Origin of the sequence: Flavobacterium agri, assembly GCF_013401995.1 — a bacterium.
GTDB classification, from domain to species: domain Bacteria; phylum Bacteroidota; class Bacteroidia; order Flavobacteriales; family Flavobacteriaceae; genus Flavobacterium; species Flavobacterium agri.
In genome coordinates this window covers 57,672-257,195 of sequence record NZ_JACBJI010000006.1, presented here as the reverse complement: position 1 = coordinate 257,195, position 199,524 = coordinate 57,672, and the positions used below count along the sequence as shown (strand labels likewise).

Genomic DNA, 199,524 nt, shown 5'->3' with positions numbered 1-199,524 from the left:
GGTTCTCCCTTACCATGTTGACGCGTTTCAACTACGGTACGGAATACCAGGTTGAGGTTGCCGTGAAGACCAACGGTACGTGGTCGGGATATGGTTCTCCTTGTAACGTGACCTCACCAGCCGTTCCGATGCTTGTTAACTGTGGTGCGACAATCGCCACTGCAGGTACGAACATCGCCACGACGAGTCTTAACCGCGTGACGGCTTACCGTTTCGAGGTGACCAACATGACGACTTTCGAACAGACCGTCGTTGACCGTTCGGTTCATTGGTTCTCGTTCATGAACATTCCAAATTATACTCCTGGAACGCTTTACGCCGTTCGAGTTGCGTTGCAGACTTCGGGTTACTGGTCTCCTTTCGGGGAAGCCTGCGAGATCACGTCTCCGGGTGCTGCCAGAGGACAGATCAAGGACGATGTACAGCCTACGGTTGATTTCCGTGCTGTCGTCTATCCGAACCCTTACACCGAAAGTTTTGCACTCGATATGGATACCTCAAGCGAGGACAAAGTCCAGGTCAAGGTGTACGACATGATCGGCAAGCTGATCGAGGAGCGTGAATTCGCTATCGATGCCGTCGAGGTTCAGCAATTTGGAGAACGTTATCCGTCGGGTGTCTACAACCTAGTTGTGACCCAGGCCGGATTCGTGAAAACGCTTAGAGTGATCAAACGATAGTTTACATTCATAGTTCCAATTTGGAAGGCCCTTTCAGAAATGAGAGGGCTTTCTTATTTTAAATAGTTTTCAAAAGCACCGTTTCATTTTTGTGAATTGTAAATATTACGTTAGGATTATTACAAATAATCAGGGGATTCTGCATTACAACGTCTAAACAGGCTTGATATCGATTATTTTTCGCGGCCTGACGTTTCCTCTTTTAATTTGACTTAGAATTCTTCCAACAACTGCCACACCTTTTATTATTCAGTAAGATTTCCGTGACGTAAGGTTTCGGGCAGGATATCAATTATTAAAATCAATGCTTATGAAAACAAAACTATTCAGTTTGGGTAGTCGATGTTTCTATTCTTTTAGGAACACGGCCTTGCTCTTTATTTTGATGGTTGGAAGTTTGTTCTTTTCAGATCATGCTTTCGCACAGATCACCTTGGTGACGGGTTCGCCCCAATCGGCAAACACTACAGGTGTTACACTAACGATTACTAAGCCATCAGGATTAGCCGTTGGTGATGTCATGTTCGCCAGTATTGTACAAAGCGATGACGACAACTCTACTTTACCCGATGCGACACGAACAGGATGGACAAGAGTCCACGGAACCGAAGTCGGATCGACGGGCAGCAACAGTTGGAGAGGCACTTTGCTGTATAAGATAGCCGATGCTACAGACGTTAGCGCCGCCAATTTTGGCTTTACGGTAAGCAACTTTGCGACCGAAGGTAGCCAAGGCGCGGTCATAGCGTTTCGTGGAGCGGACATTACCGGAGGATTTAACGAAGCTGGTACAGCCAACAGCGGGCCTTTCGATGTTGATCCCGGATCAATCACCCAAAACGGGAGCGTTGGTTCGTTTTCTTATACAGGTTTTAATACGAACACTGTCAATACAGGCCTTGTGATGTTTGCATATGTTGGGGACAACGTGAATTTGTCCAGCTGGCAAGTAGCGACCGGCCCATTGACACTTTCAGAGATTTTTGATCTTCCTTTGAATACAGGCCTTGATAATGGGCTTGGAGGGGCTTGGGCAACCAAATCAGCTGCAGGAGCAACGGGCAACGGCTCGGTAAATTTATCTGCAAATGCCAGAGGAGGTGTAATTCTTATCGCTTTGCGTCAGTTCACTTCTATAACTACCGGCGCGGTTTCTGGTCCAATTTGTTCCGGAAGTACGATTTCGGTTCCTTATACTATTACCGGGACATTTGCGTCAAACAATACGTTCACGGCTCAATTGTCGGACGCTTCGGGCTCTTTCGCTTCGCCGACTACAATCGGTACATTAGCGAATACCAATACAGCAGGTAGCATATCTGCGACTATTCCGGTAGGTACGGCCGCCGGAACAGGTTACCGCATACGTGTTGTTGCGAACCAATCGCCAAAAAATGGCAGCAATAATGGTTCTGACCTTACTATTGTGCCAGCGTCGACTGCAGTCGCTGGTTCTAACTTCAGTACATGCGTTTCGGCTGGTGCCGTTAATATCACTACCGGTTCAAGCGCGAGTAATTATTCATCGGTACAATGGACTACGAATGGCTTGGGAACAATCGCTAATGCTAACTCCATGACTTTGGCGACATATACGCCAAGCGTTTCCGATCCAACTTCTGTAACGTTGACTTTGACCGCATTCGGAAATTCGCCTTGTAGCAACGCTGTATCCAATAAAACGTTAACAGTAGCACAAGTACCAACGGCTTCGGCAGGTGGCAGCGCGACGATTTGTTCGAATCAAACAGCTACGGTTTCGGGAGCCACTTCGTCTCCTGCCGGCGCGACTATTTCATGGTCTGAAAACGGGGCAGGATCGATTACGGCTGGAGGCAGTACATTGACACCAACTTACACTCCGGCTCCAGGCGATGCCGGAAATACCGTTACGCTAACCATGACGGTGTCAAACAGCCCATGTACGGCAGCAACCGCTACTTATACCGTACATGTCGTCGGAGCGGCTACGGCAGTTGCTGGATCGACATTCTCGGCTTGTTCCGCTTCGGGTGCGGTAAATATCACCACGGGTTCAAGCGCGAGCAATTATACGTCTATACAATGGACTACTAACGGTTTGGGAACAATCGATAATGCCGATTCGTTGACCGATGCGACCTATACGCCAAGTTTGTCCGATCCTGCATCGGTAACCATTACCTTGACCGCATTCGGAAATTCACCTTGCGGAAATACAGTGTCGAACAAAACACTCAATATTTCGCACCAACCGACAGCTTCGGCCGGTGGAAGCGCTACGATTTGCCAAAACCAAACGGCTACGGTTTCTGGAGCTTCTTCTTCTAACGGAACGATTTCCTGGACAGAGAATGGCGCCGGAACGATCACTTCGGGAGCGAATACCTTGACTCCGACTTATACTGCCGCTGCCGGCGATGCAGGAAATACGGTCACTTTGACGATGACTGTTACGAACAATCCGTGTACTCCGGCTACGGCGACCTATACGGTTAATGTAACCGCGGCGGCAACGGCCAATGCCGGTACTGCAATTTCTACTTGTGCCAATTCGGGTGCCGTGAATATTACGGATGGAGCCAGCGCTACACAGAACACGGGTGTTCAATGGACATCCAGCGGAACAGGTACTTTTACCGATGACAACTCGTTGACATTGGCCATGTACACGCCAAGCGCTGCCGATATTTTGGCAGGAAGCGTTACTTTGACGTTGACATCTTTCGGGAACTCACCTTGCGGAAACGTTACGGCTAACAAAACACTTACTATCAGACCAATACCGGTTGCGACTGGAGTCGTCATTTGTACGGGTGATAGTGGTTCTTTTACATCTTCTTACTCATGTACAGAGCAAAGTCCTGTAACCAGTGCTGCAACTTTCGCAAGTACAGGGTCTAACTCAGGTTCGGGCACGGCATGGACCACTCCAGAGAATGTGGTATCTAACAATAATAGCAATGCTTCGGTAGCCGGAAACGGAGCCGGGTTCTCACAAGCACTAAGGGCGACCAATTACGGGTTCTCACTTCCTGCGAATGCTGTCATTAAAGGAATCCAGGTTACTATAGGTCGTTTCAGAAGCGGCGGGATCACAGGTGAAATCCGTGATAATTCGCTCCAACTCGTGAAAGCCGGTAACAGTGTGGGTACGAATAAAGCGGCTACCGGGACAAACTGGCCAACTTCGGAAGGCGTGGCCTCTTATGGCGCAACCTCCGATATGTGGGGAAGCACTTGGACTCCATCCGAAATAAATGCAGCCAATTTTGGTGTAGCGCTGATTGTTACGAATACCAACAATTTCGCGATTGCGGGAACAAGAACGGCGAATGTCGATTATATGCAGGTTTCTGTAACATATGCATTGCCAGGCGACCTTAATTGGTATACTCAATCTTCGGGCGGATCGGCAATTGGTACAGGTTCGTCTTTCAACCCGGTAGGAGTTGCAGGATCAGGTCTTGCAGACACCAATACTCCGGGAACAACGACTTACTATGTCGAATGTTCTACGGTTACAGGTTGTAGAACTCCGGTCGATTTCGTCATCAACGCACGTCCGGAAGTCAGCTTCACAGGTTTGGCTGCCGATTATTGCGCTGGTTCATCTGCCGTGACTTTGACAGCTAACCACTCCGGCGGAACGTTCACCGGAAACGGAATCACCGATAACGGAAACGGAACGGCAAGTTTCAATCCTGCTGCAGTAGCTTTGGGTGCTCATAACATCACCTATTCGTATACAGACGGCAACAACTGTCCGAACAGCGTGATGCTTTCGACTACAATTCTGCCTAATGCGACGTATTATGCCGATGCGGATTCCGATACTTACGGAGACGCCGCTTCACCATTGACGACTTGTTACGGTGCTCCTGCAGGATATGTGACCAACAACACAGACTGCAACGATGCCGACGGTACGATGCACGCTTCGTTCTCTTTCTATCCTGATGTTGATTTGGATGGATTCGGAACAGGGTCACTGACTGTGGTTTGTGCTGTGGATGCGAACACGCCTCCATCGGGATACTCTTTGAATAATACAGATTGTAACGATGCCGACGGAACGATCCATGAAGAATTCCAATTCTTTGTAGACGCAGATGGTGACGGCTTCGGAAGCGGCACTATCGAAAGTGTTTGTGCTGTAGACGCCAATACGCCTCCGACTGGATACTCTTTAGACGGTACCGATTGTAATGATGCGGATTCCGCAATCCACGCCGAGTTCTCTTTCTATGTAGATGCCGATACCGACACTTACGGAACGGGATCATTGATGAGCGTTTGTGCCGTGGATGCCAACACGCCTCCATCTGGGTATTCTTTGAACAACACCGATTGTAACGATTCGGTAGCGGCTATCAACCCAGGCCATGCCGAAGTACTTTACAACGGCTTGGATGACAACTGCGACGGAAACCTCGACGAAGGATTCCAATTGTTGAGCCAGGTATTGCCTAGCCAGTGCGGAACTACGCTTACAACCATCAGTTCTGTTATTGGATGCGTTAGTTTCGGTCAAGTCATTACAGGCTACAGGTTCAAAGTAGTCAACATGACGACTTTGGCCGAGCAAACTATAGATAGAACTGCGCCTCACTTCCAGCTTACTTCGTTGGCCGCTTACGATTACGCTACAACGTATTCGATTTCGGTACAATTGCAACGCAACGGTGTATGGTTGGGTTATTACGGTACAAGCTGTATGGTTTCTTCGCCTGCAGTACTTGATCCAGGAGGTTCGGCCCAGGTTTCTCCATCACAGTGTGGAATAACTTTGCCGTCTATCAGTACTTTGATTGCGACTACAAGTTTACCAGGGGTTACGGCTTACCGTTTCCGCGTGACGAATATGTTCACAAATACACAACAGGTAATTGATCGCAACTATCACTGGTTCTCTTTGACGATGCTCAATGAATACACTTACGGTACAACTTATATGGTTGAGGTTGCCGTCAAGACAAATGGCGTATTCTCTGGTTTCGGAAGCCCTTGCCAAGTGTCTTCTCCAGCAATTCCGCAGCTTGCGCAATGCGACACTGTAATTTCTTCTGTCGGATTCCATATCTCGACCACAAGCTTGAACCGTGCGACATCTTACCGTTTTGAGGTTACCGATATGAATACCTTCCAGGTAAACACTATCGACAGAACCCAAAACTGGTTCACGTTCAACATGGTCAGCAGTTATACACCTGCAGGTCAAATGGCGGTACGTGTTGCCGTGATGACTTCGGGCGTATGGTCCGACTTTGGGGAGGCATGTTTGATTACTGCTCCTGGAGCGGCAAGAAGCATCAAAACGGATGAGGTGGCAGGAATTGCTTTCCGTGCGGTTTCTTATCCGAACCCATATATAGAGACATTCTCTCTTGACGTTGATTTGCCGACTGAAGAAAGCGTCGACGTAAAAGTCTACGATATGTTGGGCAAACTTGTCGAGACACGTACTTTCGAAGCTATCGATACAGAAATCCAAACATTTGGCAGCAAACTGGCTGCCGGGGTTTACAATGTTGTCGTAACCCAAGGCGCGAATGTGAAAACGCTTCGAGTCATCAAGAGATAATCGAATATATCCAAAAGAAAAGCCCTTCTAAAAAGAAGGGCTTTTTTATTTTAGGAAAAACGCAAAAAAAAATTAAGCGATTTTTCTCGATTTTTTATAAGAATAGTAAGCAAACAAAATACCTACGATGGCCAACCATATAAGCTTTCCGTTGATTGGTGCAGGTGCCGGATCGTCTCCTTCAAGATCCCCGTTTTCATCGTCGTCGCCAGGTTGTGCGAACGCCATAAAATCAATCAGGAGGAAGAAAGAAAGAAAATAAAGCTTGTACAAATTTTGTCTCATATACTTTGTTTTGCGGCTGTAAAGATAGAAATGATTTTGAAATGAAAAAGCACGACTGCCTGTTTTTTAAGCGTTTATTGACATTTCGGCAATATTTCAAAAACTCCTAACCTTAAAATGATTTATTCTTAAATATAGGAAATTTTGGTTATTCGAATTCCGATGTGAAGAATAATTTAACCGTCGGATATTTCGATTGCGTCATCTGGATCGTAAAATCCGAATCGGCCAAAAACACCAATTGTCCGTATTTGTCGGTCGCCAAAAATTTCTGTTTGATACGTCGGAACTCTTTAAATTCTTCGTTTTTAGGGTCTTCTGGCTTTACCCAACATGCCTTGTGTACAGGGAACGGTTCATACGAACACTTCGCTCCGTATTCGTGTTCCAAACGATATTGTATGACTTCGTATTGAAGCGCGCCCACGGTTCCGATGACTTTCCTGTTGTTCAATTCCAATGTAAACAGCTGGGCTACGCCTTCGTCCATCAATTGGTCGATGCCTTTCTCGAGCTGTTTGGCTTTCATCGGGTCGGCGTTGTTGATGTATCGGAAATGTTCGGGCGAAAAACTCGGGATTCCCTTGAAATTCATGTTTTCGCCTTCGGTCAACGTGTCGCCGATCTTGAAATTTCCCGTGTCGTGCAATCCGACGATGTCGCCTGGATACGAAATGTCGACGATTTCTTTCTTCTCGGCAAAAAATGCGTTCGGACTCGAAAACTTGAGCGATTTGTTCTGGCGTACGTGCAAATACGGTTTATTTCTTTCGAAAGTTCCCGAGACGATTTTCACGAATGCCAAGCGGTCGCGGTGTTTCGGATCCATGTTCGCGTGGATTTTGAACACGAAACCGGACAATTTCTGTTCTTCGGGCTTGACCAAACGCGTATCCGATTCTTTCGGGCGTGGCGCAGGCGCAATCTCGATAAAGCAATCCAAAAGTTCGCGTACCCCGAAATTGTTCAAGGCCGAACCGAAAAATACGGGTTGAAGGTTTCCATCGAGGTAATCCTGGCGATCGAATGCCGGATATACTTCCGAAATCAATTCGAGTTCTTCTCGCAATTTGTTTGCGGGCTTGTCGCCGATGATTTTCTCGAGTTCGGGATTCTGTACGTCGTCGAACGCGATGGTTTCCTCTATGTTTTTACGACTGTCGCCGCTGAACAGGTTGATGTTCTTTTCCCACAAGTTGTAGATTCCCTGGAAATCGTAACCCATACCGATCGGGAAACTCAACGGCGTGACGCGCAATCCGAGTTTTTGCTCCACTTCATCCATCAGATCGAAAGCGTCTTTACCTTCGCGGTCGAGCTTGTTGATGAATACGATCATCGGAATGTTTCTCATACGGCAAACGCCCACGAGTTTTTCGGTCTGTTCCTCGACGCCTTTTGCGACGTCGATCACGACGATCACCGAATCGACCGCAGTCAAAGTACGATACGTGTCTTCGGCAAAATCCTTGTGACCCGGCGTATCGAGAATGTTGATTTTTTTGTCCTGATAATTGAACGCAAGAACCGATGTCGATACCGAGATTCCTCTCTGGCGCTCGATTTCCATAAAGTCGGAGGTCGCGCCTTTCTTGATCTTGTTGCTTTTTACGGCTCCGGCTTCCTGGATCGCGCCTCCGAAAAGCAGCAATTTCTCGGTCAATGTCGTTTTACCCGCATCGGGGTGAGAGATGATGCCGAACGTACGGCGTCTGTCGATTTCCTTTAAAAAACTCATGGTGTGTAAAATGGACGGCAAAGGTAAGTTTTTGTGGTGAAGTGCTAAAGTGCCGAGGCGCTAAAGTTGCTTCGGTAAATCGGATTCAAAATTCGGATGTATCGGAAATCGCGCGTCGACGTACAGGAAATGCCAAATACAGGTGTTTAAAAGCCTCAAATCCACCAAAAAAATCTGTTAATAATAATTTGTTAATAGTATTGGCATCGCTTGCATGCGAGATTTGAATTGCTACTTTTGTCAGTCGTATTTTCCGTCTGGGAAGCGACGCGAAAACGAAAACCATAATTGATTCTATAATTCAATGAAAATCAAACATTTGTTGTTTGGGTTGTTGCTTGCAGGAACCGCTGCGGTTGCCCAAAAATCCAAAAAGGAAGTGCTGTTTACGATCAACGATAAACCGTACTATACAGACGAATTCCTTCGCGTCTACAACAAAAACCTCGACCTGGTAAAAGACGAATCCCAAAAAGACCTCGACCAGTATCTCGAACTTTTCATAGGATACAAACTCAAAATCAACAAAGCCAACAAACTTGGGCTTGAAAACGGCCAAGGTTACCAGAACGAGCTCAAACAATATCGCGGCCAGCTTGCAAAAGGTTATTTGTCTGATTCAAAAGTCACTAAAGAACTTGTCGATGAGGCGTATCAGCGTTCGTTAAAAGAAGTACGCGCGTCGCACATTCTTTTCCTTGTCGACGAAAACGCTTCCCCGGCCGACACATTAAAAGCGTACAACCAAGCGCTCGACGTTTACAAAAAAGCGGTAGCGGGCGAAGATTTCGGCAAGCTCGCAGAACAATATTCACAAGATCCTTCTGCCAAAGACAACAAAGGCGATTTGGGCTTTTTCTCGGCTTTCCGCATGGTATATCCGTTCGAGAGCGGTGCCTTCAAGACCAAAGTGGGTGAGATTTCAAAGCCGACGCGTTCCCGTTTCGGTTATCACGTGATCAAAACGACCGATATGCGCGACAACCGAGGCGATATTTCGGTGGCGCACATCATGATCCTGAAGCCTAAAACCGACGATCCGGCCGAAGCCCAAAAAGCCAAGGACAAGATTTTCGACATCTACAACAAACTCAAGCAAGGCGAGAACTTCGAAAGCCTCGCCAAACAATTTTCAGACGATAAATCATCATCTTCAAAAGGTGGCGTGCTCAACCGTTTCGGATCGGGCCAGTTGAGTTCGGAAGAATTTGAGAACGCGGCTTTCGCACTCACAAAAGACAAACCGCTTTCAGAGCCGGTACAAAGCCAGTTCGGATGGCACATCATCAAGTTCATCGACCGTTACCCGATCAAGACGTACGACGAGATGAAGCCCGAATTGGAAAACAAAGTGAGCAAAGACGACCGTTCGCGTTTGATCACTTCGGCCTTGAACGAAAAACTGCACAAGAAATATTCAGTAAAAAGAAACGATAAAGTATACAAACAAGTAGTCGCTGCCGTAACCGAAGATTACTATAAAGGCGAATGGGAAACCCCGGATTTGAAGAACTTCTCTGGTAAATTGTTCTCGATCAAAGACAAAAACGTGACGGGAGCCGATTTCCTTACGTTCATCCTCGCGCAACAAAAAGCGGGTCATACCGACAAACCAATTGACAAACTCGTCGACAGATTGTACGTGAAATTCGTCAACGACCAATTGACGGCCTATTACAACGACCATCTCGAGGCCGAATTCCCTGAGTTCGCCGCCGTAATGGACGAATACCGAGACGGGTTGCTGTTGTTCGATCTCATGGAAAAGGAAATTTGGGAGCGTTCAAAAACCGATACGTTGGGCTTGAAGTCGTTTTACGAAGCCAACAAGGCCAAATACCAATGGAAGTCGCGCGTAGACATCGTTTTGGCGTCGTCAACCAACCAGGACATCATCAAAAAGGCACAGAAATTCCTAAAGGAAAACCAGACAGCCGACGTGATTAAAGAAAAGCTCAACACCAAAGACAAAGTCAACGTGATGACATCTTCCGGCGTGTTTGAAGAAGGAAACGACGCTTTGCCGAAAAACATCCAATTCAAGGAAGGCGTTTCGGAAGTGTTCAAGGATGGCGATTATTACTTTGTCGCAAAAGTCAACAAGGTATTGCCGGCCGGAGCCAAAACGCTCGACGAAGCCAAAGGACGCGTCATCAACGATTACCAGCAATACCTCGAGGAAAACTGGGTAAAGGAGCTCAAAAGCGAATTTACCGTAAAAGTGAACCGCGACGTATTCGAAAAAGTGAAGAAGGAAGTCAAGTCGTAATGATGAAAAAGGTTTTCGGCATCGGATTGTTGCTCGCCATCATTAGTTGTTCGGGCCCCGATCGGAAACCAAAAGCGGTGGCCAGGGTAGGCGAGTCCTATCTGTACCGCGAAGATTTGAAAGACCTTGTGGCGAAAGGTACTTCGAAGGAAGACAGCATCGCCATCGTGCACGGTTTCATCAACAGATGGGCCGCGCAAAAACTGCTCATGAGCGCCGCCGAAGTCAATTTGGGCGATGCGGGCAAAGCCGATCTCGACAAACTGGTGCGCCAGTACAAAGTCGATTTGTATACCAAAGCGTATATAGAAGAAGTGGTCAGGCAATCGGTAGACACGGCCGTCACCGAATCCGAACTCGCCGAGTATTACAACGCGAACAAGGAGAATTTTAAAACAAACGGGACTTTGGTGCGTTTACGGTACATACATCTGCCGAAAGACAATCCGAGGTACGAGACGATAAAACAGAAGTTCTTTGATTTCAGGAAATCCGACAAGAAGTTTTGGGATACATATTCCTTACAACTCAAGGATTTTGCGCTTAACGACAGCGTCTGGACCGATATGGAGCAAGTGTACGCGAAATTGCCGTTCATTACTCCGGACAACCGGGATGAATATATTTCGGGAGGAAAATCGATCCAGAAACAGGATTCGCTCGATGTGTATCTCGTGAAAATCCGAAGCGTGCTCGACAAGAACCAGATCAGTCCTTACGAGTACATCAAACCGACGCTGCGCGAAGTGATCCTGAACAAAAGAAAACTGGAACTCATCAAAAAATTTGAAAAAGACATTACAGACGATGCCATTAAAGACAAGAAGTATGAAATTTATAAGTAAGCTGATCCTGGCCATGGGATTGATTTTGCCGATGTTCGCAAGCGCCCAGGACACTACAGATGTCGCCCAGAACACCGAACCCGTTTTTACCAAACGCCAAAAGGTGGACGGTATCATCGCTACGGTCGGGGATTACCTGATTTTGGATTCGGATATCGACAAAGCGTATCTTGAAATCAAGAGCCAAGGTGCAGACGTTTCGGGCATTACGCGTTGCCAGCTTTTAGGCAAGCTCATGGAAGACAAATTGTACGCCCACCAAGCTACACAGGACAGTATCGTGGTGGCCGACAGCCAGGTTCGTGAAAAGATGAACAAGCAGCTCGATTACATGGTAGAGCAATTGGGTTCTATGGATAAAGTCGTGGAATACTTCCACAAGGACAACGAGGAAGATTTCCGTTCCGAAATGTCCGAAATACTAAAAACCAACATGCTTGTTGAGCAGGAGCGCGACAAGATCATCGATGAGGTGCAGATTACTCCGGAAGAAGTGCGTACCTTCTTCAACAAAATCCCAACGAGCGAACTTCCGACTTTCGGTGCCGAAATGGAGGTTTCCCAAATCGTCGTCGAACCCAAAGTGAACGAGGCCGAAAAGCAAAAGGTCATCAACAAACTCAAGGACATCAAGAAAGAAGTCCAGGACGGCGCGAGTTTCTTCGGAAAAGCGGTTTTGTATACAGATGACAAAGCTTCGAGTTCTACCGGAGGTTATTACAAAATCAACCGAAAGACCCAATTTGTCAAGGAATTCAAAGAAGTGGCGTTCAGTTTGGGCGAAGGCGAAATTTCGGAACCTTTCGAGACCGAATTCGGGTATCACATCATCATGGTAGAGAAAATCCGCGGGCAGGAAGTCGAATTGCGCCACATCCTTATGGTACCCAAAGTTTCGGATGCCGACATGAAAGAAGCCAAAGACAAAGCGATACTGATCAAAAAACGCATCGACGACGGTGAAGTTTCGTTTACCGATGCGGCGCGTACGATGAGCGACGACAAAGAAACACGCGCAAACGGAGGAATCCTGATCAATCCTAAAACCCAAGACACGCGTTTCGAGCTTACAAAAATGGATCCCGCGCTTTATCGCGACCTCGTCAACTTGAAAGACAAGGAAGTTTCGGTGCCTATCCTTGAAACCGAACCGAGCGGCAAAAAGAAATACAAGTTGCTTACGGTAACCAACCGTTACGACGAGCATACAGCTGATTACGCCAAAGATTACACGAAGATCAAGGCGCTTGCCCTAAAAGAAAAGCAGCTTTTGGCGATCGGGAAATGGTTCGATACCAAAATCAAGGATACGTATATCAAGATCAACGGCGAATACCGCGACTGCGAATTCACGAACAACTGGCTCAAGAAATAATTGCCGATTTTTGATGTGTGAAAATTCGTATTTTGGACATCGATAAAACAAAAAACACCACTACCTAATGTCAGACGTAACGGCCATCCAGAATCTTGTAGAGAAACGCAACCAGCTCAAGAAAGAAATTTCGAAAATCATAGTAGGCCAGGAAGAAGTCGTAGACCAAATCCTGCTCGCGATTTTCTCTGGCGGACACGCATTGCTTGTGGGTGTTCCGGGATTGGCCAAAACGCTTATGGTGAATACGATCGCCCAAGCGTTGGGACTCGATTTCAAGCGTATCCAGTTTACACCCGATTTGATGCCGTCCGACATCCTCGGAAGTGAAATCCTCGATGAGAACCGTCAGTTCAAATTCATCCGAGGGCCGATTTTTTCGAACATCATCCTCGCCGACGAGATCAACCGTACACCACCAAAAACGCAAGCGGCTTTGCTCGAAGCGATGCAGGAACGCGCGGTGACGATTGCCGGTGAAAACCACAAACTCGCGCTGCCGTATTTCGTTTTGGCGACGCAAAACCCGATCGAGCAGGAAGGAACTTATCCGCTTCCCGAAGCACAGCTCGACCGTTTTATGTTCTCGATTAAGCTCGATTATCCGTCGTTTGCCGAAGAAGTTCAGGTTGTAAAAGCGACGACTTCAGACGACAAACCGACCGTTTCGGCCTTGTTCACGGCTCATGAAATCATCGAATTCCAGCATTTGGTAAGACGCGTTCCCGTAGCCGATAACGTGATCGAATATGCCGTGACGCTTGTCAGCAAGACACGTCCCGACAATCAGCTCGCCACAGATTTCATCAAGAATTATATCGATTGGGGCGCAGGTCCGCGCGCTTCCCAAAACCTGATTCTCGCGGCCAAGGCGCATGCGGCCTTCAACGGAAAATTCTCTCCCGATATTGAAGACGTCAAAGCCGTAGCCATCGGAATTTTGCGCCATCGCGTCGTGAAGAACTACAAGGCCGACGCAGAGAACATTTCTATAGAGAAAATCATCGCTTCGTTGTATTGATCGCACGCCTTATCGGCATCGGATTTTTTGTATACCTTTGAAAGAAAGGGCAATCCGGCCGATTTATGGAGCAAAACTACTTTTTTCCTACCGACAGGATTTTCGGGCTGGATGCATTGCGCGCCTCGGCTATCGTCATGGTTTTGCTCGGTCATCTCACCTGGATTCTTCCGCAGCAGTACACGACCGTAAATATCCTTTTGGGTTTGCTCGGTTTTTTAGGCGTTGAAATCTTCTTCGTATTAAGCGGATTCCTTATCGGAAAGATTCTGTTTCGGCAGTTTACCGATGGTGCTTTCACATCTAAATCGGTGCGTTCTTTTCTTAAGAGGCGTTGGTTTCGCACGCTGCCCAATTACTTCCTGATTCTATGCGTGAATATCGGTATTGCTTTGGGCGTAATCGGATATGACATTCAAAGTCTGTGGCGGTATTTCTTTTTCGTCCAGAATTTCAATTCGCAGATGCCGGTTTTCTTTCCTGAAAGCTGGAGTTTGTCTGTAGAGGAATTCGCTTATGTGCTTTTGCCGATAGTATTGTTGTTGGCCGTTTTTGTGTTTAGGAAGGCCGAAAAGAGCAAGTTGTTTTTCGGTGTTATCGTTTTCGTCTTCGCGATTTTCATCTCGACCAAAATCTATTATACGCTTACGACCGGATACAATTCGCTTGCGGAATGGAATCTTTACCTCAAAGGCGTCGTCGTATATCGCGTCGATGCGATCGTTACGGGCGTAGTTTGCAGTTGGTTGGCGCTCAACAAAACAGAGTTTTGGTATAAAACCCGATGGCTTGCGGCATTTTCGGGAATTTGTTTCGGAACGTTCCTTATTTTCGGAGCTTCGTTTTTTGGCGTAACCGTTGATAAGCACCATTTTTTCTGGAACGTATTTTTCCTGCCGATGCTTTCTGTTTCGATTGCGGCCATGCTGCCGTTGTTTTCGGCCTGGAAGTCGCGGCCTTACGGAATCGGCAAGCCCTTTACGTTCATCAGCGTCATATCGTATTCTATGTATCTGCTGCATTACGGTGTCGTGATGCAATTGCTGCATGCTTTTTTCCTGCCGCATTTCGGTTGGCATCTTACGGCCGTGCTCTATTTGGGATTGACCGTCTTGATGAGTGCACTTCTTTATCGCTATTTCGAAAAACCGATTACAGATTTGAGCGAAACGCACCGAAAGCGGTAACGAAAACGATTTCATCACGCAATTTAGAATGATTCTTAAGTCGATTGCTTACAGGTGAAAACAGGTCGAATTTTCAAATCGGCAATATTTTGATTTTAAATTAACAAATCGGTAAAATTTTTAGGGTTATCTATGATTTGTGTAATTAATTTCAGTAAAACTTCGTGATTGGAAATAATAATATCCCGATTCCTTCATTTTATTAAAAATATTTCAGCTATGAGGCTAATTGCGTAAATTTGCAGCACACAAATTTAACAAACCAATATTATGGCTTTTGATATTGAAATGATTAGAAAAGTGTATGCGAACATGCCTGCACGCGTCGATAAAGCGCGTGAGATCGTGGGCCGTCCGCTAACTCTTTCAGAAAAGATTTTATACAACCATCTTTGGGAAGGAATGCCTTCCAAAGCTTTTACCCGCGGAAAGGATTATGTAGATTTTGCTCCAGACCGTGTGGCTTGCCAGGATGCTACCGCGCAGATGGCACTTTTGCAGTTCATGCACGCAGGTAAAAACAAGGTAGCCGTTCCGACGACGGTTCACTGCGACCACCTGATCCAGGCAAAAGTTGACGCCAAAACCGATTTGGCACGTGCCAAACAACAATCAAACGAAGTATTCGACTTCCTTTCGTCGATCTCGAACAAATACGGCATCGGATTCTGGAAACCGGGAGCGGGAATCATCCACCAAGTGGTGCTTGAGAACTACGCTTTCCCTGGCGGAATGATGATCGGAACCGATTCACACACGGTAAACGCCGGAGGTCTCGGAATGGTTGCCATCGGAGTAGGTGGGGCAGATGCCGTAGACGTAATGTCGGGTATGGCTTGGGAATTGAAATTTCCGAAACTCATCGGAGTTCACTTGACAGGAAAATTGTCAGGTTGGACAGCTCCAAAAGACGTTATTCTAAAAGTAGCCGGAATCCTTACCGTTAAAGGCGGAACCGGAGCTATCGTAGAATATTTCGGAGAAGGAGCAAAGAACATGTCGTGTACCGGAAAAGGAACAATCTGTAACATGGGTGCCGAAATCGGGGCCACGACTTCGACTTTCGGATACGACGACTCGATGGACCGTTACCTGCGTTCGACAGGTCGTGCCGATGTGGCCGATGCCGCAAACGAAATCGCCGACTATTTGACTGCCGACCCAGAGGTTTATGCAAATCCTGAGCAATATTTCGACCAGATCATCGAAATCAACCTTTCGGAGCTCGAACCGCACTTGAACGGACCTTTCACCCCGGATTTGGCTACGCCCATCTCGAAAATGAAAGAAGAAGCGATCAAGAACGACTGGCCGCTTCAAATCCAGGTTGGACTTATCGGATCTTGTACAAACTCGTCTTACGAAGATATCGCGCGTTCGGCTTCATTGGCCAAACAAGTCGCGGACAAAAAACTAAAGACCAAAGCGCAGTTCACGATTACTCCGGGTTCTGAGCAAGTACGTTACACTATTGAGCGCGACGGATTCATCGACATCTTCGACAAAATCAACGCTACTGTTTTCGCGAACGCTTGCGGACCGTGTATCGGTATGTGGGATCGTGAAGGCGCTGAAAAAGAAGAACGCAACACCATCGTTCACTCGTTCAACCGTAACTTCTCGAAGCGCGCCGACGGCAACCCGAACACTTTGGCGTTCGTAGGTTCGCCGGAATTGGTGACCGCTTTGGCGATCGCCGGAGACTTGAGCTTCAACCCGTTGACCGATACGTTGATCAACGAAGACGGACAGGAAGTGAAACTCGACGAGCCGACAGGAAGCGAATTGCCGCCAAGAGGTTTCGCGGTGGACGATGCGGGTTACCAAGCACCGGCCGAAGACGGATCGAACGTTCAGGTTGCCGTAAGCCCAACTTCGGAGCGTTTGCAATTGCTCGCGCCATTCGCGGCTTGGGACAAAAAGAACATCACGGGAGCGAAACTCCTTATCAAGGCATTCGGGAAATGTACGACCGACCACATTTCGATGGCCGGACCATGGTTGCGCTTCCGCGGACACTTGGACAATATTTCGAACAACATGCTTATCGGCGCGATCAATGCCTATAACATGAAAGCGAACTCCGTGAAAAACGAGTTGACAGGTGAATACGATGCCGTTCCTGCGGTTCAACGCGCTTACAAAGCTGCGGGAATCCCGTCGATCGTAGTGGGTGACCACAATTACGGTGAAGGTTCGTCACGTGAGCACGCTGCGATGGAGCCACGTTTCCTGGGTGTGAAGGCGGTTTTGGTTAAATCGTTCGCCCGTATCCATGAAACGAACTTGAAGAAACAAGGTATGTTGGCGCTTACGTTCGCCAATGAGGCCGATTACGACAAAATTCAGGAAGACGACACGATCAACTTCCTTGATTTGACCGAATTCGCGCCTGGCAAGCAATTGACTTTGGAATTCGTCCACAAAGACGGTTCTAAAAATATCATCATGGCCAACCACACTTACAACGAAGGCCAGATCGGTTGGTTCGTTGCAGGTTCTGCGTTGAACTTGATCGCTGCTGCCGAAGTATAATCCACATCGATTATCGCAATAAAAAAAGCTTCCTGATTCGGGAAGCTTTTTTGTTTTTAGGTAAGTCGTACGATTTGATTGCTGATATTGCCATGATCGATCGTAATCAACCGGTAGCCGAAATATTCGGCATGTGCATCGAGGTCATCCGTTCCTTTTTTAATCTGGTAGGAAACAGCGGGCGTTTCATATTGTGAAATGGCACCCGTTCCGGTTTCATCCTCGCAATGGTAATGTCCACAAAAAATAAAAACTTCCTGGTTTTGGTCCGATAGCATTTCCTGAAGTGTTTCGCGGTTCTGCAGCGGATATTTACGGTCTACGTACGTATCGACTTCATAAATCGGATGATGGACAAACAGCAAAACCTTAAAATGATTGGCCTCAAGTTTTTGTTCTAGCCAATGCAGTTGAGCTTCGCTTATGTGATTTGAAGACGAATCGAGGAACAAATACAAAAAATTTTCATCCGAAAAACTATAGTAGAGTTCGGCCGAATCTGCATTTTCGGGATTAGAGAAATGATGCAGCAAAGCGGGCACGACATCGTGATTGCCTGCGATGATCCGAAACCGACCGTCAAAACCTTTTAAGGATTCGAAAAAATAGGCATAGTGTTCCGATTCCGAAATATCGCCTCCGATGACGATTTCATCAACCTTTCGTTCACGAACATCGTCCAAAACCTGTTGCCAATGTTGCAGTTGGTCGGTCTGCACCGGAAGCTTTTCAAAGAGGTGCATATCGGTGATGAAGGCAATCGTTTTTTTCATGTCGGTTCGTTTTCTTAAAGATAGTCATTATGTGTTTTTCGCGAAATCATCTTTTTCAATTCGAGCGCATTTTCTATTCCCGCGGTACTCGCGGTGTTGTTGAAATAAATCACCACTGTTTTCGCATCCTCACATTTTTTAAGCAGGAATTCAAGATGTTCACGGCTATAAGCGGAATAAAACAATTTCGGTTTTCCGTGCAAACGGATATAAGCCGTTCCGTTCGAAATGACGATATCTTCGGGAAGATTCGGGTAACTCGGGCTGCAAAAACCGATGTTGTTTTGTTCGAGTTTTTCCAAAACATCATCGCGCCACCAGCTCCGATGACGGAATTCGACGACATTGAAAAAGGTTTTGTCGAGGCTGTCGACGATCATGTCCAATTTTGATTCGTCATAAGCGAACGAAGGTGGTAATTGGAACAGAATCCAACCCAATTTTCGTCCTAAACCTTCATGGCAAACTTTATAAAACTGTGCGATTTCTTCGTCACAGTCCGTAAAGCGCTTCAGATGCGTGATCAATTTCGGGGCTTTTACGGAATACACGAAACCGTCAGGACTTTTTTGATGCCACGTCTTCATTGTTTTCAACGTCGGGAAGCGGTAAAACGTAGCGTTGATCTCGAACGTACCGAAATGCTCGCAATAAAACGAGAACCATTGTTTCGAAGGCATGTCCGACGGATAAAAGAGACCTTTCCAATAACCGTTGTTATAAGCCGATGTGCCGATGAGTAACCGTTGCATGTCGCTAAGATAATCACGCAAAGCTTTGTGTTTCTTGCAGTTTATCAAGTAGTTATTGCAAGGTTGATATCTGAAAATTGGGGTAAAAGAAAAGTTTTAAAAAAAAAATGTAGCCGACTTCGATAAAATAAATAACTTTGTATTTCAAAGTACTTTATGAATATAAATTATTAGATATGACAACCACAAACCATTTGACAAACAAGGATATCCATTCGCAATCTCTCGGAATCCGTATGTTGCAAGGAGCGGGAATCGCTTTTTTACTGATCGGGCTGTTTCTGCTGCCTGTAGATACCAATCCGGCGTGGCCGAAATATTGGATGATCCGTCCGCTGATTGTTGTGCCGTTCGCCGGTGCCGTCGGTGGATTCTTCTATTACAAATTAGACCATTTGCGTGTCCAAGGTGGTTGGATGCGCTTTTGGGCAGCAGTACTGAGCTTCTTTATATACGTTTTTGGCTTGTGGGTCGGGACGATTTTGGGGCTCGACGGCACTTTGTGGAATTGATAAAACAGAACTATGTCATTTTTTGCGAAAGAAACATCTATCGTCAGGGAAATTTGGGGTAAAAGCGATACCGTATTGTTCATTTTTGCGGGCGCTTCGGCCGAATTCGCGCTTAACAAGGCTGTCGATTGGCTTTACTTCACCGGGAAATTGCCTTCCGATCCGTTAGGACGCCTTTTCTCTACCGTTTCCTATGCGCGCAAAATCGTGTTCGCGACGACCGATCAGGCGAATAAAGCTATCGGTTCCATGCGTCAGATACATTCGGCCGTCGAGAATAACCGTGGCGCTTCAATTCCCGATTGGGCGTATCGCGATGTGTTGTTTATGTTGATCCATTATTCGATCGCGTCCTACGAATTGCTCGAACGAAAATTAAACGATGACGAAAAACAGGAGGTTTACGACGTTTTTTATCGCGTCGGAATCGGGATGGGACTTGTGAATCTACCGTCGAATTATATCGAATGGCTGCCGGTTCGCGAATCGCATCTCAACGAAAACCTTCAAAAAAGTGTCTACACTGCCGACCTTTTCAAACAGTACAAAAAACATCTGGGTGCGATGCGGTTCAAAGTGCTTTTGGAAGCTCAAAAATTGCTGGTTCCCGATCATGTGAAAAGGCTTTTGGATTTTGACGATTTTTCGCTGCTCACACCAATCGTTCCCCTATACAAAATCAGCAAGCTCATGAAAATGGACTGGATGGTGAAAAATATTTTACTTCCTGCAGCGTATAAAAAGGAGATTTTGGAATTGGATGTTAAGTAAGAGATTGAATTGTATCAAGAGTCTTACTTTTTCACTTGTATGTGTGTTTGTAATCTCATGTGAATCGTCAAAAGAAATCGACTCTCGAAGATTCAATGCTAAAATCGCGCACAATACAGCTATCGCGACGCCCGAAGCATTGATCGTGCTTTATTACGATTACCCGACTCGCGAAGGCACGCCAAATTTGCAGCTTTCCAAAAAAGAAATCGGTCCGCAACATTTCGAGATCACTTTGATCCACGATAATCTGGATGACGATTCCGTAAAAGCCATCAAGATTGACATGACGGCCAAACGCATCGGCAATACTTGGCAAGTGCAGAAAATCCTTAAAAGCTGGAAATGTTACGACGGGCGCGACCATACCGATTGGTCATCTCAAAAGTGTAGCTGAAAATAGCTATCTTCACACGACTTGGGAACCTTCACTTAGAAAATAAAGCACCAAAAACCAATGATGAATCGGATGATTTTTGCGATGACCGTTGTCATTTTGTGTTCTTGCATGAACAAAGGCAACGGTAAAATTTCGGGTAAAACCCGTTCGAAGTATGTACCATCGGTCACAGCCAACGATTCTATAGTGTATTTGAAAAAGTTATCGATTACCGGAGATTTCGACGGTGACGGAAAAACCGACACGATCCATCAAGACGTCGTAAACCGAAAAACGCACAAACCGATCGATTCTTTCCCGAGTGCCGAATGGGATTCCATCCAAAATTATTTCGGCCGCATCGATGCCGAAGTCATCCTTACGACAAGTGACAAGAAATCAGATACCTTGCATCTGGCCTCGGGCGGCGGCTTGTATTGCCTGATCAATTTGGGCGATGTCAACCATGATCATAAAGACGAGATTGCACTCGTACTCAACAATTACAGCTTTACGAACATCAGCACTTGCGAGATTTATACGTTGTGTGGTCGTCATTGGCAAAAAGTCAAATCGTTCAGAATCCATCAGGATGCTTTTGATTATGAAGACGATAACGTCCCGAATTTCAGTCAAATCAAAGGCTATCTTGAATATAGGAAAAGCAGGTGGTACTACATCGATTATGAAAAATGGTTCAATGCCGAAACCGACAAGGACACCGTTTTGCAACCGCTCAAAATTAAAACCCGTTGCTGATCGCAAGGTTGTAGGATAAAGGCTTTTCTTTATCTTTATCCGACCCGAGACGTCCGGATTGAAGCGACGTTTCGCACCTAAACCAACCAAACCAATGCAAGAACAAGAACATTTCAAACGCGAATTAGGATTGCTCGACGGCACGATGCTCGTCGTCGGGTCTATGATAGGCTCCGGGATTTTTATCGTGAGTTCCGATATGGTACGCCAGGTCGGGTCGGCCGGATGGCTGTTGCTCATTTGGGCTTTGACGGGACTCATTACCGTGATCGCCGCCGTGAGTTATGGCGAACTCAGTGCCATGTTTCCAAAAGCCGGCGGGCAATACGTCTATCTCAAGGAGGCTTACGGCAAACTGACGGCTTTCCTGTACGGATGGAGTTTCTTCGCCGTTATCCAAACCGGTACGATTGCGGCCGTGGGCGTAGCTTTCTCGAAGTTCGCGGCTTATTTGTACGAGCCGTTCAGCGAAAACAATTTCCTGTTCGAGGCAGGCTCGTTCAAAATCAGTGCGGCACAGATCGTTTCTATCGTGACCATTGTATTGCTGTCCTATGTAAACAGCCGTGGAGTGAAAAATGGAAAGATCCTGCAAACGGTGCTTACGATCATCAAAATACTTTCGCTTGCCGGACTGATCGTTTTCGGATTGCTGCTTGCGGCCAAATCCGAAATCTGGGACGCGAATTTCGCGAGCGGTCTAATGACGCAATCGATGGATGCCGAAACCCGAATCTGGTCGCCTGTAAGCGGTGTGGCTTTGATGGGAGCGATTTCGGCGGCAATGGTCGGATCGTTGTTCTCGAGCGACGCATGGAACGGTGTGACGTTCATAGCGGGCGAAATCAAGAATCCGCAGCGCAACGTCGGGCTCAGTTTGTTTTTGGGAACGTTGACCGTAAGCGTGATTTATGTGTTGGCCAACGTAATGTATCTCGCGGTCGTGCCGATGCAGGAAATCGCGACGGCTCCGTCCGATAGGGTAGCGGTAGTGGCTTCGGAATATATTTTCGGAGGCGTCGGAACGTACATCATCGCGGTCATGATCATGATTTCTACCTTCGCCTGCAACAACGGATTGATTATGGCAGGCGCTAGGGTTTATTACACGATGGCCAACGACGGTCTTTTCCTCAAAAAAGCGGCGCATCTCAACCAGCACAGCGTCCCGGCTTGGGCACTTTGGGTGCAATGTGTTTGGGCGTCGGCTTTGTGTTTGACGGGAAAATACGGCGATTTGCTCGATTTCGTCGTCATCATCGTGCTCATATTCTACATCCTTACGATTTACGGGATTTTCAAACTGCGCAAGTCGATGCCAGATGCCGAACGTCCGTACAAAGCGTTCGGATATCCGATTTTGCCTGGGTTTTACATCATCATAGCCACCGCGATCTCGATTTCACTGCTTTGGTTCAAGACCGATACGTGCGGTTGGGGTGTCGCGATCATGCTCGTCGGGATTCCGGTGTATTACCTTACGAAATCAAAGTCTGACCATCAGAACTGATGTTGCCTGAAATCATTTTTGGACTGAATCGGCTTCCGCTCGTAAGTTTGCTTTTACAGACTCCTAATGCCGACGATGAGGAATTCAACCTGTTCCTGTTCGCGATACTGATTATCGGCGTGATTGCGGTACTTCTGTGTCTCGCCGTCGGTATTATACTTACGATTCTCGCATTGTTGACCATTTTCGGATTGATCGCTATGGGCGCGCTTTCGGCCTCGATTATAGTCGGGATTGCGCAAAAATCGGTCGCGAAAGGATTCAGGACGTTTGTTGTCGTATTCTCTACTTTCGGCTCGGCGGCTTTGGGAACGCTCACGTTTTGGTTCCTCAACAACGTCCTCAAGTGGTGGACCGAATTCAAAGCGATATGCTTAGGTTTCGGCATCGGATTGGTCAGTGGTTTCATTACGGGAATCGCCATTGCATTCGTCATCCGAAAATTGACTCCGATCCTCAAAAACAAGATCGGAAATCTCAAAAGCAACAAAGCGGTAACGGAACGCTCTTGATTCAGAGATCGTATTTAGCCAACAACGTCAATTGGCCCAAGTGATAGGCGTCGTGCTGCATTATGCCGTAAATCAAATCATATGCGGTATATTCCGAATCAAGATAGCGTTGCGATAGTTTTTCTTCGGTAACCGATTCCAGAAAATCCAGCCAAACCTGTTGTGTCTTTTCGAGTTTTTGCAAGGTTTCCTGCCATGCTTTTTCCGAAGTATCTTCAACGGGCAGGAAATAATTGTGTGAAGGTGTGTTGGCCGGAGCTCCATGAATCCTGTCCAAAACCACTTCGCGCCAACTGATCACATGGTTCACGGTTTCCCAAATCGAATTGGAAATCGCAGACGGTTTCCGTGCCGCCTTTTGAGCCGAAACGTTTTGCAACGTACCCAAAGTCGTAACGTCAAGCCAAGGATCGCCATCGAACAGATCCTTAAACAGTTTAACCATGCGCTGATTTTCGGCCATCAGTGTTTCTTTAAAGTGATTTTGTCCTGTGTTTTGAGATATTCGGGAAGCGCCGCGCCTCCGTACCATTCGTACAGTTCCACGTCAAGCAGTTTTTCCTTGACGGCCGGATCGGTTGCGACCAACGCCTGGGCTTCTTCTATTGTTTTGGCATCTAGGATGAAAATGCCGCGGTAGTTCTTGTCGTTTTTGCCTAGCGGTCCGGCCACGATCAGTTTTCCTTCGGCAGCCAGGCGATTGATGTTGTCCATATGGCCCCTGAAAAGCTCGCCCGTAATTTTTTTGTCGGTCGTGGTATTCGTGCCCGATTTCAATATCGCCAACACGTATTTTTTCATGCCGTATTCGTCGGCTCCGAGTTTTTCGGCCAAAGCCTTGTCGTAATTGGTATCGGCCTGGGCAAATCCCGATGTGCAAAAAAGGCAGACGAGTAGAAGTTTCAAGATTTTCATGATGGATGTTTTGGTTGATGTGCACCTTGAAAGTACAAAAAAATCCGCCATTTCATGACGGATTTCAAACAGTTAGTGAAGTGAGATATCTTAATAATACGTATAACGACGCACTTTGGCAATATATTTCGCCAAGCGGATCACCTGATGGCTGTATCCGTATTCGTTGTCGTACCAAACGTAAAGCACGATGTTCTTGCCGTCCGGTGAAACGATCGTGGCGTTGCTGTCGTAAATGGATGGGGCAGATGTTCCAACGATATCCGAAGAAACCAATTCGTTGTTGAGCGAATATTTGATCTGCTCGACCAATTCGCCTTCGAGCGCATATTGTTTCATGATCGAATTCACCTCTTCAATCGAAGTTTCGCGTTCCACTTCCAAATTAAGAACGACAAGCGAACCGTTCGGGACAGGTACACGGATCGCGTTCGAAGTCAATTTTCCGGCAAGTGAAGGCAATGCTTTTGCCACTGCGCTTCCGGCTCCGGTTTCGGTGATGACCATGTTCAAAGCTGCAGCACGTCCGCGACGGTATTTCTTGTGCATATTGTCCACGAGGTTCTGGTCGTTCGTATAGGCGTGGATGGTTTCCAAATGCCCTTTTACGACGCCCAAAGTATCTTCAACCGCTTTCAATATCGGAGTGATCGCGTTCGTAGTGCAAGAAGCGGCCGAGAAAATATCGACTTCGTCCGGGCTGTATTCCAATTGGTTTACGCCGTGTACGATGTTCGGTACGCCTTTTCCGGGAGCGGTGAGCAATACTTTGTTGACACCTTTAGAGGTCAAGTGGCGCGCAAGTGCTTCCTGTGTGGTGAAAGCGCCGGTGTTGTCGATGACCAAAGCATCGCTGAAGCCGTATTCGGTATAGTCGATTTCCTCTGGGGAATTTGCGGTAATGATATGTACGGTCGTTCCGTTGATGATCAGCGCTTTTTGGTCGGCATCGGCAATAACCGAACCTTGGAAGTCGCCGTGGATTGAATCGTAACGCAACAAAGAAGCGCGTTTTTCAAGCGAAACCGCGTCGTTCTTATCGCGTGTCACGATAGCGCGAAGGCGTAATTGCGTGCCTTTTCCGGTTTTCGACATGAGTTCGCGAGCCAGCAAACGTCCGATGCGACCGAATCCGTAAAGCACGACGTCTTTCGGCTTGTTGTTCTTGAAATCGCGTGCGTTCGCAAGCTTGTCTATTATGAAAGACGTGGCGTTCGGATAGTGGTTGTCTTCCGAACGGTATTCGTGCGTGAGTTTACCGATGTCGAGTTTGGCTGGCGGCAAATCCATAGAAAGGATGGCCTGTGCGATCTCTACCGAATCGAATACCGAAATCGGTTTTCCTACGAATTCGCCCGCATATTCGTGCAGGTTGATGATGTCGCTCACGTTGCAATTGATAAGCTGGTTGCGGAACAATACCATTTCGATCGATTTGTCATACCAAAGGTCGGAAACGATGCGGATGAACTCAACGGCGGCGCGTCTTCTGTCAGCTTGATAAGCTACTTCTTTCTCGTATAAGCTAGCTGTAGTCATTAGTTGTGGTGTAAGATTTAGTGAATTTGCTGATTTTGGCGCAAATGTAACGCATTTCAAACGTTTTCGTAAAACAAATTTTTGCTTTTTTCGCAATAAAAGACGTATAATCGGCGAAAACCGAATTGAGACGACAACTGCTGGATTTTGAGTCGGATACGTGCAAACAAAAAAGCCACCCGTTTCCGAATGGCTTTCCCAAATCTATAATCTATGTCTTTACATGATCACGCGCACCATTTCGCCGTTGCTCGTCATCAGTTGTACTTGTACCGATTGGTTGTCGTCGATTCTTTTGAGAAGACCCGAAATCGTTTCCACATCGGTCGCTTTTACGTTCCCGATCGAAAGTATCACGCCGCCTTCGAGTTCGTCTTTATATTCTGCGAGCCTTTCGTTGTTGACCTCGCCGATTTTAAGCCCGTAGTTCACACGGAAGCGTTTTTTATCGGAATCGGTCAAATTCGACAATTCCATTCCTTTGAAATCTACCGAAGCGAATTCGTTCTTGATGAGTTTCACCGAAGCCGAATAGGTTTTCGCATCGCGGATAAAAGTCACGTTCACCACGTCGTTCGGGCGTTTGGTAGAAATCACGCCGTTGAAATCGGCAAACGAATAGATGTCATGGTCGTCGAGTTTGGTGATCACGTCGCCTTTTTTGAGTCCGGCCTTTTCGGCTCCCGAATTTTTGTTGACGCTTCCTATATAGAATCCTTGGGTGCGGTTCAAATTGAGTTCTTTCGAAACCTGACTGTTGAGTTCGGTGCCCTGGACGCCCATGATGGCGCGTTGCGTATTGCCGAATTCGAGTATGTCTTCTACGATTTTGCGCGCGATGTTAGACGGAACCGCGAACGAATAACCCACATAAGAACCCGTCATCGAAGAAATCATCGTGTTGATTCCGACCAATTCGCCACTCGTGTTTACAAGTGCGCCACCTGAGTTTCCGGGATTTACGGCTGCGTCGGTCTGGATGAACGATTGCAATCCGTCGCCGCTCAAATTGCGCGCTTTTGCCGAAACGATACCCGCGGTTACGGTCGACGTCAAATTGTACGGATTTCCAACGGCAAGTACCCATTCGCCTACTTTGATGTTGTCGGAATTCGCGAAAGTCGTATACGGAAGTTTGTCGTCGGCGTCGATCTTGAGCAACGCAATGTCCATTTTTGCATCGGTACCGATCAATTTTGCTTTATACGATTTGCGGTTGTTGAGCGTCACTTCGAGTTCCGAAGCGTCTTTGATCACGTGGTTGTTGGTCACGATGTAACCGTCTTCTGAAATGATCACGCCAGAACCCGTACCGACTTGCTCTTGTTGCTGGCCGCCGCGGTATCCGTAGAAAAATTGTTCCATAGGCGAAACCGAACGATACGAAACGTTCTTTACGTGCACAACATAATGCACGGCTTTGTCTGCCGCTTGGGTGAAATCGACATTTTCAGCGCCACCGAAACCCACGGTTCGCGTGTAATTTTCGGGAGCGACGGAAACGATCTGTTTTTTGTCAGAGAATGCATTCTCCTCAGACAACAATTTGTAAGCGCCAAGCGTAATGCCTCCGCTTAACAACGAAACCAGGAATAAACTAGAGAATCTTTTCATCTTTATTTAAATGTTTTTGGAATTGCTTGAGATAATCACAAATTAATTTTGAATCATCAATCAGGCATCGATTGTTTGTTTGATAACCTATGAATTTAACATCAAAAATATTAGATTATTGTTTTCGAAAAATCACTTTAACCACGCCTTAACAGCGTTTAACTTTACTTTAAATGTTCGTACTTTTGGACTATGGAAATCGCATTCTCGAAATATCAAGGAACGGGCAACGACTTTGTGATGATCGACAACCGTTCACTCACGTTTCCCAAAAATGATACCGAACTCGTAGCGCGCCTTTGCGACCGACGTTTTGGCATCGGAGGTGACGGATTGTTGCTTTTGGAAGACGACACCGATTCCGATTTCAAAATGGTGTATTACAATTCCGACGGCAATCTAGGGTCGATGTGCGGAAACGGTGGGCGTTGTCTCGTCGCATTCGCCAAAAATCTCGGCCTGATCGACGATACGGCAGACTTCATCGCTTCGGACGGACCGCATTACGCCAATGTTTCAGGCGGCATCATCTCGCTTCAGATGAAAGATGTCGATACGGTCAACGTCTATCCGAATTACGTATTTCTCGATACGGGTTCGCCCCATCATATAGAATTGGTCGACGATCTCAAGAATTTCGACGTGTTCGGAAAAGGCAAGGCGATACGTTACGGCGAGCTTTACGGCGAAAAAGGCAGCAACGTGAATTTCGTCAAGCCCGAAGCCGACGGCAGTTTTTCGGTACGCACTTACGAAAGAGGCGTCGAAGACGAGACACTTTCGTGCGGAACTGGCGTGACTGCGGTCGCTATCGCGATGTATACGCTCGGAAAGACGACTTCCGACAGGATCAGACTCAATGTGCAAGGCGGTCAACTCGAGGTTTCTTTTTCTCACGACAAAGGCAATTTTACCGATGTTTTCCTGATCGGACCCGCCGCATATGTCTTTGACGGTGTTTTTCCATGCTGACCCTTACCGGAAATAAAGTATTCCTTCGTGCGCTCGAACCCGAAGACCTCGACTTCGTTTTTGCGATCGAGAACGACGAATCGGTTTGGGAAGTCAGCAACACGCAAACACCTTACAGCCGTTTTTTGATCAAGCAATATCTTGAAAACGCCCAACAGGACATTTATGAGGCGAAACAATTACGGCTTGCGATCGCCAAGCAAGGCAGTGCGAAAACCATCGGTTTGATCGATCTTTTCGATTACGATCCGAGGCATCATCGCGCCGGGATCGGAATCGTCATAAAAGACAAGGCCAACCGCGACAAAGGTTACGGAAGCGAGGCTTTGGATTTGCTCATCAAATATTCGTTCGCGCATTTGGGGCTGCATCAATTGTTTGCGAACATCGATACCGACAATACGCGCAGTGTGGAGCTTTTTACTAAATTTGGCTTCGTTCTTGGCGGTGTCAAAAAAGACTGGAACCGCATCGGCGGAAAATTCAAGGACGAAGCGTTCTATCAATTAATCAACAACAAAAAACAGTGAATTTCAAGAAGATCATAGGCATCGTTTCGGTTTTGGTCGTGACGGCTGCCATCGTTTACGGATATATCCTTTATCGCAATATTTTTTCGTCGAACACCAAATTCGAAGACAAGGAAATCGCGGTTTTCATTCCTACCAATTCCGATTTCGATCAGGTAAAAGATATTGTCCGCCCGTACATCGAAGACATGTCGAAATTCGAATCGGTTGCCGAAAAGAAATCGTACATCACCAATATCAAAGCCGGAAAGTTCATCTTCAAAAAAGGTATGAACAGCAATGAGATCATCAATTCGTTGCGCCAACCGGTTCCCGTGCATATCGCGTTCAACAACCAAGAGCGTCTCGAGGATCTTGCCGGGCGCATCGGTCAACAGATCGAAGCCGACAGCACAAGCTTGATGAAGGCGTTTCTCGATCCTGAATTCCTAAAGGAAAACGGTTTTACCGAAGACAACGTTTTGAGTATGTTCATCCCGAATTCGTATGAATTTTTCTGGAATACGAATGCCGAAAAATTCCGTGACCGCATGGCTAAGGAATATCGCAATTTCTGGAATGGCGAGCGCACTCAAAAGGCTGAAGCGCTTGGTTTGACACCTCTTCAGGTTTCGGCTTTGGCGTCTATCGTGCACAAGGAAACGGTAAAGACCGACGAGCGTCCGCGCGTGGCCGGCGTATATTTGAACCGATTGGAAAAAGGCATGAAGCTCGAGGCCGATCCGACCGTGATTTACGCCGTGAAGAAAAATTCGGGCGATTGGACGCAGGTGATCAAACGCGTGCTCAACAAAGATTTGGCGACGGTTTCTCCTTACAATATGTACGCGAACAACGGTTTGCCTCCGGGGCCGATCGCGATGCCCGACATTACGGCTATCGACGCGGTTTTGAATCCTGAAAAGCACAACTATATTTACTTCTGCGCAAGCGTGACCAACTTCGGATATCATGAATTTGCCGTAACTGCGGCGCAGCACGAAGTGAACCGCCAGAAATATGTGGCTTGGATCAACAGTCAAGGCATCAAACGATAAAATGAAACCGGCGCGTCTCTTTTTCGGGCTATTCTTGTTCCTGGTCACGACGTCGGCTTTGGCGCAGAATGGGCTTGATGGATTCCTGAAGCCGGCCGATTCTTTGAACGTCGGCAGAAGAAACGGCGTCATCATCGCGGAATCGGTTTTTGCAGTCGGAACGTATGCCGCGCTCAATCAGCTTTGGTATGCCGATTACGACCGCTCCGATTTTCATTTCATAAACGACAATGCCGAATGGATGCAGATGGACAAAGTCGGGCATGTGTTTTCGACGTATCATTTGAGCAACCAAAGCGCCAATCTTTTCAAATGGAGCGGAATGAGTCAGCGCAAAAGCTCGATTTACGGAGCGGCCACGGGTTTCGCTTTCGTATCCGCGATCGAAATATTCGACGGATTTTCGCAAGAATGGGGTGCGTCAACCGGGGATTTGGCTGCAAACGCAACCGGAACATTGTTGTTCATCGGACAGGAATTATTGTGGAAAGAACAGCGCATCACGCCCAAATTCTCGTTCCATAAATCACCTTACGCCTCGGTTCGTCCCGACGTTTTGGGCAGCACGATGACCGAACAGATTTTCAAGGACTATAACGGACAGACGTATTGGCTTTCGGCAAACGTGCATTCGTTCTTTAAACAGTCGAAAATCATCCCGAAATGGCTCAATGTCGCCTTCGGATATGGCGCGACGGGAATGGTCACGGGTGAGAACGATCCCGTCAATTTGGTGTTTCTTCCAGAGAAAGGCCAGTTGCGTCAATATTACTTCAGCCTCGATGCCGATTTGACGAAAATCCGTACAAATTCCCATTTGTTGAAAACTTTATTTTCGGTCGTGAACACCATCAAAATTCCCGCACCTACTATTGAGGTTAATGGTCACGGAGATGTGAAATTCCGCCCGCTTTATTTTTAGAAAACATTAACTGGTTGATTTTCAGTAATTAGATTATTGTCGTATATTTGCCCCCGCAGAAATTTTCAGTGAGATACCTAGAATTTTGAGCAGAATTCGCTTACAAGCGCTTCTGCCTCAGCTAGGTTAAGCCAAAAAGATGACAAGCCGTTCTTGAACGATTTTGATGTCTTTTTTGGTGACGTCCGCCGAAAGAAATCCAAATTATGTTTAAAAAATGGGCATATTACGTTAGCATCACCATTATTATTGCATTTTTGAGCTCCGGTTTCAAACCGTTCAGTCTCGAAGCTCACGATTGGTTCAACACCAGTGGCGAAGACAAACTCTCCTACAACTATCCGTCGTTGGTTTCCGCCGATTACGACAACCAAAAAATCCCTTTTACCGCCAAATTTTTCGTGGCTTACAAAGAAGCCATCGCCACGCGCGAATCCCAAGGCCAATATAAATTGGTCAATACATTCGGCTATATGGGTAAATACCAGTTTGGTAAATCCGCTTTGCGCGCCATTGGGATTAGGGATTTCAACAACTTCCTTCACAATCCGAGGCTTCAGGAAAAAGCGTTCGAAGCGTTGTGCGCGCGCAACAAATACGAATTGCGAGACGAGATTGCCAAATACGAAGGCAAGACCGTTTCGGGTATTAAGATTACCGAATCGGGAATTTTGGCGGCCGCGCATTTGGGCGGAGCGGGTTCGGTGAAGCGGTTTTTCAAAAGCAACGGCAGACGTTATTTGCGCGACGGCTACGGAACGTCAATCCGCAGTTATATGCGCAAGTTCGGCGGTTATGAGACTTCGGGAATCGTGGCCGACAGCAATGCGACGGTTCAGCTGTAAAAATACAAGATCAAGAAAACTGGAAAAACCTGTCTCTCGGCAGGTTTTTTTAATTTTTATGGATGATGAAAATCGCAGGTCGGTTTTGTAAATCTGGTAGGTTCTTTTTCCAATCCGAAATTTTGAGCGTGCGGATGAATTCGGTCGGTAAAGTGATGTCGGCCGCGATGCACAAAAGTGTGTTCGGTTGTAATGCCTGAAGTAAATCCTCTACGAATTTGTTGTTGCGGTACGGCGTTTCGATAAACAACTGCGATTGGTTCTTATCCGAAGACAATTTCTCGAAATTCTTGATCGCCGTTTTTCGTTCGGCCTTGTCAATCGGTAAGTAACCGTTGAAAGCGAAACTCTGCCCGTTCATTCCCGAACCCATCATCGCCAATAAAATAGAGGAAGGCCCGACTAATGGAACGACCTGTATCCCTTTTTCGTGCGCCAACTTCACGATCACCGCGCCCGGATCGGCAACGCCTGGACAACCGGCCTCGCTCATCAATCCTACGTTCTTGCCGTGAAGCAAAGGCTCGATCATGGTTTTAAGATCACTTTCCTCGGTGCGTTTGTTGAGCAACGAAATGTGAAGATCGGGTTGCTTTTTTTCTGGATGTATCGATTTGATGAAACGCCTTGCCGTCTTTTCATTTTCGACAATATAATCGTTTATGAAGTCGATTGTGCGTTTTATGGTTTGCGGCAAAACGTCGTCCGGATCGTCGTTTTCGCCAAGCGTGGTCGGGATGAGGTACAATTTCCCCAAAACAGTAAACGGTTTCATGGGTGGTTTGCCTTTAGTTTGTCGGCTATGTTCCCGGTTGCTTCGTCGAGCATGCGGTACACCGAATTGAATCCGTCGTGCAATCCGAAATAAGGATCGGGAACGTCCATGTTCTCGCCCGGGAAAAGCTCGTCTAGAATGAGTTTTACCTTATCGCGTTCCTGTTCGTTTCGCGCCATATTTTGGACGTTGCGCAAATTGCTCGCGTCCATGACGTAGATGTAATCGAAATTGTCGAAATCGGATGTTTTGAATTGGCGCCCGCGTTGATGTGAAATGTCTAATCCGTTGCGGCGAGCGACTTCTATCGAACGTTCGTCTGGGCAAGAGCCGACATGCCAATTGCCGGTTCCGGCCGAATCTACTAAAAATTGATCTTTGGGTAATTTGGATGCCAAAAGTCCTTCCGCCAACGGAGAACGGCAAATGTTTCCAAGGCAGACCATCAGGATTTTAACGGGCATGGTTACAGTGAAAGTTTCTTGTTGATGTCTTCGACGAATTTCTTGAACTGCTTGTCGGTAGAAACCAAATTGTCGACGGTCTTGCAAGCGTGCAAAACGGTAGCATGGTCGCGATCGCCGATTTGGGAGCCAATGTTCGCCAACGACGCCTTCGTGAATTTCTTCGCAAAGAACATGGCCAACTGACGTGCCTGCACTACGTGACGTTTCCTTGTTTTCGACTGAAGCGTCTCGATGTCGAGCTGGAAATAATCCGACACGATTTTCTGGATGTATTCGATCGAGATTTCGCGCTTTACGTTCTTCACGAACTTCTCGACGACGTTTTTTGCCAGATCGAGCGTGACTTCCTTTTTGTTGAAAGACGATTGGGCAATCAACGAAATGATCGCGCCTTCGAGCTCGCGCACGTTCGTCTTGATGTTACGTGCAACGTATTCGATGATATCCTCGGGCATTTCCACGCCGTCGCGATACAAGATGTTCTTGAGGATGGAAACGCGGGTTTCGTAATCGGGTTGGTGCAATTCTGCGGACAATCCCCATTTGAAACGCGAAAGCAAACGTTGTTCGATGTCCTGCATGTCAACCGGCGCCTTGTCGGAAGTCAAAATGACTTGCTTGCCGTTTTGGTGCAGATAGTTGAAAATGTGGAAGAATACATCCTGCGTTCCCGATTTTCCGGAAAGGAACTGTACGTCATCGATAATCAGTACATCGATCAATTGATAGAAGTGGATGAAATCGTTTCGGTTGTTCTTCTTTACGGAATCGATGTATTGTTGGGTGAAAACCTCGGCTGAAATGTACAGTACGGTCTTCTCGGGATATTTGTCTTTGATCTCAACACCGATGGCGTGCGCCAAGTGCGTTTTTCCCAATCCGACGCCTCCGAAAATCAAAAGCGGGTTGAAAGATGTTCCTCCAGGTTTGTTTGCGACGGCCATACCGGCAGAACGCGCCAAACGGTTCGAATCTCCTTCGAGGAAATTGTCGAAACTGTAATTCGGGTTGAGTTGGGATTCGATTTTTAGGTTGCGGATACCTGGAATCACAAAAGGATTCTTGAGTTCCGGGCTAAGATTGCGCACCGGAGCGTCAACTTCCTGAGCACGCATAGGTGAACGGTGGGCGCTTGGCAACTGTTCGGTGAACGGTTGTTTATTGCCGTACGTGTTCTCCATCTTGATTTTATAGAGTAACTTCGCGTTCTTTCCGAGTTCTTTGGTAAGGGCGACCTTTAGCAATTTCACATAGTGCTCCTCGAGCCATTCGTAGAAAAATTTGCTGGGAACCTGAATGTAAAGTGCGTTGTCGGTGAGCTCAACTGACTTGATTGGTTCGAACCAGGTTTTGTAAGCCTGCTCCTGGATGTTGTCCTTTATAAATGAAAGACAGTTTTCCCATACCGATTGCGCAGTTTTGCTCATAAATGACTGTAAAATTTTTAATTATTAAAGGTTATCTTACAAAAGGAAAGTGGCGTCTCTTGTACCTCGTTCGGGAGAACAAATATGTGAACAAAAATCGTTAAAAAAAAATTATTTTGAAGTTGATTTTTCAAAAATATTATTGTAAGCAAATCGTTAGAAAAATGTTAAAATTTGATTATTAAAATTTCATGAGAGAAGACCAGATTCAAGTTCGCGTAAGGTACTCAGAAACCGACCAAATGGGTGTCGTTTATCACGGTTCTTACATCCCGTATTTCGAGATAGGCCGCGTGGAATGGCTCAGGAAGCTTGGTGTTTCCTACAAATCGATGGAAGAGGACGGCATCGCCTTGCCCATAGTTTCGATGCACATAAATTACAAAAAGCCGGCGAGATACGACGAACTTTTAACTGTTAAGACAAAGCTAAAAAAACACGCCTCTGTCAAGATAGAATTCGACTGTAAAATCGAAAACGAAAACGGTGAGTTATTGACAACGGCCCATTTCATTTTAGTGTTCGTCGACATCAAAAACGGGCGTCCGATTTCGCCTCCGGATTACATCAAAACGATACTTGAAAAGTTTGAAAGCGAAGAATGATTTGGCAAAAAAATGGATATGAAATTTATCCGATCTCAACAATAGAAATCCCATAAACCGCCTCGAAAGCACCCATCGCTTCCGGGGCGTTTTTCTTTCTCACGGCAAATACGACCTCACAGTCGAGTTCCATGCGTTGGGAAACCAATTGCAGGTTTTTCTCGCGAAGGATGCGCATTACCTTGTTGATGTCTTTGTACTCAAAAGTTACCTTATACTGTAGGTCGATTGTCTTTTCGAGGATTTCCGACGCTTCGAGCGCCATTTGTGCCGATGTGCGATAGGCCGAGATCAACCCGCCGACACCCAATTTCACGCCTCCGAAAAACCGCACAGAAACCACGAGTACATTCGTCACTCCGAACGACTGGATTTGTCCGTAAATCGGCATTCCCGCCGAGTTCGACGGTTCGCCGTCGTCATTGGCGCGATAGTAAATCTTCTCGGTGCCGATTTGGAACGCGTAGCAAAAATGTACCGCGCCCGTGTGTTGTTTGCGCAGTACTTCAAGGTATTGTTTGACTTCGTCTTCTGAAGTTACGGGAAAAGCGTATCCGAAGAATTTACTGCCTTTTTCTTTGTACAGCGTTTCTTCGGAAGGTTGCGAAATGGTTTTGTAAGTGTCGTCCAATTAAGCGGTCTCGAATTTTTTGTCGAACAAATGTACGACATCTTCTTCGCCTACCTGAAGGTTCCAGACCTGTAATCCGGCCTGGCGCGCAGCATCGGTATTCTCTTTCTTGTCGTCTATGAACAAGGTGCGTTTAGGCGACAGGTCGTGTTTGCGGATGATGTAGTTGAAGATTTCCACATCGGGTTTACGCATGCCCATTTCGTACGAATAATATACTTTCTCGAAGCAACGGTAAAAATCGCCCGCAAAAGTAGAGCCGACAAGTTCCTCGAAATGCGCGATATGGATTTGGTCTGTATTGGTCAACAAGAACATTTTATAGCGTCCGCAAAGCATTTGAAGGAATTCGAGCCTTTCGAGCGGAAAATCGCCAATGACGAGATTCCATGCGGCTTTTATCTCCTCGAGGGAAGCATTCGGAATGTATTTCAAAAAGCCGTTGAGGAATTTTTCTTCGGATATCTGGCCTTTCTCGAATTGGTCGTTGAGTGCCACAAGCTCTTCATTCGGACCGTCGAGCCCCAATTTCCTGAAGGCTTCGATCGAGGCTTCCTTGTCCAGGTTCACGAAAATGTCGCCAAAGTCAAAAATAATCGTGTTGATCATGGTTGCGGTACATTAAAAGTTCGTCCTTGCGGATATTCTCTTTCAAATGGGGCATAAAATCGAAAAAAGGAGCTTTCGTTCCATTTCCCAGAACAGTTTCAGACCTGAAAACCCTCGCTTCATCCCAAATTCCGGCGTCGATGAAGGTTTGCAGAAGTCGTCTTCCGCCTTCGACGATCACCGATTGTATGTCATTTCTGAAAAGTGACTTACAGATTTCTTCGACGAGATTTCCTTCAAAATCGATGATTTCCGTTTGTGCCCAATCCGATGGCTGTTCAGAAAGTGCTATCGTTTTCGCCTGACTATCAAATATATGATTTTCTTTTGGGATTCGATGCGATCGGTCGATAACTATGCGGATCGGATTTTGTCCGTGCCAATCCCGTGCGGTCAACGACGGATTGTCGTCAATCGCCGTTTGCGTCCCGATCAGGATCGCGTGTTCCTGGGTGCGCCATTTGTGTACGAGCTGACGCGAATACTGATTCGTAAGCCACACGGGTTTCGCTTCTGTTTTTCGTTCGGGACTTATGAAACCGTCGGCACTTTGCGCCCATTTCAAGATGATGTAAGGGCGTTTTTTGTTCTGGAAAGTGAAAAATCTGCGATTTAGTGCGATGCATTCTTTTTCGAGAACTCCGAGCGTGACTTTTTTGCCCGAAGCCATCAATTTCGCGATGCCTCGCCCGGCCACTTTTTCGTTCGGGTCGACGCAACCGATGACTACGTTCGGGATATCGTTCGCAATGATCAAATCGCAGCAAGGAGGCGTTTTCCCGAAATGGCTGCAAGGCTCGAGCGTCACGTAGATCGTCGATTTTTTGAGCAGCGATTTGTCCTTTACGGAATTCACGGCGTTCACTTCGGCATGGGCTTCACCGGCTTTCCGATGCCAACCTTCGCCTATGATTTTGCCTTCGTGAACGATCACACTTCCGACTATCGGGTTCGGATAGGTGCTACCCAATCCGGCCGAAGCCAGTTCCAAACAACGTTTCATGAACTTTTCGTGCTGTTGCATTTTACAAAAGTAGACAATTCGGTTGGAGCGTGCGTAATGCGTACTTTTGTATCTATGAGTACCATTTCGATACGACCGATACGATCCGAAGACGATGCGCGAATCGCGTCCATAATCCGCTCCTGCCTTAACGAATTCGAGGCGCCGACATGCGGAAGCGCGCTTGGCGATCCCGAAATCGATTTTATGTCTAGGGCTTATTCCGGTGAGCGCTCGGCTTATTTCGTTGCCGAGGAAAATGGGGTAATCCTTGGCGGAGCCGGAATCGCCCAACTCGAGAACGCAAATTCAGATACGTGCGAATTGCGTAAAATGTATCTGTCGAAACAGGCGAGAGGCAAAGGAGTCGGCAACGGATTGATGCAAAAATGTCTTGAAATAGCCCGTAGTTTCGGATTCGAATACTGCTATCTCGAAACGTTCCCGACGATGCTCGACGCCCAAAAACTATATAAACGCTCCGGATTTTACTATCTCGACGCCTCAAAAGGAGGAACGGGCCACACGGCTTGTACGGTTTGGATGCAAAACGACCTGAATCATGCAGATTAGAGATTTCAGACAGGATTTCATTTCTGTACTCACACCGATTTACGATGCGACAGAGGCTGAGAACTTTTTCTACATGTTGCTCGAGGAATACCAAAACATGAAACGCGTCGATCTGGCGATGTTCCCGGACAAATCCTTTTCCGCATCCGAATTGGCGGTATTCGAGAAGGCGCTCGAAAAACTCAAGTCCCAAATTCCGATACAATATATTATAGGTAAGGCACATTTTTTCGGGTTGGAATTCGAAGTGAACCCGAATGTGCTGATTCCGCGGCCCGAAACCGAGGAACTCGTCGATTGGATCATCAAGGATTTCGAGTTCAAAGGAAGTCCTAAAATCCTCGACATCGGTACGGGAAGCGGCTGTATCCCGATTTCGGTTGCGAAAAACTTACACGACTCCGAAGTTTTTGCAATCGATGTTTCACCGGGAGCTATCGAAACGGCGAGGCGAAACGCCAATAAAAACCAGGTGCGTATCCATTTTATCGAAGCCGATATATTGACGACCGAAGATTTGGACGAGCTATTCGACGTAATCGTATCCAATCCGCCTTATGTAAGACATACCGAAAAAGAAGAAATGCGCAAAAACGTACTCGATCACGAGCCGCATTTGGCTTTATTCGTCGAAGATGACGATGCGTTGCTATTCTATCGCAAAATTGCCGATCTCGCGTTAAAAAATCTCAAGCCCGATGGGAAACTGTATTTCGAAATCAATCAATACCTCGGTAAAGAAACCGTCGAACTACTTAAAAATAAAGGGTTTTCGGATGTCGAATTGCGAAACGACCTGTTCGGTAACGGCCGTATGGTCAAAGCGAATCGTTGATTATTCGTATCGCAACGCTTCGATGGGGTCAAGCCTCGACGCTTTTACCGCCGGATAAAGACCTGAAAACAATGCCACGAAAAAAGCCACGACAAAAGCGGCCAACATCGCCATCCAAGGCACGGTAAAGCTGAATTTGAGCAGCATCGCCACAAGCGAACCGAGCAACATGCCGATTACCATTCCTAAAACACCTCCGATTTGACCAATCACCATCGTCTCGATAAAAAATTGTGTCGCGATCGTAGTGCGTTTTGCGCCTAATGCCTTGCGTACGCCAATTTCCCGCGTTCTTTCTGTGACTGAAACCAACATGATATTCATCAGCGCGATCGAAGATCCGAAAATAGTGATGATGCCGATAACCCACGCGGCCGTTGTAAGATAACCTGTAATTTCCTGAATTTTATGGATGAGGTCGTCGCTTCTCGAAATCCCGAAATTGCTGTCCTGGATCGGGTTGAGGCCGCGAATGTTGCGGAAGGCGAGTGTTGCCTGGTCAACCGCATCGTCGAGCAGTTCTTTCTTTTGAACCATCGCGCTCACACCGTAATTGATGTTCGGTTGGGTGAAAATCGAACGCGCCACTTGGATCGGGATAATTACGCGCAGATCCTGGCTGTTGCCGAAAGTAGAACCTTTTTCCTTGAGTACGCCAATTACTTTGAATCGCGCCCCGCGTATAGATATAACCTTATCAATCGGGTTGGTGTCCTTTAGCAATCCTTTTTCGAAATCGGAACCTACGATACACGTGTAGGTGTTGTTCGAAACGTCGAAAGGTGTGAAGTTGCGCCCTTGTGAAATTTCAAGTCCTGAATTCGGCAGAAAAAATTCGTCTGCGCCAATCACGGTAATATCAGGGTCCGTCTTTTCTGACCCGTACCTTACTTCGGCCTGTGAAGTTGCCGTAAATGAAAGCGAGATCGTCGTGCCCGGAAAGTCGAACGTCTCCTTGAACGCTTTCGCCTGTGCATAAGAAATTACAGGGTTTATGCGCCTGTCTTCGCTATCGCCTTCGTATCGTTGACTGAAATCATATTGTTCCAGATTGAACGTATTGGCACCCATCGAAGCAAAATCGCGCGAAAGCGTATGCTCGAGTGCCGAAACTACGGTCAAAATCCCGACAAGCGCCATGATGCCGATCCCGATGATGAAAACCGTAAGAATGGTACGCAGCAATTGCGCTTTGATGGAACCTAGGGCGATTCGGATATTTTCGCGGAGCAGTTTGAACATTTTATGGGCGTGATAGCGATGTGAAATGTGGTGAATAGTAATTGGTGAATAGTGATTAGATGTGGACGGATTACCATTCATCAATCACCATCGGCTTTCTTTCGGTTACTAAATTACAGTATTTTTTGGCTGCGGATCGCATGAATTTCACAAATCGATTCGCGCAAATTCGGGAAATTCGCGGCTAAACCCGATATTTGCGGCTTATCTAAAAGTTATGGCACAAAAACCAGGCATACCGAAAGGCACACGCGATTTTTCGCCCGAAGAGGTAGCGAAACGCCAGTACATCATGTCGATCATGAAGGCGAATTTCGAAAAGTTCGGATACCAACCGATAGAAACCCCGTCTTTCGAGAATTCCGAGACCTTGATGGGCAAATACGGGGAAGAAGGCGATAGGTTGATTTTCAAGATCTTGAATTCGGGCGATTATCTGTCGAAAGCCGATGAGAACCATCTTGCGAATCGCGACAGCCTGAGATTGACGTCTTCCATTTCGGAAAAAGCCCTGCGTTACGACCTTACCGTGCCGTTCGCGCGTTACGTCGTGCAACACCAGAACGATATACAGTTTCCGTTCAAGCGCTATCAGATCCAGCCGGTTTGGAGAGCCGATCGTCCGCAAAAAGGACGTTTCCGCGAATTTTACCAATGCGATGCCGATGTAGTAGGCTCGAACTCGCTTTGGCAGGAAGTCGAGCTCGTGCAGCTTTACGATTCGGTTTTTGCCGATTTGGGATTGGACGGCGCGACGATTAAAATCAACAACCGAAAAATCCTTTCGGGAATAGCGGAAACGATAGGAGCGAAAGACAAACTGATCGATTTTACGGTCGCGTTGGACAAACTCGACAAGATAGGCGAGGAAGGCGTACGCAACGAAATGATCGAAAAAGGCATTTCGGCCGAAGCCATAGAAAAAGTCCAACCGTTGTTTTCGTTCACCGGAAACGTCGATGAAAAACTCGAAAAACTTTCGGCTTTGCTTTCTGCATCCGAAGAAGGAAAAAAAGGCATAGAGGAACTCAAATTCATTTGCGATAACGTGAAAGCGCTCGGATTGAAAGGCGCGACGCTCGATCTCGACGTCACTTTAGCGCGCGGACTCAACTACTATACAGGCGCGATTTTCGAAGTCGTCGCACCGAAAGTGGCCATGGGCTCTATCGGCGGCGGTGGACGTTACGACGACCTTACCGGCATTTTCGGACTCAAGAACATCAGCGGCGTGGGTATTTCGTTCGGCCTCGACCGGATTTATCTCGTATTGGAAGAACTCGGATTGTTTCCGGAAACCGTCACTTCGGCTCCGATCGCATTGTTCCTGAACCTTGGGGAAGGCGAGGCGTTGTTTTCGATGAAAGCCGTCTCGGAATTGCGCAATTCGGGAATCCGCGTCGATATGTATCCCGATAAGTCCAAAACGGACAAGCAGTTCAAATATGCCGAAAAACGCAACATACCGTTTGTGGTAACCGTAGGCGAACAGGAATTGATAGATGGCAATTACTCGGTCAAGAACCTTGTGAGCGCACAGAAATGGACGGTTTCGTTCAACGATTTGAAGGAACTTCTTTCAGACAATTTTTAATATTTGATTTAACAAAACAATCACTCTAAAATAGAAAAGCCTCTCCGTTAAGAGAGGCTTTTCCTTTGGGGTAAAAAGGGGAAAATCAGGGTGTTATTTGATGATGACTTTCTGGCTCATAGTGCCTCCGGTCGTTTCTATTTTTACGATGTATGTTCCCGCGCTAAGCGATTTTACCGGGATTCGGATGTTCGTTTGATCCTGGCCTTCTACGGTGTAGCCTTCCAAAACCTGTCCGAGCATGTTCACCAAAGTCGCTTTGTAAACGGTCACGTCTTCAAGCTGGTTGCGGATTCCAAGTTCAGAACTCTGGATGTCGTAAGCGGCATCTATTCCTTCGATGACCACATCTTTTTGGATGGTAGTGCTTACTTCCGGTACGAATCTCAAGAAGAAACGGTTCGAGTAGGTTCCCGCAGGCAAGCTCAATGAGAAGTTTTCGTCGCGTAAGTTGTGATAGATTCCAGTCGTCTTGTCATAGATGTAGATCGGTTGGTCGTTGTCGAAATTCTCGGTAGCGTCGAGCTTGAATTTCACGTTTCCGGTCGCGGCGGCTTTTACTTCGAGCGGATAGCTGCTGTTCACGTTGAAATATCCGTCGCCCTGGATCACCGCTTTGTGCGTTCCGATCAGGAATACCAATTCATCGGGGTTCGAATCGTAATTGTCGGCATCGTATCCGAGGTCGAAACCTGGAGTGGCCAATTCGTTCATGAATCCGATAAGCAACTGTCTGTGCATGCCGTTCGCATAATCGTAACCGATCCTGATTTTTCCGTATGCCTGCGACGCCGGAACGATGTCGTCGGCATTGATCGGAGCCTGAACCGTCGGAACTACACTTGTAGCGACAGCCGTTTTGAACATTGAATACGACAACGTGTTGTCTTCTTTGATGAACGCGCGCTGGCTGTTGCGGAATGTGATGTTTCCGCCTGTAGTCGTTGCCGTCACGAAGAAGCCTTGTCCCACCGGGATGTAGCGTTTCGGGGTTTTGCTGCTCGAACCGAGTCCGCTTCCGTCAGGGTGCGCTACCGGTGGTGTTCCGCCAACAAGCGTATAGGTCGCATAACCGCCTTGGTAATTGGCCGTGACGTGAGAATTGTTAGTTCCGAAATGCTCCCAGAAATGGATTGCGCCGTTGATTACGGTCAGGTTGTCGGTGATGAACGCATCGGCATCCATAGCCGACGGATAAGGGTTACCGGTCAAATTGAGCATGTTAGGCGCGATCGGCAACGTAATGACTCCGTTGTTCGGTTTTCCTACGAAAGTATAGTTCTGGCTTTCGGTAAGCGCGCTGCTTCCTTTTAACGTGAAACCTTGAGCGGCCATAAGTGAGCCGTTTTGACCCACATATGCCCAGTTCGCGTAGGCATTCGACATGTTCTGGAATTTATAGATCCATGCGCTGCTCAACGTGATAGGCGAGGTCGCTGCAGAATTGTAACCCGTCGTCCAGTTGAGGTTGACCGGGCTCGCGGCGTTCGTACCGTCTTTCAATACGCTGTTTACCGTATAATTGTTATTGTTCGTGGTGGCATTGATTGCACCTACAGGAGAACTCCAATAGTTGTAATTGAACTTGTTGGTTGTTCCTTGTTGGTCTTTTTCGATGTAACCTGAACTCGTAGGGTCCAAGTCGCTGTTTGCGGTCTGTACCAATTGCGATTTGCCTTGAAGGTCGAGTTTTCCGTCGAGTTTCAACCACCAGCTGTTTTCGAGTTTATTGTTGTTGTTGATGTTTACCGTGAGTCCCGGATCGATTCTCATACCGAGAGACGTCTGGTTCGCGCTCAGGTTCAAGTTGTGCTTCACATGTACGATAGACCACGGATAAGTCGTCACGTCTGCACCGTTCACATAATTGTTCTGGCTCACGGCCGTATCGATGCTAGACGATTGGCTCGTCACGAAAGGCATCGGAGCCAATTGCACGCGGATGTTCTTCACGTTGTAGATACGCGCCAAGGTAGTGGCTGCACCCGCGTCGATCGCCGTCGTGATATGGTCGTCGATGACGTCGTCCTTAAAGTTATCCATGCGATAATAGGCCAGTAGTGAAGACCAAGAAGTCAATTCCACATCTTTAGGAACGAATTCCCCGCGGATGGCCGAACCGTTCTGTTTGATTTCCTGATACACCATTTTCTGTAGCTGATCGTTGGTAAGCGCGGTGTTGAACGCTCTTACTTCTTCGATCGACCCGTTGAAATACATTGGAGTCGCGCTTCCCGGAACGCCATATTTCGCAATCGTGAATTTGTTCGTGCTCGCGTTCAAAGTACCCGCCAAACTTCCGGTGTTCGCTTGAGTGACCTGTTCACCGTTGATGAACAATTTGAGTTTTTCGGTAGATGCGGCTCCGTTGTAAACCGCAGCAACGTGGTACCAGCGATTTGCTGCCAAAGGCGCGGCCGTATAACTTAGCGTAGCGGTTTTGGCGATCGCACGTGCAATACCGGTAGCCGAGATTCGGATATAGAAGTTGTCCTGTCCGAAGACGATACCTTCCGTATTGTAACCTGGCGCGAGCTTGATCCAACCCATGATCGTCGATTGGGCGAGTCCGCTCAAAACTTGTGAACCTTCTCCGTAATCGTTTCTTCCGTCAAAATCGATGTACAGTTTGCGCTCGAGATTGCGAGGCGATCCCAAAGCGTTCGGAGCCGTATCGAAAGTATCCATGATACCGTCTTTGTCGGCGTCTGTCGTGCCGTCAATTTTACCGTCGGTATTGGTGTCGAGACTCGCGAATAGTCCGGTGTCGATATCTCGGATGCCGTCGTTGTTCGAATCGAGTTGCATGTAATCCGGATTTCCGATGTTGTCGGTATTCGTGGCAAACGGACGAACCTGTGTCCCGTATCCGACGAACGTATCGAAAATATCGAGCACTCCGTCGAGGTCGGCATCGGCATTATCGCCCAATGCATCACCGTCTACGTCGCCGTCTCCATTAGCCAATCCGGCTTCGTCAACGTCGAACAAACTGTCGTTGTCGCTATCCAAATCCTGGAAGTTACGAACGCCGTCTCCGTCTGTATCAGGCAAAACGTAGGTTCCGCCACTGATCATGGCATCGATTGTGTCGTGTAAACCGTTGGCATTGGCATCTACCCAAACTCCGGCCGTAGTCAGATCCATTTTGGCACGTCCGCCGCTCAAAGAGGCGAAACCAGCTTCTTCGATATCCGGAAGCCCGTCGTTATCGGCATCGAGGTCGAAAATGTTCGCGATTCCGTCACCGTCGCGGTCGCAATATTGCTGTTTGATCGTGATGTCGTCAATGGCAAGGTCGTTACCGCCTCCGCCTGGTGCGTTGTTGCGGAATCGGATGATGAAAGACGTTACCGTACCCAAGTTCACCGAAGTGGTAAACTGCAGCCACTGGCTCATGGCACAAGTGTTATCGCTTACACCGCCCGTACAACGTCCGAGGTCACCGGTATTATAAGTAGATAGGACATTGTTCGATGTGTCGAGGAATTCTACCGTGATGTTCGGTTTGATCGTTCCGCTGTAATAGCTTTGCGACATGATGTTCAATGCCCAGAAGCTGTACGTGATCGGCACGTTCGGCATGATCCCGCTGATGGTCGTCTCATAGAAAACGCCCGGTGCGTAACTCGCGTTGAAAACCGCCATCCTCCCGTAGGTGTCGCCGGTGGTGTGGTCTTCCAAACCGTTCCAGGCAAGATCGTAGTGGATGTTGTCCGGATGTCCGACAGTCGTATTCGCGATACGGTGCGTCACCACATATTCACCATCGTCAAGAATGGCGCTCGACTGGCTCGGACAAGCGGTCGTATTGGCCTGAACGATTCCGTCTTCATAACAGTACGTACACGTCGCACCCGGAATGTTGATGTTGATCTGACCTTTTGTCGTGCCGGCACCGAAAGTTTCGTTGAGGAACGTGTGTTCTGTAGTATTCGAATACACCGACTGCACGCAATTGCTTTGTTCCTGCGTATCGATGATGCCGTCGTTGTCGTCGTCGATATCGACATTGTCGGCAACCCCGTCGTTATCGGTGTCAGGATAGGTCCTAACGCCGAGACCTGTAAGGTTGAAATTGTACGGATTCTCGTCGTAATCGTCGTTTGTGATGTAAATCGTGGCAGTCTTCGTTCCTATAGAAGTCGGCGTGAAGCTGATCTGGAAAGTCGTCGAAGCGCCTTGAGCCAACGTAGCCGGCGGAGCTGTCGCAACGGCAAAGAAAGCCGCTCCAGACCCCGTGAACGAGATCGCTCCGATACTCATTGTTCCTACGCCATTATTCGTAATGGTATAGTTCGCGATAGCCGATCCGCCTTGCATTGACACCGATCCGAAGTCGGTATTGTCAAGTACGGAAGTGGCCGTCGTTGCATCCAAGATCGGCACACCGTTGCCCAAAACTTCCATTTCAGGATCGTTTCCGAAGCCCGAAACCGCAAAATCATAGGTCGATTCGTTACTGTCGTTGTTCGGAATATTGATGGTAGCCGTGCGTGTTCCCGAAGCCGTCGGGTCGAATGAAACCGTGAATGTGGTGCTTGCACCTGCGGCCAAAGTTGTGGCAGCTGGTTGTGTCGCGGTAAAATCGCTAGGATTCGTACCGGTTACGGTTATAGTTCCCAAATTAAGCGGGCCTGTAGCCGATGCGCTGTTCGAAATCGTAAAAGTCCTGTTAATAAAACCGGCCTGTAGCGGAGTCGTTCCGAAGTTGGTCCAGTCACCTGTGCTTGGCGTGGTATCTCCATCGGAAATACTCGTGCTGTTGCCCTGAACGTCTATTTCAGGGTCTGTTCCGACACCTGAAACCGAGAACACATACGACGTATTGGCATCATTGCTGGTGATCGTGATGGTCGTCGTTTTCGTGCCCGTAGAAGTCGGGTCGAACGTCACCACGAAAGGCGTTGAAGCGCCCACTGCAACCGTACTTGCCGGAGCCGTGGAAATCGTGAATTGGCTGCTTGAACTCGTAACGCTCGTAATGGTAAGCGGCATTCCCGCACCGCTGAGGTTGTGGATGTAAAACGTTTGGGAAATCGATGTGTTGCCTATAACGACTACAGATCCCATGTTCGTACCGTCGGTAGTCGAAGGCGTCGTGTCGTTATCGGCAATCGTAACTGAGTTACCTTGGACGCTGATGTCCGGATCGGCACCGGTCGCACGGATTGAAAAATCGTATGGGTTGTTGTCGGGATCGTTATTCGCGAAATTCATCGTGACGTTGCGGACACCTGCCGTAGTAGGGTTGAACGTAACCGTGAAATTCGCGGAAGCTCCTCCGGCGATACTTGCCGTGGTAGGCGTAACCGAAAAATCCCCTGATCCTGTACCGGAAAAGGTGACACCCGTAATGCTCAATGTATTGGCGAATGAAGCATTGGATACCGTAAATACTTTTACGATCGATCCGGTTGTAAGGTCACATGTGCCGAAATCGGTGTCGTCTGTGGTTGAAGGTGTGGTATCTCCGTCTGTAATGAGTGTTGCATTTCCGGAAACCGACATGCTTACCGGAAGTGTCCCCATTCCTTGTATCGCGAACGTGTAAGGATTCTCGTCTGGGTCATTGCTGGCAACGCTTACCGTAGCGGTACGACTGCCCAAAGCCGATGGGTCGAAGGTTATGGTGAACGTACTGTTTCCTGCTGCAGCAATACTGACAGTAGGCGATGTCGTAAGCGCAAAATCGGATGCGTTGGCTCCCGAAATGCTAACGGTTACACCTGTAAGAGCAGCCGTTCCCGTGTTTTGGATAGAGAAATTGCGCACAATTGTCCCGGAAGAAGCGAATACCGATCCGAAATCGGTGAAATCTGCCGTAGATGGGGTGGTATCGCCTGAAACGATGTTTATGCTATTCCCGGTGATATTCATATCCTGGATCACGTAGGTTACGATCACGCGACCGTTTCCACCGTCTCCACCGGTACGATTAGAGCTGCCCGATTTGTAGGCACCGCCACCGCCACCGCCTGGAGCATCTCCATCGGTTCCGTTGCCGCCGCTTCCGCGTCCGTCCCCTCCGTCTCCTCCATCTCCAGGTGCGTTTCCTCCGGTTTGGCCGCTGGCATTTGTTCCCACAGCGGTAGATGCGGCAGAAGATCCACCCCCGCCAGAGTTGCTCGCGGTCGTGCCCGCTCCGTTTCCTCCGGCGTATTTCGTTGCCCCGACGGATGATATAGCCGAGCCACCCGAACCTCCCGTAGAACCGTTGTTTGGTCCGCTGTTACCGCCTTTGGCCATAACTGTGCTCGCGTTCAGGAACCACGAATCGCCTCCGGGATTGTCATCGCCCGAGCCTTGACCTACCGTAATAGGAATGGATTGGCCAGGTGTTACCGCAATGACGGAACTGGCATAGGCGCCACCTCCACCACCTCCGGCGCGGCCAGATGACGTTCGGTTACCTCCGTGGCCTCCAGCTCCCCAAGCCTGTACGGTGACCGAAGTCACTCCGGCAGGAACAGTAAAGGTTCCGTTGGTGTCAAATTGTTGTGATTGGGAAAATCCTTGCAACGATGTCAATGCAAGGAAAATCATCATGATGAGTTTTTTGTCGAGTTGCGTAATTTTTTCCATAACTCTAGTTAGTTGTACTGCATGGTTTAGGTTGGCAGTGGTTAAAATTTGTTTCGAATTGGTGTTCGTACGTTGGCTTTCCGTTTACCGGTAAGCGCATCGTTAAATTCCTTTCGTGGTATTAAAGAAATTTTAACAAGTCAAATGTAGAAGTTCGAATCAGAAAAAAAAATTTTTTCATCGATAAAATGCATAAAATATCGATAAAATGCATAAAATAATATTTTATATATGAAAAAACTTACAGAAATTATCGATAAACGACATTGAAGACCAATTCCGTAATCAAAACCTAACTAATTAGTAATCAATTGAACAACAGGAAGAATGAAACTATTTATTTTGTACGAAAAATAGCGCAAAGAACACTATTAGTGCCAGTTATCGGACCGTGGCAAAGGTTTTTTGCTAGTTGATGTTAGATTTGGTCAGCTTTATTTGTAAGAAGAATTTCCTGGATTGCTCAAGCTGAACTGTTCAGTGAGAAAACAAGAACTATAAGGAAAAAGAATATGTGTCGGACTAACTTATATGAGTGAACGGATATGCGCCAGTAAATCATGTTCCGTTTCCAGATTCGGGTAAAATAAAAAAGTCACCATTTCTGATGACTTTTCTTGTAGCGAGGACGGGAGTTGAACCCGTGACCTCAGGGTTATGAATCCTGCGCTCTAACCGACTGAGCTACCTCGCCAATTTTTCGGTTATTGCATCCTTGAATGCGGGTGCAAATATATAACTAAATCGCGTTTGCGCAAATTCTGATTCCAAAAAAAATATTTTTCAAAAAAGAGCCATTTCAGTTTTAATTCTATATATTTCCAAAAAATAAAAGTTTCCATATGAACGTAAAAGTCCGATACGAACTCGAATTTCCGCTAAACTCTTCACCACAACTTCTTTACCAATATATTTCTACGCCATCGGGCCTTTCGGAGTGGTTTGCAGACAACGTGAATTCTCGTGGCGAAATCTTCACTTTCATCTGGAACGATACCGAGGAACGTGCGCGCCTTACCTCGAAAAAAACCGGTGAAAAGGTAAAATACCGTTGGGTTGACGAGCAAAATAACGATACCGACCTGTTTTTTGAACTGCGTATCCTTGAAGATGAAATCACCAAAGACGTCTCGCTTTTGGTTATCGATTATGCAGACGAAGACGAAGTGGAAGAAGCCAAACAGTTGTGGGAAAACCAAATAGCCGATCTGAAGCATGTAATCGGTTCGGTTTAGCCAAACGCTACATAAAACGTATATTTGCCCTGACTTTAATCAGGGTTTTTTTATGCTCAACCACAACGGGAAATTCATTTCCGATACACATCCGCAAACCGATAACCGTGGCCTTCTTTTCGGGGACGGCGTTTTTGAAACCGTACGCGTGCTCGACGGAAAAGTGTTGTTTTTGGAAGATCATTATTTCAGGCTGATGTCGTCGATGCGCGTCATCAGGATGCAGATTCCGATGGAGTTCACGATGGAATTCGTCGAAAACCAATTGCTCGAGACGGCTCGCGAAGCCAAATGCGAAGATTCCGCTCGTGTCCGGATTACGGTTTTCAGATCGGGCGGAGGATTTTATCTGCCGGAAACCAACAAAGTGGAATGGATCGTTTCGGTTCAGCCACTAGCGCAAAAACTGTATTCGATTTCCGATATTGAATATGAAGTCGAGCTGTTCAAGGATTTCTATGTAACCAAACAATTGCTGTCGTCGATCAAAAGCACGAACAAACTCGTCAATATTACGTCGGCGATTTATGCCGATGAGAACGGATATGCGAACTGTCTGCTGATGAACGAAGAAAAAAACGTGATCGAGGCCATCAATGGCAATTTATTCATGTTGACTGGTAAAAAACTCGTCACGCCTCCGGTTTCAGAAGGTTGTTTGAACGGCGTGATGCGCAAGCAAATCCTCGCCATCGCAAAAAAGAATTCCGAATTGGAAGTGGTGGAAGAAGCTATTTCGCCTTTCGATCTTCAAAAAGCCGACGAATTGTTCATCACGAACGTCATTACGGGAATCCAACCCGTTACGAAATACCGCAAGAAGTCTTACGTGACGACGGTTGCCGAAGATTTACTCGTGAAATTGAACGCCCAGGTCAGGCTTTCTTAATTGAGCATCGGATTTTCGGGTGCGTTGGACCAAAGCATGTAGTCGCCGCCTAACTCCAGGATTTTTTCCTTCCAGAAATCGTTTGTCGATTTGCCGATGATTTTGTTTTTGTAGACGTTTTCGGCCAAAATCCATGAATTGGACTGCATCTCGTCTTCGAGTTGCTGTGCGGCCCAACCCGTATATCCCAAAAAGAAACGGATATTCTCCTTTTTGACCTTGCCTTCGTTTATGAGTTTCTTGGTCAGGTCGAAATCACCACCCCAATAAATGCCGTTCGAAATCTCTATGCTTTCGGGAATCAGTTCCGGGATGTTGTGGATGAAATACAAGTTGTCCTGTTCGACCGGTCCGCCGTTGTAAATCTTGAAATTGGCTTCTATATCGGGTACGAGATCGCTGACGGTATATTTGAGCGGTTTATTCAAAATAAAGCCCACCGAACCGTCTACATTGTGGTCTGCTAACAGGATGACCGAGCGGTTGAATGAAATGTCACCTAAGATTGAGGGTTCAGCTATCAGCAAAAGCCCTTTGTTGAGTTTTTCTGAAATCATATTACCGCGTTTTTGCTTTAAATTTAACAAAAAAACTTTTGAACGCCTAAAAAACCTAATGAAGTTGCAAAAAAAAAAGTCTTTCCGTAGAAAGACCTTTTCTTAAATCAGTATGTTTTAGCTTCTTAGTTTACGCCACCTTCCAATTCAGCACCAGCTTTGAACTTCACAACGTTTTTAGCAGCGATTTTGATTGTCTTACCAGTTTGTGGGTTACGTCCTTCACGTGCAGCTCTTTTAGATACTGACCAAGATCCGAAACCAACAAGAGATACGCGTCCTCCTTTTTTAAGAGTGCCTCCAACGTTGTTCAAAAATGATTCTAGTGCTGATTTTGCAGCTGCTTTTGAAATTCCTGCATCAGCAGCAATAGCATCGATTAATTCTGATTTGTTCATGATAATAGTTATTAATTGATTGGTTAAACATTTAGTTCTTTGAAACAAATTTAAAAGGAATTCCTTACCACGCAAGACTTGGCGCGTGTTTTTGACCGATTTGTTGATAACTTAAATGTTTTGTGGAAAAAGCCGCTTGCAAAAGTCAAAATTTCCGCCATCCCAATAACGACGAGGGTTAAGACGCGATTGCCGATTCAGAAAACGAAACCCCATTCAAAAGCTCCTGGGTTGTCATTTTTTTCTTACCCGGAAATTGCAATGAGTTGATTTTTATGAAGCCGTCCTTAACCGCTATTTTCAGTTCCTTTTTACCTGAAACGATTGTTCCTGCAGCGTGGTCGTGATCTTGTTTTTCGACCGATGCATCGTAGATTTTCACGTTCCATTCCTGGCCGTTGTCCTTGAACCAGCACCAAGCGGCAGGATAAGGCGAAAGCCCGCGAATCAGGTCGTGGATTTCCTTTGCCGATTTCGTCCAGTCGATCTTGCAGTTGTCGCGGTCGAGTTTATAGGCCGTTTTAAGCGCTGCGGAATCCGACTGGATCGTGGTCGTTGCATTTCCTGAAGCGATTTTTTCCAACGTCTCGACTACGGCTTCGCTTCCGATAGCCATCAACCGGTCGTGCAATTCACCAGCCGTTTCATTTTCGCCGATTCCTATTTCCTTGCTCAAAATCATCGCGCCCGTATCGATTTTCTCGTCGATGAAAAAAGTCGTCACGCCCGTTTTGGTTTCGCCGTTTATGATCGCCCAATTGATCGGCGCCGCACCGCGATATTGCGGAAGCAACGACGCGTGCAGATTGAACGTCCCGAATTCGGGCATCGCCCAAACCGCTTTGGGCAACATGCGGAAGGCGACGACGACCTGAAGGTTCGCATTTAAAGCTTTAAGTTCCGACAAGAAATCTTCGTCCTTCAGATTTGGTGGCTGAAGCAATGTCAACCCTTTTTCAAGCGCGTATTCCTTAACTGCGGAATATTTGATTTTCTGTCCGCGGCCCGCAGGTTTGTCGGCTGCCGTTATGACGCCGACGACCTCGTGGCCCGATTTGATTATGCTGTCGAGAATGCCCACGGCAAATTCGGGCGTTCCCATAAAAACGATTCGTAGTTTGTTCATTTTTTGGATAAAGTGTATTTGTTGTTCGGACGGATCGTGATATAACCTGACTCGAGCATTTCCTGAAGCGCAAAGATAACGTCATTCGACGGTTCGCGCGTGAGGTTTTCGAGTTCTCGCGAGTTCAGGTCTTCCGAAGAAAGCAGCATTTTGATTTTCTCGGAGACCGAAATGTCTTCCGACGCTTTTTTCTGTTTCGAAATGCAGTACGAGCAAATTCCGCAATCGTCGGTCTTTTCGCCGAAGTACGCCATCAATTGCACGCTTTTGCAACGGGAATTGTCTGAAACGTACGCGATCACGGCCTCGAGCTGTTCGTGCTTCGACCGGTTTTGCGCTTCGAGGTATTTAGACACGCGGTTTATCGTGCGTTCGTCCTCGCGCACTTCGTTGAAAACCAAAGTCGCGTCGTTATTGCGCGCCTGATAATCGATTACCTGTCGTTCTTTGAGTTTGAGAAGCAATGCATATACTTCGGATTCATGTCGCCCCGATTTTTTGGCGATTACCGATATGTTCAACGATGCGGGCACGTCGTAAATTCCGGGATAGCCGCGTAAAATTGCCAACAAAATATCCTCGTCCTGCGGATTCAGGCTCATATATCGGATCACTTCTTTGGATTCGATGATGAATTGGGCCGTGATTTTTTCGGAAAACTCCTGGGACAACGTCAAGACGCCCTGTCTGTCGAGAAACAGTAACGCATTGAAAACCTTGATTACCGGGAATTGGTATTGGGCGCAAAAATGGTTGAGGTTGAACGCGAATTCCGACTCGATGCCTTCACCGTAAGCGATCTGGAAATAATTGCAAAGCTTCACATATACTTTGGTCAGGAATTCCTTGTCGGGCAAAACCGATAGGAATTGGCTTTCGGCCATCGCTGTATCGCTTGGCGCGGTGAGCAAAACGGCAAACGCTTTTTCACCGTTTCTTCCGGCGCGTCCGGCTTCCTGATAATAATTCTCGAGGTTTTCGGGCAATTGTATATGGATGACCGTCTTCACGTCGGGCTTGTCGATGCCCATTCCGAACGCATTCGTCGCGACCATGACCTGGGCCGAATCGTTCATCCACGTATTCATGTTCTTTTCCTTGTCTTTCGGATGCAAGCCGCCGTGATAGAACGTCGCTGTAAAACCCAGGGTTTTGAGCTGTTCCGAAACTTCGACGCACGATTTCCGGTTGCGCACATATACGATCGATGGCTGCGGATATTTCTTGAGGATTTGCGAAGCGCGATACAATTTGTCCTCGGTGGAATACGTCATGTAGCCCAAATTTTCACGAACGAACGACTTACGGAAAACATTAGGCGAATCGAGTTTCAATTGGGTTATGACGTCGGTTTGCACGCGATCGGTAGCCGAAGCCGTCAACGCGAGAAAAGGTATTTTAGGAAAATGCGGCTTGAGCTCCGAAATCTTGAGATAGGCCGGACGGAAATCGTGTCCCCATTGAGAAACGCAATGCGCCTCGTCTATCGCAATTAAATTTACCGGAAGCGCTTTGATGCGGTCCACGATCCATTCCGATTGCAGTCTTTCGGGCGACACGTACAGGAATTTGTAGTTCCCGAATCGGCAGTTGTCGAGCAGGTCCGAAATATCGTCCTGACTCAATCCGCCTGTTAACGCAATGGCTTTAATGTCGCGTTTCTGCAAATTGTTCACCTGATCTTTCATCAGCGCGATCAAAGGCGAAACGACTACGCAGATGCCGTCTTTCATCATGCCCGGAACCTGGAAGCAGATCGATTTTCCGCCTCCGGTCGGCAGCAACGCAAACGTATCTTTCCCGTCGAGAACCGACGTGATGATTTCGTCCTGGATTTCCCGGAACGCATCGTGTTGCCAATATTTTCGCAGCGTCTCAAGCGCGGTCATGCCAAAAACGAATATGGATTAGTGCTATGAAATTACGGATTTTCGACGAGCCGACGGTACAGAAAATCTGTACAAAACCTTAAAATCAAAGGCGTTCGAGCATGAACGAAATACGGTTTTCGACAGTTTCTTTGGGTACTTCGATAAGGTCGTACCCGTATTTTGAATACGTTTCCACCAAATGTTGGTGTATCAGCTTGGCCTGGTCGTAATTCTCGTATCGCTCGTTGTCGCTTTCGTAAATCTCTTCCCAGGGCGGAAGCAGGAAAATCTTGTGGTATTTGTGCTCGTGGCATGCCTCGTCGAACGAAGCCGGATATGCGTCGCCTATGTAATGCATGTACGCCAAAACATCGGGAATGCCGCGGTCTATGAACACTATCGGATGGGGTTCATCGTGCGCATCGCGAAACTGTTTTTTGCGTCCTTCGAGCAGAAGTTCGCTGAAAAGCAACGGTTTTTCAAGAAACAACTGTTCGATGCCGTTTTGTTTGGCTTCGAGCGTAACCTGGCGCGAAATCTCGGGATAGCAGCAATGACCCATTTGCAAAAGGCGATCGATGATGGTGGTCTTCCCAGAACCCGGCCCGCCGATGATGACGACAATTTGTTTCATAGGGCGCGAATATAGGTATAAGTTGACGATTGTGAAAAGTGAATGGTGAAAAGTGAATGGTGAATAGTGAAATGTAAAATGTAAAATGTAAAATGTAAAATGTGAGATGTGGGAGGTTATTGGGTCGGATTGGGAGTTGGTTCCAGAACAGGTTTCGTAGAAATAAATCGGGAGCTCGTATAAATTTCGGATGTGCAAAAGCTGTTTTTCTTAAAATTGCGTCGTAAATTTCGGGAAACCAATTGTTTAGGTTTGGTTGTCTCGAAAAAAATCAATTCAATAATTTAAAATCAATCAATCATGAATGCGAACAAAGCATTATGGGAAAAAGGCGATTTTACCCAGCTTGCGGCCACAATGCGCGAAAGCGGCGAAGCCCTCGTAAATGAAATCGGCGTGAAAAAAGGAATGGACGTACTCGATCTGGGATGCGGAGACGGTACGACCGCGCTTCCCGAAGCCAGGCTGGGAGCGAACGTACGTGGAATCGATATCGCTTCAAATTTGGTGGAAGCCGGAAATCTGCGCGCGCAAAACGAAGGACTCAGCAACGTGACGTTCGAAGAAGGCGACGCGTGCGATTTAGAGAACGTAAACGACGACAGTTTCGATTTGACCGTGAGTATTTTCGGGGCCATGTTTGCCCCAAAACCGTTCGAAGTCGCCAAAGAAATGGTACGGGTAACGCGCCCCGGCGGACGGATCGTGATGGGCAACTGGATTCCGGGCGATCCGACTTTGGTGGCGCAAATCCTCAAAATCAGCTCGGCTTATACACCGCCACCGCCAGAAGGTTTCGTTAGCCCGATGCTTTGGGGCGTCGAAGAACAGGTGATTGAAAGGTTCGCACAGGCCGGAATTCCTAAAGAGAACATTTCGTGCGAACGCAGCACCTTTATGTTCAGGACAGATGTTTCGCCAGTGCGATACGTCGAGAAATTCAGGGATTATTACGGCCCGACGATGAACGCTTTCGAAGCGGCGCGCAACATCGGTAAGGAAATGCAACTGCAATCGGAACTCGAGGCCTTGCTCACTTCGCAAAACCAAAGCGGAGATGCGAACAAGACCGTGATTCCGGCTACTTTTCTCAAGGTGACGGTTCAGTGCTGATGGGATAAATCGTTTGTCATTCCGACGAAGGAGGAATCTAATCCAACGAAAAGATTCCTGCTTCGTCGGAATGACATTTTAATGGTGAATATCGAATTTTGAAGCGAACATCTACATCACTTCAATTATTAACGTTTAATTGTCAACTATTAAACTAATTGTCAATTGTCCATTGTCAATTGTCCATTATATTTGCCTTTTATTTGATTGCAATGGACCAAAAAAGCGAAGAGTTTTACGATAGGCTGCGTGACGAACTCAACAACACGACCGAGAAATGGCCTACCGAATACCTGTATAAATTCATCGTTCCTACAAGCCGCGACAAAATCGAAGCCGTCGAGACCGCGTTCAACGGAATGGGTGCGGTGATAGAAACGACCAAATCGAAAACCGGCAAATACACGAGTTTATCAGTAAACGTCGTCATGCCCGATGCGCAGAGCATCATCGACCAATACCTCAAAGTTTCCACGATAGACGGAATCGTCTCCCTGTAATATGAAATACGAAAGAGAAAAAGCCAGCGATGTCGTACACCATTTGGAGTACAATGCCGAGCGCACGCCGCTGATCATACCCGAATACGGGCGTCACCTGCAAAAGCTGATCGACCAGGCAACGGCTATCGAAGACCGCAATGAGCGCAATAAGGCCGCGAAATATATCATCCAGGTCATGGGAAGCCTGAACCCGCATTTGCGCGACGTACCCGATTTCCAGCACAAGCTTTGGGATCAATTGTTCATCATGAGCGACTTCAGGATAGAGGTCGATTCGCCTTATCCGATTCCTACGCGGGAAGTGTTGCAGTTGCGTCCCGATCCGCTCGCCTATCCGCAGAATTTCCCGAAATATCGTTTCTACGGAAACAACATCCAATACATGATCAATGTCGCGATGGGTTGGGAAGACAGCGAACTCAAGGACGCGCTTATCAAAGTGGTTGCGAACCACATGAAAAAATCGTATTTGAGCTGGAACAAGGATACGGTGACCGATGCGGTGATTTTCGAACACTTATACGAAATGTCGGGCGGTGCGCTCAATTTGATGGAAAGTTCGGAAGAGTTGCTGGGCACGACCGAAATCATGCGTACCAACAAAAAGACGTCGAACAAGTCGATGCAGCCGCAAAACCAACAGAACCAGCATCAGAACAAGAATAAAAATCAGAATAACAAGAAGCAGTTCAAGAAGAAGAACTAGTTTTTAGACTGAAGATGATAGACGGATAGATAATAGAACCTATTCTGAAAATTGAAAGTCTATTCCATAATCGAAATTGGGTTGTCGTATTCATATCGACCATTATATTTAATGAAATTAATATTGAAATAAAATGATTTGATAGATTGGTGAAAAGGCTTTCGTTGTGACCAGAGATTTTCCCTAGTCTCGAACGTGTCTATCATCTATCCGTCCATCATCTTTTATCTCAAAAAAATAAACCTCGAAACCAAAAACTAAGAAATGAGCATTTTTAAGATAGAAGGCGGCATCCGCTTAAAAGGAGACGTGACTCCGCAAGGGGCGAAAAACGAGGCGTTGCAGATTTTGTGCGCGGTTTTGCTCACGCCCGAGAAAGTCACGATTAACAACATCCCGGACATTATCGACGTGAACAAATTGATTACGTTGCTCGGCAATTTGGGCGTAAAAATCCAGAGAAACGGCAAAGGATCGATCACGTTCCAGTCCGATGAGGTAAATGTCGGCTATCTTGAAACCGACGCGTTCCGCAAAGAAGGCGGTTCTCTGCGAGGATCGATCATGATCGTCGGCCCGCTTTTGGCGCGTTACGGACGCGGTTATATCCCAAAACCCGGAGGCGACAAGATCGGACGCCGTCGTTTGGATACGCACTTTGAAGGTTTCATCAACCTGGGCGCGAAATTCCGTTACAACCGCGAAGACCATTTCTACGGCGTCGAAAAGACAGAGGAAGGTCTCGTCGGGACCGATATGCTTTTGGACGAAGCATCTGTAACCGGAACCGCGAACATCGTCATGGCCGCCGTTTTGGCAAAAGGTACGACGACGATTTACAACGCCGCTTGCGAACCGTATCTGCAACAGCTTTGCAAAATGCTCAATTCGATGGGCGCGAAAATTTCGGGCGTAGGTTCGAACTTATTGACGATCGAAGGTGTCGAAAGCCTTGGCGGATGCGAGCACAGAATCCTTCCCGACATGATCGAGATCGGTTCGTGGATCGGATTGGCCGCAATGACGCGTTCCGAAATCACGATCAAGGACGTAAGCTGGGAAAACCTTGGCGTCATCCCGAACGTATTCCGCAAACTTGGCATCACCATAGAGAGAAGAGGCGATGATATTTTCATCCCGACCCACGAGTCATACGAAGTAAAGACCGATATCGACGGTTCGATCCTTACGATTGCCGACGCGCCATGGCCTGGTTTCACGCCAGACTTGCTCAGCATCGTACTGGTTGTCGCAACTCAGGCGAAAGGCGATGTTTTAATCCACCAGAAAATGTTCGAAAGCCGTTTGTTCTTCGTCGATAAACTGATCGATATGGGCGCGAAAATCATCCTTTGCGATCCGCACCGCGCCGTCGTGATCGGACACGATTTCAAATCGATTTTGAAAGCGACCACGATGTCATCTCCTGATATCCGCGCCGGAATCTCGTTGCTCATTGCGGCTTTGTCTGCAAAAGGAACTTCGACCATACAGAATATCGAACAGATCGACCGCGGCTATGAGCGTATCGATGAACGTTTGAGAGCTTTGGGGGCGAATATTGTCCGTGTTTAGTCAAAATCCGATACACATCAAATAAAAAAATCCGGAGGTTTCGCTTCCGGATTTTTTATTTCGTGTAATTGGCATTGACAAAAAAGCCACCACCACCCACCCGTAAATTTATCGGAAACCCAAATTGCCTCCGTACAGAAATTCTGTATCAAATCTTAAATCTTCAATCAATCCTATTACCCAAATCCATCCAAGCCCTTCTCTACAATATCCTTCAACTTCACTTTTCCAATTTGTTCAGTTCCAAATAAAAATCGTGATACACGTTTTCCACCGAATCGTAGCCGTGCAAATATGTTTTCCCAAGCTCCGACCTGAACACCATTTTAGCGCTTGTTTGAGGAACGGAATTCCTAAAAGAAAGGAGTATGGAATCGCCTTTATGGACGAACGTACCTTCATATTCTTTCGGTTCGAGGAACATCGCGGGCGAATATTCAAAAGTGCCGTCTTTTCTTAAGACAATCCAAGCCGTCGAGACCGTATGTTCACATTTCCCTTCGAGTATGCGTTCTGCTTTCATGGCTTCCAAAATGCGTTCAATCGGAGAAAAAATTACGATACAGATCGCCAAAATCCCAATCAGTGAAGGAAATACGGTATTAAAGCTTCTGTCGTTCAGGGCGCGAAGCAATCCGACAACTATAAAAACGGCCAAAACCGATCCGCAAACAATTCCAAGGCCTAAAACCCATACGCCCGCGAGTCCGTGAATTCTCATCGTTGAGTAACGACAAACTATGGTCATCGCCGAAAACAAAACGACATAAAGCCACAAACGCTTTCTTTTCGAGTTTGTTTTTGATTTTTCGGCCGTCAAAATAAGTGCAGTGTCAATTTCCGTTTTACATCTGCGTACTCACCGACCAATAATTGCCCGCAAAATCCAAAAAAGCACCGCGTTTGTCGGGATCGCCATTTTTATTTGTCGGCGCTTCGAGCGCTTGGCAGTCGTTGTCGAGCGCTTTTTGGTACGTCGCCATCACGTCGGGAACGTACACGTGCAGCATCACGGTTTCTGCCGGATAATCGTCGGTAGCGTCCGAAACCATGATCACGGTATCGTCGATCCTGATTTCGAGGTGCATGATAGAACCGTCCTCGCGTTCGAATTTTCGCAATTCGGTCGCATCGAACACCGCTTTGAGCAAATCCGAGAATTGTTGCGCGCCGTCGACCATGATGTAAGGCGAAAGCGAATTGTAGTTGGTTGGTTTGAATGCCATATTTTGATTTTTTAGATAATAGATGATAGACTAATAGATGAAAGACAAAAAAAATGAGACAGGATTGTCAATCGTCAAATTTATTCAAGACGAGTTTTTATAAACTAATCTGTCTATTATCTATCCGTCTATCATCTATTGTCTTACTCGAAAAGATTTAGGAATTTGAGCCCGAAGACGAAGCCGTCGGTCACGAATCCGTGTTGATATGCCCTAAAGTAGTCAATTCTGATGAGTCGGAATTTACCGACGCCCAAATTGTCCAACCCGACCGAAAACTCGTGATAGGGGTTTCTTTCAGGTACACAAAGGTTGTGATAACCCAAAACCAAAGTAGAGCGCAGTTTGTTGAGCAACGGGATTTTGTTCATGATGTAGCCCTTGTCGTTGTGTTCGGCGTGGATTTCGAGATACGAATCGTTCGTACTTTGCTCGTAATACGGCAACAGGTTGAATCCGTACAGATAGCGGTCGTTTTTGCCGATATGCGTCTGATTGCCGTTGAAATGCTTGTAATCGACAACAGAAATATCATCGGCATTGAAGAATTTTCCCGCTTTGACGATCGTTTCGAAACTTCCTTTGTTGCCAAGCGTTCGTTCATATCTCAAATTTCCAGAAATGTGGTCGAAACTGTATCGGTTTTCATTGCCGAATCCTTTTTCCCAACCCAGATTTATGGTCGGATACAAATCGTTGCCGATCTTGACTTTTCCGTCGGGACGCGTCCAGTATTCCTGGGCGAACACGATCTTGGCGTACAATCCGGTTTTAAAAACATTGTGTTTGACGATTGCCGGAGTCACGAAATCGTCAGGCGCAAGCGGATTGTTCGACGTATAGCCGGGATTGTCCGGAAACACGGTATAATCGGTGTTGTTCCAAAGCGGTTTCCGTTCAGAATAATCGAGCATTCCCGTGAGTACGATACCGTTTACGACTTCCATCGAATACGTGGCGTTCGCAAAATTCCGCTCGTACAATTTCATGTAATTGTCGTTGAAAAACATTGTACTGATCGAATTCACGACCGGCCCGATCGGGTTCGAAGCGTTGAATTGAGCCGCCATGCTTCCGCCCGAAACACGGATCGCCGCATCGTTCGTGCGGTTGAAAAGGTGTGAGAAGCTGAAAGTCGAACGCAGTTTTTGTTCGGCCAATCCATACGTGAAATTCACGCCGGCCGAGGTGAACGTACGTTTTTCTTCACGGTTTTTGAGCCAATTCAAACCCGTCTTGAAGGTGTAACCTTGGACCGTGTTGAAGCTGAAACCTTTGGCGATGCCGTCGTACGACAATTGCCATTCGCGATACGAATTTTTGAACGTATAACCTGTAATCGGGCTCATAAAGCCGAATTTGTTCGATTTGGCGTCGATGGAATCAAGATAAGCGCGCGATTTTTTCTTCGTCTGAAGGATATCCTTTTTGATGTAGTCGTTGGTTTCTTCTACCGTAAGCGGAATCGGGCGGATCGTCTCCCAAAATTTATCGTCTTTTTTGTTCGCGCCTTCGACTACTGTGAGCACTTCCCTGGAAAACGTGTTTTTCTCGAACTTTTCCTGGAATTCGAAATTGTTGAACACATACGTGAATCTCCCGTCTACGTTTATGCCAAGCAAACCGGCTTTCAAATCGATCGTCTGGGCGGTTTTGACCCAAAGATTGTTCTGCACGTTGAACGTGAAGGTCTGTTTCAGCGTAAGCAGGTTGATCGCCGGATTCTGCATGCTTTGCCCGGTAATGTCGAGGTCGCACGCATACACGGCGAAACTGTCGTCCACGATATAAATATAGCCCGACGTCACCGGTTCGAGAGCGCGTTTGGGCGTGACCTTGATTTTGTTGATGAGGTGGTTGTTCTCGTCGGTAAACGTCGCTTCGAGATGGAATTTGTAGTAATTGAACGCTTCGGTCGAAATAGGAGAGACGATGTTCACATAAAACGGCATGTTGTTGTCGTACACATCGAAGTTGGCCGATGCCGCATTGTTGAAGCTGAAACCGTTGTCGTTGCCGCTCACTTTCGAGGCGATGATGGTTTCTTTGAGCTTATCGGGTTTTTGGTATACGACTTTGGAAACCGTTTCCGACAGGTATAAAATCCCGCTTCTGGTCGAATCGAGCACTTCGTCGAACATGTCGAGTTTTTGTCCGAGCACGGATTTGGGTGCGTCCTTTATGCGGAAAATCCCACGCGAGTAGAAATCGGCTTTATAACGCGATGTCTTTTCTGAATTCGCTTTTTTATTGGCAATCGCGCTGCGCATTATACGATCGGCCGGATTGTCTTTCGGGTTGATGATCACTTCCTGGAGCGCGAAACTTTCCTCTGGCATCGACACGTCCAATTGGTACGGAAGCGTTTCCACATTGATTTCACGTCTTTGCGTCTTGAATCCGAGGAATTGGAAAAGCACGCTGTACCTGCCCGGTTTTTTGATGTTTAGGTCGTATTTTCCCTGGTCGTTCGACGTCGTACTCATATAGGTATTTTCGACATAAATATTGACCAAGGGCAAGGTCGCGCCTTTGTCATCGGTAACGGTGCCGCGAATTTGGGAGAATGCCGATACGGAAAAAAGCATCAGCAAAAGCGTAAAGTAATTCTTCATGAACATCTTCGGTTAAGACAAGAACGATTGGATAGCGAGTTCGTAACTCTGCAGCCCGAAACCGAGCACGACGCCTTTCGCATGGGCCGAAATAAACGATTGATGTCGGAATTCCTCACGCGCGAACGTATTCGATATGTGCACTTCGACGACCGCAGTCGAAATCGCTTTGACGGCGTCGCCAATTCCGATAGAAGTATGCGTGTAAGCCGCCGCATTGAGGACGATGCCGTCGTATGAAAATCCGGTTTCCTGCAATTTCGAAATGATTTCGCCTTCTATATTGCTTTGGAAATAGTCGAGTTCGATCGCGTCGAATTTCGATTTGAGGATGTCGAAATAGTCCTCGAACGTATGCTGGCCGTAAATTTCGGGTTCGCGTTTTCCCAAAAGATTGAGGTTCGGACCGTTGATGATGATGATTTTCATGTGAGGTTTTTAGTAAAAGTAGCAAAGTTGCCAAAAATAAAGCCATCCTCGTCAAGAAGATGGCTTCAAACAGGGTTATTTAGGATCTCTCAGAACATATAGCCGAGCGATAGTTGGAATACGGCGTTTTTCACTTCGGCATCTTTCGAGGCTTCGGTCAAGCCGATGGTATAGCGTCCGGACACGAAAAGTCCTTGGGTGATGTTGAGTGTCACGCCGCCGGCCGCCGCAAAATCGAACGATTCGGTATCGGCATCGCCCGCGACTTCGTCGAATACGACTTCGGCATCGTCTACAAGGAAAGAAAATTGTGGGCCGACATCGATACTCAATTTATCGGTCAACACGAAAAAACGCGCCATGACCGGCACCGAAATATAGTCGAGGTTAAAATCGCCTACGCCTTCCACATCGGCACCTTGAGAAGAGTACAATACTTCGGGCTGCAATGCGAAATTGTCGAAAGGTTTGATCTGGACGACGGCTCCCGCGTGGAAACTTGTACGCGATTTATAGTCGATTCCGTCGACACCGCCGCTGAAATTGGCAAAGTTAGGTCCGGCCTTTATACCGAAACGAAGGAATTGGGCTTGGGTGGCCATTACGCTTCCGAAAAGCATCAAAGCCAGAAAAATTCGAGTCTTCATAATGGGTCATTTAGGTTTATGTAAAAGTAGAAACGCCGGTCGGCACGTATTTTATATGAGTTTTGTTAAAACTTATACAGTTTAACGAAGAATTTAAGTTGTAAACAGCAAATGTTAATATTGTTAATAACCTTGTTGATAAGTGCGGGACGAAGCCACCATTCTCAGAAAAACCTGTGATAATTTTGTTTCACTAACTTAAAACAAAACAAAAAATGAAAAAAGTATTGCTTTCAGTTGCGGCGCTTTTCGCTTTCGGAATCGCTTCTGCACAAGACAAAGAGACTACCGGAGGAAAAGGTTTTTCTAACGGAGATGTCTTCATGACAGGCGCTATCGGTATTTCTAGCGAGAAGCAAGATGAGGTTAAATCTACATCTTTCGAAATCGCTCCTTCTGCCGGAATGTTCGTATCAGACAACATCGCAGTTGGTTTGCGTCTTGGTTTCCAGAGCACGAAAAATGAAGCTCCGGCTACAGAAGATGAGAAAATCACTTCGTTCATGGTAGGTGCGTTTGGACGTTACTACACGACTCCAAAGAATGACTTTTCGTTCTTCGCTGAATTGGGTGCTTATTACATGACCAACAAGGTTGAGCAAGATCCGGCGCCTGAGTTCAAAACTAACACTTTTGGTATCGCATTGACTCCAAACATCAGCTATTTCGTGTCTGAGCACTTCGCTCTTGAGGCTGGATTCGGAGCATTGAGCTACACAAACGAAAAGCCGGATGTTGACGACGCAGAAGCTAAAAACACTTTCAAGCTAGGTCTTGATCTTACACAAATCAACTTCGGTTTGACGTATAAATTTTAAGTAGTTGAGTTTGAAATTTGGAAAGCCTCCCATCGCGGAGGCTTTTTTATTAACAGCTGTTCATAGCGTGTTCATAAAGTTGTTGACAAGTGCATTTTTGCGCGAAAGGTCAGCGTTTATGCCCGTTCTAACTTTGCAGTATTAACTTAAAACAGAACAGAAATGAAAAAAATGCTCTTTTGCGCCTGCGCGTTCCTGGCTTTCGGATTCGCCAGCGCACAGTCTGAACAGTTAAAATTTGGAGTTAAAGCTGGTTTGAACGTAAGCAACTGGACCGGCGATGCAGATACCGACAGCAAAATTGGCGGATACATCGGCGGTTTGGTCGATTTGCCGATTGCAGGAAACTTCCACTTGCAGCCCGAACTTCTTTTCCAAAGTGAAGGAGCCGAAGATTTAGAGCTTATCTATGCCCGTATTCCCGTGATGGCGAAATACTATATCATCCAAAACCTAGCTTTGGAAGCCGGGCCTGTATTCGGCGCCAAATTAGGCGGCGATAGTTTTGCCGACGACAATACGAAATCTATCGACGTGCAACTTGCTGGCGGCGCAGCATATGAATTTTCTTTCGGACTATTCGTAGATGCTCGTTTCAACGCAGGTCTTGTCAACATCAACGAGAACGACGGAGAAGACTTCGGTACGGCCGTATTCCAGGTCGGAGCCGGATATCGCTTCTGATACAATTGGTTAAATTGCAAAAAAGCCTCTATTTTCAGGAGGCTTTTTGCGTCTTTGGTGTTTTGTGTTCTGTTAGAATTTGTACCCGATACCGATCTGGAAGACTTGGTTTCTCGTATCGGCATCTTCCACTACGTCGGTGAATCCGTAGGTGTAACGGCCTGTGGCGAAAAGCCCCATTTCGGTCTGGAAAGTCAGGCCTCCGGCGACTGCAAAGTCAAAGCTTTCCGCATTTTCAAGCTCGTCCGATTCTTCACCGTCGACTTCTACCTTTTCGTTCACCTTAAATCCGAACTGCGGACCTGCTTCGATACTCAAACCTTTCGTGATATAGACTTTTGCAAGTACCGGAACGTTGATGTAGTCCAGTTTGTAAACGGCTTCGTCAGCCCCGAAAAGCACAGGATTCTTAGCTTTGAATCCTTGTCCTGAGTAAAGGACCTCTGCTTGTAGCGAAAAGATATCGGCCAAAGGCAATTCCCCGACCACACCTACGTGGAAATTTGTTCTGGAGCTTGTGTCTCCTATATCATCCCCGATGACGTTCGAGAAGTTGACACCACCTTTTACACCGAAACTTGGCGATCGGTCGGTCTTATTATCAGCTTCATTCTGCGCGTAAATCGCCGAAGCTCCAAAAAATAGAAGTCCTGTTACTAAGATTTTCAATGATTTCATGACTGTTGTGTTTAATGGGTTATTTGATTCCAAAATTAGATTCTTGAGTTTTGCACGAGGCTTAAGGAATTCTTAATTCACGTTTTTTTAACGGCGTAAAATCTGCTAAATAATGATAATTATGCAACAAAAAATTATAATGTGTAATTATATTTTACCAATATGGAAATTCTGTAAGTAAATATTGAATTAATGATAATCGTGTGAATTTGCTGTCAGCATTGTTTTGGCATTGCTTTAGATTTTGTTTATTTGGGTATGGACAGTTGGAAATCGTACATAAAGAATTATCAATCGTACCTCAAGATAGAGCGCGGACTTTCGGCGAATACAATCGCGAATTACACGTTCGACATAGAACGGTTGTGCGGCTATTTGTCTGTAAACGCAATTGAGGTAAGTCCGATAAAAATTTCCGACGAAACCGTACAGCAGTTCATTTATGACGTTTCCAAACAAGTCAATCCGAGATCGCAGGCGCGCATCATTTCTGGGCTCAAGAGCTTTTTTTCGTACCTGATTTTCGAGGATTACCGAAATACGAGCCCGATGGAGTTGCTCGAAACGCCCAAAATAGGACGCAAACTTCCCGATACGTTGTCGCTTTCCGATATCGATAGGTTGATTGCGGCTATAGATTTGAGTAGGATGGATGTAGCAAGCGGCCTCAAAATAGGCGAGCGCGACCGAACGATGCTTGAAACGCTTTACGGCTGCGGATTGCGCGTTTCGGAACTCGTGACGCTCAAGATGTCGGATCTTTTCTTCGACGAAGGTTTCGTCCGCGTCACGGGTAAAGGAAACAAGCAACGTTTCGTACCGATTGGCCACGTCACCCAAAAGTATCTTGAGATTTATATCGGTTCCGTCCGCAACCAATTATCGGTGCAAAAAGGCCATGAGGATACGATTTTCCTCAACCGCCGCGGCAAAGGTATGACGCGTGCTATGGTTTTTACGATCATCAAGGATTTGGCCGAAAAAATCAAACTCGGAAAAAAAATCAGTCCGCACACGTTCCGGCATTCATTTGCGACGCATTTGCTTGAAAACGGCGCCGATTTGCGTTCGATACAATTGATGTTAGGGCATGAATCGATTACGACGACGGAAATTTACGTGCATCTCGATCGCAAGCATCTGACGCAGGTGATGAACAAATTCCATCCGCGCAAGTAAATAGTTAGCCACGAATGACACGAATTTCACTAATAAAATCATTTGTGTGATTCACGTTATTCGTGGCCGAAAAAAATCCCAACCTTGAAAGATTGGGATTAGGAATTTTATTTTTGGAATTTCTCCCGGATTATTTTGCGATGTTCACCGCTCTCGTTTCGCGTATCACCGTAATCTTTACTTGACCCGGATACGTCATCTCGGTCTGGATTTTCTGTGAAATCTCGAACGATAGGGTAGCGGCCATTTCATCTGAAACTTTCTCGCTCTCCACGATCACACGCAATTCACGACCCGCCTGGATCGCATACGCGTTCTTCACACCGTGGAATCCGAACGCGATTTCCTCGAGGTCTTTCAGACGTTGGATGTACGAATCCAAAACCTGACGTCGCGCTCCGGGACGTGCTCCCGAAATCGCATCGCAAACCTGGACGATAGGCGACAAAAGTGACTTCATCTCGATTTCGTCGTGGTGAGCACCGATCGCATTGCACACTTCTTCTTTCTCTCCGTATTTCTCGGCCCATTGCATACCGAGCAAAGCGTGCGGAAGGTCGCTTTCGGTATCAGGCACTTTTCCGATATCGTGCAAAAGTCCGGCACGTTTGGCGAGTTTCACGTTCAAACCGAGTTCGGCTGCCATGATTCCGCAAAGTTTCGATACTTCACGAGAGTGCTGCAAAAGGTTTTGTCCGTAAGACGAACGGTATTTCATACGTCCGACGATCTTGATCAATTCAGGATGCAAACCGTGGATTCCCAGGTCGATTACGGTACGTTTACCGACTTCTGCGATTTCTTCTTCGATCTGTTTGGTTGTTTTGGCGACGACTTCTTCGATACGTGCCGGGTGGATACGACCGTCGGTTACGAGTTTGTGCAATGACAAACGCGCGATTTCACGGCGAACCGGGTCGAAGCACGAAAGGATGATTGCTTCCGGCGTGTCGTCTACGATGATTTCAACTCCGGTGGCGGCTTCAATCGCACGGATGTTACGTCCTTCACGACCGATGATGCGGCCTTTCACGTCGTCCGACTCGATGTTGAACACCGAAACGCAGTTTTCTACCGCTTCTTCAGTTCCGACGCGTTGGATCGTATTGATGATGATTTTTTTGGCTTCTTGTTGAGCTGTCAATTTCGCCTCCTCAATCGTATCCTGGATGTGCGCCATCGCCTTTGTTTTGGCTTCGGCACGCAATCCTTCAACGAGTTGTTCGCGCGCTTCCTCTGCGGAAAGACCCGAAATCACCTCAAGCTGGTTGAGTTGGCTTTTGTGCATTTTCTCGACTTCCTGCGTCTTGCGGTCGAGCATTTCGAGTTTGGAGTTGTATTCGGCTGCTTTGGCTTCGTAATCGTCGTTTAGTTTCTTGGTTTTCGAAAGCTCGTTCGACACTTGCGATTCCTTGTCGCGGATGCGTTTTTCGGCTTCTGCGGTTTTCTTGTCGCGAGCCAAGATCACTTGTTCGTGCTCGGCTTTAAGCTCGATGAATTTCTCTTTGGCCTGAAGGATTTTGTCTTTCTTGATGTTTTCGGCTTCCTGCTGCGCGTCCTTCAATATGAGCGCGGCATCTTTTTTGGCCGTTCCCAACAGATTGGCGGCGCTTTTCTTCTCGAGCATCTTGGCGACCGCAAAGCCTCCTCCGATTCCTGCGACTGCCGCGATGATTATAAATAAAATGCTATCCATTTGGTGTTAAATTAAGTGTTAGCGGAGGCGGAATTTCGCTCCGTATTGCTGTTTTGGAGCCTCGATAAAAGGCATAAAAAAAGCCTACATTAGGCGCTTGCATAAACTCGTTATGACAAGATTTGGGTTAACCCGCGGTTCAAGGATCCGGGACAAGCCGGCGTGCTTTAGGAGCGGTGATTCACCCATTTGAATTGTTTAGTGTTGAGTTTATCAAATGGAAACTAATGTAGGCAGTATCGTTGTCTGTGTAAAAGAACGTGTGTATTATCTGTTGAGATATTCCGCAAGCATTTCATTCATGGCGCTCAGTCGCTGGATGGTTTCGGTTCCGTCTATGGCGTTGTCAAGCTGTTTTTGCTCTAGTTGCGATGCGAATTGCAATGCGCACATGGCCAAAACGTCCTGTTTATCGCGAACGGCGTAATTTTCTTCGAATTGCTTGATCATCTGCTCGATTTTCCGGCAGGCGCTTCTCAGGCCTTCCTCTTGCGACATGTTTACCGTCAACGGATAAACGCGGTCGGCTATCGAGAGTTTGATTTTCAGCTTTTCGTCCATAATCAATCCGCGAGCTGGGCGATACAGTAATCAATTTCCCGTATCAATGAATTTATCTTGAGCTTCGTATCTCTTTTGTTTTCGTCACTGCCAAGCAATGAATTGGCGATCCTGAGCGTTTCGTTGGCCGATTTGAGCCCGTCGATTTCCTTCGAATGGCTTTCCAGCGTTAGGGCCGTCCTTATTTTCTCTTCCCGAAATTCCTTGTTTTGCGCCTCGAGAGCGTCGATTTTTTGGAGCAGTTTTTGAATCCTGCCTTCGAGAGTGTCAATAATTCCTGCTATTTCACTCATGTGGAACCCTGTTCATTAGCTGAAACGCAAAGGTAGCATTTCACTTGAATTACCGAAATTTTTTTGTCGGAAAAAACGAGATTTACATCGATGTAACCCATAATAATTTGCGCGAAAGCCTGTTATATACAGAAAAAACACACCCGAGTTTGCAGCGGCTTTTTTATCTTAGCGGAAACCTTTACGCCATGAGATTTTTTCTACTCCTTTCGTTTTTGTATGCGCCTATCTATGCTCAGGACGTTTACCCAAAAGACTTTTTCCGTTCGCCTCTCGACATTCCTTTACAGCTGTCGGGCAACTTCGGCGAACTGCGATCGAACCACTTCCACGCGGGTTTCGATTTCCGCACCCAACAAAAAGAAGGCTTCAATGTGTATGCTTCTGGCGACGGTTACGTGTCGCGCATCAAGATTTCGCCTTACGGATACGGAAAAGCCATCTACATCGACCATCCGAACGGGTTCACGACGGTTTACGGCCACTTGAAAATGGGTTCGGCCGCGATTGAAAAATATATTCAGGAAAACCAGTACAAACAGGAATCGTTCGAAGTCGAATTGTTTCCGAAACCCGGCGAGATCTCGGTTTTAAAAGGAGACGTGATCGCGATTTCGGGAAACACGGGCGGTTCGGAAGGCCCGCATTTGCATTTCGAAATCCGCGACACCAAATCCGAAAAAATCATCAATCCGTTGTTTTTCGGTTTTGACAAGATCATCCTCGACAATAAAAAACCGGTTTTACAGACGCTTCTGGTTTATCCGATAGATGCGAATTCCGAAGTCAATACGGTCAAAACACCACTAATGGTCGATGTTCGCCTTATGGAAGACGGCACATATCTCGCCGAGAAGATCACCGCTTTCGGACGTGTCGGGTTCGGGATTTCGGCTTACGACCAATGCGATTATTCGCCCGGGAAAAATGGCGTGTACAAAGTGGAAAATTTCGTGAACGGACAACTTTCGTACGGTTACGAGTTCAATACGTTCGCGTTCGACGAGTCGCGTTACATCAATGCTTTGATCGATTATCCGAGATTCAGGAAAACGGGCCAACGCGTCCAACGGCTTTTTCGTAAGCAACCTACCGATTTCAGTTTGATCAAAACCGACGAAACCCAAGGCGCGATCCTGGTCGAACCCAACATGAACAAGATCTCGAGATTGGAGATTTCCGATTTTTACGGCAACAACATCGTCATCAATATCCCGATAGAATACGCGATGCCGACAGCTACGGCCGAGCCCGAAATCAAGCCGGCCGGATATTTGGTTTCGGCCATCAAGGACGCGAATCTTGAAAAAGGCAATTTTTCGGTGTTCATTCCGGCCAAGACGTTTTACGAAGACGTGTACATGAATTTCGATGTGGACGGCAACGTGATGACTTTCGGCAACGACGATATTCCGGTCCATACCAATTTTTCGGTATCGATAGAAGATAAAACGATTCCCGAAAGCGAACGCGAAAAGACATTCATCGCTTCCGTAAGCGGTTCGCGTCTTGTTTACAACTCGACCAAATACAAGAACGGAAAGTTCACGTGTTATACCAAAAACCTCGGCGGATTCAAGCTTGCCAAAGACAACGACGCTCCAAAAATCACGAGTCCGAAGAAAATAGAAGGCAAGACCATAAAAGACGGCAACCTCTCGTTCGTGATTTCGGACGCGCTTTCCGGAATCAAGGAATACAAAGGCTACTTGAACGGGCATTGGGTGCTTTTCGAGTACGATTACAAGTCGCGCCGCATCACGCACTGGTTTTCCACAGACGATTTCGCCGTCGACGGTCGCAATGAATTAAAGCTCGTCGTGACCGACAATGTGGGAAATTCCGCTATATTTGAAACGTATTTTTTCAGGAGCCAAACTCCGTAAAACCAAACCATTTGAAGACCAACAAACACCTCTTTTCGCTCTTTTTCCTTTTGTTCGGAATCGTGGCTTTTGCCCAGAATGCGAGAATCACCGGAGTCATTTTAGATGAAGACAACCAAGCTGTCGACGGCGCTACCGTAACTGCGGCAAACCGTTCAGTCACGACCGATGAGACCGGTTTTTTCGTGATCGACGTGCCTGCCAACCAAAAGTTCGACCTTGTCGTGACGCATCCGTCGTATAAAAAAACATCCCAGGCTTTTGAATTGAAACCCGGTGAAACGCTTCAGTTCAATCCGGTCGTGAACTCGGAATTCGAACAACTCGAGACTGTTATCGTTACGATGCAGAACCGCGACCAGATCGAAGGCGTGATCAATATCAAACCCGAACTCGCGCTCAACATTCCGGGTGCGAATGCCGGGATCGAGAACATCGTCAAGCTCTTGCAAGGCGTTACGAGCAACAACGAATTGAGTACGGCGTATTCGGTGCGTGGCGGAAACTATGACGAGAATTTGGTTTACGTGAATGAAATCGAGGTGTATCGACCGTTTTTGATCCGTTCTGGCCAACAGGAAGGTTTGAGTTTCACGAATACCGATCTGGTTCAGGACGTCAACTTTTCATCGGGCGGATTCCAGGCGAAATACGGCGATAAACTGTCGTCTGTACTTGACATCACGTATCGCGTCCCGACCAAATTCGGCGCATCGGCACAAGCCAGCCTTCTCGGCGGAAGCGTTTCGGCCGACCTCGTTTCCAAAAACAACAAATGGTCAGGACTTATCGGTGCGCGCTACCGCGACAATAGCATGCTCGTGAACAGTCAGGAGACCGAGACGAATTTCCGCCCGCGGTTTTTCGACATCCAGACCAACATCAACTTCAATCCGACGCCGAAATGGACGTTCAGCTTTTTGGGCAACATTTCGCAAAACCGCTACAATTACCAACCGCTTACACGCCAGACGAATTTCGGAACGATAGATGAGCCGATCGCGCTCCAGGTATTTTACGAAGGTCAGGAAAAAGACAAGTACGAGACGTATTTCGGCGCGCTCAAGTCGACATATAAAGTATCCGATAATTTCACGCTGAAGTTCATCGGTTCGGCTTACCACGCGATAGAAAAGGAGTATTTCGACATTTACGCGGCTTATTTTTTGGGTGAGGTCGATGCTAATATCGGTTCGGATACGTTCGGCGACGTCGTCTTCAACCGTGGAATCGGCGAACAGCTCAACCATGCGAGAAACGACCTTGACGCCTTTATAGTGAACGGCGAAGTGAAAGGTTCACACAAATTGCCGAAAGAAACCACTATCGAATGGGGTTTCAAATATTCGCGCGAAGACATTCGCGACCGATTGGTAGAGTGGGAAGTCATCGATTCGGCAGGTTTTTCATTGAATCCGCCGATTGTCGGTCTGCCGACGAACGATCAGCCGTACAATCCTTATACAGGCCCGCTCGTGCCTTACCAAAACGTGCGTGCGCTCAATTACACGCAAATCGAAAGGTTTTCGGGATATGCGCAATGGAGTCGCAAAACCCATATCGGAACAAGCGACGTTTGGCTTAACGCCGGCGTGCGCGCCCACAATTGGGAAGTTTCGAACGACTTTGGCGAAAACGGCAAAAGCCAGATCGTGTTCAGCCCGCGCGCCCAATTTACGATCAAGCCCAAATGGGAACGCGACATCTTGTTTAGATTGTCGGGCGGTTTGTATTACCAGCCTCCGATGTACCGCGAATTGCGTGATTCTGCAGGTGTCGTGAATCCCGACGTGAAAGCCCAGCGTTCGATCCATTACGTGGCCGGAGGCGATTACAGCTTCAAGATGTGGGATCGTCCGTTCAAGTTTTCGGCAGAAGTCTACTATAAATCCATGTCGGACATCAATACGTATACGCTCGAGAACGTGCGCATCCGCTATCGTGCGAACAATGATGCGAAAGCTTATGCGACGGGACTCGACATGCGATTGAACGGCGAATTCGTGAAAGGCACCGAATCGTGGTTCAGTTTCAGTTATATGAAAACCGAAGAGAATCTCAACGATCGTGGGTTCATTCCGCGTCCGACCGACCAACGGCTCAAATTCGGCGTGTTGTTCCAGGATTACATGCCAGCGATCCCGAACGTCAAAGTCTATATCAATCTTGTGTACAACACCGGATTGCCGGGCGGTTCGCCTTCGTATGCCGATCCTTATGTGTACCAAAGCCGTTTGCGCGATTATCGCCGTGCCGATGTCGGGTTCTCATATGTGTTCACCGAAACCAATGGGACGCGTCCCGATGGCCATTGGCTCAAAAAGTTCAAGGATTTGTCTGTCGGATTCGAGATCTTCAACATGTTCAACAACCAGAATGCGATCACGAATACGTGGGTGCGCGACGTGTATACCAAAAACCAGTACGGCATCCCGAACTACATGACCACGCGCGTGTTCAACGTTAAACTTTCCGCAAGGTTGTAAGCCTCGAAAATCGACCTTTCAATTTTTAAGTATATTTGAAGTGTAATCCGAATCCCGATCGTATGAAAAAAGCGCTGTTGCTATCGTTGTCCGTTGCGTTGTTTGCCGTTGGCTGTAAAAATGAGGATACCGAAAAGCCCAAAGTGACGTATAAGGCCCGCGAATCCAAAGCCGTGGCCGCCGCGGCCGATTCTTCCGAGATCGAAATCGCCGATTTGCCGATACAGATTTCGGGAACGTCGTACCTGATTCATCCCGTCGGGCAATATCGTGTAATGGACGGTGCGAGAAAATCGGGTTATTCGTACGAAAAAGGAAGCTTTACGGTTTCCAATTACGGGGAATTCGAAATTACGGGCTATTTGAAAAATCTTAAAATCCAGGAAGTTTCTTCGGATTCCATAAAAGCCGTTTTCGATAAACCCGTGCTTATCCAGACCGCCACTTTCCTAAAGGCATTCGCCGATAAGACCAAACAGCAGATTTTGGTGTATTCGCTTTCGGATATGGATACGAATCAGGACGGAAAGCTTGATGCGAGCGATATCCGTACGTTGTATATCGGGGAAATCAACGGAAACAAATTGGTTAAAGTCTCTCCGGATTTTCAGGAATTGATCGACTGGAATTTCATTGAATCCAAAAACCGACTGTATTTCCGCACGATAGAAGACACGAACAAAAGCGGTGAATTCGATAAGAACGACGTGCTGCATTACAACTACATCGACTTGCTTTCCGCAGATTGGAAAGTGGTAGAATATAAACCTGTATAATGGCTTTAGGCTTTAAGCCGTAAGCTTTAGGCAGAGACTTCTCCTTCGTCGAAGTCAAAAAAAGCCACGAATGGCACTGATTTTCGCGAATGTTTTGTGAAAATCGGTGCCATTCGTGGCTTAAATATAAATTACAACGAGTTGATGAAATTCAGCAAATCCGTACGTTCGGAAGTATTGAGTTGTTTGAACGCGTTTTTCGAATTCGTCGCTTCGCCGGCGTGCCACAAAATCGCTTCGGTTACGTTTCGTGCGCGTCCGTCGTGCAACAGGTTCGTATGTCCGTTGACCGTATTGATAAGTCCGATTCCCCAAAGCGGCTGGGTTCTCCATTCGCGACCGTTGGCCAGGTAGTCGTTGGCGTTGTCGGCCAGTCCGTCACCCATGTCGTGCAGCAACAAATCGGTGTAAGGACGTATCGTCTGGTTACGCATGCCCGCGATCGTATAATCGCTTCCCGTCTGGATTTTCGGTTTGTGGCATCCGATGCAATTGAGCTCGGCGAAAATCTGTTTTCCTCTCAACACGCTTTGGTCGTCGAGATTTCTGCGAGCCGGTACCGACAACGCCTGGGAATACAACACCATGCGGTCGAGCGATAAATCGGGTACTTCGGGAGTGCCACCATTCGGAATCGCGTTACAATCGATTCCCGGCGGGCAATTTTCGACTGAAAAAAGCGAAGTTGTCAATCCCATGTCCTGATGCAAGGCCATCGCGACTTGTTGGCGTATCGAAGGTTGGTTGGCTTTCCATCCGAAACGTCCGAGTTTGGTCGTATTTGAAGTGTAGTCGCGCACGTAGTTCGCTTTCCCGACAATACCGTCTCCATTGCTGTCGCCGCTGTCTATGAAATCCAAAATCGTTTGCTGCGGAATGGCTTCGAGCAAGCCCATGCCGATGATCTGGTTCGCGATACGAGGGGAAACCATTACGTTTGTGGCCATATCGCCATAAGCCAAATTCTGGATGTGGTAAATCGGTTTGCGCAGTTCTACCGTCGTGCCGTCGGCCAACGTTTCGATGATGGTTTCGTACGAAATCGTGTAGTCTCCTTTTGCCGTTTGTCCGAAAATTGCCTTGTCCTGCAATTGTCCGCCGTAAATCGGGTCGGGAAGTTGGCCTCCGAACGCGTCTGTGCCCGCAACTGAAAGCCGCAACAGCAAGCCTTTTCCGAATTCCCCGTCGAAGCTTGGAGGTCTACCGCGTCCGTCCTTGAAATGGCACGAAGCGCACGAAATCGCGTTGTAAAATGGGCCGAGGCCGTCGCGAGCCGTGGTCGAAGAAGGTGCCATGACCCAATTCTGGCGGAAAAACGAATTCCCGACACCAAAATCGGAAGCCTGGTCTGGCGTGATCGCCGACGATGCAAATCCGAACGCTTCCTCGGTAGAATTGAAAACCGTTGACGAGCCGCCCGAAAATTGTTCGCCTTCTTCGGGAGTCAAAGGTTGGTAGTCGGAATCGCTGTCGGAACAAGCCGAAACCGATAGAAATAGCACAGCGCCCAAAAGGCAACGGTAAACTTTTTTCATTGTGTATTATAAACGGAAAAAAAGTGCCCTGAAACAGAGCACTCTCATCCAAAATAGATTCAATATTTTTTATCCGTTGACGGTAACTCCGATCGCTGCGGCTCCGGCAATGAATGTCGCGCCAAGGTTTTGAAGTTCTTCAACGGTAGCTTTTACTTTTGCGCCTTCGGTAGAATCCGGGCCTTCAGAAATCGCCGCGTCGAACGGGATTTGAGTCGCGTTCATCTTGGTCTGTGCCGCTTGCAAGGACGTTTGTGTCGCGCTGAAAGCCGTAGTGCTGGCTTTCTTGACCAAATCTTCCAACGACGGCCCGTCGATATCATCGTACTTGCCTTGATAAATGTTTACGATTCCCTGAAGGTTCAAGCGTACGTCGCGGTGCGTGTTGTCGCTGAAGCAAGAGTGCTCGTCTTCCTGGCTCATGTTCAAAAGCGCGACGTCCATGCGCTCTACGGCAAGTTCGGCCGAAGCCAACGTCACGATTCCGAGGTACATGTTCTGCAACGCTTCGTTTTCGGGCAAAGCGAGGAAAGTCGTGCGGTAGGCACCTCCCGGTTGCCATTCGGTTACAAGCGAAGACAGGTGGTCGGTCAACAAATCGGCACAAGCTAACAAATATTGGCGACGACGATCCTGGTTTGAAGCGGTTCCTCCGTCAACGAAATCGGTGTATGGACGTTGTCCCGCCATGTTAGCCGATGGAGCCGTCAAATCCTGTCCCCAAAGCAAAAATTCGATCGCATGGTAACCAACGCTAACGCTTTCTTCGTTTTCGGTTTGGTTCAACGCTTCGAGCGAAACTTTCGTAATTGTAGGGAATTCTGCCGGATTGTTGATGATTCCTGCATTTGCATCTCCGTCGACATAATCGATATATGCTTCGTCCAACGGCCAAGAATTGATCAAACCTTCCGGTCCGTCGGCGTCGTCGATAGGCCCGTTCGCGAAACGGAACGCTTCTGTCGTACCATAACTTTCGCGTGATTCTTTCCACTCTTCTTTAGCCGTGTTGAAAGTAGCTTGGGTAGGATTGGCTACAAATGCGTTGATCGCTTGCTCAAGTTCTACGGCATCGTCGTATGCATCTTTGTAGTTTTCGTAAGCGATGTCCGCGTAATTCTTGATCACTTTCGCTTTGGTAACGCCATCATTTGAATCGTCATCGCTACAAGAAGTCACGAAAGAGCAACCTACGACAGCCAAAAACGCGGCAGATATAGATATGTTTTTCATTGTTTATTTAGATTGATTTAAAATTACGGCAAATGTAAATCCTTTGTTCCGAAAGACAAAAGCCGATGCGAACATTTGCGAAAAAATATTTGCGTCGCGATTTCTTATCAACAATTTGACGAAATTATTTAGAATAAATAAACATAAGTAAATCAGCTTCATTATTTTTGCCGAAAATTTCTTGAGATGAGGAAAATTCTCCTTTTTGCCTTTTTCGCTTTGGTCGCTTTCGGTTGTTCTTCGTCCGATGGTGGCGATAACCCGTCGGATACTTTCGACCGTTCGGCAATGCTTACCCATTGGGCCGATAACATCATCATCCCTTCGTATGAAAACTATCAAGCGAAAGTGAATACGCTTGCGACCGCTGCAGCGGCTTTCAACGCAAACCCTTCACAGCTGAACCTCGAAACACTTCGCGCGTCGTGGCTTGACGGCTACAAAGCGTTCCAATACGTGATGCTCTATGATATCGGAAAAGCACAGGATCTGAACCTGAAGTTGTCAGGAAATACGTATCCGGCAAGCGCGACCGGAATCGAAGCCAACATCGCTTCGGGCAATTACAACCTGACTACATTTTCACAGTTCGATAAACAAGGTTTTCCGGCTGTCGACTATCTGATTAACGGGCTTGGTAACAACGATCCCGAAATTCTCGCTTTTTATACGACAAATGCGAACGCCGTCAAATACAAGCAATACCTTACCGATGTCACGACCCGTCTCAAAACCGTCATCGATGCGGTCGTAGCCGATTGGAACGGTGGTTTCCGCGATTCGTTCGTGGCGAGCAATGGCAATTCCGTGAGCAGTTCGACCAACAAGATCACGAACCTTTTCGTGAAGACGCTCGAAAAAGACATCCGCTACGGCAAATTGGGCATTCCGTCGGGACTTTTCTCGAACGGGACGACATTTCCCGAAAAAGTCGAAGCCTATTACAAAAACGACATTTCACGCAATCTGCTCAACGAATCGCTTCATGCCGAACAGGATTTCTTCAACGGAAAATCTTTCGGAAATGCGACGACCGGACCAGGTCTCAAAACCTATCTCGACCATGTGAACGCGGTGCGAAACGGCCAGAACCTTTCCACGATCATCAACAACCAATTCACAGCGGTTTTCGAAGCCAATACTACTTTGGACGAAAGTTTTTCTGAGCAGATTTTCAGCGACAATACCAAAATGATCAACGCGTACAACGTGCTCCAACAGCAAGTCGTTTATGTGAAACTCGACATGCTCCAGGCGCTTAATATCACGATCGATTACGTAGACGGAGACGGCGATTAAGCCATGGCGATTTCGATCCGCAAATATCTGGCATCGGGATGCGATGCGGCGACGCTGGCCTTTTTCAGGCTGGCGTTCGGTTTTATGATGCTCGGCGGATTGATTCGTTTTGCGGCTTACGGCTGGATCGAAAAATTCTACATCAAACCCGTTTTCCACTTTACGTATTACGGTTTCGAATGGGTCAAGCCTTTGGGCGATTGGACGTATTTGCTATTCGCCGTATGCGCGGTTTCGGCTTTCATGGTCGCCATAGGATTCAAATACAGGCTGGCTATCGTTACGTTTTTCCTCACGTTCACGTATATCGAACTCATGGACAAGACCACGTACCTGAACCATTACTATTTTGTGTCGGTCGTGAGTTTCATCATGATTTTTTTGCCCGCAAACGCTTTTTTTTCGGTCGATGCGCATCGCAACCAGAAGCTTGCTTTCTCAAGGATTCCGCGTTGGACGACCGATATTCTCAAACTGCTTCTCGGCATCGTCTATTTCTACGCAGGCCTGGCCAAGCTCAATTCCGATTGGCTGTTGCACGCGATGCCACTCAAGATCTGGCTTCCCGGAAATATGGATTTGCCGCTCATCGGAACCTGGCTCAACCAAAATTGGATGCAGTATGCGTTTTGTTGGATAGGCGCGGCTTACGATTTGACGATCCCGTTTTTACTGCTCAACCGGAAAACGCGATTCTGGGCATTCCTGCTCGTGATCGTGTTTCACATATTGACCAAGATTTTGTTCCCGATCGGGATTTTCCCGTACATCATGATCGTGGCGACGTTAATTTTCTTCGGGCCGTCGTTCCATCGCGGTGTTTTGGGCTACATCCGAAGCATTTTCAGATTGCCGCATTCGTTGCTGATCATGACCAAAGAGAAAGTCCAGACGTTCGACCTGCCCAATGTGATGAAGCTCAATATCGTGATCGCTTTCGTCGTTTTCCAGCTGTTTTTTCCGTTTCGATACTTGCTTTACCCCGACGAACTTTTTTGGACCGAAGAAGGTTTTCGCTTCTCATGGCGCGTGATGCTTATGGAAAAAGCGGGTTACACCGAATTCCGCGTCGTCGATGAAGCTCGAAATGCCGTAGTTCATGTTGACAATCATGAATTTCTCACGGCTTTCCAGGAAAAACAGATGGCATTCCAACCCGATTTCATTTTAGAATACGCACATTTCCTTCATGATGAATTCGAAAAACGCGGGATCCAAGACCCAAAAGTTTTTTGCACAAGTTATGTCGCGCTCAACGGACGTTTGTCGCAACCTTATATCGACCCTAAAGTCGACCTTTCAAAACAATACGAATCGTTCAGGCACAAGACCTGGATTTTACTTTTCAACGATGAGATTTACGGTTTTTAGCCTGTTATTTTTGTGTTTCGGACTTACCGCCAACGCCCAGTTTTCGATCAACGTCTCGTTTTCGGATATAAGTGCCGAGGCGGTTTGGCCCGTCGAGGTCTACAATAAGACGACCGGAGAAAAGTTCGTGCTCAAGCAAAGTCCGTCGGTGATTTCGGTTCCCGAAAACAAGGCGTACGATTTCACTTTTTATGCCGAGGATTTCGGTACGGTCGATATGACGTTGTCGCCATCCGAAAAAGTCGTCGAAGTCAAATTCCTCAAAGTCGAGCTGCTTTCGGAAGTCGTCATCCAAAAACAACGCGAAAAGCTGTTTGCGCTCAACAAGCTCAGAGATGTAGAGGAAACCGCGATTTATGCCGGAAAGAAAACAGAGGTCGTTTCGGTCGACCAACTCACCGTGAACAAAGCCGTGAACAATACGCGACAGGTGTACAGCCAGGTCGTCGGGCTTACGATAAACGAAGGATCGGACGGCGGTTTACAGCTTTCGGTCGGCGGCCGCGGGCTCAATCCGAACCGGACCTCGAATTTCAATACGCGCCAGAACGGTTACGATATCAGTGCCGATGTTTTGGGTTATCCCGAAAGTTATTACACGCCTCCGGTCGAAGCGCTTCAGGAAATCCAGGTCGTGCGTGGTGCGGCTTCGTTGCAATACGGCACGCAGTTCGGCGGGCTCATCAATTTCAAGCTGCACGATCCGTCGACGAAGAAAATGGAAATCGTCTTGCGCAATACCCTCGGTTCTTACGGTTTGTATACGAACTTTTCGAGTTTGAGCGGAACCGTCGGTAAATTCAGCTATTACACCTACTTCAATTATAAGCAAGGCGACGGTTTTCGCCCGAATTCCGAATTCAGCAGCCGCAATTTTTTCGCGAATTTGAATTATGCGTTTTCCGAAAAGACGTCGATCCATTTCGATTATACCAACCTCAACTACCTCGCGCAACAACCGGGCGGGCTCACCGATTTGATGTTCAATCAGGATCCGGAACAAAGCAACCGCGCACGTAACTGGTTCGATGTACATTGGAATCTGTTCGCGTTTCAATTGAAACACAAATTCAGTTCGAACGACAATTTCTCATTGCAACTTTTCGGACTCGATGCGCAACGTCAGGCCGTCGGATATCGCCAGAACCGCGTGTCGGCCGACGATGTTCCGGGTTCGAACCGCGATTTGATTTCGGGGAAATTCGCGAATTGGGGAGCTGAGGCGCGTTACTTGCGAAAGTACAAAATCGGCAGCCAAAACAACGCTTTGTTGTTGGGCGCGAAATATTATCAGGCGCATAACCGCGAATTCCAGGGTGCGGGCTCGACCGGTTCGGGACCCGATTTCGAATTGGCCGACGATGCGATGACCCAATACACTTATCCGAATTTGAACTTGGCTATTTTCGGGGAAAACGTGTTCCGCATTTCGGATAAATTCTCGATCACGCCCGGATTCCGATATGAAAGCATCCGTACCAAAGCCAACGGTTTTTACCGCAACGTGCTGTACGATTTGGCCGGAAACGTGATCCTCGACGAAACCATAAACGAAAAAATCGACAAGAAACGCGAGATTTTCCTGTTCGGAATCGGAATGGCGCATAAAATGGACAACGGGTTCGAGCTTTACGGCAACGTGTCGCGCAATTACCGTTCGGTCACGTACAATGACATCCGCACGAGCACGCCCGGACTTGCGATCGATCCGGGAATCGACGATGAAAAAGGGTATACGTCCGATGTTGGAATCCGTGGGAAATTCAACGATAAAATCTCGCTCGACGCCAGTGTTTTCGCTTTATATTACGGAGAAAAAATCGGAGAATATTTAGCCGAAAACCCGAACGGCGCGGCCGGATTGGTGCGCTACAGGACCAATGTGGGCAATGCGCTTACGTATGGTTTTGAAGCGATGGTCGACTGGAAACTCGACCGTACGTTTTTCGACAGCCCCGATTTTTCCTGGAATGTTTTCGCGAACGGTGCGCTTACAGGTTCGGAATACCTCGACTCGGATGCGGGCAACATAGAAGGGAATAAAGTAGAATTCGTACCGCTTGTCAATGTGAAAACGGGAACGGGCGTCGGATATAGAAACGTGCTTGCGACGATCCAGCTTACGTATTATTCCGACCAGTTTACCGACGCTTCGAATTCGAAAAGCGATCCGAACGACAATACATATGGCGTTTTCGGGCAAATCCCATCGTATTACGTAGCCGACTTAGGACTTTCATACAAATGGAGAAACTGGAAACTCGAAAGCGGAATCAACAACTTCACCAACAACAACTACTTCACAAGACGCGCGACGGGTTATCCAGGACCGGGAATCATCCCAAGCGAAACGCGCACGTTTTATGTTACGCTAGAAGTGGTGTTTTAATGTGTGATACCGAATTTATCGCCGAAAAGAAATATAATCGCTAAAGAAAAAAGAATCATCATAATCACGAATTCGACGAGGATCAGTATCAAAAACAACATCAGTCTGCCCAGGATGGGTTTGATTTTGCCGCTTCCGAAAAAACCGATGTACGTCCAAAAAGTAAGAGCTAATCCGGTCAGCGCGATAAGAGCGTGTATCGAAAACATCGCAGAACTTCCAATCGAATAATAGAATAACGGAAAGACAGCGATGTTGAACAGCAAGCGCAACGAGGCCGAAAAAGAATTCAGGATGATGTGTTCGATGAAGTTATAGCGCCACTTTCTAAAAGCGAGCCATGAAGCGAAAGAAACCACCGGTATACTCACGATTTCAATCAAGGAATAATGGCTTACCTGCCATTCAAATATCTTGTTCTGCAGTTCGATTACCTTTTTTTGTTGTTCTTCGGTTCCGGTATGGGTGAAAGAACCGAAATACGAAGTCATGTCGATATAATGCATCAATAATCCGTATATACCGGCCAGTACAAACAACAACAAAACAGGCTTGTAATGATGGACGCGTTTGCCTTCGATGAATTCGCGAACGGTGTGCCCAGGTCGCGTGACGAGTTGTTTGACGCTGTAAGTCAATCCGCCGTTGAAATGAAGGAACGTATATTTGGCTTCGTCCGAAAGGTAATGCCAATCAAGGCGCGCAGTTTTGGCTTTTTGGCCGCAGAGGTTGCAGAAATTCCCGTCGAAATCGTGGTTGCAGTTTTTACAGGTGATCATGTCGTGTCGGTTTACGCAAGTATACTAAAAAGTTGCGAGCCAATCGATTGATTTGATTCCGAAGCTTCAGGATGGAATTTAAATAAGGATGTCGCTTTCCAAATCCGATTTCTCAATCCCGAAATCAAACCCAAGCCGTTTCACCAATTCGATCACGAGGTTTTTGTACCAGTTTTCCGATTTCGGATGGATGTAGATCTTCTCGATCATCTGGCAAATGTCGACGTCGATTTTGAGGCCGTTGTCGATTTTCATGTCAAACCCCGAAACATCGGTAATGATGCGCACTTCGCGTTCGTACTGGAAGCTCTTGCGTTTGAACAGGAACGGGAAAAACGTGTTGTCGAACGGGATGTATTCTTTTTTGTAGTCGATGTAATTCACCTCGCCTATATATTGGGCGAACTGGTTTTCGGGTGCCAGCGCTTTCTGGAGACGGCCGATCGTCGATTGGATCGCCAAGCCTTCCTGTTTTTGCGTGAAAATCTGCCACATCGCAAACGATTCGTATTCGTTGAGATGCCAAGAAGAAATCACGACCTGCTCGCGATGCTGTTTGTAATATTCCAAAAAACCCGGATTGTCGGCCGAAAGTTTCTTGATTTCCTCGTACGTCGGTTCGGAAAAAGTGCCTTCGTATTGGTCTTCGAACTTGTCCGATCGCGACATGAACATTTTGCCCGAAAGCAACAGATCGATGAGTTTCGACAAGTCCATGTACTTCCATACGATGGTATCGGGGTCGGAGGGAAGTTGTATGTGGTTGTCGTGGGTGTACATGGGTTATTGGTGAATAGTGATTGGTGAATAGTTATGACGTTCGGAGATTGGAGTTCGATTACCAATTACCAATCACTATTCACCGATTACTAATTTCACTAAAGCTACAAAACAAAAACGACCCGAATATTATCGAGCCGTTTCCAAATTTTTGTATTATTCAAAAGATTGCATGTTGACGAGTTTGCGATATACGCCATCGTGTGCGATCAGTTCCTCGTGTGTGCCTTGTTCCATGATGCGGCCTTTTTGCATCACGACGATGCGATCGGCTTTTTGGATCGTCGAAAGCCTGTGCGCGATCACGACCGATGTGCGGTTCTGCATCATGTTTTCCAAAGCCTGTTGCACCAGACGTTCGCTTTCGGTATCGAGCGCCGATGTCGCTTCGTCAAGGATCATGATAGGCGGATTTTTAAGGACGGCGCGTGCAATGCTGAGTCGTTGTTTCTGTCCGCCCGAAAGTTTGTTGCCGCTGTCGCCGATATTGGTCATGATGCCTTCGGGCAAATCTTTGACGAATTCATAAGCGTTGGCGACTTTCAAGGCTTCGATGACTTCTTCGTCTGTAGCGTTGGGTTTTCCGAGCGAAACGTTGGCTTTGATCGTGTCGTTGAACAAAATCGAATCCTGTGTCACAAGTCCGATCAGGCCCCGCAGCGATTGCATATCGAGATCGCGCAAATCGGTTCCGTCCAAAAGGATTTCACCCGAATCGACGTCGTAAAAACGCGTGAGCAAGTTCGCGATCGTACTTTTCCCGCTTCCCGATTGTCCGACGAGCGCGACGGTTTCGCCTTTTTTGACGGTAAGTGAAAAATCCTTGAGTACTTTGTCTTCGAGATAGCCGAACGTGATGTTCTGCAATTCGATTCCCGATTCCAGCGTTTCCTTATGGATTGCGCCCGGTTTGGTCACGATCGGATTGTGTTCGTGCAAGATTTCGAGTACGCGATCGGCCGCTGCAGCTCCGCGTTTTACGCCGTATGAAGCTTTTGAAATCGCTTTGGCCGGCGTGAGGATGTTGTACGCCAATCCCATGTAGGTAATGAACGAACTCGCAGCGAGCGTTCCTTCTTCGAGAACCATCTGTCCGCCATAAATCAAAAGGAAGGCTATGACAAAAATCCCGAGGAATTCGCTCATAGGCGAGGCAAGGTTCTGCCTGTTGTTGATGCTGTTCGAAAGTTTGAAAAAGCGATAGGTCGATTTTCGGAATGCCTCCCCAAAATGCTTTTCCGCATTGTATGATTTCACGACTTTAAGTCCGCCAAGTGTTTCTTCTAAAGTCGAAAGAAAAACGCCTTGCTCTTTTTGTGCTAGAGACGATTTCTTCTTGAGTTGTTTTCCGACAAGCGAAATGATGTAGCCCGAAATAGGGATGAAAATGAAAACGAACATCGTCAATTTGACACTAATCAGGAACATCGCGATAATGGTAAAAACGATCGTCAATGGCTCTTTTACGATGAGTTCAAGGACGGCGAGCATCGAATTCTGAACCTCGTTCACATCGTTGGAAATCCTTGCAATAGTGTCTCCTTTGCGTTTTTCAGAAAAAAAAGCGATCGGCAAATGCAGGATTTTGTCGTACATGGCCGTGCGTAAATCCTTCAAAACGCCATTCTTGAGGAATGTCACAAAAAACATCGCGAGATAATCGCAAAGATTCTTGAGCAAAAATAACGTAATGATTCCACCGACCAGCAACATGAGCGTGGTTCCCATGTCGTGCGCTTTTGTGAAAGCGGTAAGGTGGTAATTCAATAGGCCCGAACCGTAATCCTTGATGTGTTCGATGTCGGTATAAACCGGTTTTACGTAAACCCTTTTGTTCTTCTCGAAAAGCACGTCGAGCATCGGCATCAAGGCTACGAAGGACAAAGTGCTGAACAACGCATACAACACGTTGAAGAAAATATTGAGATAAGCGTACTTCTTGTACGGCTTCGCGAAAGGGATAATCTTTTTTAAACTGCTCATTAACTGATTTTCAAATCGCGGATGATGTTCTGTATTTTTTCGTCGAGCTGTTTTTCGGCCGCCGGAATGTCATCCAGACTGTCGATGGCCGCGTTAACGCTCACGTAGAATTTTATTTTGGGTTCGGTTCCGCTTGGGCGCGCCGCGATTTTGGCGCCGTCTTCGGTATAATAGATCAACACGTCCGATTTTGGCACGGTAAGCGGATCTTCTTCGCCCGTAAGCAGGTTTTTGGCAACAGACGATTGGTAATCCTCGACCACAACGACACGTTCGCCTGCGATTTCCTTAATCGGATTCACGCGCTGGTCGATCATCATCTGTTTGATTTCGTGTGCGCCTTCGATTCCTTTTTTGGTCAACGAAACCAGATGTTCCTTGTAGAATCCGTAATCGACATACATTTGCTGCAATTCTTTGTAAACCGAACTGCCTTTGGCTTTGGCCTGAGCCGCGACCTCACAAATCAATAACGTCGCACCGACCGCATCTTTGTCGCGTACTTTGTCGCCTACCATAAAGCCGAAACTTTCTTCGCCACCGCCAATGAATTCGAGGTTCGGGAAGTCCTTGATGAATTTCGCGATCCATTTGAAACCCGTAAGTCCGACTTTACATTCGACTGCGTAAGCCGAGGCCAATTCCATCATCATCGGCGTGGAAACGATCGTCGATCCTATGAATTGCTTGCCGTTGAGCCTGCCTTTTTTGCGCCATTGCTCCAAAAGGAAATGCGTCATGAGCACCATCGTCTGGTTGCCGTTGAGCAAAACCAGTTTGTCGGCGTTGTCGCGCACGGCGATTCCGAGACGATCGGCGTCCGGGTCGGTTCCGATCACGATGTCCGCACCGAGTTTGTTTGCCAATGAAACAGCCATAGACAAGGCTTCGGGTTCTTCGGGATTTGGCGATTTCACGGTCGGGAAATCTCCGTCAGGAGTCGCTTGTTCAGGAACGATATGAAGATTTTTATAGCCCGCTTTTTCCAAAACGGCCGGAATCGCCTTGATGGATGTGCCGTGCAAAGAGGTGTACACGATGCTCAAACCGTCTTTGGCCGATTGAGGCGTGTCGAAACTCGCATTCTCTACCGTCGATTTCACGAAAGCCGCATCCACGTCCTTGTCGATCATCGTGATCAATTTCTCGTTGGGCTTGAACTTGATCTTGTCGTAGGTCAAACTCTCGATCACGTCCACGATTTCCTTGTCCTGTGGCGGAACGAGCTGGCCGCCGTCTTCCCAATACACTTTATACCCATTGTATTCTGGCGGGTTGTGCGAAGCCGTAAGCACGATGCCGCATTGGCAATGCAGGTATTTGAGCGCGAACGACAATTCGGGCGTCGGACGCAAATCCGAGAAAAGATACACGTGTATGCCGTTTGCCGAAAACACATCGGCCACGACTTTCGCGAGCGTATTCGAATTGTGTCGGCAATCGTACGCGATCGCAACTTTGATTTCCTTGTCCGGAAACGACTTGTGCAGATAATCGCTCAAGCCTTGGGTGTTTTTCCCGAGCGTGTAGCGATTGATGCGGTTCGTGCCCACACCCATAACGCCTCGCATGCCACCGGTACCGAATTCGAGGTTTTTATAAAAACTTTCTTCGAGTTCCTTTGGGTTCGAGGTCATCATGTCTTCGATCTTTTCGCGCGTCTCGCGGTCAAAATCGGGCGTAAGCCATTCGTTTACACGGTCGAGTATGTTTTGTTCGATATGCATTTCTGATGTTTTTTTAGAAGCTGATCCCGCTGTCCGCTGCAAGTTTCCACTTTAAAAACGGTTTTTGCGACTTGCGGTCGTGGCTTCCGTTGGTCGCCCGTCCGCTTCGGCAAAATCTCGTTTTTCAAGCGAAAAGCTTTCCACTTCCATCGGGGCTAGGGCTTTCGTGTTCCAATCACGAATTTCCTTAAAAATCGCGATAGGAGTTGTTAAGGCGTTTATAAATTAACGGTATCCGAAACTTTGTAACGGTCGTTTCCTTGGCGTGCGCGCAAAATGATTTCTCCCAAAAATCCGGCGAGGAACAATTGCGTACCGATGATCATCGTGGCCAACGAAATATAGAACCACGGGTTTTCGGTCACGAGAATCGTAGGTTCGTGGTCGTACAATCGGATGAGTTTGCTTGCGCCTATGTATCCGGCGGCCAAAAATCCGATCACGAACATGATCGAGCCCAAAGCACCGAACAAATGCATCGGCTGTTTGCCGAAGCGAGACAAAAACCAAATCGTGATCAGATCGAGAAAACCGTTTATGAAACGGTTCATGCCGAATTTGGTCTCGCCGTATTTGCGAGCCCTGTGTTTTACGACTTTCTCTCCGATTTTCTTGAAACCCGCATTCTTGGCCAAAACCGGGATGTAGCGGTGCATTTCGCCCGAAACTTCTACGTTTTTGACCACTCGGTTCTGATACGATTTAAGCCCGCAGTTGAAATCGTGCAACTTCACGCCCGAGGTCATTCTCGCGGCCCAATTGAACAGTTTCGACGGCAGGTTTTTCATCACGACGTTGTCGTAGCGCTTTTTTTTCCAACCCGAAACCAGATCGTATTTGTCGTTGGCGATCATCGCATACAATTCGGGAATTTCTTCGGGATCGTCCTGAAGATCGGCGTCCATCGTGATGACCACGTCGCCCTTGGCTGCGGCGAATCCGGCGTGCAAAGCCTGCGATTTACCGAAGTTCTTCATAAAGCGAATCCCTTTCACATTCGCGTTCTCGTGTGAAAGGGTTTCGATGATGGGCCAGGAATTGTCGGTGCTGCCGTCGTCTATGAAAAGGATTTCGTACGAATACGAGTTCTTTTCCATGACCGAGACGATCCAATTGTGGAGTTCGTGCAACGATTCTTCTTCGTTGAGCAGCGGGATAACTATCGATAAATTCATTTACTCCTTGTAGGTAGGGCGGCTTTTGAAGATCAAGGCCAGCAACAAACCGAAAACGCAGCTTACGGCGATACCGATCGCGAGTCCCATGATTTGGCTTGATATGGAGAATTGATCTTTGTTTTGTATGTCTTCTACGGCTTTGTTGATCTGGTCTGCCGGAGCGCTCATTTTCTGCATGAACGACACCGTTGTCTTTATGGTTTCTTCTTTAACCGTCTCTTTGGCTCCCGGATCTACGAAATTGTAAAGGACGATATTGAACAACGTCGAAATCAGGATCATCAGCACGGCGGCGATGAAATACGTCGTAAACGCTTCCTTGAACGTCATTTGGCCGTTGAGTTCTTTTTTGGTCCTGCTCAACAACATGATAAAACCGACGAGGTAAAGCAGCAAGGCCAATATGCCAAGCCACCATGCGCCATACATGTTGAACGAATACGTGATTACGGCCAGAAGTATGGCCAGGACGCCTAATCCGACTCCGAATGAAACTCCGTTTTTCTTGATGATTGCATTCATGGTGAAGTTGTTTATTTTTGGTTAACAAATATAGCAATTCCGATTTTACGGCTTCCAAAAAATAGATGTCAAAAAACAAGTGTAAAGAATTTGATTTTTAAAAATTAATCGTACATTTGCGCACTCAAAATAAAACAGTAAACCAAAAGCTGTTCCTAGACCATACCTTCTTTAAGAAGCTTCAGGACGAAAAGCAGCATCAAAAAGGATACACCATGAAAAAAGGAATTCACCCGGAATCTTACAGACTAGTCGCTTTCAAAGACATGTCTAACGACGAGGTTTTCATCACCAAGTCTACAGCTGAAACAAAAGAAACAATCACGCACGAAGGAGTTGAATATCCTGTGGTGAAAATGGAGATCTCTCGTTCTTCTCACCCTTTCTACACTGGAAAATCAAAACTTATCGATACCGCAGGACGTATCGACAAGTTCAAAAACAAATACGCGAAATTCAGCAAGTAATTCGCAAATTAGTGTTCAAATTACGAAGAGCCTTTCCGAAACGGAGGGCTTTTTTGTTTTAGTCACAGATTGACGGATTTTCAGATTCACAGAATTTCAGATTGGATGTGGACAGGAAAAGGTTTAATAACAAGTTTCTGTTTCCGGTTAACACAGAACTTCGTATTTTCGGGATGCATTTCAAACCTTGCATTGCGACATTCGCTCTTGGAAGGTTCTGTCAATCTGTTAATCTGAAAATCTGCCATCTAAAAATGAACTACATACTTTTCGACGGCGCCGTCCGTAACGCATTGCTTCCTTTCACTTTTACGCGTCCCGTAGCCGATATCCGCATCGGGATTTTGACGATCCGTGAAAAATGGGAGAAATACCTCGGTAATACGACTACGACGTTGACCGAGGAATACCTTTCCGAAAAATTCCCGATGGTCGAAATGGAAGAGAACGTGATGATTTACGCGTCTTATTGTCCGAACGAAGTGTTGGCCGAAATGGTCAAAAGCCTCGAGCCGAAGCAAGCGATCGCAAAAAACGGCGAAATCATCGCGTTCTATACGCAAGACACTCAGGAAGAAGTCGATTTTGATACGTATGAAATCATAGAATTCAACGACGATTGCATCACCGTGGCCAATCCGTGGGATATTTTCGCCAAGAACGATGCGGCTTTGCGCGAAGATTTCGAATTGTTGACCGACGACCGAAAATCACAGCCGATTCCGTCAAGCGTCAATGTGATCGCTGCCGAAAACATCTTTATAGAAGAAGGCGCGAAACTCGAATTCGTCACGCTGAATGCGTCGACAGGCCCGATCTATATAGGCAAGAACTCCGAAATCATGGAAAATTCCGTTATCCGCGGGCCGTTTGCGCTTTGCGAAGGCGGACAGGTGAAACTGGCGACGAAAGTTTACGGTGCAACTACCGTCGGGCCACATTCAAGGATCGGAGGCGAGGTTTCGAATTCGGTGCTTTTCGGATATTCGAACAAAGGGCACGACGGTTTCCTCGGGAATTCGGTACTTGGCGAATGGTGCAACCTTGGCGCCGACACGAACAACTCGAACCTAAAAAACAATTACGAAGAAGTAAAACTCTGGAGCTACGAAAAAGGAGGATTCGCCAAAACCGGTCTTCAGTTCTGCGGATTGATGATGGGCGACCATTCCAAATGCGGTATCAATACGATGTTCAACACGGGAACGGTCGTTGGCGTAAGCGCGAATATTTTCGGATCCGGATTCCCGCGTAATTTCGTGCCGAGCTTCAGTTGGGGCGGCGCTTCGGGATTCACGACATATCTTACCAATAAGGCCTTCGAGACCGCAAGGATCGTGATGTCGAGACGAAATGTGGCTTTCGATGAGCAGGAAGCGCGTATTTTGGAACACGTTTTCGAGGAGACGAAACAATATAGGAAAGAGTAGTTTTTAGCCGCGAATGACACGAATTTCACCAATAAATTGATTTATGACCTTCGCAGCCAGTTATGGTTAAACGAAAAGTTTTTCGAAACTCACCACGCAATCCAACAATATTTGTTTGCTGTTTGAATTCGCATCCTGACAATACGAAACCATGGAATCCTTTAATTTGCTTTTGCATCGGGTTTCACCGTCCGGATCGTTCATTACGAAACGTAGCCTGGAAAAATTGTTCAATATTTTTCGTTTCAGTATGTTCCTTTCAACGACATCAGATTCTTCCATCATTTGCCTGAGCCATTTTCCAATTTCTTTTTTCATCACTTTTTTGGTAAGGTAGTGCAAGAAGGCGAACAATGCCCTAAGAATTAAGTTTAATTGACAATTAAAAAGAAGACGTAAGAATATAACTATAAAGTGAGTCTTTTTGAAGGCTTAACCCTCGGGCTTGCATTTGTTTGATGAAATAAGGGCTACCTTTAAACATGGATATTTTCGAGAAGATAGAGATCAGACGAAAGGCTGGCGCATGTTGGTTGTATTGCTATAATGATCCGGTCACAGGCCGGTTTTCAGCCATCGATGGCCCTGAAGCCTACGAAAACTTTTTTGACGCGATGCACGATTTAGGTGTCCGATACCTGTACAGCTTCGATATCGACGGAGAGCTCTTGAAAAATATCAATGCTTTGGAAGGACAGATCGACATTTTTGTCATAGAGCCGCACTCTACAATGGTGCAACATTATGAATGTGAAATAGCCTCCGCATTCGGATATAAGGATACAAAATGGGAATTCCTTGTAGCAAAACTTGTCTTCAACTAGCCAATTGCAATTGAAAGATTTATGCTGAATTTTACTTCTGTTTCGCCTTCAAGAACTTCCCGTCCTGCGTAAAGTTCAAATCGGTGTTGTTCGAAATATCGACGTCGATATCCTTATGCCCGATATCGATATGCGTGATTTTTTGGGCCGGATAATTTGCCTTGATATAATCAGTGATTGCCGGTAAAATGTAACCGGTAGGGATCGCGCCGTCGTTACCGTCCACTTCGCGCCAGTGGCCTGAATTCGTGAATTCGATCTCGATTCCGTTGGCCAATTCGACTTCATAACCCTTTTCGCCAATCTGGCTTTCTTTCTTGACTTTTACGATTTTTTCGCCCTTGAAGTGGGTTTCAAGGAAATTCTGGGCTTCTTTGGGCAAGTCCGTCACTTTTAATTTGCTGCCCTGCGCTTGCGAAGCGGTTGCCGTGAACAGGAACAGCAAAAAGAAGATTGCATTTTTCATGATGTGTCGCTTTAGGTTTACCCTAATTTACGACACAACAGGTTATGCATCACCGTCTTTAATATCGTTTTAAGAAGCGATTATAACGGATTTCCTTTGGCGTCGAATTCCAATCCGACCTTATTGTTGAGGTTCACGCCTATGCGGTTGGCGTCTTTTTCTATGTAAGTGATGCGCTTTCGCGGATATTTCGCCTTCACGAAATCGGTTATGTTTTGCGGGATCAATTCTTTCGGAAGCGAAGATCCGTCACCGTCGACGGTACACCATTCGCCATTTTCGGCAAAGCAGATCTGCGTGCCTTGTGCGAGCTTGACCTGGTAGGGAATTGCCGTCTTGTCTTTCTTTTTCACGAATTCGATCGGACGGTATTTATAATATTCGTTTAAAAAAGTACGCGCGGCCGTCGGCAATTCGGCTACCGAGATTTTGGCAGATTGTGCTTGGATCGAAACAATGGAAAACAATAAGAACGAAACGGAAAAAACGTATTTCATAGCAGCAGGTTTTGAGACAAGATACGACAATGTCGAATTTGTAAAGCAGTTTTAATAAAGTTTTGTGGAATGTTTACCGAATGAATTTCCCCGATGTATCGAAAGTGAATTTCTGTCCGTTGACCAACGTGACATCGATCGTCTTGCCTTGGTTCGTGGCTTTGAGCAAGCGTTGTCCGGGCGCATTTTTCTTGATGTATTCGATGATCGTCTGGCCCAAAAACGTAGGCTGTACCGAATGCACTTTTCCGTCCACTTCTTTCCACTTGCCGTCTTCGGTGAAGTCGATTTCTGTATCATCGGCCAAAACCGCCTTGAAACGCACGTTGTCGCCTTCGGTAAATTTCATGCAATGATGCAACGCGACGCTCGTAAAATTCGTCTCTATGAACGTGAGCGCGTTTTCGGGTAATTGCGAAGGTTGGATGTTTTTCTTCTGGGCCGAAACGGTCAGAGCGCAAAAAAAGGCAAAACAGGCGAACAATACTCTCATGCTAATATTCTGGTGGGTAAAAATTGTATAGAGCAAACGTATTATTTTAATTTGAATTGTGTTGAAAACTGTTAATCCTGAATAGCGATTTGCCAATTTACGTTACACATCACAATTTTTTAACCGTTACATTTGATGTTCCAAACAACACCGATGGCTACTAAGAATCTGTTTAGGGGATTTTTCCCGATCGTGCTGCTTTTGCTTTTCGCGGCAGTTCCGGCTTTTGCAAGCCCGAAAGGCGATGCTCAGAAATTGATCGACCAAGGTTTTGCCCGAGTAGAGAAAGGCCAGTTCGGGGAAGCGCTCGAATCTTTTACCCAAGCCCATGTCGTGGCCGAGAAGAATCGGTTGTACGACCAACAATTCGTCGCCAAGAACAACATCGGAATCATCTATTTCAATCTCAATGATTACGGCGAAGCGCTCAATTATTACCTCGAAGCCTACACGATCGCGATCAAATACCTCGATGCCAAGCGCGAGATGACGATACTCAACAACATCGGTACGTTGTATTCGGCCGAAAGCGATTTTGCGAAAGGAGGCGAGTATTTCCGCCGCGCGTACGAAATCGCCAAACGCGAAAACGACAAGCAGAAACTCGCGCTTTATTGCGTGAACCTTGCGCGCGTGGCCAACAAAACAGGCAAAGCGGCATTGGCCGGACAATATCTCGAAGAAGCCGAGCCTTTGATAGGCGATAACAAGGCGTTGAGGCTCCAAGCGCAAATCACCAAGGTCGAAAATCTTGTGATGGAAGGCCAATTTGTCGAGTCGCGAAAGCTGGCTTTTTCGCTTTTCCCGAAAACTTCGAAGATGTCGCTCAACGACGACCGTATCGAACTACTGGTTCATCTTGCTGATGCTTATCACCGTTCGAACATGCAGGATTCCGCTATTTTTTACCTCAAGCGCGGTTTGAGGGAAAACGACGAACTCGAATGGAAAGTGCAGCTTTTCCAACGGCTTTCCGAAAGTTATGCCGCCGACAAAAAACCGTGGCTGGCTTTGCAGTTCAAGGATTCGGTATTGTTTTCCAAAGCGAGTCTCGACAGTACGCGCAATTCGGTGCTTTTCGCGAACAACAAGGTCAAATTCGAATTCCAGCAGTATAAGAACGATTTGAGCCATAACCAACAAAGGTTGTCTTTGGAACGCAAGTTGTTTTTTGTGGCGCTTGCGGTTGCCTTGCTGTTGTTGTTTCTGGTGTACCGACTGTTCCGAAATCGCGCGATCAAGAACGAGCAAAAACGCATCATCGCCATTCGCGAAGCGGAAATCGCGCGTCTTGAACTCGAAAAGGAAAAATCGGTACATCAAAAGCTGGAGCGCCAGTATCACGAACTCGAAACCGAAACCGGATTGCAACAGCGCAAACTCGCCGACGAGATCGGGCAGAAGAACCGTCAATTATCGGCGCGCGCGTTGTATTTGTCGGGGCGAAACGAAATGATCGAGGATTTGATGGAAACACTTATGTCCGTAAAAGGTATTTCGGACAACGCGATCATTCGGTCGAAAGTCAAGGCGCTCAAGGAACATTTGCGCACCGATTCGGAATGGGACAATTTTGTCGGGCATTTCGAGGAAGTCAACCAGGATTTCCTGCACGAACTTAAAAAGCGTCATCCGGATCTCAACGCGAACGACATCCGCTTCATTTCATACCTGTATATGAATCTAAGCTCGAAAGAAATCGGGGCGATTCTCAATATTACGCCCGAAGCCATCCGCAAACGCAAGGAAAGGGTTTCGAAAAAAGTAGGGCTCAACGACTATACTTCTTTATATGACTATCTGGTAAGTATTTCATAATCAAATACAATCACGTTTTTTAGGCAAGGTTGTCACGTTTTTTAGGGTTAAGAAACCGCTATTTTTTTGTTTCGTTTCCAATATTGCGGCTTCAAAAAAACCAAGACGCCGATTTCGGCAAACCACAACCTCTTAAAACTAAAAAACGCATGAAAAACTTTACTTCTTTGTTGGCTTTGCTGCTTTGCTGCTCGGCCATCGCTTCGAACGGCGATCCCGTTAAACGACCGTCCGCAACCAAAAAGACCACACTCGATTGTGAGCCGGTAGCTGTTCCTTTTTATGAAGACTTCGAATCGACGCAAAACGGTTTGCCCGAATGCAGCGCAACCGCTTACCCCGATAACGGAAACGCTTGGGAAACGATCAATTTTCCGGGTAACGGATTCGAAAGCGTCACGCTTGTAGGAACGGGTTCCGTGACCGAAGCCAGCAACAAATGGTTCTTTACGAAAGGTATCCAACTGACTGGCGGAACGACTTACAAGATTTCGTACAAGTACGGAAACAAAAGCGAGGACACGACCGAAAAACTGCATGTGGCTTACGGTACGTCGGCTACGGTCGACGGTATGTCCACTACGATTTCCACGCACAATTCGGTGACTGGCGGCACGCCTCAAACAGTAGACGGAATGCCGTTTACGCCGTCCGCTTCGGGCGTTTATTATTTCGGTTTCCACATGTTTTCGGATGCCAACCAATGGAGTTTGCTGATCGACGACATCGCGATAGAACCGTTCGAATGCGGCGTTCCACAAAACGCGGCTGCATCCGATGTGACGTCTACGACCGCTTCTTTTTCGTGGGAAGCGCCAACTTCGGGAGAACCTGTGATGATGTATCAGTATTGTGTCGTGAACAATAATACTCCTATTGACGGGCCGGTGTCGACAACACTCACAGGTGCTTCGTATTTCCCGTTGGTTCCAGGCGGCACGTACCAGTTTTTCGTGCGTTCGTTCTGTTCGGGCGCTTGGGGCAACTGGTCTGATGCGGTAACTTTCACTACGCCTTGCGGAACTTTTGCGTTGCCTTATTCACAGGATTTCGAATTGGTTGCGTTACCGGAGATTCCGAATTGTACCGCAATCGAGAATGCCGCCGACGGAAACGACTGGATCACTTCCGAAAACCCAGGAAACGGCTTTTCTACTAAGGCATTGCAGTATTCCGGCAACGGACAGGCGGCCTCTGCTTGGTTTTTTACGCCCGGCCTTGAATTGGAAGCGGGAAAGATGTACAAACTTTCGTATAAATATGGCAACAACGGAGCTGGTATCGAGAAGCTGAATGTCAGTGTAGGGGCTGCACAACAGGCCGATGCCATGTCTCCGGGCGGACCGTTCGGGAATTTCGAGAACATTTCTGGAGGTGAAGCCCAGTCGAATTCGGTAGGGCCGTTTCCTGCGGTGAATGGAGCCGGGATTTACTATTTCGGATTCAATGCGTTCTCGGATGCGAGCCAGGGCAATCTTTACCTTGATGATATTTTGGTCGAGGAGTGGATTTGCAATACGCCGACCAATATCGCTGCCGCGGATGTTACCCAAAGTTCGGCTACGGTAAGTTGGGACGCTTCTGTCGGAAACACCGCTCAAGTGTATCAATTTGCGGTCACGACGAGCGAAGAAGAGCCAGCCAATCCGGAGTTTACGCCATCGCTGACGCACGCGCTTGATAACCTTGAGCCTGAAACGACGTACTACATCCACGTACGTGGCCTTTGCTCTGGAGTTTTGAGCGAATGGAACGCGCCCGTGAGTTTTACGACGCAACCATCGCTTGGCTTTGACACGCCTTCGTTCTCGAAGTTGAAAGTATTCCCGAATCCGGTAAAGGATGTGGTATCTGTGGTCAACACGACGAATATCGAAAAAATAGAAATCAGAAGTTTATTGGGTCAATTGATTTCGAGTGCTAATTGTAACGGATTGAACGCCGATGTGTCGCTTGCGCATGTTCCTAGCGGAAGCTACATCCTAAAGGTTTACTCTGAGGGCAGATCGGCTACGGCCAGGCTGCTCAAGGAGTAGTTTTCATTTTAAATTAGTAGAGAGAAGAAGGGAATTCCGCACGTCGGGTTCCCTTTTTCGTTTAAAACGTTCAGCGGCAAAGTTTTGCGATTGGGATTTTTGGCGTAAATTTGCGGCCTCATTCGGAGCAAGGGTTTTGTGGTTTAGACAGACGGATTTCTGGAAACCGCGCCCGCGTTAGGGATTGAAGCGGTTATCCTTTTGGGTTTCGAGTGCTCCCGATGCTTCGGGAGAGAAACCAAAAGATAATAGCGGAAAGCCCGGGCCGAAGGCAACGCCCAAAAGAAAATGGAAAGAAAGAAAGTTGCATTCTATACGCTTGGCTGCAAGCTTAACTTCTCGGAAACCTCGACAATTGCGCGCAGTTTCCATGATGAAGGTTTCGATCGCGTCGAATTTGAAGACGTGGCCGACATTTATGTGATCAATACCTGTTCGGTTACCGAAAACGCCGACAAGCAATTCAAGCAAGTCGTGCGAAAGGCGATGAAGCTCAACGACAAGGCGTTCGTCGCGGCAGTAGGTTGTTATGCCCAATTGAAGCCCGAAGAATTGGCCGCTGTAGACGGTGTCGATTTGGTTTTGGGCGCGACCGAAAAATTCAAGATTACCGATTACATCAACGATTTGTCCAAAAACGATATGGGCGAAGTGCATTCGTGCGAGATACAGGAAGCCGATTTTTACGTTGGTTCGTACTCGATCGGCGACCGCACGCGCGCATTTTTGAAAGTCCAGGACGGATGCGATTATAAATGTACCTATTGTACGATTCCGTTGGCGCGCGGTATTTCCAGATCGGACACGATGGAAAACGTTATGAAGAACGCAAAGGAAATTTCTGAAAAAGGCATCAAGGAAATCGTGCTTACGGGCGTAAACATCGGCGATTACGGAAAAGGCGAATTCGGCAACAAAAAGCACGAGCACACATTTTTCGAACTCGTCCAGAATTTGGATAAGGTTGAAGGGATTGAACGTTTGCGCATTTCTTCGATAGAGCCAAACTTGCTCAAGAACGAGACGATTGATTTCGTTTCACAGTCGCGCACTTTCGTTCCGCATTTCCATATTCCGTTGCAATCGGGAAGCAACGACATCTTGAAGAAGATGAAGCGTCGTTATATGCGCGAATTGTATTCGGAAAGAGTTTCGAAAATCCGTGAAGTCATGCCACACGCTTGTATTGGTGTAGACGTGATCGTCGGGTTTCCTGGGGAAACGGACGAGCATTTTCTCGATACCTATAACTTTTTGAACGAACTCGATATTTCCTATCTGCATGTGTTTACGTATTCGGAAAGGGATAACACTGAAGCCGCCGAATTTGAAGGCGTCGTTCCTGCCAATGTGCGTGCGAAACGCAGCAAGATGCTAAGAGGATTGTCGGTCAAGAAGCGTCGTGCGTTTTACGAAAGCCAACTCGGAAGTACGAGAACGGTTTTGTTCGAGGACGAAAACAAAGAAGGTTACATCCATGGGTTTACAGAGAATTACGTGAAGGTGAAAACGCCTTGGAATCCGGAATTGGCGAACACTTTACAAGAAGTGACGCTCACCAAGATCGATGACGATGGTTTGGTGCGAATGGAGTTTGTAAACGTACTGGCTTGATTTTACTGGAAAGATTTGAATCATTGGATTCATTAAGAAATAGAAAAGCCGGCTTTGTGTCGGCTTTTTTTGTGGTTTGTAAAATTGCCACCACCACCCACCCGAAAGTTAATGCGGTTTCAAAACATATTACTACAGAAAAACTGTATAAAATCTTAAATTACGCAATTAGACAGCCTTACAGGTTCAACATCCTATAAATTGCTTGCAAACTTAAACCACAAAAAAACATGATAAATCTCTCAGAATTAACCGGAGGAACTTTTTTCGGCGGCCGATATGGAATGTCCGACGGAACAATCGTAAACTATAAAAATTGGGAAATCTCCTTTGATTACTATGACTTATATTCAGGAAAATTCAATCAAAGGTTTACTCGGGTTTTTGTTCCTATAACCTCAAAAGATAATTTCAGATTTGAAATCTACAATAATGGAATAATCCGATCTGTCGAAAAACTCTTTGGAGCTCAAGATGTTGAAATCGGAATAAAAGGATTTGATAAAAAATTCATCTTGAAGGCCAATAATGAATTTAAATTGAAAAAGCTCTTACAGAATCCAAACTTAAGAAGTTTAATCGAAAAGGAAAGTGAGTTTAATTTTCAGATATCCAATTACAAAGGAATTTGGGAAGAGAAAACAGAAAACCTTGAGCTTTCCTTTTTTGTGCAAGGAGAAATAAAATCTATGGAAAAATTGAATTCTCTTTTAGACATTTTTAAAATCACGTTAGAAAATCTAGAAGAAAATCATTCGATAACAAAGCCTGCAGCTAACCATCGCTAATTTCCGGACATGTGAAAGCCAATGTCAAAAAAACGATCAATACTTCGAGTGAAATCTCACCTTCGTTATCCGATACACATTCAATCCATACAATTCGACGAATTCGTACACATGTCGACCCGGATGCTTAAAATCCACAAGTCTTTCGGCCGAAATCTCATAATACATTTTTTCGCCTTCCATCATCAATCGCGCGCCGCTGTTGCGATAAGCCGAACGGATCAGCGTGAATTCCGATAAGTTCCACGTCGTAAGATTGGCGTCGAACGTGTCGCCGTGAGAATACAGGCCTTCTGTAATTTCCGTAAGGTCACCATAGTATTTCTGGATACTTTCGAAGAATTCGACGACTTGTTCGCGGAGTTCGTTTGATATCATAAGCCTAGCTTACAAGGTTTGACAGATTGAGTAGATTTGTACAAACGCAAGATATGAGAAAATTATTACTCTATTTTGGGCAATAAAAACGCCCTTGATCGGACATCAAATTTTTATTCCAGGTGGCAACAACTCCTTGTACTTGGGGTTCTTACGGAAGAAGGCCGCGATTTTCGGGAACGTCGGAACTACTTTAAATTTTTTATCGCATGCTTCTTCGAGTATTTGGGTAAGCATGGCGTTGATGAAATCCTCGTTGTCGAAACCTTCGGGCGTGACGATACGCGTGAGGAAAATCTTGCGTTCCTGATGCGAATATTCTACGGTTACGAGTTTTCCATCGGTCGATGCCTCGAACTGTCTTTGAAAAGTATTGTCCTTTATTTCCATAGTCGAATTGTCATTGGTGCTTGCACGATCAAAATTTGAGGCATATGGTGCCGACATTGGACGACTCACATTAACTCATCACCTTTCCATGTCACCTTTCGCCATGTCCGATTCAGCAATCATAATTTGGTGATAAAATAAGTAACACCTCATTGCGTTCAGACTAAAAACGCGTTATTTTTATACAAATTTCGCGATTTTATCGGGTTTTGCCTGTTAGAAATCCGTTAAACATTTATGAGGAAAATTCCCGTATATTTTATGCCTGGGCTCGCCGCGAGTCCCGAGATTTTCGAACGCATCCATTTACCGGATGAGCAATTCGAGACACACATGCTCGAATGGACGCTGCCGTTGCCCGCAGAATCGCTCACCGATTACGCCAAGCGCATGGCAATGAACGTGAAACACGAGAAAGCCGTATTGCTTGGGGTTTCGTTCGGAGGCGTTTTGGTGCAGGAAATGGCGCAATTCACAAATCCCGAAAAGGTCATCATCATTTCGAGTGTGAAATGCAATGCCGAATTTCCGCGTCGCATGAAAATGGCCAAATACACCAAACTCTATAAGATTTTTCCGACGCATCTGGCCGAAAATTTCGAGAAATTCGAAAAGTTGCCTTTCGGAAGCAAATTCCGCCAACGCTTCAAACTGTACGAAAAATTCCTTGCGATGCGCGACAAGCTGTATCTCGATTGGGCGCTCGAGCAAATTATTCTTTGGAAGCGTTCGGTTCCCGATCAAAAAGTCATCCACATCCATGGCGATTCCGACGAGGTTTTTCCCGCGAAATATATCACGAGCGAATTCATTCCCGTGAAAGGCGGCACGCACATCATGATTTTGAACAAATACAAATGGCTTAACGAAAACCTTCCCAAAATTATCCTCGAGACAAAATGATTCGGTCCGATTTTCGTAGTTTTACCGTACTTCCAAAAAATACTCCCATGAATTCGATCAACAAGCTTACGTTTATAGCCGCCGCCATTTTGGTGAGCAGTTTCCTGATATACGGCGTCTCGACAGACACCAAAAAAGAACTGCTTCACGAGAATACCAAAATGTATTTTCCGAGTCAGGCCGATTTTTGCGGTGAAGCCGTTCCTTTGCAGATTTCGGATGTGCGCGAACGCTTTGACCGCGAGCTTTTGGTCAACGCCAACCTCGATGCGACTACGCTGATCATCATCAAACGTGCCAACCGTGCCTTTCCCGTAATCGAACCGATCTTGGCTAAATATGGTGTTCCCGACGATTTTAAATATTTGGCGGTAATCGAAAGCGGATTGGTGAATGCCGTTTCTCCAGCCGGTGCACGAGGCGTTTGGCAATTCATGCCGGCCACGGCAAAAGAGCGCGGAATGGAAGTGAACGATATCGTAGACGAACGCTACAACCTCGAGAAATCGACCGAAGCGGCCTGCAAATACCTGATCGACGCCAAAGCGCGCCTAGGAAGCTGGACGCTTGCCGCCGCTTCTTACAACGGTGGGATTTCGGGTGTGAACAAACAGATCGACTTCCAAAAAGTATCGAATTATTACGACCTTCTTTTGACCGACGAGACCGCGCGTTACGTTTTCAGGATCATCGCGCTCAAGGAAATCATGAAGAATCCCGCGATGTATGGTTTTACGGTAGCGCCCGAAGAAACGTATCCGTTGTTGCCGGTACGCAAGGTCGAGGTCGATTCTACGATAGATGATTTGGCCGCGTTCGCAAACGGTCAAGGTATCAATTATAAAATCCTCAAAATCCACAACCCGTGGTTGCGCGACCGCAAACTCACCAACGTAGCGCGCAAGAAATACGTGATCGACATTCCGACAAGCGGCTATTGATGGATAATTTCTGGCTGCTTATCGCGATCGGATTCACGATCGGTACCGTCGGGACTTTGATAGGTGCGGGCGGAGGCTTTATTCTCGTGCCTTTGCTGCTTATTTTCCATCCCGAACTCGATCCGGAAACGATAACCGCGATTTCGATGGCGGTCGTGGCGGCCAATTCCATTTCGGGCACGTCGGCTTACATGTACAACAAACGCGTCGACTACAAGGCAGGATTGATTTTTGCCGTTTGTACGATTCCGGGCTCGATACTTGGCGTTTGGACGACGAAAATCATTCCGCGTGGCACTTTCGACATCGCATTCAGCATCATTCTCGTATCACTTGCTATTTTCCTGTTCATCAAAGGCGGAAAAGGCAAGCCGCAAAGCAAGGTCGTGCTCGAACACAAAGGTTGGGTTCATCAAAAACTCACGGACCGTTCGGGAGAAACCCACGAATACAGCTACGATTTGCGTAAAGGCACGTTCTTAAGTGTCGTCGTCGGTTATCTGTCGCCGATCATGGGAATCGGTGGCGGCATCATACATGTTCCCGCTATGGTCGAATGGTTGCGCTTTCCGGTGCATATCGCAACGGCGACTTCACATTTTATCCTTGCAATTATGGCGTCGGCTACCGTTGCGACACATTTTTTCGAAGGAACATATGGCGATGCGCAAGTGCAGCATCTCGTATTGGGCTTGGTCATAGGTATCATTCCCGGAGCGCAGGTCGGAGCCATCCTTTCGCATAAAATTCACGGGAAGTCGATCATTCGCGCGCTTGCGATTTGCCTTGTGCTCGTTGGTGTCCGAATTCTCGTCGGAAGCTTGTGAAGTGATTTTGCCGGATGTAATGAAAGTGCTTAATCCTGACTAAGCACCGCAAGTTGGTGCATCTGATCTTTTTTCTGCATGAAATCCGTAAGGCGTTCGTCGAACAACGCATAATTCATTTCCATGGCTTTTCGCGATGGCGTGCGCGGCGGAATCGCGATACCGCCTCTTTTGATGTCGACTACTTCCATATCGCTGTTCAAAAAGTAAGAGGTCGGAAAACCGAGCGTGTGCTTTAACGTAGAAACGGCCGTCGCATCGTTCTTGTACGATTCGTTCGCGTAACACACTTTGATCTTTCCGTTGAATTGGCGCCCGATTTTTTTCATGTTCTGTTTCGTATCCCAAAATACGACGATGAACTGGATCGAATCGTTGTAATTACGCGCAAGTTTGTTCAAAGCCGCGATTTCGCCTTTGTTGATCACGCACCACGAAGAATAGGTGATGATAAACGTCGGTTTCCCGATTTTGCTGAGCTTGACCTTTTTGCTGTTGACGCTTTTAAACGTGTAATCATCGAATTTAGAACCTACAAGATGATTTTTCACCAAAGAATCGAAAAGTGCCTGGCCTTTTTCGATGTCACCGTTTTGGTAGACCTTGTCGGATTCTTTGTTGTATTTCTTGATGTTCGATTTTATCGCGTCCGAAAAGAGAATGGTTTTTTCCTGGCTTATTGCCGATTGGGGCGCGAAAACGATAAGGAAGAAAAGTAAAATTAATCTCATAAACATTCATTTTTAAGATTAATACTAATCAAAGTTAGAAAAAGTTGTTAACAATGTTTGGTTTTGTCTATTAATTTTTCATTTCGGATGTGTTTTTTTATTATGAAGAAATGGTGCGAAATAAAAAACCCGTCCAAATTGAACGGGCCCTCAATATAATTATGTCGGTAAATCAGATGCGCTTCAATTGCTCTTTTAGCATCGCGATCTGGTCTTTTAGCATATTGTGCTTGTCGAGTTTCTTGGCTTCTGCCAACAGGTTCTGGGCTTCGATCTTGCGACGTCTTCCTGCTGCGATCCCGGCCAGTTGCAATTTCACTACGGCCATGTCCATATCCATCGAAAGTCCGTATTCTACCGCTTTCTTGAAATATTTCTCGGCTTGATTGAGGTTGGTTTGAGACAGCATGATGCCTTGCAGGTAATTGTAATATCCTTTTTGTTTGGTCACCAAAGCCGTTTCGGGATTCTTGATGTGTGCAAGCCATTTCTGTGCGCCCGCGAAATCCTGTTTCCTCAATTTAAGGAAAGCCAATAAGATGAATTCGTTCTTGAAGTAAAGGAAAATCGGCAATGCGGTAAGGATGATCAGGAAAATCCCGTTCCCGATGTTGCCTTCGGTAAACTGCCAGATCGCAACCGCGAAAATCACGACGGCGATACCGATCTTTATATTTTTATTGAACATGATGTGTTTTTTAGCGCGGCAAAGATAGGTTTTTTTGGCGTTAAGCAATAGGCTTTAAGCTTTATGCCGTGTCCAAATTTACACTTGTGGCGTTTGATGGCAGTTCGTATTGTTTGCGGTTTAACATTTGATGCGGAAAATCTGTAATGATGCAAGTTTTGGAATCGATAAATTTGCTTGGGTGGGCACGAAGTCGCATCAGAAAAAGCATAATCGAAACGACACATTCCAGCTTAGAAAATATTTTTTCAAATTCCACTTGCGAAAAAAGAAAAACTGCCTATATTTGCACTCGGTTTTGAAACACGTAATCACTACCGCACAATCCGATAGTTATTCACGACATTTAAAGATAGTTAAGCGATGAGCAAAAGAACATTTCAACCATCAAAGAGAAAAAGAAGAAACAAGCACGGTTTCATGGAAAGAATGGCCTCTGCCAATGGTAGAAAGGTACTTGCCCGTCGTCGTGCCAAAGGACGTCACAAATTGACCGTTTCTTCTGAGCCAAGACACAAGAAATAATGTGCAAAAAACATTAAAGAAGGCGTTACTTTTAGAGGTTGCGCCTTTTTTTATACCTTGTCGCGAAGTATTGAAAAGTCTTCAAAAACAAGGGACGTTCTAAAGAATATGACCATTTTCAGGAGCTGATCCGGCTGCCGCTGCAAGCTTTCTTGAAATCCATAAATTTTTCTGTGTCTGCAAAGAGCTTCCGTTGGTCGCTTTCGCAGACACGAAAAATCAAATGGCTTACTTCAAAAGGCTTTTCGCTTGCATCCGGGCTAGGCAAAGTTCCAGAAGAAAGTCCTGACATATCCACAAACCCGCAACACACAACTACATGCCAAAAGACACTTCCATCAAATCCGTCCTCATTATAGGATCAGGCCCAATCGTAATCGGACAGGCTTGCGAATTCGATTACGCTGGTTCGCAATCGGCTCGTTCGATCCGCGAAGAAGGAATCGAGGTCATCCTGATCAACTCGAATCCGGCGACGATCATGACCGATCCGAGCATGGCTGACCACGTCTACCTCAAGCCGCTTACCACAAAATCAATCATCGAAATCCTTAAGGAACATCCGCAAATCGACGCGGTTTTACCCACGATGGGAGGGCAAACGGCTCTGAACCTTTGCCTCGAAGCCGAAGAAAAAGGCATTTGGGACGATTTCGGCGTGAGACTCATAGGTGTCGATATCAACGCGATCAATATCACAGAAGACCGCGAGCAGTTCAAGCAGTTGCTCGAAAAGATAGAAATCCCGGCGGCTCCGGCCAAAACGGCAACTTCGTTCCTTAAAGGAAAAGAGATCGCACAGGAATTCGGGTTTCCGCTCGTAATCCGTCCTTCGTTTACGCTTGGTGGAACGGGCGCGGCTTTCGTGCACAAAAAAGAAGATTTCGACGAACTCTTGACAAGAGGTTTGGAAGCGTCGCCAATCCACGAAGTATTGATCGACAAAGCACTTTTCGGATGGAAAGAATACGAATTGGAATTGTTGCGCGACAAAAACGATAACGTCGTGATCATCTGTTCCATCGAAAATATGGATCCGATGGGCATCCACACCGGAGATTCGATCACGGTCGCTCCGGCCATGACGTTAAGTGACGCGACTTTCCAGAAAATGCGTGACATGGCCATCAAAATGATGCGTTCGATCGGAAACTTTGCCGGCGGATGTAACGTACAGTTCGCGGTTTCTCCAGACGAAAAAGAAGACATAGTCGCCATCGAGATCAACCCGCGCGTATCGCGTTCATCGGCATTGGCATCGAAAGCTACGGGTTATCCAATTGCAAAAATCGCATCGAAACTCGCGCTTGGTTATACATTGGACGAACTCCAGAACCAAATCACCAAATCGACATCGGCACTTTTCGAACCGACGCTCGATTACGTGATCGTAAAAATCCCGCGTTGGAACTTCGACAAATTCGAAGGTGCAGACAGGACTTTGGGCTTGCAGATGAAATCGGTAGGCGAGGTGATGGGCATCGGACGTTCGTTCCAGGAAGCGCTTCACAAAGCGACCCAATCGCTCGAGATCAAAAGAAACGGTCTTGGCGCCGACGGAAAAGGCTACAAAAATTACGAACAGATCATAGAAAAATTGACGTTCGCAAGCTGGGATCGTGTATTCGTGATCTACGATGCGATCGCGATGGGAATCCCGTTGTCGAGAATCCACGAAATCACAAAAATCGATATGTGGTTCCTCAAGCAATACGAGGAATTGTACATTCTCGAGAAAGAAATCTCGAATTATAAAATAGACAACCTTCCGAAAGAACTGCTTTTGGAGGCCAAGCAAAAAGGTTTCGCCGACCGTCAGATCGCACATATGATGGGCTGTCTCGAATCGCAAGTATATAATTTGCGCGAGCAGATGAACGTAAAGCGCGTCTACAAACTCGTCGATACGTGCGCTGCCGAATTCAAGGCGCTAACCCCATATTACTATTCGACTTTCGAGGCCGAAATCCAAAAAGCCGACGGAACGACCTACGTTTCGAACGAAAGTATCGTCACCGACAAGAAAAAAGTCGTGGTTTTGGGTTCAGGCCCGAACCGCATCGGACAAGGAATCGAGTTCGATTACTCTTGCGTGCACGGCGTTTTGGCTGCGAAAGAATGCGGTTACGAAACCATCATGATCAACTGTAACCCCGAAACGGTTTCTACCGATTTCGACACGGCAGATAAGCTCTACTTCGAGCCGGTTTTCTGGGAACACATTTACGATATCATCCGACATGAGAAACCCGAAGGCGTCATCGTGCAGCTTGGCGGACAGACGGCATTGAAACTCGCCGAAAAACTCGACCGCTACGGCATAAAAATCCTCGGTACAAGTTTCGACGCGCTCGATTTGGCAGAAGACCGCGGACGTTTCTCTGAATTGCTCGAATCGCTTCACATCCCATTCCCGAAATTCGGGGTTGCGGAATCGGCAGAACAGGCATCGCAGTTGGCCGATGTGCTCGACTTCCCGCTTTTGGTGCGTCCATCGTACGTTCTTGGCGGACAAGGCATGAAAATCGTGATCAACAAACAGGAACTCGAAGAGCACGTAATCGATTTGCTCAAGAACATCCCAGGAAATAAATTGCTTCTCGATCATTATCTCGACGGTGCGATCGAAGCCGAAGCCGATGCGATCTGCGACGGAGAAGATGTGTACATCATCGGAATCATGGAACATATCGAACCTTGCGGTATCCACTCGGGCGATTCGAACGCGACGTTGCCTCCGTTTAACCTTGGAGAATTCGTGATGCAACAAATCAAGGACCATACGAAGAAGATCGCATTGGCGCTCAAAACCGTCGGGCTCATCAACATCCAATTCGCGATCAAGGACGATATCGTGTACATCATCGAAGCCAACCCGCGCGCGTCGAGGACCGTTCCGTTTATCGCGAAAGCGTATGGAGAACCGTATGTGAACTATGCGACGAAAGTGATGCTCGGCGAGAAAAAGGTCAAAGATTTCACGTTCAATCCGAAACTCAACGGATTCGCGATCAAGCAACCGGTATTCTCATTCTCGAAATTCCACGGCGTGAACAAGGCGCTTGGGCCTGAAATGAAATCGACAGGCGAAAGCATTTTGTTCATAGACGACTTGAAAGACGACCAGTTTTATGAGTTGTATTCGAGACGTAAGATGTATTTGTCGAAATAATTAAAAGATTTAAAGATTGGAAGATTCCGTCTTTGAAATGAAAAGCCTCGATTATTCGGGGCTTTTGTTTTTGAACTCCGGCAATCCGTTTATACTTGGCCAACGGAGAGCCATAAAAAAGCCTCGAATAATCGAGGCTTTAAAATTTGTTTGGATCAGTTGCGTATTACTTTTTCGACCTTGCTTCCTTTTTCGGTCGTAATCCTTAAAAAGTACAGGCCGTTTGTTCGCGAAGACAAGTCGATCGAATCCAGGTTCAGGTTCTTTTGTAGCAATCTGCCCTGTACGTCGAACAATTCCAATGATTGTACGTCGTATTCGCTTTTCACGTTTACGATGCCGTTTGACGGATTCGGGTAAACCGAAACGCTGTCATCCGTTTCAAAATCGGGATTCTGCAAGCTTTGGTACACGGTTTCGGCCTCGTTGGTCTCGATCGGGAAGTTGTAGTCAAAGAAAATCTCGGCTTTCTTGGCTACGAAATCGCCGTCGGTCAATCCGTCGTTCGAGCGGATCTTGAACAGTACGTTTCCGTGCCCGCCAACCGGTGGATCGCCAGCAGACGCGTCCAATTCTATATTCTCGAAAATGAACTCGACGATATTCCCGCGGATCACGGTGCGCGCATTATGTGAAGTGTTCAACACCTGAAGCGAATGCAGGTCGTACTGGCCTTCGTCTACCGTCGTGCGCACGATTACGTTTACGGCGTTCGCGCTTCCCGTGTTTTCGAAATTCACGATGTAGTGCAGATAGTTCCCGATTTCTGTCGGGGAAACGGTATTTCCTTCAAGACATGTGATATCGTTCGGGTCGAATGAATTCACGACGATCTGGTTGAACGCAAATGCGTTGTCCGATGGCGTCTCATCACCCGCGACAGGAGTTATCGAAGTCGTGAAGTTCAAGATGTCGCCGTTGTTTACCGCAGGCGTTTCTGTCGGTGAATTCACGTTGAATTCGAGTCTTATCGTACGACTTTCGAAAGGCAGCAATCCGCTGTACGACCATTCGAGGTTGTTCGAAGTTTGCGTGTCGAATGCAGGAACCGACGTCAACAAATCCAATTTCGAATCGTCAAAACCAAGCGTCACGGTGCCCGAAAGCGCGGTGTTTCCTTTGTTTTTGTAAACCACTTCGTAAACGGCGTCAAAACCTGGGCGCGCCGGTGTGATCGGACTGATCACGATTTCTATATCAGGATGGACTCCGTTGGCCGACAGACAGAAACTCTGGTTGCTGATGTTATTGTTGTTGTCGGGGAAGTTGATCGACGCGCTCGCAGGCGAAATGTTGAACGCCGATGCATTCTCGATATTCGGGAATAAAGTGTAGTTTCCGGCATCTGCATAAAACGTACAGATTCCGTCAGTATTGGTGAACGCCGAACCTGTCGTGAACCCGTCGGTAAAATCGACCCTGATGTTCGGGTGCAACGGGTCGTTGATGTTACAACCGTTGTTGTTTCCGTCGAAAATCGTCGTTCCGATTACGGTATTATGCGGTCCGCCCGGCGTGAACGTACAATACGAGTTCGAAACGGTCGTGGTCATACCCAAACTGTTGAGCTGCGATTGTACGCTCGCCAATTGCGCGTCATCGGCACAAATGTAAGCCAACGTAGGATTGTTCGCCAGGTTGAGGTTGGTTTCGAAACTTCCGTTTTTAAGGAACAGTTCGGTAAGCAAATTGTCCTGGCACCACATATCGGTAAGGCGGTTCGTATTGCTTACGTCGAGCGAGGTGATTTGGTTGTTGTTGCAGTACAATCCCTGAAGTACGGCAGACTGGCTCACGTCAAGGCTCGTAAGTTGATTGGCGTTGCAACTCAACGTGACCAGATTGGTGAGATTGCTTACGTTAAGGTTCGAAATCTGGTTGTCGGCGCAATTCAGATAGATGATGTCGGGCGAGTTGCTCACGTCGAGACTCGTAAGCTGGTTGCCGCTGCAATTGAAATCGTACATATCGGCCTGTGCGCTTACGTCAAGATTCGTGAGGTTGTTTGCAGAACAGTAAAATACCGCCAGATGCGGCAATCCGCTTACGTCAAGGCTTGAAATGTTGTTCCCGCCGCAGTTCAACGAGGTAAGTTCCGGTAAGTTGGAAACATCCAAAGTAGAAATTTGGTTGCCGTTACAGCTCAACGTGAGAAGTCCGGGCATGGCACTCACGTCGAGAGACGAAATCTGGTTCGAATCGCAATTCAAACTTGTGAGAAGCGTAAGCCCGCTCAAATTCAAGGTCGTAAGCAAGTTCGTATTGCAGTTGAGTTTCGTAAGGTTCGTCATGTTGACCACGTTCAAAGTCGCGATCGAATTGTGCGAACAATCCAATTCGGTGATGTTGACCAAACCTGTCATATTGAGGTTTGAAAGCTGGTTCCATCCATAATTCAGAGACGTAAGGTTCGTCAATCCGATCAAATCGAGGCTCGTAAGCTGGTTGTGCGAACAATCCAACGTCGTAAGTTCGGTAAGTCCGTTCACGATAAGCGTCGGCAAATTGTTTTTCGAACATTTCAGCTGTTGCAGATGCGTGAGGTTGTTGACGTTGATAGAAGTGATCAGGTTGCCTGCCGCGCCGATTTGTCCGTCGAAACCGTAATTCGAAAAGTCGAGGTATTTGAGGTTCGTCAATCCGCTGACGTTGAGCGACGTGATCTGGTTTCCGACGATAGCCGTCGAAATATTGTTCGAGCAATCCAGATATTCCAACGACGTCAATCCGCTCACGTTAAGTCCCGTAAGCTTGTTGTTGTTGCAGTCGAGGTGTTTCAGGTTCGGAACGCCTGCCAAATTAAGCGTTTGGATCTTGTTGCGGCTGCAGTTCAATTGTTCCAGATTCGCAAGATTGTTCAAACTCAGGTTGACGAGTTGGTTGTTGTTGCAATTCAAAGCGAGCAAATTGTCCAATCCGTTCAACGTAAGGCTCGTAAGTTGGTTGCTTGGGATGTCGAGCGCTTCAAGGCTCACCGAACCCGTGCCGTTCACGGTAAGGCTCGTCATCAAAGAACCGTACATATGGATGGTGGAATTGTTGCTGAAACCCGAAACGTTCAACGTCACGCTTGCCTGCGGAAGTGACAGCGTCACATCGTTTACGTTTTGGAATCCGTTGAGCGTCAAATTCGAATTCGATCCCGCATATTGGAAATTGACCAATGCGTTGAGGTTGTTTCCGTTGATCACGGCATTGTTCGGCAAATACGAGCATTCGACAGCCGAGAGTTGCGTAAGTCCGTTCAAATTCAACACGGCAATGTTGTTTTCTCCGCAGCTCAAATGCGTAAGGTTCGTTTGGCTGCTCAAATCGAGCGTCGTAAGCAGGTTGTAAAAGCAATACAATTGCGTAAGCGCCGTCAATCCGTTAAGGTTGAGATTCGTAAGTTGGTTGTGGTCGCAAATCAACGAGCTCAATACAGGAAGGTTGTTCACCGAAAGGTTTGTCAGTTGGTTATAGCTGCAACTCGCCGACAATAAACCGGTCAATCCGTTCAGGTTAAGCGATGACAATTCGTTGTTGTTGCAGCTCAGAAACTTGAAATTCGGAGACGTGCCCAAGTTGAGGTTCGAAATCTGGTTCGTTTCGCAAAAGAGGAATTCAAGGTTCGGCAACGCACTGATGTCGAGGCTTGTGAGCGAGTTGTCGCCGCAATACAAGCGTTTGAGGTTCACGAGCGCACTCACGTCAAGGCTCGAAAGTTGGTTGCTGTGCACGTCGAGGTGACGCAGGTTCGTAAAACTCGAAATCCCGCTCAAATTCGAAATGATGCTGCCGCCGAGGTTCAGATTGTAAACGGCCAGCGCCTCGCTTTCCTGGATTTGTCCGTCGCTGTTGCTGTCGACTTTGATGGGCGTCGTTCCGTTTGAGCCGATCGCGATCGTATTGTTCGTGTCGGCGACCAACAACATCGCCCTGAAAACGGGATCGGGAATGTTGACGATTTGCGCATTGCCCGCAACGGCCAGCAATAAAAGCGCTATTTGTAAAATTTTCTTCATGATTTCTTTTTTAATGTTCGTTTTTTGATTGATTGGGTTAAAGAGCTTTAATAAGTTCTTGTAATTTTTCCTTTTTGCTCTGCGCGATCGGGATGTTCGAATTGTCGGCCATCACCACATAACCGCCATCGGTTTTTATGTACGATTTGAGGTACGAAAGGTTGATAAGGTGTGATTGGTGGATGCGTTCGAAACCGTGTTCGGTGAGCAATTCCTCGTATTCCTTGAGCGTTTTCGAAATCAGTACGGGCTTGTGGTTCTTGATGTAAAACTGGGTGTAGTTCACTTTCGCTTCGCACCGTATGATGTCGGCCACGTCGAACAAATGGATGCCGTCGCTCGTAGAAAGCGCGATCCGCTTGAAATTGTCGACCTTCTTCCGGATGTTTTCCAACAACAAATCGATATGCTCGAACGAATTGTTCTTGTTCACGGCTTCCTTGATCTTGGCGATGGTGTTCTGCAATTCCTCAAAATCGACGGGCTTCAGGATAAAATCAAGAGCCGAGAATTTGAACGCTTTCACCGCATATTGCTCGTGAGCCGTGATGAACACGATGTGCGCCTTGATTTTTCCCGAGCTTTCGGACAGTTTCTCGAGCATGTCGAAACCCGTACCGTCACTCAAATGGATGTCGAGGAAAATCACCTGCGGCTGCAATTTTTTTACGGCTTCGATTCCCGTCTTGACGCTTTCGGCCTCACCGATTATCGCGATATCGTCGGTGTAGCGTTCGAGCAAAGCTTTGAGGCCGGTGCGCAAATGGTGGTCGTCGTCTATGAGTATGGCTTTTATCATTTGTATTGTTTATTCTTTATTTTCATTTTTTATTGGGCGCGCCGGTCCAAATCACGGCATATACTGTATCGGCAATCGCAATGTGACTTTCGTTCCGGTTTTTCCGTTTTCGTCTATTTCGGCAATGTCGATCTGTGCCGATTTCGCCGTTGTCGATTCCATGATCTCCAATCGCTTTTTGGTGATGTCGAGCGCCATCGATTTGTGGGCCGTAACCGAATTCTCCTTCAATTGGCGCGAATGCGAGATGCCGATGCCGTCGTCTGTGATCGTACACAAAAGCTGGCCGTTCTCGACATCGAAGTCAACCAGGATGCGTCCGTTTCCTTCTTTTGGCACCATGCCGTGCAAAATGGCATTCTCGACGAACGGCTGCACGAGCAAAGGCGGCAATCCCATGTTGAATTCCACTTTTTCGCTCGAGCGGATCTCGAAATCGAATTTGTTGTGGAAGCGCAATTGCTCGAGTTCGAGATAATTTTGCAGGCTCTCGATTTCCTTGTCGATCGGAATCAGCGAACCTTTCGAGTATTCGAGCGTGAGCCGCATCAGTTTCGAGAATTTCGATAGATAGCGCAAGGCCGAATCGGTCCCGTTCTGTACGATGAAACTCGAGATCGAACCCAAACAGTTGAACACAAAATGCGGATTCATCTGCAAATGCAGCGCTTTCTGTTCGTATTCGGCCACTTCTTTTTGCAAGGTCAGACGGCGTTTTACCTGACGTCGGTTGTAAATGACCACGATAAGTCCGATGAGCAGCAACGCGACCAAAGCCGACAGTAATAAAAGTTGCGTTTGCCGTTTGTTCTGTTCCTTGAGCAGCGCTTCTTTTTTCTGGTATTCGAAATTCATCTCGGCAAGCGCAAATTTCCGTGTGCTTTCCTGATTGAAGATGCTGTCTCGCAACGTTACGTACTTTTTGTAATGCGACAAGGCTTCAGGCGGTTTGCCAAGATCTTCATATAGGTCGCTCAACAATTTTTCGGAATGGTATTGTTGGTTCAGAATTCCGATTTCGGAAGCGTAATCGAGTGATTTTTGTGCGAATATCAACGCTTTTTCAGGTTGTGTGCGATACAATCTGCCCAAATTGTACAACGCGAGCGAAGCCCCGAATTTATTCTGCATGTTTTCGTAGGTGAGCACCGATTTGTTGTAATACTCGGCGGCTTTCCCGACATCTCCCGTCTTGGCGTAATAATCGCCCCAATAATTGTAGAGCAATGCAAAGCCGCGCTGGTTGTCGGTTTCGGCAAACAGTTTTTCCGCTTTTCGGTAAAAATCGGCTGCTTTTTTAGGATCGTTCTTCTCGAAATGGATAACGCCTATGTTCATGAGCGTTACGGCCGCGGCCTGCTCGCCGGTTTCCTGTTGCAACCCGAAAGCTTTCTGCAGGTATTCGAGTGCTTTTTCCTTGTTGCTTTGCGATTTGTAGACGATGGCGATATTGTTGTACGCGCGCGACATCATCGGTTTGTTGGCCGTTTCGGTAAATAGTTGCAGCGCCTTTTGGTAATCGGCGAGCGAGCGCGCGTAATCGCTTTGTTCCGACAGCACGACGGCCGAACTCGCAAACGCACGTCCGAGCGAATTCTTGACCTGGATATCGTCCGAATCGTCTTCGAGCAATTGCGAAAACACCGATTGCGCATCGCGGAACAAGTCGAGCGCCTTTTTGTAATCGCCCGAAATGATGTGGGCGTTGCCGCGGTTCAAAAGGGCCGAGGCCGTTCCGAAATCGTAATGGGCTTTTCTCGAGAGCGATTCGGCTTTGACCGCATAAAATGTGGCCGAATCCGGATTGCTTTCGCGGTACAGGTTCGCAAGATGGTTGTAAGCGTTGACACGTGCCGTATCCACTTTCGCCGAACGCACGATGCGCTTGAGGCTGTCGGCGGCCGAAGTTTGGGCCAATCCGACGACCGGCACAGCGTACGCAAGGGTGATGATCAGGTTATGGATTTTGGTTTTCAAAGCTTGTTCAGAATTAACTGAAGCAAATATAGAGTAAGCTTTTGTACGGTTGTCGGGCGATGATTATTCCCGAGGTATGACTTATTATTCCACGGGAATGGATTTTTCGGCCATAAAAAAGCCCGCGAATGCGAGGCCTCGATTGGTTTTTTTAGCGTCAGTTGGCTTCCGTATAATTTTTGAAATTGTCAAGGATCGCCTGCCAACCCTGGCGTTGGAATTCGGGATCGTGTACGTTTTCAGGATCGAATGTCTCGACAATGGCTACCGCATCGCCTTCGTTTTCGAATTGCACGTCTACTTTTCGGCCGTCGCTCATTTCATAAGCGATGGTTTTGTTTGGGATGACTTCGGTATACGTTCCGCCGAAATCGAAGCTGAACGAACCGTCCTTGGCTGCCATAGTGAAAGAGAATTGGCCGCCGGTGCGCAAATCGTTTTCGGCTTTCGGCGTATGCCAGTCGGGAGAAGGCGTATTCCAATTCATGACATGTTCGGGTTCCGACCAGAATTTCCAGACTTTTTCGATAGGTGCGTTTACGGTTGTTTTGATCGTGATGGCTGGTTTAAGCGTTTCCATGATTTTTCGTTTTATGTTGATAAGGCAAAGATAGCGGCCGGTTTTATGTGCGACGAATTGCAAAAACGACAATTCGCGGGTGCGATTGCGAAATGTGTTTGTTTTGCTTTTGTGGTGGTTTCGGAAATACTGCGTTGAGTGAAATGAGGGTTTAGACCTAACAGGTTTCCAAAACCTGTTAGGTCTAAGGTCGTAAATTCGGGTTACTTCACCTTACAGTTTTTCTGTAGAAATTGTTAAATCTCGTTTTCGCGATGTGCCGTGACTTCTTCGGAAACTTATCCAAAATCAGGTTCAGGTTTATATCGTGTTCGAGCCATGCTTTCAGTCCGTCGACGACCGTCGTGTAACCACCCGTAGAATCACGGATTACCGCAATCAAGTCGTCTGCTTGCTCGGTGAATCCGTAATGTTTGATGTCGATATAGGTCGAACCGTCCGATAATTCGCTGAAATTGAAATCGACGTTCGTTTGAGGTTCGCCCCAACGGATCGCGATTTTCTGGTTCGGAACGATTTCGACGGCTTCCACTTTGGTCGAGACGCCATACATTTCCCATTCCCAAACCACGGTTTTGCCGGTTTCTAGTTTTCCGCTCGATTTTGTGAACCAGAAATTGACGGTGACTTCGGGATCGATAAAAGCGTTGAATACTTCCGCAATGGGTTTGCGGATTTTCATTTGCGCTCCGGCGTATGTCGTATTATCCATATTTTATTATTTATTGCTTATTTACGAAGTCGGCGAGAGCGTTGGTGAAATACGTCCAGCCTTCGTTGAAATTCGCCATCGACAATTCGGGATATTTTTGAGGTTCGAACGATTCGAGCGCTTTGAACGTAAGTTTGAGGTGGGTCTTGTCGCCATTCGGTTCAAGTTCGAACGTGAGCAATCCGTTTCCGGGATAATCGGGATAGTTCCATTCGTACGATAATTTGCGTTGGTCGAGCGCTTCGGTCACCGTCCATTTGTGCTGATAATGGTTTCCGCTTTCGGGATGTACGACATCGAATTGCGTGACGAATCCGACCTGCGGTTTGAAATCTTCCATCATCGGAAAATACCATTGCACCATTTTGTCTTTATCGGAAATCGCCTGCCACACTTTTTGGATGGGTGCGTCGAGTGCCAAATCGTATATAAGCGGTTCTTTTTCGGAAATATCCATGTCGAATTGTTTTCTTCCTTAAAGGTAGCGATTGAATGACTTGTGTCAGAATTTTTTCGTCCCTAATCGAAAACGACTTACTTTTACGGCATGCGATTCCTGATTGTGCTTTTCGGTGTTTATATCTCGCTGCTGTCTGTCATGCCTTGCCACGACAGTGTGGAGTGCAATGAAACCCGTGCCGAACGCGTGACCGATCATCGCAACCACGCTTCGGACGAAGAGCAATGCCCGCCGTTTTGCACCTGCGCGTGCTGCGGCGTCCAGATCGCACAATTCGAGCCGGTGCATGCGATTCTCCAAAATCGGGAAATCGAAATGCCGAAGCAAAAACCTTCATTTTACGCGTTCGCACTTCCGAACGAAATCTGCCGTTCCATCTGGCAACCGCCCAAAATAAGTTAAGTACTCGACCTTTTTAAAGGAAACAGATTCTTAACTTATAATATCCACCATGAAAAAATACATTCTGGCGGCGATTTTCTCGCTGTCGATTTTCGTGGCATGGGCGCAGGAACCGGTACAGGATTCCACACAAAACGAGGAACTCGACGAAATCGTGATCCAATCGACGCGCACCAGCCGCACCATTAAAAATACACCCACGCGTGTCGAAACCATAGACGCCGAAGAACTCGAGGAAAAAGCCAACATGCGTCCCGCGAACGTGTCGATGGTCTTGCATGAAAGCACGGGCATTCAGGTTCAGCAAACCTCGGCGACTTCGGCCAATTCGAGTATCCGCATACAAGGCCTCGACGGACGGTATTCGCAGCTTTTGAAAGACGGGTATCCGAATTTCGGCAATTTCGCGAGCGGGCTCAGCATTCTCGAAATCCCGCCTCTCGATTTGAAACAAGTCGAAGTGATCAAAGGTCCGGCTTCGACTTTGTACGGAGGAGGCGCGATTGCGGGCGTCGTGAACTTCGTTTCAAAGAATCCGTCGGCGAAAGGTGAAAACAACTTCTTGATCAACCAATCACATGTAGGTCAAACGAATTTCGGATTCTATTCATCCAAAAAAGGATCGAAATTCGGCTATACGTTGCTCGCCTTGGGAAATTTGCAGAACGAATACGATGTTGATGACGACGGTTTTTCTGAACTGCCCGATTCGCGCAATTTCACCGTAAATCCGCGGTTGTTCTACTATCCGGACGAAAACACTTATGTGATGCTCGGCAACAGTTTTACCGCCGGACGCAATTTCGGAGGCGACATGCGCGTGATCGACGGTTTTTCGGATGCGGATCACGTCTATTACGAGAAAAATAACACGATCCGCAACACGACGACTTTCGAATTCGAGCGCAAAAACGAAAACGGAAACAGTTTCAAGGTCAAGCAAAGCCTGAGTTTTTTCGATCGCGAGATCCAAATCCCGAATTTCGTGTTCGCCGGATTGAACACGAACAGCTTCACCGACGTTTCCTACGCGTCCAAGAAAGGTAAACATTCGCTTATCGGCGGCGTGAACCTGATTTATGACAAGTTCTGGCAGAAAGAGAATTATTCGGCCGTCGATCTGGGCAACCGTTCGTTCACTTCGGGGATTTATGCCCAGGATACTTGGGACGTTTCCGAAAAAATCATTGCGGAAGCCGGATTGCGTCTCGATAACATCCAGTTCAAGAACGTCAATTTTAACGAAAACAGAACGTTTGCGCTTCCGCGGATTTCGTTGCTGTACAAAGCGACGCCCGATCTGTCGATGCGTCTCGGAGGCGGTCTCGGCTACAAAATCCCGACCGTGTTCACCGAACAGACCGAGAGCGTGCAATACCGCAACGTACTTGCGCTCGCCGACGTGAAAACCGAGCGCTCGATCGGCGGGACTTTCGATTTGAATTACCGAAAGCGTTTCGGCGATCTGGCCATCAGTGCGAACCAGATGTTTTTCTACACAAGGCTCGACAATCCGCTGGTTTTGCAGCAAAGCGGTGATGAGTTGTTTTTTATGAGTTCTGATGAGGCCATGAATTCCAAAGGCTTCGAAACGAATCTCAAATTCATTTTCCGCGACGATTTCAAGTTGTTCGCCGGATACACGTTCACCGATGCCAAAGCCGATTATTTGTCGGGCAACAACACACTTCCGCTTACGGCGAAGAACCGTGTGAACCTCGTGTTGTTGTACGAGAAACACGAGAATTTCAAGTTCGGGCTCGAAGGCTATTTTACCGACAGGCAATACGTATACGACGGGACGGCAACGCCTTCGTATTGGGAATTCGGGTTTTCGGCCGAGAAAGCGTTCGGCAAATTCAGCGTGTACGTGAATCTTGAAAACTTTACCGACGAGCGCCAAAGCAATTACAAAAGCGTCGTCAACGGGCCGCGTACGAACCCGACTTTCGACGACATCTGGAACCATACGGAAGGCTTCGTGTTCAGCGGCGGAGTGAAGTATAAATTATAATTGTTTATTGTTTGATAATTTTTTTGATGTGGGTCTTTCCTGAATATTTAATCATTAAATAATAAACTCCAGACGCGACATGCTGCATTTCAGATATTTTATTGATGTCAGATTGCAACCTTAAATCACATATTTTGTGAGCTGCGGAATCATAAATGCTGGCCTGAACATCTTGCCCCGGGACATCAGGTAGCTTAACCTCGAAGTTGTCCCGGACAGGGTTCGGGTTTATCATCACATTTTGTGTTTGTGGTTGGTCAACTCCCATACTTCCGGTCACTATTATTTCCAGACTGAAATAAGAACTTTGTCCGTTTTCATTAACGTATTTTGCCGAAAGGATGTGGGTTCCGGGGGAGATCCAATGAATCGAAATGCGATTTTCATCTGTTGAAGAAATATAACCACCAGACGATAACTGCCATTCTACATCGGCAAAGGGATTGAATGGAACGATATATTGTAAAGTTTGGTCTGTTTGAGAAGAGTTCTCACCAATTATAACTGATGATTCGGGAACAAATTGGGATAGACGGACCATTCCAGAGTCGTTCGCAAATACAAGTTCGTCTGTTTCCGGATCATAATCCAATGTAGAATTGGAATCAATGTAAGAGATGAAATTATTATAATGCATCCATGTTTGACCAGCATCATAACTCCATGTAGCTCCACCTGCACACCATTTTTGAGGGGTTATCAAGTACAATTGGTAGAAATTGTTTCCGTTAGGCAACGTTCCCATCGGGTAAGGAGAGGTCGTATTTTCAACGAGGTCAATCTTGAAAGCGCTGGCACCCACCGATTCTTTAACGATTGCGAAATCATCCGAATAAGCTATTAAATACTGGGTGTTATTTCCTGGGATAGTTGCTATGGTTTGCCACGATTGCCCCCAATCTTGTGAGCGGTAGAGTACGTGGCCCAATACATTTTGGTTATATTCGAAAAGATACATTGTACCAGCTGCGTCAAAATGAAACTTCGCTCCTACGGATATGTAAACGGGCGCGAGAATTTGCGTCCAGTCTACACCGTGATTGGTAGAATAGTATACTTTATTTCCGAATCCGTTGTAAAACAATGTGTTGTTGTCAATTTGTGTCATGCGTTCAGGATTGGTAGGAAGGTCAATGAAAAGTTCATCTATTTCATGTGACGTCCAGCTTTGTCCCGCATCGGTCGATTCGACGAAATTTCCGACCCAGGAATTCGAGCCTTGAGTCATGTAAGACATGTAATTATCTTTGACTCTTAAGAATGTACCGGAGGACGTGGGGACGCTAATCATAGGATGCCAGGCAGCACCATTTGATTCACTTTCAAAAATGCGAAAACTTCCCGTCTGATTCATGTCGTCCATACCACCATAAAACAAACGACCGCTTTCGGTTTTAAAACCTCTTAATCCAAATCCTCCTGCCGGAAAAAATGAAGATTCAAGAGAACTCCAATTTAAACCTCCATTATTAGTAGATAAAATTTCGGAACCTTGCCAGTCATTACCTCCCCTTCTTGTGGTAACGGCAAAATCCTCGTCTAGGAAATGCGTTATGCAGCTGGGCGTCATCAAAGGGAAAGGCACGCTTTGGATTGTGTTGGAAATAAGGTCGTATTTTATCAGACTACTCACATCATTTACAAACCCCGGAACCAACAATATGTTGTTCTTTATCGAAAAGTCATATAAGTCGAGGTACACATTATTTGCAGGAGTAAGCCCATTTAAAATTGTCCAGGTTGAGCCTTGGTCGTAAGATGCATACATCTTATTAGTTGTGGTAAAAGCGCACAAAATACCATTTTCTGCTACTTGTATTTGCCATACTATGTTGGCAGGGAAAGTGACGTTCGTCCATGTTGATCCGCCATCTGTGGTTTTTTGTAAAGGATAATGCTGAAGAGTAAAACCAACTGTAGGGGAAATGAATTTTACCCCGAAAGTGCCTGAATTGACGTTGTTATTTATAAGATTCCAACTTTGGCCCCCATCCACCGTTTTTGCTAGAAATGTAGCTCCCGACGGGGTTAATTCCCCTGAAATAAAACCGATATTTTCGCTGACAAAACTAATAAAAAGGACCTTTTCGTTACCAGTAAAACCGAGAGTAGACAAGGTCCAAGTTAAGCCCTTGTCAAGTGTGCGGTAAAAATTGCCATGATGGGTGAAGATAATGGCTCTGTTGTCACTTATTTTTTCGGCTTCCCATTGGGATTCGTGAGCATCTACAAGGGATAGGCATTTTATCCAATTTGCTCCTCCGTCCGAAGTTGATATGATAGTTCCTTCACCATAAGAAAAACCGTGGTTTTCATCGAAGAAAAATGACTCCCGCAACTTAGGGCACAACATTTCTGATGCTGTCCAGATTTGGGCCGTTAATGATTGAACGAATAGTAATAAGAAAAGTGTAATTTTTTTCATGCTTGAATGCTTTGGTATAAAAATAGCAAATTTGACTTTGATGTAATCACATTTTTTAAGACGCCCAAATCACGATTTGTTTACTTTCTGTTTACATTTGCGTACCACCTAAAAATCTAGAAATGAACGACCCTTACACCAACTTAAGGCGATTGGCGCTGGTTTTGTTTTTGGCCGTATGGCCGATGGGCAACGTTTCGGCCCAAAACTTTACCGACAGCAACCTTCCGATCGTCATCATCAACACCGACATCAATCCGAATACGGGACAACCTACAGAGATTCCCGACGATCCGCGTGTATTGGCTACCATGAAAATCATTAAACATCCCGACGGTTCGCGCAATTATATGACCGACCAGAACAATGCGGCTTATTTGAATTACAACGGCCGTATCAACATTGAAATCCGCGGTTCCACGTCTCAATTGCTCGAAAAAAAGCCCTACGGATTGACGACGTTGCTCGCCGACAATGTCTCGAACAACAACGTGAGTCTTTTGGGAATGCCCAGTGAGAACGATTGGGTTTTGAACAGTTTCGCTTTCGACGAATCGCTGATACGCGACTATATTTCGTACAATCTCGCACGCGCCATGGGCAATTACGCGCCTCGCATCCAATATTGCGAAGTGGTCGTCAACGGTGACTACCGCGGGCTTTATCTGCTTCAGGAAAAAGTAAAATCGGATTCGAACCGCGTGAACATCGTCAAGATTACCGATGCCGACAACGCAATGCCGAATCTTACGGGCGGTTACATCACCAAAGCCGACAAGACTACCGGAGACGATCCCGTGGCCTGGAACATGGCGTCGTATAACGGAGACGTGGCCTACATTCACGATTTGCCCAAACCCGAAGACGTTACGGCGGCACAGGACACGTATATCCATGGGCAATTCTCGTCGTTGCAGCTCGTCGCCGGAGCGGGAAATTCAACGATAACGAATGGTTTTCCATCGAAAATCGACATTCCGACTTTTGTCGATTATATGATCAGCAGCGAATTGGCGTCGAATGTGGATTCCTATCAGTTCAGTACGTATTTCCACAAGGATAGAGGCGGAAAATTACGCGCCGGCCCAATCTGGGATTACAACCTTACGTACGGCAACGATTTGGGAGAACCGAGTCGCAGCGGATACGATGTGTGGCAATTCGACAACGACGACAACACGGGTTCGAAATTCTGGAAAGACCTATTCGACAACCCGACTTTCAAATGCTACCTTTCAAAGCGTTTCCACGATTTGACCCAACCGGGCCAACCGTTGCGCCACCAAAGTCTCGTGGCGTTGATCGATGAAACGGTCGCGTTGATTTCGGAAGCCGAAGCGCGCGAGGACCAACGCTGGAATTCCATTTGGAACTGGACGGCCGAAATCGACGACCTCAAGACCTGGCTGAATTCGAGAATCACTTGGATGACGAACCATTTAGGAGCGTATACGGCTTGCAGCAACGTGGCCGTTCCGCAATTGGTGATCAACCGCATCAACTACAACCCGAGTACTTCGAGCCAGTTTCCGGTGAGCAATGACCAGGAATTCATCGAAATCAAAAACGCGGGAAGCACGACCGTGACGTTGACCGGAATTTACTTCAGCCAACTTGGGATTTCGTACCAATTCCCGAACAATTCCACGCTTGCTGCCGGTCAAAGCGCGTATATCGCAAGCAATATGACCACGTTCCAAAGTCGTTACGGATTCGCGGCTTTCGGACAATTCACACGAAATTTATCGAACAACAGCCAGAAATTGATGCTGTCCGACGCCTGGGGAAATGTGATCGATCTTGTCGAATACGACGACGAATCGCCTTGGCCAAATGCCGACGGAAACGGTTCGTATCTGCAACTTATCAGTACTTCTCTCGACAACAGCCTGGCATCGAGTTGGATGGCGTCTTCGGCCAGTTTGGGGACACAAGATTTCGCAATCGCTTCTTTGGTGTTGTATCCGAACCCGGTTAGGAATATCTTTACGGTGAATTCGTCGGCAAGGATAGATGGCGTTCAGGTTTTTGACAGCCTCGGACGTATCGTCAAAAGCACGACAGCCAATTCCGAAACCGTCGAAGTGGATGCCAACGATCTGGTGCAAGGCGTCTATCTCGTGAAAATCACGTCGGGCCACGCATCCAAAACCGTTTCAATAGTCAAGCAATAAATGGCTTTTTTTTCTAAAATAAATTCGAAGGCTAGGGCAACCGAAAGTTCGGGTTACGGCACGAATCCCGAAAATTACGGCGGGCGTTTCATCAATAAAGACGGATCGTCGAACGTGTCCAAACGAGGCGCGTCGTATATGAACCGCATCAGTTGGTTCCATACGATGCTCGACATGCCGACGTGGAAATTCCTGTTCGTGCTTTTCGTTTTCTATACCGGAATTAATTTCGTATTCGCTTGTCTGTATTACGCGATCGGAATCGAATATCTCGACGGCATCGACCACACAGGCCCCGAATGGCTGCAGTTCGGGAAGGCGTATTTCTTTTCGGCCCAAACGTTTACGACGGTCGGTTACGGCCACATCAGCCCGAACGGTTTTTTGACGAGCGCATTGGCCGCCACCGAAGCGTTGACCGGACTTTTGAGTTTCGCGATCGCTACCGGATTGTTTTACGGGCGTTTCAGCAAACCGCGCGCTTTCATCAAATTCGCCGACAAAGCGCTGATCTCGCCTTATCGCGACGCAACGGGCTTTATGGTGCGTCTCACGCCTTACAAAAACACAAACCTGCTCGACGCCGAAGCACGCATGACGCTTGGGATGGGCGTAGAGGAAGACGGGGAAATCGTGAACAGGTTCTATACGCTCGATCTGCAACTGCACAACATCAACGCGCTCACCTTGAGTTGGACGCTCGTGCATCCGATTACCGAGGACAGCCCGTTCTACGGCTTTACGAAAGAAGATTTCGACAGGTTGGAAGGCGAGGTGATCGTATACATCAAAGCGTTCGATGACATGTTCAGCGCAACCGTCGCCACGCGTACGTCGTATACGTTCGACGAAATCGTGTACGGAGCGAAATTCGACATCATGTATTCCGAAAATGAATCGAATACGCGTACGATTTTGCACCTCGACAAACTCAATTCGTATAAAAAAGTGGATATGGAAGCGGTTACTTCAGCACAAATTCTGAAGTGATTTCTACCGTTTTGGCGATTTTGTCTTTCACGACACTTGGAATCTCTATGCCGAAATCCTGAGGTGAAACTTTGAAAACAGCCTTGATTTCGGTGCCGCCTTCCACCTTTCGGATTTTAGCGACCGTCGTGACTTCTTTGGTTTTTCCGTGCATTTCAAGAATGCCTTTCATCGTGAAATCCTGCGCACTTCCGCTAAGCGCGCGGTAGTTGAACTTTTCGATATTTCCTTTGAAAGTGGCTTTAGGAAATTTGTCGCTTTCCATGTAGTTTTCGTTGTAATGCTCTTCCATGAGCGCGACCTTGAATCGGAACGACTTCTGCAACGCCAGACACGCGATGTCTCCGTTGGTCGTATTGACGATGCACGTGGCCGAAGTGGTCGTGGCCTTGATTTCCTCTAAGGCGGTCGACGCCTCGAATGTGATTTTCCCCGTTTTGGTCAGGATTTTGTCTTGTGCGAGCGATGCGGTGGATGCACAAATCAGCAATAGTAAAACTAGTTTTTTCATGGCGTAGGTTTTATTCGTTGAGTCCTTCTTCGTTCCATTGTACGAGTATGTCGATCACGTTCTGCGGAAGCCTTTGTCCGCCGAAAGGCATCATCCCATCGGCTCCTTGCGCGCGCGAAATACGGTCGAGAAGCCCGCGTTCCTGAACGGCCTGTTTCACGTTTTCGTAAGTCAGCAACGGCATTGGAGCGCCATTTTCGGGCGGATTCGTGTGGCACATGATGCAGTTGTTGTCGATGATCGATTTGACGTTACCCGTATAGGTCACGTTCACCACGGGCGTGTTGTCGATGAGTTCCTCGGTACTGTCGCTCGTGCATCCGACGAGGAATGCGAACGGCGCGAGAAGCATGAATCTTTTCAAAAGCATTTTCTTTTTTACCAAAAATAGCGAATTAATCAAGTCGGTTATAGATGGAAATAAATATTTAAATTTGAGCATATTAAACCAACCAATGCTATGAAAAAGAAATTGCTTGTGGCGGCCATCATCGTTTTGGCCGTGCTTTTTGCGGGCTACCGCTACCTGTATCGCGGGCATCGCGACATTGCCAAAGAAGATGCCGATTTTGCGCTTACGACTTCCCAATTGCTTTCCGAATTTTCGGCGAACGACAGCCTGGCCAATGCCAAGTATGCCGACAAGACCATTACGGTTTCGGGTAAAGTCACCGATGTAGAGGCCGAAGCAGGAACGATCATGATCGACGAGAAATTGTCGGTCGGTTTCCAGGACGCCGCTTCTGCCAAGCAATTGAAAACCGGGCAACAGGTCAAGCTCAAAGGCCGATTCGTGGGTTATGACGACTTGCTCGAGGAACTCAAGATGGACCAATCAACCTTAACCGAATAATATGAGAAAACTTTTACTGTTGGGATTGCTGCTCCCGTTCGCCGCCGTAGCCCAAGACGACCTGCTCAAGGAAATCGATACGGCTGCCACCAAGCAAAACGTCGAATCGGCTTTTAAAGGACTCAAGATCGTGAACCTCGAATCGACGAAACTCGCGGCCAAAAAAGACCTGTATTTCGTCGTTGCGCACCGTTTTGGGTCGATCAAAGGCGGATTCGAGGATTTTTGGGGACTCGACAATGCCGTAACCCAAATCAAATTCATTTACGGATTGACCGACTGGCTTACGATTGCCGCCGGAAGAAGCGAGCAGGCTTACGATTTCTCGGCGAAATACCGATTGATTCCGCAGCGTCAGGACGGCTCGCCTGTAAGCCTTGTGTTGTTCAATAGTTTGGGATTCAACAATCAGCTCAAGGAAAGCCTGTATCCGAAAATGAAATTCGAGAATCGCCTGATTTACGTGAACCAGATTTTGGTCTCGCGCAAGTTTTCGGAAAAGTTCTCGCTCGAGATCGCGCCGACGTATTTCCACGAGAATTTCGTAACCGACGACAACCAGGACAATTCGCAATTCGCGGTAGGTTTCGGTGGACGTTACAAATTGGCAAAACGTTGGTCTGTCAACGTCGATTATGCGACGCATTTGAACCGTGCGGGTTCTTCGCCTTACCACAATCCGCTTTCGGTCGGCGTCGATCTGGAAACCGGCGGGCACGTATTCCAGATGCACTTCACGAATTCACAAGGCATACACGAAGCCGGATTTTTGGGCAACGCTACGGGCGATTGGGGAAAAGGCGACATCTTCTTCGGATTCAACCTGCTGCGCGTGTTCTGATCGCGAATACATAAAAGAAAAGCCCCGATTCGAATGGAAACGGGGCTTTTTTATGCGTCGGAATCTTTGTTATTCCTTGATGAATTTTTGTGAGTACGTCTTGCCGTCCACATCGGTCAAAAGCAAAACGTAAGCGCCGTTGCTCAACGATTTTACACCGATTTGGTTTACGTTGATCGCAGAATCCATTACTTTCCTTCCGGTAAGGTCGAAAATCTGGGCGGATGCCAATTGCGTATCGTTGGCAAAAGTCACGTTGATCACGTCTTTGGCCGGATTCGGAGAAATCGTGAATTTCGTCGCCGACGGATTGTTCACACCCAAAGCCGGGCTCGAGCCTTCCAAAACGAAAAGCGTAGAGTTTGTAGAAACGTTCAGGTATTCATCGACAGTTCCCGAAGGCCAAACCACGCGAACGACAGGAATCGCCGTAGCGCTGCCGATACCGAAATGCGCATTGAGCGTACTCATGTTCGAGAAGCCTTGTCCGCTGCGGATTTCACGCGTCTGTTTACCCCAAGTACCTTCGATTTCTACACGAGCGCCAATGCCGTTGCGGTTGCTTTCCACGCCTTGAAGCGTGACTTTAATCCACTTGTTCGGGTTGCCGTTGTTCATGTAGATGTTGCTTCCGACTTGAACGTCAAGGAAACCGTCGTTGTTCAAATCGGCGATACCGCCTTGGCCGAACGGAAGATCGTATCCGGTGAACGTGCCGTTTCCGTTATTGAGGTAAAGTTCTTTTCCGTTTTCCCACAAGAAATCCACAAAGCCGTCGTTGTTGAAATCGGCCGATTGCAACTCCCATGATCCAACCTGTGCCGCGATTCCTGAAGAAGCGTACATATCGGTAAACGTACCGTCGCCGTTGTTCACGTAGAAACGGTTTTGGTCCGAGATGTTAGAAAGCACCATATCCATATCGCCGTCGTTGTCGAAATCTTCTACGGCCGTAGACCAAGATTGTGCGCCGTCGTTGACTCCTGCAGCAGCACCGACTTCGGTATACGTGCCGTCTCCGTTGTTCTTGTACAAAAGATTGATGCGTTGCGGATCTCCTACTGGCGCACCGCTTCGGCATTTGGCCAAATACATGTCGATATGTCCGTCGCTGTTGTAATCGGTCCAGATGGAAGCGTAGTTTCCTCCAACGGCCAAAGTCGGCATAAGCGAAATGTCAAAGTTCAGGTTTCCGGCGCCGTCGTTGCGATACGCATGGCTTTGCGCGACGTCGTGGCAGGCCCAAAGGTCAAGATTTCCGTCGTTGTCGATATCGATGAAATTGGTACGCTGCGTAAAAATATTCTGCGGATAAGTGCTCAAAGCATAACCCGTTCCAGTCGTATTGGCCTTTACTAAGGATACACGACTTCCGTTTCCAAGAACCAGGTCGGTAAAGCCGTTTCCGTCAAAGTCTCCTGCCGCGATACTCCAATCAGGCGTCGCATTTCCTAGGCCAAGTCCGGTTACGGCATACGTCGCGAGCGTAAAACCGCCCGAGGCCAATTGCTTCCAGACTTTGAGTTGGTTGGATCCAATGGCGACGACATCATCGAGATGATCGCCGTCCATGTCTACCGTACACGGATTGTAAGGTACGTTTCCACCCAATGCCTGTTGGGTAAAACTGACGGTCTGCGCTTGTCCCAACACGGGAAACGAGCACACGGCCAGCAATACGTAAAGTTTTTTCATTTCTTTTAGTTTTAGTTGTTAGTTTAATTGCAATGATTTTGCATCGAATTGATCCAGTCGGTCATGAGTTGGACTCCTTCTTCATGAACTATCGATCTTCCGATGAACGGCATCATCACCGAGCCGTCGGTTGAGCTGATTCTGTGAATGATTTCGGAATTGGCCGCATCGCCCGCATTGATCACGTAAGGCAGGTTGTCGACATTGAAAAGCGGTGTCGCACAAATCCCGACCGTTTCCGGATCGGAATTGCTGAAATTGAAACGCACGTTTACATAGTCGCAATGTCCGCCCTGACGGTGGCAATGCGCGCAGTTGATATCCATATACGAACGGGCACGCAATTCAAGTGGCTTGCTCGTGTCGTTGTAATCTACGGTAGATAATATTGTTGCGGGAATGTTGTTTTCGAGATAACCTTCTGCCACCCACTTCTCGAGTTGGTTGCGCTGCGAAGTGCCGTAATCGTAAACGTAATTGAGATTCTGAGGTTTGACCCCGACCGGAATCACGATTTCGCCGTTGAGCGTCTCGTTAAGGTTGATCTTGTGACAGGTGCGGCATTCGGTATCGGCCGGAATCTTGTAGAAAGCGTCTTTTTGCTGGCCGTTGTGCATAAAGCTCACGGGAACGAAAACACCTTGCTGTTCGGTGTCGAGGAAGGCCTCGGTCTGCTCGTCGTTCCAGATGTACACGTACGGTTCCCAACCCGAGTTGATTTCGTCTCCGTCGTCGTTGTACTGCGGTTCGCGTTTCTTGATCAGGATGCGCGTCTCGATGATTTTGGTCGTATGGTCGGGAAGCACGTCGTCGTAGTAGAAGTTTTTGATCAACACCGCACCGACCGGAAATTCGAGCGTGTTGTCGTTGCCGTTGAACGTCGCTTTCGTGCCTTGCGGCATCCAGACGAAACGTTTTTTATGGGCGTAATCGGTAAAAAGCTCGCTTGCAGGTCGATAGGGAAGTACCTTGTAAGAAGGTGAAAGTTCCTTGAGTTCGCCTCCGTCAAAAAAGTGGTAATCCGAAAGTTTGGCATAAGGAACCTGCGTGACATCGAGCACTACAGGCGAAACGGGCAAATATTCATCTTCATTGTCATCGTGGTTACACGAGATAAAAATCCCGGCTCCCAAAATAATTGCAACAAAACACAGCAGTAGGTAATTTTTCTTCATGGATTTTTTGTGAAAGCTTCAAAAATAGCAAATATTTTGAATCAAACAGCAATCCTTCGGAATACCCTAAAAAAGTTTTGGAATCGGTTCGGAATTATCAGTAAACCTCTTAATAATTTTCGAGGCGCACATTGAAGTTTTTGAGTTCCGACAAGGCTTCAGACGATTTATAATCGAACGTTTCGTCGTGGTCCATGCCGTCTTTTCTTCTCGAAATCCGCTTGACCGATTTGAAAAAACGCCTCAAATCGTCATCGCACGACAAAACCAATCCCGGAACGACGGTGTTTTTTCCGTTTTCATCCTTGGCGACCATAGTGAAATACGAGGAGTTGCAGTGCTTTGAAATACCGGTGGTGATGTTTTCGGAATCGACGCGGATGCCGATGACCATTGAACTTCTTCCCACATAATTCACCGAGGCTTTCATCGTGACGAGTTCGCCGATTTCGATCGGATTCAAAAAATCGACCGTATCGACCGAAGCCGTCACGCAATAATGGCCCGAAAATCGGCTCGCGCACGCAAACGCGATCTGGTCCATAAGCGACAAGATGTAACCACCGTGGATTTTTCCCGAAAAGTTCGAGTGCGACGGAAGCATGAGTTCCGAAATGGTGATATAAGACGATTCTACGGTTTTGTATTCCATGATTATTCCTCGAGTAGTTTGTCCATTTCGGCATCGGCGCGGCGCAGGATGTTTTCGGGCAGCGCTTTCTTGGCTTTCGCGCCCATTTTCTTGAGCCGTTCGACGCTTGTGATCAGGTTTCCTTTGCCTTCGACGAGCTTGTTCATCGCGCCCGAATATTCGATTTTGCTTTCGTCGATCTTCTTTCCGATCTTGACCAGATCGGCTACGAAACCTTCGAATTTATCGTATAAAGCTCCGGCCTGGCGCGCAATTTCGTATGCGTTTTCCTGTTGTTTTTGATTGGTCCACATCGAATCGATCGTACGCAAAGTCGCCAATAAAGTCGATGGCGTGACGATCACGATATTTTTTTCGAAAGCGCGGTTGTACAACGTCGCATCTTCGTTCAAAGCCAATGCGAATGCGGGTTCGATCGGGATGAAAAGCAACACGAAATCGGGACTTTCCATTTGATACAGATCGTGGTAGTTCTTTTCGCCCAACTGCTCGACGTGGCGTTTGATGGAAGCAACGTGTTCTTTTAGGTTCACCGCGCGGATTGCATCGTCTTCCTCATTGCAATATTTTTCATACGAAACGAGTGACACTTTCGAGTCGATCACCATTTTCTTGCCGTCGGGCAAATTCACGACCACATCGGGAAACATGCGCTGGCCGAATTCGTTCGTAAAACTTTGCTGCACTTCGTATTCGCGCCCTTTTTCCAATCCGGATTTCTCGAGTACGCGCTCCAAAACCAATTCGCCCCAATTTCCCTGCATTTTGGAATCGCCTTTCAACGCTTTGGTGAGGTTTACGGTCTCGCGGCTCATTTGTTCGTTCATCTCGCGAAGCCCCAGGATCTGTTGACGCAAAGCCGCGTGGTAATCAATGGATTCCTTGTGCGTGTCCTCGACTTTCTTTTCGAAAAGCTGGATTTTTTCCTGCAAAGGCGACAAGATGTTCGTGAGGTTGGTTTTGTTCTGTTCGGTGAACTTGAGCGATTTCTCATCCAAAATCTTGTTGGCGAGATTCTCGAATTCCTTGGTGAATTTTTCCTGTAATTGTTCGATTTCGGATTTCTGCTCGCGGTGCTTTTCGTAAAGATTCGCATAATCGGCTTCTTTTTTGGTCAGCTGTATCGCGAGCGCGTCTTTTTCGGTTCTTAGGTTCGCGATATCCGACAAATGGCGTTCGATCGATTTTTCGACATTCGACCGTTCCGATTGCTGCTGTTGGCGCATCAATTCCAATTGGGAATTCGCCGAAAGCAGTTTTTCGTTAAGCGATGAGGTTTCGGTGTTCGCATTGGCCGACGCGATCAGTTTTCCGATAAAAAAACCGATGGCCAGAGCCACGCAAAATACGATTGCGGTAATCAGGTAGGGATTCATGTCTGTGTGGATTAAAGCGTAAATGTAAGCATAACTTCGGGAGTTTGTCTTACGGAAAACCATAAGCCGAAAAGTCCTTCATGGTTGTATAAAAAAAGTGGCCCGCCTAAACGAACCACTTCAAGGTAAAATCTATGGAGATTTCTATTTGTTACGACATGCCGAACTGGGAATCGAACGACTTATTGCGAATCCTGTCGCGCGAATAGCTGTTATACGAAAAAGTACGCGCTTTCGGACGTCTGAATCGTGCGAACGGCAAATTGATTGCGATACCGACTACCGAAATGAAAATCAGCGTGAGCAGCATGCCCATATAGATCAAATAGTTTGTTTCAAGGGATAATCTGAAATCCACCGCGAAGAAATACGTTGAAGCAACCAGTGCCAGTGCCGAGATGATAAGTGATACCGATTTCATGACTATTTATTTTTTAGGTTATCGATGAGTGAATCGGGAAGTTCATTTCCGTTGAGGCTAAATTACCTTTTCGGTCGTTGTGAATTTTTACATAATTTTAAGATTGAGTTACATCATTGGCTTTAACATTTAAAATCAAGAGTTTAGATATCTGAATCCGTCTTCACAACTTGTCTATTATCTATTCGTCTATCATCTTTTATCTTATGAAAAACATCCTCGGCCTGAGAACCGCCATCTACAAAGTCACCGACATCAAAGCCGCTACCGATTGGTACGCGAAGGCTTTCCAAACCGAACCGTATTTCAATGAGCCTTTCTATGTAGGTTTCAACATCGCGGGTTACGAACTCGGGCTGCAATCCGAAGAATCGGTCATTCTTAATAAAGCGGAAACCGTGTTGACATATTGGGGCGTGAACGACATCGAATCTGAATATGCGAGATTTCTGGATTTGGGCGCTTCCGAACATGAAAAACCTACCAATGTAGGAGGTGAAATCGTTGTGGCTTCTGTAAAAGATCTGTGGGGAAATATTATCGGATTGATCTATAATCCGGAATTTCGATTACCATAAAAAACGGATGGTTTTTCGCCATCCGTTTTTTTACCATTGGATTCCCCAACGGTGTTTTTGGTTTTCTATTCGCGGCACGATCGTGCTTTTTGTAAAATCCTGAGAGACAAATAATTTGATCGGATCACCGTTTTTCTTTTCGTGAAGTATCGCAAAATCGGTGGTTTTGGACTCACTGAAATTTTTGTGGCCGCCAGCGTCCGTATACATGTAATGCACACTTACCGATTGTCCGCGGCCCGAAACCGGCATACCGCTGTTGGCCATAAGTGAAACGACAGTGCCTTCGACTACTTTTCCGGTCTTATACAATTGATATTCACGCCAAACCGGCAAGAAATCTATGAAGAGGAATATCGAACCGATCACGAGGAACGGTAAGGGGAACAACAGGAAAAGATACATCGGGAATGCAAAACTTTCGAGTTCCGTCATAATCGATTGGCCGTTGTAATGTTTTACGGGAACCACATCGCCCATCCTGATGCGTGTTCTATTATCGTCAAACGTCTGGAATCGGTCGGTTACGGTTTTTCCGTCGGCAGTGAACTCATATGTGAAAATTGTCGGATGTTCCCCGTTTACAGATACGTTGGTCATCGGTTTGATATCGCGTATTATTGCTGTCGTTTGCGTGCCTTTAAGGCGTATCGCGTCTGAGTCGTATTTTTCGATATCGCTTTTGAATGTCGAGACCACAATGAACAAAACCGGACACAATGCCAACGATACCACAGTAAAAATCAAGCCCATAGCGGCCAAAGGTCTTGATTGGACGCGTTTTAAAAGCACGGTAATGGGAACGTTTCTCAAAATTTTCGTTTTAGGTGAATCGCGAATTTACACTTTTACTGTTTTCCATCGTCCGCGTCTGAACAAAATCACGCCCGCAACGGTAATAGCAGTTTCCGAAACCGGTATCGCGATGAAAACCCCGACCGGACCTAACCCAAGGGTTTTTGCAAGGAAATAGCCAAGTGGGATTTGCAGGCACCAAAATCCGAAAACGTTGACCCAAGTCGGCGTTTTGGTGTCGCCGGCTCCGTTGAACGCGTTGATCATCACCATTCCGATGCCGTAAAAAATATAACCGCAAGCCAAAATCCTGATGGCCTTTACTCCTATGGCGCGAACCGCGGGATCGTTCGAGAAAAACGTGGTCAGCAATTCGGCGGCCAAAAGCGACAAGACCATCACGCATCCCATGTAAATGGCATTGAAGCGCGCCGTGACCAAAACCGAGCGTTCGGCTCTTTCGACCTGATTCGCTCCCAGGTTCTGTCCGACCAAAGTAGCCGCGGCGTTGCTCAATCCCCAAGCCGGTAGCATAAAGAACATCATAAGCCTGATGGCCGTCTGATAACCCGCAGAACCTGTATCGCCACCGGTTTCGGCCACCAATCTGGCGAGGAAGATCCAACTGCACGAAGCGATCACGAATTGGCCGACTGCCGGAGCTGCGATGCCTACAAGCGATTTGATCTGTTCCCAATCGGGAGTGAAATGCGCCAACGTGATCTTCAAAAGATGTTTCCCGTTGAACAAATGATACGCTTGGTAAAGTACGCCGATACTGCGTCCGATGGTCGTGGCAATGGCCGCTCCGGTCAGTCCGAATGCGGGAATCGGACCGAATCCGTTGATGAAAACAGGGCAGAGCACGATGTTCGAAAGGTTCGCGACCCACAAACTTTTCATCGCGATCGCGGCATTGCCGGCTCCGCGGAAAATCCCGTTGATCAGGAAAAGCAGCATGATGACGAGACTTCCGCCCATCATGATGCGGACGAACGTCGTGCCGTAAATCGCGGCTTCGTCGGATGCGCCCATAATCCGCAAGATGTCGGTCGCGAAAACGACCCCGAAAATGCTGATGAACACATTGATGAAAAATGCGATGATAATGGCTTGGATTCCGGCCTTTCCGGCGGCTTCGGGATTTTTTTCACCGATGCGTCTCGCTACGACAGCCGTGGCCGCCATACTGATCCCGATCGCAAGTGAATAAATGATCGTAAGCACCGATTCGGTAAGCCCGACGGTCTGTATCGCGAAACTGCTGTGCTCAAGATGGCCTACGAAATAAAGGTCGACAAGCGCAAATACCGATTCCATCATCATTTCGAGCATCATCGGGATGGCCAAAAGGACAACCGAGACGCGGATGCTTCCCGCAGTGAAATCGTGGTGCTCGCCATTGAGCGAACGTTTTATTATGGAAATAAAGGCAGATAGTTTGCCCTGAAAAGTCTTCTGTGACATTTGTAAGATTGTTTATATTGAAAATAACCGACTCTCGCCGAAAGCGATGCGGTAAAATAGCCTGTACGCGGTGCCCTCTTTTTTAGAAAGTGAGGACGGCTGAAACAATCATAGTCCGAAGCATTGAGCGGCAAAAATAACGGAATTATTTTACGGAGTTCCATCGGCGGGCAAATTTTTATCGATTCTAAAAAACACATCATCATGGCTTTATACAAAAATAGGGAAGGCAAATCCCAAACGTCTGTGGTGTTTGAGACAGATGTGAAGGTCAAAAACGACAAATCCCGAATTGTTCAAATTGTGTGAAATCATTTGCAGCGAACGCGAATTGCCACTAACTTTAGGCGTAAACTTATTCGCATGAAAACCACGTATTGGGAAATCGATCCCGCGCATTCCGAAATCCACTTCAAAATCAAACACCTCGTCATTTCGACCGTTACCGGAGCATTCCGCATTTTTCGCGGCACATTGGAAACAAACGACCAGGAAAACTTCAACAATGCCAGGATTGGTGTGTCGATTGACACGTATAGCATAGACACGAACGAGACCGATCGCGACGAACATTTGAAATCGGCCGAGTTTTTCGATGCCGATACATATCCCGAAATCCGGCTCGCATCGACTTCATTTACGCACAAAAAAGGGGACGAATACGAGCTGATCGCCGATTTGACGCTCAAAGGCGTAACCAAAAAAGTGACGCTCCAAGTGCTTTTCGGAGGCGAATTAAAAGACGGTTTCGGACGTTATCGCGCTGGTTTTGAAGTAAACGGAACGATCAAAAGACACGACTTCGGCATCGTGTACGACGGCATTACAGAAGGCGGCGGATTGGTGTTGAGTGAAGACGTGAAGATTGCGGCGAACATCCAATTCGTGAAAAAGGAGTAAGGTCTGATTTTTACTATTAAGAAGTTAAGAATAGTTAAGGTTAGATCGCTTAACTATTCTTAACTCTCTCAATTGTCCAAAAAATCAAAAACTTTTTCTGAATGTCTAAAATCATTGTTGATCGCGGTTCGGCGAATCGTAATTAAAATCTTCCTTACCTTTTATTTTCTCGTCGTCAAGGTCGCTTTTTATGTGTTTGCCCGATTCCGTCCATTGGCCTTCGTTGTCCGAAGTGCGGTCGGCGTTGCGCGCACGGTCGACGGTTTTGGTATTTCCGTCGGAATCGGTTTCTTTTTCCTTTAAATGTTTCGCCGGATTGTAGTCGTCGGGAAGATTTTCGCCGCTGAAACCTTCGTTGAGGTCGCCTTTTTGTTGCTGGTTGTTCCAGGTTTTGTCGCCTATGTCTTTGTTGTGGGTCGTGTCCATGATCGTTGTGTTTTACAGAAAATTACGCCTTTTGAAATAGGATTGCCAATGGTTTAACATTGCTTTATCTTTGGCCGATGCATCGCCATTTCCACATCTACAAACCGTTCGGCTACCTGAGCCAGTTCATTTACGAAAAGAAGCGCAACAAGAAATTGCTTGGCGAATTGTACGCTTTCCCAGATAAGACGATGGCCATCGGACGTCTCGATGAAGATTCCGAAGGCTTGCTTTTCCTCACGACCGATGGCATGATGAGCGAAATCGTGCGCGGCAAGCACATGGAAAAGGAATATTACGCCCAAGTGGACGGCATCATCAACCAACAAGCGGTCGATAGGTTGCAGGAAGGAGTCGAAATCGGCGTCAAAGGCACGCGCTATCTCACCAAAAACTGCATGGCGCGATTGCTCGACACACCCGATTTGCCCTACCGAAAAATACGAGACGAACGCCACGGCCCGACGAGTTGGGTTTCGATTACGCTCACCGAAGGCAAATTCCGACAGGTGCGAAAAATGACCGCAGCCGTTGGTTTTCCGACGCTGAGGTTGGTTCGCGTCAGGATTGGGGAAACCTGGTTGGCCGATTTGCAACCCGGTGAAGTGCGTGAAGTCGACGCGTTGGTTTAATCGGTCACGCGCGACATATATTCGGCAAAATTGTTCACGATTCCGTTTACCGTTTTTTCGAGCGAAGGCTTGGCGTCGAGATAATCGGCCTTTAGTTTGCCGTCGGGGCGGAAGAAATCGGCTACCGCGAGTTCCAGCAGTTTTTTCTGGTCGTAGATTTCTTTTACGGCGAATTTGATCTTGATGTTGTCGGGTGTGAATTCGAGCACCATCGTATATCGGATACGGTGTTGGTACGCTTCGCCCTTATTGCGGTAAAAAAACGCGTTTCTTTTGTAAGCGTCGATCGTCATGCCCGATTCCGAGACTTCGGTAATGTCGTACCCGTACTCGTTTTTCTCGTTATATGTCGCGACCCAATTGCGCACCGATTCGATGAGTTTGTCCGACGGCACGCTTGGTTTTGCGATTACTTGAGACGGAAAACCTTGTGGCGTGAGTTCCATTCTGATCTGTGAGAAAATCGGGGAAAAGGCCAATAAAAGCAGTAGCAGAAAGCAATTTTTCATGAGAAGTCGTGTCTATCTCAAATATAGCTCAAATTCCACGGAAAACAAACCGGCCTTTTTGTTTGTCGAAAACGATGTTGTCATCGGCGAAAAGACGATCGAAACCGCCACTTTCGATAAGCTTCGACGGCGTGTCCTGTATTGCTTTTCCGTCGTTCATCGCAATGATTTCGTCGCTCAATTCGATGGCCATTTCAATATCGTGCGTAGAGAAAAGGATGCATTTTTCGGTTTCCGAACTCAGTTTTTTGAGCAATCGGAACAAGGCTACTTTGTGCTGGAAATCGAGGTGAGTCGTCGGTTCGTCGAGTACGATCAACGGCGTGTCCTGGGCCAACGCGCGCGCCACGAGCACATTCTGCAATTGTCCGTCCGAGATCTGGAAATGCTTTTTTGCCGAAAGGTGGAACGTATCGGTCAAATGTAATGCTTCGTTTACTTTCGAAATGTCTTCGGGCGTGAGTTTTCCGACCCAATTCGTATACGGCTGACGGCCCAAAGCGACCAATTCGAACACGGTCAGATTGCTTGGAGGAAGCTTTTCGGTAAGCACCAGACTCAGTTTTTTCGACAGTTGTGAAGGCGAATAGTCGGTTACGATTTTATTCTCTAGCAAAACCTGTCCCGAGATGGGTTTCTGGATTCCCGTCAATGTGCGCAACAAGGTCGATTTCCCGACACCGTTCGCGCCTACAAGCGACACCAATTTCGCGCTGCCCAAAGACAAATCGATGCCCGAAGCGACGACAGTCGTGTGCTTTTTCGACTGGTAGCCGATGCTCAAATCGCGAGTATGCAAAATCGGATCCGTCATCGGTCAAAGGTATTTCGTTTGCGCAACAGCAGCCAGATGACCACGGGCGCGCCTATGAGTGAAGTGATCGCGTTTATCGGCAAGGTCACGTCGCTTCCCGGAAATTGGCACAAAATGTCGCATACGAGCAAGACGACCGCACCCAAAAGCATCGTAGCCGAAAAAAGTGTTTTATGATCGCTCGTGCGGAAAAGCAATTTCACCATGTGCGGAACCGTGAGTCCGATGAAGGCGATCGGTCCGGCGAAGGCCGTGATGCTTCCGGTCAGGATACTTGTCGCCGCGATGATCGTGAATTGGGTGCGCCTGTAGTTCAATCCGAGGCTTTTCGCATAGTTTTCGCCTAGCAGCAACGCGTCCAGAGGCTTGATGCAAAACACCGAGACCAATAACCCGAAAACCACGCAAACGGTCAAAATCAATACCGACAGCCACGATAGGTTGCCAAGGTTGCCCATCGCCCAAAACGTGTATTTCTGCAATTGTTCGGCCGTGCTGAAATAGGTCAGGATGCTTACGATCGCGCTTGCGAAACTGCCGAACATAAGCCCGACGATCAAAATGCCCATCGTATCGCGCATGCGTTGGGAAACCGCAAGGACGGCGAGCAAAACCACAAAACTTCCGACACAGGATGCCAAAATGATACCGTAGGACGACAACATCCACGTGCTCAAAACGCCCGGAATCAAACCCGCGCCCATCACGACGAATGCCACGCTAAGGCTCGATCCCGAACTCAAACCGAGTACGTCCGGTCCGGCAAGCGGATTGCGGAACAACGTCTGCATCAAAAGTCCGCTTACAGACAATCCGATACCCGCCAAAACGGCCGTGGTCGCTTTGGGCAAACGGTAATTCTGGATGATGTATTCCCAAGTCGATTTAGAGGCTTCTGCGCCCGAAATACTCGAAAAAACGTCTTTTAGCGGAATCGAAACCGGTCCGTAGGCCAAATCCCAAACGAACAGCAAACCCGCTACTAGCGCGAGCAAAATAAAGAGAGAGCTGTTTTTTTTGTTTGACATTCTGTTTTCGGATGGTGAAGAACTTATTTTAATTTCTCGAAAAAGTACAGTTCGTGATCCGGCAACAATTCCGGATGCAGGATTTTGACAATGTCCTTAAGTACCAAATCAGGTCGGTTAGGCGCAAGTTCAAAGTAAATGATGCCGCCCGTTTTTCCTTTTTTGGAACTGAACGAGTACACATTCTTGGTTTTGAACGCCTTGAACTGGTCGTAATGCGCATTGGCGGCCGTCATTTCGGCAAGCGATGTAAATTGGCCCGGTCCGATCCAAAAATCGGCATCGACGCCTTTCTCGAGTACCGATTCGAACGGAAGCGACAAACTGCCCGTACCTTTCGAATCTGCCCATAAATACTGGCCCGCGCCTTGTGCGATCAATTCGGCTCCCCAACTGTTTCCCTGAGGCAAATACCATTTGTTTTCGAACATGGCGCCGGCGATCACGGTCGGTTTTTTGGTGGCTTTTTTGGCGAGTTCCAACGTCGAATTATATTCTTTTTCAATATCCGAAAAGATTTTGTCGGCTTTGTCCTCAAGTCCGTAAAGCGCGCCGAAAAGCTTGATCCATTCGGCTTTCCCGAGCGATGAGGTTTCGTTCCAGTCGCCGTTCAGGACGACTTTGAGTCCGCTTTTCTGCAAATTGTCGATCGCCTTGTTGTTGTTGTCGATACCGTAACCGATGATCACATCGGGCGATAAATCGATGACGACTTCGGTATTGAGGCTTTGGTTCGACCCGAGTTCCTTGATTTTTTTAGCGTCGATTCGTGCGCGGACTTTCTCGGATGAAATGTAGTCGAGCTGCGGAAATGCGACCAAAGAATTCTCGACACCAAGCATTTCGAGCGACGGAATGTGCGTCGTCGAGGTCACGATAATCGATTTCACAGGCACGTTCACCGACGTGAATTTTTGCAGGCTATCGGGAATTTTGGCATCCTTTTCCTTCAAAACGTACGTGTAATCCTGGGTCGCATTCGGCCACGGATTGCTCACTTTCACGACCGAATAATCGCCGTAATCGAAAATGGAAAGCCCTTTGGCGTACTTGATCGAATTTTGGACGGCAGCACTTGGTTTTTCTGTGGTTTCAGACTTTTTACATCCGACGAAAACCAAAGCTAAAATCAGTGAAAAAACGGAAAAACGGAATGTTTTCATGTGTATTGGTTGGATTGCGCAAAGATAAACGGAAACAAAACGGAAGTCTGAAATTTTTTTCGGATGCCTTTTCCAATCAACTTTATGTCTACATTTGCACCCGAATTCAGGTTGCATTTTCACGATGCATGAAAAGGGAACCGGGTTAAAATCCCGGGCTGTACCCGCAACTGTAAGCTAAAAAGCCTGTCGTCATCCGCTGCCACTGTAAAAACGGGAAGGCCGACGACCAGGACGCAAGCCAGGAGACCTGCCTTAATTCGCCAACAATCGAATCTTCGGGAAAAAAGATTTCGGACGTATGACAGCGAGAAAACTGCTTTTTATCGGCTTTTTGTTTTTGTGCCAACCGCTTTTGGCGCAACAGGATTCGATTGCCCTTACAGAAGTCGTGGTGGGTGACGTGCAGCTTCGCAAGTTCTCGGAAACCCAAAACGTGATTTCGCTCAACGATTCGGTTTTGCGCCGCAACAATTCGTCGTTGGCGACATTGCTGCAATTCAATTCGCCAATTTATTTCAAGGAAAACGGACTCGGTTCGGGCGTGGCTTCGGCTTCTTTCCGCGGCACGACGGCCCAACAGACGGCGGTTGTCTGGAACGGCATCAACATCAATTCCCAAGTCAACGGCCAAACCGATTTCAATACGGTCGCGGTTTCAGGCTACGATGCGATTTCGGTGCGCTCGGGCGGCGGCAGCGTGATTTACGGATCGAGCGCGATCGGCGGCAGTGTGCATTTGTCGAGCGAACCGTCGTTTGGGAACCATTTCAAAAATGCGTTCGACGCGAACTACGGAAGCTTCGACACGCAGCGTTACCGCTACAAAGCCGATATCGGATCGGATAAATTCGGCGTGAACGTGATCGCGTATTACAACCGTTCTGCCAACGATTACGATTTCCCGAATTCTTCGCGCCACAATAGCAACGGCCAATATTACAATTCGGGTATCAACATCGCTTCTGCGTATAAAGTTTCGAATCGCGATTTCATAAAATACTTCGGTGAGGTTTACGATGGCGAACGCCACTTTCCGTTGTTGACGCCAACCGATACCAAGACGAAATACCGCGATTTCAATGCGCGAAACCTTGTCGAATGGACGAATGTCGGAAGCAAATTCACTTCAAGGTTAAAAGCCGCTTACCTGCACGAAAACTATCAGTATTTTGAAAATCTCGATTCGGATGCGTTCGGATATGCGACCGTGGAAACGGTTATCGGCAAATATGACTTCGCTTATACCATCAATCCGGATGTATATGTGAATGCGATCGTCGATTATTCATCGGCAAACGGACGAGGAAGCGACATCGACAGTCGACACCGGAATATCGGTTCGGGAACGCTTTTGTTGAGGCACAAACTTTCGGACAAAGTCAATTACGAAGCCGGAATCCGTCAGGAAATCACGAACAATTACGACAGTCCGCTTTTGTATTCGGCGGGAATCCGATATAAGCCTTTTTCATTTTATTCCGTCAGGATCAACGGCTCGCGCAACTTCCGCATCCCGACGTTCAACGACCTGTATTGGTCGGACGGCGGCAACCCCGATTTGAAACCCGAATCGTCGTATCAGGCAGAAATCGGCAACGAATTCAAATTTTCGGGCGTAAAATTTTCGGTCACGGGTTATTACATGAAGATCCGCGACATGATCCAATGGTTGCCCGGAACGATCGCAAGCTGGCATCCGGTGAACGTGAACCGCGTCGAATCGTACGGAATCGAAGCTTTGCTCGAAGCAAAACGCAATTTCGGAAGACATGAATTCGTCGTCAACGGCACGTATGCGTACACGGTTTCGGAAAACGAAAAAACGGAAAACCAATTGATTTACGTGCCTTATCACAAAGCCACGGCATCCGTCGCGTACGGCTATCGCAAGTTTTCGGCCAACGTGCAAAGTCTTTTTAACGGAGAAGTTTTCACGAGGAGTGACAACAATACGCGCTATAACCTTGATGCTTATGCCGTCGTCAATGCGGGCATCGGGTATGATTTCGGAAAGTCGGATGTGTACCGCATCGGATTCCAGGTCAACAACGCCTTGGATTCCGAATATCAAACCATGGAAAGACGTCCGTATCCGGGGCGACATTATTTCGTAACACTAACACTACATATATAACATGAAATTCAACAAACTGTTTTTGACAGCGATCGCGGGCTCGCTTTTTTTGGCCTCGTGTAACAGCGATGACGATTCGAACGCGCCTCTTGGCAGCTACGACAACGGCGTTCTCGTACTCAACGAAGGCGGATTGGGAACGGTGACCTACATCAGCGACGATATGCAAACCGTGCAGCAGGACATTTTTTCGGCCGTGAACGGAGCGGATTCGGATATCGGTGCGTACACCCAATCGATTTTCTTTGCCGACAACCGCGCGTTCATCATCTCTAACGGTTCGAACAAAATCACGGTCGTGAACCGTTACACGTTCGAGAAAGTTGGCGAGATCACGACAAGTTTGACCGTTCCGCGTTATGGCGTGGTGTACGACGGAAAGGCGTATGTGACCAATTCGAATACATTTGAAAGCTCTACGGACGACTTCATCACGGTAATCAACCTCAATACCTTGGCGGTCGAAACGACGATTCCCGTGAACAACCAAGCCGAACGTTTGATCGAAGAGAACGGCAAACTCTATGTTTCGGGCGGATTTTACGGAGCCGGACACGTCGTTACCGTAATCAACACGAGCAACAACCAGATCGTGACGACAATCGAAGTAGGTGAAGCGCCGAATTCATTGGAGGAAAGAGACGGTATGCTGTATGTGCTTTGCGGAAGCTGGTCGGGCGCGAGCAAGCTCGTCAAAATCCAGTTGTCGAACAACCAGATCGCAGGCGAAGTGACGTTCCCGGACACTATGGGCAACGCGCAAAACCTTGACATCGACGGCGGACTTGCGTATTTCACGGTAGGACCGAAAATCTACAAAATCAATGTGGGCGCTACGAGCGTTACCGATACGGCTTTCATCGAAACCGGTTCCGATTCAGATTACATCGGTTACGGATTCGCTGTCGAAGACGGGCGTATTTACATTTCTGAAGCGGCCGAAGACTTCACGTCGGACGGGAAAATTTTCATCTATGCCGAAAACAATGGCGCTTTGCTTGACGAAATCCCGGTTGGATTAGGTCCTAACGGATTCTATTTCAACTAAGGTTAGACTTTAGTTCATTAAAAAGCCACGAATTACACGAAACGCACTGATTGATTAGTGATATTCGTGTGATTCGTGGCTAAATTTTTAACTGCAATCAACGCAAATCGTTCACACATTCCAAAATGGTACGTGCGATGCGCAACTGCTGCTTTTCATCGGTAAGGTAATGACGATCGCCTTCGTTGGTGAGATAACCCAATTCGACGATAATCGCCGGAGCCTGTGAGTTTTTCAGCACGTAAAAAGGCGCTTCGTTGATTTCGGAAACATGGAACGCATGGTTTTTCTTGATGCGCGCCGACATTTTGGTAGCCAATTCCATAGCGCGCTGTTTCGACGCGTTTTCCTTGGCGATGTACAAGCCGACGCCCGATCTTTCGGAATCTTTGCTTGCCGTGACGTGAAGCGAAATTACTACGTCAGGTTTGGAAGCGTTGATTACTTCGGTGCGTTGTTGTAAAGTGACAGGCTCGTCCGAAGCACGCGTCAAAATAATCTCTACATTCTCGTTCTTGTTGAGTTGCTTGATCTTGTTCGTGATCTGGGCGACGACATCTTTTTCGGTCACGTTCTCGAAAGATGCTCCGAAATCGTTGCCACCGTGTCCGGCGTCGATCACGACATGAATCTTCTTCGGTTCTTCGTGTTTGGCCGTTTTTGGCGAAGGTTTTCCGATAAAAGCGAGAGCCGAAACGACAGCCGCAGCCAGCAAAATGTTGAGTGATTTTTTCATGGTCAGGTAGATTAGTTAGTTCCTTAACGTGGAAAATCCGACATTAATTGCAAGGTGCGCATAATTAATATTGGATTTTAAGTTAAAAAACTGCAGTTTTCAACAAACTTATTTACGGATTTTCAGATGTCAGATTATAAGATATTGGATAGGTCGATCTGATAATCCAATATCTGAAGATCTGTCAATCTAAAAATCATTCGTAAACCGAAGCGCCTTTGAGCATATCCGCAAAAACCCGGAAAGAAGGTTTGTCTACATCTAACGGAAGCTCGAGGTTGTCGTAATAACCTTGCAGGTCTTCGGCATAAGCGGCCAATGCTTCGAGGAAACGCTCGAGCGTGTTGTTCTCCCACACATCGGGATTCTTTTTGAAATCGGAGTGGAAGGCGTGCAGGAATTTGATGAAAGTCTGCCTGTCGTGCACGTAAATGTCTCGCGCGTCTGTCATGGTTTGAGGTTTTTTGCCGACGAATACATCTGGTCGCGCAATCCGTCGAGCGATTTCGAGTCCTTGAACGGCGTGAATATTTTTTCGGGCATCGGTCTTATCAATCGTCCGTTGGCGGTAATGATGCCGATGGCGGTCGAAAGCAACGGTTCGTTTACATCGCCGAGTACGCCAAGATTGCTTAAATCCTCGACATATTCCTGAGTAGGCTGCAAACCGTCGGCATAATCGCCGAAACCGTTTTTGTTTATGGTTTTGAGCACGATGGGCTGCATCGCATAATAATGTGTAGGATCGGAACCGTCTTTTTCAAACGAAGGTGAGTCATAAAGCGTGACCGAACCTACGTTTTTGCCCGTCGTCACATCGCCGATCTGTACTACGTTCACATAAGGCTTGAGACAGTTGATCACGAGTTCGCTTGCCGAAGCCGTACTTCTCGAGGTCAATATGTAAACCGTGCCCAAGTTCAGGCTGTGTATGGAATTTCCGTTGATCTCATCGGTAAAGCGGTTCGACAACGTTTCGGGATTGTTGTCGTTCCAATAGTCCATGAGTTTGTCGTTCCATTGTTCTTTGGCGAAAACCTGGTTCGTGAATTGGCCCGTGATCATACTCGCCAGATAAGTCGCGGTCTGGATCGATCCGCCCGAATTGTAGCGCAAATCGAGAACCAAGTCGGTAATATTTTGGGAATCAAGCTGGGCGAATGCCTGGTTCATCGCCAAATCGTAATTCGGATAGAAACCGTTGTACATCAGATATCCGATCTTATGGTTTCCGACGTTGAACGCCTCGTTGATATACACCGGATTCTCGGAATAGGTCGCCTTGGTAAGCGTGACCGATTGGCCGTTCGGCGTGATGTTCCCGTTGTCGTAATCGGCCAGATCAAGCGTATACGTTTGGCCCGAAAGCAATTGCTGGTAATTGGTTACGGTTAAAGGCGTGCCGTTCACCGCATAAAAGATGTCGCCGCGATGGATGTCTTTGTTCGATGCGTCTGAATTGGGCAAGATATAACGCACCCATCCGAAAATATCGGTTGAGCTGCCTTGTTTGTAGCGCAAAGCGAAATCGACCCCGTTGTTTCCCGTCGTTCCCGAAAGAATGCCTTCCAAAACGCGATAATCGGAATAGATTACACTAAAGCGGTCGATAGAAGTGGCCACGCGCAAATGGTTGAACAATGTTATCGGTTCGTTGTTTTGCGACAGGTAGGTATTGAGTTCGGTTTGGTTCGCGAAACGGTCGTCGGCGAGATCGGGAACGTCTTCCTGCCACAAATAATACAGGTTCATGCCTTTCCAGACGAAATCGGAAATGCGCAGGTCTTTGGGAACGGAATTGGAATCGTCGGGCTCGCAAGACGACAATCCGAATCCGATCGCGACAATGGATAGCATAATAAGGAGAAACTTTTTCATAGCTTTTGTTTTTTGGGATTCCGACGAAGGAGGAATCTCATCCAGTGCTTGTATTAGCTTAGATTCCTCCTTCGTCGGAATCCCACAACTCCCGTAAAAATACTAATAACGAAATTTTTTTACATTCCGTGTTACAAAAATAATCGAGCCTCGTCTTGACTATATAACCGATCTAATAAACAGTAAAAATGAACCAAAGTGAGTTCATGCAAATCGTAAATCCTTTCAAGGATAAAGTCTTCCGGCTCGCCAAACGGTTGCTCGTAAGCACCGAGGAAGCCGAAGACGCCACCCAGGAAGTGATGGTCAAGCTGTGGAGCAAGAACGACAGCCTTCCGCAATACAACAGCGTGGAAGCCCTTGCGATGACGATGACCAAGAACTACTGCCTCGACCAGCTCAAAAGCAAAAGAGCCGGGAATTTGCAGATCGTCCACAGCAATTACAGCGACAATTCGCCATCGGTACAAAAACAAGTAGAAGACCGGGACGCGTGGAGCTGGATGGAAAAGGCGATGGAAAGCCTTCCGGAACAACAAAAACTGATCGTGCAGCTAAGAGACATCGAACAATACGAATACGAAGAAATAGCCTCTATGCTCGAAATGAACGAAACCGCCGTACGCGTGGCTTTGTCGAGAGCGAGAAAAGCATTGAGGGAAATAATGACTAAAACACAGAATTATGGAATCGCATAACATAGAAACCCTAATCGAGAAATACTTTGACGGAGAAACCTCGTTAGCCGAAGAAACGCAATTGCAGGAATATTTTTCCTCGTCCGATGTTGCGCAGCATCTGGAGCAATACAGGCCAATGTTCGGTTACTTCGCCAAAGAAAGGGAACAACGCTTCGACGGCACCTTGCCATTACAACCCAGAAAACGCAAAACCGTAGCTTGGCTATCGGTTGCCGCGTCGGTCGCTGTCCTGTTAGGAGTCGGTACGTTTGCCTATAACAATCTCCAAAACCAAACCACACCAGGAGAATTGGGCACGTACGACGATCCTGAAAAAGCTTTCGCCGAAACACAGAAAGCGCTTGATATGTTGGCCGCTCATGTCAACACAGGCGTAGAAAGCGTCGAATACATCAATGAGTACGAAGAATCCAAAGACTTAGTTTTCAAAAAGTAATTTCCAAAAAGTAAATTTCCAAAAACCATGAAGAAGTTAATCCTTACAGTTGTTTTGGCATTGATGCCGAGCCTGTTTTTCGCCCAAACCGCCTTCGATAAATTCGACGGGCAGGACGACGTTACCGCAGTCGTCGTGAACAAAAAGATGTTCAAGATGATGGGCGACGTCAAAAGCAAAGAGAACCAACAATATTTGAACCTGATCAAGAAACTCGACAACCTGCGCGTGTTCACCACACAAAGCACAAGAGTGACGAGCGACATGAAAGCCACTTCAGAGAAATACATCAAAACCGCCGGATTGGAAGAGTTGATGCGCGTGACCGAAAAAGGACAGAACATCAAGATTCTCGTAAAATCCGGAACCAGTGAGACGAACGTGAAAGAATTGCTCATGTTCATCGAAGGCAGCGGCAAGAACGAAACCGTATTGATGTCGCTTACCGGAGATTTCGACCTTAACGACATCTCTATGCTTACCGACAAATTGAATCTTCCCGGAGGCGCCAATATAGACAAAGCGGCCAAAGGATCTAAAGGACCAAAAGGACCGAAAGGCCCAAAATAAGACAGCCATGAAACGATTGTTGAGCCTAGCCCTTATCGCGTTGACTTTCGCAGCCTGTTCGTCTGAACCTTCGTTGCAGAAGTATTTCGTGGAAAGCGAGCAGAAAAAAGATTTCGTATCGGTAGACGTTTCGCCTTCGATACTCAACGTCAAGCCCGAATTATTGACGCCCGAACAGAAAAAGGCACTCGCCACTTTCGAGAAAGTCAACATCCTTGCGTTTACGGTCAACGACAGCAACAAAACGCAATACGACGCCGAAAAAGACAAAGTAAAAGCCTTGCTCAAGAACGAAAAGTATCAGGAATTGATGCATTTCGGGTCGGGTAAAGACGGTGGCTCGATCAGTTATGTGGGAGCCGACGACGATATCAAAGAGTTCGTCATCTTCGCCAACAAGAAAGAAAACGGATTTGCCGTAGTACGCGTGCTCGGAGACGGCATGAACCCGAACGCGATTCTCGAGATGCTGCCGGTGCTCAAGAATTCAAACATGGACATGGAACAGCTCAAGCCTTTGCAACAGCTTATGCAGAACCAGAAATAAACCATTCATTTCGATCAAAGAAGCGCCTTTAACGGGCGCTTTTTTCGTTTACAGCAAATCGGTGGCGAGTTTGAACGAACTGAAAACGGTGAGTTTCGGACGCGATTTCTCGATCGATTGGCTGCGTCGCCCAAAAATCCAAAGTTCCGAACTGTCGTCCATGACTTCAGAATAGAGATCGTGCAGGTAACTCTCGACTTCTTCCGATTTGGGTTCCACCGTAAAATACGAAACGAACGTAATATTCGGGAAAAGGTTCTTCATTTCGCGAAGACTCGAAATCGGGATGCCTTCGCCGAGATACAGGCTGCGGTAACCTCTCGAAGTGATTTCGTAATGCAGGTACATCAAACCCATTTCGTGCATTTCGAGCTGCGGAAGGAATAGTATGAACGTGCGGTCGGTGCGCAACGGTTCTGTAATCTGGACTTCCTCTGTGCGGCAAAATATTTTCTGGCGCACGAGGTTGCACATGAAATGTTCGTGGGCAGGCGTGATCGTGCCGCTTTGCCACAACAATCCGATTTCGTCGAGTAGTGGCAGGAAAACGTCGTAGAACACTTCGCTGAACGATTTCTCGCTGAGTAAATTCTGATACGTGCGGAAAAAAAGCGTCTGGTCAAAATTCATCATCGCGAGTTTGAACGCGTTCAGCGCATGATGTTTCGCGCTTTTTTCGGAAATGATCTGCTTTACCATTTGCGGGATGCGTTCCTCGCTCATCAAACCGATTTTCGAAATCTTATAGCCGTGTTTGTGCAGCAACACGACGTTGAGCAATTTTTTGAGATTGTCCGAGTCGTAATAGCGGATGTTCGTATCGGTTCGCATAGGGCGTAAAATATCATATCGCTTTTCCCAGATACGGATCGTATGCGCCTTGATTCCCGACAGGTTCTCAAGATCTTTTATGCTGAATTTCGTTTTGATGTTGTTCATTCTTGAATTCGAATCCTTAAACAATTTAAGATTTTTAATCGGAAAAGCCATACGCTCGTGAAAATGATGTAAGCTCCGTCTTTAAAATGTAAACCGCAATGCAAAAGCTCGAGGTTATTAACTTTTTAACCGATTTTATACTTCGATTTTTGCGACTTCTTCGAGTTATCAACAGGTGAAAAAATGACAAAATGAAACATTAAACATTTCAGTTTGTCGCGTGTTGTCATAACTGTAATAAATAAAGTATTTTTCTCACGCTTTCGTTGGTGTTGTTAATTAAGTTTTCTAAGTTTCGCTACCCAAAAACACCTACTAACGTGAAAAATCTACTCCTTGCGGCAGTACTTTTTTTATGCTGCCCCGTCGTGAAATCACAATACGTGTTTTCCGATAAAAATCTTCCAGAGGAAATTTCCATTCTCGAAAATGCAGCTATTGCCAATGTCGGCAACAAACAATTGTCATTCGAAGATATCCGCAGCAAAAAGATCGATCCGAGATTCGAACCTTTGAAAGGCCTTCTGGGCAACCTCGGTTTTACCAAAGATACCTATTGGGTCAAATTCGAACTCGTCAACAAACTCGACATCCCGATCCAGTATTATCTCGAAACGGCCGAACCCGTAACTGACAACATCGACCTCTATCTAGTCGACGGCCTCGGACATACCAAACTGCAACGCAGCGGCGACAACCTGCATTTCGACGAACGCGCGGTAGCAAGCCGCAAATCGGTGTTCAACATTTCGCTCGACAAACGAGAAAGCGTCTCGGCGTATATGCAAATCGTCAACGACGGCGAGAAGAACAACCTGCCGCTCAAACTGATAAAACCTTCCAAACTTCTCGAAAGCACGTACCACGACCAACTCGTGATGGGTTTTTTCTACGGGATTTTACTCGTGATCGCGATTACGTACCTGTTTTTCTACTTTGCCTTAAAGGAAAACTCGTTCCTGCATTATTCGCTTTACGTGAGTTTTATGGCCTTGTGCCAATTCGCGCTCGACGGGTTCTATCACCAATATCTCGGCACTGGTTATTCGTGGTTCGACAAGCATGTAGTCATTATCTCGGCGATTTTGAGTTGTTATTTTTTCGGCAGATATAGTGCAACCGTACTCGACATCGAATCGGAAAACCCGTGGCTTTACAAGTGCTACCAACTGCTTTTCGGAGTGTTGGCGGCAGCGTTCATCGGCGTCGTGGTTTTTCCGTCGTTCTTGCATTTCGCCTATCCGACGATCAACCTGCTCACGCTCGTGGGAATCCTGTTGATCTTCGCGACCGTCGTGACCAAATTCGTTCGAAGACAGCAAATCGACCGCTATTACACGGGCGGCATCGTCATCCTTTTCCTTTGCATAGCATTGGCCGTATCGATGAATTTCGGCATTTTCCCCGACGATTTCGCGACAGACAACATCACCAAGCCCGGAATAGCGCTCGAAATCATCGCCTTGTCGCTTTCGATGGCCAACCGCATCCGATTGCTCAAGACCCGAAAAGAAGAACTGCAGACCGTCGCTTTGCAGAAATCAGAGGAAATGAACGACATCAAATCGTATTTCCTTTCGAATATGAGCCACGAACTGCGAACACCTTTGAACGCGATCCTGGGTTTGGCCAGCGCGATGGAACAGGAAACCGACAGCGAAAAAATAAAGGCCAATTGCGAGATAATCCGTTACGCTTCCCACGGATTGATTTCGTCGGTCAACGATATCCTCGATTTCTCGCGCATCGAAAAAGGCGAATTACGGTTGGACAAAGTCGAATTCAATCTTCATGATGTTTTCGAGAAGCTACGCGGCACGGTGCGCAAACAAATCCTCGACAAAGGCTTGACGTTCGAATTCTCGAGCAATGTCGACACGGCAATCTCGGTTTTCGGCGATCCGATACGACTTGAACAGATGCTGTACAACCTTTTGGGCAATGCATGCAAGTTCACTTCGGCGGGTTCGGTCAAATTCCTTGTCGATGCAAAATCGGTCAAAGGCAAAATGATGCTCAAAATCACGATCGCCGACACCGGAACCGGAATTCCGAAAGAAAAACTGGAATCGGTTTTCGGATTGTTTTCACAAAGCGACCTCGACAACAAGCGCAAATTCGGCGGTTTCGGCATCGGACTCAGCATCGTAAAATCGCTTTGCGACCTTCACGGCGGCAAAATCGCGCTCGACAGCGATTTAGGGGTAGGAACCGTGTGTACGGTGTTGCTCGATTATGAAATCGCGATGCAAGTCGTAAAAACAATCGATATACCGATACGGGATTCAGGATATTCAGGTAAAAATATCCTTATCGTAGAAGACAACGCCATGAACCAAATGGTCATCAAGATGATGCTCAAAGGTTTGCCCGGACTGGCTTTTTCTGTTGCCAACGACGGTTCGGAATGTCTCGAAAAGATGAAACAAGAAAAATTCGATCTCGTACTCATGGATTTGCAGATGCCCGTGATGGACGGTTACGAAGCCATGCGCGCCATCCGTTCGGGCCGAACAGGAGATTTAAACACCAACATCCCGATCATCGTCGTGACGGCCGACATCACGCCCGAAACCAAAGAACGCGTTTTTGCCATCGGGGCAGACGATTACCTGACCAAGCCGATAGACAAAAAACTGCTGTACCAAAAAATCGGCGAGGTGTTTTTTGCCGGTCCGCAAGAGGACGAAGTATCTAAAATTGCGGTTTAATTTTCGTCGAACATCGATTTTTGGGCGGCTTGACGCACGGGAATGTGGATCGAGACGTCGAATTCCTTGTTTATCTCCTTGATGAAATGTTCGGCGAGCAAAGGCGATTCCAGTTCGATATTCTGGTGAACGAAAAAATATAGTTTTTGCAAACCTTCCTGTTTCCAAGTTTTGATGCGCGCGACCCAATCGTTGAGCCTATCGTAATCGGATAAATGGTTCGCACCCACATAACGCACGAAAGCCACCGGACTCGTGAGCCGCATGTGCAGCATGTCGCGTCTTCCGGCCGTATCTACGATGATGTTGGCCATGCCCAATTCTTCAAGTAAATTTTCGAAATCGGCTTTGGCCTTTTCATCGGTAAACCATTCGTTGTTGCGCACTTCGACGCCAAGCGGCACACCTTTCGGGAATTCACGCAGGGTTTTTTCCAATCGCGCGAAATCCTTGGGTTTGAAATTGTCGTGCAACTGCAAAAAGCACATGCCCAATTTATCCCCGAAATTGCTCACGGCATTGCAGAACGTATCCACAGGCTCTTTCACATCGATCAATCGCTTGAAATGCGAGATCGTATTGGTGAGTTTCGGGAAAAACTTGAAATCTTCGGGGGTTTTCTCTTTCCAGGTCTCGACTTGCTGCCAGGTCGGCATTCCGTAAAACGTCGCGTTGAGTTCGATCGAATTGAACTGGGTCGCATAATACGTAAGCTCGTCTTTCGTGCCTCTCGGATAAAAGCCCTTGAGGTCGGTCTTGTTCCATTTGGCGCAGCCGATCGAAATCTCGAAAGGCTTGTCGTCCTTGTTTTTGTTTAAGACTTGTTTCGTTTTTGGATCGTCTTTCGGAAGCGTAAAATCGACTTCACCTGGGTTGGGAACTTGGCCGAAAATCATGGGATAAGGTTTTTGGCTAAGTTACATTTTTCTGCAACTTTTCCACTCATGCAAATCCGAAGTATTCCAACATAAACCACACGACATTTCGCATGCGTTAGCGATATTTCACCAAAGCAACCTCAATCTTTTACGGTTTCAACCGATTTATGGCTTTGGCGGGTTTTTTGGAATATCCATACAGAACGCAAAGCAAAATATATGGAGACATCCACTACCTCGAAAACCGCGCTGATCCTCGTCGATCCATTCAACGACTTCTTGTCGCAAGGCGGAAAACTTTATCCGTACACCAAAGAAACGGTAGAAGGCCTGCAACTCGTCAAACACATGAAGATGTTGCTCGACAGCGCGAGAAAAAGGAACATGTTGGTCGTTTACGCCCCGCATCGGCATACGCAAGAAGGCGATTACCTGAACTGGAAATTCCTGTCGCCATCGCATCAAGGCAGCAAAAGCACGACGTTGTTCGAACTTGGGAGTTGGGGTGCCGAATTCCATCCTGAGCTTGTTCCGCAGCAAGGCGATATCGTCGTCCAGAACCATTGGACGGGAAGCGCTTTCGCCAATACCGACCTCGATTTCATTTTGCGTATGAACAACATCGAGCGCATCATTCTTGCCGGAATGCGCGCCAATACGTGTATAGATTCGACGGCGAGATACGGAGTGGAGTTAGGGTATCATGTAACGCTTATACGAGACGGTATAGGTGCGTTCAATTTTGAGGAAATCCGAGCGACCGTAGAAACCAATTTCCCGAATTACGGACACAGCATGTTATCGGCACAAGAATTCGCGAACCAAGAAGATTTGTCATGAACGACGAACTCGCACAAAGCAAGGCCGTGGCATTGATCAAAGCGCCTATAGAAAAAATAGACCTCGGACAATGGCTGTTTACGTTGACCGACGCCGAATACCAATCGTGCTCTCCGGCCCATATAGCTGCGGGATCAAATGTTTCCACAGACGGAAAACGCATGTCGATAAACGTCGAAAAGATTGCCGACAATTTTCTCGTGCAGCATTACGTAGAAGAAATTTCAACTCCTTCGCTGTGCCGTGTGTATTCGCTGTCGGATTCTTTTTCGGGATTTGGACATACCAAACTCGGTATTCGATGGGAAGTCGCTTTGACACGCGTTTCCGAGAGCCTGACCGAATTTATGAATACCGTAGTGGTTTTGATGACCGATGATTTCGCCGCGTCGCTAAAAGCTGCAGGCCTATCCGATTTGAAAGAGGTCAAGGCCGGTATGCTCGAAAACCTCGTTGCGCATAATCGCGAAGAGACGCCTTTATTCGCAAAAGACATCGAAAGGAAAGCACGGCAAGGCGTTTGGGATTAGACTCACATTTCTTAGAACAACAATCATTTTAATCATAAAAAACAAACTATGAAAGTATTCAACATCATCTGCACCGTCATTTTTTCGGGTGCGGCCGCCCAAGCCCAGACGGCGCTTACTTCTAAAACCGAATTTCTTGAAAAGGATGGAAGAAAGATCGCCTATCGTTCGATCGGAAAAGGAAGTCCGATTATCCTGATCAACCGTTTTCGCGGAACGCTCGACACCTGGGATCCGCTTTTTCTCGACGAGCTTGCCAAGAATCATCGCGTGGTGACGTTCGATTATTCGGGCATCGGATATTCAACAGGAAGTTTGCCGACCAATTTGCACGATGTCGCCCGCGACGTGAAAGATGTAGCCGAAGGACTCAACCTCAAGAAAACGGCAATCGCAGGCTGGTCTTACGGAGGATTGGTCGCACAGACCGCGCTAGTCGATTTTCCGGAATTGGTCACGCACGCCATTCTCATCGGAACGAATCCGATCGGCAAAAACGAATTACCGCTCGATCCTTTGTTTCTTGAACACGCGCTAAAACCCGTCAATGATTTCAACGACGAGACGGTGCTTTTCTTCGAACCTAAATCGGAAGAAAGCGTCAAGGCCGCAAAAGCTTCGCATGACCGCATTTTTAAGCGTATCGATGTGAGCAAGATCCCGTCGACGATGGAAGTTTTCAAGCTGTATTTCGCCGGTGGTGAAGCCTCGCGTGCCGAATCGGATCCGACGCGTGCCAAATTCATCGCCACAAAAAAACCGGTATTGACCATTTCGGGCGATCACGATATCAGTTTTCCTGTAGAAAATTGGTTCAAGTTGTTACGCCAATTGTCAACCACCGAACACATCGTATTCCCGCATACGGGGCATGCGCCCCAACACCAATATCCGGAACTCACGGCCGAATACATCACGAGCTTTTTGAAACGCACCCGATAATCTTAATCACAAATACTGAAATCATGAAAACTAAACGACTTTTTCAAAACACCACAGGATTTTTATGCCTTGCGATCATCGCTTCCTGTGGCGACAAAGAACCGCAAGCTGAAGCCACGCCGTCTGAAACCACAACGACGCAAGTGGCCGATTTCTCTACCGATCCCAACATCGATCGGCAGACAAAAGAATTCCTCAAAGTACTGAATTCGGGAGGCAAACCGCTAGAGTCGCTTCCGTTGGCCGATGCGCGCGGTGTGCTTGAAGGCGCGCAATCGGGCGTGAAAGTAGACGTGTCCGGAATCGAGGAATCCCAAAAAACCATCACCCAAGACGGGCTCACCGTCAAACTCACGATCGTCCGTCCCGAAGGTGAAAAGCGCAAACTTCCGGTTTTTCTGTTCATACACGGAGGCGGTTGGGTACTTGGCGACTATCCGACGCACAAGCGTTTGATACGCGATTTGGTCGTCGAATCGGGGCTTGCCGCGGTTTACGTCGATTATTCGCGTTCTCCCGAGGCCAAATATCCGGTCGCGCTCAACGAGATTTACGCCGCGCTCAAATGGGTGGCCGCAAACGGCGATGAAATCAATGTAGACGGGACGAAGCTCGCCATTGTCGGCAACAGCGTCGGAGGCAATATGACCGCCGCCACGACCCAAAGAGCCAAAGATGAGAACGGGCCGAAAATCAAGGCGCAGGTTTTGTTATGGCCCGTGGCCGATACGAAATTCGATACCGAATCGTACCGCAAATTCGCCAAAGACCGCTTCCTTACCGAAAGCCTGATGAAGTGGATGTTCGACCAATACACGACCGATCCGGATCAACGCAAGGAAAAATACATATCGCTCGTGAATTCGACGGCAGAAGACCTTAAAGGTTTGCCGCCCACGCTGATACAAACCGCCGAAAATGATATCTTGCGCGATGAAGGTGAAGCGTACGGACGTAAACTCGATGAAGCGGGCGTTCCCGTGACAATCGTGCGTTATCAAGGCGTGATACACGATTTCGGGCTTTTGAACGCTATTTCCCAATTGCCCGCAACGAGATCGCACATCACACAAGCGGCAGCCGAACTCAAAAAACACCTGAAATAATATTAACAAACCGACACCGTCCCGTGTCGGTTTTATTATCCTGTATGGAAACCAAAACCAAACATATCGTATTCATCACCGGAGCGTTCGTCACCCACAAAAGCTGGTTGCATTGGAAGACGTATTTTGAAGGCAAAGGATACACTTGCAGTCTCGAACCCTGGCCGCACAAAGACAAAGCGGTAGAAGAATTGCGCGCGCGACAAGGGAAAGATCTCGATTTGGCGCTCATGCCATATAGCGAAGTGCTCGACCATTACGAACGCATCATCAAACAGATGCCCGAAAAACCAATCCTGATCGGACATTCCGTAGGCGGGCTTACCACGCAATTGCTGCTGCAACGCGGAATAGCCGTGGCGGGAATCGCGATCCATCCGGCGCCGCCACAAGGCGTATTGTCTTTCAAATGGTCGTTCTTAAGAGCGGTTTGGCATCCGCTGGCGTTTTTTACATCGGCCCGAAAAACACATTTGATGAGCTTTCCGCAATGGCAATACGCGTTTACCAATGGTATGGATTTCGACGAACAGCTCATGTCTTACGAGGAAAATGTAATCCCGGAATCGAAAACCGTTCTTAGGAATGCGCTAGGCCGTACCGCGCATATCGACTTCGAGCGGCCACACGCACCGCTGTTGATCCTTTCGGGAAGTATCGATAACATTATTCCGGCATCGCTCAACCTATCGAATTTCAAACGCTACAAAAATCGCGAGTCCATTACCGACTACAAAGAATTCGAGGCCGCCAATCATTATGTGGTGAGCGCGCCGGGATGGAAACGCCAAGCCGATTACATTCTGGACTGGATTACAAAATACGGCATCTGATCTATCGGATACCGAGTTTCTTCATTCGGGAATTGAGCGTAGACGGCGGAATGTCGAGCACTTCCGCAGCTCCGCCGGTTCCCGAAACTTTTCCCTTGCACTTCTCGAGTACGGCCACGATATGGTCGCGTTCGTTCTCATGGATGGTTTTAGTCCCATTCGTTGTTTCGATTTTTTGGCCGGACGAGGGAATTATAGGCAAGTCTATATCCGAAATCGACTGGGTTCGCGAGGTAAGGATATGTCGTTGGACGCAATGCTCCAATTCGCGGATGTTGCCCGGCCAGTGATGTTGTTTGAGGAGTTGCAATGCTTCGGGCGTAAACTCGAGTTGCCTTTCGCTGTATTTTTCGAGAAAGTACGAGACCAGTTCGGGAATGTCGCCTTTCCTGTCGCGCAATGCAGGAACGGTTATCGGAAAGATATGCAGGCGATAGTATAAATCAAGGCGGAAACGTCCGGCGCTCACTTCTTCTTCGAGGTTTTTGTTCGTAGCCGCTATGATGCGCACATTGACGGGAATAGGATTGCGTCCGCCGATGCGTTCTATCTCACGTTCTTGTAAAACGCGTAACAATTTCACTTGTAACTCGCGTGGCATGTCTCCGATTTCATCAAGGAAAATCGTGCCGCCGTTGGCTTGTTCGAACTTTCCGATGCGTGTATCCATGGCGTTCGTAAAAGCGCCTTTTTCATGTCCGAAAAGCAACGACTCGGCCAGATTTTCCGGGATCGAGGCGCAATTGATCACGACAATCGGCTGCCCGTTTCGCGAAGAAAGCCGATGGATCGCACGCGCCACTTTTTCCTTTCCCGTACCGCTTTCCCCTAAAATGAGTACCGAAGCTTCCGATGGCGCCACGCGTTGGATATTGTCGAAAACCTCGAGCATTTTGGTGCTTTTCCCGATCATATCGGCGAATGCGGAAGGCGCTTTTTTCTTTTCGGGAATCGCGGGTTTGCCAGGATTTTTGACATCAGTCGCCTTAAATACAGAATAAAGCGACTTCCCGATTTCGGACATAAGCTGCAACTGATTGTCGGCATAGGCCGAATGCTGCCTGCTGCAAAACGAAAGGACGCCTTTCACCTGGTCGTGGTCGATAACGATTTGCAACATGCTTTTCAATCCGTATTCTGCGATCAACGCCATCCACCGCGGATGCTGATGCGCGAAAGAAGATAATGATTGCCCGGTGTACAATCCGGAACGGATGTTTGCTATCTCATCGGTCGCCTTTGTTTCGATAAGTCGGTATTTCTCGAACTGAAGCCGCAGCAATCCCATCGCATCGCAGGCATTCGACGAATCGCCTATCGGATAAAAATCGATATAATCGAAACAGACGTAAGGCTGGAACGCTTTTGCGGTCTCGGTGAATTTTTGCGCACAGGACAACGTCGAATTGCCGATTTCGTCCACTTCACGAATCAGCGTGAGTTGTTGGGCTATTCGCGATTCGAGACTGTGGTTCTTGCGATAGAACGCAATTTCCAGTGTCGTGACGACATCTTGTTCGCGAAACGGTTTGACGATGAATCCGTAAGGTTCGGACACTTTGGCCTGATCGAGGATTTTCCTGTCCGAATTCGCCGAAATGAAGATGAACGCGATATGTTGCTGTTTGAGCTTCATTGCGAGGTCGATTCCGGTCTGGCTGCCTTTGAGAAAAATGTCGAGCACGACCAAATCGGGTTTCTGGCGTGCTATCATTTCTTCGGCCTGGCTCACGGAACGCGCGATTCCGCAAACTTCATATCCGTTTTTCTCAAGAATGAGTTCGAGATCATGTGCCTCAATGAACTGGTCTTCCACCAGCAGTATTTTATTGCGTTTCATCGTTTTTGTGTTGCGGTTGACCTGTCCGGAACGGGCTCGAACTGGAATTCGAGTGAGACCCGTACGCCGTTTTGGGTGGCGATATCGAGTTTGGCATCGAGGTCATCGGCCAGTCCACGGATCAGTTTTAAGCCCAGCGAAATTTTGTTGTTGCCCAGTACAGGGTTCATTCCGATGCCGTCATCACTGGTTTGCAGCTTGAGTACATCGTCTTTGAGCAGCATCAGGAAAATCGAGATTTGTCCTTCGGCATTGTCGGGAAATGCATATTTGACCGAATTGGTGATGCATTCGTTGATGATCAGGCCGATCGGTACGGCGTGTGAAGTATCAAGGTCGATCGGCTCGATTTCCGTAATGAACTTGATACGCGTGCCCGTGTCGAATATCTGTTTGAAATAATCGATAAGCTCGCCTATGTAAACCGACATATTGATTGTAGTCACATTGTCGGACATGTACAGTTTTTTGTGGATCAACGACATCGAATGGATGCGGTGCTGGCTGTCGCGGATTGCCGTTGCCGCAGCTTCGTTATCCAAATAATGCGTTTGGGCGTTGAGTAGGCTCATGACCATTTGCAGGTTGTTCTTGACGCGATGGTGTATTTCTTTGAGCAGCCATTCTTTTTCGTCCACGAGTTTCTCGAGTGAAGTGTTCTTGAGGTTGATCTCGTTTTTTTGAGATTCGAGCAGGCGGTTGGTTTTTTGTTTGCCTCGGTATCGCAAAATCAGCAATGTCACAATGAACAGCAGTAAAGTCACTGCCGCAAAACTAAGGTTGCGCACCAACGTGGTCTTCGAAAGTTCGCTTCTTTGCAGCTCGCTTTCCTTTGTCAGCAGCGAATTGATCCTATCTTTTACTTTGATCGCGTTGTCTTTTTTCTCGGTTTCATATTGCACCTGGAGTTCGGCGATGCGGTTGTCTACTTTTTCGTTCGTCAGGGAATCACTGTACTTCTTATAAAGTCGGTAATTTTCCAAAGCCGATGCATGTGAATTTTGGGCCGAATCGATTTGGGACAGTCTGCGGTAAATATCCTGAAGCGCTCCTTTGTCTTTATTTCGGATGCTGAAATCCCTATACCGAAGCGCTATTTTTTTCGATTTGTCGTATTGTTTCGTCCCGAAATAATAGGTGACGAGTCCTGGCAGGAACATGCGTATATTTTGATCGTCGGGCGCAAGCGACGCGAGTTTTTTGTCGGCCAGCGCCGCATATTTCTGTGCGCTTTTGAAATCGTTGATGAACGAATAGGCGAGTAGCGAACGGCTGATCACAAGGTCTTGCACGGGCGGAGGCATGTTGGGTAAATCGTTCTCGAGCGGTTTGAGATAACCCAACGCTTCCTTGTATTTTTTTTGCGACATCGTATTGGCGATGAGATTGGCGAGCACCATAATTTTCAACTCTTGATCATTGTATCGGCTCGCGATTTCGTACCCCGATTTGAAATAACGTCCCGCCGTTCCATAATCGCCCGATTGGGTGTAAGCGATTCCCGTGTAGTTGTAGATTTCTCCATCTTCTTTTTCCTTTTTGGCCGACGCGTCTATAAGTTTAGCGGCCTTAAGGCTGTATTCGATCGCCTTGTCCAGATTGCCCGTCTCGAGTTCGGTTATGGCCATCAACGAAAATACTTTCTGCACTTTTGGGTCGCCCGCTTTCCGGTAAAGCGCCAAAGCTTCATCGAGTTTTTTTTTGCCTTGTGCCATATCTCCCGAATTCATCGTCCAAAAAGCCATTTCACGAACCGCAAAGGCTTCTTTTTTGGTTTTTCGCGCTTTCTTGTACGCCGTACTTGCCTTTTCGTAAAGTGAAGCATATTCGACAGGATCGGTTTCTTTCGACTCGGCCATGGCGACATAAGAATCGCCGATTCCTTCATTATCTCGAAGCGAAGAGAAGGAGTCGAGGGCTTTTTGCGCCAATGAATGAGCATTGGGCATGTCGTATTTGGCCGCGAGGATTTTAGAACGCAACAATAGGTTTTGAGCGACTTCTGGTTTGGTAACACTTAGCTTTTCGGCTTTCCGAGCGTAATATAACGCACTGTCCGTGGCATTCGGAAAGTCGACTTCCTCTGCATGCGAAAGATGGTTTTCGGCTTTTTGCACATACTCCTTGAGCACTGTGTTTGCCTGAGATGAAGATGTCCTTTTCTCCTTGACCTGGGCATCGCAATTCATGTACAAAACGAATGCGATAACAAGTAATGCCGCTTTCATAAGACTTTGTTTTTTGGAAATAAATGGTGGGGAGCCAAAAGAGGTTTAAAAATAATTAAAATATCTCTAAAAGCGTGAATTTCAGTGGGTTTTTTGATGTTTTTGCGGCATTCCCAACAATCGGCAGATTTTGTATCCAAACCCTGAAAACGAACGTGTAAGAAGTTATTTCTGTTAAAGATTCTTAAAAAAATCAATTAGTTAGGAATCCTAACTATATTTGTAACGGCAATGAAGCCAAAACTAAATTTTGATTTTATGGCAAAAGCGATTTTTTATCATGCAGGTTGTCCGGTTTGTGTAAGCGCCGAACACGACATCGTAGGTTTAATTGGAGAATCCAAAGTAGAAGTAGTACATCTCGGAGAAGCGAAAGACCGTATTTCGGAAGCCGAAAAAGCAGGCATCAAATCGGTTCCGGCGTTGGTGCTCGAAAACGGAAATGTGCTGCACATCAACTTCGGCGCTTCTATCGAAGAAGTAAAGGCCTAAACAGAACAGCCTTCGTTGAATTTTTGGCGAAGGCTCATTTTCAACTTCAATACAAAAACATGAAAGTAGCGATCTGGGATACTTACGTAACCAAAACCGACGGGACAAAAATGCATTTCGACATCGTCGTTCCGCACAGCTTAAAGCAAGCGGATATTATTCATACATTTGGGCAGGAATACCTGTCTTCATTGGGCTACCAAGGGCTCAAACTGGATTCTGAGGAATGCCGTTACTGCCATATGGAAACCGCTCCCGAGCATGTGGTTTCGGGCATTGACGAAAAAGGATACTTCATCATCGAAATGGAAAACTGCCGTTAATGAAAAATGTGCCGCAAGACGTACCGCCAACCATCGAAGCCAAGATAGCCGTCGCGCTCGAAAGGATTTCGGAGGCGTTCCGCGTCTTGTTGTGGGATGCCGCAAAGACACACGGATTGAGTCCGATCCAGGTGCAATTGCTGGTTTTTATCGAAAGCCACAAACCCGAGATGTGCAAGGTCAGTTTTTTGGCATCCGAATTCAACATGACCAAAGCCACGATAAGCGATTCGGTGAAAGCGCTGTTGCGGAAGAACCTGGTCGTGACGATGACCGACGCGACGGATACACGCAGTTTTACGATTGCCTTGACCGACGAAGGCCACCGCATCGCGCGCCAGGCTTCGGGTTTTGCCGGTGCGCTCGAACAATCCGTAACCCGTTTGCCGGAAACCCAAAAATCCGAAATGTACACCGGATTGCTCGCGCTGATCGCCGACCTGAACCGTCGCCAGGTCATCACCGAGCAAAGGATGTGTTTCAATTGCGCCTATTATATGCAGGATTCAGGACTGGGTTTCTGCAAACTGCTCGATATTTTCCTTACCGAAAAAACACTCAGGGTCGATTGTCCCGAATTTGAACCCGTTTTGACATGAACATCCATTATTTCCAACACGTTTCGTTCGAAGGCCCGGCGTATTTGTCGCAATGGGCAATATCGAACGGCCATACGCTAATCGGAACGGCCGTTTTCGAAAATATGTCGCTTCCCGATCCCAAAACCGTCGATTGCCTGATCGTTTTGGGCGGTCCGATGAACATTTACGAGGAAGATGAACATGCGTGGCTAAAATCCGAAAAGGAGTTCATTTCGGCTTTTATCAAAAGCGGTAAGCCTGTAATCGGGATTTGTCTGGGTTCGCAACTGATCGCTTCGGTTTTGGGAGCAAAGGTTTTTGCCAATCACGACAAGGAGATAGGATGGTTTCCGATCGAAAGTACGGACGAAGCGAAAACGCATCCGTTGTTTTCAGGCATCCGATTCGACCAACCCGTTTTCCATTGGCACGGCGATACTTTCGAGTTGCCCAAAGGTGCGCAAAACTTGTTTACGAGTGCGGGTTGCGCTAATCAGGCTTTTAGTTACGGATCGAATGTGCTTGCTTTTCAATTCCATCCCGAAGTGACGCGTCAGGCTTTAGACGCCATGATCGAAAACGGAAGAGACGAACTCGTTCCCGGCCGTTTCATACAAACCGAAAGCGAAATGCGATCCCATCTTACGTTGGGCGAGGTTTCCAATTCGATTTTGGATACGATACTGGACCGCTTCCTTCATCAATACGTCTGATCGACTTCTGATATTTCGCCAAATTCTTGACATGTGGCGAACCAATTTCCCGGGTTCTATTTTAAATAATTGATAGTCAGTGATTTGATTATAAGGTATCACTTTTGGAAAACCTATTCCAGAACCTTTAAACTTATGATCATGTTGCAATTTTTCTTTTTGGCAAGTGTGCCTATCGGATTCCTGTTCGCGCCGATTTGCGGTAAATGTTACAACAACGACGATTTCGCCATCCAATCGGCATCGGTAAGGCATCACGACGATTATGCCATGACGGTTTGGGAAATCAACGTGAAAGGAAACGCCGGGGCGACGACTCCCAAACCCGTGGGCGAGCTTAACGGCGCACCCGTTCTCGGATATGTTTTCCCTACGACTTTAAAACCCACCGATGTCGGCTTCAACCAAACCGAAGGCATCACGGCACTGGCATTGACCGCACATCCCGATTTCGACGACACGCCCATGTGGGACGAAAACGTCGACAAGAATTTCGGAAACGACGGCGTGATCTGGCATCCGCATTGGGTAATACTCGTAGAAGACAAACGCGTCGAGGGCGGACTTTCGGTCAAGGAATTCAAAAAAGGCGACAAGACGGTAAAACTTCCGGCCAACAACCCGGGAATGGCAATGTATATGGACAGTCCGGGTTTCCAGGTCGTCACGAAAGGAAATACGATACGTGTCATGGTGCCCGATTATCGCATCAGCAACAAAACCGATTTCAAGTTCGACGCCGTGGCCTGCTTCATGCAAGTGAACACGGGCGGCAAAGCGAAACACGTCGATGGCGGCAAAGGTCCGAAACCGATGTTAGGTGTTTACCAGGTGTATTCGGTGGCCAGCGGCAATCTTTCGCTGCCTTATTCCGTACAGTAAATCTTTCTTTTTTGGCCGTCCGGTAAGTGGCATTTTCCCGGATGGCCTTCTTTTAAAACCAACGATCATGGAAAACAATAAACTCACCACCGCTACAGGAACGCCCGTGCCCGACAACCAGAACATCATGACCGCTGGCGCACGTGGGCCGGCTTTGCTGCAAGACTTTTGGTTTCTCGAAAAGATGGCACATTTTGACCGCGAAGTGATTCCCGAAAGACGCATGCACGCCAAAGGCTCGGGCGCTTACGGCGAATTCACCGTCACAAACGACATTACGCGATATACCAAGGCCGACATTTTTTCGCAAATAGGCAAAAAGACACCTTTGTTCGTGCGATTTTCTACCGTTGCCGGAGAACGAGGCGCCGCCGATGCCGAACGCGACATCCGTGGCTTCGCGATCAAATTCTATACGCAACAAGGCAATTGGGATCTGGTCGGCAACAACACGCCCGTGTTTTTTATGCGCGATCCGCTCAAGTTCCCCGATTTGAACCACGCGGTAAAGCGCGATCCGAAAACCAACCTCAGAAGTGCCAACAACAATTGGGATTTCTGGACGCTTTTGCCCGAAGCGTTGCATCAGGTAACCATTGTGATGAGCGACCGCGGCATTCCGAAATCATATCGGCACATGCACGGTTTCGGCAGCCATACTTTTAGTTTCATCAACAATGCGGACGAGCGTTTTTGGGTAAAATACCATTGGCGCACGGTTCAGGGCATCGATAATTTGTCCGATGAGGAATCGACCGCGTTGATCGGCCGCGACCGCGAAACCCACCAACGCGACCTGTTCGACAACATCTCGATCGGAAATTTTCCGAAATGGAAATTCTACGTTCAGATCATGCCCGAAAAAGACGCGCAAACCTATCATCTGAATCCTTTCGACCTTACCAAAGTCTGGCCTCATGCCGATTATCCGTTGATTGAAGTAGGCGAGTTCGAACTCAACCGCAACCCCGAAAACTATTTTGCCGAAGTCGAGCAGGTGGCGTTCAATCCGGCCAATATCGTTCCCGGAGTCGGTTTTTCGCCAGACAAAATGCTTCAGGGACGTTTGTTTTCGTATGGAGATGCACAGCGTTACAGGCTTGGCGTGAACCACTCGCAGATTCCGGTGAATCAGCCAAAATGCCCGTATCATGCGTTCCATCGCGACGGTGCGATGCGCGTCGACGGCAATTACGGAGACGCTCATGGCTATGAACCCAACAGTTTCGGGCAATGGAAGGAACAGCCTGAGTACAAAGAACCTCCTTTGGCGCTTTCGGGCGATGCGGCGGCCTGGAACCATCGTGTCGATACGGATTATTTTTCGCAACCCGGCGCATTGTTCCGATTGATGTCCGATGAAAAGAAACAGCTGCTGTTCGCCAATACGGCCAACAGCATTTCATCTGCCGAAACATTTATAAAGATCCGTCACATCCAAAATTGCTACAAGGCCGATCCCGCTTATGGTCAAGGAGTTGCCGGCGCGCTTGGTTTGACGATGGATGAGGTTACAGCTTTTTCACATCCCGCATTGTAATTTATTGGGTAATTTTTTTCTTTGGCCGGCATCGTATCCTCACTTACCTGTCGGCTTTTTTATTTCGTAAATTGTTCAGTAATAGATTTTTGTAAAAAAACAAGCCGAAAATACAACGGCAAACCTCGATTATTCACTATTAAATCTCATATCATGGAAATCACGTACTACGGACATTCTTGCTTTTTGGTCAAAGGCGGCGGCAAAGACCTGCTTTTCGACCCTTACGTCACACCTAACGAACTTGCATCACATATAGACGTCGATGCGATTCCGGCCGACAATATCTTCTGTTCCCATGCGCATTTCGATCACGTGACCGATGTCGAACGCATCGCCAACAGGACAGGCGCACGCGTTTTCGGTTGTTGGGAATTGTATCAATGGTTCAATTCGAAGGGATTGAAAAATACGTTCCCGATAAATCCCGGCGGAAAATTCAATTTTGATTTCGGAACGGTAAAAGCGGTCATCGCCCAACATTCGGCCAGTTTACCCGACGGCAGTTACGGCGGTGTCGCGAGCGGTTTCGTATTCGCCACGAACGACGGCAATTTCTATTACAGCGGCGATACGGCGCTCACGCTCGACATGCAATTGATTCCGAGATTTACCAAAGTCGATTTTGCGGTATTCCCGATCGGCGACGGATTGACGATGGGTGTAGAAGAAGCGATAGAAGCCGCTAAAATGGTAGGCGTGACGAAAGTCATGGGCGTGCATTACGACACGTTCGGCTTTATCGTCATCGACAAGGAAAAAGCCGTCAAGGACTTCGAAAAGGCCGGAATAAAACTGTTCCTTCCGGCAATCGGTGAAACGTTTACGATATAAACAAGAAAGACCGGATAGGCATCAAAACCCTATCCGGTCAACCCAACCAATCAATATTTATTGATGAATTCGAGCGCATAAGATGCTTCTTCTCTCCAGGTAGGCAATCCGAGCACGTAGTGGTTGCGACCTTCGAATTCCTTGTATTCGGTAACCGAATGCGGGTTGCCTTTTTTATAGCGCATATAATTCTTGTAGTTCAACGACGCCGGCATGATGTGGTCGGCGCTTCCCGAAATGAACAGCAATGGCGCATGTGCGGTCGAGAAATCGATATGGCCAATTTTTCCTAACGGATCGCGAAGCACGCGTCTTGACTCTGGAATCGTGTTTTCTTCGTACGATTCTTTCTGTTCCTGCAAACTCATGCCGTTGGTGAATGCGTATTGCCATTCCGAGAAACTCATCAGGTGGGTTTTGCGCAGCGAACTGAACAGCCCGAGCGGTTTCCAAAGCGAACGGATAAACGAAAACTCGAACGAAGTCACGCCTTGTGGCGGCACGGAATGGACTGCGATCGCCGCTTGTCCGAGTCCGCGCTGCAATAAAATCTGTGCGGTGAGTCCGCCGAGCGAATGTCCGATCAGGATCGGTTTTTCGGGTAAGCCCTTGATGATGTTGGTGTAATGGTCGAGCACGTCGGCATAATGCAAGCCGGCCAAAGCCGTATCGTGCGGTTGCTTGGCGCGCAAATATTGAGGCGTACCCGATTTTTCGGGCCAAGGTTCCACAATGCACGTATAGCCTTGGCTTTCGAAGAAATTCTTCCAGTTTTTCCATCCCGTATGGCTCACGAAAGCGCCCGTGAGGAAAACGATGGTTTTAGAGAGGATTGTTTTCATGTTATGGATTTTAAGTGATATGATCGGTATTTCCTGAATCCACGATGGTTTTCATCATCGACTTCTTTTAATGAAGCCAAGTTTTGTGCCTCTCATTTAAAATATTGATTTTCAAATAGTTGATTTTTGTAATCGTTTGAAAACCTGCGATATTTCGCTAATGCTTGCGCGTTTAGTGGTATTTGGAAGATTGATGCGCGATTCTCAAGATCTGGATCATGAGTATAAAAAAACCGGACGATGACATCCGGTTCAGTAGTACGATTCAGTGAATGTGAAGATTTATGCGCCCATTTCCTTTTGTACGATCGGAATCACTTTCGTTCCGATCAATTCGATCGATTTCATGAGTTGGGCATGCGAAAGCCCGGCGTTATCCATCTGGAACGTAAACCGGTCGACACCGCCAAGCGCTTCGCCATGACGCAGGATTTTTTCGGCCACCCGTTCAGGGCCACCAACGACCAAGACGCCTTTGGGTGCGATCAGATGGTCGAATTGCTCGCGTGTTACGGGCGGCCAACCGCGTTCCCGTCCGAGTTTGGTCCATAATTCGGCATATCCCGGATAATATTCGGATTCCGCTTGCTCGTTGTCATTGCTTACATAACCCGGCGAATGAAGTCCGACTTTTAATTCTTCGGGTTTAAAGCCCGCTTCCCGGCCGGCTTCGCGATATAAGTCGATCAACGGTCGGAAGCGTTGGGTTTGCCCTCCGATGATGGCTACCATCAAGGGCAAGCCCAGTGTTCCCGCACGAGCAAACGATTCGGGCGTACCGCCGACGCCGAGCCAAATCGGTAATTTTTGTTGAGCCGCGCGTGGATAAACCGGAAGATGCTGCAAAGGCGCACGAAATTTGCCCGACCACGTCACGAATTCGTTATCGCGGATTTTTAAAAGCAAGTCGAGTTTTTCGGCAAATAACTTGTCGTAATCGTTGAGGTCGAAACCGAAAAGCGGATAGGCTTCGATCGAAGAACCGCGTCCCACGACGATTTCAGCGCGCCCTTTCGAAATAAGGTCTAGCGTCGCGAAACTTTGGTACACGCGCACCGGATCGGCCGCACTGAGAACGGTCACGGCGCTCGCGAGTTTGATGCGCTTGGTTTTTGCCGCTGCGGCACTCAATATGACCGCGGTCGCCGAATCGAGGAATTCCTTTTTGTGATGTTCGCCGATTCCAAAAACATCGAGCCCGACCTGATCGGCGAGTTCGATCCTTTCGAGCAGTTGCGCCATCGCGTCCATGCTGCTCAAACCTTCTTTATTGCCGTATAAGGCCGATGCGAAGCTGTCTATTCCTATTTCCATCGAGTCGTTTTTGCAAAGGTTGTGATTTTACGCCGGATGTCGGAATTGCTTACTTAAGGGAAAGCGGTTGTTGGCCGCCTTCCCGAGTATTCCAGTTTAGTGTTTGACCAGTTTATGGGTCGTCAAACCTTTGGCCGTTTTGATTTTGAGCAGATACACGCCTGCGTTCAACGCCGCGAGGTCTATCGTTTCGGTATTGGCGTTTATGTGCTTTTTATGCCAGATTTTCTTTCCGACCATATCGTAAACCGACAATTCGGTCATCTGCTCATTTCCGACGATCTGCACATTATTCGTAAACGGATTCGGGAAAACCTGATACGTCGTCGCGTGATGCGTCGGTACGGCCAATTGCTGCACGCCTTTGAGCGTGACGTTGTCGTATCGGTTGTTGCCGTTATCGCCCGTGATGTTGCCTTCGAACGTAATCCTGATCTTGAAATTCGGATTGTTGTTCACGGCCGCGATCGAACTGAAATCGATGTTGACGAGACTGAAATCGGTAGACACATTGAACGATGTCTGGCTCAATCCGGCCTGAACGAAATTCGTACCGTCTATACTATATGCCAAATTATTGATGAGTTGACCTTCATTCGTACGTTGCACGGCATAGGCGAATTTGATGGCTTGGTAGCCCGTGGTCGGTAAGTCGAACACAAGCGATCGCCCGTCCGACGGGTTTCTCACACGCGCGCATTTTCCCGAAGTCTCGTCGAAATGCATGTTGAGTATCGAGCCGTTGTTGTTGGCATCGATGTCGCGCGGACCGCTTCCGGTATACGTCATCAAAGGAACGGCACCCGCAACCTGGTTGTAATCGGCAGGAATTACCGTTACGTCGGTAGGGGTTTCGAGCGTGTTGAAATGCCAGTAATAAAGCGCCTGTTCGGCACTCGTGATTTCGGTGAAATGTGCCGTGACCGATGTGGCCTGCGAAATCTGCAGGATGATGTCTATGCTTGTGTCATCGGGATCGATGGTGGCTCCATCGACGACCCAATGGTCGAATTGGTAACCCGTGAGCGCCTCGGCTTTGAGCATCGTGTCGAGATTTCCGAAAACCTGGGCCGTAAACGGATACGTCGCCAACCATTCAGAATTCATGCGTATTTTGCCCGAATTCACAGGTTCGACCTGGAAAATCGTCTCATACGGGCCGGTCACCTCGTAACAATCCTGCATTCCCGTCGCGATCGTTTGGGAACAACGCGTGAGCAGGAACTCGCGCGCATCTTCCACATTGGCTTGCCATTGCGCCATGCTTCCGCCCCAACGTTGGATTTGGCGCGGCATTTCGGGAGTCATCACTGCCACGATGCTGTCGAACACCTGCGTCACTTGCTCGCACGAAAGTCCGGTGTTGAGCAAATCGGCATATCTTGAAATATAGCGCTGGCGTACGATCGGGCTTTCGGTGATCAGTTTTTCGATGGTTTGGGCATGGCCGACGCCGACTTCGAGTTCTTCTACGTTGCAAGGATCGGCATTCGCGGTGATGTCGGGAATTCCGGTGTAATTGATGTAGTGGCCAAGTACGCCGTCGCAATCCCAAAGCGCATAACGCCATTTCAAAGCGCCGCCCAACGGATCAAGGCCGCGCCACCAAGACGTATTCCAGTTGAGCCAATCTTTGTTGACCATATACGAATTGAGTACGAAATAATCGATCAGGCTGTCGATGTTGAGCTGGCCGTCGACGTAATCGTAATTCGCTTCGAGCGCCATGTCGTTGTTTTGCACGAACGCCATCAGGTCGTCCCAGGCATCGATCGCGGGCTGGTTTCCGAATTCAGGATTCGTCGCACCCCAGGTTTTGATGTACTGGATGTATTGGTCGCTGTCGCGGAAAATATAATCCTGTCCGTAATAATAATCGGTGTATTGGTTGTCGTCGACCTTTTCGCGCATGTCGTACACGCCCCAATATTGGCCGTTGACGAAGAGCGACACGAAATTGCTGCGTCTTTCGTCGAGTTCCAATCCCGCCATTTCTGAGACTTTCTGTACGAATACATCCCTCATGTGCGCGCCTCCGCTTTGGTGCGGATAATTGTCGCTACCGGCGGCTTTCAAAATCAATCTCCTGTAATTCGTGCGGTCCGTCGTGTTGAAGAATTGATGCTCCAGACGTCTTTTATAGCCGTGGTCGTCGCGCGCAATAAAGTCGATGCCGCGTTGGTCATATGCCCACGAATCGTTTCCGTGCTTGTCGAAATCGCCCATGGTCTCGTCTATGAACGTGCCGTCGGGCTCGAAATATTCGAAATATCCGGTCGGCTCGATCTGGTTGCCGTTGAGCAATTGCAGCAAGTCGGCATCGCCCGACAACGAAACCACGGGCATCGTCGAATTGTCGTTGATGAAATACGTGTTGGTCTCGATGAATCCCGGTAAAATTCCGGCAACGGTACTGAACGACCTTGCCCTGAGTACGGTATTTTGGGAAATCGAAACCGGACCTGAGTAAAGTGTCGAAGTCGCGGTCGGCGTAGCACCGTTCGTCGTATATCGAATTTGTTCGTTCGTGCCCGAAGACGCGAGCGATACTGAAATCGGCCCCGCATATTTTCCCGGAGCGACGCTCAAAGTCGGTTTGGTCGCATAATTCGAGGAACCGTTGGTATTGTGCTGGCCCGGAGTCGGCGTGGCGAAAACGCTCCAAGTGGACGCTCCGTCGCTCGTCCTTCCGTACGAATGATTGGTTTGGGTCGTGAACATTTCGACCGATTCGATGATGTTTCCGCCAGGATCGGCAATCACGATTTCGTCGGGATCGGTCTGCGTCAGATCAAAACTCGCATGCAAAACCGTTCCCGAAGAAATATTGCGGTTCGAACAAAAAACCAAAACGCGGCTGTTCGGCGGGATGATGCCGTCCTGGATCTGCCACTTGGTCGGGTTGTTGATGTTGTTGCTCAGGTAATAACCCGCCAAGTTGAAATACGTATCGGGACTCGAGTTGTACAGTTCGACCCAATCCTCGTTTCGGCCGAAGCCGTCGTTGAAATTGCGGTTCGAAGCCGAATATTCGTTGATCAGTAAAGGCCCGTTGCCGAATTCGATCGTTCCGTAGGTGACGGCGATTTCGCGTCTGCTCACGAAATCATAGGTCGCGTTGCAACCGTTTCCGCCCCAATTCCGCCCGAAATTGAACGTATAATTGATTTGTCCCGTAGAGACGACGTTCCCGATCGGGCTGTCGTTGATGGTATAGGTTTGCAGTCCGGCTGTTCCGCCGACTCCGTTTTGGATCGGCGTTTGTCCGTTAGGACCTGAAATGTAGCTGCGTTGGTCGCTCATCCATGCGCCAGATCCGGCCACGGCCACGAAATCGTAACTGATGTTCGAAGACAGCACGGTTTCACCTGCGGGAACGCTAACCTGCAATGCCGCTTGCTGATACGTCGGAAGGAAGCACGAATTGATCGCGTCGTTGTTCGTTACGGTGACGATAGGATCGATGTTGATCGGATAAACCCTGTCGGTCGATTTGAGCCAAGAACCGTCGATTTCGATCTGGATTTTATATTTCGGCCCGTCGAGCTTCACCAGATTATACTTCGCTTCGTAAACCGGATGGTGTTGGTTGCGCACGGCAACTTTGCTGTCCGAAATCACAGGCTGTTGAAAGACCAATGCTTCACGTCCTTCGCTATCGACGATCATCAGGCGATTCGCGCTTTTGTCTTCGGCCATTGAAAATCCTTTCGGAAGCGTAAGCGTTTCCTCGACGATGAGGCGATCGAATTGAGCGGGTAAAAAATCGACGGATTTTATGCGGTAGTCGTACTTGACCGCTTGGTTGTACAACGTGATGTTCTTGTCGAGATTCGCCGAAATATCGGTGAACGCAATTTCGTTGTCGCTTTTCACGGCGGCCTGTTGTTTGCCGCTGCGGATTGATTTGACCACGGAATTATCGCCCGACACGAAACGGAAATCGGTCTTTTCAATATTGGCAAAATGTCCGTCGGCTTTCAAATTGATACCGTTGCCGGTCAACATAAAGAACGAATTCTGGATAGGATAGATGATTTTGCTGTCCGATTTACCCAGTTTGTAAATGATGCTGTGCCACATTCCCGAACCGTCCTGATAATGCAAAGGCGCAGACGATTGCACGGTCGTTTTGGTTTTGTTCGTGTTCAGGAACGTGCGCGAGAACTTTGTCCTTTCGTGTACAAGCTCATAGTCTACTTCGTGCAAGACGGCAGAATGGGTGGTTTTGCCCAATTCCGGATGCGACCGATATTCAGGTGGGATTTGGCTGTAGGTTTTTTGGGTGTTGCCGTTTTGCGAGAAACCCCAAAACGATAGAAGTAGGAGGCAGCTTTTAAGGTAAAAGTTCTTCATGCTAAATCACGTTTGTGTTAATACTAAGTGAAGGAAATGTTAATTACGAAGCCTAATATAAGGTTTATTTGCTTCGTTTTTAATGTTTTAGGATATAGTGCGAAGAATTTTTAGAAAGCGACTGTTTTGGCCGGTTCACGGTATCCGATGTAGGGTTGTTAAGGAGTTAAACCCAATAGGTCCACAATCGCACGAACAGCAATAGTGAAGAAAGCAAGGCAAACAAGACGGCTATATACGAAAGCGTCCTGTTTTCTTTTTTGCGGACGGCGACCAAGGCCAGGGTCAATCCCAAGACGATCCCGAATCCGATGTAAAGCTTTATGTCGAGTTCTTTTATTTCGGTGATTCCGAACAAGGCTTTATCTTTTCCGCGTGCTTGCCCGTACATGCGCAAAAGCCTGAAATTTTGGAATAGGGTCGCGCCGATGCAAATCAAGCTTAGGATGATCGATGCGACCGAGTACTTTTTCATTTTTGGGATGCTACCGAAACGGCGATTATTTGTACAAAAGACCGAGGATTCCTTTTTTCATTTCGATTTTCACCGAATCGTTCACCGAAAAAGTCCCGACGGTTTTTTTGTTCGATTCGAAAACGAATTCCTCTGCGTTTTCATTAACGGATAGTGTGTATATGGGAAGCATTTTACCCACTTTGTCGGCATTGACGACTTCGGTAACGACGCCGTTCATCTCTTGCGTATCCGGCGGGAAAGAACAATTGACGAACAGTAACCCGCAAGAGGCCACGGATCGGATGATCAAAAAGTGAAGTGCCGCGAAAATGAAAATCGCGAGCAAAATTTCTTTTGGGAATATTCTCCGATCGACACCGCCTTGTTTGATTTTACGCACGACGTATCGTATCAAAAAAAACGCAAAAATCGGCACGACCACTAGGTCGACCATTTTTTTGGCCTTCGCTTGCTCGTACAGGTCGAATTGCAGCGGATAGAACAGCAAAAGCACCGAACAGACGCACAGGATGATTACAAACGCGATAATCAATTTGAATTTTGGCTGCATCTGTAGTTTTTATGTTTGTGTCGGATACTATTTCAAATCCCTTTCTTTGAGCAGGCTTTCCACCTCTTGTTTCTTGGCTCTGTTTCTGGCTGCTATCGGCAAATAGACCAACGGAAGAAAAGTAAGAAGCCCGAAACCGTTTCTGATCGTACTATAAAGTGCGATCCCGATCAGGGAACCGATGATCACCGCGTCGTAAATATTGGTCGATTTGACCTTTTTCGCTTCCTGCAGCAATTCTTCGTTCGTGAATGCCGCCAGTTCTTTTTGTTCCATGTGTGAAATATCTTTTGTGTTGTGTTCGAAAGTTAGGCTTTTGAAGTCATTCCATGAAATTATACCAAACATCCGTTTTGCCGTTTTTCATTTTGCTGTAACGGACTTCGCAATAGATGTCCATGTTGTCGATTTGGTCGCACCCGTCGGGTTTATACGTGTACTCGTCGCCAAAAATCGGATCGGGGATTTTGAGGATCGGGGAAAGCAGATACACCCGGCTTATTTCGTCGGATTCCAATTTGAAATTTTTGTTGTGTTCGTATACGATGTGTTTCAAATTTGATTTCGTGACGTAATTCAATAGGTATATTTCGGTTTGTTTTTTATCGGCACAGACGCGTTCGACGTCTTTAAAAGACTTTACGTAAAGTACGAGCACGACACAGGTCAGCAGTAAAAGTGCTATTAAGATTCGCGTTGCTTTTTTTATGGACATTCGATTCGTTGTGGGATTTTTCTGTATAGGCGAAGTTAGTGAAAAATGGGTAGGGATGGAGGTTGGGCAGAGAAGAAGAAGGCAGGCGGTCTATGCTGCGCCCGAAAATAACAGGGTCGTACAGCGCAACTACTCGCACAAGCCCCATTATTCCCGTACGCCATAAATCGGGAAAGTCCCGATCGCTTTACCTTAGGATAAGTTGAATATTTAATCCGATAAGATATGCCATGGTACAACGGGGATTATCCCCCTTCATACAAAAACCAGCCTGAAGCACTACGCGAGAAAGCGGTAGAAATCGCGAACGCATTGTTGGAAGATGGAACCGAAGAAGGCATCGCCATCGCCACCGGCCTTAAGAAAGCACGCGAATATTTCAAGGATAAAAAACAAAGAGAATAAGCCTATGGACACACCGTTACACAGTACAACCATGCCACATATCCATATCCTGATGTAAAGGTTTCCAAAGTTCCGGATACTAATTTAGGTTCGAATCCAAAAATCCGAATTATGAAGAACACCGATACGATGACCCGAAGGGATGCGATCGCCGGCATGGGCGCCATCTTGGCGACCACACTTACCAATCCGGCAGCCGCCGCCAATTTGCATGAGAACGATGATTATGGGCCAATCTTGCCGGACGATCCCACGGCCAAATACCCCAAACCGCCCTTCAAGGAACAGTCACAGCCCTGGCCGGGATTGGCCACCAAAATGGAACCCCGCCCCGATCACGGAGAGAAAAGCTACAAAGGCTCCGGAAGGCTCAAAGGCCGGAAAGCACTGATTACTGGAGGCGATTCGGGAATGGGTCGGGCCGCCGCCATCGCCTTTGCAAGAGAAGGAGCGGATGTCGCGATCAATTATTATCCTTCGGAGGAAGAAGATGCGCGCGAAGTGGTCCGGCTTATAAAAGCCGAAGGTCGTAAAGCGATCGCCATTCCCGGAGATCTTCGTGACGAAACATTTTGCAAGCATTTGGTAGAGGAAGCCGTGAAAGGGCTCGACGGACTCGATATTTTGGTGAATAACGCCGCGCGCCAGCAAACACGTGCTTCGATACTCGACATTTCATCGGAAGACTTCGATGCCACCATGAAGACGAACGTATACGCGCCGTTCTGGATAACGAAGGCAGCCTTACCCAACTTGCGACCCGGTGCGGCTATCATCGTCACCACGTCGGAACAGGCATACGATCCTTCGGCCGAGCTCCACGATTATGCGCAAACCAAGGCGGCCAATATGAATTCGGTGAAGTCATTGGCCAAACAGCTCGGACCTAAAGGCATACGTGTGAACGGTGTAGCACCGGGTCCGATCTGGACGCCTTTGCAGGTAAGTGGCGGCGCGACTATGGAAAAGCTCAAGCAGTTCGGCGGTCAGACGCCTATGGGGCGTCCCGGGCAACCCGTCGAATTGGCCTCGATTTATGTCCAGCTCGCCGCACACGATGCCAGCTATGCCACGGGCCAGATTTATGGTGCCAGCGGAGGTTCAGGAAATCCGTGATCGAGAAGTTTTATACAAAAACCAGGTAAGCAAAGCGATACGCTATGATGTGAGACGAATGCGCGAATCGGATGCCCCAATCAAGCCGTTGTCTGAATTATAAAATTTTTAAAATTTGTTCAACACCTTTTTTTGTGTACATCCGTTACATTTATCTCACTCAATTTCCAATTACTATGCACAAGATCGTTTTCCACATCGACGACGACGACGACGATTTGATGTTTTTCTCCGAAGCCTTGAACGCGATGCCCCATTTGCAGGTAAGCCAGTTCCGGTCTTTCCACGAAGCTGTCACGGCCATCGCGCATGGCGGGCGTCCCGATGTCATCGTGATGGATTTTTGGGTGCCCGGTATGGCCGCCACACACTTTTTGCAGCAGGTATCCCAACACCTCGATCTGACCGAGGTACCGATAATGGTACTTTCCGGAACCGAAGTGCCGTTGTTTTTTAGGGAATTGCTTGACAAGTACAGGGTGCGCTACCTCACCAAGCCCCACGACCCGGCGGTGTTCGCTTCCATGCTGTTTTCGAATTTTTCCGACGGCGAGGCTTCGAGGCATGAGATGGCGTGACGCTGTGAATTTTTTGGGTAGCGTAATCGCCACTTCAGGTAAATCGCCCGACGATCCTCGATTCCGTTACGAAATCCGCCAATCCGGTTACACCCGACTCCCCATTCTTCCCAACCTTTGCATTTCAACTTTAAAAAGCCAGAAATGAAAACCGTATTGATTACCGGTGCCAACAAAGGCATCGGCTTAGAACTGTCCAGGCAGTTGGCGAGAAAAGGATGGTATGTCTTCATCGGCAGCCGGGATGTACAGAAGGGCAGAGAGGCGGTGCGGCGCTTGAAAGACGAAGGGCTCGGGAATGTACAAGTTGTGCAGTTGGACGTAACCGACCAGCGATCGGTCGATGCCGCCCGCCTCGAAATCGGCAGTAAAACACAAGTGCTCGACATCCTGATCAACAACGCCGGCATAAATGGCATCGAGTTCTTCGGAGACAGGCCCGTCATGCACACGGCCTTGGGTACCGGGGTCGACAAGTTCAAGGAAGTGTATGAGGTGAACGTCTTCGGCGTCATCCGCGTCACCCAGACGTTCGTCGACCTGATGCGGCCCTCGTCCGAACCACGCATCGTGAACGTCAGTTCGAGCCAGGGTTCGTTGACGCTGCACAGCGACCCGACGTACAAATATTACCAGCATAAGGGCGCGGTCTACCAATCGTCCAAAGCAGCGCTGAACATGTACACGATCGCGTTGGCTTTCGAGTTGCGCGATACGAATTTCAAGGTAAATGCCGTCAGCCCGCCATCCACTGCCACAGACTTCAATCATCATTTGGGCACGAGCACCGTAGAGACTGCGGCGCAGCAAATCCTCAAATACACGCTTATCGGCAACGACGGTCCCACGGGAAAGTTCTTCTGCGAAGACAACAACCCCGAAACCGGGGAAATCCCATGGTGAGCAGGTCTGATTTTCATAAATTGAGGCATGGAAAAAAAAGACGGTAGATTGTTTCGATACTCTTCATTGCCCGAACTGCACAGGATGCTTGGGCTGCCGGGTCCGCTGCATCCTTTGGTCACCCTGATCGATACGTCGGCTAAGGCCTTCGACGATATTCACCTACCCGAATCGCATACGTCCGACTTCTATAAGATTTCATATAAGAAAGAACTCACCGGCGAACTGAGATACGGGCAGCACCAGTACCGATTCGACCAGGGTGGGCTGTTTTTCGTCGCACCCAACCAAGTCACTTCGCGTGGCATCGCCAACGAACAACATTCCGGCTACACGCTCATCATCCATCCCGATTTTCTGTTAGGTTATCCGCTGGCACGAAGGATTCGGCAGTATGGTTTCTTTTCCTATGACGCGAACGAGGCGCTGCACCTGTCCGACAAAGAGAAAGAAACGGTCCTGCCTCTTTTCAGGAATATAGCGGAAGAATTGCACGGCAAGCTCGACGACTTCAGTCAGGACGTAATCATTTCCCAAGTCGAATCCCTGCTCAATTACAGCAACCGCTTCTACAAGCGCCAGTTCCTGACAAGAAAGGCGTTGAACACCACGTTGCTGCAGCAGTTCGAAAGCATACTCGACGACTATTTCAACGACGAAAAGACATTGCTCAAAGGAATTCCCACCGTCCGGTTTCTTGCAGACAATCTGCACCTGTCACCGGGCTACCTGAGCGACATGCTGCGCAGCCTTACCGGCCAGAATGCCCAACAGCACATCCAAAGCCGCGTTATCGAAAAAGCGAAAGAAAAGCTTAGTAGTACTGATTTGTCCGTCAGTGAAATCGCCTACGAACTGGGCTTTGATCATTCCCAATCCTTCAGCCGTCTCTTTAAATCAAAAACAAGTCTTTCCCCTTTGGAATTCAGGCAATCGTTTAACTAAACACATCTTTCAAACCAGGCCGTGAGTACACACATACACTTTCGGCTACATCGAAGTGCGTTTCGGCTAAATCTGTTTTTTATTGTCGGTGCAACTTTGTATCGATATAAACGACAGAAAATGGATTTGAAAAACAGCACGGTGCTCATCACCGGCGGAACAAGCGGTATAGGCCTCGAGTTGGTGAGACAGCTTACCGATCAGGGCACCAACATCATCGTCACGGGGCGCAGCCTCGAAGCCCTTTACGATACACAGCGGCAATTTCCAAATGTCCACCCGTTCCGGAGCGACGTCAGCCAGCCCGACGACATCCAAAAGTTGTACGACGAGGTGACGAAACAGTTTCCCGGGCTCAACATCATCATCAACAACGCGGGCCTCATGCGGCTGATCGACTTGCAGGACACGTCCCTCGACCTACAAAACGTCGTCCGCGAAATCGACACCAACCTGTCCGGCACCATCCGGATGGTACACCAGTTCCTGCCGCACCTCATGCGAAAAGAGTCTGCTGCGATCATCAACGTATCGTCGGCCATCGCGTTCATGGCGTATTCGTCCGCCCCAATATACAGCGCGTCCAAAGCCGCGGTGCACGCCTATACAAAAGCGTTGCGGCTGCAGCTCGACAAGACCCACGTAAAGGTGATCGAGGTCATACCGCCCGGCGTCAATACCAACCTCCAGAAAGATTGGGTACTCCGACCCAACCCCGGCCAGATGATGGACGTAGCCAAGGCGGTCGGTGAAATCATTAAAGGGATCCGGAAAGACAAACCGGAGATAACGCCGGGGCTTTCGGGCATCGTTAAATTCATGAGCCGCATCGCCCCGAATTTCATCGAACGGAATTTAGGACATCGGGAGTTCGAGAAATTCAGGCAACTTAATTCACATAAAAAATGAGATTCCAAACACTTTTGGCAACAACGCTGCTGGCGTCCGTCGCCTCATTCGCACAACAGCTTCCGGCAGATAAGATCATCGGGATATGGGAAAGTACAACAAAGGGAGAGGTGGGACTCCGGTTCGAGATATTCAAATCGGGCGGGGAATATTTCGGGAAACTGCTGTGGGCGTCCACAATGTTCGAGGCCGATGGTAAAACCCCGAAGAAAGACGGCAGGAACCCCAACCGCAAACTGCGCTCCCGCTCAAGGAAGAACATCATAAACGTCACCAACCTCAGGTACGAGGATGGCGAATATATCGACGGCGAGCTCTACAATCCCGACAACGGAAGCACCTACAGCCTGAACGCCAAGCTCAAAAGCGCGGATGAACTGGAATTCCGCGGATACCTCGGCATTGCGCTGATCGGAAAAACGATGAAGTTCAAAAGGATTCCATAACAAAAACACAGAAGAAATGGCAAGCGATAACAACGAAGACAAACTCTCAAGGTTTTGGTTCCTATTTTCGAATATGCTCCCTCCGGTCGGCTTCTTCCTGTATGTGAAGCACAGGAAGCGTTACCCGAACAAAGCCCGCACAGCCCTGACGAGCGCCGCGATAGGCGTGCCCATCGCCTTGCTCGGAAGTTATGTTTTCAATACTTATATCCTCAAATGATAAAGAACATAGTCTCGTTGGTGCTGCTGATCGTTTCGGCAGTGCTGAGCTTCAAGCACGGTTGGGACACCTTCCACTACAAGAGCAACCCCGCTTCGGTCAAGATGATGTCGGAATTGGGCATAAGCGAATCCGTCGTTCCCTTTTTCGGCATCCTGGCCATCGCGATCGGCGTGTTGCTGCCGGTCCCCAAAACGTACTTTTTGGGAAATGTCCTGAACGCGGTATCGATCCTGCTCATCATGGCACTGGCGCTCAAGGCAGGCAATCATAAAATGGCCCTGATCGAAATTCCTTTCTTGATATTGCCTTTGGTTATGATCTGGCTCAGATATCCCTTCAAAAATCCATAATTTTATACTATGGGAAACCCAATGCCGTACCGTATCAGATCCATTACCGAAATACACCGTCTGATGGGGCTACCCAAGCCGTCCCATCCGCTGGTCAGCATAATTGACCTGAAAGGCTTGCAGGACGATCCCGAAATCAAGGCCGTGGTGTTCGACCTCTATGTCATTTCCCTGAAGCGGGGATGCGACAACCTGCTCTACGGCCAGCAGAAATATGACTTCGACGAAGGCTTCATGGCGTTTATGGCACCAGGCCAGGTCCTGCGCGGCGAAGAAAACGGCGTGCCGTCCAACCTCGAAGGCTGGATGTTGTTCATCCATCCCGATTTCCTCTGGAATACGCCGCTGGCCAAAAAGATCAAGCAGTACGAATACTTCGATTATGCCGCCAACGAAGCGTTGTTTCTTTCCGATCACGAGCAAACGCTGATCAACGGAATCGCAAAGAACATCCGCAACGAATACCGGTCGAACCTCGACAAATTCAGCCAGGACATCATCATATCCCATATCGAAACCCTGTTGAACTATGCCGAACGGTTTTACGGACGACAGTTCCTGACCCGGAAAGTAACCAATCACCAGGTGCTCGACCGGTTGGAAAAGCTGCTTTCAGACTATTTCAAAGACGACGATCTCATAACGAGAGGCCTTCCTACCGTACAGTACGTTTCCGATGAGCTTAATGTGTCGCCCGGATATTTAAGGAGTTTGCTCAAGACCCTTACCGGGCAAAGTACCCAATATCACATACACGAAAAACTGATTGAAAAGGCAAAGGAAAAACTGTCTACGACCAATCTTTCGATCAGCGAGATCGCGTACGGACTGGGTTTCGAGCACCTGCAATCCTTCAGCAAGCTGTTCAGGACAAAGACGGGCACCACACCGTTGGAATTCCGCCAGTCATTCATTTGAACATCCTGTTCCCGATTGACCTTTTAATCGGTATCACTTCGGTTTCTTATCCGGTTACTACCTTTGGATGATGTTGATCTAAAACAAGTCCCGTCTCTGCACGAACGATGCGGTATTGCCTTTCTCAAAGAACCATTACGCTCCCTGTTTTACATTCGTTCTTTGCCCTTATCCCCAAGGCCTTCGTACAAAACTTTTTTAAGCGTTAATGGGCCAACCCTGGAACTTTTCCGGAGCACCATTTAACCCAGAAAAACCAGTATCGTTATCTTAAAAAAGAAGAAAGCAGCGCAATAACATGTTATTTCATTTTTTTGATCTTGAGTTCGTTACCGTTTTGTTTCAGTGTGGCGGCTGTTACCGAGCCTTGCTCGTCCTTTTCAAAAACCAGTTGGGCTTTTACCACTTTTAAGAAAAAAGCGTTTTCAGTCTCCGGGAAAATCGGGAATTTTTGCTGGCCCGGCAATTGGGAATACAATTGGGCATTGTCCAAAGTAATGGCCATATTGTAACCGGCCTCGAGTTCGTATTCGCCTACAAAAGGCTGCAGTTGCGCTTCGGTCAACGTGATTTCCGTGTGGGAATCCTTGACGACCACCGGTGCTTTTCCATAAAGCAGCCTGCGCAGGTTATTCAGGAAAGACAGCCCGTTTTCGTTGTTTTGCAAAACAATGATGGTTTTGTCGTTGTCTGTATGTCTTTCAATGAAAGTCACATAGCCCGGCCATCCTCCACTGTGGTTTGCAATCCTGCCATAGTCGTCAAATTTGGCAATCATCCAGCCAAAGCCGTAGCTCGTCTTTTCGTCGTTTGGCAATACGGGCGGAGTAAAGACCAAATGAAGCGACTTTTTGGAAACCAACTTTTCAGTGTATAGCGCCCTGTCCCATTTCAACAGATCGGTAGTGGTGGAATTTATCGCACCGTCACCCACGATTCCGTCGAGACATACCACATAATTGTTGTTTGGATCGTTGTCCGGCAGCACCTTTTTTTGGCTGGCATCGTAAACATAGCCATAGGCATAATCCGCAATTTTCCTCGGAGCGAGCCTGCGGTTGTATACGAAAGTGTTTTCCATTTTCAGGGGCTTGAAGATGTTGTCGGCCAAAAAGGCGGCATACGTTTTCCCTGAAGCTTTCTCGATGACAGAAGCCAACAACGCATACCCGGTATTGCTGTACTCGAATTTACTGCCCGGCGTAAAGAGGGCTTGCGGCTTTTCTTTGGCAAACAGTGCGATGATGTCCTTATTGGTATTGATTTTCGTAGTGTCGCCTTTAGTCCCTACCAGTTGCATATAGTCCGGTAAGCCTCCTGTATGGTTCAGGAGTTGCCGTATCGTAACGTCTTTGTAAAAAAACAGTTCAGGTATGTATTTCGACAAAGCGTCGTCATATTCCAATTTGCCTTTTTGCTCCAACAGCACGATTCCCATGGCCGTGAACTGCTTCGATACCGATGCCAGTTCAAATATCGAATTGTCGGTAAGTGGCAATTTTTGGCCTTCGTCGCGCAACCCGAAACTCTTTCTATAGATCACGTTACCTTTTTCGGCAATGAGTACGTTGCCGTTGAATTCCTGTTTAGCGGCCAATACTGAAAAAAGGCTGTCGATTTTTTGTACGCGGGTATCTTGCGCATTCGCCTTCATAAGGAAAGCAAGTAGCGAAAGGAAGATGATTTTTTTCATGGGAATTCTAGGATTGGACAGCGACGGCTGTACCGAACTGTTCGTTTGAAAATCGCGATTTTGGGCATGGTTTGCCCCGCGTGACAACATGGTCACGGCCAGCTTTGCAAGTGTTTTCATGATAATTGATTGATGATTGAAACGGCCACATGGCTATGACCAAAATTGAATATGAGTAGTAATAATTATTGTGTTCGCATGATTGGGATCAGTCGAATTTCCAATTGTACCAGGTCGCCGTCATATTCTTGTAGATAAGGAATTTGGATTTGAATTTATGATGCATGGCGGCAGATTGGGCTTTTCCGTTCACGACGAAATCTTCTTCCGACAAATGGTAGGACAGTCCCACCGTATCCCTGATGATTCCCTCGGAAATAAGGTTTTGGCGGAAGGTCGCATCGTACACCTTGAAGTCATCCGGCAGATTTTTCACCTTTTCTGCCTGCTCAGCCGGGCGTTCGGAATCAGTCGTGCAGGCGACGACGCCAATGGCAAAACAAAGGATGGAAACGGTCAGTATGCTTTTCTCCCAAGTGCTGATCATCGAAGTCCTGACACCTAAAATCCGTTGGGCGCGTTTGAGTATCGAAGTCTTGCGTCCTATAAAAGCGGCATACAGTGCGCCGGCTTGCTGGCGCTCGCTCACCGACAGCAAAGCCCTGACCAGTGAAGGGCTGTCTCCTGAGACCGACAACGCCAGGTCATCGCAGCAATTTTCCCGTTCTTCCCGAATGAGCGAACTGAGCCAAAATACGGCAGGATTAAAAAAGAATAGGGTATCCACAAAAGTCTGTACCAGATTCATAAAAAAATCCCTTCGTTTTATATGTGCCAGTTCGTGCAGCAATATCGCGTTCACCTGATCCTCCGGCAGGCTTGCAAGCAACCCTATGGGTACAAGGATAACGGGGCGCAAGAACCCGATTACGCAAGGAACGAGCGTCAGTCCCGATTCCAAAAAAAGAATAGTTTGTTTGATTCCGATTTGGGTTTTGAAAACTTCCAAACGGTCGCTCCAGTATTCCGGAACAGTATTCGTGCGGTAATGGCGAAGCCTTTGCAAGGCACCGAATTCTCGGAAAACCCCAAAGCACTTGATGCAGAAAATACCAAACCAAACGACCGCGATCCAAAAGACGTTACGGTTTATGAAGCCGATGGTGGTTTGGAGCATGTCGGCCGTAAACACTTGTCCCGAAAACGGGTTTGGCGTTTGCGAAGTCGGTTCGGATAAAATCGGGATGACCTGCCCGTCCGACAAAAGTCCCATTTGCCAGACAAATGTCAAAATGGTTCCCAAAACGAAAAGGCAAAGGAGTGAACAGAACAAGTCATAGCGTACTTTAGCTGATGATTTTTTGGTAAAAACCAATAACACCCAACCCCCGACAGCAAGTAGAAGCCCTTGCCAAAGCGAGTGTACAAGCGTCCACGAAACGGCGTGCATCAAATTTTCAATGGGGAATGTCATGTGAGTTTTCTTTAACGTTACTTGTTTTCAAGTTGGTCCAATAATTTCCGGATTTCAGATAATTCTTCGGGTGAGGCTTTCTTGTCTCCCAACAACTGCATCATCAAACTGGCCTTCGATCCCCCATAAAGCGAATCGACGAATTTATCGAGCAGTACGCCTTTGGTTTTCACTTCCTCGAGGCTAGGTTTGTAGATGTGCTTCATGCTCGATTTGTCTGCCATCAGCAATCCCTTTTCAAACATGATCTGCATCAGTTTCAGCGTAGTGGTATACTGCACCGGGCGCGACTCATTGAGTTTGTCGTTTACCAAACGTACCGTAGACGGTCCATTTTGCCACAGGATCTGAAGAATTTCAAATTCGGATTTTGTTGGTTCTGCTTGCATCGCGGACATTTCAAATATTAGACAGTCCAAACATACGAATTATTTCGTACGTAAAAAATATTAGGTAATTATTTTCCTTCTTTTTCTTTTGAAATACCAGGACGCTTGACCCCATCTGTACCGTCAACCGCAGGGACAAAGGGTGTTCCTCAACTATACCGACCTCTCGATGACGGAATGCCGTAAAAATTTCCGCATTGCCGATTTTTCCTTATACGCACCGAACACTATCGACAGGTGCAGGACCCGGACATCAATCATACATCGCCATCTCGCGGAATATCTTCAGTGATCCGTCTTTCTCCCTGCGCCAGATATTGACGTTCTTTCCCGTAAAAACGCCCGAGAAATCCCCGCTGCGTACGATGGCGATGTGGCTCGCATACTCCACGATGTAGTCTCCCAGATGATCGACGCGGTCGTTACGGATGTCGAGTTTCTCGAAAACCGGGATATGCCTGACGTGTTCCGCAAAGAAATCGTCTATCTCTTTCCTTCCGCTGGCAATGGGGCTTCCGCTGTAGATGTATTTCGCATCGTCGGTAAAAAACCGCGTCCAAAGCGTTGCGTCGTGTTCGCTGATGGTGCGTTCCTGCAGGCGATTGAGTGCCGCGAGCTCGAATCGGATGTTGTTATTGATGGGAAGATGCGCGGTCATCGCCACGTCCGTAACAGGCACGGTGCTGAAACGCAGCTCGTCGGCGATCGCAATTTTATGGCTGTAGTCCAGGCGGCGGTGACCATTGCGAGTTTCCCGTTTTGCGACTTTTCCCAGAACTCCTGGTATTTGCCTTTTACAGGATACGTCTTTCCGCTGCTTTTAAACGTCAGGACGAGGTCAAAGGTCCCTAACTCCACGACGCGCTCCCCAAGGTCGAGCACTTCAACCGTTTCCCTGCGATAATCGCTGATCCGGAAACGTTCCAGGAACGCTTTGTAATAACTGAGCGCATGGTTTTTTCCGATGACCGTCTTCTGGAATTCCGGCATCAGGCGCAGGCTGTCCGCAAAATAAGGCTGCAACGATTCCGGTTTTCCCTTTTGTATTTGTTCAATGAAATCCGATCCGAACTTTTTCAGGAAATCCGTCGCGGTACGACCCGCAGGCTGCTGGGCAAATCCCGAAAGCGAGTAGAAGAACACAATAAAAAGCAATTTACTTCGCATGGCAATGGCTCGACCGGGATGTTATCGGCCTCATTGTAAACGTACTAAAAAAAACAGCGCCTGCAAATGCACGTACTGAACAGGATAAGTCGAGGCTTCCTCACCACGCCGGCAATCCACTTCAAAAGCGTCGCCGTCCTGAGCAGGCACCGGCGGCACGATAGGGGGCAACGTTCCCGAAACCATTCCAATCCGAACGGTATTACCTTTCTAATGGTAAGAAGCAACAAAGTACCGGACCGAAAGCCCGCGAACCGTACGGAAACCACTGATAGTGGGACCTGCCGGGTTATTCTACAGATATCGGGGTAAAATAGGTTGAATGTCAATAATTTACGCCTACCTTTGTCACTTAATAATATTTTTATACCATGAATCAAGGTACCATCAAATTTTTCAACGAAGCCAAGGGCTTCGGTTTCATCAGCCCCCAGGACGGCGGCGATGACCTGTTTGTTCACGTGACCGGGCTGAACGGCCGCGTCCGTGAAAACGACGAGGTTACTTACTCTGTCGAGCAGGGAAAAAGAGGCCTGAATGCAGTAAATGTCACCGTTATCTAAGATATTCGAACACCTGTATTGAAAGCCGTCCGTTTGGACGGCTTTTTTCATGGCAGTCAGGTGTACGGTTTTGCATGTCCCGATACCGTATCTTTACATAAAGCACAATAACTGCAACAGCTATGGAACCCTATTTCCAGTACACCGAAATCGAGCGGGTGGAAAAGCTTACCCGGCAAGAATTCCTTGAAAAGTATTACCGCCCGCAGAAACCTGTGGTCATCACCAATCAGATAGAAGACTGGCCCGCCTTTGAAAAATGGAACTTTGGATTCCTGAAAGAGGTTGCCGGGGATAAGACCGTACCACTTTACGACAGCCGCAAGACCGATTACACCAAAAAGGTCAATGAGCCCGATTACACGATGACCATGTCCCGGTACATCGACATACTGGAGAAAGGGCCTACCGATCTCAGGATCTTCCTATACAATTTGCTGAAAGATGTCCCGTCGATGAAGGCCGACATGAAATGGCCCGAATTGGGCATCCGGCTCCTCAAAAATTTACCGCTGGTATTTTTCGGCGGAGAGGGCGCCAAGGTTTTCATGCATTACGACATCGACTTCCCGAACATCTTCCACATTCACTTCGAAGGACGCAAGCAATGCGTACTCGTTTCGCCCGACGACACGAAATACATGTACCGCCTTCCGTATTCGTGGCTGTGCCATGAAGACATCGACTTCGACAATCCCGATTTCGAAAAGTTTCCGGCCTTGAGACGGGTAAAACCGTTCATCACCCATCTCAGCCACGGCGAAATGCTTTACATGCCCGAAGGCTGGTGGCACTACATGAAATACGAAACGCCCGGTTTTTCATTGAGCCTCAGGTCACTTGCGGGGCGTCCGCGCCATTTGCTCAAGGGCTTGCTGAACGTCGCCGTCATCCGCCATTACGACAACTGGATGCGCAGGCGGAAAGGCCAGGCATGGCTCGATTACAAAGATGCCGAAGCCATAAGAAGAACGAACGCGCTGCTGGAATGACTAAGAGAAAGTTGTTTTCTCGGGTAACGGAAGCCGGTAGATCAGCCGTTGCATCACCGTAATCCAGAAAGAGGACAACAACATGGTCAAAGTGATGACCGCGAGCGTCACCTGATACAGATAGTTTCCCACCAATCCCAACGACACGGCAAGCGTCATGAGTACAAAGCTGAATTCCCCGATCTGAGACAGCAGCGCGCCTCCGTAGAGGCTATCCCTCCAGCTATTGCCTGCCAACCGGAACAGCATCGCGTTGAGTAGGCTGTTGATCAGCAATACCGACAGCGCTACAAAGACGATGGTACCGACATTGTCCCTGAAAAACGGCAGGTCCAGTTGAAGGCCGACCGCAATGAAGAAAAACGCCAAAAAGAACACCCGGAACGGAATCAGTGCCTTGCCGAGCCAGCGCGTCGCCTTGTCCTTGCCGATCACGATACCGGCCACAAATGCGCCCAATGCGGCCGACAAACCCAGCCATGCGGTGACCCAGGCCATCCCGAAGCAGATCGCGAATCCCAGGAATACCTGCAGGTCATGATCGGCGATGATGTCCCGTTTGAACGGTAGCGAAGGCCGTCTTACCGAAACGGCGCGAAGCAAAAGCAGGATGAGCATTCCGCCGGCGCACACCTTGGCCAAATCAACCGCCGACACGTTCCCTGCCGCCATGAAATTAAGGCACACGACCATCGGGACGACCAAAATATCCTGGATCAGCAATACCCCGCTTGTAATGAGGCCAAGCTGACTGTTCATTTCTCCCGTGCGCGACAGGTATTGGAAAACGATGGCCGAGCTGCTCAGGCTGATGATGAAGCCCATAAGCACCGTCATCGTGGTGCTCCATTCCAGATAAGTCCCGATTCCCCACATACAGGCCAGGCTGACCGCTACCTGTACCGATGCGATGAAGAGCGGCCTGGCGAAAGCACGCGTCAGGTCTGGCAGCCTGATCTCGCTGCCGATGAAGAACATAAGCAACACGATCCCCATCTCTCCGAGCTGGGAAATCACTTCGGCTTCATTGACGATGTTGCATACCTGCGGGCCCAGGAGCACGCCCGACAAAATATAAGCGATGAAGTAAGGCTGTCGGATTTTTCGAAGCAGCATGATAAGCAATAAAATGACGAAAGAGAGCACGGCCAAACCGTGAAAGAGTTCAGATGACATAGTTCAGGATTTTGCTGGGGATAAGAAAACAAGCTGCCCGGTCAGGGGCAGCTTGATGTTTTACGGCAGATCGGGATCATCCCTCGATCGCAATTGTCCTTGGCGGTTTCTGTTTCGCTTCCTCGCGTTTCGGGATGCTCAACAGCAGCACGCCGTTTTCATATCGTGCCGAAATCCTTTCTTCGTCCACGACGTTTTTAGGAAGCTCGAAGCTTCGCTGGAAAGATTGGTAGCTGAACTCGCGGCGCGTGTACTGCGCCTGACGGTCTTCGTGTGATTCCTCCTTGGCAGAGGAAATGGTGAGCAGGTTGCCGTCCAGCGAGATACGGAAGTCCTCCTTGCTCATTCCCGGGGCGGCGACCTCCACTTCGTAGTTGTCGGCCGTCTCCTTGATGTTCACCGAAGGCAGCGTGGTGCTGGTCGATGAAAAGTTATTGTTTCCCCAATTGAAAAGCTCGCGGCCTAAAATGTCGTCAAAAAACACACCTGTGGAAGCGGGGAAGCGGCCTCCGTTTCTTTTGATAAGATTCATAACAGTTTACTTTAGAATTGTTAGACAATAAATTAATGAACTGGACTGCCATTTTTCTAAAATTGTGCCAAGGGCCGAAACTGACATTTTTTCAATTTTCAAAATGAAAAATTGGCAGTTTTCGTTCGCTTTCATGCTTAAGTTTTTTGTTTTAGATCGTAAGTCGTGACCGATTTCGCCGATTTCAGGAATTTCCGGTTCGACATTGGCCCACAGCACATTCATTTGGAATCAGTTAAAATAGATCCTCAAAATTATAGCATCTACGGACGTGAGACCATTGGCAATCTGGGTCAGGACGTATTGGGCCAGTATCCTGCGACCGTCATTAGCTTCGATCATAGTTATTTGGGATTTCAATAAGAAAAGAAGCAGATTTTTAAGTATTATTATCAAATCAATTTAAATGAATCAACTATGAAAGTTTTTATCTCTATGGCCTTGCTCCTGGCCACCTTTACTGTTGCAGCCCAATCCAAGTCGGACCGGAAAGAGTTGGATAAGCTGGAGGCACTCATGGAAGGCTATTATTCGTCTGAAGCCCAGTCAAAAGTCGACAGCGCCAATTATTTCAATATTTCGCTGCGCATGGTTCCGATCTGGAAAGACAGGGGCCATTTTCTTTATGTCGAGCAGGCCCTTGCGTCGAAACCCGACAAGCCGTATCGCGTGCGCATCTATAAGCTAAGCAAGAGAGATGGGAAATTTGTCAGCGAGATCCATACCTTGAAAAATGAGAAGGATTGGATCGGCAAATGGAAAACACCTGCCGCATTCGATACGCTCCCTTTTTCGGAGATTGAACTCAAGCCGGGATGCGAAGTTATTCTTGAAAAAAAGTCAGAGACGGAATACTCCGGGAAAACCGGTATCGGCACCTGCCCAAGCGAATTGCGCGGCGCGAGTTATGCGACCTCTATCGTAACGATTACTCCGGGAAAGATCCTATCCTGGGACCAAGGCTTCGATAAAGAAGGAAAACAGGTTTGGGGCGCAGAGAAAGGCGGGTACGTTTTCATTAAAAAATGATTTGAAATACCACTGCCCGCGCGTCGGGCCAGATCGAGGCGTTTATGGGAATTCCGCCGTCGTACGATAAAACTCCGCGACCGAACCAAGCAGCCGACTTTCGATCGCGGCCAACGCCAGCCTATTGCTGATGAGGGCGTTCTCCCGATTGTTTATCAAAAAAAGGGAGCTTTCGCCCAAGGCAAACATTCGTTCCTCGGCTTCAAGCATTTTGATATAGTCTTCGCTCAGGTCCTTTGATAATTTTCGCTGCTCAAGGAGCAGCGAAAATTCATTCCTAAGCGTTGCGATCTTATTGAGGAGCACGGTTTGCTGGTATTCCAGACCTAACATTTCGTCCTGCAGCTTCAGGCGGGACAAGCGTATTTTCGCGCTCTTTTCTTAAGAACAAAGGGTAGCTGAAGGTAAGCCCGAGTTTGTAATCTTCGGCGCGTAAACCTGCCGGACTTTCCGGATTCGCCAGAAACTGGTAGTTTGCCCTGATACCGGGAAGCAATTGGTTCTGCCGGAAACGGCGCTCGACTTCCAGAATCTCTATTTTGCCTTTATAAAGCTGGACTTTCGGATTTGAACCTGTCGTAATCTCTTTTTCGAGTTGCAACTGAGCGGCGGGCACGAGTTCATCGGTTAATGTTTCCTCCGGAGAGACGGCGTCAGAGAGTTCAACAGGCACCTGGTCTATCCATAAGTAATTGGACAGCGAAAGTCTTGCCTTATTCAATTTGACCCGGGCTTCTTCAAGGCCAAGCCCCCTCATTTTTAGTGAAATTGCCGACTCGGTGCTGTCTATCGCCGCCTTGTCGCCCAATTCGATGGACCGTTTTATCGCCAGATGACGCATAGTGGCCACCCGTGTATACTCGTTATATATTTTAGCTTCCTGGTAAGCCCTTAACCAATCGAAGTACGCCGCAGACGCATCAAAGAGAACGTTGGCAGCGGCAAGCTTTTTTTCGGCGACCGCCATGCGCTGCTGGATTTTGGCTTGCCTTAGTACGGTCATGCGTTCGTTTATCCAAAGCCCCTGGCCAACTGGAATCGAGACGCCTAAGCCGGCGAGCCCGTTGGCGGGTGTCGTGGCTTGTGGATTCAAGTAATATCCATCGGCCTGGTCGAACGCGGCCTTGACCTCAATTCCGTACCAGGTCGGAATTTTAAAGCTTGAGTTCAATACCTCGTAATAAGCCGTTCCCTTAAATTTCTTTTGCTCATAATCTGCTTCCAGTTTGGGGTCGAACGCACCCCTAGCCTCCATGAGATACGCCTGCGCACGATCGATAGCCAGATCTGCCTGGCGCACCAAAGGGTGGAACTTTTTTACGTAACCGAGAAATTCGGAGTACCGCATTAGACCCTGATCAGCAGATTTAGGAGTATTGGTTTGGCCGTACAGCGGACAGAGAAACAAAAAAACCGCGAGGACCGATAGGTTATTTTTTGCCTTTCTCATCAGAATTGTCGTTGGTATTATAAAAATTAGGCGGAAATCCATTAAGCGTCCTCCAGATCTCATACCACACCGGCACGGTATCCAGAAGCGCCAGTGTCTGGGCACCGGAGCCTATACTGAGTTGCTTGGGCCATTTATTTTCGTTTTCGTCCGGAGCAATCAATATGCGGTACTTTCCGTTCGGGCTGATGAATTTTTCTATGGACACTATACGTCCTCCAAAAGTGCCGTATGAAATCCCGGGCCAACCCGAGAATACGATTCTGGGCCAACCGTCGAACCAAACCCGTACTTTTTTCCCTTTTTTAAGCAACGGAAGATGAAGTCTATGATATGCTCGGACAGCGCCTGGAGTCCAGAACAGTGAGGTCGGGCACCGACCTTACCCTTAATGTCTCGGGTTACTCCATTGGCGTGTATATCGTCAACGTGAGATACGGCAACAAAGTCAGCAGCTTCAAATTCGTCAAACAATAAGGACCTTTTTGCGGCCTATAGCGGCCTAACGAAGATTTAACCGCTAAGTCCCCAAGATGCCCATAACGGAACATCGTGGGGACTTTTTTGATACAATTAATTTTGTTTAATATATTTTAAAAATAATTAAACAAAAATACATATCTTTAATCTAAACAGAGAGAGTGGGTATGCTAGCAGATAAAACCAGTTTCGCCGATATCCTGGAACAGATCGATCGGATCGATCCCGTCGCTTACTCGAAGAACCGGAATTATACATCGGGCGCCGTTTCCAACTTGTCGCCCTACATATCGAGGGGCGTCGTTTCGGGAAAATTTATTTTCGAGACGTTGCTTTCCAGATATAGCTACGCCCAATGCCATACGTTTATGAAGCAATTGTTGTGGCGGGAATATTTCCAGCGGTTGCAGCAACATTTTCCGGATGTCGCCTACCGGGAAATAAAGCCCGGCCAATCGAGAAAACGCGGGATGCCCTTGTCCGTCATGCTCGGAAAAACGGGCATCACGGTCCTTGACGACGCGATCTCGACGCTCTACCTGACCGGTCACATGCACAATCATGTGCGCCTGTATATCGCTTCGCTATGCTGCACGTTGGGGAAATGCCATTTTAATGCGCCGGCAGCATGGATGTACTATCATTTGTCCGATGGCGATGTCGCAAGCAACTTCGGCAGCTGGCAATGGGTTGCGGGCACGCTGACCGGCAAGCCGTATCATGCTAATCAAAATAACGTAAACGAGTTCACCCATGTGAAGCAATACCACACCTTTCTCGATACGGCTTACGAGGAACTTGCCGTCATGCAAATCCCCGACGTGCTCCGGGAAACCTGCCAACCGATACTCGAAACGATTTTACCCGACACCGGCTTGCCGCAGCTCGAACAAGGCACGACCCTGCTTTACACACATTATAATCTCGATCCCTTTTGGCACATGGACGACCGTGCCGAAAGGCTCCTGGTATTAGAGCCGAGCCATTTCAAGAAATTCCCTATAAGCGAGTTTGTATTAAAGTTCATCATCACGCTCACCGGCAACCTTCAGGGAATCAAGCTGTACTGTGGCGAAATCGATGCGCTGAAGCGGGCATACCCGGATATGCGATTCCTAGCCCGCGAACATCCCTTATTCGCACACTGGGATGTCGCGTTTGACGAGCGGGAATGGATCGTGCCGGAAGTAAAGGGGTTTTATCCTTCCTTTTCTAAATATTACAAGGACTGCCAAAAAAAACTTTCTGTATATGAGCATAGGTAAGTACATCATCGCCGGCGCAAGCAGCGGAATTGGGAAAGAACTGGCGAAGAACCTTCTCGGCCGGGGATGCGAGGTCATCGCGATGAACCGCAGCGTGCCGGATTTCACCCATCCGAATTTATACCATGTAGCCCACGATTTTTCCGGCGAAGCGTCGCTGCCTCAGATAGACGGAGAGTTCGCCGGTTTGGTCTACTGTCCCGGCTCGATCAACCTGAGGCCGATAAACACGCTGAAAAGCGAACAGGTAATCGACGATTTCAAGCTGAATGCGGTAGGCGCATTTTCATTTGCAAAAGCATACCGGTCAAATTTGGCTGCGGGCGCGGGTATCGTGTTCTTCAGTTCCGTTGCGGCCAAGACAGGTATGCCTTTCCATGCCAGTATCGCGATGTCGAAGGGTGCCGTTGAAGGTTTGACCGTCGCGCTCGCGGCAGAGTTCGCGCCCACCATCAGGGTGAACTGCATAGCGCCTTCACTTACGGATACTCCTTTGGCTTCACCCTTGCTGAACACCGAATCCAAGCAAGCTGCGAATGCCGATCGCCATCCGCTTAAGCGGATTGGTACTCCCGAAGATCTCGCATCGATGGCCGTTTTCCTTCTCACCGAAGCAAACTGGATGACCGGCCAGATCGTTTCGGTCAACGGCGGACTCGGAACGATACTCAAATAGTATATGAAAATTCTGCTGACAGGAGCCACGGGCTACATCGCACAACGCCTGCTGCCGGTCTTGCTCGACCAAGGACATGAAGTCGTGTGTTGTGTCCGAGATGTGCGCCGCTTCAATACCGAAGCGTACCAAGACAAGAACATTAGTGTCGTCGAGGCCGACTTGGTTAAAAAAGATACCCTGTCGAGCCTGCCCCGCGATATCGACGCCGCTTACTATCTCGTACATTCGATGAGCACCCAAGGTGATTTCGGCAAAAGTGAAGAACGATCGGCAAAGAATTTCGTCGAGTACATCGCTACCGGCAGCGCGACCCAAATAATCTACTTGAGCGGTATCGTCAATGAAAGAGAATTGTCGGCGCATTTGAGTTCGAGGAAAAACGTAGAATCGATTTTGGGGCAGGCAACGGCAAAACTCACGACGTTGCGCGCCGCCATCATTGTGGGTTCGGGCAGCGCATCGTTCGAGATCATTCGCGACCTGGTCGAGAAGCTTCCGGTCATGGTCGCGCCGAAATGGCTGTACACGAAATGCCAGCCCATCGCCATACGGAATGTGGTACAGTTTCTTTCCGGGGTTCTTGCAAAGGAGAGCACTTTCGGAAAACACTTCGATATCTACGGTCCCGCGATACTCACCTACAAGGAGATGTTGCTTGGCTTCGCCGAAGTGCGGGGCTTGAAGCGCACGATCGTCACCGTTCCGGTAATGACCCCGCGACTTTCCTCATATTGGCTGTATTTTGTGACGTCCACGTCGTATACGCTGGCCAAAAACCTCGTCGACAGCATGAAAATCGACGTGATCGCCACGCCAAACGACCTTGCCGGGAGTATCGGCATACAGCTCATCGATTACAAAACGGCGATCGGAATGGCTTTCGACAAAATCGAACAGAATCTCGTGTTGTCTTCGTGGAGCGGTGCAATGCATGACAAAGGGTCGGAGTTCGATTTTGACAAGCTCGTCAAAGTGCCCCGGTTCGGATGCTTCAAAGACCGAAAAACACGCAAGATCATCGATGCCGCCTCCGCGGTGGATCGCATACTTGCCATAGGCGGCGATTCAGGATGGTATTACGCCAATTGGCTATGGGAATTCCGCGGTTTTCTCGACAAATTATTCGGAGGCGTGGGGCTGAACCGCGGACGGAAAAACAGGAACGTGCTCGATGCGGGGGACGTATTGGACTTCTGGCGTGTCGTGTATGTCAACAAAGACGAAGGCAGGCTTTTGCTTTACGCGGAAATGAAGCTGCCCGGCGAAGCTTGGCTCGAGTTCAAGGTTTCGGGTGACAGGAGCGAACTCGTACAGACCGCTACTTTTCGTCCACTGGGTTTGGCGGGGCGGCTTTACTGGTACGCGGTCTTGCCTTTCCATTATTTTATTTTCAACGGAATGATACGCAGGATTACGAAAGGACTGTGAATTACACTTTTTTGACCGACTGCGATTTCGAAATGAACCGGCGTACAAGATGCTTTATGAAAAGCCTTTTGGGGCAAGATGCCAGTATTTTCAAATCTTCTGCCGGTGTCGTTTCCTCCCTCAGGAATTTCAGTAGCAGATCGGGTCGCGCCCTTCGGAACAACGTAGAAAAGATATGTCTTCCGAGATGATTTTGGTGATACAGCACCGATACGAAGACCTCATCGTAGAACGCGAACCTGCCCGCCTTATGGAATTCGGAAAAGTCGCCGTTTCCTTTCGAGAGGAAGTGCGGGACACGCGCGGCCATTTTTTCGGCATGCAGCAAGGTGTAACCGGTACTGGGTTTTGTCCAGCCGCCCGCCGTGCCTATGTGCAATACGTTCTTGCTGTTGCTTTTCCAAAACGGATGGGATGTCATCGGGATGACGCCTTTTTCTCTACCGACGATTTTGAAGTCTCCGATGCGTTTCGAACGCAAATAGTCTGCAATCCCGGACTCATATTCGGATTCAGGCAGCAGAGCCGGTGAAAATAACGTATATTCTACCAATGCGCGCGTTTCCGAGAAAGGAAGAAGATACACAAAACGCGTCCCGCTCTTTTGCTCGATCGAAAAATCCATGAACGTGACGGTTTCGGAAGCGAAGGCAGGCTCGGTCGTTTCTATCGTCCATCCGACGAAATGCTGCAGGAGCAAAGGGGATTTTTTCGTCGGCGGGTTGAGTCGGCCTATGCTGTTGAATACTTTTTTTCCGATGAAAACCCCTTTGTCCGTAGAAACCTTGACCTGGCTTTGATCGTCCAGAATTTTGACGACTGTCGCCTCGAGGGTCGAAATTCCACTGAAGCAGGCGAGGCGTCGCGATACGTCTTGTTCGAGATGCCGGGGCTCGAGCATTTTGTAAACGTATTTTCCCCGGAGGATTTCCGTCTCGGATCCGGATTTGAAGACAGCGCTTGCCCAACGCCGCGATACGAGTCCGTCAAGTCGGCTGCTTTCGCTTTCCCAAAAGCACCACGTCCTGGGTTCGTTGCGTCCGTCATCAAGAATCAAGACGTTTTTACCCGTAAGCGATCCGGCGTCGGCCATCGCGACGAGCAGAAGTTGTGAGGAAAGTCCGTATCCGCAAAAAATATAATCGAACACCATGTTGTTAAAGCTATAACAATTAAATTAGTTGTTCAATAAAATTAGCAAAACAATGAACAATATAAAGTCGGTTTTCAGTATAAAGGATCTCGAAAACCTTTCGGACATAAAGGCGCACACGATCCGTATTTGGGAAAAGCGCTATTCGCTGCTGTCACCGTTGCGTACCGACGCCAACACGCGGTACTACGACATCGAAAACCTGCAAAAACTGCTCAATGTGGTGCTGTTGGTCAAATACGGCTTCAAACTGCACCGGTTGGCGCTGTTGAACAATGCCGAGCTCGACGCCATGGTCAAGGAAGTGCGAACCGATAAATACGACCGCAACCACGTTTCCCATCTTTTCAAAGTCGCGATGATGACCTTCGACCAGCATCTTTTTATGCAGACATACCAAGAGCTGTTGCGTGAAAAAACATTTCGGCAGGTGTTTTTCGACTACTTCATGCCCTTGCTCGAAGACATCGGGATATTGTGGCAGACGCGCACCATAACGCCTGCCCACGAACATTTCATCAGTTGTCTGATCCGGATGAAGATAATTGCCAACACCGACAGCCTGCTCTCCGGGTCAAATCCGGCGGGCGACCATGTTTATGCACTGTTCCTGCCGTTGGATGAAATACACGAGCTTGGGTTGCTCTACCTCAACTACGCGCTGTTGGAAAGCCGGCACCGCACCATTTATCTCGGCGAAAGCATGCCGATCGAAAGCCTGGAACGCTTCAAGTCTTTGTTTAACCGCGTTACTTTCGTGACCTATGCAACCGTATCGCCTTCAAAACTTGAATTTTCAAAGTATCTCGAGGAGCTCAGGTCGCGCCTGTTAAGCCCCGGATGCGAACTTTGGGTGCTCGGTTCCCGTGTTCAGGACCAGGACGCGCCCGTAAATCCGGCCGTGAAATTTTTTCCGTCGCTCAAAGATGTCTTAAACGAATTATAAAGTTTAGACAACCTTGATTTTATTGTTTAACAAAAAGCTAATTTCGTTAAACAATGAAAAGGCGTATTTTCATAATAGGGGCAGGTTTTTCATCGGTAGCGGCATCGTGTTATCTCGCGCGGTACGGATACGATGTCACCATCGTCGAAAAAAACAGTCATGTCGGCGGCCGGGCAAGGCAGATGCGGCGTGACGGTTTTGTTTTCGACATGGGGCCGACCTGGTATTGGATGCCCGATGTGTTCGAACGCTTCTTCGCCGATTTTGGCAAGACACCGGCAGATTACTACGAATTGCAAAAGCTGAATCCTGCGTACTCGGTGTATTTCAATCCGGGCGACAAGATTTCCATTCCCGACAATCCGGACGACATCGCCGATGTTTTTGAGCGCGTAGAGACAGGAAGCGGCAGGGCACTTCGAAAGTTTCTGTCCCAAGCCGATGAGCACTATCGCATCGCGATCGGCGATCTGGTTTACAAGCCCGGCGAATCCATATCGGAGCTTGTGTCCTTTGATACCATAACCCGAATAGGAAGGTTCGTCGGCAACGTGCGCAAAGACATACGCTCGAGGTTCAGATCGCCGAAACTCGTCAGCATACTTGAATTTCCGGTGCTGTTTCTTGGTGCGAAACCACAAAACACGCCTTCGTTCTACAATTTCATGAACCACGCCGATTTCGGTTTGGGCACGTGGTACGCCAAGGGCGGAATGGCAAGCGTGGTAAGCGGCATGGAACGGCTTTCGCGCGAGTTGGGTGTGAAATACATGACCAACGCGAACGTCTCTGAAATCAGGTGTGCCGGGAAAAAAGCCGAAGGAATCGTCGTCAACGGACAATTCGAGCCTTGCGATATCGTCTTGAGCGG

Annotated in this window: 187 protein-coding genes, 1 tRNA gene, 1 other RNA gene, 1 pseudogene and 1 riboswitch (1 of these 191 cut by a window edge); of the genes and pseudogenes, 97 read left to right on the top strand and 93 right to left on the bottom strand. The window is 47.6% G+C overall.

All coding sequences use genetic code 11. From position 1 onward, the window contains the following. Both HZF10_RS14525 and HZF10_RS14520 read left to right on the top strand, forming a co-directional pair. On the top strand, positions 1–680 hold a 680-nt coding region (locus HZF10_RS14525; RefSeq protein WP_176006945.1), incomplete at its 5' end, for a T9SS type A sorting domain-containing protein. Positions 681–990: 310 nt separating this feature from the next. Next, the gene (locus HZF10_RS14520; protein WP_176006944.1) at positions 991–6,243 is read left to right on the top strand and encodes a T9SS type A sorting domain-containing protein; all 5,253 of its coding nucleotides are present in this window, start codon (positions 991–993) and stop codon (positions 6,241–6,243) included. A 72-nt stretch (positions 6,244–6,315) separates the two neighbouring features. Here HZF10_RS14520 and HZF10_RS14515 read toward each other — a convergent pair whose 3' ends face one another. Both HZF10_RS14515 and HZF10_RS14510 read right to left on the bottom strand, forming a co-directional pair. Continuing rightward, the gene (locus HZF10_RS14515) at positions 6,316–6,528 is read right to left on the bottom strand and encodes an Fjoh_0651 family PID-CTERM protein (protein ID WP_176006943.1); all 213 of its coding nucleotides are present in this window, start codon (positions 6,526–6,528) and stop codon (positions 6,316–6,318) included. 148 nt (positions 6,529–6,676) lie between these two features. After that, positions 6,677–8,266: a peptide chain release factor 3 gene (locus HZF10_RS14510; RefSeq protein WP_176006942.1), complete on the bottom strand. Its 1,590-nt coding sequence runs from the start codon at positions 8,264–8,266 to the stop codon at positions 6,677–6,679. A gap of 304 nt (positions 8,267–8,570) precedes the next feature. Between HZF10_RS14510 and HZF10_RS14505 the strand changes: the two genes are divergently transcribed. The 6 genes from HZF10_RS14505 (at position 8,571) to HZF10_RS14480 (ending at position 17,498) form a co-directional block, all read left to right on the top strand. Further along, positions 8,571–10,535, top strand: coding sequence for a peptidylprolyl isomerase (locus HZF10_RS14505; protein ID WP_176006941.1), 1,965 nt, complete (start codon positions 8,571–8,573; stop codon positions 10,533–10,535). Then, positions 10,535–11,380 carry a hypothetical protein gene (locus HZF10_RS14500; protein ID WP_246282612.1) on the top strand — a complete coding sequence of 282 codons (846 nt, stop codon included), beginning with the start codon at positions 10,535–10,537 and terminating at the stop codon, positions 11,378–11,380. The genes HZF10_RS14505 and HZF10_RS14500 overlap by 1 nt, the downstream gene beginning before the upstream one ends. After that, positions 11,364–12,755 carry a peptidylprolyl isomerase gene (locus HZF10_RS14495; protein WP_246282610.1) on the top strand — a complete coding sequence of 464 codons (1,392 nt, stop codon included), beginning with the start codon at positions 11,364–11,366 and terminating at the stop codon, positions 12,753–12,755. Before HZF10_RS14500 ends, HZF10_RS14495 begins: the two co-directional genes overlap by 17 nt. Before the next feature lie 67 nt (positions 12,756–12,822). After that, positions 12,823–13,776 (top strand): AAA family ATPase, encoded by a 954-nt coding sequence (locus HZF10_RS14490; protein WP_176006939.1) that lies wholly within the window; start codon positions 12,823–12,825, stop codon positions 13,774–13,776. Between the two features lie 65 nt (positions 13,777–13,841). Beyond that, the gene (locus tag HZF10_RS14485) at positions 13,842–14,963 is read left to right on the top strand and encodes an acyltransferase family protein (protein WP_176006938.1); all 1,122 of its coding nucleotides are present in this window, start codon (positions 13,842–13,844) and stop codon (positions 14,961–14,963) included. Between the two features lie 270 nt (positions 14,964–15,233). Beyond that, positions 15,234–17,498 carry an aconitate hydratase gene (locus HZF10_RS14480; protein ID WP_176006937.1) on the top strand — a complete coding sequence of 755 codons (2,265 nt, stop codon included), beginning with the start codon at positions 15,234–15,236 and terminating at the stop codon, positions 17,496–17,498. A 56-nt stretch (positions 17,499–17,554) separates the two neighbouring features. Here the strand turns inward: HZF10_RS14480 and HZF10_RS14475 are convergent, their stop codons facing one another. Both HZF10_RS14475 and HZF10_RS14470 read right to left on the bottom strand, forming a co-directional pair. Then, a complete protein-coding gene (locus HZF10_RS14475) occupies positions 17,555–18,271 on the bottom strand; it encodes a metallophosphoesterase family protein (RefSeq protein ID WP_176006936.1) in 717 nt (238 codons plus the stop codon). Positions 18,272–18,285: 14 nt separating this feature from the next. Beyond that, positions 18,286–19,023 (bottom strand): DUF72 domain-containing protein, encoded by a 738-nt coding sequence (locus tag HZF10_RS14470; RefSeq protein ID WP_176006935.1) that lies wholly within the window; start codon positions 19,021–19,023, stop codon positions 18,286–18,288. A 176-nt stretch (positions 19,024–19,199) separates the two neighbouring features. Here HZF10_RS14470 and HZF10_RS14465 point away from each other — a divergent pair, with 176 nt between their 5' ends. The 6 genes from HZF10_RS14465 to HZF10_RS14440 all read left to right on the top strand — a co-directional run bounded on the left by HZF10_RS14465 (position 19,200) and on the right by HZF10_RS14440 (position 23,466). Next, positions 19,200–19,535 (top strand): potassium transporter KefB, encoded by a 336-nt coding sequence (locus tag HZF10_RS14465; protein WP_217703389.1) that lies wholly within the window; start codon positions 19,200–19,202, stop codon positions 19,533–19,535. Positions 19,536–19,547: 12 nt separating this feature from the next. Then, complete coding sequence (locus HZF10_RS14460) at positions 19,548–20,306, top strand: oxygenase MpaB family protein (protein ID WP_176006934.1); 759 nt, start codon at positions 19,548–19,550, stop codon at positions 20,304–20,306. A 43-nt stretch (positions 20,307–20,349) separates the two neighbouring features. Then, positions 20,350–20,703: a hypothetical protein gene (locus tag HZF10_RS14455; RefSeq protein WP_176006933.1), complete on the top strand. Its 354-nt coding sequence runs from the start codon at positions 20,350–20,352 to the stop codon at positions 20,701–20,703. Between the two features lie 60 nt (positions 20,704–20,763). Next, positions 20,764–21,444 (top strand): hypothetical protein, encoded by a 681-nt coding sequence (locus HZF10_RS14450; protein WP_176006932.1) that lies wholly within the window; start codon positions 20,764–20,766, stop codon positions 21,442–21,444. 94 nt (positions 21,445–21,538) lie between these two features. Beyond that, entirely contained in the window at positions 21,539–22,954 is a 1,416-nt protein-coding gene (locus HZF10_RS14445; RefSeq protein ID WP_176006931.1) for an APC family permease, read from the top strand. Further along, positions 22,954–23,466: a hypothetical protein gene (locus tag HZF10_RS14440; protein WP_176006930.1), complete on the top strand. Its 513-nt coding sequence runs from the start codon at positions 22,954–22,956 to the stop codon at positions 23,464–23,466. Before HZF10_RS14445 ends, HZF10_RS14440 begins: the two co-directional genes overlap by 1 nt. Before the next feature lies 1 nt (position 23,467). On the opposite strand, the gene HZF10_RS14435 is transcribed toward HZF10_RS14440, so the two are convergent. The 4 genes from HZF10_RS14435 to HZF10_RS14420 all read right to left on the bottom strand — a co-directional run bounded on the left by HZF10_RS14435 (position 23,468) and on the right by HZF10_RS14420 (position 27,534). Further along, a complete protein-coding gene (locus HZF10_RS14435; protein WP_176006929.1) occupies positions 23,468–23,911 on the bottom strand; it encodes a DinB family protein in 444 nt (147 codons plus the stop codon). A gap of 17 nt (positions 23,912–23,928) precedes the next feature. Further along, positions 23,929–24,381, bottom strand: a complete 453-nt coding sequence (locus HZF10_RS14430; RefSeq protein WP_176006928.1) for a YciI family protein — start codon at positions 24,379–24,381, stop codon at positions 23,929–23,931. 90 nt (positions 24,382–24,471) lie between these two features. Continuing rightward, positions 24,472–25,920, bottom strand: coding sequence for a glyceraldehyde-3-phosphate dehydrogenase (locus HZF10_RS14425; protein ID WP_176006927.1), 1,449 nt, complete (start codon positions 25,918–25,920; stop codon positions 24,472–24,474). A gap of 219 nt (positions 25,921–26,139) precedes the next feature. Next, positions 26,140–27,534: a trypsin-like peptidase domain-containing protein gene (locus tag HZF10_RS14420; protein ID WP_176006926.1), complete on the bottom strand. Its 1,395-nt coding sequence runs from the start codon at positions 27,532–27,534 to the stop codon at positions 26,140–26,142. 192 nt (positions 27,535–27,726) lie between these two features. Between HZF10_RS14420 and dapF the strand changes: the two genes are divergently transcribed. From dapF to HZF10_RS14395, 5 genes are all read left to right on the top strand, one after another. Then, a complete protein-coding gene (dapF, locus tag HZF10_RS14415) occupies positions 27,727–28,506 on the top strand; it encodes a diaminopimelate epimerase (protein ID WP_176006925.1) in 780 nt (259 codons plus the stop codon). Then, positions 28,500–29,036 (top strand): GNAT family N-acetyltransferase, encoded by a 537-nt coding sequence (locus HZF10_RS14410; RefSeq protein WP_176006924.1) that lies wholly within the window; start codon positions 28,500–28,502, stop codon positions 29,034–29,036. Before dapF ends, HZF10_RS14410 begins: the two co-directional genes overlap by 7 nt. Continuing rightward, positions 29,033–30,073: an endolytic transglycosylase MltG gene (gene mltG / locus HZF10_RS14405; RefSeq protein ID WP_176006923.1), complete on the top strand. Its 1,041-nt coding sequence runs from the start codon at positions 29,033–29,035 to the stop codon at positions 30,071–30,073. The genes HZF10_RS14410 and mltG overlap by 4 nt, the downstream gene beginning before the upstream one ends. A gap of 1 nt (position 30,074) precedes the next feature. Beyond that, entirely contained in the window at positions 30,075–30,995 is a 921-nt protein-coding gene (locus tag HZF10_RS14400) for a DUF2279 domain-containing protein (RefSeq protein WP_176006922.1), read from the top strand. A 206-nt stretch (positions 30,996–31,201) separates the two neighbouring features. After that, positions 31,202–31,840, top strand: coding sequence for a transglycosylase family protein (locus tag HZF10_RS14395; RefSeq protein WP_176006921.1), 639 nt, complete (start codon positions 31,202–31,204; stop codon positions 31,838–31,840). A 49-nt stretch (positions 31,841–31,889) separates the two neighbouring features. On the opposite strand, the gene HZF10_RS14390 is transcribed toward HZF10_RS14395, so the two are convergent. Genes HZF10_RS14390 through dnaA form a run of 3 tightly spaced genes read right to left on the bottom strand, consistent with a single transcriptional unit; the run spans position 31,890 to position 34,509 of the window. Next, complete coding sequence (locus HZF10_RS14390) at positions 31,890–32,615, bottom strand: SAM-dependent methyltransferase (RefSeq protein WP_176006920.1); 726 nt, start codon at positions 32,613–32,615, stop codon at positions 31,890–31,892. After that, on the bottom strand, positions 32,612–33,079 hold the full coding sequence (locus tag HZF10_RS14385; RefSeq protein ID WP_176006919.1) for a low molecular weight protein-tyrosine-phosphatase: 468 nt from the start codon (positions 33,077–33,079) through the stop codon (positions 32,612–32,614). The genes HZF10_RS14390 and HZF10_RS14385 overlap by 4 nt, the downstream gene beginning before the upstream one ends. Before the next feature lie 2 nt (positions 33,080–33,081). Beyond that, a complete protein-coding gene (dnaA, locus tag HZF10_RS14380) occupies positions 33,082–34,509 on the bottom strand; it encodes a chromosomal replication initiator protein DnaA (RefSeq protein WP_176006918.1) in 1,428 nt (475 codons plus the stop codon). A 191-nt stretch (positions 34,510–34,700) separates the two neighbouring features. On the opposite strand from dnaA, the gene HZF10_RS14375 reads away from it, so the two are divergent. After that, positions 34,701–35,114, top strand: a complete 414-nt coding sequence (locus HZF10_RS14375; protein WP_176006917.1) for an acyl-CoA thioesterase — start codon at positions 34,701–34,703, stop codon at positions 35,112–35,114. Positions 35,115–35,139: 25 nt separating this feature from the next. Here HZF10_RS14375 and HZF10_RS14370 read toward each other — a convergent pair whose 3' ends face one another. From HZF10_RS14370 to ribD, 3 genes are read right to left on the bottom strand one after another with little or no spacing between them, the layout of a single operon-like run. Beyond that, complete coding sequence (locus HZF10_RS14370) at positions 35,140–35,745, bottom strand: IMPACT family protein (protein WP_176006916.1); 606 nt, start codon at positions 35,743–35,745, stop codon at positions 35,140–35,142. Beyond that, entirely contained in the window at positions 35,746–36,354 is a 609-nt protein-coding gene (locus tag HZF10_RS14365) for an HAD family hydrolase (RefSeq protein ID WP_176006915.1), read from the bottom strand. Next, on the bottom strand, positions 36,332–37,378 hold the full coding sequence (gene ribD / locus HZF10_RS14360) for a bifunctional diaminohydroxyphosphoribosylaminopyrimidine deaminase/5-amino-6-(5-phosphoribosylamino)uracil reductase RibD (RefSeq protein WP_176006914.1): 1,047 nt from the start codon (positions 37,376–37,378) through the stop codon (positions 36,332–36,334). Before ribD ends, HZF10_RS14365 begins: the two co-directional genes overlap by 23 nt. 54 nt (positions 37,379–37,432) lie before the next feature. Here ribD and HZF10_RS14355 point away from each other — a divergent pair, with 54 nt between their 5' ends. Together HZF10_RS14355 and prmC are read left to right on the top strand one after the other, a co-directional pair. Beyond that, a complete protein-coding gene (locus tag HZF10_RS14355) occupies positions 37,433–37,930 on the top strand; it encodes a GNAT family N-acetyltransferase (protein WP_176006913.1) in 498 nt (165 codons plus the stop codon). Continuing rightward, positions 37,920–38,765, top strand: a complete 846-nt coding sequence (gene prmC, locus HZF10_RS14350) for a peptide chain release factor N(5)-glutamine methyltransferase (protein WP_176006912.1) — start codon at positions 37,920–37,922, stop codon at positions 38,763–38,765. Before HZF10_RS14355 ends, prmC begins: the two co-directional genes overlap by 11 nt. Here prmC and HZF10_RS14345 read toward each other — a convergent pair whose 3' ends face one another. Next, the gene (locus tag HZF10_RS14345) at positions 38,766–40,007 is read right to left on the bottom strand and encodes an ABC transporter permease (RefSeq protein WP_176006911.1); all 1,242 of its coding nucleotides are present in this window, start codon (positions 40,005–40,007) and stop codon (positions 38,766–38,768) included. Positions 40,008–40,224: 217 nt separating this feature from the next. Between HZF10_RS14345 and hisS the strand changes: the two genes are divergently transcribed. Beyond that, complete coding sequence (hisS, locus tag HZF10_RS14340; protein ID WP_176006910.1) at positions 40,225–41,601, top strand: histidine--tRNA ligase; 1,377 nt, start codon at positions 40,225–40,227, stop codon at positions 41,599–41,601. Between the two features lie 93 nt (positions 41,602–41,694). Here hisS and HZF10_RS14335 read toward each other — a convergent pair whose 3' ends face one another. Then, positions 41,695–48,186, bottom strand: coding sequence for a choice-of-anchor D domain-containing protein (locus HZF10_RS14335; RefSeq protein ID WP_176006909.1), 6,492 nt, complete (start codon positions 48,184–48,186; stop codon positions 41,695–41,697). Between the two features lie 620 nt (positions 48,187–48,806). Then, positions 48,807–48,880, bottom strand: a tRNA-Met gene (locus HZF10_RS14330). Between the two features lie 148 nt (positions 48,881–49,028). Here HZF10_RS14330 and HZF10_RS14325 point away from each other — a divergent pair. Together HZF10_RS14325 and HZF10_RS14320 are read left to right on the top strand one after the other, a co-directional pair. After that, positions 49,029–49,421, top strand: coding sequence for an START-like domain-containing protein (locus tag HZF10_RS14325; RefSeq protein WP_176006908.1), 393 nt, complete (start codon positions 49,029–49,031; stop codon positions 49,419–49,421). 52 nt (positions 49,422–49,473) lie between these two features. Further along, on the top strand, positions 49,474–50,310 hold the full coding sequence (locus HZF10_RS14320; RefSeq protein ID WP_176006907.1) for an aminotransferase class IV: 837 nt from the start codon (positions 49,474–49,476) through the stop codon (positions 50,308–50,310). Here the strand turns inward: HZF10_RS14320 and HZF10_RS14315 are convergent. The 5 genes from HZF10_RS14315 to HZF10_RS14295 all read right to left on the bottom strand — a co-directional run bounded on the left by HZF10_RS14315 (position 50,307) and on the right by HZF10_RS14295 (position 54,896). Next, positions 50,307–50,867 carry a YqgE/AlgH family protein gene (locus tag HZF10_RS14315; protein ID WP_176006906.1) on the bottom strand — a complete coding sequence of 187 codons (561 nt, stop codon included), beginning with the start codon at positions 50,865–50,867 and terminating at the stop codon, positions 50,307–50,309. The genes HZF10_RS14320 and HZF10_RS14315 overlap by 4 nt on opposite strands. A gap of 125 nt (positions 50,868–50,992) precedes the next feature. Continuing rightward, positions 50,993–51,265 carry an HU family DNA-binding protein gene (locus HZF10_RS14310; RefSeq protein WP_176006905.1) on the bottom strand — a complete coding sequence of 91 codons (273 nt, stop codon included), beginning with the start codon at positions 51,263–51,265 and terminating at the stop codon, positions 50,993–50,995. Between the two features lie 178 nt (positions 51,266–51,443). Continuing rightward, the gene (gene fmt / locus HZF10_RS14305) at positions 51,444–52,391 is read right to left on the bottom strand and encodes a methionyl-tRNA formyltransferase (protein WP_176006904.1); all 948 of its coding nucleotides are present in this window, start codon (positions 52,389–52,391) and stop codon (positions 51,444–51,446) included. Beyond that, the gene (locus HZF10_RS14300) at positions 52,388–54,280 is read right to left on the bottom strand and encodes a RecQ family ATP-dependent DNA helicase (protein ID WP_176006903.1); all 1,893 of its coding nucleotides are present in this window, start codon (positions 54,278–54,280) and stop codon (positions 52,388–52,390) included. Before HZF10_RS14300 ends, fmt begins: the two co-directional genes overlap by 4 nt. Positions 54,281–54,365: 85 nt before the next feature. Further along, positions 54,366–54,896 carry an AAA family ATPase gene (locus HZF10_RS14295; protein ID WP_176006902.1) on the bottom strand — a complete coding sequence of 177 codons (531 nt, stop codon included), beginning with the start codon at positions 54,894–54,896 and terminating at the stop codon, positions 54,366–54,368. Between the two features lie 300 nt (positions 54,897–55,196). Here HZF10_RS14295 and HZF10_RS14290 point away from each other — a divergent pair, with 300 nt between their 5' ends. From HZF10_RS14290 to murA, 4 genes are all read left to right on the top strand, one after another. Continuing rightward, on the top strand, positions 55,197–56,009 hold the full coding sequence (locus HZF10_RS14290) for a class I SAM-dependent methyltransferase (RefSeq protein ID WP_176006901.1): 813 nt from the start codon (positions 55,197–55,199) through the stop codon (positions 56,007–56,009). A gap of 212 nt (positions 56,010–56,221) precedes the next feature. Continuing rightward, positions 56,222–56,509 carry a DUF493 family protein gene (locus HZF10_RS14285; protein WP_176006900.1) on the top strand — a complete coding sequence of 96 codons (288 nt, stop codon included), beginning with the start codon at positions 56,222–56,224 and terminating at the stop codon, positions 56,507–56,509. Position 56,510: 1 nt separating this feature from the next. Further along, entirely contained in the window at positions 56,511–57,218 is a 708-nt protein-coding gene (locus HZF10_RS14280) for a DUF4290 domain-containing protein (protein ID WP_176006899.1), read from the top strand. Positions 57,219–57,482: 264 nt separating this feature from the next. Continuing rightward, positions 57,483–58,793 (top strand): UDP-N-acetylglucosamine 1-carboxyvinyltransferase, encoded by a 1,311-nt coding sequence (gene murA / locus HZF10_RS14275; protein ID WP_176006898.1) that lies wholly within the window; start codon positions 57,483–57,485, stop codon positions 58,791–58,793. A gap of 220 nt (positions 58,794–59,013) precedes the next feature. Here the strand turns inward: murA and HZF10_RS14270 are convergent, their stop codons facing one another. The 5 genes from HZF10_RS14270 to HZF10_RS14250 form a co-directional block, all read right to left on the bottom strand. Further along, positions 59,014–59,514: a hypothetical protein gene (locus tag HZF10_RS14270; protein ID WP_176006897.1), complete on the bottom strand. Its 501-nt coding sequence runs from the start codon at positions 59,512–59,514 to the stop codon at positions 59,014–59,016. 124 nt (positions 59,515–59,638) lie between these two features. Further along, positions 59,639–60,019 carry a VOC family protein gene (locus tag HZF10_RS14265; protein WP_176006896.1) on the bottom strand — a complete coding sequence of 127 codons (381 nt, stop codon included), beginning with the start codon at positions 60,017–60,019 and terminating at the stop codon, positions 59,639–59,641. 143 nt (positions 60,020–60,162) lie between these two features. Further along, a complete protein-coding gene (locus tag HZF10_RS14260; protein ID WP_176006895.1) occupies positions 60,163–62,634 on the bottom strand; it encodes a DUF5686 and carboxypeptidase regulatory-like domain-containing protein in 2,472 nt (823 codons plus the stop codon). A gap of 12 nt (positions 62,635–62,646) precedes the next feature. Next, positions 62,647–63,063 carry a type II 3-dehydroquinate dehydratase gene (gene aroQ, locus HZF10_RS14255; RefSeq protein ID WP_176006894.1) on the bottom strand — a complete coding sequence of 139 codons (417 nt, stop codon included), beginning with the start codon at positions 63,061–63,063 and terminating at the stop codon, positions 62,647–62,649. 89 nt (positions 63,064–63,152) lie between these two features. Continuing rightward, positions 63,153–63,710, bottom strand: a complete 558-nt coding sequence (locus HZF10_RS14250; protein WP_176006893.1) for a porin family protein — start codon at positions 63,708–63,710, stop codon at positions 63,153–63,155. A gap of 215 nt (positions 63,711–63,925) precedes the next feature. Between HZF10_RS14250 and HZF10_RS14245 the strand changes: the two genes are divergently transcribed. Next, positions 63,926–64,528: an outer membrane beta-barrel protein gene (locus HZF10_RS14245; RefSeq protein ID WP_176006892.1), complete on the top strand. Its 603-nt coding sequence runs from the start codon at positions 63,926–63,928 to the stop codon at positions 64,526–64,528. Positions 64,529–64,690: 162 nt separating this feature from the next. Continuing rightward, positions 64,691–65,212: a porin family protein gene (locus HZF10_RS14240; protein ID WP_176006891.1), complete on the top strand. Its 522-nt coding sequence runs from the start codon at positions 64,691–64,693 to the stop codon at positions 65,210–65,212. Between the two features lie 72 nt (positions 65,213–65,284). Here HZF10_RS14240 and HZF10_RS14235 read toward each other — a convergent pair whose 3' ends face one another. Next, complete coding sequence (locus HZF10_RS14235; RefSeq protein WP_176006890.1) at positions 65,285–65,890, bottom strand: porin family protein; 606 nt, start codon at positions 65,888–65,890, stop codon at positions 65,285–65,287. Between the two features lie 258 nt (positions 65,891–66,148). Between HZF10_RS14235 and HZF10_RS14230 the strand changes: the two genes are divergently transcribed. Beyond that, on the top strand, positions 66,149–67,069 hold the full coding sequence (locus tag HZF10_RS14230) for a site-specific tyrosine recombinase (RefSeq protein WP_176006889.1): 921 nt from the start codon (positions 66,149–66,151) through the stop codon (positions 67,067–67,069). A 130-nt stretch (positions 67,070–67,199) separates the two neighbouring features. Here HZF10_RS14230 and rny read toward each other — a convergent pair whose 3' ends face one another. The 4 genes from rny to HZF10_RS14210 all read right to left on the bottom strand — a co-directional run bounded on the left by rny (position 67,200) and on the right by HZF10_RS14210 (position 69,619). Further along, positions 67,200–68,765 carry a ribonuclease Y gene (gene rny, locus HZF10_RS14225; protein ID WP_176006888.1) on the bottom strand — a complete coding sequence of 522 codons (1,566 nt, stop codon included), beginning with the start codon at positions 68,763–68,765 and terminating at the stop codon, positions 67,200–67,202. A gap of 103 nt (positions 68,766–68,868) precedes the next feature. Continuing rightward, a non-coding RNA gene (gene ssrS, locus HZF10_RS14220) (6S RNA) lies at positions 68,869–68,975 on the bottom strand. Positions 68,976–69,032: 57 nt separating this feature from the next. Then, positions 69,033–69,326 (bottom strand): cell division protein ZapA, encoded by a 294-nt coding sequence (locus tag HZF10_RS14215; RefSeq protein WP_176006887.1) that lies wholly within the window; start codon positions 69,324–69,326, stop codon positions 69,033–69,035. A 2-nt stretch (positions 69,327–69,328) separates the two neighbouring features. Beyond that, the gene (locus tag HZF10_RS14210; RefSeq protein WP_176006886.1) at positions 69,329–69,619 is read right to left on the bottom strand and encodes a hypothetical protein; all 291 of its coding nucleotides are present in this window, start codon (positions 69,617–69,619) and stop codon (positions 69,329–69,331) included. A gap of 188 nt (positions 69,620–69,807) precedes the next feature. On the opposite strand from HZF10_RS14210, the gene HZF10_RS14205 reads away from it, so the two are divergent. From HZF10_RS14205 to HZF10_RS14195, 3 genes are all read left to right on the top strand, one after another. Beyond that, positions 69,808–71,505 (top strand): M23 family metallopeptidase, encoded by a 1,698-nt coding sequence (locus HZF10_RS14205; RefSeq protein ID WP_176006885.1) that lies wholly within the window; start codon positions 69,808–69,810, stop codon positions 71,503–71,505. An 11-nt stretch (positions 71,506–71,516) separates the two neighbouring features. Then, on the top strand, positions 71,517–73,991 hold the full coding sequence (locus HZF10_RS14200) for a TonB-dependent receptor (protein WP_176006884.1): 2,475 nt from the start codon (positions 71,517–71,519) through the stop codon (positions 73,989–73,991). 62 nt (positions 73,992–74,053) lie between these two features. Continuing rightward, complete coding sequence (locus HZF10_RS14195; RefSeq protein ID WP_176006883.1) at positions 74,054–74,767, top strand: hypothetical protein; 714 nt, start codon at positions 74,054–74,056, stop codon at positions 74,765–74,767. A gap of 131 nt (positions 74,768–74,898) precedes the next feature. Here HZF10_RS14195 and HZF10_RS14190 read toward each other — a convergent pair whose 3' ends face one another. Beyond that, on the bottom strand, positions 74,899–76,302 hold the full coding sequence (locus HZF10_RS14190; protein ID WP_176006882.1) for a di-heme oxidoreductase family protein: 1,404 nt from the start codon (positions 76,300–76,302) through the stop codon (positions 74,899–74,901). Positions 76,303–76,371: 69 nt separating this feature from the next. Next, positions 76,372–77,535, bottom strand: coding sequence for an imelysin family protein (locus HZF10_RS14185; RefSeq protein WP_176006881.1), 1,164 nt, complete (start codon positions 77,533–77,535; stop codon positions 76,372–76,374). A gap of 186 nt (positions 77,536–77,721) precedes the next feature. On the opposite strand from HZF10_RS14185, the gene HZF10_RS14180 reads away from it, so the two are divergent. Genes HZF10_RS14180 through HZF10_RS14170 form a run of 3 tightly spaced genes read left to right on the top strand, consistent with a single transcriptional unit; the run spans position 77,722 to position 82,594 of the window. Further along, complete coding sequence (locus HZF10_RS14180) at positions 77,722–78,834, top strand: imelysin family protein (protein WP_176006880.1); 1,113 nt, start codon at positions 77,722–77,724, stop codon at positions 78,832–78,834. A 3-nt stretch (positions 78,835–78,837) separates the two neighbouring features. Continuing rightward, positions 78,838–80,205 (top strand): HTTM domain-containing protein, encoded by a 1,368-nt coding sequence (locus tag HZF10_RS14175; protein WP_176006879.1) that lies wholly within the window; start codon positions 78,838–78,840, stop codon positions 80,203–80,205. Beyond that, complete coding sequence (locus tag HZF10_RS14170) at positions 80,186–82,594, top strand: TonB-dependent receptor family protein (protein WP_176006878.1); 2,409 nt, start codon at positions 80,186–80,188, stop codon at positions 82,592–82,594. Before HZF10_RS14175 ends, HZF10_RS14170 begins: the two co-directional genes overlap by 20 nt. Here the strand turns inward: HZF10_RS14170 and HZF10_RS14165 are convergent. From HZF10_RS14165 to HZF10_RS14140, 6 genes are all read right to left on the bottom strand, one after another. Next, positions 82,591–83,373 carry a DUF3667 domain-containing protein gene (locus tag HZF10_RS14165; protein WP_176006877.1) on the bottom strand — a complete coding sequence of 261 codons (783 nt, stop codon included), beginning with the start codon at positions 83,371–83,373 and terminating at the stop codon, positions 82,591–82,593. The two genes, HZF10_RS14170 and HZF10_RS14165, sit on opposite strands and share 4 nt — an antisense overlap. 78 nt (positions 83,374–83,451) lie before the next feature. Continuing rightward, on the bottom strand, positions 83,452–84,153 hold the full coding sequence (locus HZF10_RS14160; protein WP_176006876.1) for a hypothetical protein: 702 nt from the start codon (positions 84,151–84,153) through the stop codon (positions 83,452–83,454). A gap of 156 nt (positions 84,154–84,309) precedes the next feature. Next, on the bottom strand, positions 84,310–86,136 hold the full coding sequence (locus HZF10_RS14155) for an ABC transporter ATP-binding protein (RefSeq protein ID WP_176006875.1): 1,827 nt from the start codon (positions 86,134–86,136) through the stop codon (positions 84,310–84,312). Then, the gene (locus tag HZF10_RS14150) at positions 86,136–87,863 is read right to left on the bottom strand and encodes a phospho-sugar mutase (RefSeq protein ID WP_176006874.1); all 1,728 of its coding nucleotides are present in this window, start codon (positions 87,861–87,863) and stop codon (positions 86,136–86,138) included. Before HZF10_RS14150 ends, HZF10_RS14155 begins: the two co-directional genes overlap by 1 nt. A gap of 218 nt (positions 87,864–88,081) precedes the next feature. Further along, positions 88,082–89,038, bottom strand: coding sequence for a glycosyltransferase family 2 protein (locus tag HZF10_RS14145; protein ID WP_176006873.1), 957 nt, complete (start codon positions 89,036–89,038; stop codon positions 88,082–88,084). Then, positions 89,039–89,563 carry a DUF4199 domain-containing protein gene (locus HZF10_RS14140; protein WP_176006872.1) on the bottom strand — a complete coding sequence of 175 codons (525 nt, stop codon included), beginning with the start codon at positions 89,561–89,563 and terminating at the stop codon, positions 89,039–89,041. Positions 89,564–89,778: 215 nt separating this feature from the next. Between HZF10_RS14140 and HZF10_RS14135 the strand changes: the two genes are divergently transcribed. From HZF10_RS14135 to HZF10_RS14125, 3 genes are all read left to right on the top strand, one after another. Continuing rightward, a complete protein-coding gene (locus HZF10_RS14135) occupies positions 89,779–90,030 on the top strand; it encodes a type B 50S ribosomal protein L31 (protein WP_176006871.1) in 252 nt (83 codons plus the stop codon). Between the two features lie 254 nt (positions 90,031–90,284). After that, on the top strand, positions 90,285–91,460 hold the full coding sequence (locus HZF10_RS14130) for a GlmU family protein (protein ID WP_176006870.1): 1,176 nt from the start codon (positions 90,285–90,287) through the stop codon (positions 91,458–91,460). 482 nt (positions 91,461–91,942) lie between these two features. Continuing rightward, positions 91,943–92,284 (top strand): hypothetical protein, encoded by a 342-nt coding sequence (locus HZF10_RS14125; protein ID WP_176006869.1) that lies wholly within the window; start codon positions 91,943–91,945, stop codon positions 92,282–92,284. Positions 92,285–92,315: 31 nt separating this feature from the next. Here HZF10_RS14125 and HZF10_RS14120 read toward each other — a convergent pair whose 3' ends face one another. From HZF10_RS14120 to HZF10_RS14110, 3 genes are all read right to left on the bottom strand, one after another. Continuing rightward, positions 92,316–92,750: a PepSY-like domain-containing protein gene (locus HZF10_RS14120; RefSeq protein ID WP_176006868.1), complete on the bottom strand. Its 435-nt coding sequence runs from the start codon at positions 92,748–92,750 to the stop codon at positions 92,316–92,318. 80 nt (positions 92,751–92,830) lie between these two features. Further along, the gene (locus tag HZF10_RS14115) at positions 92,831–93,247 is read right to left on the bottom strand and encodes a PepSY-like domain-containing protein (protein WP_176006867.1); all 417 of its coding nucleotides are present in this window, start codon (positions 93,245–93,247) and stop codon (positions 92,831–92,833) included. Between the two features lie 73 nt (positions 93,248–93,320). Next, the gene (locus HZF10_RS14110; protein WP_176006866.1) at positions 93,321–93,740 is read right to left on the bottom strand and encodes a PepSY-like domain-containing protein; all 420 of its coding nucleotides are present in this window, start codon (positions 93,738–93,740) and stop codon (positions 93,321–93,323) included. A gap of 153 nt (positions 93,741–93,893) precedes the next feature. Between HZF10_RS14110 and HZF10_RS14105 the strand changes: the two genes are divergently transcribed. The 4 genes from HZF10_RS14105 (at position 93,894) to HZF10_RS14090 (ending at position 99,996) form a co-directional block, all read left to right on the top strand. Next, positions 93,894–95,558, top strand: a complete 1,665-nt coding sequence (locus HZF10_RS14105; RefSeq protein ID WP_176006865.1) for a tetratricopeptide repeat protein — start codon at positions 93,894–93,896, stop codon at positions 95,556–95,558. 149 nt (positions 95,559–95,707) lie between these two features. Then, the gene (locus HZF10_RS14100; RefSeq protein ID WP_176006864.1) at positions 95,708–97,594 is read left to right on the top strand and encodes a T9SS-dependent choice-of-anchor J family protein; all 1,887 of its coding nucleotides are present in this window, start codon (positions 95,708–95,710) and stop codon (positions 97,592–97,594) included. Positions 97,595–97,882: 288 nt separating this feature from the next. Beyond that, positions 97,883–99,208, top strand: coding sequence for a tRNA (N(6)-L-threonylcarbamoyladenosine(37)-C(2))-methylthiotransferase MtaB (mtaB, locus tag HZF10_RS14095; protein WP_176006863.1), 1,326 nt, complete (start codon positions 97,883–97,885; stop codon positions 99,206–99,208). A gap of 230 nt (positions 99,209–99,438) precedes the next feature. Then, positions 99,439–99,996: a hypothetical protein gene (locus tag HZF10_RS14090; protein ID WP_176006862.1), complete on the top strand. Its 558-nt coding sequence runs from the start codon at positions 99,439–99,441 to the stop codon at positions 99,994–99,996. A 36-nt stretch (positions 99,997–100,032) separates the two neighbouring features. On the opposite strand, the gene HZF10_RS14085 is transcribed toward HZF10_RS14090, so the two are convergent. Both HZF10_RS14085 and HZF10_RS14080 read right to left on the bottom strand, forming a co-directional pair. Beyond that, positions 100,033–100,374, bottom strand: coding sequence for a hypothetical protein (locus tag HZF10_RS14085; RefSeq protein WP_176006861.1), 342 nt, complete (start codon positions 100,372–100,374; stop codon positions 100,033–100,035). A gap of 105 nt (positions 100,375–100,479) precedes the next feature. After that, positions 100,480–100,764 carry a GNAT family N-acetyltransferase gene (locus tag HZF10_RS14080; protein WP_176006860.1) on the bottom strand — a complete coding sequence of 95 codons (285 nt, stop codon included), beginning with the start codon at positions 100,762–100,764 and terminating at the stop codon, positions 100,480–100,482. A 237-nt stretch (positions 100,765–101,001) separates the two neighbouring features. Here HZF10_RS14080 and HZF10_RS14075 point away from each other — a divergent pair, with 237 nt between their 5' ends. The 3 genes from HZF10_RS14075 to HZF10_RS14065 are packed head-to-tail and all read left to right on the top strand — an operon-like array spanning position 101,002 to position 103,435. Beyond that, the gene (locus tag HZF10_RS14075; RefSeq protein ID WP_176006859.1) at positions 101,002–101,667 is read left to right on the top strand and encodes an alpha/beta hydrolase family protein; all 666 of its coding nucleotides are present in this window, start codon (positions 101,002–101,004) and stop codon (positions 101,665–101,667) included. Between the two features lie 47 nt (positions 101,668–101,714). Continuing rightward, the gene (locus HZF10_RS14070) at positions 101,715–102,608 is read left to right on the top strand and encodes a lytic transglycosylase domain-containing protein (protein ID WP_176006858.1); all 894 of its coding nucleotides are present in this window, start codon (positions 101,715–101,717) and stop codon (positions 102,606–102,608) included. Then, positions 102,608–103,435, top strand: a complete 828-nt coding sequence (locus HZF10_RS14065) for a sulfite exporter TauE/SafE family protein (RefSeq protein ID WP_246282608.1) — start codon at positions 102,608–102,610, stop codon at positions 103,433–103,435. The genes HZF10_RS14070 and HZF10_RS14065 overlap by 1 nt, the downstream gene beginning before the upstream one ends. Before the next feature lie 29 nt (positions 103,436–103,464). On the opposite strand, the gene HZF10_RS14060 is transcribed toward HZF10_RS14065, so the two are convergent. Beyond that, a complete protein-coding gene (locus HZF10_RS14060; RefSeq protein ID WP_176006856.1) occupies positions 103,465–104,166 on the bottom strand; it encodes a TlpA family protein disulfide reductase in 702 nt (233 codons plus the stop codon). Positions 104,167–104,338: 172 nt separating this feature from the next. Next, positions 104,339–104,854 (bottom strand): DUF2892 domain-containing protein, encoded by a 516-nt coding sequence (locus HZF10_RS14055; protein WP_176006855.1) that lies wholly within the window; start codon positions 104,852–104,854, stop codon positions 104,339–104,341. A gap of 363 nt (positions 104,855–105,217) precedes the next feature. On the opposite strand from HZF10_RS14055, the gene rpmH reads away from it, so the two are divergent. Together rpmH and carB are read left to right on the top strand one after the other, a co-directional pair. Then, the gene (gene rpmH / locus HZF10_RS14050) at positions 105,218–105,379 is read left to right on the top strand and encodes a 50S ribosomal protein L34 (RefSeq protein WP_026979292.1); all 162 of its coding nucleotides are present in this window, start codon (positions 105,218–105,220) and stop codon (positions 105,377–105,379) included. A 319-nt stretch (positions 105,380–105,698) separates the two neighbouring features. Next, positions 105,699–108,551 (top strand): carbamoyl-phosphate synthase large subunit, encoded by a 2,853-nt coding sequence (gene carB / locus HZF10_RS14045; protein ID WP_176006854.1) that lies wholly within the window; start codon positions 105,699–105,701, stop codon positions 108,549–108,551. A 155-nt stretch (positions 108,552–108,706) separates the two neighbouring features. Here the strand turns inward: carB and HZF10_RS14040 are convergent, their stop codons facing one another. From HZF10_RS14040 to HZF10_RS14015, 6 genes are all read right to left on the bottom strand, one after another. Continuing rightward, positions 108,707–112,555, bottom strand: coding sequence for a T9SS type A sorting domain-containing protein (locus tag HZF10_RS14040; RefSeq protein WP_176006853.1), 3,849 nt, complete (start codon positions 112,553–112,555; stop codon positions 108,707–108,709). Positions 112,556–112,592: 37 nt separating this feature from the next. Then, positions 112,593–113,354, bottom strand: a complete 762-nt coding sequence (locus HZF10_RS14035) for a LytR/AlgR family response regulator transcription factor (protein WP_176006852.1) — start codon at positions 113,352–113,354, stop codon at positions 112,593–112,595. 51 nt (positions 113,355–113,405) lie between these two features. Beyond that, a complete protein-coding gene (locus HZF10_RS14030; protein WP_176006851.1) occupies positions 113,406–115,331 on the bottom strand; it encodes a tetratricopeptide repeat-containing sensor histidine kinase in 1,926 nt (641 codons plus the stop codon). Between the two features lie 157 nt (positions 115,332–115,488). After that, the gene (locus tag HZF10_RS14025; protein WP_176006850.1) at positions 115,489–115,911 is read right to left on the bottom strand and encodes an SRPBCC family protein; all 423 of its coding nucleotides are present in this window, start codon (positions 115,909–115,911) and stop codon (positions 115,489–115,491) included. Between the two features lie 208 nt (positions 115,912–116,119). After that, positions 116,120–116,623 carry an SRPBCC family protein gene (locus tag HZF10_RS14020; RefSeq protein ID WP_176006849.1) on the bottom strand — a complete coding sequence of 168 codons (504 nt, stop codon included), beginning with the start codon at positions 116,621–116,623 and terminating at the stop codon, positions 116,120–116,122. 10 nt (positions 116,624–116,633) lie between these two features. Beyond that, positions 116,634–117,080 carry an SRPBCC family protein gene (locus HZF10_RS14015; protein WP_176006848.1) on the bottom strand — a complete coding sequence of 149 codons (447 nt, stop codon included), beginning with the start codon at positions 117,078–117,080 and terminating at the stop codon, positions 116,634–116,636. A 90-nt stretch (positions 117,081–117,170) separates the two neighbouring features. Between HZF10_RS14015 and HZF10_RS14010 the strand changes: the two genes are divergently transcribed. Further along, on the top strand, positions 117,171–117,485 hold the full coding sequence (locus HZF10_RS14010; RefSeq protein ID WP_176006847.1) for a DUF6660 family protein: 315 nt from the start codon (positions 117,171–117,173) through the stop codon (positions 117,483–117,485). A 49-nt stretch (positions 117,486–117,534) separates the two neighbouring features. Continuing rightward, positions 117,535–119,499, top strand: a complete 1,965-nt coding sequence (locus HZF10_RS14005; RefSeq protein WP_176006846.1) for a TonB-dependent receptor plug domain-containing protein — start codon at positions 117,535–117,537, stop codon at positions 119,497–119,499. A gap of 4 nt (positions 119,500–119,503) precedes the next feature. On the opposite strand, the gene HZF10_RS14000 is transcribed toward HZF10_RS14005, so the two are convergent. Then, a complete protein-coding gene (locus HZF10_RS14000; RefSeq protein ID WP_176006845.1) occupies positions 119,504–121,924 on the bottom strand; it encodes a T9SS type A sorting domain-containing protein in 2,421 nt (806 codons plus the stop codon). Positions 121,925–122,046: 122 nt separating this feature from the next. Between HZF10_RS14000 and HZF10_RS13995 the strand changes: the two genes are divergently transcribed. Both HZF10_RS13995 and HZF10_RS13990 read left to right on the top strand, forming a co-directional pair. Then, positions 122,047–124,098, top strand: a complete 2,052-nt coding sequence (locus tag HZF10_RS13995; protein ID WP_246282601.1) for a CotH kinase family protein — start codon at positions 122,047–122,049, stop codon at positions 124,096–124,098. Beyond that, positions 124,099–125,088: an ion channel gene (locus HZF10_RS13990; RefSeq protein ID WP_176006844.1), complete on the top strand. Its 990-nt coding sequence runs from the start codon at positions 124,099–124,101 to the stop codon at positions 125,086–125,088. On the opposite strand, the gene HZF10_RS13985 is transcribed toward HZF10_RS13990, so the two are convergent. Together HZF10_RS13985 and HZF10_RS13980 are read right to left on the bottom strand one after the other, a co-directional pair. Beyond that, on the bottom strand, positions 125,063–125,599 hold the full coding sequence (locus HZF10_RS13985; RefSeq protein WP_176006843.1) for a YceI family protein: 537 nt from the start codon (positions 125,597–125,599) through the stop codon (positions 125,063–125,065). The two genes, HZF10_RS13990 and HZF10_RS13985, sit on opposite strands and share 26 nt — an antisense overlap. A gap of 10 nt (positions 125,600–125,609) precedes the next feature. Further along, a complete protein-coding gene (locus HZF10_RS13980; protein WP_246282600.1) occupies positions 125,610–125,969 on the bottom strand; it encodes a hypothetical protein in 360 nt (119 codons plus the stop codon). A 90-nt stretch (positions 125,970–126,059) separates the two neighbouring features. Here HZF10_RS13980 and HZF10_RS13975 point away from each other — a divergent pair, with 90 nt between their 5' ends. Together HZF10_RS13975 and HZF10_RS13970 are read left to right on the top strand one after the other, a co-directional pair. After that, on the top strand, positions 126,060–126,452 hold the full coding sequence (locus tag HZF10_RS13975; RefSeq protein WP_176006842.1) for an OB-fold protein: 393 nt from the start codon (positions 126,060–126,062) through the stop codon (positions 126,450–126,452). A gap of 1 nt (position 126,453) precedes the next feature. Beyond that, positions 126,454–127,293 carry a DUF5777 family beta-barrel protein gene (locus HZF10_RS13970; protein WP_176006841.1) on the top strand — a complete coding sequence of 280 codons (840 nt, stop codon included), beginning with the start codon at positions 126,454–126,456 and terminating at the stop codon, positions 127,291–127,293. 69 nt (positions 127,294–127,362) lie between these two features. Here the strand turns inward: HZF10_RS13970 and HZF10_RS13965 are convergent, their stop codons facing one another. The 5 genes from HZF10_RS13965 to HZF10_RS13945 all read right to left on the bottom strand — a co-directional run bounded on the left by HZF10_RS13965 (position 127,363) and on the right by HZF10_RS13945 (position 132,612). Then, positions 127,363–128,988, bottom strand: coding sequence for an FG-GAP-like repeat-containing protein (locus tag HZF10_RS13965; protein WP_176006840.1), 1,626 nt, complete (start codon positions 128,986–128,988; stop codon positions 127,363–127,365). Positions 128,989–129,011: 23 nt separating this feature from the next. After that, positions 129,012–130,163 carry a hypothetical protein gene (locus tag HZF10_RS13960; protein WP_176006839.1) on the bottom strand — a complete coding sequence of 384 codons (1,152 nt, stop codon included), beginning with the start codon at positions 130,161–130,163 and terminating at the stop codon, positions 129,012–129,014. 109 nt (positions 130,164–130,272) lie between these two features. Then, positions 130,273–130,815, bottom strand: a complete 543-nt coding sequence (locus tag HZF10_RS13955) for an acyl-CoA thioesterase (RefSeq protein ID WP_217703388.1) — start codon at positions 130,813–130,815, stop codon at positions 130,273–130,275. Between the two features lie 2 nt (positions 130,816–130,817). Continuing rightward, entirely contained in the window at positions 130,818–132,191 is a 1,374-nt protein-coding gene (locus HZF10_RS13950) for a DNA recombination protein RmuC (protein ID WP_176006838.1), read from the bottom strand. Between the two features lie 151 nt (positions 132,192–132,342). After that, positions 132,343–132,612, bottom strand: coding sequence for a hypothetical protein (locus HZF10_RS13945; protein ID WP_176006837.1), 270 nt, complete (start codon positions 132,610–132,612; stop codon positions 132,343–132,345). Between the two features lie 206 nt (positions 132,613–132,818). Here HZF10_RS13945 and HZF10_RS13940 point away from each other — a divergent pair, with 206 nt between their 5' ends. After that, the gene (locus HZF10_RS13940; protein WP_176006836.1) at positions 132,819–133,190 is read left to right on the top strand and encodes a VOC family protein; all 372 of its coding nucleotides are present in this window, start codon (positions 132,819–132,821) and stop codon (positions 133,188–133,190) included. 30 nt (positions 133,191–133,220) lie between these two features. Here the strand turns inward: HZF10_RS13940 and HZF10_RS13935 are convergent, their stop codons facing one another. Both HZF10_RS13935 and HZF10_RS13930 read right to left on the bottom strand, forming a co-directional pair. Then, positions 133,221–134,003, bottom strand: coding sequence for a DUF3592 domain-containing protein (locus HZF10_RS13935; RefSeq protein WP_176006835.1), 783 nt, complete (start codon positions 134,001–134,003; stop codon positions 133,221–133,223). A gap of 27 nt (positions 134,004–134,030) precedes the next feature. Then, a complete protein-coding gene (locus tag HZF10_RS13930; protein ID WP_176006834.1) occupies positions 134,031–135,452 on the bottom strand; it encodes an MATE family efflux transporter in 1,422 nt (473 codons plus the stop codon). Positions 135,453–135,815: 363 nt separating this feature from the next. Between HZF10_RS13930 and HZF10_RS13925 the strand changes: the two genes are divergently transcribed. Then, a complete protein-coding gene (locus HZF10_RS13925; RefSeq protein WP_176006833.1) occupies positions 135,816–136,352 on the top strand; it encodes a YceI family protein in 537 nt (178 codons plus the stop codon). 111 nt (positions 136,353–136,463) lie between these two features. On the opposite strand, the gene HZF10_RS13920 is transcribed toward HZF10_RS13925, so the two are convergent. After that, positions 136,464–136,778, bottom strand: coding sequence for a hypothetical protein (locus tag HZF10_RS13920; RefSeq protein WP_176006832.1), 315 nt, complete (start codon positions 136,776–136,778; stop codon positions 136,464–136,466). Positions 136,779–136,855: 77 nt separating this feature from the next. Here HZF10_RS13920 and HZF10_RS13915 point away from each other — a divergent pair, with 77 nt between their 5' ends. Then, positions 136,856–137,410, top strand: coding sequence for a pseudouridine synthase (locus HZF10_RS13915; RefSeq protein ID WP_176006831.1), 555 nt, complete (start codon positions 136,856–136,858; stop codon positions 137,408–137,410). Here HZF10_RS13915 and HZF10_RS13910 read toward each other — a convergent pair. Genes HZF10_RS13910 through HZF10_RS13895 form a run of 4 tightly spaced genes read right to left on the bottom strand, consistent with a single transcriptional unit; the run spans position 137,407 to position 140,924 of the window. After that, positions 137,407–137,919: a hypothetical protein gene (locus HZF10_RS13910; RefSeq protein WP_176006830.1), complete on the bottom strand. Its 513-nt coding sequence runs from the start codon at positions 137,917–137,919 to the stop codon at positions 137,407–137,409. The genes HZF10_RS13915 and HZF10_RS13910 overlap by 4 nt on opposite strands. A gap of 28 nt (positions 137,920–137,947) precedes the next feature. Continuing rightward, a complete protein-coding gene (locus tag HZF10_RS13905; protein WP_176006829.1) occupies positions 137,948–138,733 on the bottom strand; it encodes an ABC transporter ATP-binding protein in 786 nt (261 codons plus the stop codon). Then, complete coding sequence (locus HZF10_RS13900; RefSeq protein WP_176006828.1) at positions 138,730–139,761, bottom strand: iron chelate uptake ABC transporter family permease subunit; 1,032 nt, start codon at positions 139,759–139,761, stop codon at positions 138,730–138,732. The genes HZF10_RS13905 and HZF10_RS13900 overlap by 4 nt, the downstream gene beginning before the upstream one ends. Before the next feature lie 23 nt (positions 139,762–139,784). Next, entirely contained in the window at positions 139,785–140,924 is a 1,140-nt protein-coding gene (locus HZF10_RS13895) for an ABC transporter substrate-binding protein (protein ID WP_176006827.1), read from the bottom strand. A 91-nt stretch (positions 140,925–141,015) separates the two neighbouring features. Next, a riboswitch (cobalamin riboswitch) is annotated at positions 141,016–141,196 on the top strand. Between the two features lie 29 nt (positions 141,197–141,225). On the opposite strand from HZF10_RS13895, the gene HZF10_RS13890 reads away from it, so the two are divergent. Continuing rightward, positions 141,226–143,061: a TonB-dependent receptor plug domain-containing protein gene (locus HZF10_RS13890; protein WP_176006826.1), complete on the top strand. Its 1,836-nt coding sequence runs from the start codon at positions 141,226–141,228 to the stop codon at positions 143,059–143,061. 1 nt (position 143,062) lies between these two features. Further along, positions 143,063–144,109, top strand: coding sequence for a YncE family protein (locus tag HZF10_RS13885; RefSeq protein ID WP_176006825.1), 1,047 nt, complete (start codon positions 143,063–143,065; stop codon positions 144,107–144,109). Between the two features lie 97 nt (positions 144,110–144,206). On the opposite strand, the gene HZF10_RS13880 is transcribed toward HZF10_RS13885, so the two are convergent. From HZF10_RS13880 to HZF10_RS13870, 3 genes are all read right to left on the bottom strand, one after another. After that, positions 144,207–144,845 (bottom strand): N-acetylmuramoyl-L-alanine amidase family protein, encoded by a 639-nt coding sequence (locus HZF10_RS13880; RefSeq protein WP_176006824.1) that lies wholly within the window; start codon positions 144,843–144,845, stop codon positions 144,207–144,209. Between the two features lie 196 nt (positions 144,846–145,041). Beyond that, a complete protein-coding gene (locus HZF10_RS13875; protein WP_176006823.1) occupies positions 145,042–145,296 on the bottom strand; it encodes a DUF7660 family protein in 255 nt (84 codons plus the stop codon). Beyond that, complete coding sequence (locus tag HZF10_RS13870; RefSeq protein WP_176006822.1) at positions 145,293–146,723, bottom strand: GFO_1087 family putative carboxy terminal peptidase; 1,431 nt, start codon at positions 146,721–146,723, stop codon at positions 145,293–145,295. The genes HZF10_RS13875 and HZF10_RS13870 overlap by 4 nt, the downstream gene beginning before the upstream one ends. A 188-nt stretch (positions 146,724–146,911) precedes the next feature. Between HZF10_RS13870 and HZF10_RS13865 the strand changes: the two genes are divergently transcribed. From HZF10_RS13865 to HZF10_RS13850, 4 genes are read left to right on the top strand one after another with little or no spacing between them, the layout of a single operon-like run. After that, a complete protein-coding gene (locus HZF10_RS13865) occupies positions 146,912–147,421 on the top strand; it encodes a GFO_1088 family ECF-type sigma factor (RefSeq protein ID WP_176006821.1) in 510 nt (169 codons plus the stop codon). Then, positions 147,408–147,860 carry a PG0215 family putative anti-sigma factor gene (locus tag HZF10_RS13860; protein ID WP_176006820.1) on the top strand — a complete coding sequence of 151 codons (453 nt, stop codon included), beginning with the start codon at positions 147,408–147,410 and terminating at the stop codon, positions 147,858–147,860. Before HZF10_RS13865 ends, HZF10_RS13860 begins: the two co-directional genes overlap by 14 nt. Positions 147,861–147,887: 27 nt before the next feature. Continuing rightward, positions 147,888–148,430 carry a GFO_1090 family protein gene (locus tag HZF10_RS13855; protein WP_176006819.1) on the top strand — a complete coding sequence of 181 codons (543 nt, stop codon included), beginning with the start codon at positions 147,888–147,890 and terminating at the stop codon, positions 148,428–148,430. A 7-nt stretch (positions 148,431–148,437) separates the two neighbouring features. After that, positions 148,438–148,977 (top strand): GFO_1091 family lipoprotein, encoded by a 540-nt coding sequence (locus tag HZF10_RS13850; RefSeq protein ID WP_176006818.1) that lies wholly within the window; start codon positions 148,438–148,440, stop codon positions 148,975–148,977. A gap of 48 nt (positions 148,978–149,025) precedes the next feature. On the opposite strand, the gene HZF10_RS13845 is transcribed toward HZF10_RS13850, so the two are convergent. After that, entirely contained in the window at positions 149,026–149,916 is an 891-nt protein-coding gene (locus HZF10_RS13845; RefSeq protein ID WP_176006817.1) for a MerR family transcriptional regulator, read from the bottom strand. A 320-nt stretch (positions 149,917–150,236) separates the two neighbouring features. Here HZF10_RS13845 and HZF10_RS13840 point away from each other — a divergent pair, with 320 nt between their 5' ends. Next, a complete protein-coding gene (locus tag HZF10_RS13840; RefSeq protein WP_176006816.1) occupies positions 150,237–152,627 on the top strand; it encodes a hybrid sensor histidine kinase/response regulator in 2,391 nt (796 codons plus the stop codon). Here HZF10_RS13840 and HZF10_RS13835 read toward each other — a convergent pair. Then, a complete protein-coding gene (locus HZF10_RS13835) occupies positions 152,624–153,523 on the bottom strand; it encodes a DUF72 domain-containing protein (protein WP_176006815.1) in 900 nt (299 codons plus the stop codon). The genes HZF10_RS13840 and HZF10_RS13835 overlap by 4 nt on opposite strands. A gap of 201 nt (positions 153,524–153,724) precedes the next feature. Between HZF10_RS13835 and HZF10_RS13830 the strand changes: the two genes are divergently transcribed. From HZF10_RS13830 to HZF10_RS13810, 5 genes are read left to right on the top strand one after another with little or no spacing between them, the layout of a single operon-like run. After that, complete coding sequence (locus HZF10_RS13830) at positions 153,725–154,345, top strand: cysteine hydrolase family protein (protein ID WP_176006814.1); 621 nt, start codon at positions 153,725–153,727, stop codon at positions 154,343–154,345. After that, on the top strand, positions 154,342–154,875 hold the full coding sequence (locus tag HZF10_RS13825; RefSeq protein ID WP_176006813.1) for a hypothetical protein: 534 nt from the start codon (positions 154,342–154,344) through the stop codon (positions 154,873–154,875). The genes HZF10_RS13830 and HZF10_RS13825 overlap by 4 nt, the downstream gene beginning before the upstream one ends. A gap of 48 nt (positions 154,876–154,923) precedes the next feature. Next, positions 154,924–155,817: an alpha/beta fold hydrolase gene (locus HZF10_RS13820; RefSeq protein WP_176006812.1), complete on the top strand. Its 894-nt coding sequence runs from the start codon at positions 154,924–154,926 to the stop codon at positions 155,815–155,817. A gap of 23 nt (positions 155,818–155,840) precedes the next feature. After that, entirely contained in the window at positions 155,841–156,923 is a 1,083-nt protein-coding gene (locus HZF10_RS13815) for an alpha/beta hydrolase (protein ID WP_176006811.1), read from the top strand. A gap of 44 nt (positions 156,924–156,967) precedes the next feature. Then, entirely contained in the window at positions 156,968–157,756 is a 789-nt protein-coding gene (locus HZF10_RS13810; protein WP_176006810.1) for an alpha/beta hydrolase, read from the top strand. 1 nt (position 157,757) lies between these two features. Here the strand turns inward: HZF10_RS13810 and HZF10_RS13805 are convergent, their stop codons facing one another. Continuing rightward, the gene (locus tag HZF10_RS13805; RefSeq protein WP_176006809.1) at positions 157,758–159,596 is read right to left on the bottom strand and encodes a sigma 54-interacting transcriptional regulator; all 1,839 of its coding nucleotides are present in this window, start codon (positions 159,594–159,596) and stop codon (positions 157,758–157,760) included. Then, on the bottom strand, positions 159,593–161,824 hold the full coding sequence (locus tag HZF10_RS13800) for a tetratricopeptide repeat-containing sensor histidine kinase (RefSeq protein WP_176006808.1): 2,232 nt from the start codon (positions 161,822–161,824) through the stop codon (positions 159,593–159,595). Before HZF10_RS13800 ends, HZF10_RS13805 begins: the two co-directional genes overlap by 4 nt. A 258-nt stretch (positions 161,825–162,082) precedes the next feature. Here HZF10_RS13800 and HZF10_RS13795 point away from each other — a divergent pair, with 258 nt between their 5' ends. The 7 genes from HZF10_RS13795 (at position 162,083) to HZF10_RS13765 (ending at position 167,189) form a co-directional block, all read left to right on the top strand. After that, a complete protein-coding gene (locus tag HZF10_RS13795) occupies positions 162,083–162,316 on the top strand; it encodes a thioredoxin family protein (protein WP_176006807.1) in 234 nt (77 codons plus the stop codon). Between the two features lie 59 nt (positions 162,317–162,375). Then, complete coding sequence (locus HZF10_RS13790) at positions 162,376–162,639, top strand: DUF2024 family protein (RefSeq protein WP_176006806.1); 264 nt, start codon at positions 162,376–162,378, stop codon at positions 162,637–162,639. Further along, positions 162,639–163,238, top strand: a complete 600-nt coding sequence (locus HZF10_RS13785; RefSeq protein ID WP_176006805.1) for a MarR family winged helix-turn-helix transcriptional regulator — start codon at positions 162,639–162,641, stop codon at positions 163,236–163,238. Before HZF10_RS13790 ends, HZF10_RS13785 begins: the two co-directional genes overlap by 1 nt. Then, on the top strand, positions 163,235–163,933 hold the full coding sequence (locus tag HZF10_RS13780; protein WP_176006804.1) for a type 1 glutamine amidotransferase: 699 nt from the start codon (positions 163,235–163,237) through the stop codon (positions 163,931–163,933). Before HZF10_RS13785 ends, HZF10_RS13780 begins: the two co-directional genes overlap by 4 nt. A 141-nt stretch (positions 163,934–164,074) precedes the next feature. Continuing rightward, entirely contained in the window at positions 164,075–164,815 is a 741-nt protein-coding gene (locus HZF10_RS13775) for a hypothetical protein (protein ID WP_176006803.1), read from the top strand. 67 nt (positions 164,816–164,882) lie between these two features. Beyond that, complete coding sequence (locus tag HZF10_RS13770; RefSeq protein ID WP_176006802.1) at positions 164,883–166,355, top strand: catalase; 1,473 nt, start codon at positions 164,883–164,885, stop codon at positions 166,353–166,355. Between the two features lie 153 nt (positions 166,356–166,508). Next, the gene (locus HZF10_RS13765; RefSeq protein WP_176006801.1) at positions 166,509–167,189 is read left to right on the top strand and encodes a metal-dependent hydrolase; all 681 of its coding nucleotides are present in this window, start codon (positions 166,509–166,511) and stop codon (positions 167,187–167,189) included. A 50-nt stretch (positions 167,190–167,239) separates the two neighbouring features. Here the strand turns inward: HZF10_RS13765 and HZF10_RS13760 are convergent, their stop codons facing one another. From HZF10_RS13760 to HZF10_RS13730, 7 genes are all read right to left on the bottom strand, one after another. Next, a complete protein-coding gene (locus HZF10_RS13760) occupies positions 167,240–168,031 on the bottom strand; it encodes an alpha/beta hydrolase (protein WP_176006800.1) in 792 nt (263 codons plus the stop codon). 282 nt (positions 168,032–168,313) lie between these two features. Beyond that, the gene (locus HZF10_RS13755; protein WP_176006799.1) at positions 168,314–169,345 is read right to left on the bottom strand and encodes an LLM class flavin-dependent oxidoreductase; all 1,032 of its coding nucleotides are present in this window, start codon (positions 169,343–169,345) and stop codon (positions 168,314–168,316) included. Between the two features lie 96 nt (positions 169,346–169,441). After that, on the bottom strand, positions 169,442–173,701 hold the full coding sequence (locus tag HZF10_RS13750) for a CotH kinase family protein (protein WP_176006798.1): 4,260 nt from the start codon (positions 173,699–173,701) through the stop codon (positions 169,442–169,444). A 166-nt stretch (positions 173,702–173,867) separates the two neighbouring features. Then, positions 173,868–174,176, bottom strand: a complete 309-nt coding sequence (locus HZF10_RS13745) for a hypothetical protein (RefSeq protein ID WP_176006797.1) — start codon at positions 174,174–174,176, stop codon at positions 173,868–173,870. A 25-nt stretch (positions 174,177–174,201) separates the two neighbouring features. Then, the gene (locus HZF10_RS13740) at positions 174,202–174,729 is read right to left on the bottom strand and encodes a hypothetical protein (RefSeq protein ID WP_176006796.1); all 528 of its coding nucleotides are present in this window, start codon (positions 174,727–174,729) and stop codon (positions 174,202–174,204) included. Between the two features lie 27 nt (positions 174,730–174,756). Then, positions 174,757–175,005 (bottom strand): FUSC family protein, encoded by a 249-nt coding sequence (locus HZF10_RS13735; protein ID WP_176006795.1) that lies wholly within the window; start codon positions 175,003–175,005, stop codon positions 174,757–174,759. A 46-nt stretch (positions 175,006–175,051) separates the two neighbouring features. Beyond that, a complete protein-coding gene (locus tag HZF10_RS13730) occupies positions 175,052–175,444 on the bottom strand; it encodes a hypothetical protein (RefSeq protein WP_176006794.1) in 393 nt (130 codons plus the stop codon). 225 nt (positions 175,445–175,669) lie between these two features. On the opposite strand from HZF10_RS13730, the gene HZF10_RS13725 reads away from it, so the two are divergent. The 10 genes from HZF10_RS13725 to HZF10_RS13680 all read left to right on the top strand — a co-directional run bounded on the left by HZF10_RS13725 (position 175,670) and on the right by HZF10_RS13680 (position 182,237). Continuing rightward, a complete protein-coding gene (locus tag HZF10_RS13725) occupies positions 175,670–175,849 on the top strand; it encodes a DUF2188 domain-containing protein (RefSeq protein ID WP_176006793.1) in 180 nt (59 codons plus the stop codon). A gap of 111 nt (positions 175,850–175,960) precedes the next feature. Beyond that, positions 175,961–176,965, top strand: coding sequence for an SDR family oxidoreductase (locus tag HZF10_RS13720; protein ID WP_176006792.1), 1,005 nt, complete (start codon positions 175,961–175,963; stop codon positions 176,963–176,965). A 176-nt stretch (positions 176,966–177,141) separates the two neighbouring features. Further along, the gene (locus tag HZF10_RS13715) at positions 177,142–177,543 is read left to right on the top strand and encodes a response regulator (protein WP_176006791.1); all 402 of its coding nucleotides are present in this window, start codon (positions 177,142–177,144) and stop codon (positions 177,541–177,543) included. Between the two features lie 144 nt (positions 177,544–177,687). Beyond that, the gene (locus tag HZF10_RS13710; protein WP_176006790.1) at positions 177,688–178,446 is read left to right on the top strand and encodes an SDR family NAD(P)-dependent oxidoreductase; all 759 of its coding nucleotides are present in this window, start codon (positions 177,688–177,690) and stop codon (positions 178,444–178,446) included. A gap of 48 nt (positions 178,447–178,494) precedes the next feature. After that, positions 178,495–179,391: a helix-turn-helix domain-containing protein gene (locus HZF10_RS13705; RefSeq protein WP_306454599.1), complete on the top strand. Its 897-nt coding sequence runs from the start codon at positions 178,495–178,497 to the stop codon at positions 179,389–179,391. A 120-nt stretch (positions 179,392–179,511) separates the two neighbouring features. Then, positions 179,512–180,300 (top strand): SDR family oxidoreductase, encoded by a 789-nt coding sequence (locus tag HZF10_RS13700; protein WP_176006788.1) that lies wholly within the window; start codon positions 179,512–179,514, stop codon positions 180,298–180,300. Beyond that, on the top strand, positions 180,297–180,746 hold the full coding sequence (locus HZF10_RS13695) for a DUF2147 domain-containing protein (protein ID WP_176006787.1): 450 nt from the start codon (positions 180,297–180,299) through the stop codon (positions 180,744–180,746). The genes HZF10_RS13700 and HZF10_RS13695 overlap by 4 nt, the downstream gene beginning before the upstream one ends. Before the next feature lie 16 nt (positions 180,747–180,762). After that, a complete protein-coding gene (locus HZF10_RS13690; RefSeq protein ID WP_176006786.1) occupies positions 180,763–180,966 on the top strand; it encodes a hypothetical protein in 204 nt (67 codons plus the stop codon). After that, positions 180,963–181,319, top strand: coding sequence for a hypothetical protein (locus tag HZF10_RS13685; protein ID WP_176006785.1), 357 nt, complete (start codon positions 180,963–180,965; stop codon positions 181,317–181,319). The genes HZF10_RS13690 and HZF10_RS13685 overlap by 4 nt, the downstream gene beginning before the upstream one ends. A gap of 9 nt (positions 181,320–181,328) precedes the next feature. Further along, complete coding sequence (locus HZF10_RS13680) at positions 181,329–182,237, top strand: helix-turn-helix domain-containing protein (RefSeq protein ID WP_176006784.1); 909 nt, start codon at positions 181,329–181,331, stop codon at positions 182,235–182,237. A 301-nt stretch (positions 182,238–182,538) separates the two neighbouring features. Here HZF10_RS13680 and HZF10_RS13675 read toward each other — a convergent pair whose 3' ends face one another. The 5 genes from HZF10_RS13675 to HZF10_RS13655 all read right to left on the bottom strand — a co-directional run bounded on the left by HZF10_RS13675 (position 182,539) and on the right by HZF10_RS13655 (position 186,960). Beyond that, complete coding sequence (locus tag HZF10_RS13675; protein WP_257008565.1) at positions 182,539–184,050, bottom strand: serine hydrolase; 1,512 nt, start codon at positions 184,048–184,050, stop codon at positions 182,539–182,541. An 88-nt stretch (positions 184,051–184,138) separates the two neighbouring features. After that, positions 184,139–185,404 (bottom strand): M56 family metallopeptidase, encoded by a 1,266-nt coding sequence (locus HZF10_RS13670; protein WP_176006782.1) that lies wholly within the window; start codon positions 185,402–185,404, stop codon positions 184,139–184,141. 17 nt (positions 185,405–185,421) lie between these two features. Continuing rightward, positions 185,422–185,793 (bottom strand): BlaI/MecI/CopY family transcriptional regulator, encoded by a 372-nt coding sequence (locus HZF10_RS13665; protein ID WP_246282599.1) that lies wholly within the window; start codon positions 185,791–185,793, stop codon positions 185,422–185,424. Between the two features lie 253 nt (positions 185,794–186,046). Continuing rightward, the gene (locus HZF10_RS13660; protein ID WP_218833182.1) at positions 186,047–186,451 is read right to left on the bottom strand and encodes a YybH family protein; all 405 of its coding nucleotides are present in this window, start codon (positions 186,449–186,451) and stop codon (positions 186,047–186,049) included. After that, a complete protein-coding gene (locus HZF10_RS13655) occupies positions 186,448–186,960 on the bottom strand; it encodes a DUF4440 domain-containing protein (protein ID WP_176006779.1) in 513 nt (170 codons plus the stop codon). The genes HZF10_RS13660 and HZF10_RS13655 overlap by 4 nt, the downstream gene beginning before the upstream one ends. A gap of 371 nt (positions 186,961–187,331) precedes the next feature. On the opposite strand from HZF10_RS13655, the gene HZF10_RS13650 reads away from it, so the two are divergent. Further along, positions 187,332–187,523 (top strand): cold-shock protein, encoded by a 192-nt coding sequence (locus HZF10_RS13650; protein WP_176006778.1) that lies wholly within the window; start codon positions 187,332–187,334, stop codon positions 187,521–187,523. Positions 187,524–187,645: 122 nt separating this feature from the next. After that, the gene (locus HZF10_RS13645) at positions 187,646–188,515 is read left to right on the top strand and encodes a cupin-like domain-containing protein (protein WP_176006777.1); all 870 of its coding nucleotides are present in this window, start codon (positions 187,646–187,648) and stop codon (positions 188,513–188,515) included. Here the strand turns inward: HZF10_RS13645 and HZF10_RS13640 are convergent, their stop codons facing one another. Together HZF10_RS13640 and HZF10_RS13635 are read right to left on the bottom strand one after the other, a co-directional pair. After that, a complete protein-coding gene (locus HZF10_RS13640; RefSeq protein ID WP_176006776.1) occupies positions 188,516–189,691 on the bottom strand; it encodes a cation:proton antiporter domain-containing protein in 1,176 nt (391 codons plus the stop codon). A 76-nt stretch (positions 189,692–189,767) separates the two neighbouring features. After that, positions 189,768–190,223: an Hsp20/alpha crystallin family protein gene (locus HZF10_RS13635; protein ID WP_176006775.1), complete on the bottom strand. Its 456-nt coding sequence runs from the start codon at positions 190,221–190,223 to the stop codon at positions 189,768–189,770. Positions 190,224–190,640: 417 nt separating this feature from the next. Between HZF10_RS13635 and HZF10_RS13630 the strand changes: the two genes are divergently transcribed. After that, a complete protein-coding gene (locus HZF10_RS13630; RefSeq protein ID WP_176006774.1) occupies positions 190,641–191,252 on the top strand; it encodes a chromophore lyase CpcT/CpeT in 612 nt (203 codons plus the stop codon). A 42-nt stretch (positions 191,253–191,294) separates the two neighbouring features. Here the strand turns inward: HZF10_RS13630 and HZF10_RS13625 are convergent, their stop codons facing one another. The 3 genes and pseudogenes from HZF10_RS13625 to HZF10_RS13615 all read right to left on the bottom strand — a co-directional run. Further along, on the bottom strand, positions 191,295–191,558 hold the full coding sequence (locus HZF10_RS13625; protein ID WP_503328423.1) for a hypothetical protein: 264 nt from the start codon (positions 191,556–191,558) through the stop codon (positions 191,295–191,297). Next, a complete protein-coding gene (locus HZF10_RS13620) occupies positions 191,545–192,702 on the bottom strand; it encodes a TolC family protein (RefSeq protein WP_176006772.1) in 1,158 nt (385 codons plus the stop codon). Before HZF10_RS13620 ends, HZF10_RS13625 begins: the two co-directional genes overlap by 14 nt. Beyond that, positions 192,683–193,027: pseudogene (locus HZF10_RS13615) on the bottom strand (biotin attachment protein); the annotation flags it as partial. The gene HZF10_RS13620 and the pseudogene HZF10_RS13615, both read right to left, overlap by 20 nt. Before the next feature lie 8 nt (positions 193,028–193,035). On the opposite strand from HZF10_RS13615, the gene HZF10_RS18195 reads away from it, so the two are divergent. From HZF10_RS18195 to HZF10_RS13595, 4 genes are all read left to right on the top strand, one after another. Next, positions 193,036–193,179, top strand: coding sequence for a T9SS type A sorting domain-containing protein (locus HZF10_RS18195; RefSeq protein ID WP_176006771.1), 144 nt, complete (start codon positions 193,036–193,038; stop codon positions 193,177–193,179). A 170-nt stretch (positions 193,180–193,349) separates the two neighbouring features. Beyond that, positions 193,350–194,447: an FAD-binding domain-containing protein gene (locus HZF10_RS13605; RefSeq protein ID WP_176006770.1), complete on the top strand. Its 1,098-nt coding sequence runs from the start codon at positions 193,350–193,352 to the stop codon at positions 194,445–194,447. Then, positions 194,434–195,123: an SDR family NAD(P)-dependent oxidoreductase gene (locus HZF10_RS13600; protein WP_217703387.1), complete on the top strand. Its 690-nt coding sequence runs from the start codon at positions 194,434–194,436 to the stop codon at positions 195,121–195,123. The genes HZF10_RS13605 and HZF10_RS13600 overlap by 14 nt, the downstream gene beginning before the upstream one ends. Before the next feature lie 3 nt (positions 195,124–195,126). Then, positions 195,127–196,554, top strand: coding sequence for an SDR family oxidoreductase (locus tag HZF10_RS13595; RefSeq protein WP_176006769.1), 1,428 nt, complete (start codon positions 195,127–195,129; stop codon positions 196,552–196,554). Position 196,555: 1 nt separating this feature from the next. Here HZF10_RS13595 and HZF10_RS13590 read toward each other — a convergent pair whose 3' ends face one another. Next, the gene (locus HZF10_RS13590) at positions 196,556–197,707 is read right to left on the bottom strand and encodes a lycopene cyclase family protein (RefSeq protein ID WP_176006768.1); all 1,152 of its coding nucleotides are present in this window, start codon (positions 197,705–197,707) and stop codon (positions 196,556–196,558) included. Between the two features lie 52 nt (positions 197,708–197,759). Here HZF10_RS13590 and HZF10_RS13585 point away from each other — a divergent pair, with 52 nt between their 5' ends. Beyond that, positions 197,760–198,653: a MerR family transcriptional regulator gene (locus tag HZF10_RS13585; protein WP_176006767.1), complete on the top strand. Its 894-nt coding sequence runs from the start codon at positions 197,760–197,762 to the stop codon at positions 198,651–198,653. 53 nt (positions 198,654–198,706) lie between these two features. After that, positions 198,707–199,524: the 5' portion of a bifunctional phytoene desaturase/3,4-desaturase gene (gene crtID, locus HZF10_RS13580; protein WP_176006766.1), read on the top strand. 646 nt of this gene lie beyond the right edge of the window; only the first 818 of its 1,464 coding nucleotides appear in the window; its start codon is at positions 198,707–198,709; the stop codon falls past the right edge of the window.

What these genes read in the sequence shown, in the direction of transcription:
- HZF10_RS14520 (WP_176006944.1), top strand. Translation starts at nt 991, where the DNA reads ATGAAAACAAAACTATTCAGTTTGGGTAGTCGATGTTTCTATTCTTTT.
- HZF10_RS14515 (WP_176006943.1), bottom strand. Translation starts at nt 6,528, where the DNA reads ATGAGACAAAATTTGTACAAGCTTTATTTTCTTTCTTTCTTCCTCCTG.
- HZF10_RS14510 (WP_176006942.1), bottom strand. Translation starts at nt 8,266, where the DNA reads ATGAGTTTTTTAAAGGAAATCGACAGACGCCGTACGTTCGGCATCATC.
- HZF10_RS14505 (WP_176006941.1), top strand. Translation starts at nt 8,571, where the DNA reads ATGAAAATCAAACATTTGTTGTTTGGGTTGTTGCTTGCAGGAACCGCT.
- HZF10_RS14500 (WP_246282612.1), top strand. Translation starts at nt 10,535, where the DNA reads ATGATGAAAAAGGTTTTCGGCATCGGATTGTTGCTCGCCATCATTAGT.
- HZF10_RS14495 (WP_246282610.1), top strand. Translation starts at nt 11,364, where the DNA reads ATGAAATTTATAAGTAAGCTGATCCTGGCCATGGGATTGATTTTGCCG.
- HZF10_RS14490 (WP_176006939.1), top strand. Translation starts at nt 12,823, where the DNA reads ATGTCAGACGTAACGGCCATCCAGAATCTTGTAGAGAAACGCAACCAG.
- HZF10_RS14485 (WP_176006938.1), top strand. Translation starts at nt 13,842, where the DNA reads ATGGAGCAAAACTACTTTTTTCCTACCGACAGGATTTTCGGGCTGGAT.
- HZF10_RS14480 (WP_176006937.1), top strand. Translation starts at nt 15,234, where the DNA reads ATGGCTTTTGATATTGAAATGATTAGAAAAGTGTATGCGAACATGCCT.
- HZF10_RS14475 (WP_176006936.1), bottom strand. Translation starts at nt 18,271, where the DNA reads ATGAAAAAAACGATTGCCTTCATCACCGATATGCACCTCTTTGAAAAG.
- HZF10_RS14470 (WP_176006935.1), bottom strand. Translation starts at nt 19,023, where the DNA reads ATGCAACGGTTACTCATCGGCACATCGGCTTATAACAACGGTTATTGG.
- HZF10_RS14465 (WP_217703389.1), top strand. Translation starts at nt 19,200, where the DNA reads ATGACAACCACAAACCATTTGACAAACAAGGATATCCATTCGCAATCT.
- HZF10_RS14460 (WP_176006934.1), top strand. Translation starts at nt 19,548, where the DNA reads ATGTCATTTTTTGCGAAAGAAACATCTATCGTCAGGGAAATTTGGGGT.
- HZF10_RS14450 (WP_176006932.1), top strand. Translation starts at nt 20,764, where the DNA reads ATGATGAATCGGATGATTTTTGCGATGACCGTTGTCATTTTGTGTTCT.
- HZF10_RS14445 (WP_176006931.1), top strand. Translation starts at nt 21,539, where the DNA reads ATGCAAGAACAAGAACATTTCAAACGCGAATTAGGATTGCTCGACGGC.
- HZF10_RS14440 (WP_176006930.1), top strand. Translation starts at nt 22,954, where the DNA reads ATGTTGCCTGAAATCATTTTTGGACTGAATCGGCTTCCGCTCGTAAGT.
- HZF10_RS14435 (WP_176006929.1), bottom strand. Translation starts at nt 23,911, where the DNA reads ATGGTTAAACTGTTTAAGGATCTGTTCGATGGCGATCCTTGGCTTGAC.
- HZF10_RS14430 (WP_176006928.1), bottom strand. Translation starts at nt 24,381, where the DNA reads ATGAAAATCTTGAAACTTCTACTCGTCTGCCTTTTTTGCACATCGGGA.
- HZF10_RS14425 (WP_176006927.1), bottom strand. Translation starts at nt 25,920, where the DNA reads ATGACTACAGCTAGCTTATACGAGAAAGAAGTAGCTTATCAAGCTGAC.
- HZF10_RS14420 (WP_176006926.1), bottom strand. Translation starts at nt 27,534, where the DNA reads ATGAAAAGATTCTCTAGTTTATTCCTGGTTTCGTTGTTAAGCGGAGGC.
- dapF (WP_176006925.1), top strand. Translation starts at nt 27,727, where the DNA reads ATGGAAATCGCATTCTCGAAATATCAAGGAACGGGCAACGACTTTGTG.
- HZF10_RS14410 (WP_176006924.1), top strand. Translation starts at nt 28,500, where the DNA reads ATGCTGACCCTTACCGGAAATAAAGTATTCCTTCGTGCGCTCGAACCC.
- HZF10_RS14400 (WP_176006922.1), top strand. Translation starts at nt 30,075, where the DNA reads ATGAAACCGGCGCGTCTCTTTTTCGGGCTATTCTTGTTCCTGGTCACG.
- HZF10_RS14395 (WP_176006921.1), top strand. Translation starts at nt 31,202, where the DNA reads ATGTTTAAAAAATGGGCATATTACGTTAGCATCACCATTATTATTGCA.
- HZF10_RS14390 (WP_176006920.1), bottom strand. Translation starts at nt 32,615, where the DNA reads ATGAAACCGTTTACTGTTTTGGGGAAATTGTACCTCATCCCGACCACG.
- HZF10_RS14385 (WP_176006919.1), bottom strand. Translation starts at nt 33,079, where the DNA reads ATGCCCGTTAAAATCCTGATGGTCTGCCTTGGAAACATTTGCCGTTCT.
- dnaA (WP_176006918.1), bottom strand. Translation starts at nt 34,509, where the DNA reads ATGAGCAAAACTGCGCAATCGGTATGGGAAAACTGTCTTTCATTTATA.
- HZF10_RS14375 (WP_176006917.1), top strand. Translation starts at nt 34,701, where the DNA reads ATGAGAGAAGACCAGATTCAAGTTCGCGTAAGGTACTCAGAAACCGAC.
- HZF10_RS14365 (WP_176006915.1), bottom strand. Translation starts at nt 36,354, where the DNA reads ATGATCAACACGATTATTTTTGACTTTGGCGACATTTTCGTGAACCTG.
- ribD (WP_176006914.1), bottom strand. Translation starts at nt 37,378, where the DNA reads ATGCAACAGCACGAAAAGTTCATGAAACGTTGTTTGGAACTGGCTTCG.
- HZF10_RS14355 (WP_176006913.1), top strand. Translation starts at nt 37,433, where the DNA reads ATGAGTACCATTTCGATACGACCGATACGATCCGAAGACGATGCGCGA.
- prmC (WP_176006912.1), top strand. Translation starts at nt 37,920, where the DNA reads ATGCAGATTAGAGATTTCAGACAGGATTTCATTTCTGTACTCACACCG.
- HZF10_RS14345 (WP_176006911.1), bottom strand. Translation starts at nt 40,007, where the DNA reads ATGTTCAAACTGCTCCGCGAAAATATCCGAATCGCCCTAGGTTCCATC.
- hisS (WP_176006910.1), top strand. Translation starts at nt 40,225, where the DNA reads ATGGCACAAAAACCAGGCATACCGAAAGGCACACGCGATTTTTCGCCC.
- HZF10_RS14335 (WP_176006909.1), bottom strand. Translation starts at nt 48,186, where the DNA reads ATGGAAAAAATTACGCAACTCGACAAAAAACTCATCATGATGATTTTC.
- HZF10_RS14325 (WP_176006908.1), top strand. Translation starts at nt 49,029, where the DNA reads ATGAACGTAAAAGTCCGATACGAACTCGAATTTCCGCTAAACTCTTCA.
- HZF10_RS14320 (WP_176006907.1), top strand. Translation starts at nt 49,474, where the DNA reads ATGCTCAACCACAACGGGAAATTCATTTCCGATACACATCCGCAAACC.
- HZF10_RS14315 (WP_176006906.1), bottom strand. Translation starts at nt 50,867, where the DNA reads ATGATTTCAGAAAAACTCAACAAAGGGCTTTTGCTGATAGCTGAACCC.
- HZF10_RS14310 (WP_176006905.1), bottom strand. Translation starts at nt 51,265, where the DNA reads ATGAACAAATCAGAATTAATCGATGCTATTGCTGCTGATGCAGGAATT.
- fmt (WP_176006904.1), bottom strand. Translation starts at nt 52,391, where the DNA reads ATGAACAAACTACGAATCGTTTTTATGGGAACGCCCGAATTTGCCGTG.
- HZF10_RS14300 (WP_176006903.1), bottom strand. Translation starts at nt 54,280, where the DNA reads ATGACCGCGCTTGAGACGCTGCGAAAATATTGGCAACACGATGCGTTC.
- HZF10_RS14295 (WP_176006902.1), bottom strand. Translation starts at nt 54,896, where the DNA reads ATGAAACAAATTGTCGTCATCATCGGCGGGCCGGGTTCTGGGAAGACC.
- HZF10_RS14290 (WP_176006901.1), top strand. Translation starts at nt 55,197, where the DNA reads ATGAATGCGAACAAAGCATTATGGGAAAAAGGCGATTTTACCCAGCTT.
- HZF10_RS14285 (WP_176006900.1), top strand. Translation starts at nt 56,222, where the DNA reads ATGGACCAAAAAAGCGAAGAGTTTTACGATAGGCTGCGTGACGAACTC.
- HZF10_RS14280 (WP_176006899.1), top strand. Translation starts at nt 56,511, where the DNA reads ATGAAATACGAAAGAGAAAAAGCCAGCGATGTCGTACACCATTTGGAG.
- murA (WP_176006898.1), top strand. Translation starts at nt 57,483, where the DNA reads ATGAGCATTTTTAAGATAGAAGGCGGCATCCGCTTAAAAGGAGACGTG.
- HZF10_RS14270 (WP_176006897.1), bottom strand. Translation starts at nt 59,514, where the DNA reads ATGAGAATTCACGGACTCGCGGGCGTATGGGTTTTAGGCCTTGGAATT.
- HZF10_RS14265 (WP_176006896.1), bottom strand. Translation starts at nt 60,019, where the DNA reads ATGGCATTCAAACCAACCAACTACAATTCGCTTTCGCCTTACATCATG.
- HZF10_RS14260 (WP_176006895.1), bottom strand. Translation starts at nt 62,634, where the DNA reads ATGAAGAATTACTTTACGCTTTTGCTGATGCTTTTTTCCGTATCGGCA.
- aroQ (WP_176006894.1), bottom strand. Translation starts at nt 63,063, where the DNA reads ATGAAAATCATCATCATCAACGGTCCGAACCTCAATCTTTTGGGAAAA.
- HZF10_RS14250 (WP_176006893.1), bottom strand. Translation starts at nt 63,710, where the DNA reads ATGAAGACTCGAATTTTTCTGGCTTTGATGCTTTTCGGAAGCGTAATG.
- HZF10_RS14245 (WP_176006892.1), top strand. Translation starts at nt 63,926, where the DNA reads ATGAAAAAAGTATTGCTTTCAGTTGCGGCGCTTTTCGCTTTCGGAATC.
- HZF10_RS14240 (WP_176006891.1), top strand. Translation starts at nt 64,691, where the DNA reads ATGAAAAAAATGCTCTTTTGCGCCTGCGCGTTCCTGGCTTTCGGATTC.
- HZF10_RS14235 (WP_176006890.1), bottom strand. Translation starts at nt 65,890, where the DNA reads ATGAAATCATTGAAAATCTTAGTAACAGGACTTCTATTTTTTGGAGCT.
- HZF10_RS14230 (WP_176006889.1), top strand. Translation starts at nt 66,149, where the DNA reads ATGGACAGTTGGAAATCGTACATAAAGAATTATCAATCGTACCTCAAG.
- rny (WP_176006888.1), bottom strand. Translation starts at nt 68,765, where the DNA reads ATGGATAGCATTTTATTTATAATCATCGCGGCAGTCGCAGGAATCGGA.
- HZF10_RS14215 (WP_176006887.1), bottom strand. Translation starts at nt 69,326, where the DNA reads ATGGACGAAAAGCTGAAAATCAAACTCTCGATAGCCGACCGCGTTTAT.
- HZF10_RS14210 (WP_176006886.1), bottom strand. Translation starts at nt 69,619, where the DNA reads ATGAGTGAAATAGCAGGAATTATTGACACTCTCGAAGGCAGGATTCAA.
- HZF10_RS14205 (WP_176006885.1), top strand. Translation starts at nt 69,808, where the DNA reads ATGAGATTTTTTCTACTCCTTTCGTTTTTGTATGCGCCTATCTATGCT.
- HZF10_RS14195 (WP_176006883.1), top strand. Translation starts at nt 74,054, where the DNA reads ATGAAAAAAGCGCTGTTGCTATCGTTGTCCGTTGCGTTGTTTGCCGTT.
- HZF10_RS14190 (WP_176006882.1), bottom strand. Translation starts at nt 76,302, where the DNA reads ATGAAAAAAGTTTACCGTTGCCTTTTGGGCGCTGTGCTATTTCTATCG.
- HZF10_RS14185 (WP_176006881.1), bottom strand. Translation starts at nt 77,535, where the DNA reads ATGAAAAACATATCTATATCTGCCGCGTTTTTGGCTGTCGTAGGTTGC.
- HZF10_RS14180 (WP_176006880.1), top strand. Translation starts at nt 77,722, where the DNA reads ATGAGGAAAATTCTCCTTTTTGCCTTTTTCGCTTTGGTCGCTTTCGGT.
- HZF10_RS14175 (WP_176006879.1), top strand. Translation starts at nt 78,838, where the DNA reads ATGGCGATTTCGATCCGCAAATATCTGGCATCGGGATGCGATGCGGCG.
- HZF10_RS14170 (WP_176006878.1), top strand. Translation starts at nt 80,186, where the DNA reads ATGAGATTTACGGTTTTTAGCCTGTTATTTTTGTGTTTCGGACTTACC.
- HZF10_RS14165 (WP_176006877.1), bottom strand. Translation starts at nt 83,373, where the DNA reads ATGATCACCTGTAAAAACTGCAACCACGATTTCGACGGGAATTTCTGC.
- HZF10_RS14160 (WP_176006876.1), bottom strand. Translation starts at nt 84,153, where the DNA reads ATGTACACCCACGACAACCACATACAACTTCCCTCCGACCCCGATACC.
- HZF10_RS14155 (WP_176006875.1), bottom strand. Translation starts at nt 86,136, where the DNA reads ATGAGCAGTTTAAAAAAGATTATCCCTTTCGCGAAGCCGTACAAGAAG.
- HZF10_RS14150 (WP_176006874.1), bottom strand. Translation starts at nt 87,863, where the DNA reads ATGCATATCGAACAAAACATACTCGACCGTGTAAACGAATGGCTTACG.
- HZF10_RS14145 (WP_176006873.1), bottom strand. Translation starts at nt 89,038, where the DNA reads ATGAATTTATCGATAGTTATCCCGCTGCTCAACGAAGAAGAATCGTTG.
- HZF10_RS14140 (WP_176006872.1), bottom strand. Translation starts at nt 89,563, where the DNA reads ATGAATGCAATCATCAAGAAAAACGGAGTTTCATTCGGAGTCGGATTA.
- HZF10_RS14135 (WP_176006871.1), top strand. Translation starts at nt 89,779, where the DNA reads ATGAAAAAAGGAATTCACCCGGAATCTTACAGACTAGTCGCTTTCAAA.
- HZF10_RS14130 (WP_176006870.1), top strand. Translation starts at nt 90,285, where the DNA reads ATGAACTACATACTTTTCGACGGCGCCGTCCGTAACGCATTGCTTCCT.
- HZF10_RS14125 (WP_176006869.1), top strand. Translation starts at nt 91,943, where the DNA reads ATGGATATTTTCGAGAAGATAGAGATCAGACGAAAGGCTGGCGCATGT.
- HZF10_RS14120 (WP_176006868.1), bottom strand. Translation starts at nt 92,750, where the DNA reads ATGAAAAATGCAATCTTCTTTTTGCTGTTCCTGTTCACGGCAACCGCT.
- HZF10_RS14115 (WP_176006867.1), bottom strand. Translation starts at nt 93,247, where the DNA reads ATGAAATACGTTTTTTCCGTTTCGTTCTTATTGTTTTCCATTGTTTCG.
- HZF10_RS14110 (WP_176006866.1), bottom strand. Translation starts at nt 93,740, where the DNA reads ATGAGAGTATTGTTCGCCTGTTTTGCCTTTTTTTGCGCTCTGACCGTT.
- HZF10_RS14105 (WP_176006865.1), top strand. Translation starts at nt 93,894, where the DNA reads ATGGCTACTAAGAATCTGTTTAGGGGATTTTTCCCGATCGTGCTGCTT.
- HZF10_RS14100 (WP_176006864.1), top strand. Translation starts at nt 95,708, where the DNA reads ATGAAAAACTTTACTTCTTTGTTGGCTTTGCTGCTTTGCTGCTCGGCC.
- mtaB (WP_176006863.1), top strand. Translation starts at nt 97,883, where the DNA reads ATGGAAAGAAAGAAAGTTGCATTCTATACGCTTGGCTGCAAGCTTAAC.
- HZF10_RS14090 (WP_176006862.1), top strand. Translation starts at nt 99,439, where the DNA reads ATGATAAATCTCTCAGAATTAACCGGAGGAACTTTTTTCGGCGGCCGA.
- HZF10_RS14085 (WP_176006861.1), bottom strand. Translation starts at nt 100,374, where the DNA reads ATGATATCAAACGAACTCCGCGAACAAGTCGTCGAATTCTTCGAAAGT.
- HZF10_RS14080 (WP_176006860.1), bottom strand. Translation starts at nt 100,764, where the DNA reads ATGGAAATAAAGGACAATACTTTTCAAAGACAGTTCGAGGCATCGACC.
- HZF10_RS14075 (WP_176006859.1), top strand. Translation starts at nt 101,002, where the DNA reads ATGAGGAAAATTCCCGTATATTTTATGCCTGGGCTCGCCGCGAGTCCC.
- HZF10_RS14070 (WP_176006858.1), top strand. Translation starts at nt 101,715, where the DNA reads ATGAATTCGATCAACAAGCTTACGTTTATAGCCGCCGCCATTTTGGTG.
- HZF10_RS14065 (WP_246282608.1), top strand. Translation starts at nt 102,608, where the DNA reads ATGGATAATTTCTGGCTGCTTATCGCGATCGGATTCACGATCGGTACC.
- HZF10_RS14060 (WP_176006856.1), bottom strand. Translation starts at nt 104,166, where the DNA reads ATGAGATTAATTTTACTTTTCTTCCTTATCGTTTTCGCGCCCCAATCG.
- HZF10_RS14055 (WP_176006855.1), bottom strand. Translation starts at nt 104,854, where the DNA reads ATGTTCAATAAAAATATAAAGATCGGTATCGCCGTCGTGATTTTCGCG.
- rpmH (WP_026979292.1), top strand. Translation starts at nt 105,218, where the DNA reads ATGAGCAAAAGAACATTTCAACCATCAAAGAGAAAAAGAAGAAACAAG.
- carB (WP_176006854.1), top strand. Translation starts at nt 105,699, where the DNA reads ATGCCAAAAGACACTTCCATCAAATCCGTCCTCATTATAGGATCAGGC.
- HZF10_RS14040 (WP_176006853.1), bottom strand. Translation starts at nt 112,555, where the DNA reads ATGAAGAAAATTTTACAAATAGCGCTTTTATTGCTGGCCGTTGCGGGC.
- HZF10_RS14035 (WP_176006852.1), bottom strand. Translation starts at nt 113,354, where the DNA reads ATGATAAAAGCCATACTCATAGACGACGACCACCATTTGCGCACCGGC.
- HZF10_RS14025 (WP_176006850.1), bottom strand. Translation starts at nt 115,911, where the DNA reads ATGGAAACGCTTAAACCAGCCATCACGATCAAAACAACCGTAAACGCA.
- HZF10_RS14020 (WP_176006849.1), bottom strand. Translation starts at nt 116,623, where the DNA reads ATGGATAATACGACATACGCCGGAGCGCAAATGAAAATCCGCAAACCC.
- HZF10_RS14015 (WP_176006848.1), bottom strand. Translation starts at nt 117,080, where the DNA reads ATGGATATTTCCGAAAAAGAACCGCTTATATACGATTTGGCACTCGAC.
- HZF10_RS14010 (WP_176006847.1), top strand. Translation starts at nt 117,171, where the DNA reads ATGCGATTCCTGATTGTGCTTTTCGGTGTTTATATCTCGCTGCTGTCT.
- HZF10_RS14005 (WP_176006846.1), top strand. Translation starts at nt 117,535, where the DNA reads ATGAAAAAATACATTCTGGCGGCGATTTTCTCGCTGTCGATTTTCGTG.
- HZF10_RS14000 (WP_176006845.1), bottom strand. Translation starts at nt 121,924, where the DNA reads ATGAAAAAAATTACACTTTTCTTATTACTATTCGTTCAATCATTAACG.
- HZF10_RS13995 (WP_246282601.1), top strand. Translation starts at nt 122,047, where the DNA reads ATGAACGACCCTTACACCAACTTAAGGCGATTGGCGCTGGTTTTGTTT.
- HZF10_RS13990 (WP_176006844.1), top strand. Translation starts at nt 124,099, where the DNA reads ATGGCTTTTTTTTCTAAAATAAATTCGAAGGCTAGGGCAACCGAAAGT.
- HZF10_RS13985 (WP_176006843.1), bottom strand. Translation starts at nt 125,599, where the DNA reads ATGAAAAAACTAGTTTTACTATTGCTGATTTGTGCATCCACCGCATCG.
- HZF10_RS13980 (WP_246282600.1), bottom strand. Translation starts at nt 125,969, where the DNA reads ATGCTTTTGAAAAGATTCATGCTTCTCGCGCCGTTCGCATTCCTCGTC.
- HZF10_RS13975 (WP_176006842.1), top strand. Translation starts at nt 126,060, where the DNA reads ATGAAAAAGAAATTGCTTGTGGCGGCCATCATCGTTTTGGCCGTGCTT.
- HZF10_RS13970 (WP_176006841.1), top strand. Translation starts at nt 126,454, where the DNA reads ATGAGAAAACTTTTACTGTTGGGATTGCTGCTCCCGTTCGCCGCCGTA.
- HZF10_RS13965 (WP_176006840.1), bottom strand. Translation starts at nt 128,988, where the DNA reads ATGAAAAAACTTTACGTATTGCTGGCCGTGTGCTCGTTTCCCGTGTTG.
- HZF10_RS13960 (WP_176006839.1), bottom strand. Translation starts at nt 130,163, where the DNA reads ATGAAGAAAAATTACCTACTGCTGTGTTTTGTTGCAATTATTTTGGGA.
- HZF10_RS13955 (WP_217703388.1), bottom strand. Translation starts at nt 130,815, where the DNA reads ATGGAATACAAAACCGTAGAATCGTCTTATATCACCATTTCGGAACTC.
- HZF10_RS13950 (WP_176006838.1), bottom strand. Translation starts at nt 132,191, where the DNA reads ATGAATCCCTACCTGATTACCGCAATCGTATTTTGCGTGGCTCTGGCC.
- HZF10_RS13945 (WP_176006837.1), bottom strand. Translation starts at nt 132,612, where the DNA reads ATGAAATCGGTATCACTTATCATCTCGGCACTGGCACTGGTTGCTTCA.
- HZF10_RS13940 (WP_176006836.1), top strand. Translation starts at nt 132,819, where the DNA reads ATGAAAAACATCCTCGGCCTGAGAACCGCCATCTACAAAGTCACCGAC.
- HZF10_RS13930 (WP_176006834.1), bottom strand. Translation starts at nt 135,452, where the DNA reads ATGTCACAGAAGACTTTTCAGGGCAAACTATCTGCCTTTATTTCCATA.
- HZF10_RS13925 (WP_176006833.1), top strand. Translation starts at nt 135,816, where the DNA reads ATGAAAACCACGTATTGGGAAATCGATCCCGCGCATTCCGAAATCCAC.
- HZF10_RS13920 (WP_176006832.1), bottom strand. Translation starts at nt 136,778, where the DNA reads ATGGACACGACCCACAACAAAGACATAGGCGACAAAACCTGGAACAAC.
- HZF10_RS13915 (WP_176006831.1), top strand. Translation starts at nt 136,856, where the DNA reads ATGCATCGCCATTTCCACATCTACAAACCGTTCGGCTACCTGAGCCAG.
- HZF10_RS13910 (WP_176006830.1), bottom strand. Translation starts at nt 137,919, where the DNA reads ATGAAAAATTGCTTTCTGCTACTGCTTTTATTGGCCTTTTCCCCGATT.
- HZF10_RS13905 (WP_176006829.1), bottom strand. Translation starts at nt 138,733, where the DNA reads ATGACGGATCCGATTTTGCATACTCGCGATTTGAGCATCGGCTACCAG.
- HZF10_RS13900 (WP_176006828.1), bottom strand. Translation starts at nt 139,761, where the DNA reads ATGTCAAACAAAAAAAACAGCTCTCTCTTTATTTTGCTCGCGCTAGTA.
- HZF10_RS13895 (WP_176006827.1), bottom strand. Translation starts at nt 140,924, where the DNA reads ATGAAAACATTCCGTTTTTCCGTTTTTTCACTGATTTTAGCTTTGGTT.
- HZF10_RS13890 (WP_176006826.1), top strand. Translation starts at nt 141,226, where the DNA reads ATGACAGCGAGAAAACTGCTTTTTATCGGCTTTTTGTTTTTGTGCCAA.
- HZF10_RS13885 (WP_176006825.1), top strand. Translation starts at nt 143,063, where the DNA reads ATGAAATTCAACAAACTGTTTTTGACAGCGATCGCGGGCTCGCTTTTT.
- HZF10_RS13880 (WP_176006824.1), bottom strand. Translation starts at nt 144,845, where the DNA reads ATGAAAAAATCACTCAACATTTTGCTGGCTGCGGCTGTCGTTTCGGCT.
- HZF10_RS13875 (WP_176006823.1), bottom strand. Translation starts at nt 145,296, where the DNA reads ATGACAGACGCGCGAGACATTTACGTGCACGACAGGCAGACTTTCATC.
- HZF10_RS13870 (WP_176006822.1), bottom strand. Translation starts at nt 146,723, where the DNA reads ATGAAAAAGTTTCTCCTTATTATGCTATCCATTGTCGCGATCGGATTC.
- HZF10_RS13865 (WP_176006821.1), top strand. Translation starts at nt 146,912, where the DNA reads ATGAACCAAAGTGAGTTCATGCAAATCGTAAATCCTTTCAAGGATAAA.
- HZF10_RS13860 (WP_176006820.1), top strand. Translation starts at nt 147,408, where the DNA reads ATGGAATCGCATAACATAGAAACCCTAATCGAGAAATACTTTGACGGA.
- HZF10_RS13855 (WP_176006819.1), top strand. Translation starts at nt 147,888, where the DNA reads ATGAAGAAGTTAATCCTTACAGTTGTTTTGGCATTGATGCCGAGCCTG.
- HZF10_RS13850 (WP_176006818.1), top strand. Translation starts at nt 148,438, where the DNA reads ATGAAACGATTGTTGAGCCTAGCCCTTATCGCGTTGACTTTCGCAGCC.
- HZF10_RS13845 (WP_176006817.1), bottom strand. Translation starts at nt 149,916, where the DNA reads ATGAACAACATCAAAACGAAATTCAGCATAAAAGATCTTGAGAACCTG.
- HZF10_RS13835 (WP_176006815.1), bottom strand. Translation starts at nt 153,523, where the DNA reads ATGATTTTCGGCCAAGTTCCCAACCCAGGTGAAGTCGATTTTACGCTT.
- HZF10_RS13830 (WP_176006814.1), top strand. Translation starts at nt 153,725, where the DNA reads ATGGAGACATCCACTACCTCGAAAACCGCGCTGATCCTCGTCGATCCA.
- HZF10_RS13825 (WP_176006813.1), top strand. Translation starts at nt 154,342, where the DNA reads ATGAACGACGAACTCGCACAAAGCAAGGCCGTGGCATTGATCAAAGCG.
- HZF10_RS13820 (WP_176006812.1), top strand. Translation starts at nt 154,924, where the DNA reads ATGAAAGTATTCAACATCATCTGCACCGTCATTTTTTCGGGTGCGGCC.
- HZF10_RS13815 (WP_176006811.1), top strand. Translation starts at nt 155,841, where the DNA reads ATGAAAACTAAACGACTTTTTCAAAACACCACAGGATTTTTATGCCTT.
- HZF10_RS13810 (WP_176006810.1), top strand. Translation starts at nt 156,968, where the DNA reads ATGGAAACCAAAACCAAACATATCGTATTCATCACCGGAGCGTTCGTC.
- HZF10_RS13805 (WP_176006809.1), bottom strand. Translation starts at nt 159,596, where the DNA reads ATGAAACGCAATAAAATACTGCTGGTGGAAGACCAGTTCATTGAGGCA.
- HZF10_RS13800 (WP_176006808.1), bottom strand. Translation starts at nt 161,824, where the DNA reads ATGAAAGCGGCATTACTTGTTATCGCATTCGTTTTGTACATGAATTGC.
- HZF10_RS13795 (WP_176006807.1), top strand. Translation starts at nt 162,083, where the DNA reads ATGGCAAAAGCGATTTTTTATCATGCAGGTTGTCCGGTTTGTGTAAGC.
- HZF10_RS13790 (WP_176006806.1), top strand. Translation starts at nt 162,376, where the DNA reads ATGAAAGTAGCGATCTGGGATACTTACGTAACCAAAACCGACGGGACA.
- HZF10_RS13785 (WP_176006805.1), top strand. Translation starts at nt 162,639, where the DNA reads ATGAAAAATGTGCCGCAAGACGTACCGCCAACCATCGAAGCCAAGATA.
- HZF10_RS13780 (WP_176006804.1), top strand. Translation starts at nt 163,235, where the DNA reads ATGAACATCCATTATTTCCAACACGTTTCGTTCGAAGGCCCGGCGTAT.
- HZF10_RS13775 (WP_176006803.1), top strand. Translation starts at nt 164,075, where the DNA reads ATGTTGCAATTTTTCTTTTTGGCAAGTGTGCCTATCGGATTCCTGTTC.
- HZF10_RS13770 (WP_176006802.1), top strand. Translation starts at nt 164,883, where the DNA reads ATGGAAAACAATAAACTCACCACCGCTACAGGAACGCCCGTGCCCGAC.
- HZF10_RS13765 (WP_176006801.1), top strand. Translation starts at nt 166,509, where the DNA reads ATGGAAATCACGTACTACGGACATTCTTGCTTTTTGGTCAAAGGCGGC.
- HZF10_RS13760 (WP_176006800.1), bottom strand. Translation starts at nt 168,031, where the DNA reads ATGAAAACAATCCTCTCTAAAACCATCGTTTTCCTCACGGGCGCTTTC.
- HZF10_RS13755 (WP_176006799.1), bottom strand. Translation starts at nt 169,345, where the DNA reads ATGGAAATAGGAATAGACAGCTTCGCATCGGCCTTATACGGCAATAAA.
- HZF10_RS13750 (WP_176006798.1), bottom strand. Translation starts at nt 173,701, where the DNA reads ATGAAGAACTTTTACCTTAAAAGCTGCCTCCTACTTCTATCGTTTTGG.
- HZF10_RS13745 (WP_176006797.1), bottom strand. Translation starts at nt 174,176, where the DNA reads ATGAAAAAGTACTCGGTCGCATCGATCATCCTAAGCTTGATTTGCATC.
- HZF10_RS13740 (WP_176006796.1), bottom strand. Translation starts at nt 174,729, where the DNA reads ATGCAGCCAAAATTCAAATTGATTATCGCGTTTGTAATCATCCTGTGC.
- HZF10_RS13735 (WP_176006795.1), bottom strand. Translation starts at nt 175,005, where the DNA reads ATGGAACAAAAAGAACTGGCGGCATTCACGAACGAAGAATTGCTGCAG.
- HZF10_RS13730 (WP_176006794.1), bottom strand. Translation starts at nt 175,444, where the DNA reads ATGTCCATAAAAAAAGCAACGCGAATCTTAATAGCACTTTTACTGCTG.
- HZF10_RS13725 (WP_176006793.1), top strand. Translation starts at nt 175,670, where the DNA reads ATGCCATGGTACAACGGGGATTATCCCCCTTCATACAAAAACCAGCCT.
- HZF10_RS13720 (WP_176006792.1), top strand. Translation starts at nt 175,961, where the DNA reads ATGAAGAACACCGATACGATGACCCGAAGGGATGCGATCGCCGGCATG.
- HZF10_RS13715 (WP_176006791.1), top strand. Translation starts at nt 177,142, where the DNA reads ATGCACAAGATCGTTTTCCACATCGACGACGACGACGACGATTTGATG.
- HZF10_RS13710 (WP_176006790.1), top strand. Translation starts at nt 177,688, where the DNA reads ATGAAAACCGTATTGATTACCGGTGCCAACAAAGGCATCGGCTTAGAA.
- HZF10_RS13700 (WP_176006788.1), top strand. Translation starts at nt 179,512, where the DNA reads ATGGATTTGAAAAACAGCACGGTGCTCATCACCGGCGGAACAAGCGGT.
- HZF10_RS13695 (WP_176006787.1), top strand. Translation starts at nt 180,297, where the DNA reads ATGAGATTCCAAACACTTTTGGCAACAACGCTGCTGGCGTCCGTCGCC.
- HZF10_RS13690 (WP_176006786.1), top strand. Translation starts at nt 180,763, where the DNA reads ATGGCAAGCGATAACAACGAAGACAAACTCTCAAGGTTTTGGTTCCTA.
- HZF10_RS13685 (WP_176006785.1), top strand. Translation starts at nt 180,963, where the DNA reads ATGATAAAGAACATAGTCTCGTTGGTGCTGCTGATCGTTTCGGCAGTG.
- HZF10_RS13680 (WP_176006784.1), top strand. Translation starts at nt 181,329, where the DNA reads ATGGGAAACCCAATGCCGTACCGTATCAGATCCATTACCGAAATACAC.
- HZF10_RS13675 (WP_257008565.1), bottom strand. Translation starts at nt 184,050, where the DNA reads ATGAAAACACTTGCAAAGCTGGCCGTGACCATGTTGTCACGCGGGGCA.
- HZF10_RS13670 (WP_176006782.1), bottom strand. Translation starts at nt 185,404, where the DNA reads ATGACATTCCCCATTGAAAATTTGATGCACGCCGTTTCGTGGACGCTT.
- HZF10_RS13665 (WP_246282599.1), bottom strand. Translation starts at nt 185,793, where the DNA reads ATGCAAGCAGAACCAACAAAATCCGAATTTGAAATTCTTCAGATCCTG.
- HZF10_RS13660 (WP_218833182.1), bottom strand. Translation starts at nt 186,451, where the DNA reads ATGACCGCGCATCTTCCCATCAATAACAACATCCGATTCGAGCTCGCG.
- HZF10_RS13655 (WP_176006779.1), bottom strand. Translation starts at nt 186,960, where the DNA reads ATGCGAAGTAAATTGCTTTTTATTGTGTTCTTCTACTCGCTTTCGGGA.
- HZF10_RS13650 (WP_176006778.1), top strand. Translation starts at nt 187,332, where the DNA reads ATGAATCAAGGTACCATCAAATTTTTCAACGAAGCCAAGGGCTTCGGT.
- HZF10_RS13645 (WP_176006777.1), top strand. Translation starts at nt 187,646, where the DNA reads ATGGAACCCTATTTCCAGTACACCGAAATCGAGCGGGTGGAAAAGCTT.
- HZF10_RS13640 (WP_176006776.1), bottom strand. Translation starts at nt 189,691, where the DNA reads ATGTCATCTGAACTCTTTCACGGTTTGGCCGTGCTCTCTTTCGTCATT.
- HZF10_RS13635 (WP_176006775.1), bottom strand. Translation starts at nt 190,223, where the DNA reads ATGAATCTTATCAAAAGAAACGGAGGCCGCTTCCCCGCTTCCACAGGT.
- HZF10_RS13630 (WP_176006774.1), top strand. Translation starts at nt 190,641, where the DNA reads ATGAAAGTTTTTATCTCTATGGCCTTGCTCCTGGCCACCTTTACTGTT.
- HZF10_RS13620 (WP_176006772.1), bottom strand. Translation starts at nt 192,702, where the DNA reads ATGAGAAAGGCAAAAAATAACCTATCGGTCCTCGCGGTTTTTTTGTTT.
- HZF10_RS18195 (WP_176006771.1), top strand. Translation starts at nt 193,036, where the DNA reads ATGCTCGGACAGCGCCTGGAGTCCAGAACAGTGAGGTCGGGCACCGAC.
- HZF10_RS13605 (WP_176006770.1), top strand. Translation starts at nt 193,350, where the DNA reads ATGCTAGCAGATAAAACCAGTTTCGCCGATATCCTGGAACAGATCGAT.
- HZF10_RS13600 (WP_217703387.1), top strand. Translation starts at nt 194,434, where the DNA reads ATGAGCATAGGTAAGTACATCATCGCCGGCGCAAGCAGCGGAATTGGG.
- HZF10_RS13595 (WP_176006769.1), top strand. Translation starts at nt 195,127, where the DNA reads ATGAAAATTCTGCTGACAGGAGCCACGGGCTACATCGCACAACGCCTG.
- HZF10_RS13590 (WP_176006768.1), bottom strand. Translation starts at nt 197,707, where the DNA reads ATGGTGTTCGATTATATTTTTTGCGGATACGGACTTTCCTCACAACTT.
- HZF10_RS13585 (WP_176006767.1), top strand. Translation starts at nt 197,760, where the DNA reads ATGAACAATATAAAGTCGGTTTTCAGTATAAAGGATCTCGAAAACCTT.